This window comes from Amnibacterium flavum (genome assembly GCF_003097495.1).
GTDB classification, from domain to species: Bacteria; Actinomycetota; Actinomycetes; order Actinomycetales; family Microbacteriaceae; genus Naasia; species Naasia flava.
Genome location: NZ_QEOP01000001.1, coordinates 1 through 229,341 on the forward strand (window position 1 = coordinate 1; position 229,341 = coordinate 229,341).

Consider the following 229,341-nt stretch of genomic DNA (forward strand, 5'->3'; position numbering starts at 1 on the left):
GTTCCTCATGGACGAGCCGCTGTCGAACCTCGACGCCAAGCTCCGCGTCCAGACCCGCACCCAGATCGCATCGCTCCAGCGTCGTCTCGGCGTCACCACCGTCTACGTCACGCACGACCAGACCGAGGCCCTCACCATGGGCGACCGCATCGCGGTCCTCAAGGACGGCGTGCTCCAGCAGGTCGGAACACCCCGCGACCTGTACGAAGCCCCCAAGAACGTCTTCGTCGCCGGCTTCATCGGAAGCCCGGCCATGAACCTGTTCCCCGCCGACCTCACCGACGCCGGAGTCAAGTTCGGATCCCAGATCGTCAACCTCGACCGCTCGATCGTCTCGGCTGCCACCGGCACGTCGGTCACCGTCGGTGTGCGCCCCGAGGATGTCATCGTCTCCACCACCCAGGGCCAGGGCCTCGAAGTCACCGTCGACCTCGTCGAAGAGCTCGGCGCCGACGGCTACCTCTACGGCCACTCCGAGGTCGAGGGTCGCCGCAACGACATCGTCGCCCGCGTCGATGGTCGCCTCCACCCGACCGCCGGTGACACGGTGTACCTCACCCCTCAGCCCGGACACCTGCACGTGTTCGACGTCGAGTCGGGCGAGCGCATCGGCAACCTCGCCGTCGTTCACTGAACCGAATCGCGCTAGACCGGCCCCGCGCGGCCGACTGAGCTAGCCTCTGGGAGGGGTCTGCCGACACCGTCGGCGGGCCCCTCCTTCTCTTTCCCCGCAGCACTCTCCTCGCATGAATGGGACGTATCGCCGATGGCCATCTCGGGTTCACTGAACATCACGGCCGCCGTGGTCGATCCGGCACTGCTGGACCTGCCATGGGATCTGCCCCTCGAGACCTGGCCCGATGACACCATCGCGGCGCTGCCGAAGGGCATCTCCCGCCACCTGGTCCGGTTCGTGCACCTCTCGGGCTATGTCATCGCCGTGAAGGAGACCACCGACGAGCTGGCCCGCCGCGAGTACGACCTGTTGCGCACCCTTCAACGTCTCGAGGTGCCCTGCGTCGAACCGGTGGCCGTCATCTCGGGCCGAACCGACGACAACGGCGCCCCGCTCGCCCCGGTGCTGGTCACCCGGCACCTGAAGTTCTCGCTCCCCTACCGCGCCCTCTTCTCGCAGGCGCTGCGCCCCGACACCGCGACCCGTCTCGTCGACGCACTCGCGGTGCTGCTCGCACGCCTGCACATCATCGGCTTCTTCTGGGGCGATGTCTCGCTCTCCAACACGCTCTTCCGGCGCGATGCCGGATCGTTCGCCGCCTACCTCGTCGACGCGGAGACGGGCAAGCTCTACGCGGGCGGACTGTCCAACGGGCAGCGCGAGAACGACCTCGAGATCGCCCGCGTCAACATCGCCGGTGAGCTGATGGATCTCGCCGCCGGAGGCCGCGTCGAGGAGGATCTCGACCCGGTCGAGGTCAGCGAGCGGATCGTCGCCCAGTACCGCACCCTCTGGAAGGAGCTCACCGGTTGGGAGAGCTTCCCGAACAAGGAGCGCTGGCGCATCAACGAGCGGGTCACCCGCCTCAACGAGCTCGGCTTCGACATCGAGGAGCTCGCGATCAAGACCGACGAGGAGGGCACGGAGGTCCGCATCCAGCCCAAGGTCGTCGACGCCGGCCACCACCAGCGCCGACTTCTCCGGCTGACGGGCATCGACGCCCAGGAGAACCAGGCTCGCCGGCTGTTGAACGATCTGGACTCGTATTCCGCGACGTTCACCCGCCGCCAGCTCGACGAGGAGGCGATGGCGCACGAGTGGCTCGCCCAGGTCTTCGAACCGGTGGTGCGCGCGATCCCTCGTGAGCTCAAGGGGCGTCTCGAACCACCGGAGGTGTTCCACCAGCTGCTGGAGCACCGGTGGTTCATGTCTCAGGATCAGGCCCGCGACATCCCGCTGGCCGAGGCCCTGGGGTCGTACATCGACGACATCCTGCGTCACCGACGGGATGAGGCGACGGTCATCAACCCGCCGACGTCCGCGATCACGCTGCCGGTGCTCCTCGAGGAGGAAGCCGACGACGCGGACGACTGGCGCTCGAAGGTCTGATCGCGCGGACGCGAGGCGTTCGCGGTTCAGAGGTCGAGTAGCCGCGGACGCTGGCGCGGCGTACCGAGACCGGTCGCGTTTGCCCGTTCAGGACGCTCACCGTTCAGCGCGATCCCCGCACGGATCGGGATGGATCCAGGATTTCTCCCGATCCGCGAGACAGGCGTGCGGGCCTCGGCGTCAGGCCTGGTTGCGGAGCTTCGCGATCTCGTAGAGGGCGACGCTCGCGGCGATGCCGGCGTTGAGGGACTCCGTGGTCGCGGTGATGGGGATCGAGACGACCGCGTCGCAGGTCTCGGTCACGAGACGCGAGAGGCCCTTGCCCTCGCTGCCGACGACCACGACTAGGGGCCCGGCCGCCAGTTCGAGTCCGGGCAGACTGACATCGCCGTCACCGTCGAGGCCGATGACGAACAGGCCGCGGTCCTTCAACGCCTTGAGCGTCTGAGTGAGGTTCGCGGCCATTGCGACAGGAACCCGGGCAGCGGCACCGGCGGAGGTCTTCCACGCGGAGGCGGTGACTCCCACCGACCGGCGCTGCGGCAGGATCACGGCCTGACCGCCGAACGCGGCGACGGAGCGGATGATCGCACCGAGGTTGCGCGGGTCGGTGATGCCGTCGAGAGCGACGAACAGGGGCACCTGGCCCTTGGCCTCGATCTTGTCGAGCAGTTCCAGCGGATGCGAGTACTCGTAGGACGGGACCTTGAGCGCAACACCCTGATGGACGGAGCCCTCCCCCGCGATGCGGTCGACCTCGGGACGGGTGACCTCGAGCAGCGGGATGCCGCGGTTGGTCGCGAGGGTCAGGATCTCGCGAACCCTCTCGTCGACGTCGATGCGGGTCGCGACGTACAGCGCAGTGGCGGGGACTCGCGCGCGCAGCGCCTCGACGACGGAGTTGCGGCCGGTCACGACCTCGGCGTCGTCCGTCTGGCGGGCGCGCGAACGCGGTGCGCGGGTCGGCTGTCCGCCACCGGCGGTCCTACCTGCGACCTTGCCGCCGGTCTTGGCCTCGAGGCGCTCGCGCGCGATACGACGCTTGCCAGCGGGGTGGTACTCGCGGTCCTCGGCCTTGGGGGTCGGTCCCTTGCCTTCGAGCGCGCGTCGGCCGTTGCCGCCCGTTCCGACGGTCGGGCCTTTTCTCGTCTTGCGGATCGCTCCGGGTCTGGGCTTACCGGCCATCGATGCTCCAATGTGTTGCGCCCGACGAATCCTCGAGGGCGATGCCCGCTGTGGCGAGCTGATCCCGGATCTGATCGGCCCGGGCGAAATCTTTGGCGGCACGAGCGTCGTGCCGCTCAGCGATGAGGCGTTCAACGATAGCGGTCAACGCGACATGTGCCGCCTGGTCACCGCCCGAATTCCATTCGTGGGCCGTCGGATCGATGCCGAGGATCGCGGTCATGGCGGTCACCGCGGCCAGCAGATCGGCGGCGCCGGCGAGGTCTTCGGCGTCGAGGGCGGCGTTGCCGGCACGGATGGTGTCGTGCACCACCGCGAGGGCCTCGGGCACCGACAGGTCGTCGTCGAGCGCCGCGGCGAAGGCGACAGGCAGCAGCGGGGCGCCCGCCCCGGCGAACCGGGTGTCGGCCAGACGGCGCCGCGCGCGCAGCAGGAACGTCTCGATGCGGTCGAGTGCCGCCTCGGCCTCGATGAGCGCTCCGTCGTGGTAGTCGAGCACCGAGCGGTAGTGGGCCGAGGCGAGGTAGTAGCGGACCACTACGGGGCGAGCGGCGCCCAGCAGGTCGGCGGCGAAGATCGAGTTGCCGATCGACTTCGACATCTTCTGGCCCTCGACGTTCACGAGGCCGTTGTGCACCCAGTAGTGCGCGAACGCGTCGCCGGCCGCGGTCGACTGGGCGAGCTCGTTCTCGTGGTGGGGGAAGCGGAGATCGAGCCCGCCGCCGTGGATGTCGAACTCGGGACCGAGGTATCGGGCCGACATGGCGGAGCACTCGATGTGCCACCCGGGTCGCCCGGGTCCCCACGGCGACTCCCATGATGCGGACTCGGGCTCCGCGGGCTTGCGCCCCTTCCAGAGCGCGAAGTCACGGGGGTCGCGCTTGCCGCGTTCGTCGGAGTCGGTGGCGGCGACCATGTCATCGGCGCGCTGGCGGGTCAGGACGCCGTACGTCGCCCAGCTCTTCGTATCGAAGTAGACGTCTCCCGACTCGTCGGGCGCCGGATAGGCGTGCCCGCGGTCGATGAGGCGCTGGATGATCTCCTGCATCTGCTGCACGCTCGCCGTCGCCCGCGGCTCGTAGGTCGGGGGCAGGACGCCGAGGGCCGTGTACCCGGCGGTGAACTCCAGCTCGAACCGGTACGCGAGCGCCCACCACTCCTCAGGCGCGCCCGCATCCGCGGCACGCTGGGCGTTGTCGAGGATCTTGTCGTCGATGTCCGTCACATTCCGGACCAGCGTGACCCGGTATCCGCGATGCGAGAACCAACGCCGCCACAGGTCGTAGACGAGCGCGGAGCGCAGGTGCCCGATGTGCGGGCTCGACTGCACCGTCGGACCGCACACGTAGATTCCGACCTCTCCCTCGACGAGGGGGACGAAGTCGGTCAGCTGCGCGCTCAGGGAGTCGTAGAGACGGATAACCACCGCAACAGCCTATGGCGTGTGATCGCGACTGTTACGGGGCGATCCGCTCCGGATCAGCGCGGTGGCGACGGCTGCGATGCCCTCGCCCCGGCCCGTGAAGCCGAGTCCGTCGGTCGTCGTCGCGGATACGGTGACGGGTGCGCCGACCCAGGCACTCAGCACGGCCTGCGCCTCCGCGCGTCGGGGCGAGAAGCGGGGACTGTTGCCGACGATCTGCACCGAGACGTTGACGGGGACGAAGCCCGCCTCGGCGAGGAGCCCGATGGTGGCGGTGACGAAGACCTCACCGGAGGCGCCCGCGTAGCGCGGATCCGCCGTGCCGAACCGCGCCCCGATGTCGCCGAGACCGGCGGCCGAGAGCAGGGCGTCGCAGATGGCGTGAGCCACGGCGTCGCCGTCGCTGTGCCCGCTGAGGCCGCGCTCCCCCGGCCAGTCGAGTCCCGCCAGTCGCAGGGGGCCATCGCCGAACGCGTGCGCATCGATGCCCGTGCCCACCCGCTGCTCGGCATCGCCCGCCAGGAGGGATTCGGCGCGCGCCAGATCATCCGCGGTCGTGACCTTGAACGCGAGCGGCTCGCCTGCGACCACCTCGACGGTGCCGCCCGCCGCTGCGAAGACCGCCGTGTCATCGGTGTGCTCGTCGGTCACCGACTCGTAAGCGGAGATCAGGGCGTCGCGTGGGAATCCCTGCGGGGTCTGCACCGCGGTGAGCAGTGACCGATCGACGGTCTCGATGACGACCCGGTCGGCCGTGCGCTTGATGGTGTCGGCGATCGGCAGGCCCGGTACGACCCCGTTGCCCGACGCGCGGACGGCGTCGACCACCCTGTCCATCAGCGATCCGGGGGTCAACGCCCGTGCCGCATCGTGCACGAGGACGACGTCGGCTGACGACGGGATCGCATCGAGCCCGAGGCGGACCGACGCGTGCCGCGACTCCCCGCCCGCGACGACGACCGCGGACCCGCGACCGGATCGGTCGATCATCGCGCGGGTGCGCCCGACCAGGTCGGCGGGGGCGACGACGACGACCGAGAGTTCGGTGGATGCCGCCGCGACGGAGTCGAAAGCGCGAAGGAAGAGCGGAACGCCCGCGAGGGGAACGTACGCCTTGGGCATGCCGTAACCGAGGCGGCTGCCCTCGCCTGCCGCGACGATGACGATCGCCGTCGCCGAGTTCATGGCAACAGTCACCGGAGCCGCCTATCGAGTCTCACCGGAACGGGTCAGCCCCGCGCGTGCTGCGCGCGGTGACCCGAGGGGGTCAGGACGCGAGGACCTCGTCGAGCACGCTCGAAGCCTGCTCCTCGTCGGTCTTCTCGGCGAGCGCGAGCTCGGAGATGAGGATCTGACGGGCCTTGGCCAGCATGCGCTTCTCGCCGGCGGAGAGGCCGCGGTCCTGGTCGCGACGCCAGAGATCGCGAACGACCTCGGACACTTTGATCACATCGCCGGAAGCGAGCTTCTCGAGGTTGGCCTTGTACCGGCGCGACCAGTTGGTGGGTTCCTCGATGAACGGGGCACGGAGCACCTCGAACACGCGGTCGAGGCCTTCCTTGCCGATCACGTCGCGAACGCCGACCAGGTCGACGTTGTCTGCGGGAACCTCGATCGTCAAATCGCCTTGTGTGACGTTGAGCTTGAGGTAGACCTTCTCTTCACCTCTGACCGTCCGCTTTTTCACTTCAGTGATGGTTGCTGCCCCGTGGTGGGGGTATACGACAGTCTCGCCGACCTCGAAAAGCATGGGTGAAGAGTCCTTTCGACCGGCACACAGCTTACCACAGGGGGGATTCGGCCCATCGGGCCGGCCTGCGGACCGCCCGGCTCACGTAACCGCGCCACGAAGGCGGCATCCCTACAATGGACTCGTTGTGACCCGCGCCGGATCAGTCTTCGGCGCTCCCGCGCACGCACCCCGGGTGCACCGAAAGGACCAGTCGTGAAGCTCCGTGCCGTCGCCACCGTGATGTTGGCGGGGTCCCTCGCCCTCGGTCTCTCGGCGTGCAACTTCATCAGCCCGCAGCGCACTCTGCAGAAGTACGACCCCAGCGATGGCGTCGGCGCCGACCTGGGCGGTCTCGACGTGCGCAACGTGCTCCTCATCACCGAGGACGGCGAGAGCGCCACCCTCGTGATGTCGGTCATCAACACCAGCACCGACGACCGCACCCTCGAGGTGCAGTACGAGAGCAGCGCCGCGGAAGCGGTCGCGGGCAAGGTCAACTTCGACATCGACGTGGCAGGCCAGTCGATCGTCAGCACGAGCCCGGCGGGCGAGAAGCAGATCGTGCTCCAGGGGATCGACTCCCCCGCGGGCGCACTGTTCAGCGTCTACTTCCAGACCGGCGACTCGCAGGGCGTCGACCTCCCCGTCCCCGTGCTGGACGCGACGCTCGAGCAGTACGCGAACCTCGCGCCGAGCCCCACCCCGACGCCGACGCCGACTCCCGCCCCCGTCGTTCCCGCTCCGGTCGCGACCGTGGCGCCCGACACCGAGGCCGTCATCCCCGACGACACCCCCGCGGAGTAGCGGCCACAGCCCTTCGCTTCGACGGGCTCAGCGGGCGGGGCGGAGGTCGAGTGGCGCGCTAGCGCGGACCGAGGCCCGCCTCCCCGGAGGTCCCTTCGCTTCGCTGCGCTCAGCGGGCGGGGCGGCCGGCGGGGCGGCGGGCGGGTCAGGCCGGTTCGACGTCTTCGATGCGGTAGCCGAGGCCTCGGACCGTGACGAGCAGCTGGGGGTCCGAGGGGACCTCCTCGACCTTCGCCCGGATGCGCTTGATGTGCACGTCGAGTGTCTTGGTGTCGCCGAAGTAGTCGGAGCCCCACACCCGGTCGATCAGCTGACCGCGGGTGAGCACACGTCCGGCGTTGCGCATCAGGAGTTCAAGCAGGTCGAACTCCTTGAGCGGCATCGCGGTGTCGCGTCCATCGACGGTGACGATGTGCCGCTCCACATCCATGACGATCGGGCCGACCCGCAGCAGCGTCTCGTCCTCGATCGGGTCGATCCGACGGCGCAGGACCGCGCGGATGCGGGCGAGCAGCTCGCGCGTCGAGTACGGCTTCGTCACGTAGTCGTCGGCTCCCAGCTCGAGCCCCACGACGATGTCGACCTCGGAGTCCTTGGCCGTCAGCATGATGATGGGGACGCTGCTGCGCACCCTGAGCTCGCGGCACACCTCGGTGCCGGGGAGGCCAGGGAGCATGAGGTCGAGCAGCACCAGGTCGGCACCGTTCGCGTCGAACTCGGCGAGGGCACGCCGTCCGTCGTCGGCGATGGCCACCTCGTAGCCCTCGCGCTCCAGCAGGAACGCGAGCGGTTCGCTCAGCGCGGGCTCGTCCTCGACGAGGAGTATGCGGGTCATGGTTTCTCCAATCCGAGAGCCGCGGCACGCGACTCCGATGCTTCGGGGAGGCGGATGGTGAACGTGGAGCCCCTGCCGCGTTGCGACCAGACCCTCACCTCGCCGCCGTGGTTCTGGACGACGTGCTTCACGATGCTGAGCCCGAGACCGGTACCGCCGGTGTCGCGGGACCTGGCGGGATCGACGCGGTAGAACCGCTCGAACACCCGGTCGAGGTCGTCCTCGTCGATGCCGATGCCCTGATCCGTGACGGCGATCTCGACGATCTCGTCGTCGGTCGCGCGCACGCCGACTCCGACCCGCGACCCCTCCGGCGAGTACTTGATGGCATTGGTCACCAGGTTGTGCACGGCGACGAGCAGAAGGCTCTCGTCACCGTAGACGCGGGCCTTCTTCGCTCCTCCGCGTGCGACCTCGATCTTCTTCGCATCGGCGGCGACAGTGCTCTGCTCGATCGCGCTCGCGACCACGTAGTCGATGTCGATGACCTTCGGCTCGCTGAGCGCATCGGTCGCCTGCAGCCGGGAGAGCTCGATGATCTCCCGGGTGATGTTGCTGAGGCGGGCGGCCTCGGTCATGAGCCGCCCCGCGAAACGCGACACCGTCGCGGGGTCGTCGGCCGCGGACACCAGGGCCTCGGCCAGCAGACCGATCGCGCCGATCGGGGTCTTCAGCTCGTGGCTGATATTGGCCATGAAGTCGCGGCGGACCTCCTCGAGCCGCCGTGACTCGGTGGTGTCGTCAACGAGGACCAGCATGTAGCGGACGCCGAGAGGCGCGGCCATGGCCGTGACGCTCAAGCTGTCGTCGCCGAAGGGACCACGGGACAGGGTGAGGTCCGCCTTCGCCGGCCCGCCCAGGTCGCGGGCGGTGTCGATGAGGTCGACGATCGCGCTGTGCTCGAGAGCCCGATCGCGGACGAGACCCATCGCCGCCGCGGCGGGCGAGTGGAGGACGACCGTGTTCGAGGGGTCGACGATGAGACCGCCGGAGTCGAGTGCGTGAAGCACATCACTGATCCCGTCGGGCACCTCGACCGACACCAGATCCGTCGCCCGTCGGCTCGCCCGCAGTGCGAAAGCGACCGCCACCGAGAAGACCACACCGACGAACAGACCGAAGAACGTGGCAAGGAGCACCAGCCACGCTGATTCCATGTGAAATACACTAATGATCAGTTGCGCCAGCGCAGGCTCGAACGGCAGCGGATGAGCTTTTTTCAGACGTTGTTTACTCCCGAAGCACTGGATGTTCACCTGCCGGGGCGAGACTTGCACGTCGGATCGCGGGTGCGGTCCGGTTGGTGGCGATCATTAGAGGAGTCGTACAGCTATGCGCGAAGTGTTCCAGCAGGAGCTTGCCGAGGTTCGGGAGCGTCTGGTCACGATCGCCGAGCTCGTCGCGATCTCGATCGATCACGCCACCCAGGCGTTCAACAACTCCGATGTGAGTCTCGCTGAGACCGTCATCGCCGACGACCACCGCATCGACGAGGCTGCAGTCAACCTCGACGAACTGGCCATCAACATCCTGGCCAGGCAGCAGCCCGTCGCGCGTGACCTCCGTGTGGTTGTGAGCGCTCTGCGGATCAGCGCGTCACTCGAGCGGATGGGCGACATGAGCTCGCACATCGCTCAGCTCGCGCGCTACCGCTTCCCGGACAAGGTCGTGCCCAAGGGGTTGCGCACCACCTTCTCCGAGATGGGTCGTATCGACGTCGAGATCGCCAACAAGCTCACCGAGCTGCTGCGCACCGAAGACGTCAACCTCGCGGACGAGATCCGCAACCAGGACGATGAGATCGACGATCTGCACCTCAGCGTCTTCGACAAGGTCCTCGGCGAGACGTGGAAGGGCGGCGCGGTCGACACCGTCGACGCCACCCTCGCCAGCCGGTACCACGAGCGCTTCGCCGACCATGCCGTCTCGATCGCCAAGAAGGTCCAGTACCTCGCCACGGGCGACTGGGTGGTCCCGTCGGTCGGCGCCGGCAACTGACGCGTCGCGTGAACTGAGGAAGGGCCCCGCCGGTCGGCGGGGCCCTTCGTCTTCGAAGCCGGTAGGTCTCGGTATGCGCTTCGCGCTACTCGGCCTTCGCTGCGCTCGGTGGGCGGCGGGCTACTTCTTGCCCTGGGCTGCGACCGCTGCGGCGCCCGCGGCGGCGGCTTCGGGGTCGAGGTACTCGCCGCCGGCGACGAGAGGAGTGAAGTTCTCGTCGAGGCGGTACACGAGCGGGATGCCCGTGGGCAGGTTGAGCTCGGCGATGTCCTCATCGGAGATGCCGTCGAGGTGCTTCACCAGTGCGCGCAGCGAGTTGCCGTGTGCGACGACGAGCAGGGTGCGGCCCGCACGGAGCTGCGGCTTCATCTCGATCTCCCAGTACGGGAGCATGCGGTCGATGACGTTCGACAGCGCCTCGGTCTTGGGCAGGTCGGGTCCGAGGTCCGCGTAGCGCGGATCGTTCGCCTGCGAGTACGGGTTGTCGTCGGCGATGGGGGGCGGCGGCACGTCGAAGGAGCGGCGCCAGATCATGAACTGCTCCTGGCCGTACTCGGCGAGGGTCGCAGCCTTGTCCTTGCCCTGCAGGTCGCCGTAGTGGCGCTCGTTGAGACGCCAGCTGCGCTTGACCTCGATCCACAGGCGGTCCGCTTCGGTGAGAGCGAAGTTCGCCGTCTCGATGGCCCGGGTGAGGAGCGACGTGTAGAGGATGTCGGGCTTGATCCCCGAGTCGCGGATCAGCTCCCCCGCGCGCTTGCCCTCGGCCTTGCCCTTCTCGGTGAGACCGACGTCGACCCAGCCGGTGAACAGACCCTTCTCGTTCCACAGACTGTGACCGTGGCGGAGGAGGACGAGCGTGTAAGGAGCAGCCATGGTCCTAAGCTTATTGGCCATGCCAGAGGGCCGGATAACCCGCGGAACGACGGGCACCAACCGGTTGCGGCGGGTGGACCGCTGGATCGCGGCGAGCCCTGCGCTCCGCGATGCCGAGTCACCGCTCGTCGTCGACCTCGGCTACGGCGCCGCTCCGTGGACGGTGCTCGAGCTCGCGGACCGGCTCGCGCGGGTGCGTTCCGACATCGACGTGATCGGCATCGAGATCGATCCCGAACGCGTCGCCGTCGCCGCCCCCTACCGCCGTCCCGGCCTCGACTTCGTGCGCGGCGGCTTCGAGGTGCCGCTCCCCCGTGGACGACGTGCGACGGTGATCCGGGCGATGAACGTGCTCCGACAGTACAAGGAGGACGAGGTCGCTGCCGCGTGGGCTCGGCTCAGCTCCCGCATCGACGACGGCGGCCTGGTCGTCGACGGGACGAGCAACGAGGTCGGCCGCATCGCCAGCTGGGTCGCGCTCGATACCGCCGGTCCGCAGAGCTTCACCATCTCGCTGCGACTCGACGGGCTGGAGCGTCCCGGGATCGTCGAGGAGCGCCTGCCGAAGGCGCTCATCCACCGCAACGTCCCGGGCGAGCGCATCCACGACCTCGTCACGGGGCTCGATGAGCAGTGGGCCCGCGCGGCCGGCTACGGAGAATTCGGGGCCGTTCAGCGCTGGCTGCACACCGTCGACGGATTGCGGGAGAACGGCTGGCCGGTGCTCGGTGATCGACGACGCTGGCGACTCGGTGAGCTCACCGTGCCGTGGACCGCCGTGGCGCCCCTCGACTGACCCGAACCGTCATTCCGACTCGGGTCCGACAGCGTCGGATCAGGCGCGAGGCGCCGCGGCGACGCGGGAGATGCGCGGAACCTCGACGGCACGCCCCGCACCCTCGGGCACGATGACCTCCTGCGCCGCGGCGATGGCGATGCCGTCGGCCATCACGGTGAGGACGGCGCCCGAGGGAACGGTGCGCTTGATCACGGCCAGAGCGACGGGGCCGCGCTCGTAGTGGATGGCGGAGGAGGTGACGAGACCGACCTCGACCTGCTCCCCGGCTCGTTCGGCGAAGACGACCGCACCCGTCGGCACCGGCACACCCTCGGACCCGTCGAGGTCGAGGAGAACGACCCGGCGGGGCGGATGACCCAGGTTGTGCACCTTGGCGACCGTCTCCTGTCCCCGGTAGCAGCCCTTGTTCATGTGCACCGCGCTGCGCAGCCAGTCGAGCTCGTGCGGGATGCTCCGCTCGTCGGTGTCGACGCCGAGACGCGGGCGCCAGGCGGCGATCCGGAGGGCGTCGAGCGCGAGGGTGCCCGCAACCCGTCGCCGGCCGGCGACGATGTCGAGGGCGACCGCCGCGAGTGAGGCGACGGGGACGACCGACTCGAACCAGGTCCACTCGGACGACGGGTGCTCGGGGTTCTGCGCGTAGGTGACACCGCCCGGAGACGGCGAACGCCAGGGGTCCTGCCAGAGGGCGACCGACTCGATCCCGTCGAGGGCGACGGCGGAGAAGGCGCCGATCACCGAGAAGTCCGCGCTGCGGTCGGCGACCTCGACGCGCAGCATGAAGCGCATTCGATCGAGGAAGGTCGCGAGCGACGCGGCCGCCGGCGCCTCGGTGATGATCCAGGTCGTCGAACCGTCGTCGACGATGCGCAGGTCGTGCTCGATCCGACCGTTCGGGTCGAGGAGGAGGGACTCGGCGGACGCCCCGGCGGGGAGCCCGATGAGACGCTGCGAGGTGAGCGAGTCGAGCCAGCTCAGCCGGTCGTCGCCCGAGACAGTGACGACACCGCGGGCGACCTCGACCACCGCCGTGCCGTCGGCGAGAGCGCGCTGCTCCCCCATCGGGTTGCCGTAGTGGGCGGGGACCCCGGCGTCGATGCCGGTCGCCGCGACCGCACCGGGAAGGGAGAGGAAGTCAGTCGACACGGGAGAGCCTGCCCGACGCGTGCGTGCGCAGATTCTGCCCCAGCGCGGCGATGTCCCACGCCCACAGCAGGTCGCCTTCGACGAGGCCGTAGAGCCGGGTCGCTGCCGAGTAGTCCTTAGCGCCCTCGGTGCGCATGACGGCGTCGGTCGCCAGGTCGATGCGACCGTTCTTCACCTGACCGAGGTACAGCTCGCTCACTCCGGTCGGATGCACGAGCGCGACGTTGAGGTCGAAGCCGCCGGACGAGTTGCGCAGCGCCTCGACCGACTCGGTGGTGTTGAAGGGGCGGACGGCGGTCGGCGGCAGCATGCCGGGCCCGGGGTCGCCCTCGATCAGCTTGCGGGCGAGGCGCCAGTAGCCCGTCTCCGCGGCGAGCGCCTGCGGCAGCTCCTCGTCGGTCGCGCCGGGGATCCAGCTCTGCGAGGAGTAGTTCAGGTAGGCCTGGTTGTCGTGGCTGAAGCTGAGGCGCTGCGAGAACGGCTGGCGCACGGTTTCGTCGCCCAGTTCGTACTCGACGAGACCGGTGCCCTCCCACACTCCGAGCAGCCAGGAGAGGGGAACGAGTTCGGACGGGAGATCAGTGGGCAGATCTCTCATGGTGGGGCCTCCTCGAGGCGCCGCGACCGACGCCGGAACGGCCGATCGTGCCGAGAGGGTGTCGGCACGTGTCGGCGAGAAGTCAGCGCTGTCCGCGGAAGAGGTTGTAGACCACAACCAGTGCGACCCAGCCGATGGCGAGCGATGCGAGCGCCAGGAGCCCGAGGTAGAACAATTCCAGCGCGAGAAGCATGGTCAGAGTCTAATCACTCCGCGCCCGACGTCAGCAGGGACGCGACGAGGTCGCGGCAGCGGCTAGGGAAGGGCGAGCGCGACCAGCGACGCGATGACGAGCACGAGGAACGCGCCGAGAGTCGAGCTGGTCAGGCGGGAGACGAAGCCGGTCTTCTCGGAGAGCGACAGCTGGAGGACGAACGAGAGCAGGATGCTGCCGGCGAGTGTGAGCGACAGAGCGATCAGCCGGTCGGCGGGATCGGCCAGGATCAGCACCGCGACAGCTGCGATCGCTGCCACGATCCACACGGCCACCACGCCTGCTCGTTGAACCGCCATGAAGCTGATTCTCGCATGATAGCGTTCCCGGCCCGGCATGGCCCGATTGCTGGGCGAGACCTCCCCGACCCCCGATTATCAGCCTCCCTACAGCCGGGGACTATCATTGGCACGAGCATTGGGCGGGAGGGTCTGTTGGCGCAGCTTCTGATCTTGACCCCTGCCGTCGATTCAGAGGTGCTGCCAGCCCTCGGTCTTCTGAGCCACCGCACCCGTCAGCTCCCCGCTGAACCGGCGCAGCTCATCAGTGCTCCGCCGAGCGATCTGATCATGATCGACGCCCGTCACGACCTGCAGAGCGCCAAGTCGCTGTGCAAGATCCTGCAGACGACGGGCATCACCGTGCCGCTCGTCCTCATCCTCACCGAAGGCGGACTGACCGCGGTCTCCGCCGATTGGGGAGCCGGCGACGTGATCCTCGAGACCGCCGGTCCCGCCGAGGTCGACGCCCGCATCCGTCTGGTCATCGGCCGCATGGCCCAGGAGCAGTCGGCGTCGAAGATCCAGGCCTCCGGTGTCGTCATCGACGAGGCGAGCTACTCCGCTCGGGTGCACGGCCGCCCCCTCGACCTCACCTTCAAGGAGTTCGAGCTCCTCCGCTTCTTCGCCACCCACCCGTCGCGCGTGTTCACCCGTGAGCAGCTGCTCAGCGAGGTCTGGGGCTACGACTACTTCGGCGGCACCCGCACGGTCGACGTGCACGTGCGGCGACTGCGCGCCAAGCTCGGTGATCTCGAGTCGCTCATCGGCACCGTGCGCAACGTCGGCTACCGCTTCAACGTGTACGAAGAGGACGCGCAGGACCGCGTCCCCACCGCCGCCCGCTCCTGAGCCGCGTTCCCCCGGCGTTCTCCCGGGCGTACAACGCTGATCGGTAACCCTCCGTTCACACGCGTGGTGACATCATGGGGTCATGGACAGCGAGACGCTTTTGGGTGATGCGGCTCTCGCCGCAGACGTCATCGATGAATTCGACGAGCCCTCGGTCGAAGACGACGGATCCCTGCCCCCGGATCGCTACCTCGACCGCGAGCTGAGCTGGCTCGCGTTCAACGAGCGCGTGCTCGATCTCGCCGAGGATCCGGCCACTCCGCTCCTCGAGCGGACGAACTTCCTCGCCATCTTCGCCAGCAATCTCGACGAGTTCTTCATGGTCCGCGTCGCGGGCCTCAAGCGCCGCATCGCGACCGGGATCGCCGTGCCGACCAACGTCGGGCGCATCCCCGTCGACGTCCTCGCCGATGTCAGTGCCAAGGCGCACGAACTGCAGGCACGGCACGCCGCCGCCTTCCGCAACCTCGTCAAGCCGGCACTGGATGAGGCCGATCTGCACATCGAGGTGTGGAGCGACCTCAACGATGAGGACCGCGACCGCGTGCGCGAGCTGTTCGCCAGCCAGATCTTCCCCGTGCTCATGCCGCTCGCCGTCGACCCGGCCCATCCGTTCCCCTACATCTCCGGCCTGTCGCTGAACCTCTCCGTCCGCGTGCGCAACCCCAAGACGGAGAAGGTGGAGTTTGCGCGCGTCAAGGTGCCTCAGGTGCTGCCCCGTTTCGTCCAGCTGCCCGACGACGGCAGCGGGCGAACCCGTTTCATCCCCATCGAGGACCTGATCTCGAATCACCTCGAGCAGCTGTTCCCCGGAATGGAGATCCTCGAGCACCACGAGTTCAGGCTCACCCGCAACGAAGACGTCAACGTCGACGAGGACGAGTCGGAGAACCTCATCAAGGCCCTCGAGAAGGAGCTGCTGCGCCGTCGGTTCGGGCCGCCCATCCGTCTCGAGATCACCGACGACATGGACCCGGTGACCCTCGAACTCCTCATCCGCGAGCTCGACATCACCGAGCAGGAGGTCTACCGCCTGCCCGCGCCCCTCGACCTGGCGGGCCTCTTCGAGCTCGGCAAGATCGACCGGCCGGCACTCAAGTACCCGACGCATCTCCCGACGACGTCGCCGCGTCTCCTGCCCACCGAGCCGAACGCGGAACCCGACATCTTCGCCTCCATCAACCGGGGGGACGTCCTCCTGCATCACCCGTACGAGTCGTTCGCGACGAGTGTGCAGGCGTTCCTCGAGCAGGCGGCCGCCGATCCGCACGTGCTGGCCATCAAGCAGACCCTCTACCGCACCTCCGGTGACAGCCCCATCATCCAGGCGCTGATCGACGCCGCCCAGGCCGGCAAGGGTGTTCTCGCCCTCGTCGAGGTGAAGGCCCGCTTCGACGAGGAGGCCAACATCTCGTGGGCGCGCAAGCTCGAGAAGGCGGGCGTGCACGTCGTCTACGGCCTCGTCGGTCTCAAGACGCACTGCAAGATCGCCTCCGTCGTCCGTCAGGAGAAGGACGGCGAGCTGCGCCACTACACGCACATCGGAACGGGCAACTACAACCCGAAGACGAGCCGCATCTACGAGGACCTCGGACTCCTGACGGCCGACCCGCAGGTCGGCAAAGAGGTCACCCGGCTCTTCAACGAGCTCTCCGGCTACGCGATCGAGAAGAAGTTCGACAGGCTGCTCGTCGCACCCCGCTACCTGCGCAAGGGCCTGCTCCGCCGCATCGATAACGAGACGCGGAACGCTCTCGCCGGCAAGCCGTCGGGGATCAGGATCAAGATCAACTCGATCGTCGACGAAGCGATCATCGACGCCCTCTACCGGGCGAGCAACGCCGGCGTGAAGATCGAGGTCTGGGTTCGCGGCATCTGCGGCATCAAGCCCGGACAGCCGGGGCTGAGCGAGAACATCACGGTTCGTTCGATCCTCGGCCGCTTCCTCGAGCACTCCCGGGTGTTCTGGTTCAAGAACGAGAACGACCCGCAGGTGTTCATCGGCAGCGCGGACATGATGCACCGCAACCTCGACCGGAGAATCGAGGTGCTGGTCCGTCTCACCGATCGATCGGCGCTCCGCGAGATCGATCGACTGTTCGACCTGGCGATGTCCGACGCCACCATGTCCTGGCACCTGAGCGCCGACGGGCACTGGACGCGTCACGCAGTCTCAGAAAAGGGCACCAGACTGGTCGACATGCAGGCCAAGATCATCCGCGACACGGCAGCGCGACGGCGGACTCGTTGAGCGATCCGACGACAGCTCCCGTCCTCGCGGCGGGCGCCGTCCTCTGGCGCGACGGTCGCGCGGGCGTCGAGGTCCTGCTCATCAGCCGCAGCCGGCACGACGACATCAGCCTGCCGAAGGGCAAGCTCGACCCGGGCGAGACGCTGCCCGTCGCCGCGGTGCGCGAGATCCAGGAGGAGACCGGGTTCTCGGTCGCCCTCGGCCTGCCGCTCGGCTACACCGAGTACCTGCTGCCGAACGGGCGCGACAAGTTCGTCTACTACTGGGCCGCCGAGGTCACGCGGGAACAGCTGCAGAAGGGCCGTTTCCGCCCGAACGACGAGGTCGACAAGGTCGAGTGGCTCTCGATCGAGAAGGCGAAGAAGCGGCTGACCTATTCGCGTGACGCCGAGGTGCTCGACCGCTTCCGCCTCTTCGTCGAACGCGATGCGCACAAGACGTTCGCCGTCATCGCGCTGCGCCACGCCAAGGCCGCCCCGGATTCCCCGGACGGCACCGACTCGGCCAGGCCGCTCACCGCTCGGGGCAAGACCCAGGCCGAGGAGCTGGGGAGCACCCTCTCCGTCTGGTCGCCCACCGACATCGTCAGCAGCACGGCGCGTCGATGCGTCCAGACGGTGACCCCGCTCTCCAAGCGCCTCCAGCTCGACATCAGCAGCAAGCGCGCGCTCAGTCAGGACTACTGGGAGACCCCCGGAGCGGATGGGTCCCCCCAGAGTCGGCTGCGCTCCCTGATCGCGAAGCGCATCGACCGGCGCGCGACCGTCGTCATGTGCACGCACTCCCCCGTGCTGCCGCCCGTCATCGACACCGTCGCCGACATCGTCGGCGGTGAGCGCGACGGCCGACTGACCCGTGCGGCGATCCTCTCGACGGCCGAGTACACCGTGCTGCACCTGTCGTCCGCCGACCCGTCGCGCGGCATCGTCGCGGTCGAGACGCACAGCCCCACGAACTGAGCCCGACCGGCCTCCGCCGGCTTCGAGCGGCTTCGCCACGCCCTGTGCAGGGTGTTCGATCCGAGACCGCCCGTTCACCTCTCGTTCACCCGATCAGACCAATCTCGTCACCACCGGCCTTTAACGTGCCTGAGGCGCCACACACCACTGGCCCGGACGAACCTGCGTCCGGCGCAGGGCGCCATCCTGCACATCGCATTCCTTACGAAGGGAAATCCTTTGATCTCCAAGCGCTCAGCGGGCCTCCTCGGCCTCGCCGTCGCCGGCGTCCTCGCACTCACCTCGTGCGCCGCCAACGAAGCAGCAGCACCCACCGACTCCGACGAGTCGGCCTCGACGCTCGAAGGCACGCTCAGCGGTGCCGGTGCGTCCAGCCAGGGCAGCGCCCAGGAGGCCTGGATCGCCGCGTTCCAGACCGCGAACACCGGCGTCACGATCAACTACGACCCCTCGGGTTCCGGTGCCGGCCGTGAGGCCTTCATCGCCGGCGGTGTCGCATGGGCCGGTAGCGACTCGGCGCTCAGCGACGACGAGCTCGGCGGTGAATTCGGTGCCTGCGCGCCCGACACCAAGGCGATCGACCTCCCCACCTACATCTCGCCCATCGCCGTGATCTTCAACGTCGAGGGGGTCGACGAGCTCAACCTCGACGCCGCCACCCTCGCGTCGATCTTCAAGGGCACCATCACCACCTGGAACGACCCGGCGATCGCCGCGCTGAACGAGGGTGCTTCGCTCCCGTCGACGCCGATCACCGCCGTCCACCGTTCGGACGACTCGGGCACCACCAAGAACTTCGCCGACTACCTCAACAAGGTCGCTCCGGATGTCTGGGACGCCAAGCCTGCCGACGCGTTCCCGTACCAGACCGGTGAGGGCGCCCAGGGCACCTCGGGTGTCGTCGACGCAGTGACCAACGGTGTCGGCACGATCGGTTACGCCGACGCGTCGAAGGCCGGAGACCTCGGCACCGCGAAGATCAAGGTCGGCGACGAGTTCGTCGCCTACACCCCCGAGGCCGCGGCCGCGGTCGTCGAGGAGTCGCCGCTCGTCGAGGGCCGCGAGGACAACGACATCGCGATCTCGCTCGACCGCACCACCACCGACCCGACGCACTACCCGCTGGTGCTCGTCAGCTACTCGATCGTCTGCTCTGAGTACGCCGATGCCGCTCAGGGTGAGCTCGTGAAGGCCTACATCGGCTACATCACGAGCGACGAGGGCCAGCAGGAGGCCGCAACCTCCGCCGGCGCCGCTCCGCTGTCGGCCGACCTGGCCGGCCGCGTCGCGACCGCGCTCGAAGCCGTCAAGTAACACCTGACGGGTCGGGAGCCCGGACCGGTCGGAGATTCCTCCGCTCGGATCCGGCTCCCGGCCCGTCACTTCTGCGCTCGACCTACCCCCGAACCCACCCCTACAGGAGAATGCGGAGCATGACCGCTTCAGCAGCGCCTCAGCAGCGAATCAAGGCCAAGAAGCGCCCCGGCGACCAGATCTTCTCCGGCTCCACCGTCTTCGCCGGCTCGCTGATCCTCGTGATCCTCGCGGCCGTCGCGATCTTCCTCATCGCCGAGAGCCTCCCGGCGTTCACCGCCTCGGCCGACGACATCGGCATCGAGGCCGGCAACTTCTGGACCTACGTCGGTCCGCTCGTCTTCGGCACCCTCTGGGCCGCCGCTCTCGCCCTCCTGATGGCTCTGCCCGTCGCGATCGGCATCGCCCTCTTCATCTCGCACTATGCGCCGCGTCGGGTCGCCTCCACGCTCGGCTACATCATCGATCTCCTCGCCGCCGTCCCCTCGGTGGTCTTCGGTCTCTGGGGCATCAAGGTGCTCGCGCCGCTCGTCCTGCCCGCCTACGACTGGCTGAACACGAACCTCGGCTGGTTCCCGCTGTTCTCGGGCCAGGTCTCGGGCACCGGCCGCACCATCCTCACCGTCGCCATCGTGCTCGCGGTCATGATCCTGCCGATCATCACCGCCATCTGCCGCGAGGTCTTCCTGCAGACGCCGCGACTGCACGAGGAGGCGGCTCTCGCCCTCGGCGCGACGCGCTGGGAGATGATCCAGACCGCGGTCCTCCCGTTCGGCCGTCCCGGCATCATCTCGGCCGCCATGCTCGGCCTCGGCCGCGCCCTCGGCGAGACGATGGCCGTCGCCATGGTCCTCTCCCCGAGCGTGATCGTCTCGTTCTTCCTGCTGACCTCGCAGAACCCCACCACCATCGCGGCGAACATCGCGCTGAACTTCCCCGAGGCGCATGACATCGGGATCAACGTGCTGCTGGCGACCGGACTCGTCCTCTTCGTCATCACCTTCGCCGTCAACGCCGTTGCCCGCATCGTGATCAACCGCCGCAAGGCCTTCTCCGGAGCGAACTGATGACGACGATCACCGCCCCCGCATCCCTGACCAGCGGGCGACTGCCCCGCTACTCCGCGCTCGGCATCCTGCTCGCCTCGTGGGTCATCGTCGGCATCGTCTTCCTGCTCCTGATGATGTCGGGCGCCATGGGCGAGTTCAGCCTCGTCGGCACGATCTTCTTCGGCACGATCCTCTACGCGGTCGCGATCGGGGTGCTCTCGATGATCGTCGAGGGATCGCGTCAGGCTCGCGACCGTCTGATGACCGCCCTGGTGCTGTCGGCGTTCATCCTCGCGCTGCTGCCGCTGATCTCTCTGCTCTGGACGACCATTTCGGCCGGTCTCCCCCGCTTCGACATCACCTTCTTCTCCCAGTCGATGCGCAACGTCGTCGGCGACCAGCCGGGCGGCGCGCTGCACGCCATCGTCGGAACGCTCCTCGTCACCGGGGCCGCGACCATCATCTCCGTGCCGATCGGTCTGCTCACCGCCATCTACCTCGTCGAGTACGGACGCGGCCGACTCGCCCGGGCGATCACCTTCCTCATCGATGTGATGACCGGCATCCCGTCGATCGTGGCCGGTCTCTTCGCCTTCGCCCTGTTCGCCCTGCTCTTCGACTCCCCCGGCATCCGATTCGGCATCGGTGGTTCGGTCGCCCTGTCGGTTCTGATGATCCCGACCGTCGTCCGCTCCTGCGAGGAGATGCTGAAGCTCGTGCCGAACGAGCTGCGCGAGGCGTCGTACGCGCTCGGTGTCCCCAAGTGGCTCACCATCTCCAAGGTCGTGCTGCCGACGTCGATCGCCGGCATCACGACGGGCATCATGCTCGCCATCTCCCGCGTCATCGGTGAGACGGCTCCGCTGCTGATCATCGCCGGCTTCACCCAGAGCATGAACTACGACCTGTTCAAGGAGCGCATGATGACGCTCCCCGTGTTCGTCTACACCCAGTACGCGAACCCGGGCAGCGACCCGCAGATCAACCTCGACCGCGCCTGGGCCGGTGCGCTCACCCTCATCCTGATCGTCATGGTGCTGAACCTGCTCGCGCGTCTCATCGCGCGCGTGTTCGCCCCCAAGATCGCCCGCTGACCCCAGTACTGAAACGAAGAGAGAACCCGTGTCGAAGCGAATCGTCGTCAACGACCTCAACGTCTACTACGGCAAGTTCAAGGCCGTCGAGGACGTCTCCCTCACCATCGAGCCGCGCACCGTCACCGCGTTCATCGGCCCGTCGGGCTGCGGCAAGTCGACCTTCCTGCGCACGCTCAACCGCATGCACGAGGTCATCCCCGGCGCCCACGTCGAGGGAGAGGTGCTGATCGACGGCAACAACCTCTACGGCCCCGGCGTCGACCCGGTGCTCGTCCGACGCCAGGTCGGCATGGTCTTCCAGCGCCCGAACCCGTTCCCGACGATGAGCATCCGCGACAACGTGCTCGCGGGCGTGAAGCTCAACAACCGTCGCATCAGCAAGACCGACGGCGACGACCTCGTCGAGAAGTCGCTGCGCGGGGCGAACCTCTGGAACGAGGTCAAGGACCGTCTGGCCCTTCCCGGTTCCGGCCTCTCGGGCGGTCAGCAGCAGCGCCTCTGCATCGCCCGCGCGATCGCCGTGCAGCCCGACGTGGTTCTGATGGACGAGCCGTGCTCCGCGCTCGACCCGATCTCGACCCTCGCCATCGAGGACCTCATCGAGGAGCTCAAGACCGAGTACACGATCGTCATCGTGACCCACAACATGCAGCAGGCCAGCCGCGTCTCGGACAAGACCGCGTTCTTCAACATCGCGGGCACCGGCAAGCCGGGCAAGCTGATCGAGTACAACGAGACGTCGACGATGTTCTCGAACCCGAGCGTGCAGGCGACCGAGGACTACGTCTCCGGCAAGTTCGGCTGATCCGTCAACTCACCAGCGACAGAACGAAGGGCCCCGCATCAGCGGGGCCCTTCGTCGTCATGTGATTGCTAGGTGTCGCGTGCTCGTCAGGCGGATTCGAACACGATGGGGTCGGTCGTCGGCTGCTTCGATCCGCCGACCGGCTCGACCGTCAGCGCGACCCGGTCGTCGGCCTGGTAGTGGTCGAGGAGCATGTACTTCTCGTCGCTCTTCGGGTCCATGACGGCGGCGCTGTGGGCGCCGTCCTCGCGGACGAACCAAGCCTGGTAGGTCTCGCCACTGGCGAGCTGGGGCGAATCGCTCAGAACGACGGCGGAGAGTTCGAGGTCGGCCGAGGCGAGGAGCGATGCAGTCGTTCCGTCGGGGAGGGCCACGGTGGAACGTGTGACATCGTCGGAGCCGATCAGGCTCGCGAGCTGCTCGGCCTGGGTCGACGACTGCGTCCCACCGGTGATGAAGTCGCCTGCGACGATGCCCCCGGCGAAGAGGGCGACCGCAGCGGCAACCGCGAGGATGCTCGAGACGAGACGACGGCGCAGCGGACGGACACGGCGTGAGCGAACCAGGTGCTGGCCCGAACCGATTGCAGTCGGTACGACGGGTGCGGCCTGCGCTGCAGGCTCGGGCTCGACCGAGGTGACGACGGCGTGGATGTCGGTCGCAGGGGTCGCTGCCGGGATCTGCGGGGTCGAGTCGAGCCGAGCGAACAGCGACGCCTTGAGCCGTGCGGGCGGTGCGACCGGAGTGGTCGCGCCGGCGAGCAGCGCGGCGGTGTCGGTGAAACCGGCCACCTCGGCGCGCAGGTCCTCGGAGTCGCGGAGGCGGCGCTCGAAAGCGTCCCGCTCCGCTCCCTCGAGAGCGTCGAGGGAATATGCCCCGCTCGCGGAGTCATCGAGCTGGTGTCGATCGGTCATGCTGTCACCCCCATGGCGTCGCGCAGACGGATCATCCCGTCGCGCAGGCGGGTCTTGACGGTGCCGATCGGGATCTGCAGGATGCCGGCCACCTCGCTGTGCGAGTAGCCCTCGTAGTAGGCGAGGGAGATCGCTTGACGCTGCAACTCTGTCAACTGCTGCATGGCTGCTTTCACCCTCTCGTTCTCGATGCTGATCTCGACGTTCTCGGCTACCTGATCGAACTCGCGCTCATAGTCGCGCATCCCGATCTTCAGGTCGCGGTCGCGGCCCGACTGCGACGAGCGGATGCGGTCGACGGCCCGGCGGTGCGACATCGTGAAGATCCACGTCATCGCGGAGCCCTTGCTGGGCGCGTACTTGGCCGCCGTCTGCCAGATCTCGAGGAAGATCTCCTGGGTCACTTCCTCCGATTGCGCCTCGTCGATGAGGAGCCGGCGCACGAGTCCGAAGACACGCGGGGCGATCTGGTCGTACAGCTCGGAGAACGCCGCCTTGTCGCCTGCAGCGACCATCGCGAGGAGGTCCTCCTTCGATGCGATCGCATCGGCGGCGGATCCCCCTTCTTCGCGTTCAGTCACAATGACAAGCATTCCAGCATCCTTAGCTTCAGAGAACCCGACATGCACGCATGTCCATACCGGGTATTTGTCGCAAGCTCCCGACCGGGTAGGTCGCAACGCACCTGGGATGGCTGGAGAGCCTGCGCCGTAACGCGTCCTCCCCAGCCGGAAGCAACAGGGGTTCGGCACTGTCGCCCGATCGGATTGCCCTGAGTTCGGGGTACGACCGATGTGGTCCTCTTCGAGGACAGAGCCCGCAGGATCCGGGTGCGCAGAAACCCGTTTCGATGAGGGGGGCACCGGACCGCAGTTAACGCCTCTCGGCGCGAGGCCGCTCGTAGCGGCGAATAATGGAGCCCGGGGTTACTGCGGCCCGGCATGGTCCCAAAGGACCTCCGTCAGTCTAAGCCTCCGCTGCGCCACAGCTTTGAGGACGCACTCAGGTCCGCGGCGATCTCGGAGAGTCGGAGAGCACGCCGGGTGAGTTCGGTGGATCGCTCGGGTTCGGAGTTGTCGAGGTCGTCGGCCACGCTCGTGCATCCCGCCGCGCTGACACGGCAGAAGGCGGCGGCACGGTCGAGAGCGATGGCGAGGTCGCCGGTGAAGACTCCTCGGAGGATGTCGTCGGCGAGCGCGAGGATCTCGTCGGGACCGGCAGGGTCGGGCGCTCCGGCGACGACGGGGTCGATCGTGCGGGAGACCTCGATGCCGCGCTGGAAGTAGAGACTGCCTCCCGCGGAGTCCGCGCGGATCATGGTGCGGAGGAGGTAGATGCGCCACAGCGTGCCGGGCAGGCTGCGAGCGGTGGCCCGCGACCAGAGTTCGGCGATGGCGTCGATGCCGTTCTCGTCGGCGAACGCGATGAGACGCTCGACGACCTCGGGATCGGGTTGGGCGCGCACACGGGAGAGCAGCGCGTTCGCGGTCTCGTGGGCGACGCGGCTGATGGCTGCCGGATCTTCCCCGCCTTGGAAGCTCTCGAACTGGTAGCCGGCGAACTTGACGGGACGAAGGGGCCGGTCGGTCATCCTTCAAGGCTAGCCTCGGCCGGACGGGGTCAGGCGGCCAAGGAAAGCGCTCGGGGCGAACACCCCGGAACCGCCCAATAAGGTCGTCGGATGCCTCTCCTCATCGTGCTGCTCATCATCTGGGTGGTCCTCGCCGTTCTCGGCGTGGTCATCAGCGCCGTGAAGTGGCTCCTGTGGGTGGCGATCATCCTCATCGTCGTCACCCTGGTCGTGGGCGCCCTGCTCCGCTTCGCGCGAGGGCGCCGATCGTGAACGCCCTCCTGATCGTGATCGCCGCCATCGCGGTGGCGCTCTTCATCATCGGAGGCCTCGGCGAATCGCTCCAGCTCCTCTGGGTCATCGCGAGCGTCCTGCTCGTCGTGACCCTCGTGGTCTTCCTGTCGCGCATCATCGCGGGCCGCCGGGACACCTGAGGCGTCAGGCGCGACTGCGGAACAGTTGCCCTAGACAAGAAAGATCTCGACATCTCGGGGATCATGCCCGCCACAGATGGCTCCGTAGCCGGCTGGTAACAGCGAGGCCGCACCGTCAGGTCTCGGGCACCCGATCAATACGGGTGAAGCTTCGGATAGGGATCCTTGTCCAGTAACAAGTCATGACCGCTACACGATCAAGGAACTGGATCGAGGCGATGTTCGCTACCGGAGGGCGATAGGACTCGTTCTCGACCTATTCCGGAGTGGCTTCGTACTCGGGCGAGGTGCAGGCGTCCTTCTCCCCGGGTCAAGGGAGGCTCTCCGGGTCATGGGAGGGCCGTTCGACGGTCGTACGGCTTCCGCGAGAGGAGCAACGATGGGACAACAAACCCCGCCACCGAAGCCGCCTTCAACCCCTGGACCGGGGCAACCCAACCCTCTAGGTAAACCCCACTGAGGTCCTAACGAGAGCCCCGGCTCCTACTTTGGTAGGAGCCGGGGCTCCTCGTCACTGAGGGCGATTCTCAGGACTAGCTCGACGACATCCCCTGCATGATGAGGTACTCCTGTCCGGACAGGTGGAAGTCCTGCAGAGCGTTTCCGCCGTTGGCCGCGGTGATGTACTTGTCAGCCATCGTCTGGGTGGGGGTGTCGGCCCCAAGCTCCCGGAAGAACCGGGCGGTGCCGATCTCGGACGGGGTGACAATGGCGCGGGTGCCGTGCTTTGCGTGACCAGGCTGATCAAAAATGACCTTGAATGCAACGACCATTGTGGTTACTCCTTGCGGTGTTGTGGGTGGTGTGTAGGCATCGCCGTTGTACTGCCAATGCCACGGCTCGTTAGAGAAGGTCTGCGTGAAGCCGTAGGTGCTCGCGTTCGCGACCAGCCAGGGATACTGCCTGTTCCAGATGTCGACCGCGGTTCCCCACCCGTGGCTCGATTGGCCTAGCGGAGCGATGCCGACGGGACCCTCTGGATTATCGATGAGGTTTTGTTGCATGGCGAGATCGCGGTAGCCACCGTCTGGCGAGGTCACCACCATGGTGACTCCGGTCGAGGAGGCACACGCCGCGACCATCGCCAACCAGGCTGCCGCGGTGTTAATGTCCAGCGGCACTGAGCCACTACTTCCCGGCACCATCGTCAGCTGGTTCGCCGGGACCTGCCCATTGGTGGAGGCGATGGCTTTGGGAGCAGGTCCCGCGACCGCTGCTATCGTCGCTGCGATGAACGCTGCGGCCGAAGCGGCAAGCACTTGTCGGCGGGACCAGCCTTGGTCAGGTGTGGTTTCACTGTCCGTATCGGTCACATTCACAGACTGTCTTAGGGTGAGATTTTCGATCAGTCGGCTCTTCGGAGGACCAATGGGGGACGCAGGCAGACGCTCCCTCGTACAGTTGTGACGAGCCGGGCGCACCGCATCAGCTTGGGAGAGCCGACCAGACGTGGTCCCGCTGCCCACCGAAAACCGACGCCTCATCACGCGCCGACCCAGGTGCGGGCGCCCGGTGCTCTGCGGATGGTCGAGGCCAAAAACTGGGGTCTTGTGTGCGGCGGCGAGATGGTCCACAGTATCGACCCCAGCGTCCAATAGACGTTCCTCACCCAAGGAGAAACCCGTGAAACATTACATACCCATACATGAGACCGGATCTCGACCTGACCGCTCCGCGTCATCGCGTTCTAGGTCGGTCTCACCCATAAGAGCCACGAGCATCATCGCGATGCTTGTGGCTCTTTTCATATTCGCCCCCGCCGTTCCAGCGGTTGCCGCGGCACCCGTAGCAATCTCCGGAACTGCGAAGTGCCTCAACTCGATGCCCGTCGGTGTTTGGATCGAAGCAGAGAGCAGCACCTCCGGCTTCGCGGAGTGGAAAACGCCGATCGTTGTTGGCGGGCTCACCTCAGCGAAGTACAAGTTCAACCTGGACCGGGGCGGCCGCTACGCCGTTCACGTCGGGTGCGGAGGAAGCGCTGAGGACTGGGCGCTCGACCTTCCATCTGATTGGGTCGACGGCAACAAGAACAACTTCGTCTGCAACGACATTCACCCCGCCCTCAGCGCCGCCGCCGGCGCCGTTCTCAAGAAACTCGGCAAGGCAAGAGCCGCACTCGCGCAGGGGATTCCATACGGCACCTGCGTCACTCGCTAAAGCAACACAGGGTCGTCCCTGCACGACCAGGGCACGACTCGAGCGGCCCCTCCTACGCGGCCTATCGCTTCGCGGGAGGGGCTGCTCATCTCTGTGGGTCAGTGGGCAGCGCGGCGTATCGTTCTGAGGCGCGAGGCACAAGGCACAAGGCACAAGGCACAAGGCACAAGGCACAAGGCACAAGGCAGTGTTTTATCCATCTCCCTGCCCCTCGCCGGCGCCGGTGCTTTCGGGGTCAACTTCCAACTCAAACTCGATCGTCGCGAGGAGATCTGACCCCCCGACTGGTTTACCGATCCAGGCTTCCGCGAGCGTCCTCTCGAGCGGGTCTACGAAAACCTCCACCGCACGGAAGACGTCCGACAAGCTCGCCGTCGTCCCATAGGCGGTTAACGTCACGTGGTCGAGCTGATGACCGAAAGACCGCCCCATCGGGACAGGCATCTTCCCGGCGCCCCGCAGTCGGCGAATGCCTCCGGGAATCAACGAGAAGCCTTGAACGAGGGAGCCATCTTCAGCAACGAGACGCAGCCAGCTAAGGCCGCCCCAGGTGGGGGTGGCGTTAGCTGCGTGACCGATCACGGTCCCTTCGAGGTGCTGAATGTCGTTTCGAAGAGAGTGGCACGGCTCGAGAGCAGCACGTAGGTCCCGAACACCGGGGGTGCTTCTTTGCACCCCATTAGGGGCCTGAGAGAGGAGCTTCCGAAGCCGATCGGCCGAATCAACTATCGCCCAGGCGTCGAGCATCACTCCTGGTACGAGCCCTTCCGCAAATCCCCGGACAGACAGCAGGTCGAGGCCGCTGACCAACCGGTGGTAGGAGATATTCAGCATCTCGATCGCGAATCGCACCCCGTCATAGAACATCGCCTCACGCGCGGGGAGATCACTGGGTAAGCGTGTCAGGGGTGACTCGACGCTAAGCATGGGGTGACCTTCCGGAACGGCGTGCCTGGTCGATGGAGTCCGAAAGTACATCGAGTTTCACCGCCAGCGCCTGAATGTCAGCTTCGCTGCACCGACGATGCCTACGTCCAGACTTCGTGGTCGGCGCCGTCGAGCTGGAACTTGACCTCCGCCGCGCGCTCGGTCCAGGCGATCGCGTACGCGTCGAGCTCGACGGACCGAGTCGGGAACGGCACCCATACGACGACGGAATCGGTGCCTCACCATCACGGATGGGGCCGCCGACTTGGCTCTCGGTGAGGGTGAGAGGGCGGGGTCGGAGAACGGCCGCGGCGATCTTGGCTCGCGTGAGGTCGCTCCCGTATAGGCCCCGTCGGTCGCGTCGGGCGTCCTGTCATCCTCTCGAGACGGTGACCCGTGCCCCGCTTTGGGAATCGGGTAACGTCCCCTACCGCCTGAATCGGTGATGTGACCCCAGATACGACATCGAATCTCCTGCCTGTCTTCGCAGTCCTCCTGCTCGTCGGGGGAATCAGTTACGTCGTCAACGGAGTCACGACTAGGGCGAAAGCCCGGCGCGACATCAAGCGGCGCACCGAGAATGCGGCCGTCCTCGGAATGCGATTGGACCTCGAGCTTGGACCGCTCAGCGACGAGGAGCTACGCCAGTTCCGCAGATTCCTGGCGACCCACCTAGCCGTGATCGGGGTTGCCTCGACGGAGAATGTCCGCTCGTTGATGGCCGACGCCCGTGCGCGGACGATTGAGGATCAGGAACAGGCCAAGGCTGCAGCAGCACGGTCTGAGTGAAGGCCCTGGGGAGCAGTAGCGATTCACGCAGGCAGGCGCACCATCCCGCACTCCGGGCAGGTCAGGGCGGCGCTTCGGGCGTCCCGTCGACCTCGAGCGGGATGAGGCACTGGGGGCTGTTGAGCCAACCCGCGCCGCCCAGTCGTCATCGTTGACTGGGCTGATCGGAAGCGATCGCGGACGGTCTCGGCTTGCTCCTGCGTTAGGTGCCACCATGGCGTGACGGAGCGGTTCAGTCGCCCGTACTTCTCGCTGAGGTAGTCGCGGATGACCTTCTGGGGGATCCCTAGTTCGCTCGAGAGTTGCGGGGTGTCATGTGCTTGCTGTTCATGCGGTGAGTGTAGGACGCGGCGCGTCGGCGGTTGTCCACCGAGGTGACGTTCACGCGGGGATGTGCTCCCATGTGGGAGCAGAAGCATCCGGTGACCGCTGTAGATCTTGGTAGAAGTCCCAGCCGTGGTCTCTGTTGGTGAAGATCCGTTCGCGAGTTTCTCCGCTGCCGTCGACGGGTCTCCACGTGACGCGGTAGTTGAGGGTGGCGTCTTCGTAGCCGCTGGTCGGTTCGTGTCTCATGGGTCAAACTCCCCCGGGTCTGTGGCGAAAAGTAGGGCGTGCGACGAGACGGCGGGTCGGCTGCTGTCTGGCAGGCATCAGTGGCCGGTGTTCTCGCGGCGCAACCGGTATTCACGTTCACCTTCCCAGATACGGATGAAGGTGGAATACGACTTCTCCCCATCCCGCCCCTCGACCCAGTGCACTTCGAACGTGTCGCCTGGGTCTAGCGAGACGCCCACCGCGTAGCCGGCGGACTGAGGCAGCATCTCGGTGTTGATGAGAAACGGGGAGATGGGCTTGCTGCGGCCGCGGGCGTCCCACGCGCTCAAATGCTTCACCTCGTAGCGCCCCTTGTGGAGGGCTCGAAGCAACCAGTCCTCGCCGACGCCGGGGAAGAGCACGAACGCGTATGCCTGACGCGCCCGGTAGGCCCTGAACTTCTCCTGGCCGTAGCGGAGGAAGTATCCGACTACCGCCGCGGCGATGGTGACGAGGGTCGGGAGAAGCTCGTCCATGAGGTCATGTTAGCCGCCGGCTTGCGCGAGTTGAGCAGGTCACGAACCTGTCCCGATCTGAGTTGAAGAGTGGCCCTTGGCGCTACCCGAACCCGGGGGCCATCGTGCCCCCCGTCTACCCACGAACGCGAACACCCGGGGAGAGTGACAACCTAATTTCGCCGTCCATCAGCCACACTCGAGCGTCGGTGGATGTCCACACAATGGAGGACATGCTCCCCCCCGAAGAGCTGTCATTGCTCACGTTCCAAGACACCCACCCCCAGCACCGCGGAGCGAAAGAGGCCGCCATCCGAACCCGCTTCGGCATCGGCTCCGCGCGGTTCTATCAACGCGTCCACTCGCTCGTCCGCAGACCCGACGTCGTCGCGGAGTACCCGCAGCTCGCTTTTCGGATCCTCCGCCTCGAGGAGAGCGCCGAGCACCGCCGCGAGGAGCGATCCCGCATGCGCCGCGTCGCCTGATTGCCCCACGTCTGCCCCACGCGCCCACCTGAGACCAGAGTGCGGCCGCACTTAACCAGCCGCTGACCTGGGCGTTTATCGGTGGGCCCCGTCGGGCTCGAACCGACGACCCGCGGATTAAAAGTCCGCTGCTCTGCCAACTGAGCTAGAGGCCCGCGGCACAAGATTAGCGCGAACGCGTCCAGGGTTCGGGCGCTGAGTCGGGTGAGGCTGCGGCCGGCCGGTCTCGGTACGCGCCGCGCGCTACTCGGCCTCCGGGAGTCCGGTCGGTCCTGAAGGGCGAAGCGCGAAGGCTGCGCGCTACTCGACCTCCGATGCGGCTCCGGTCTGGAAGAGTGGGGAGATGAGCAATGGCGTCGTCGCACCGCAAGGCAATGGGTTCGCGACCGCGGCTCTCGTGCTGGGAACCCTCGCGATCGCTCTGACCCTTCTCGCGCTCGCACCCGACGCCGCTGTCCAGAGCATCGGGGTCATCGCCTACCCGATCACGATCCTGTCGGGCGTCATGGCCATCGGCTTCGGAGTCGTCGGCGCGGTCCGTGCGCGCACCCGCGGCAGGATGGCGCGCGCTGTCACCGGAATTGTCTTCGGCGCCATCGCCGTCTTCCTCCCCCTCTCCGTCGCCCTCATCGCCTCTCTGCTCGGCTGACTGACAGCGCACCGGGAGGGCCCGGGCTCGATGTGCCACGGCCCTACCGTCTGGGCTAGTGTCGTGCTCACCCGAACCCGCACACTCTCTACCCGAAAAGAGCGCCGCAATGCAGCGTCTGCTCGCACGTCCACCGATCCTGAAATCCACCCTGACAGGAGCGGCGATCGCGTTCGCCCTGGCACTCTTCGCCACGAGCCCCGCTCACGCGGCCGGCACGGTGTCGGCACTGCCCGATGTGCCGACGTCCGCCGGGTTCTGCGAGCACGGACCCGACGACAGCTCCTGGCTCGCTGCCGGCGCCGAGGGCCATTGGCAGACCGACTCCTCAGGGCTGAGCTACGTACTCGACGAAGGCAGCACCTTCGACACCGCGATCGACACCGCCGGCGGTCGTCTTTCCGACACCGGCGACTCGATCAGTTGGACCTACTCGCAGGCCGACTGCGCCACCGCTCCCGCACAGACCCCCTCAACCGAGCCATCGCCGGCGGCACCGGCAGCCGCGGCACCGACCCCGAGCGAAACGGTCGCGACGCCCGCTGCTGCTCCCGCCGCGGTCCCGAGCCCCGTGACCCCGAGGCCGGCCGCGCAGCAGACCGAATCGTTCGCGAACCCGACACCCGCGAAGGTGACCGCCGCACCTGCGGCCGACTCCGCGAGGATCCCGGCGACCACTGCCCAAGCCGATCCCGCCGTCGAGCCCGAAACCGGCGGCGGCGGACTGATCGGTCCCGGAGCCTTCAGCGACTCCTTCCGGGCAGCCCAGACGATCGGCATCGTCATCGTCGGCCTGGCCGGCGTCAGCGCGGGAAGCCTCGGGTTCGCGTTCCTCTTCGGACGGGTCCTGTCGCGACGGGACAGCTGAAACTCAGCTCCACCAGCAGTGCGCCCGCCGCCGATGTCGGCGGTCGCGGGTAGAAAGAATCGGTGCCGGCACCTCGAAGCACCCCGTTGCTGCAGATCCGACGCATCTATGCCGAGGAGGCCGCACTCGCGCTGCCTCGCGGCCAGGACATCGTTGCCCGCTGGCCGGAAGCCGAGATCGTGCCCGTCGCCTCGCACTGGCTGATCCCGGAAGTCCACGGCGATGAGACGAACGTCTCCCGGTGGGTCCGCATCAAGACCGAAGCTCTCGTGCTCGGCGTCAAGAAGTCGCTGACCACGAGGCTCAACGGCCGCTCCGCCGACTTCATCGCCCCATCGACCGCCAACGGATGCGCGATGGCCTGCGCGTACTGCTACGTTCCCCGACGCAAGGGCTACAGCAATCCGATCACGGTCTTCGCCAACATCGAGCAGATCACCGCTCACCTCGCCCGGCACATCCACAAGCTGGGGCCGAAACACGAACCCAACCAGTGCGACCCCGAGGCGTGGGTCTACGACATCGGGGAGAACAGCGACTGCTCCGCCGACGCACTCGTCTCGGACAATGTCCGAGACCTCTGCGACCTGTTCCGCATGTCGCCCACGGCAAAGGCCTCATTCGCCACGAAATACGTCAACCGCGACCTCCTCGACTGGGACCCGCTCGGACGCACCCGCATCCGCTTCTCGCTCATGCCCCAGGCCATCGCGAAGGTCACCGACATCCGCACCTCCCCGATCGCGGACCGCATCGCGGCGATCAACGACTTCGTCGATGCGGGGTACGAGGTGCACGTCAACTTCTCGCCCATCATCCTCACTCCGGACTGGCTCACCGCGTGGGGCGAGTTGCTCACGCAACTGGCCGACGGCCTCCATGTCCGCGCGAAAGCCCAACTCGCGGCCGAGGTCATCTTCCTCACCCACAACGAGCAACTGCACGAGGTCAATCAGGGCTGGCACCCCAAGGCCGAGCAACTGCTCTGGCGCCCCGATCTGCAAGAGCCGAAGCTGTCGCAGAACGGCGCCCTGAATGTGAGGTATCGACGAGACCTCAAAGCTGGGGCGGTCGAATCCTTCCGCGGCCTCGTTGCTCGCCTGCTTCCGGAATGCACGATCCGCTACGCCTTCTGAGCACCATCAGGACAGGCGCCGGATGCCCCAGCTGGTGATCCATTCATCGCCCGGCTCGAGCCACTGGAGACCCTCACCCGTGTTGAAGGCGTTCGCCGGTGCGGTCATCGGCTCGACCGCAACCGCGAGCTCGGTGCCGTCCGGGCCCGTGAAGTCGGCCTTCGTGAACGCCTGCACGTAGGCGAAGTCCTCGCCGGCCCACAACTCGGTCACGACGCCATCGGGTGCCGAGAGGCGGTGACGGAACGCCCCCTCGATCGGGTCGATGCCCGTATAGGCGACGTCGAGCGACAGATCGCCGACACGACGCCCCCCGCTCAGATCCATCTCGGTTCCCGCGACCGGGCCGGTGTGCGTGGGGATGTTCCTCTCATCGACGTGGAACCGGGTCTCGGCGGCGATGGTCAGCGTGAGGTCATCGACGGGCGTCGCGCCGGCGCGGAGATACGGGTGCGACCCGATGGCGACGGGAGCCCTGCCCTCCCCCGCGTTGACGATGCCGTGCGTCACCACGAGACCTTCGTCGTCGAGCTCGTAACGGACGGACGTGTTGAGCAGGAACGGATAGCCATGCTGCGGGAAAACCGTCGCCGACAGGGTGATCGCGTGATCGGAACGATCGGTGACGCTGTACCCGGTGTTGCGGAGCAGCCCGTGCGACGCATTCCCGGTCGACGGCTCGGTGACGTCGAGGGCCTGTCGTTCCCCCTCCAGTGTCCACGTCGCACCCGCGATGCGGTTCGGCCACGGGACCAGCACGATCCCCGCCGCGGACGGCGCGATGCCGGCGTCGGGGTACCTCTGGACGAGATCGACGCCGCCGACGGACAGCGAACGGATCCCGGCGGCGAGCTGCGCGATGACGGCCTCGACGCGCCCGAGGGCGCCGTCTCGCTGGATGAGGTACTGATCTCCCGTGGCAAGCATGGCGCCAGCCTAAACCGCCCCGCACCCGCGACGAACCGCGCAGAGAACCGCACAGAATCGCCCGGAACGTACCCCCCGCATACCGCTCGGTTGAACCACCGAACCTGCGGATTACCTGATGAAATCGCCGGAAAAGGGCCATTTCGACTCCGGATTTCGGATGTTTGTACCCCGTTGGGTTGACACCTCTCGGAGACGGACGTACTTTCTTCGGACAGCGCCGGGGGGCGCTCGGAAATCACCGGGGGAGGTGAGCCGGATGAGTGATCGCAGCGAAGCGCGCGAGTTCTCATCCGTGCTGCGCGCCGTTCTCCTGGGCGCCGGACTCGCCGCGACCTGGTTCGCCGCCTCGGCACTCCTCGACTCCCCCGCCGCGCACGCTGCCGAACCCACGGGCGCGACCGCCCCGGCGGGCCTGCTGTCCTCCACTGACGGGCTGCTCGACGGTGTCGACGGAGCGCTCGACTCGGTCGGCGGAGTCGTCGACGAGGCTCTCACCGCCGTCGGCAGCACGGTCGACTCCGACCTCGCGTCCTCCGTCGTCACGCCGGTCGCCGAGACCGTCGACACGGTCGTCGTCGACGTCGTCGCTCCTCTTCCCGTCGTCGGCCAGCCGGTCGTCGACGCCACCGGCACCGCGCCGGTGACAACAATCCTCGCCCCGGTCGCGTCGACGATCGATTCCGCGCTCGGGGCGACTGGGGAGGCCGTCGGCGACGCGGGGGGCGTCGTCGACGGCCTGCTGGATGTCGACCTTCCGTCGACCGTCACGCCGATCGTCGGCAGCCACGGACCCGTCGTCGGGATCTCTCTCCTCGCTGCATCGGCGGGCGTTCCGAACACGGATGTCGCCGCTCTCCCGACCCGGACCCCGTTCACCGCTCCGGCGGCGAGCGCAGCGCTCGTGGCCGTCGAAGCGGCTCTGCCTGCTTCTCCGGCGGTCCCCGCCCCGGCGCCGGGAGGCCCCCGCGGGCCGCTCGACGTGCCCACGGACGGCACCACGAACCCGTCGAGCTCCGGCTCCGGGTTCGCGGCTCCCGCGGCCACCCTGGGGGATCGCTACACCTCTGCTTCCGCCTCGGCGGTCACCGGCTTCGCCGACAGCGCCTGGGCGCTCGTCTCGGCAACCTACGACACCGACACCTCTCCTGACTGAGTGAGACCCTCTGCCCGCTTTGCCGGGGCAGACACGGTCATCCGCGCACGACGTGCGCACCAATCCACTCATTCATCTCAAGGAGACAGTCATGTCCAGAATCACCTCACGGGTGCTCTACGGAGTGCTCTTCGCCGGGGGCCTCACGCTCCTCGGCGCAACCGCCGCCAACGCGGCCGAGACCACCGGGGACGACTCGGTGCTCGGCGGAAGCCAGGTGGTGCCCGGCATCACCGCACCGGTCTCGGTCGACGGCCTCGCGGTCAGCCTCTTCGGCGACAGCAGCACCGCTGCTCCCGCCGAGCAGGCACCCACCGCTCCCGTCGACACCGCTCAGCCGGCAACGACCGACGGCTCCTATTCGGTCGCCGGAGGGACGCAGGTGGCACCCGCCGTCGCGCTGCCCGTCACTGTCGAGAACACCGCGGTGTCGGTCTTCGGTGACAGCAGCACCGGAGGGTCGTCCGATCCCGCCTCGATCCCGACCGCACCGGCACCCGCTACGGCGCCGGTGACTACCGGGGACGACTCGATCGGCGGCGGAAGCCAGGTCGCGGGCGACGTGTTCGCTCCCATCTCGGTGTCGGGCGTCGCGCTCGCCCCGTTCGGCGATGCGACCAGCGGCGGAACCTCGACCGCTCCGGCCGCTTCGTCTCCGGCGGGCGGCAACGCGTCGACCGGCGGTGAGGACTCCACGCTGGGCGGTACGCAGCTCGTACCGGCGATCACCGCGCCGATCTCGGTGGGCGGTCTCGCGATCAGCCTGACGGGTGACAGCAGCACCGGTGGGACGGGAACCCCCGCCACGACCGGCAGCACCGGCACCGGAACCGGGGCCGTCACCGACGGTGACGACTCCACCCTCGGAGGCACGCAGGTCACGCCCGTCGTCACCGCTCCCGTTTCCATCGGCGACCTCGCCGTCAGCCTGACCGGCGACAGCAGCACCACCGGAACGGGAACGACCGGCACCACCGGCAACACCGGCACCGGAACCGGGGCCGTCACCAATGGTGACGACTCCACCCTGGGAGGAACGCAGATCGCTCCGATCGTCACCCTCCCCGTCACGATCGGCGACATCGCGGTCAGCCTCACCGGCGACAGCGAGACGACCGACCCGGGAACGCCGGTGACCCCGGGCGAGGAGCCCGGTGAGGAGCCGGGAACGGACCCGGGCACCACGCCGGGTACCACGCCGGGAACCGGAGTGACGACGCCGACGACGACCGGATCGGGCACGGCTCTGGCCTCGCTCGGCACGCGTCCCGCCGGAGCCTCGCTCGCCTCGACCGGCGCGGACGTCGCCGGCCTGTCGATCGCGGCGCTGATGCTGCTGTTCCTCGGCGGCGCCTTCGTCGCTGCGAAGCGGCGCACGGTTTCGAAGCGGTAGCACCCGACGCTTCGAAAGAAGGAGCCCTCCCCGCACATGCCGTGCGGGGAGGGCATCCGCCTGCCCCTCGGCGGGCCGCGGCGGGGGCCCTCTCGATAGTGTTGGCGGCAATGGAACTCACCTCTGGGATCACCGCGCGGCGCAGCGCGCTGGCCGACGGACGCGAACTCATCTACTACGACGACGCCGACACCACCCTCGGGCCGGAGCGCGCGCTCGATCTGCGTGATCTGCCCGAGCGACCGCCGACCGCGTCGATGCGGCAGGACGTCCTCACCGGCGACTGGATCTCCGTCGCGGCGTCGCGACAGAACCGTGCCTTCCTGCCTCCCGCCGAGGCCGACCCGTTGTCGCCGCAGACACCGACGAACCCCTCCGAGATCCCGAGCCTCTACGACGTGGCCGTCTTCGAGAACCGCTCTCCGTCGTTCGGCCCACTGCTCGTCGACGCCGCCGCACCTGAGGGTCTTGCAGATCTCGGGCGCATTGGATTCGACCGCACCCGCACGTCGGTCGGGCGCTGCGAGGTCGTCTGCTTCTCCCCCGAGCACGAGGGATCGTTCGGATCGCTCAGCGAGTCGCGCGCCCGCACCGTCATCGAAGCGTGGGCGCACCGCACCGACGAGCTCACCCGGATGCCGGGCATCGAGCAGGTGTTCCCGTTCGAGAATCGCGGGCAGGACATCGGGGTCACCCTCCACCATCCGCACGGGCAGATCTACGCCTACCCCTACATCACACCGCGCACCACCCGGCTGCTCGCGTCGATCGACGAGGTAGGGCCCGACCTGTTCGCGCGGATCCTCGACAACGAGCTCGCCTCCGGACGGGTGCTGCTGCAGGGCGAGCACTGGACCGCGTTCGTTCCGTTCGCCGCTCGCTGGCCGGTCGAGGTGCACATGCTCCCGCACCGGCACGTACCCGACTTCGCCGAGACGACGACGGCGGAACGGGATGAGCTGTCGCGCCTGTACCTCCGCCTGCTGCGCGGGATCGATGCGCTCTACCCGACCCCGACGCCGTACATCGCGGCCTGGCACCAGGCGCCGGTCAATTCGCATCGCGACGAGGTGCGCCTCATGCTGCAGATCACCTCGCCGAGACGAGCGGAGAGCAAGCTCAAGTACCTCGCCGGATCCGAGGCGGCCATGGGCGCCTGGATCGGCGACATCGCCCCGGAGACCGCTGCCGACATGATCAGAGAGGCGCTCGAACGGGTATGACAGACCTGCGCTCCACGACCCTCGCGGGATTCGCCGACCGGTTCGGGCACACCGCCCTCTCCCTCTGGTCCGCCCCCGGTCGTGTCAACCTCATCGGCGAGCACACCGACTACAACGAGGGCTTCGTCTTCCCGTTCGCGATCGATCGCCGCACCTTCGCCGCCCTGCGCGCACGACGCGACGGCATCGCCCGTGTGGCGTCGTCGCTCTCGGACGAGATCGTCGAGATCCCGCTGGCGTCGCTCGACCCCGACGCGGTGCACGGCTGGTCGGCCTATCCGCTCGGGGTGGCGTGGGCGCTCGGCCGGTTCGCGGAGCTCCAGCCCGACCGTCCGGGATTCGACCTGTACCTCGACTCCGATGTGCCGATCGGCGCCGGGCTGTCCTCCTCCGCCGCGATCGAGAGCGCGGTCGCCCTGGCACTCGACGACCTGTGGGAGACGGGGCTGAACCGCCGGACCCTCTCCCGCGTGGGCCAGCTCGCCGAGAACGTCGCCGTCGGCGCCCCGACGGGGATCATGGATCAGTCGGCCTCGATGCTCGGCGAGGCGGACGCCGGCGTCTTCCTCGACTGCCGCTCCCTCGACGCGGAGGTCATCCCGCTCGGCTTCGGACCCGCCGACCTCGCTCTCGTCGTGATCGACACCGGCGTCGCGCACGCTCACGCGACCGGCGGCTACGCGGCGCGACGCGCGTCCTGCGAGGCAGGTGCACGCGCCCTCGGAGTCGAGGCCCTGCGCGATGTCTCCATCGCCGATCTCGAGGACGCGCGCCGCATCCTCGACGACGAGACGTTCCGCCGGGTCCGGCACATCGTCACGGAGGATCAGCGGGTGCTCGACACCGTGCGCACCCTCCGGGAGCACGGTCCCACCGCTATCGGGCCGCTGCTCACCGCGTCGCACGCGTCGATGCGCGACGACTTCGAGATCTCGGTCCCCGAACTCGACCTCGCGGTCGAGGCGGCCCTCGCGGCGGGCGCGCTCGGCGCACGGATGACCGGCGGAGGCTTCGGCGGTGCAGCCATCGCCCTCACCCCCGTCGACCGGATCAACGACGTCGCCGCCGCCGTGCGATTCGAGTTCGGTTCCGCCGGTTTCGGGGCCCCCACGGTGTTCACGGTCGCCCCCTCCCAGGGCGCCCGTCGCGAGGACTGAGCCCGAGGTCGCCGCGTCTGCATCTCGGACCGAGCACCGCCCGAAGCGGTGGATCGGGCTCGTTAGGCTGACGCTGTGGCGGTCCTCGACCTGAATTGCGACCTCGGCGAGGAGGTGGGCGACGACGACGCCCTCTTCCCCCTCGTGACGAGCGCGAACATCGCCTGCGGATTCCACGCGGGTGACGCGGCGACGATGACGCGATCCGTCGCACTCGCCCTGGCCAACGAGGTCGCGATCGGCGCTCATCCGTCGTACCGCGACCGCGAAGGCTTCGGACGGCGTGAGATGTCGCCGCCCTTCGCTGCCCTCGTCGACGACCTGGCTGAACAGGTCGACGCGCTGACCCGCATCGCCGCCGACTCCGGCGCCCGACTGGCCTACCTCAAGCCGCACGGCGCGCTCTACAACCGCATCGTTCACGACGACCTGCAGGCCCGGGCTGTCGCCGAGGTCGCTCGGGTGTCCGGCCTGCCCTTGTTGGGCATGTCGGGCTCCGCGCTCGAGCGGGCTGCCGCTGCGGCGGGTTCCGGGTTCTTCCGCGAGGCGTTCGGCGATCGCGCCTACCTGCCCGACGGAACACTCGCACCGCGAACTGTCGCCGGCGCCGTCATCACCGATCCCGCTCGCGTCGCCGAACGCGTCCTGCGCATGGCGGAGTCGCGGAGCGTCGTCGCGACCGACGGATCGATCGTCCCCCTCGAGGTCGACTCCGTCTGCCTGCACGGCGACACCGACGACGCGGTCGCGATCGCCCGGGCGGTGCGGGCGGCGTTGACGGGCTCCGGGGTTCTGCTTGCGGCGTTCTCATGAGGGTGCTCCCCTACGGCGACCGCGCACTGCTCGCGGAATACGGCGACGCCGAGGAGACGATCGCCGCCTATCGCGCCCTCGAGGCGACGCGACCCCCGGGCGTCGTCGCGCTCGTGCCCGCCGCCCGCACGGTGCTCGTCCGCGTCGAACCCACCGCCCTCACGCTCGGCAACGCGGAGCGGTGGGTCAGGGAGACCGAGCCGATCGAGAGCGAGGACGATCCGGGAGCACTGGTCGTCATCCCCGTCCACTACGACGGACCCGACCTGTCGGACACCGCCGATCTTCTGGGGATGAGCGTCGCCGGACTGATCGCCGCGCACTCGGCAGCCGACTGGCGGTGCGGTTTCGTCGGCTTCTCCCCCGGCTTCGGCTATCTCAGCGCGGCGGACTGGGCGCACGAGGTCCCTCGGCTCGCGACATCCCGCCCGCGGGTGCCCGCCGGCTCCGTCGCCGTCGCAGCGGGATTCGCCGGCGTCTACCCACGGGAGTCGCCGGGCGGCTGGCGGATCCTCGGTCGCACCGACGCCGACCTGTGGGACGTCGACCGCACGCCGCCCGCGCTGCTCATCCCGGGCGCACGGGTCCGGTTCGAGGCGATCCCGTGACCACGTCACTGACCGTCATCGAGCCGGGCGCCCTGCTGCTCATCGAGGATCTCGGCCGCGCCGGCCTCGAGCATCTCGGCGTCGGCGCCTCCGGAGCGTCCGACCGGCGCGCGCTCGCTCTCGCCAACCGCCTCGTCGGCAACCCGGAGGCGGCCGCCGGCCTCGAGCTGCTCATCGGTGGCGCGCAGCTCGTCTTCGACTTCCCCGCATGGATCGCCGTCACCGGCGCCTGGGGCACCGTCATTGCGGGCGGGCGGAGCGTCGAGCCGCATACGGCCACCCGGATCTCCGCGGGCGAGTCCGTGCGGTTCGGGATGGCCGACCGCGGTCTGCGCTACCTCGTGGCGATCCGCGGCGGAGTCGAGGTGCCGGTCGTGCTGGGGTCCCGGTCCCGTGACACCCTCGCCGCCATCGGCCCTGCGCCTCTCACGGCCGGCGATGTCGTGCCGGTCGGCTCCGAGCCTCCCTCTCCCATCCCCGGCGTCGACGTCGTGCCGGTGGATCCGCCCGGCGACGGGACGATCTCTCTCGCTGTCCGGCCGGGCCCGCGAGCCGACTGGTTCGGCTCCGCGGCCCGCGCCGCACTCGTGAGCGACGAGTGGACCGTCTCGCCGCGGTCCGACCGGACGGGCCTGCGCCTCGAAGGTCCTGCACTCGGTCGCGTGATCGAACGGGAGCTGCCGAGCGAGGGCACCGTGCCCGGGGCCATCCAGGTCTCGTCCGACGGCGCCCCGACCGTGCTCGGGGTCGATGCTCCGGTGACGGGCGGGTATCCGGTGATCGCGGTCGTCATCGGCCGCGACCTCGACGCCCTCGCGCAGCTGCGCCCCGGACAGCGGGTGAGACTCCACTACGAGTGACCGCCATCGCGTCGCTGCGCTCGGCGGCCGGGCTCGTCAGCGGAGCGCGCGCTCCGCTGACTCGACGACGTTCTGGACGAGCAGCGCCCGGGTCATCGGGCCGACTCCTCCCGGGTTCGGGGACAGCCAGCCCGCCACTTCCTCGACACCGGGCGCGATGTCGCCCGTCAGCTTCGCCTTGCCCGTCTCGTGGTCGATGACCCGGGTCACCCCGACATCGAGCACGGCGGCGCCCGGCTTGATCCAGTCGGGCTGCACGAGATGCGGGACGCCGACGGCGGCGATGACCACGTCGGCGCGACGGACCTCGGCCGCGAGGTCGGGCGTGCGCGAATGCGTGAGCGTGACGGTGGCGTCGACGCCCTTGCGCGTGAGCAGCAGCCCCATCGGACGACCGACGGTCAGCCCGCGGCCGACGACTGTCACGTGCTTCCCGGGCAGCTCGTAGCCATGCCGGTGCAGCAGCTCGATGATGCCGGCGGGCGTGCACGGCAGCGGCGAGTTCAGCGGACCGTCGACCCCGAGAACGAGTCGGCCCAGGTTCGTGGGGTGCAGCCCGTCGGCGTCCTTGGCGGGGTCGATGAGCTCGAGCGCCGCGTGCTCGTCGATGCCGGCGGGGAGGGGCAGCTGCACGATGTAGCCCGTCACCGCCGGGTCGGCGTTGAGCGCCCTGATCGCGTCGAACACCTCGGCCGCCGTCGCCGTCTCGGGCAGGTCGTACCGGATCGACTCGACCCCGACCTCCGCGCAGTCGCGGTGCTTGCCCGCCACGTACGCGCGCGAGGCGGGGTCGTCGCCCACGAGCAGGGTGCCGAGACCCGGGACGACTCCGCGCGAGCGGAGCACGTCGACGCGGTCGCGCAGCTCGGACTTGATCGCCGCAGCGGTCGCCGTGCCGTCGAGCCGGACGGCTGTCATGCGCCCGCGATCGACGAGGCGAGCGAGGCGTGCTCGAGCGGCTGACCGCTCGGGCCGAGACCGGCGTACAGCGGGAAGCGCTCGGCGAGTGCGCGAACCCGCTCGCGGGCGGAGCCGAGGTCGGCGCCGGGGGTGAGCACGTCGGCGATCACGTCGGACACCTCGGTGAACTCGGCATCGTCGAAGCCGCGGGTCGCGAGTGCCGGCGTGCCGATGCGGACACCCGAGGTGACCATCGGCGGGCGCGGGTCGAAGGGCACGGAGTTGCGGTTGACGGTGATGCCGGCCTCGTGGAGGAGGTCTTCGGCCTGCTTGCCGTCGATCTCGGAGTCGCGGAGGTCGGTGAGCACGAGGTGCACATCGGTGCCGCCGGTCAGCACGTCGATGCCGGCAGCACGGGCGTCGGGCGAGGTGAGTCGCGACGCGAGGATCTGCGCACCGCGGACGGTGCGCTCTTGACGGTCGACGAACTCGGGCTCGGCCGCGAGCTTGAAGGCGGTCGCCTTGGCGGCGATCACGTGCATGAGGGGGCCGCCCTGCTGACCGGGGAAGACCGCCGAGTTGAGCTTCTTGAACAGCGACTCGTCGTTGCTCAGGATGAAGCCCGAGCGGGGTCCGCCGATGGTCTTGTGCACGGTGCTCGACACGACGTGCGCGTACGGCACAGGCGACGGGTGCAGCCCGGCGGCGACGAGCCCGGCGAAGTGGGCCATGTCGACCCAGAGGATGGCGCCGACCTCATCGGCGATCGCACGGAACGCGGCGAAGTCCAGCTGTCGCGAGTAGGCCGACCAACCGGCGATGATCACCCGCGGCCGGTGCTCGAGAGCCTTGGCCCGGACGACGTCCATGTCGATGCGGAAGGTCTCGGGGTCGACCCCGTAGGCGACCGCGTTGTAGAGGCGGCCCGAGAAGTTGAGCTTCATGCCGTGGGTGAGGTGACCGCCGTGGGCCAGTTCGAGCCCGAGGATGGTGTCGCCGGGCTGCGCGATGGCGGCGAGCACGGCGGCGTTGGCCTGCGCGCCGGAGTGGGGCTGCACGTTGGCGAAGTCGGCGCCGAAGAGGCTCTTGGCGCGGCTGATCGCCAGCTCCTCGGCGATGTCGACGAACTCGCAGCCGCCGTAGTAACGGCGACCGGGGTACCCCTCCGCGTACTTGTTGGTGAGCACGGAGCCCTGCGCTTCGAGGATGGCGCGGGGAACGAAGTTCTCGCTCGCGATCATCTCAAGGGTCGACTGCTGACGGCCGAGTTCCTTCGCGAGCACATCGGCGATCTCAGGATCGACGACGGCGAGCGACTCGAGGAACTGGGAGGGAACGGATGAATCGGACATAGGGGCACTCCTCACTGACAGTGGTATCCACGAAGCCCAGGCGTACGGCCCCGTCGGTGTCAGTCGTTCCCCGGTGGTGATCCACCTACTGGGGAGGTCTCGGAAGCCTCCGCCACGCCAGTCGCGACGACGTCAGCCTAGCAAACCGTCGGGAGAACCGACCAGCGGCCGAGATGAACGCGAGCCGACTTTCAGCGCGCGGCGTCGACCGCGGCGAACCGGGCGCCCGGTCCCGTTCTCCACGATGTCGCCAGTGAACGGGGCAGCAGCCAGGCGAGGACACGGAAGCGCACGGGGCGACTGCGACGCATCGCCCGGAGCAGATCGCGGATCTCACCGCGCGGCAGGTCGATCGGGATATCGCGCGACTGCCCGAACCGGTCGCGCTCGGTGAGCCCGCGCCAGCGGATCAGCGCGGCGGCGTCGCCCGGGTCGAGCTCGACCGATGCCTCGATCGCGGCGGCCAGTTCGCGCGGCGACATGCTCGGTCTCGCGAGTCCGAGATCCTCCGCGCTGTCGTGCAGTTCGTCCCAGGCCGCCGACACCGTGGCCGAACGAGCGAAGCGGGCACGGCGTCGCATGATGCGGGTGATGGCGGGGGCGAGGACGAGGGCGAGCACGCCGACGGGGAGGAGCAGCCACCAGGACAGCCCGGTGAAGCCTGTCGTGGCCGACGTGTCGGTGGGGCCGCCGACGTTCTCCTCGCGGGCGGCCGCCGACGTCGTCGGGGTCGGTTCGGGTGCGGTCTCCTCGGTCGGCTGAGCGGCCGCGGCGGCCGCCGTGGTGTAATCGGGCACGCTTCCGCGGCCGGGCGTCGGCTCGAACCGGGTCCATCCGACGCCTTCGAAGTAGAGCTCGGGCCAGGCGTGCAGATCGTGCGAGGTCACGTCGTAGGACGTGGGGTCGAGGATCTGCCGCTCCCCCGGCTGGTAGCCGACGGCGATGCGGGCCGGAATGCCGAGCTGCCGCGCCATCACCGTCATCGTGGATGCGAAGTGCACGCAGTAGCCGCGCTTCTGATCGAGGAACGCACCGATGACGTCGAAGCTGTCGCCGTCACCGTCGGCCTGCTCGGGGGTCGACTCGTCGTAGCGGAAGTCGGAGCCGCGCAGGTAGTTCTGGATCGCGATCGCCTGGTCGTACCCGTTCACCTCGTCCGCGGTGATCTCGGCGGTCGTCTCGCCGATGATCGCCGGGATGTCGTCCGGCAGTTCGAGGTAGCGCTGGAAGGCGACGGAATCACTGGATGGCGCGGAGCGCAGCTGTTCCGCCGTCGGCTCGATCTGGAGCGAGTTCACGGTGTAGACGCCCGCGTACTGCCCGTCGCGGCGAACGCCCGCGGTCAACGACTCGGGGTCCCACGCCCATTGGCCGGGCGACTCGATCTCGACGCTCGTCGCCGGGTACGGGATCGGCAGCCACCGACGCTCCGCGAAAGCGTCTTCGACCACGGTTGAGACCTCGGCCCGGGTCACATCGCCTGCGAGGCCGGGCACCGCGGGGAACTCATCCACCGTGCGCGCACCCTGCGGGCTCTCGTCGAGAGGGGTGGCCTCCCAGTCCTCCCCCGTGAGGTCGTCGATCGTCACGACTCGCAGATACACGGGCTGGTCGCTGGTCGTCGTATAGCTGAGGGCCGGGACGTCGAGCCCTCGTCGCAGGTGGTCGCCCAACCGGACGAGCGGATCGCCTCCCGAGGCGAAGACGGGGAGGAGCCCGCCGGTCGACGCGGATGCGTCGCTCACGGCGGGCGCCGTCGTCTGGCCGATGAGACCGCCGAAGATGGCGAGAACGGCGACGATGACGGCGGCGACGAGCGGCGTCCGAGGCGCATCGCGGCGACGGTCGAGCCAGATCATCGCGAGGACGAAGACCAGCGTCAGCGTGATGATTCCCAGCTCGGACTCGGACGACACGGCTCGGCCGGGTGCGACCGCGAGCGCCAGGGGCCAGAGAGCGGCGAGGACCGGCGCGCGCGCGGACACGGCGAGCGACTCGACGACGATCGCCACGGCGGTGATGCCGCCGGCGAGGATGAAGTCGAGCCCGGAGGCCTCGGCGGCGGGGATCGACTCGACCCTGATGTGCTCGACCGCCGAGAGGATGAGATACCGGACCTGCTCGACCGTGTCGGCGGTGGGGATGATGCCGAGGGCGAGCGTCTGCTGAGCGAACAGGGCGAGCAGCATCACGACGGCGGCCACCAGGGCGGCGAGCGTCGGGATCGGCCAGGCCCGCCAGCGAAGGCGGACAGCCGCGGCCGCCGCGACGGCGACGGTCGAGACGATCGCCGCCTTCCACCACCATCCGCTGCCCTCGACGAGAGTGCCGAAGCTCGCCGATGCCGCGAGGACGGTGAGGAGGGCTGCGGCGCTGACCGCGAGCCCGGACCCCTGCGGGCGGCGGGCGCGGCGGGGCTTCGGCACGGTGGCGGAACGCTCAGACACGGGCCGACCCCATCGATGCGGAGCGCCACACCTCGGCCATGTCGACGGATTCGTCGAGAACCGGGACCGCGCGCCAGCCGGCGTTCCAGAGCACCTCGGGCGCCTCTCCCCCGTCGACGATGATCGCGGCCGCGGCGCTGTGCGGCGCGCGGTGCAGGGCGAGCTCACGCCACTCGGGCGCGAACATGCGCCCCATGATCGCGAACACCGGAGCAGGACCCTCGCCCTGGAGTCCGGCGATCACGTCGAGGTAGTCGGCGCCCGGTTCCGCGGTGCGACGAGCGACGGTCGCGAGTTCGATGAGAGACTCGCGAGGGGTCGCCCGGTCGTAGGCGTTGGTGCTCTCCGGGGCCGTGAGCACCAGGGTCGCCCCCGTGCCCTCGGTGGACAGGTGCGCGATGATCGACGCCGCGAAGCTCACCGCCCACTCGAACGCGGCCACGGTGGCCCAGTGCTCCCGCCGGTTGTCGAGCAGCACGATCGCTCGCGCGTCGTCGTGGCGCTGCTCCTGGCGCACCATGAGCTCGCCGCGGTGCGCGCTCGCCCGCCAGTGGACGTGCCGGAGCGCATCGCCCGCACGGTACTCGCGAGCGATCACGTCATCCTGTCCGCGGCCCATCATGGTCGAGCGGACGGCGGCATCCGAGGCCGCGATCGGTGAGGCGCTCGTGCCCCCGAGCGCGAAGATCCGAGGCAGGACGAGCAGCTCGTCGACCGATCCGCTGGTGCGCTCGTGAACGCTCAGCCCGAACGGGTCGGAGCCCTGGATCGCGAAAGGACCGACCGTGAAGCGACCGCGCCTCTGGGCCTCGATCGTGTACGACAGTCCGACCCGCGCCTCCTGGGTGACACCGGCGGGGATCGGCGGCAGCGGACGCCATGAATGCTGACCGAGCTCGTCGGGCATGTCGTCGCGCCAGAGGCCCGCCGCGCGCGGCATCCAGGTCGGGTTGCGCACGCTCAGCGTGACGGTCGCCGTGCTCGCGGCTGCGACGAGGTCGGGAGAGATCCGCCGTTCGACGATGAGCCGACCCGAGCGCGACCGCGCCCAGACGACCGAGAGCAGGACGAGCACCAGCAGGGTCGCCCCGATGTAGAGGAGTGCGCGCCACCCGGTGGAGTAGGCGACGACGACGACCGTCGCCGATCCGGCCAGCAGCGACCAGCCACGGAAGGTGAGCCGCTGGCCCGCGAGCTTGAGCCGGGACTGACTGGACGGCACGATCAGTCCCGCGGCACCGGGATCGAGTCGAGGACCCCCGTGATGATCTCGGCAGACGTCTGCGACTCTCCGAGGCCCCGTCCGAGCGACTCGCGCGTCGGGAGGATGCGGTGCGCGAGCACCGGCACGGCGAGGGCTGCGACGTCGTCGGGCAGGACGAAGTCGCGGCCGTCGATGAGTGCACGGGCGCGCGCCGCTCTGGCGAGCTGGAGGGTCGACCGCGGGCTCGCGCCGAGACGGAGAGACGGGTGACTGCGCGTCGCCCGGATGATCGCGAGCAGGTACCGCTCGACGGCTGAGGAGAGGAAGACTCCGCGCGCGGCCTGGATCAGCGCTTTGATGCCCTCCGCGTCGACGACGGGCTGGACGCTGTCGATGGGGCTGGACTGCTCCCGACTGCGGAGCATGGCCAGCTCGGCGCGTTCGTCGGGATACCCCATGGAGATGGTGGCCATGAACCGGTCGCGCTGCGCCTCGGGGAGCGCGTAGGTGCCGTCCATCTCGATCGGATTCTGCGTCGCGATGACCATGAACGGGGTGGGCAGCGCCCAGGTGCGCCCATCCACGGACACCTGGCGCTCCTCCATGCTCTCGAGCAGCGCCGACTGCGTCTTGGGCGATGCGCGGTTGATCTCGTCGCCGATGACGAGGTTCGCGAACACGGCGCCGGGCTTGAACTCGAACTGCCGCGACCCCTGGTCGTAGACCGAGACACCGGTCACGTCGGAGGGCAGCAGGTCGGGGGTGAACTGGATGCGGCTGACCGATCCGCCGGTCGACCGGGCCAGCGCCTTGGCCAGCATGGTCTTGCCGACGCCGGGCACGTCCTCGATGAGGAGGTGCCCCTCGGCGATCATGACGGTGAGCGCCATCGCCGCCGCTTCGGGCTTTCCGTCAATGACTGTGGTGATCGCCGCCAGAACATTGGAGGCGGTCTGAGGGAGATCCGAGACCAGTTGAGGGTCGGGTGCCATAGGTCCTCATATCGACGTCGATTGGGTGGCGTTCACACTAGCCGACGCTCGTGACCCCTTAGCTGGACGTCGCGTGGCCTCCATCACGACCGCGATGACGACCCCGACGAGCATCGTGACGGCCCCGATCCAGGGCAGCGTCTCGAGGCCCAACGACCCCAGGATGAGAGCTCCGACGAGCGCCCCGCCGCCGATGCCGACGTTGAACGCGGTCGTCATCCACGCCGAGGCGTTGTCGCGTACACGCAGCGACGCGATCTGCATCATGTGCGTCTGGTACAGCGGGGCGACGAAGCCCTGCAGGATGCCCCAGAAGATGAGGAGCGCGATGACCGCCCACGGCACCCCGGCGAACACGGCGAGCCCGATGAGGGCGACGGCGGAACCGGCCCCGGTGACGACGATGGCGAGGACGGGGAACCGGCTCGCCGCCATGCCCGCCAGCAGCAGGCCGATGATGCCGGCCCCGCCGTAGAGGAAGAGGAGCGGACCGACCGCCGAGGCGTCGAAGCCGAGCGGACCGATGATGTAGGGCGCAATGTAGGTGTAGAAGAGGTTCTGGCCGGCGATGATGACGATGATCACCACGCAGAAGGCGAGCACGGTCGGAACCGTCGAGTCGCGGCGAAGGGGCAGGGCGATCTCGCCCGTGGAGAGCGGAACACCGTGCGCGACCGTGGGCAGGAGCTTCCAGACGAGGGCGGCGCAGACCACCATGATGGCGGCGATGATGAGGAACGCGATCCGCCAGCCGACCGCGTGGCCGAGCGCCGTCGCGAGCGGCACACCGAGCACGAAGGCCGCCGATCCGCCCGCGCCGGTGATGGCCATGGCCTTGCCGAGCTTGCGGGGCTCGACGAGGTGGGCCGGGTAGGCGCCCACGCAGGCCCAGAAGAGGCCGTGGGCGACGCCCGCCACAACGCGCGCGGCGACGAGGAACTCGTAGCTGGGCGCGAGCGCCGAGCCGAGGGTGGCCAGGGCGTTGAGGCAGAGGACCGCGATGACGAGGGTGTGCCGCGGGTACTTGCGGGTGAGGGCCGCAAGCGGGGCCGTCGCGATGACGACGGTGCCGGCGAAGACCGTGATGAGCAGCCCGACCTGCGCCTCGGAGACGCGCAGGTCTCGGGCCATGTCGGGCAGCAGGCCGGTGGGGAGGAACTCACCGGTGATGGAGACGAAGATCGCCGCTGCGAGTACCGCCAATCCGAGCGTGGGGAAACGGGCCGGAGTGGAGGGGATCTGCATGAGGTTCCCTATTTTACGGTGCCGCTACGCTTGTCTCCCGTGACCGCGACCTACCCGCTGACTTCCGCGACCGCCGCGCACCCCGGACGATGGGTGCTCACGTTCGTCTGCCGCGATCAGCCCGGGATCGTGCACGCCGTGAGCGGCGCGATCGTGCAGGCGCGGGGCAACATCCTCGAGTCGCAGCAGTTCTCGAGCGACGACACCGGTCGCTTCTTCATGCGGCTGGAACTCGAGACCGACGTGCCTCGGGCCGACATCGTCGCCGTGCTCGAGCCGGTCATCGGCCGCTTCGAGATGGCCTGGCAGCTCGACGAGGCGGGACGCCCGAAGCGCACGCTCGTCCTCGTCTCCACCGCCGCGCACACCCTCAACGACCTGCTGTTCCGCCGCCGGTCGGGTCAGCTCCCCGTCGAGATCCCGCTGGTGCTGAGCAATCACGGCGCCCTGCGCGACCTGGCGGAGTTCTACGGCACCCCGTTCGAGTCGCTCCCCGTCGTCGATGCCGACAGCAAGGCGGCGTTCGAGCAGCGGGTGCTCGATGCGGTCGCCGAGCACGACATCGAGCTCGTCGTGCTGGCCCGCTACATGCAGATCCTGTCGCCCGAACTGTGCGAGAAGCTGCGCGGCCGGATCATCAACATCCACCACTCGTTCCTGCCCGGCTTCAAGGGCGCGAACCCGTACAAGCAGGCGCACGCCCGCGGGGTGAAGCTGATCGGGGCGACCGCGCATTTCGTCACCAGCGACCTCGACGAGGGCCCGATCATCGAGCAGAACGTGGTGCGGGTCGATCATTCGCGCACGGCGACCGAACTCGTCTCCATCGGCCAGGACGAGGAGAGCCGCACCTTGCGCCAGGCTGTCACCTGGTTCGCGCAGGACCGTGTGCTCCTCGACGGAGCCCGCACCATCATCTTTCGCTAGCTGAGGCGCGCCAGCGCTTCTGCTGGCGAGGTCGAGTAGTGCGGCACGCTTGCCGCACGTATCGAGACCCCGAGGACCAGAACGCGAGAGCGTTCCGGCTGTCCGGATCGAGTGGCTACCGTTGAGGGCATGACCGTCCAGCACCACGACTCGCTCCCCCTCGACACCGGATCGGCGGAGCGCCTCGCGACGCTCGGGCTGCGTCTCGGACTCGTCGACCGCACCGATGACGAGGCGTTCGGAGCGTGGCTGCAGGCGGATGCGCGCGGCTTCCACGAGCCGCGGTACGGCGACGACCAGCTGCCGGCCGCACTTGAGGCCGTCCGCTATCGCCGCACGACCGGTGTCTGGGATGACGCCCTCCCGACGAAGACACCGGTGGCGACGGTCAGCTCGTGGGTCGCGGAGCTCACCGTGTCACCCGGTCGCGTCGTCGAGGCCTGGGCGATCAGCTCGGTCACCGTCACCCCGACGGCGGCGGGCAAGGGCATCGCTCGTGCACTGCTCGAGGCCGAGCTGCGGACCGCGTCCGCCGCCGGCTGCCCGCTGGCGATCCTGACGGTGTCGGAGTCGACGCTCTACCGTCGGTACGGGTTCGCTCCCGCCGCCCTCTCGGCCGACTGGCGCTTCGACACCCGCAGGGTGACCTGGACCGGGCCCATCCCCGACGGACGCGTGGAGCTCACGGAGAAGACCGACGCACGCCGCGACATCGACGAGCTCAAAGACCGCGTGCGTCTCCAGGGCGTCGGCCAGATCGACATCTGGTCGCGGCGCTGGGATCAGGTCGCCGGCCTCGCGAACGAGGAGCCCGACCGCGAGAAGGCGTTCCGCGGTGCCCGCTACCTCGACGCTGACGGAGTGCTGCGGGGCACCCTGATCTACCGCGTCACCCCCGACGAGAACAGCTTCGTCGGGCACACCCTCACCGTCGAGCATCTGATGAGCGAGACGCCCGATGCGTACGCCGCACTGTGGCGCTTCGCTCTCTCGATGCCCCTGGTGAGCACGGTCGTCGCGCGAAGCCGCCCGGTCGACGAAGCGGTCAGGTGGCAGATCGCGGACTTCCGCGCCGCCAGGTCGACGACGAGCGACCACCTGTGGACGCGGGTCCTCGATGTGCCCGCGGCGATCGCGGCTCGGTCGTACGACTCCGCCGGGTCCCTCGCGCTGGAGGTCTCGGATCCGCTGGGGTACACGACGGGTACCTGGCTGTTCGAGGCCGCGGCCGACGGATCCGGCACCGCCCGAGCCGTCGACGCAGCACCGGGCGGGATGCCGACGCTCGCGCTGGACGTGTCGGACCTGTCCTCGATCTATCTGGGCGGGGTCAGCGCGGTGACGCTGACCGATGCGGGCCGCGTCACGGAGAAGACCCCGGGAGCGGCCGTTGCGGCCGATCTCCTCTTCTCCACGCCTCGGGCACCCTGGCTCCCCCTCTGGTTCTGATGTCGAGTCGCCCACTTCGGGCAGTGTTCGAGCGCGAACACCGCCCGAAGTGGGCAGTTCGTCAGGAGGGCTTGATGGCGACCGCGTCGATCTCGACGAGGATGCCGGCCAGCGTGCTGCCGACCGTGGTGCGCACCGGGTAGGGCGCGGGCATCATGGCGGCGTAGACCTCGTTGAACTCGGCGAACATGCCGAGGTCCTGCAGGTGGACGGTCGTCTTGACGACATCGGCGAGGGTCAGTCCCACGACCGAGAGAGCCGTCTCGACGTTCTTCAGCACGCCCTCGGTCTGCGCGGCGATCCCCTCGGGCAGTTCCCCGGTCTCGGGGTCGTGCGGGCCGAACCCGGCGGTGAAGACGATTCCGTTCATCTCCACGACCTGGCTGTACGGGCCGGCGGGTGCGGGCAGCTTGTCGCTGATGTAGGCGTTCTTCGGCATGGTGATCCTTCTCTCGTGCGTGGTGGGAACCGGGGTCAGAGGAACGCCGCACCCATGGCGGCGATGTCGAGGTCGACGGGCGCGACGGTGAGCCGTTCGGACAGTGAGAGCGATGCCAGGAAGGGCGATGCGGCCGCGCGCTCGTCGAGGATGCGGCCGACCGCAGGCGCGAGCTGCGGTGTTCCGTGCACCACTCCCCCTCCCAGGACGACGAGGTCGACCCCGACGACGAGGAACAGCGTCTCCGCCGCGTCGGCGACACCGCCCGCCACTCGCGCGAGGATCTCGATCGCGATCGGATCGTCCGCGGCGACGGCGGCGGTGAGGGAGATGACCGGATGGGTCGTTCCGAGAGTGCTGCGAGCGAGTCCCGCGCCGGACGCGATGGTCTCGAGGCACCCGATCTGGCCGCAGGGGCAGAGGAGGTCGCCGTAGCCGCCGAGGTGCCCGACCTCGCCCGACACCCCTCGGAACCCGTGCCACAGCTCTCCGCCGAGAACGAGTCCGGCCGCGATCCCGGTCCCGACGTTGAGGTAGGCCAGGGAGGAGACGCCGCCCCCGAGCAGTTGGAACGCGCCGAGGGCCGCGGCGTTGACGTCGTTGTCGACACTGACGCGCCCGACCTCGAGGTCGGCGATGCCGGCGGCGAGATCGAGCTCGTCGATGCCGAGGTTGACCGCGTGCGAGACGACGCCCCGGTCGAAGTCGATCGTGCCGGGGATGCCGATCCCCACCGACTCGACGGGATCCGGCGATGCCGCGGCCAGGCGCTCGATCGTCGTCCTGACCGTGGCGAGCACCTCGTCAGCGCCCCGCCCGCTCGGGAGTTCGGAGTGCGCGAGCACGACTCCGGCCGCGTCCAGTGCGACCGCGCGCGCTTTCGTGCCGCCGACGTCGATCCCGATCCTCACTCCCGCCGCCGTCTCAGAAGAAGGTGTGCACGACGCCGGTGACGACGTCGTCATCGTCGACGAGCAGGCCGTGGGTCCATTTGTCGAACGTTGTGCAGGGATGCGAGATGCCGAGCACGACCTCGTCGCCGACGGCGAGCGAGCTCGTCGCCGGTACCGTGACGAAGCCGTGCTGGTCGTTGAGGCCGGTCACCGTCGCGCCGGCCGCATCGATCGGTGTCCCGTCGTGGCTCGCGGACAGGACGACGGGGTAACCGGCGTCGAAGGAGACGTCGCGGCGGCCGGCGGTGATGAGCACCAGGTCGGGGTCGGGCCGGGACAGGACCGTCGCGCGGATCTCGATCGCGGGGATGAAGGGTTCGATGTCGACCCCGCGCAGAGCGGGCGAGTCGTGCAGGTAGACCCCGTGGTCGTGCGTGACGTAGCTGCCGCTGCGGACGACGATGCGCGTGTCCGGCACGCTCGAGAGCGAGAATTCGTCGATGACCCGGTCGAAAAGATGGCTGCCGCCGGCGCTGAGGACGAGACCGTCCTCGACGAGTCCGAGCTCCGACAGCCGCTCTCCGGCGATCCGGACCGCGGTCAGCAGCTGATCGACCGCGAGGTCCAGCTCGTCGCCCTCCCGTTCGCCGAGCGACCCCTCGAAGCACGAGGTGCCGACGACGCGGAGGGTGGGGGCATCGTGGATGACCCGCGCGACCGCCTCGGCCGTCGGGAGATCGCGGACACCGGTCCTGGCATCGGGCAGGCCGATCTCGACCAGCACCTGCGGAGCCCGATCCGCGCCGGCGAACGCGTCGACCAGCAGCTCCGCTCCGTGCACGCTGTCGACGTAGCAGAGCACTTCGAGCCCCGCCGTCCTGTCGAGGAGACGGCGCAGCGACGCGAGCGCGACACGGTCGGTGACCTGGTTCGCAATGATGACCCGGCGAGCGCCGTGCAGGACGAAGACACTCGCCTGGGTCACGTTCGCGGCGGTGAGCGCCCAGGCGCCGGCGCGGAGCTGGGCGAGGAACAGTTCGGGGCTCATGGTCGTCTTGGCGTGAGGGGCGAGTAGAGCACCGCGGCGGGCGCAGTAGTCGGCGAGGACGGCGATGTTGTGCTCGAGCGCCGACGTCCGGAGCACGAAGAGCGGGCGGGAGAACACCGGGGCGTCCAGGCGAAGCCCCCGTTGCGCGATGTCGCCACCGGAGGCCATCTCGTCGAGCCCGCCGAACCCTTTGACCGTGGGGCCGATGGGGGCGCGCGACAGGTCGGCCAGGGCCCGCTCGGCGACGGCGGCATCGTGGCTGCCTGCTGCGAAGGCTGACATGACTGCTTCTCCTCGTGTGTTCATCGGTTCGAATCCCTGTGCCGCAGTGCACGCCCGGGCCGCGCCGCGGTGCGGCGGCCGTCCGCGAGGACCGTCTCTCCCCCGATGAGAACGAGATCGACGCCGACCGCCGGGCGGATGGGGTCGTCGTAGGTGGAGACATCGGACACCGTATCGGGATCGAGCACGACGAGGTCGGCGACGGCTCCGTCCGTGACCGTTCCGCGACCGGCCAGGCCGAACCGGTCGGCGGCGTGGCCCGACAGGTGCCGGGCGGCCTGCCCCCAGGTCCAGTCCCCCAGCTCGCGGACGTGCCGGCCGAGGAGTCGCGCGAATGCTCCCCATCCGCGCGGGTGGGGCCTGCTGCCGAGGAAGATCGCGTCGGACCCGGCCAGCTGACCGGGGTGCGCGAGCAGCTGCCGCACGTCGGCCTCCGTGCGGTCCGCTCCGTTGTCGACCACGCAGCCCACGGCGAGGTCGGCGGCGATCAGGATGTCGCAGACGAAGTCCTCGATCTGCCGGCCCGCGATCTCGGCGGCCTCGCGCAGACCGTGGCCCTCCGCCCACGCGTAGGCGGGATCGCCGACGAAGGAGAGGACGATCGAATCGAGGCGGGTGCTGCGCGGCAGGATCTCGTCGCGCAGCAGCGCGCGTACGGACGGTTCGGCGAGCCTGCTCAGCGTCGCATCGGTCCCGCCGGCCTGCAGCTCGGGCGGAAGCAGCAGCATCGCGACGATCGTGCTGCCCCGGAGGTAGGGGTAGGAGTCGAAGGTCAGGTCGACGCCGGTGAGGCGGTGCGACCGGTCGAGTGCCCCGGCAACGAGCGCTGCCGGACCGTGCAGATGCGACACATGCCCGATCGCACCCGAGGAGGCGCTGATCTGCGCCATCTCGGCGAGCGACGCGGCCAGCTGATGGTGGGCGTAGCCGCGCAGGTGGCTGGCATGAACGCCGCCCGCCTCCCCGACCGCGATCATGAGCTCGGCGAGCTCGGCCGTCCCCGCGAAGCGGCCGGGCACGTAGTCCAGCCCGGTCGACACCCCGAGCGCGCCCTCGGCCATCCCGCGGGCGACGAGGTCGCGCATCCGCAGGCGTTCCCCGTCGGTGGCGTCGCGTTCGTCGAAACCGACGGCCCGCGCACGGATGCTTCCCGCGCCCAGCAGCAGGCCGGTGTTGAGCGGCCCGCGCCGGTCGTAGGACTCGAGGAGTTCGCCGACCTCAGCACCCCCGAGCAGCCCCGGCGGCACGCGCCCGCCGATGGCCGCGAAGTAACGGTCGACGAACTGCGCCGATTCGCGGTCGTTGGGCGCGAAGGACAGCCCGTCCTGACCGACGATGACCGTCGTGACGCCCTGGCGCAGGTACGCGTCGGCGACCGGGTCGGTGGCCACCAGCGAGTCCGCATGGGAGTGCACGTCGATGAAGCCGGGCAGCAGGTACCTGCCGCTGATTTCGATGGTGCGGGCGCCGGAGCCCTCACCCAGATCCCCCACGGCGGCGATGCGCCCCCCGGAGATCCCCACGTCGGCGCGGCGGGGCTCCGCACCGCTGCCGTCGACGACGGAACCCCCGGTCAGGACCGTCTCGTAGCGAACCGTCATCGCAGCTCGACCAGGGCGTCGCGCACGCGTCGGAGCGCCCCGGCGTCGACGAGCGAGTAGTTGTAGAAGTCGATGCCCGCGGCACCGCCGTCGATGGCCGCACGGAGCTTGGCCGCGAGGTTGCCGACGTCGGCGTTGTCGGGGACGGCCGGACGGAGGGCGACCCGGAGGTCCGCCGCCCCGCCCAACGCCGCCTGGTAGTCCGACACATCCGAGGCCACCTCCTGCGCTTCGGGCGCGTAGCCGAGCATCTGATAGGCGCCGCAGACCGCCGCGATGCCCGCGATGTCGACCCCGTACCGCAGCACGTCCTCGACCGTTCCACTGCCGAGCAGACCGGGCTCGGCCGCCGCCTGGTCCATGAAGCAGAGCGCGACATCGGTTCCGGCGAGGGCATCCGACACCGACGCGGCGAGGGACGCCACCGTCGCGGCTCGCACGGCGAGGTAGGCGGCGACCGCTCCCCCGGCGAATCCGGCGACCTCGTCGAGAGGGATCCGCACCGGCCCGTCGCTCGCGTCCCCGGCATAGGCGGCTTCGATGGCGCCTCGCGCCCAGGAGGAGGCGGCGGTGGCGTCCGCACCGGCATCCGATGCAGCCTCGGTACAGTGCTCGCAGAAGCACAGACTGAGAGCCAGCTTCGCCGCGGCGCCGAGATCGAGGAACCGTCGCGTCAACCGGGCCGGCTGGAAGTGCAGCGATTCGGCGAGCAGCACGTCGGGGGCATGGTTCGCCACGTCGGCCGCGAGCGCACGGTAGTAGGCCCGCGTCACGGGATTGGCGGGGCAGAGGTCGCTCGTGAGCGGGTCGCCGAACGCGGTCCGCTGCACGAGGTCGGTATCGAGGCGGCCGAGCCGCTCGTTGAAGCCGAAGACCGTCCACGCGGTGAGCCTCATGCCCCGCTCGGTGCACGCGGCGCGCAACCGGTCGAACACGTCGTCGAGGTCATACGGGGCGGGCGCCCACGGCGGCGTCCGAGCCGGATACAGCGCGACGTCGGGTGGGAAATAGAGCGCCCCCGGCGGCAGATCGATGAGCCGCGGGCCACCGGGTCGCGGGAGCAGGTCGCGCGATGCGTGGTAGCTCGCCGCGATCGTGACCCCGTCGACGCCGAGCTGCCGGAGGTCGTCGCAGAACCGCTCGGGACCGACGGCGAGCACATCGTGCATGAGCGCGAAGAACGATGTGGGAGGTACGGTCATGCGCTCGGCCGATCCCCCAGCGTCGTCTCGAAGAACGCGGGGCCGAAGGTCGCCTCGAGGAACCGGGCGTCGCCCGCGGTGATCCCGCCGTCGACCGTGAGGGTCGTGCCCGTGATCCAACCGGCCTCGGGCGAGGCGAGGAACGCGCACGCCGCCGCGATGTCGTCGGGCTCGCCGACGCGTCGGAGCGGGTAGAGGTCGGAGATCCGCTCGAGCATGCCGGGCGCCTCGGCGACGCGGGCCTCCCAGCTGCGGGTGCGGACCGTGCCGGGGGCCACCGTGTTGAACCGCACACCGTGGGGGCCGTAGCGGAGGGCGAGGTTCTTGGTGAGGTTCATCAGTCCCGCCTTCGCTGCCCCGTACGCCTCGTTGCCGAATCCGGCGAGGCCGTTCACCGAGGTGATGCTCACGACGCTCGCGTTCGGCGAGCGCAGCAGCAGCGGGAGCGCGGCTTGGATGCAGAGGAAGGGCGCCTTGAGGGTGACGGCCACATCGACGTCGAACTCGTGGTCGGTGACCCGCTCGAAGTGGGTGTCGCTCGCGTGCGCCGGGCAGTTGATCAGCACATCGAGGCGCGGATGCTGCTCGCCGACCCCGTAGAAGAACCGACCGACCGAGGAGGAGTCCGTCGCATCGAGTTCGCTGGACTCGGCGGTGCCGCCCGCCTCCCGGATCTCTTGGGCGACCTCGACGGCGTATTCGACGGCCGAATCGGCGACGACGACATGCGCGCCCTCGGCCGCGAGCCGCAGGCCGGTCGCGCGACCGATCCCGCGGCCGCCCCCGACGATGACGGCGACGCTCCCCTCGAAGCGCCGCGCTGCTCCCGGGTTCGTCACAGCTCGGCCCCGGCGGGAGTCATCTCTGCGACGGCGACGGAGGACCCGTCGGCCATGGCTTCCTCGATGGCGCAGATGGTCTTCGTCACCTCGAGTCCGTGCCGGACCCCGGGTCCGATCTCTCCGCCGTCGAGGAGACCGGCGGCGAACTGCTGCACCATCCATCTCGGGGGGCCGACCTTCGACCGGCCGATGCTGGCACCGAGCGGCCACTCGGACCTGAGCTTGTCGGAGACGACCGTGAGGCCCTGATGGCTGAGGTCGGCCGCGATCGACCCCTCCGTTCCGATGAACGAGAACCGGAAGTCGACGATGCCCTCCCCCGCGTCGGGCAGGACCCAGGCCGAGGTGAGGTTCGCGGTGCTGCCGTCGGCGAAGGTGACGAGGGCGTGGACGACATCGGTGGTGTCGATGCCCCGCGCGGCGAGCACGCCGGAGGATCCGACGGCCGAGACGGTCACCGGGGTGCTGCCGGTCAGCCACATCAGCATGTCGAGCGTGTGGGGCATGAGGAACCAGGCGGGCGACGATGCGGCAGCCCAGCTCAGCATCTGCGTCGGCACGAAGTAGGAGTTGCTCAGCGTCGCGGACGAGGTGATCGGCGAGCCGAGATCGCCCGATGCGACCAGGTCGTGCGCGCGGACGACGTGCGGGTTCCAGCGGTTCTCGAAGCCGACGAGGCAGCGCGCGCCTCCTGCCTCGACGGCGTCGGCGATGGCGTAGGCGTCGTCGAGGTTCGTGGCCAGGGGCTTCTCGATCAGGAGGTGCTTTCCCGCCGTCGCCGCCGCGACCGCCGCGCCGCGATGCGCGAAGTCGGGGGTCGCCACGATGATCGCGTCGGGATCGTGATCCGTCAGCAGATCGTCGATACCGGGGACGACCGGCAGCCCTGTCGCCGTCGCGGCGTCGGCCGCGACCCCCGGCGACTTCTCCGCGAATCCGACCACCTGCACGCCGGTCTGGTCCTCGAGCGCGTCCGCGAACAGGCGTCCGCGCAGACCCGCGCCGACGATTCCGATGGTGAGCACTGCATTCCTCTCGCTGATGGCGAAGCTTGCGGGGGTGGTGCGGGTCGCGATGGCAGGGGTCAGAAGAGGGTGAAGCCGCCGTCGATCTGCACGATCGACCCGGTCATGAAACTGGACGCGTCGCTCGCGAGATAGACGACCGCCGGCCCCAGCTCGTGCGGTTCGCCCGCGCGCTTCATGGGGGCGGGATCGACGCACCACGGCTTGTACTGCGGCTCGTAGACCGGCGACATGTCGGTATGGAAGTAGCCGGGTGCGATCGCGTTCACGCGGATGCCGAGCGGCGCCCACTCGGCGGCCAGGCCCCGCGTCATCTGGTGGACCGCGGCCTTGGAGGTCAGGTAGGAGATCTGCCAGCGCGGCTGGTTCACGATTCCGGCCGACATCGAGCCGATGTTGACGATGGTGCCGCCGCCCCTCTCCGCCATCCGCCGCCCGACCGCGCGCGAGCAGTACCAGACACCGTTCACGTTGGTGGCGAGCACCTCGTCCCAGACACTGTCCGGGGTGTCGAATGCGGCGCCGCCGACCCCGATCCCCGCGTTGTTGACGAGGACATCGATCTCCCCGAACTCGGAGCTGACCTCGGCGACGGCCCGTTCGACATCGTCGACGTCGGAGACCTCGAGCTGCACACCGTAGGCGCGGATGCCCAGGTCCTCGAGCTCGCCCGCCGCGGCCTGCGCCGCCCCGAGAGTGCGGGCGGAGAGGGCGACGGCGGCTCCCGCCTCGCCGAGCGCCTGCGCCATCGCACGGCCGAGACCGCGGCTGCCTCCGGTGAGGAATGCGGTCTTGCCGGCCAGTGAGAAGGATTCGAGCGACGTCATGGCGCCTTTCGGGAGATCGGGCCGGCATCCCCCGCGGGAGATGTCGACCAGGTGATGGTCATATCGAGCGAGACGGGCTCTCCTGGCGACGCGACCGCGGAACCGCCGGCCGCGAGCCCGTTCACCGGGCCGCTGAGCGGTTCGACGCAGAACGCGTCGGGCATGGTCTCGCAGAGGATCCAGTGCGACCCGGTGCGCGCGAGAGTGAGTTCGAGACCGTTCGACCATCGGATGACGGGGTCGGCGAGCAGGTCGGTGAACGAGTCGTCCCACGGTCGCGCTCCGCCGCCGGGAGCGGTGCCGATCGGGATCCCATCGGAGTCGCAGACGTAGCGGGTGCCGGGTGAGAACTCGTAGGAAGCTGTCGACCCGTCGGCGAGGACCTCGCGGAACCAGGGGTGGAAGCCGAGGATGACAGGCATCCGCCGCTCGTCGTTGGCCGCCGTCGCGGTGATCGTGAGCGACGTATCAGTCAGCGTGAAGCTCTGCCGCAGGCTCCCGCCGAACGGCCAGCGCTCGTCGAAGTCGAAGACGATGTCGTCACCGTCGCGCTGCCACGCCCGGTCGAAGGCGAGGCCGTGCATCGCGTGGGGCCCGAAGTTGACCGGCACCTCGTAGTCGACGCCGTCGAAGGCGAACCGGCCGTGGGCCGTGCGCCCCACCCAGGGCGCCATGAGGAACGACCCGGAGAAGATCTGCGGCGGCGCTCCCGGGGCGGGCGTGCTCGCGCCGAGCACCTCGAGGCCGTCGATGCGGAGCGAGGTGAGCCGACCGCCGCCGGGGTCGACCGAGATCGACGACCGCTCGGTGCTGAGCTCCAGGAGCTCGGCCGTGCCGACGTCGCCCCCCGCGCTCATTTGACCGCCCCCGCGGTGAGGCCGCCGATGAGGTGCTTCTCGATGCTGGCGAACAGGATGACGACGGGGATGATCGCGATGAGCGAGGCCACGAAGAGGTACTGGTACTCGGTCTGGGCGAGGCCGACGAACTGCTGGATGCCGACGGGCAGCGTCTGCAGTCCCTTGTTCGGGTTGTTGAACAGGGTCAGGGCGACGGGGAACTCGTTCCAGACCTGGATGAACGAGAACACGACGGCGGTGACGATGCCGGGCCGCACGAGCGGCAGCGCGATCCGGGTCATCGTGCCGAACGCGCCGAGACCGTCGAGTTTCGCGGCTTCCTCGATGTCGATCGGGATCGACTCGAACTGCCCGCTGAGGATCCAGATCGAGAAGGCGAGGTTGAACGCGGCGTTGGTCAGGATGATCGACCAGTACTGGTGCACGCCGCCGACCCAGACGAACTCCTGGAAGAGGCCGACGACGACCGCGACCGGGGCGATCACCTGGGTGACGAGGACGACGCCCATGAACGCCCCGCGGCCCGCGAACCGGTGCCGGGCCGTGTAGTACGCGGCCGGCACCGAGATCGCGATGACGATCAGAGTCGAGACGATCGCGATGATCAGGCTGTTCTTGATGTAGCTGGCGAGGTCGATCTTGTCCCAGATGTCGACCCAGTTGCTCCACTCCCACTGCGCGGGCAGGTAGGTCGCAGGTGAGGCGAACAGCTCGGTGCCGGTCTTGAACGACGACAGGAACATCACGATGTACGGCGCGAGGAAGAACAGCGCGATCAGGAGACCGCCGAGAGGCATCACGTAGTTGCGGATGCGCGACCAGACGGCGGCGGCGCGGCCCGACGACGGGCGCGGAGGGTGCCGCGGCACGGTCAGGAACTCCCGGACCGGCTCGATCGCACGAGCGAGAGCGGAGGCCACGGCCCCCCTGCGCCCGAGGTCGCTGCGGCCCAGCGCCCGGAAGTAGAGGAACACCAGGATGCAGAGGAAGACGACGTTGAGCACCGAGAGCGCGGCGGCCTCACCGGGGTTGAGCTGCTGCCGGAAGGCGATCTTGTAGGCCCAGGTGATGGTGGTGTCCGCCGCGTTGCCGGTATTGCTCCCCGTGATCACCCAGATGACGGGGAACGAGTTGAACACGGACACGACGACGAGGATCGTCGCGATCACGAGCGACGGACGCAGCAGCGGGAACGTGATCGACCAGTAGGTGCGCCAGGCCCGGGCGCCGTCGACCTTCGCCGCCTCGTAGACGTCCTCGGGGAGCGTCTGCAGCCCGGCGAGGATCACGTAGGTCGTGAACGGGATGGTGACGATGATCCCGACGATGACGACGGACAGGAACGAGAACTTCGGGTCCTGGTACCAGCCGATCGGCGAGGCGAGGAGGCCCAGGTCCATGAGGAAGCGGTTGAGGATGCCGTTGCTGCCCTGCAGCATGTAGCGCCACACCGTCGCGCTCATGACGAGCGCCGCCGCCCACGGGACGACGAGCGCCCAGCGCACGAGGAACCGGCCGGGGAACCGCTTGTTCAGGAATTGCGCGAGCGCGAGCGAGATGCCGATCGATCCGGCGACCACGGCGACGACCCAGACGACGGTGTTGGCCATGACCTGCCCGAGGGCGGGTTCGCGGAACAGCTTCACGTAGTTGTCGAATCCGGCGAACCCCTGCGAGACGCCGGTCGCCTGGATGCGTGAGAACGACGAGTAGATCATGATGCCGATCGGCACCAGGATCACCGCGACGATGAGGATCGTGGCGGGGAGGGTCCACGGCAGGGAGGTGCCGAGGCCGGTGAATCGGGTGCGGCGCGCTCCGGGACCGGGCGCCGCCGGTCTCGCCGGGAGATCGCTCTCGCGGGGAGCGGTGGTGATTGGTGCGTCGGCTGTAGGGGAGATTGCCACGCGGATCTGACCCTTCGAACGGGAGGGCGGTCCCGCATGCCCGGCAGGGATGCCGGGCATGCGGGCTGGGTCTAGCGGTTACCGCTCGGCGACTGCCTGATCATTCCGTGCCGGCCGCGTTGATCGCCGACAGGATTCCGGGGATATCGGCCCCCTCGGCGACGCCCGTCCCGATCTGGTTCTGCACGGCGCCCTGCACGCCGGGGAAGGCGGGGTCGGTCGACGGGTAGAACCGCGCCGACGGCAGCAGGTCGAGGAACGGTCCGAAGTTCGGGTCGTCCGCGAGCGCCTCGGATGCGCTGGCCGTTGCGGGGAGGAAGCCCTGGCTCGTCAGGAACTCGGTGTAGTTGTCCGGCTCGTAGAAGAAGTTCAGGAACCGGCTCACCGCCTCGGAGTTGCCCTCGTTGTCGAAGGCCATCAGGTAGTCCTGCACCCCGAGGGTCGACGGCTCGACGTCGCCGTTCACGGGAGGGAGGGTGACGCCCCAGTCGACGTCCGAGTCCCAGCCGGAGAAGAGGCTCGGTGCGAAGCTCGCGCCCGCCATCATGCCGACCTTGCCGTCGGCGAACGGACGGAACACACCGTCGGTGCGGTTCGTCTGACCTGGGTTGTCCTGCGTGACCTTGTAGACGTTGGTGAGGCAGTTCAGCACCGAGAGGGTGTCCTGGTTCTGCTCGCTGTCGATGGTGAACTCACCGGGACCGGACTCCCAGTCGCCGCCGTTGCCCCACATCCAGATCGACCATTCGGCCTGGCTCTCCTCCGTTCCGAGGGGCAGTCCGTACCCGATGTATCCCGCCTCCTCGAGAAGCTTGGCGTCTTCGACGAGCTCCTTCCATGTGGTCGGGGGCGCATCGATGCCGGCCTCCTCGAACGCGGTCTTGTTGTAGAACAGACCGCGCGTGCTGGTGATGAAGGGCAGCCCGTACTGGGTGCCCTCGAACGTGCCGGCCTCCTTGAAGGCGGGGATGAAGTCGTCGTTCACCTCGTCGGAGACGAGGGTGCCCGCGTCGAGGAGGAGCCCGTCCGACGCCCAGCCCGAGTACTTGTTCTGGTTCAGCACGTCGGGGTACTGCTGGGTCTGGATCATCGTTGCGATCTGCTGATCGAAGTTGTTCCAGTCGATGACCTGCACGTCGACCGTGTAGCCGGGGTTCTCCTCGGCGAAGGCGGCGGCGAGGTTCTGCCAGTAGTCGAGCGTCGTGTCCGTGTAGGCGCCGCCGATGAAGGTGATGTTCTTCTTCGAATCGTCGGGCTTCGTGGGCTTGGTGGTCACCGATGACACCGTGTCGGCCGTGACCGTGGGGGCCGAGACGGATGACGCGCTGGGCGCCGGGTCGGAGGAGAGGAGCGCGTCGCACGCGGCCTCGTCGAGAGCCGAGGAGGACGTACCGCCGCCGGCGCATCCGGCGAGGGTGAGGGAGGCGAGAGCGACGAACGCGGAAGCGACCCCCACCCTTCTGAAGTTCGATCTCATTTGCTGTTGCTCCATGCTCGTCGGTGGAACTGCGGGGGAAGGGATCGTTGCTGCGAGGTAAGAACACTTTCTTGACTTACCCGGTAAGTCCACTTTTCTTACTATCCCCTAAGCTGTCAATGCGAACCGGAGTCGCGTAACAAACTGTTAACGAGAGGGAGCTCCCGCTCCCGGCCACGCCCCCAGCAGGAGGATCTGTGACGCAGGCGACGATGGAGTCGGCGCCGCCCTTCGGCGAACCGGGGCGGGGTGCCGACGCACCCGATGTGCGCGCCCACAGCTACCGGGCCCCGCAGCAGCCGGGCTCCGCACCGCGGCTGATCTCGCAGTCCGCGACCGGCCGCCTCAACCGCACACGGCTCCTCGAGATCCTCTACGACATCGGCCCGACCACCCGGGCCGAGCTGGCGCGGATCGCCGAGGTCACGAAGACGACCATTGGCTCGATCGTGCAGCCGATGATCGACGAGGGGATCCTGGTGGAGGGCGACCCGCGCCCGAGCAGCTCGCTCGGCGGCAAGCCCGCCCGCCCGATCTGGTTCTCCCCATCGGGCCGCCCCGTCGTGGCGGTGCACCTCAGCCCCGAGCGGGTGCGCGCAGGCCTGGTGACGCCCACCGGCGAGATCACGGCCGAATCGTCGGCCGTGTTCTCCGGCACGACCGACGCACCCGAGGCGATCGCCCTCCTGATCGCCGACGCGATCGAGAGGGTCCTCCCCGCGCCCACGGGCGCCCGGCCGCTCGGCATCGGGGTCGCCGTCGCCGGCATCGTCGACACCGACGAGGGCCGCATCGTCGAGGTCAACCTCGCGCCCCGCCTCTCGGGGCTCCAGCTCGGACCGATCCTGTCCCGACGGCTCGGCCTGCCGGTGTTCATCGACCACCATCCGCGGGTCCAGGCGCTCGGCGACCGCTGGTTCGGCTCCGGACGCGGCGTCTCGAGCTTCGCCTCCGTGTACTGCGGCGAGGCGATCGGCGCGGGCTTCGTGATCGGCGGATCGGTTCACCGCGGGGGCGGCGGGGCGGGCGGCGAGGTGGGGCACACGATCGTCGACCTGGCCGGGGCCGTCTGCCGCTGCGGCCGGCGCGGATGCTGGGAGACCATCGCCACCCACCGCTGGATCCGGACTCAGGCGGCAGCGGTCGGCATCCCCGGCGCGACGGCTTTGACGGTCGGCCCCCTCGCCTCGCTCGCCGACTCGGGAGACGCGACGGCGGTCGATCTGCTCGATCGCTACGCCCGGAACGTCGCCGTGGGGCTGATCAACATGCAGCAGACCCTGGCGCCCGGCCTGTTCGTCCTGCACGGCGACGTCGTCGAGGGCGGAGAGAATCTGCGAGCGCTCATCGAGAAGCACGTCCGACACGGTGTGCCCGACCATCCCTCGGGAGAACCGAGCGTCGAGTTCGCGACGACCGGCGACGACGTCACCCTGCTCGGCGCGACCGGTCTCGTGCTGTCCCAGTCACTCGAGCTGCTGACCTGACACCCCGCATTCGATGAGCGGGGCCGGGTTCAGCCGACCGGCGTGATCGTGTTCGCCTCGTCGACCAGGAGCAGGTCGCCGCGCAGTCCCGGCTCGATGTACCCGCGCTCGTGCTGTCTTCGCAGCAGACTCGCGGGAACACTGGTCGCCGCGGCGACGGCCGCCGACTCATCGAGTCCCACATGCTCGATCGCGTGATCGACCGCACGATCGAGAGTGAGGGTCGAACCGGCCAGAGTGCTGGTGCCCGCGAGCCGCGCGACACCGGATTCGACCTCGACGTCGAGATCTCCGATGCGGTAGTCGCCGTCCGCCATGCCGGCGGCCGCCATCGAGTCGGACACGAGCGCGACGCGATCGGGGGCGAGCGCGAAGAGCGCCTTCGCGACGGGCCACGCGACGTGCTCGCCGTCGAGGATCAGCTCGATCGTCACTCCCGCTGTGGCGACGGCCGCCATCACAGGCCCGGGAGCCCGGTGGTGGATGCCCGGCATCGCGTTGAACGCATGGGTGAGCGACCGCGCCCCGCGGTCGAAGGCCCGTCGCACCGTGTCGTAGTCGGCCTCGGTGTGGCCGATCGAGACGATCACACCGGCGTCGACGAAACGGTCGAGCGCCTCGAACGCTCCCGGCAGATCGGGCGCGAGGGTCACCTGACGGATCGTCCCCTCCCCCGCCTCGAGGATGCGATCGACCGCCTCCGCCGTCGGGGGGACGAGGAGCGCCGGATCATGGGCGCCCTTGCGTGCGGGTGCGAGGAACGGCCCCTCGAGGTGGACGCCGAGGACCGCCGCATGGTGGTCGACGAGCGGGGCGAGCAGCCGGAGGCGCTGCTCGAGGACCTCGGGAGCAGAGGCGACGAGACTCACGAGGGCACCGGTCGTCCCGCGGGCGCGCAGGAGACCGAATGCCGTCTCGATGCCGTCCGGATCGGCGGTGTCGAAGGAGATTCCCCCGATCCCGTGGCAGTGCAGGTCGAGGAACCCGGGCAGGAGCCGCCGTCCCGCGGCATCGATGCGATCGGCGCCGTCGGCGAGCGGATCGCCCGTCCAGGTGTCGCCGACGCCGACCGCGGCGATCTCACCGCCTGAAACGATGACCCACGCGTTCGGCACGGTGCCTCGGCTGTCGACGGTGGTCGCGCCGTGCACGAGGATGCGGCTCAGATCCTCTGCCACGACGGCTTGTTCTCGTAGGTGTAGCGGTAGTAACCGGCGTGCTCGAGGCCCGCGGCGGCAGCCTCGTCGACGACGATCGTCGCCCGCGGATGGAGCTGGACCGCCGACCCGGGCAGGCTGGCGGTCAGCGGACCTTCGACCGCGGCCGCGACGGCCTCCGCCTTGCCCGCACCGAACGCGAGCAGCACGAGATGTCGCGCCTCGAGGATCGTGCCGAGCCCCTGCGTCAGACAGTGCCGCGGCACCTCGTCGGGCGAGGCGAAGAAGCGGGCGTTGTCGCGCCTCGTCTGCTCGGTCAGCGTCTTGACGCGCGTGCGCGAGGCGAACGACGAGCCGGGCTCGTTGAAGCCGATGTGACCATCGGTTCCGATGCCGAGGATCTGCAGATCGACGCCACCGGCTTCGGCGATCGCGCGGTCGTAGCGCTCCCCCGCAGTCTCGATTCCGTCGAGCGAGCCGTTCGGCACCGCGACACGATCGACCGGGATCCCCAGCGGATCGCACACCTCGCGACGGATGACCTCGGCGTAGCTCTCGGGGTGCCCGGCGGGAAGGCCGACGTACTCGTCGAGCGCGAAGCCCCGGATGCCGGACAGTGCGACGGCCCGGGGATCCCCCCGCTCGAGAGCGGCCGCGAGCGCGCGGTAGACCACGAGCGGTGTCGATCCGGTCGCGAAGCCGAGCACCGAATCGGGTCGTCTCCCGACCTGTTCGAGGATCGCCTCCGCGACGAGCTCGCCCGCGCGCTCAGGAGTCTCGACGATCACGACTTCGGCCAACCGGGTGCCCCCTCAGTTCGGACTCAGCGTATCGAGCGAGGTGCCCGCTTCGGGCGGTGTTCAGGGCAGAACACCACCCGAAGTGGGCGAGTCGGGTCAGGCGAGGCGCGTCGCGAGGTTCTCGGCGAGGCTGTCGAGGAACTCGTCGGTGGTCTGGAACGGCTGATCGGGCCCGACGAGGAGCGCCAGGTCCTTCGTCATCTTGCCGCTCTCGACGGTCTTGATGACGACGTCCTCGAGGGTGAGAGTGAAGTCGATGAGCTCCTGGTTGCCGTCGAGCTTGCCGCGGTGCGCGAGACCGCGCGTCCAGGCGTAGATCGAGGCGATCGGGTTCGTCGACGTGGGCTTGCCCTGCTGCCACTGGCGGTAGTGGCGCGTGACCGTTCCGTGCGCCGCCTCGGCCTCGACGATCTTGCCGTCGGGGGTGGTGAGCACGCTGGTCATGAGGCCCAGCGAGCCGAAGCCCTGGGCGACGGTGTCGGACTGGACGTCGCCGTCGTAGTTCTTGGCTGCCCAGACGTAGCCGCCCTCCCACTTGAGCGCCGCCGCGACCATGTCGTCGATCAGGCGGTGCTCGTAGGTGATGCCGGCCGCGGCGAACTGCTCGGCGAACTCAGCCTCGAAGACCTCCTGGAAGAGGTCCTTGAAGCGGCCGTCGTAGGCCTTGAGGATCGTGTTCTTGGTCGAGAGGTAGACCGGGTAGTTGCGGGCGAGGCCGTAGTTGAGGCTCGCGCGGGCGAAGTCGCGGATCGAGTCGTCGAGGTTGTACATCGCCATCGCGACACCGCTCGACGGGGCCTGGAAGACCTCGAACGACTGCGCCTCGGAGCCGTCGGCCGGAGCGAAGCTGACGGTGAGCGTGCCGGGTCCATCGAAACGGAAGTCGGTCGCCTTGTACTGGTCGCCGAACGCGTGGCGGCCGACGATGATCGGCTTGTTCCAGCCGGGGACGAGGCGCGGGATGTTGCTGATGATGATGGGCTCGCGGAAGATGACGCCGCCGAGGATGTTGCGGATGGTGCCGTTGGGGCTCTTCCACATCTTCTTCAGGCCGAACTCCTCGACGCGGGCCTCGTCGGGGGTGATGGTCGCGCACTTCACGCCGACGCCGTGCTTCTGGATCGCGTGGGCCGAGTCGATCGTGACCTGGTCGTCGGTCGCGTCGCGGTTCTCCATGCCGAGGTCGTAGTACTCGAGGTTCACGTCGAGGTACGGGTGGATGAGCGTGTCCTTGATGCGCTGCCAGATGATGCGCGTCATCTCGTCGCCGTCGAGCTCGACGACCGTTCCCTCGACCTTGATCTTCGCCACGTGCACTGCTCCTCGCGTCTGATGCGCCGGTGAGTGGCGCGGTAACGACTTTACCAAGGACGCAAACTATCTCGACATCGAGATACCTGGGCGTTCCGGGCGAACGCGCACGTTGCGGCCGGCCCCGGGCGCCGGAACGTGCGCGCACGCGATCCACCCATCGGTCCGGGCGCTCCATCGGCCATGTCCGATTTCCGCTAGGAGACGTCGGAGGACTGGGTCAGGATGGAGGCATGGACTTCGACGAGCGCTACCGGGTGATCCAGACCCGCGACCCGCGATTCGACGGCCAGTTCTTCACCGCGGTGAGTTCGACGCGCATCTACTGCCGTCCCTCCTGCCCCGCGCGCACTCCGAAACCCGCGAACGTCACGTTCTACTCCACGAGCGCCGCGGCGCATGAGGCCGGGTACCGTGCGTGCAAGCGCTGCCTGCCCGAGGCGACCCCCGGCACCCCCGAGTGGAACCTGCGCGACGACCTCAGCTCTCGCGCGATGCGCCTCATCGCCGACGGAACGGTCGAGCGCGAAGGCGTCCCCGGCCTCGCCCGCCGCCTCGGCTACTCGAGTCGCCACCTCACCCGGGTGCTCACCGAGCAGCTCGGAGCCGGCCCTCTCGCACTCAGCCGCGCCCACCGGGCACAGACGGCGCGCGCCCTTCTGACCTCGACCGAGCTGGCGATATCCGACATCGCGTTCGCGTCCGGATTCGCGAGTGTCCGCCAGTTCAACGACACGATCCACGAGGTGTTCGAGCTCACACCGCAGCAGATCCGCGCGCGGCACACGGGGACAGCGGTCGCGGAGCCCGGTGCGGTGCAGCTCGCACTCGCCGCGCGTTCCCCGTTCGATCCGTCCGGCGTCTTCGCCTGGCTGGCGGCGCGCGCGATCCCGGGTGTCGAGGTCGCCACCCCCACGAGCTACGCGCGCGTGCTCCAGCTCCCCGGCGGGATCGCCTCGTTCGAGGTGACACCCGGCAGCGGATGCCTTCGGCTCTCGGCCAAACTGGCCGCGCTGCGCGATCTGCCGACGCTGGTCGCCCGCGTCCGCCGACTGTTCGACCTCGACTCGGACCCCGTCGGCATCGACGAGGCGCTCAGCGGGGATCCCGTCATCGCGCCCCTGGTCGCCGCGAATCCCGGCATCCGGCTGCCCGGGGCGGTGAACCCCGACGAGATGCTCTTCCGCGCGATCATCGGTCAGCAGATCTCGGTCGCCGCGGCGCGGACCGCGCTCGGTCGCCTCACCGCGGCGATCGGCACCGACCTCGGCGAATCGGCCGACGGAGCCCCGCACCGACTCTTCCCGACCGCGCGGCAGATCGCCGACCGCGGCCACGAGGTGCTCACCGGGCCGCGGACTCGGACCGCGACCATCCTCCGCATCGCCACTGCTCTGGCCGACGGCGAACTCGAGATCGGCTTCGGCGACGACGCCCGCGAGCTGCGGGATCGGCTCACCTCGTTCTCGGGAATCGGCGACTGGACCGCCGGCTACGTCGCGATGCGCGTGCTCGGCAGCCCCGACATCCTCCTGCCCGGCGACGTCGCCATCAGGACGGGGGCTCGCAGCATCGGATTCGCCGCGGACCGCGCCGAACTGATCAGACGAGCCGCCGATCTCGCCCCCTGGCGCAGCTACCTCTGCTTGCACCTCTGGGCCGCGAGCGCGGCGAGCGCCGCACCCGCCACCACCCCCGCACCGACACCGCTCGCGACCAAGGAGCTGCCATGACCGCCATCCTCGACACCGTCGACACCCCCGACGGCCCGTTCACCCTGCTGGCGGAGGACGACCGCGTCGTCGCATCGGGCTGGACCGCTGACCCCGCGGAGGTGCTCGCGCGCATCCCCATCGCCGTCCGGCCGTCGGGATTCGACCGCGGGTCGCTCCTCGCCTCCGACGCCGTCCGCGCCTACTACGACGGCGAGATCACCGCCATAGACGACGTCGCCGTGCACCATGTGGGCGGCCCGTTCCGCACCGTCGCCTGGGCGGCGCTGCGCACGATCCCGGCGGGGAGCCCGCTCACCTACAGCCAGTTCGCGGCGCTCGTCGGCTCGCCGACCGCCATCCGCGCCGCGGCGAGCGCCTGCGCGACCAATGCGCCCGCGCTCTTCGTCCCCTGCCACCGCGTGCTCCGCACCGACGGTTCACTCGGTGGATTCGCGTGGGGTCTCGACGTCAAGCGCTCGCTGCTCGGACGCGAGAGTTCAACCGCCGCGGCGGGCTGACCGCCGCTCATCCCGACGGGTGATGCAGGCCCCGGCGCGGCGCAGTAACCTGACCCCATGGCAGACCTGCGACTCGAGGAGCTCAACGCCGGCAACATCGTGGCAGCCAACACACTCACGCTGAAACCCGGCCAGGAGCAGTTCGTCGCGCCCGTCTCGCACTCGATCGCCGAGGCCTACGTCAATCCGACCACGGCATGGCCTCGGGTCGTGCTCGAGGGCGACGATGTCGTGGGCTTCATCATGGGCAACTTCGATCCCGATTCCGAGCAGCCCGAGTTCCGCAGCTGCATCTGGCGCATCAACGTCGCCGCCGAGGCGCAGGGCCACGGAGTCGGTACCTTCGCGGTGCATGCGCTCGCGGACGAGGCCCGCGCCCGCGGGTTCGATCGCATCACCGTCATCTGGGAGGCGGGACCCGACGGGCCCGAGGAGTTCTTCAAGCACGTCGGGTTCGTCCCGTTCGACGAGACCCAGTACGGCGAGACCATCGGGGAACTCAAACTCTGACGTGGCCGTCTTCGACACATCGGGCGAGTACACCGCCCAGGTCATCGAGGTGGTCTCGCAGATCCCGTCCGGCCGGGTCATGACCTACGGCGACGTCGCCTGGGTGTTCGGTCGTCCCGGCGCTCGCGCCGTTGGCATGGTGATGCGCTACCACGGGTCGGGGCTCCCCTGGTGGCGGGTGCTGCGCGCCGGAGGGCATCCGCCGACCGGGCACGAGGACGCGGCCCGGTCCCACTATGAGGACGAGGGCACTCCCCTCCTGCCGGCCGACACCCCCGCGGGCTACCGGGTCGACCTCGAACGCGCCGCCTGGACACCTGACGACTGATCCCGCCTGTCCTCTCCCCTTTCCCCGGTTCCCTCTCGCTCAGCAGGGAGAAGTCCCGGACACTCCCACCCGGCAGGTGGAAATGCCCTCAGCAGGTCGAACCAGGGGGTCCGCCTGCTGAGCGAAAGGGACGATTCCCCGGGGATCAGGCGAGGGAATCGCGCCAGGCGGTGTGGAGGGTCGCGAAGCGGCCCGTGCCCGCGATTAGCGCATCCGGGGTGCCGTCCTCGACGATGTGCCCCTTCTCCATCACGAGCACCCGGTCTGCGATGGCGACCGTCGACAGGCGGTGCGCGATGATCACCGCGGTGCGGTCGGCGAGAAGGGTCTGCAGTGCCGCCTGGACGGCGCGTTCGCTCGGGATGTCGAGCGACGCCGTCGCCTCATCGAGGATCAGGACCGCCGGGTCGGCGATGAACGCCCGGGCGAACGACAGCAGCTGACGCTGACCGGATGACACCCGTCCGCCGCGCTTGTTCACGTCGGTGTCGTAGCCGTGCGGCAGCGACTCGATGAACTCGTGCGCCCCGACCGCCTTCGCCGCACGGACGATCTCGGCACGGGTCGCCTCGGGGCGACCGATCGCGATGTTGTCGGCGACGGTCCCGGAGAACAGGTACGCCTCCTGCGTCACCATGACGATCGCGCTGCGCAGATCGTCGGGCGCGAGCGTCCGCAGATCGATCCCGTCGAGGGTGACCTCACCGTGCGAGGGGTCGTAGAAGCGAGAGATGAGCTTCGCCAGCGTCGACTTGCCCGCCCCCGTCGACCCGACGAGTGCGATGGTCTGCCCGGCCGGGATGTCGAGATCGAAACGGGGAAGGATCTGCGGTCCCGAGGCGTAGGCGAACTCGACGTCGTCGAAGTTCAGGTGCCCGCGCGGCTCGCGCAGATCGATCGGCCGGGTGGGATCGGCGACGCTCGGCTGCTCGTCGAGCACGCCCGAGATCTTCTCCAGCGCAGCCGACGCCGACTGGTAGCCGTTGTAGAACATGGCGAGTTCCTCAAGCGGGTCGAAGAACCGGCGCACGTAGAGCACGACGGCCAGCAGGGTGCCGATCTCGAGCACCCCGTCGGCGACCCGGAAACCACCGAACAGCAGCACCGCCGCGACGGTCACGTTGCCGATGAGCACCAGACCGGGGTCGAACGTGCCGAACAGGCGGAAGACGCGCGCGTTCGCATCCCGGTTCGCCTCGACCGCTCCGGCGAACCGGGTCGCGTTCTGCGGCTCCTTGCGGAACGCCTGCACGGCCCGGATCCCGGTCATCGTCTCCACGAACTGCACGATGAGCCGCGCCGAGGTCACGCGGGTGAGCCGGAACAGCTTCTGCGAGCGCTTCTGGAACCACCTCGTCAGGAACCAGAGCGGGATGAGGGCGACGGCCAGGATGAGACCGCTCTGCGGGTCGATCGACACGAGCGCGATCGCCGTGAACAGGGTGTAGAAGCCGCCGGCGACGAGGTTGCTGATGCCCTCGTCGAGCAGTTCGCGGATCGAGTCGAGATCGCTCGTCTGCCGCGAGATGATGCGGCCCGACGTGTACGACTCGTGGAACTCGATGCTGAGCGCCTGCGTCTGCCGGAACACCCGGCGACGCAACTCGAAGAGGATCGCCTGACTGATCCGCGCCTGCATGACGCGGTAGCGGCCGATGAGGAGCGCACCGGCCACGCTGAGCACCACGAAGGCGCCGCCCGCGAGGGCGATCGGGGTCCAGTCGCCGCGTGCGACGGCGGGGATGCCCTGATCGATCCCGATGGCGACGAGTGTCGGTCCGGCGACCTGGGCGGCGGTGCTCGCGATCACGACGAGCAGGGTCAGGGCGATCTGCTTCCGCAAAGGGCGCAGCAGCGAGACGAGCAGCCGCACTGAACGCCCGCGCAGGGCCTTGCTCTCGGCCTGCGACAGGTCGTCGCGCTCCTCGCCGGTGACGCCGGTCGTGGTCGTCACGAGGCCACCTCCTCTCGCTCGTCGTCGCCCTCGTCGAGGGATCGTTCGCGCTCCTCGACCTCCAGGCTCGAGATCACGTACCGGTAGCGCTCGCTCGTCGCGAGCAGCTCGGTATGCCGGCCGACCGCGGTGATGACGCCGTCGTCGAGCAGCGCGACCCGGTCGGCGAGCGAGACCGTCGAGGGGCGGTGGGCCACGATCAGGGCCGTCGTGGATCCGAGCACACGTCGCAGGCCCGCCTCGACGCGCGCCTCCGTGTCGACGTCCAGCGCGGACAGCGGGTCGTCGAGCACGAGGATGCGCGGGGCGGCCGCGACAGCGCGGGCGAGCGCCAGCCTCTGCCGCTGACCTCCGGACAGGCTGAGGCCCTCCTCGCCGATGACCGTGTCGACACCGTTCGGCAGCGCCTGCACGAAGTCGGCCTGGGCGACGTCGAGAGCCTCGGCGAGCGCGCGGTCGTCGGCGACGGGCGCCCCGAGCAGCACGTTCGCCCGCACGGTGTCGGAGAACAGGGTCGCGTCCTCGAACGCCATGGCGACGAGACGCCGGAGCTCCTCGAGGCGCAGGTCGCGGACATCGACTCCGTCGATGAGCACCGCTCCCCCGCTCACGTCGTAGAGCCTGGGAACCAGCGCGGTCAGCGTGGACTTGCCCGACCCGGTGATGCCGACAAGCGCGATCGTCTCGCCGGGCTCGATGACGAGATCGATCCCCCGCAGCAGTTCGGGAGCGTCGCCGTCGGCGTCGGCATAGTGGAAGCGGGTACCGCGGAACTCGAGTCGCCCGCGGGGATCCTCGATCGTCGCGGGGTTCGCGGAATCGGTGATGTCGACGGGCGCCTCGAGCACCTCGAAGATGCGGTCGGTCGCGTTGCGGGCGTCGAGCGTGAAGGCGAGCAGGAACCCGATCGACTCGATCGGGAAGCGCAGCACGGTCGCCGTGGCGAAGAATGCCACCAGCTCACCGGGAGTGAAGATGCCCTGGGCGGCGAGCACGACGCCGCCGATCAGGCACAGCGCGAGAGTGCCGTCGGGGATCAGGGTCAGCCAGCGCCAGATGTAGGCCGATGCGCGCGCCTTCTCCATCTCGGTGCCGCGCAGCTCCTCCGCCTGGCGTTCGAACTTCTCCTGCGCGAACTCGCCTCGGCCGAAGGCCTTGAGCACGCGGATGCCGTGCACCGACTCCTCGACCGCGGTCGCGAGATCGCCCACCTGGTCCTGGCTGCGGCGGGCTGCGACCGAGTAGACCCGCTCGAACCGCACCGCGATGAACCACACGGGGGCGGACCCGAGGAAGAAGATGAGGCCGAGCAACGGCTGGATGCTGAACAGCAGGACCGCGCCGACGACGACCGTGACGGCGTTGACGACGAGCAGGACCACGCCGAAAGCGAGCCAGCGGCGCACCAGACTGATGTCGCTCACCGCACGGGAGAGCAGCTGCCCGCTCGGCCACCGGTCGTGGAATGCGACGGGCAGATCCTGCAGATGCGTGTAGATCGCGTTCCGCATCGATGCCTCGACGTGCGAGTTGGGCGTGAGGATCAGCCAGCGGCGCACCAGGATGGCTGCGGCCTCGAGCACTCCGAGCCCGAGGATCACCAGGGTGGCGGGCAGGACGGCGCTGCGGTCGCCCTCGCCGAGGGCCGAGTCGACGAGGACCTCGAGCACCTGGGGGATGGCGAGCGCGACGAGGCCCGCGACGATCCCCGCCACGATTCCCGCGATGAGACGGGGCAGGGCGGGACGCGCGAAGCGCAGCAGGCGGCGCAGCGACGCCAGGGTCGAGAGCCGGGATTCGGCGGGCATTGTGTTACCTCGGAACGAGCGGAGATGTGCTCGGAAGAGCCTTGAAGCCTACAGAGGAGGGGATCGGAGCCGCAACGCGGATGTACGCTCGGCGTGTCAGATCAGGTCCGCACCAGGCGGACCGGGCCGAGGCGGTACGAACTCCAGCCGGCTCGAGCCGGACCGAGATCGGCGGAGGTCAGCGGATGCGGACCGAGAGGCAGGTGACGCATCCCTCGAGTTTCTCGAACTCGGAGATGCCGACCGTGACGACGCGATAGCCGAGCGACTCGACCAGCTCCTTCGATCGCGGTGCTGCATCGGACATGAGAACCACGCCGGGGGCGAGCTCGACGACGTGGGCGCCCTCGGGCTCGGGCATCTCGAGGAAGCTCGGGAAGAGTCGCGGGTCGACGGACGACGGATCGCCGATGACCGTTCCGTCGGGCAGGGCGGTGACCGCGGACTTGAGGTGCAGCGCTCCCGTGACCGGTACGGCGACGACGGTGCGCCCGCTCGGCCGCAGGAGTTCGCGCAGCTGGGCGACGCCCTCCGCGTTGGTGCGACCGCCCCGGCCCACGTAGACGGTGTCGCCGACGACAAGCACATCGCCGCCGTCGAGGGTCGCCGGCTCGGTAATCCGCGCCACGCTCATGCCGAGCGAGCGCACCGTGGTCTCGACGTCGTCGATCTCCGCCAGGCGGTGCTCTGAACCCGGGCGGGTGATGACGGCGACGTCGCCGAACACGACTACGGCGTCCTCGACGAAGACCGAGTCGGCGAGATCGGGAGCGATCGGAACCTCGAGGATGTTCCACCCTTCGGCCCGGAACGCATCGACGTAGTCCGCCCACTGGGTGTCGGCGAGTTCGGTGTCGATCTCGGACTTCTCCATATGCGTGACGACGCCGTCCGCGAGGTCGGGCGAGGGGAGGCGAACGAGCAGGACGCGTCCGGAGCGCAGCTTCGCCGGGCGCGCGGTGACGATCCGGTCGAACAGGCGCGGGGCGGCCGCGATCGTGAGGATGATGACGGCGACGATGAAGGTCAGGTTGACACCGACGAGGCTGCTGACGACCCCGTTCATCAGGTCGGAGCCGAGCGTCGCCCCGCTCGCGATCGAGGTGAGCAGGGTGCCGAGGAACGCGCCGATGACCGCGGTGATGAGACCCACCAGAGCGGCGACGTACCACCGCGCGAGCTCGGTCAGCAGGATCCCGACAGCCAGCAGGATGAAGACGACGATGCTCGAGTAGCCGAAGAAGCCGTTCGCGACGCCGAGGATGCTCGCGTCGAAGGTGTTGCCCACGAAGAAGGCGGCCAGCGTGATGAGGTGCGCACCCAGTGCCACGACCGCGGCGGTGATGAGGGAGGCGGACAGACGGCGCGACAGGGGGACGGTGAGCACCGGACAACCCTAGTGCCGCTCCCTATGACCCCTCCCCGACCCCAGGCGTTCCGGGCAAGCGCGCACGTTGCGGCCGGCCCCGGACGCCGGAACGTGCGCGCAGAGCTCGGTTCGGGCGATGTCGGCATTCCCCGGAAGCAGTCACGCAATTCGGCATGGTGACCGGCCGCGCGCACGTTCCGGGCAACGGGGCCGGCCGCAACGTGCGCGTTCGCCCGGAACGCCCTCAGGAGGGGAGGAAGGTCAGTGGTAGAAGTGGCGCTCGCCCGTGAAGTACATCGAGACCCCGGCTCGGCGTGCGGCCTCGATGACCTCGTCGTCGCGGACGGATCCTCCCGGCTGCACCACGGCGCGCACCCCTGCGCGCAGCAGGACCTCGAGGCCGTCGGCGAACGGGAAGAACGCATCCGAGGCGGCCACCGAACCGACGGCCCGCTCACCGGCGCGACTGACCGCGAGGTGGCAGGAGTCGACCCGGTTCACCTGCCCCATGCCGACGCCGACGGATGCGCCGCCGTGGGCGAGCAGGATCGCGTTCGACTTCACCGCCCGGCAGGCGCGCCACGCGAACTCGAGGTCGGATCGAGTCGCCTCGTCGACCTCCTCGCCGGCGACGAGCTTCCAGGCGGACGAGTCGGCAGCAGCGGCGCCCTCTCCGCCGTCGAACCGGTCGGTGGTCTGCAGCAGCACGCCGCCGCTCACCTGACGGAACTCGATCGTCGAGCGGGCGTAGTCGGCCGGCAGGCGCAGCAGGCGGATGTTCTTCTTCGCCGTGAGCACCGCGAGCGCGTCGGCATCGAAGTCGGGCGCGACCAGCACTTCGGTGAACACGTCCCGAACCTGCTCGGCCATGGACAGGGTCACGGGCCGGTTCGCCGCGATCACACCGCCGAACGCGGAGACCGGGTCGCACTCGTGCGCCTTGTGGTGGGCGGAGGCGATCGGATCGACCGCCTTGGGGGACGCGACGGCGATGCCGCACGGGTTGGCGTGCTTGATGATCGCCACGGCGGGTCCGCTGAAGTCGAACGCGGCGCGCACGGCGGCATCGGCGTCGACGTAGTTGTTGTAGCTCATCTCCTTGCCGTGCAGCTGCTCGGCCTGGGCGATGCCGTGACCGCCGTCGGCCGTGTAGAGCGCCGCGCGCTGATGAGCGTTCTCGCCGTAGCGGAGGGGGTGAGCGAGCTCGCCCTCGAGCGAGACGCGCGGAGCCCAGTCGCCGGCGGCGGCGGTCGGGTCGGTCTCCCCGGCGCCCGTGTCCGCGTCCGTCGCGGCGAACCACGCGGCGACCCCGCCGTCGTAAGCGGCGGTGTGCGCGAAGGCCGCAGCGGCAAGTTCCCGGCGGAGCGCGAGACCGCTTCCCCCCTCGCGGACTGCCGCGATGATCTTCGGGTAGTCCGACGGCGAGACGACGACGGCGACGTTGGCGTGGTTCTTGGCCGATGCGCGGACGAGTGCCGGGCCGCCGATATCGATCTGCTCGATGACCTGCGCGGGCTCGGCGCCCGACGCGACGGTCTCGGCGAAGGGGTACAGGTTGACGACGGCGAGCTCGAACGGCGCGATGCCGAGGTCGGCGAGCTGCCGCTCGTGGTCCTCGAGGCGCAGGTCGGCGAGCAGTCCCGCGTGGACACCGGGGTGCAGGGTCTTCACGCGTCCGTCGAGCGACTCGGGGAACCCGGTGACCTGCGACACCTCGGTGACGGCGTACCCCGCACCTGCGATCATCGCGGCGGTGGAGCCGGTCGAGACGATCTCGACCCCCGCGTCCGAGAGCGCGGCGACGAGCTCCAGCAATCCGCTCTTGTCGCTCACCGAGATCAGCGCGCGCTTCACCGGGACGATGTCCCGTTCGCGATAGAGAGCCGGATCGATGCTGTGGCCACTCATGCCTGGTACTCCTCGAGTCGGATCGCGCCTGTTGCGATGTCACGGATGACCTGCGCCAGAAGCCGGCGTTCGACGGTCTTGATGCGGTCGTGGAGGGCGTCCTCGCCCATGCCGGGGTCGATCGCCACGCGTTCACGGGCGAGGACCGGGCCGGAGTCCACGCCGCTGTCGACGACGATGACGCTCGCCCCGGTCTGGGCGGCTCCCGCCGCGATCGCGTCGCGAACGGCGTGCGCGCCGGGGAACTCGGGCAGGTAGGCGGGGTGCGTGTTGATGATGCGCGGAGCGAACGCGTCGAGCACGTTCTGCGGTAGCAGCCTCATCATGCCGCTGAGGACGATGAGGTCCGCCGACCATCCGGCCAGCTGGGTGACGAGGGCGGCGCCCCACTCCTCGCGGGAATCGAAGGAGCCGTACGGCACCGTGAAGGTGGGGACCCGGAAGTCCTGCGCGTGGAAGAGGCCGGTCGCCTCGCGGTCGGCGCCGACTGCGACGATGCGGGCGGGGAAGTCTGCGTGTTCCGCCTGCTCGAGGAGGGACCGCAGGTTCGAACCGCCGCCGGAGATGAGCACGACGACCTTGAGCACGCCGCAAGCCTACCGGCGGAGGTCATTCCTCCGAGGGTCGCTCCCGTCGGCCGCTGACGACGAGACCGATCGTCATCGCGACCGCCGTCTCCAGTGCCGCGAAGGCGCCGACGAGCCAGGGATCCGAGCCGATGTCGGTGAGGCGCCCGACGCCGGCGGAGCCTGCCGCCGCCCAGGAGAGCAACCCAAGCGCGACTCCGGCGACGACACCTCCGCTGACTCCCAGCCCGATGACGGTGGCCGTGGAGAGTTCGCCGCGCCAGCCGGCGTTCAACCGCGAGCGCAGCAGTGCCCCCGCGAGGAATGCGACGACGATCGGCGCCGCGAGTCCGAGGAATCCGAACGCGGAGTCGGTCGTCGGGATGGCGCCCAGCACGGGCAGCGACGGCACGGGGCCGAGAGCCGTCCCGACGGGCGAGACCGACGATCCGGTCCCGATCGCGAATCCTGGTCCGACGAGCCAGGCGGCGGCCCAGATGACGAGGTTGGGGAGCAGTGCGAGCTGCGCGATCGTGAGAGCCGCACCGCCGAGGACACCCGACTGCAGCGACTCGTAGAGGGTGATGACCGTCGAGTAGCCGATGACGAGCAGGCCTGCGACGAGGATGGCCGCCACCGCCATCAGCCCCGCGGCGGCGACGCCGCCCAGTCGCAGACTCCACGAGACCCACTGGATGGCACCCTCGGGCAGACGGTCGAGGGTCGCCTCCGCGAGGCGTGCGAACGGACTGGGACGCGACGACGTCGGCCGCCGACGCACCTCGCCCGATGGGATGACGGCGCCCAGGATGATCCCGACCGTGAACACGAGCGTCGGGAACAGCACCCCCTGCCAGCGCGACGGCTGCGCGGCGCCCACGCCCGCTGTCAGGGCGATGATGGCGGACAGCCCCGCGAAGGTGCCGAGCGTGACCGTGATCGCCGTGCCGGGATGGTCCGTCTCGAGCAGTCGGCGGCCCGCCCGGACTCCGAGCAGCGCGGTCAGCAGGGCGAGTCCGAGCGCGGCGATCGTGACGACGAACGGCTCCCCCGGCGTCGCCCCGGCCACCAGCGGCAGGTCGAGCGCGAAGCGGACGTCGACGCCGTGCCCGATCAGCCAGAGATCGGCCGCGGCGCGGTAGAAGACGGTCCAGTCGATCTGGAGGTCGAACTCGAACGCCCACAGCGCCGTGAGGGGCACGAGCAGGATGCCCAGCCCGATTCCCACGACGAGCAGCGCCTCGAGAGCGGCGAACAGCGCGGTGAGGGGTCGATTCATGGCCCGGGAAGCCTAGCCGCCGCCCCGATCGGCGCTCCGTCCGACACACGTCGCCCGGTGGGCTCGGAGCCGCCGCCCCGGGTCACGCAGCCCGTGCGGGCACGGTCCCGCTGGGATCGCCGGTCGCGGTCCCGCCGGGTCTCAGTGCACGATGTAGTCGAGCAGGACCACGATCATGCCGAGTGCCACGGCTGCCAGCGTGCCGAGGATGCACGCCCACCACGGGGCACGGCGCGACACGAACGCCCAGAGACTCGTGGCGGCGAGCACGAGGAGACCGAGGAGGCTCACCCCGTCGACGGCCTGATCGAGCGTGATGGCGCCGGTGATCGCGACGATCAGCGGAATGCTCGGTACGACGGTCGCCAGCAGTAGACCGACCGAATGCCGGACCGCCGCACGGAACGGACGCTCCACCTGCCTGCCCCGCGAGTACGCGGCGATGGTGTGCGCGTAGACGTGGGCGAGGAAGAAGACGACCATCGTCACGAACCCGAAGAACAGGACCTGTCCCGGGTCGATGTCGTCGTCCTCGGAGATCGACAGGATCAGCGCCAGATAGACGATGGTCCCGTAGACCCACTCGGTGCTGATCGAACGGTCGGCGAACAGCCGCGCGGCCCACCCTGAGCGGGCCGCGGGCCGCTCCGCGTCGGACGCGGCGGACTCCCCCAAGTCTGACGCGGTCACATCAGCTCGCGAAGACCTCGCGCATGAGAGCGGCGGTCTCGCTCGGCGTCTTGCCGACCTTGACGCCCGCAGCCTCGAGCGCTTCCTTCTTGGCCTGCGCGGTGCCGGACGAGCCCGACACGATGGCGCCGGCGTGGCCCATGGTCTTGCCCTCCGGTGCCGTGAAGCCCGCGACGTAGGCGACGACCGGCTTGGTGACGTTGGCCTTGATGTACTCCGCGGCACGCTCCTCGGCGTCCCCGCCGATCTCGCCGATCATCACGATCGCGGTCGTCTCGGGGTCGGCCTCGAACGCGGCGAGCGCGTCGATGTGGGTGGTGCCGATGATGGGGTCGCCGCCGATTCCGACAGCGGTGGAGATGCCGATGTCACGCAGCTCGAACATCATCTGGTAGGTCAGGGTGCCCGACTTCGAGACGAGGCCGATCGGCCCAGGACCGGCGATGGTCGCGGGGATGATGCCCGCGTTCGACTTGCCGGGGCTGATGACGCCGGGGCAGTTCGGGCCGATGATGCGGGTGGTGCCGCCCTTGCTCTTCGCGTGCGACCAGAACTCGGCGGAGTCCTTGACGGGGATGCCCTCGGTGATGACGACCGCGAGGGGGATCTCGGCGTCGACGGCTTCGACGACCGCCGCTTTGGCGAAGGCGGGCGGCACGAAGATGACCGACACGTTGGCGCCGGTGCGGTCGATCGCCTCGGCCACCGATCCGAAGATCGGGAGCGTGACGCCCTCGATCTCGACCTCGGTGCCCGCCTTGCGCGGGTTGACGCCGCCGACGATCTGCGCGCCCGACTTGAGCATGCGGCCGGCGTGCTTGGTGCCCTCGGACCCGGTGAGGCCCTGGACGATGATCTTGGAGTTCTCGTCGAGAAGGATCGACATGTTCTTCAGCTACCTCTTCTTTGCTTCGACGTGACTCAGGCGTTGGCGAGCTCGGCGGCCTTGTCGGCTGCCGCGTCCATGGTGTCGACCACCGTGACGAGGGGGTGTGCGGCCTCGGCGAGGATCGCGCGTCCCTCGTCGACGTTGTTGCCGTCGAGACGGACGACGAGCGGCTTCGTGGCGGTGTCGCCCAGCTTGCCGAGTGCGCCGACGATGCCGTTGGCGACGGCGTCGCACGCGGTGATGCCGCCGAAGACGTTGACGAAGACGCTCTTCACCTGCGGGTCGCCCAGGATGACGTCGAGCCCTGCGGCCATGACCTCGGCCGATGCTCCGCCGCCGATGTCGAGGAAGTTGGCGGGCTTGACCCCGCCGTGCTTCTCGCCCGCGTAGGAGACGACGTCGAGCGTCGACATGACGAGCCCGGCCCCGTTGCCGATGATGCCGACCTGGCCGTCGAGCTTCACGTAGTTGAGGTTGCTGGCCTTGGCCTTCGCCTCGAGGGGGTCGATGTCGCCGGCCTCGGCGAGGGCCGCGTGGTTCTCGTGACGGAACTCCGCGTTCTCATCGAGTGTGACCTTGCCGTCGAGGGCGATGACCTCGCCCGACTCGGTGAGCACGAGCGGGTTGACCTCGACGAGCGTCGCATCCTCGTCGCGGTAGACCCACCAGAGGCGTTCGATGACCGGGGCCACCTTCTCGATGAGGTCGTCGGGGAAGCCGCCTGCCGCCGCGATCTGCTTGGCCTTCTCGAGGTCGATGCCTGCGACCGGGTCGATCTCGATGCGCGCGAGGGCTTCGGGCTTCTCGACGGCGAGGATCTCGATCTCCATGCCGCCCTCGACGCTGGCGAGCGACAGATAGGAGCGGTTGGCGCGGTCGAGCAGAACCGAGAAGTAGAACTCGCGCTCGATGCGGGCTCCCGCGGCGACCATGACGCGCCGCACGATGTGGCCCTTGATGTCGAGCCCGAAGATGCCCTTCGCCGCTTCCTCCGCGTCGGCCGGGTTGTGCGCGACCTTCACGCCCCCCGCTTTGCCGCGGCCGCCGGCCTTGACCTGCGCCTTGACGACGACGGTGCCTCCGAGCTTCTCCGCTGCGGCGCGCACCTCCTCGGGGGTGTCGGCGACGATGCCGGGGAGTACGGGAACCCCGTAACTCTCGAACATGTCACGGGCCTGGTACTCGTAAAGATCCACTGATCCTCTTCCGATGTTCTCTATGTCTCGCGTCCGGCGCTCCTGGCGCCCCCGCGGAAACGGGCGGATTCACTCTACTCCGGACGTCGAATGGCCCTGTGACCCCCGCTGCTCGGCAGCGTGGCTCCACAGGATCGTCACAGGTGGCTGATAAACAGCGTTCAAAACGAACATCGCGCCACGCCAATACCGGCGCGGATTTCCATTCGACCCCTATTTGCGAGTATTCTTCTCAATCGGCGATAAATACCTCGCCGCTCGACTTGCATTCGAATACACCCCATCGCAATAAGGAGTTCCCATGGCCCAGAAGGTCACCGTTCAGATTGTCGACGACCTCGACGGCACGCCCATCACCGACGGGTCGGGCGGAACTGTCGCGTTCTCCCTCGAGGGCAAGTCCTACGAGATCGACCTTTCGGCCGATAACACCGACAAGCTCTATTCGGCTCTGGAGCCGTTCATCGACAAGGCTCGCAGCATCGGCGGCAGCGCTCGTCGCCGCACCACGACCGCCGCACCGTCCGCATCCCGCGACCGTCTGCAGGAGATCCGCGAGTGGGCGAAGGCCAACGGCCACAACGTTGCGACCCGCGGTCGCATCTCGCGCGACATCCAGGAGGCGTACGCCCGCGCGCGCGGTTGAGATCCGGCTCGTCACACGAAGAACTCCGGTCCGCACAGCGGGCCGGAGTTCTCGTCGTTTCAGTCGGGAATGAGGCGCTTGCCCATTCCCGTCGCCTGGTCGGGCTCGAATCCGAGCCCGCTCCAGAATGACTGCACCGCATCGTTGCCGGACCTGATCTGAACATTGATTTTCGGGCAGCCCAGGTTAGTGAGAGCGCTTTCAGAATGCGCCACTATGTCGCGCCCTATTCCCTCGCCCCGACGCTCGGGCGCGACGGCCACATAGTAGAGCCAGCCGCGATGGCCGTCGTAACCCGCCATCGCCGTCGCGACGACACCGTCGGATTCGGCGACGAAGAACAGCTCGGGCTGCACGGTCAGCTTGCGCTCGATGTCCTTACGCGGATCGTTCCACGGGCGCAGCAGCCCGCATCGATCCCAGAGCGCGACGACCTCTTCGGTGTCCCCGACCTCGAATGGGCGGATGGTCGGCACGTCAGATCTTCTCGATCGGCGCGACCTTGATCAGAAGCCGCTTGCGGCCCGCGCCGTCGAACTGGACCTCGGCGATGCGACGGGCGCCCTCACCCGTGACGGCCATGACGCTGCCGTCGCCGAAATCGGTGTGCTTGATGCGGTCGCCGGCGGCCAGCTCCAGCGCGGAGTTGTCGCGCATCTGACCGGTCACGGCATTCGCCCATTCGGTCTTCGGCTTGGGGGTGGTGGGACGGCCGCCCGGGACGCTGTAGGAGCCGCCGTATCCGTCCCGCCGCGCGTTGAGCGCTCTCGGCTGAGTGCCGCCGCGGCTCGTCGCCATGCCGGGAGACTGCTTCCACTCGATCAGGTCGGCGGGAATCTCCTGCAGGTACCGGCTCGGCAGGGCGACCGAGACGTCGCCGTACTGGGCGCGCGTCATCGCCAACGACAGGAAGAGGCGCTTGCGAGCACGCGTGATGCCGACGTAGAAGAGCCTCCGCTCCTCGGCAGGACCTCCGGGCTCGCCCGCGGACATCCGGTGCGGCAGCAGATCCTCCTCGACACCGGTCAGGAAGACCGCCTCGAACTCGAGGCCCTTCGCGGTGTGCAGGGTCATCAGGGAGACGGAGCCGGAGCTGTCGTCGAGGTCGTCCGCTGCCGCGACGAGCGAGACCTCGGTGAGGAAGTCGAGCAGGACGCCCTCGGGGTTGTTGCGCTGGTACTCCTTGGTCACGGCGAGGAGTTCCTCGACGTTCTCGGCGCGCGCCTCGTCTTGAGGGTCGCGGGAGGCGCGGAGTGCGTCGAGGTAGCCGCTGCGGCTGAGCAGCAGGCCGAGCACCTCGGGGACACCGGACCCGTCGGGGCGGGTATCGGCCATGACGGAGGCCTCGTCGAGCAGCTGCGACAGATCGTCGATCGACCGGGTGACCTTCGGGCCGAGGCCGAGCTCGCCCGCGTAGCGGAGCGCGTCGCGGAACGTCATGCCGTTGGCCTCGGCGAAGGAGGCGATGGTCGTCTCCGTGGCCGGGCCGATGCCGCGCTTCGGGGTGTTCAGGATGCGGCGCATCGCGAGGGTGTCGGCCGGGTTGGCGACGGCGATCAGGTACGCCATCGAGTCCTTGATCTCGGCCCGCTCGTAGAACTTGGTGCCGCCGACGACCTTGTACGGGATCGCCGAACGGATGAAGATCTCCTCCAGCGCACGCGTCTGCGAGTTCGTGCGGTAGAACACGGCGATGTCGTGATAGGCCATGCCCTTGTCGCGCAGGCCCTGGATCTCGTCGGCGACGAACTGCGCCTCGTCGTGCCCGGTGTAGCCCGTGTAGCCGACGATCTTGTCGCCGTCTCCGTCGGCGGTCCACAGCTTCTTGTCCTTGCGGTCGAAGTTGTTGGAGATGACCGAGTTCGCGGCGCTGAGGATGTTCTGCGTCGAACGGTAGTTCTGCTCGAGGAGGACTACCCGCGCACCCGGGAAGTCGCGCTCGAACTCCACGATGTTGCGGATGTCGGCGCCGCGGAACGCGTAGATCGACTGGTCGGAGTCGCCCACGACGGTGAGCGACGCCGGCTCGACCGAGGAGAACAGGCCGACGTCGACCTCCTCGGGCGCCTTGGTCAGCTCGCGGATGAGGGCGTACTGCGCATGGTTCGTGTCCTGGTACTCGTCGACCAGGATGTGCCGGAACCGCTTCTGGTACTCGGCGGCCACGTGCGGGAACGCGCGGAACAGGTACACCGTCTGCGCGATCAGGTCGTCGAAGTCGAACGCGTTGGCGCTCGAGAGCTCACGCGAGTAGTCGCGGAAGATCTGGGTGAACATGACCTCGGCGGGGTCGTTGAAGTTGGCGCCTCGCGCATAGCTCTCGACATCGGCGAGTTCGTTCTTGAGCTTGGAGATCTTCGACGCCGCCGTCGCCACCGTGAAGCCGAGCACGTCGGCCTCGCGCTCCTTGATGATGCGCTTGAGCAGCGCACGGCTGTCGCCCGAGTCGTAGATCGTGAAGTTCTTGCTGTAGCCGAACTGCTCGGCCTCGCGGCGCAGGATGCGGACGCACGCCGAGTGGAACGTCGAGATCCACATGCCGTCGGCCGCCTGGCCGACGAGGCTGCGGACCCGGTCGCGCATCTCGCTCGCGGCCTTGTTCGTGAAGGTGATCGCGAGGATCTGGCTCGGCCACGCCTCGCGCGATTCGAGGAGACCGGCGATGCGGTGGGTGAGCACACGGGTCTTGCCGGACCCGGCTCCCGCGACGATCAGGAGCGCGGGACCGCGGTAGAGGACGGCTTCGCGCTGCTGCGGGTTGAGTCCGTCGAGGAGGGGGGAAGAGGTCTCGACAGTGCTGCTCATCAGGGCTACGAGTCTAAGCGAGCCCACCGACACCGGGCGGCGAGGATGGCGCCCGGTACGGTGGATCCGTGACCGAGCTCGCCCCCTCCGCGGCAGCGGAGTGGCGGGAGCCCAACAGCCTGCTCCCCCTGCGGTGGGGATCGTACTCCGGCCGCCAGCTCGTGGGAGCGGCGCTCGTCCTGCTGGGCGCATTCCTCATCGTCCAGACCACGGCCTACACGACGCTCATCGGCTGGCTCGGCTCGGCGATGCACGTCGCCGGGTGGGCGATCCTGCCCGCTCGCGGAGGCCGCCGGGTCCTGGCCGCGCCGCTCAGCATGCTCGCCTTCTGGTTGATGCTCCTCGGCCCGAATCTGGCCTGGCTCACCTCCGCCTCGCTGGCGCTCTGGCTGCTCGTGCGGCGGCGCCCGGGCATCGCCTACGTGATCGTCCCGCTGCCCGCCCTGATCGCGGTCGCGGGTCTCGTCGTGTTCGGTCCCTTCCTCAATCGGACCGCGTTCTACGCCGTCGTGTTCGCGGTCGCCGCCGCCTGCGCCTGGGCGGCCCGAAACATCGCTGTGCGCGAACGCACCCGTTCCATAGGTTCCAAGGGCGAAAAACCAGACTTTCCCCGCTAAATTAGAACCGTTGTCATTTTCCCTTGCAGGAAGGTCCTGCGAGAGAACAGAGGAGCCATGGCCCTGTCCAACCCCGCATTCAACAACAGCCCCGTCTTCAACGGTCGCGGCGGAGTCGCCGCAGCATCCGGCAAGGGATTGTCGGCGACCGAGCTCGACGAGCTCTACTCCCGCCCGTCGGCCACGCCCGAGCAGACGGATCGGATGTCCTACGAGGACACGATCGTCAAGACCGTCGGCCTCTTCGGAGTCCTCCTCGTCACCGCCGCGGTGGGCTGGTTCATCCCGGCCCTCGCCATCGTCGGTGCGATCGGCGGTCTGATCCTCGGCTTCGTCAACGCCTTCAAGAAGCAGCCGTCGGTGCCGCTGATCGTCGCCTACGCGGCGTTCGAGGGCCTCTTCGTCGGTGGCATCTCGTCGATCTTCGAGGCCGTCTGGCCCGGCGTCGTCGTCCAGGCGACCATCGCGACCGTCGTCACGATCGCCGTGGTGCTGGCGCTATTCGCCAGCGGCAAGGTCCGCGCGTCGGCCAAGGCGACCAAGGTGTTCCTCGTCGCGATCATCGCCTACGCGCTCTTCTCGCTCGTCAACTTCGGAATGATGATCTTCGGCGCCGACATCGCCGGTGGCCCCTTCGGGCTCCGTTCGGCCGACATCCCGGGTACCGACATCCCGTTCGGCATCGTGATCGGCGCACTCGCCGTTCTGCTCGCCGCGTACTCGCTGGTCCTCGACTTCGACTTCGTGAAGCGCGGCGTCGAGTCGGGTGCGCCCCGCAAGTTCGGGTGGCAGGCCGGGTTCGGCATCATGGTCACCGTCGTGTGGCTGTACGTCGAGTTCCTGCGCATCTTCGCGATCGCGCGCGACTAGCGCTCGATCGGCAGGCGAAGGGGCGGTCCTCCGGGGCCGCCCCTTTTTCGCGCGCACCGCCCGATTCCGCCAGGACTCGCCGCGGCCCCCTCTCTGGGAACATCCCGTTCAGACGCGCGCACCCGACGGTTCACCTGGACTTCGCACTCGGCGCCTTGGCTGATCCAGGCCGCTTCCCGCGGCTTCCGGACCCAAGGAGAACCCCCATGAGGCATGCCCTCCGCACCGCAGGCGTCGGCGCCGTCGCCGCACTGGCGCTCACCGCGCTCGCCACCCCCTCCATCGCCATGGCCGCGCCCGACGAGACCGGCGGAGCGATCCGCCACGACGACTACGCGAACGCAACCCAGCTGCTCCTCGACTCGATCGAGACGGGGCCGGCGAAGAACGTGATCCTGCTCATCGGCGACGGCATGGGCGACTCCGAGATCACGATCGCCCGCAACTACGCCTACGGCGCGGCCGGCGAGCTGCCCGGCATCGACGCACTGCCCCTCACCGGCGCCTACACGACCTATTCGCTCTACCGCGACGGGACGCCGAATGCGGGCAAGCCGGATTACGTACCCGACTCGGCAGCGACGGGCACCGCGTGGGCGACCGGGACGAAGACCTACGACAACGCGGTCGGCGTGGACATCCACGGCACCGCCCACGACAACCTGATCGAGATCGCGAAGGCCAACGGCCTGCGCACCGGCAATGTCAGCACGGCCGAGATCCAGGACGCGACGCCCGCCGTGCAGGCCGCGCACGTCGCGAGCCGCACCTGCTACGGCCCCGACACCGACGCGATCCGAGCTGCGGCCACTCCGCCGCTCGCGCCGGTCTGCGGTTCCGACCTGCTCGAGAACGGGGGCCTCGGCTCCATCAGCGAGCAGCTCCTGGACACCCGGGCCGATGTCACGCTCGGTGGCGGCAGCGCCTCGTTCGACCAGACCGCGAACGCCGGTCCGTGGTCGGGCGAGACCCTGGTCGATCAGGCCGCCGACCGCGGCTTCCAGTACGTCACCGACGCCGCCGGCCTGAACGCGGTGACCGCCGCGGGCCAGGACGCACCGCTGCTCGGCCTCTTCACACCCGGCAACTTCCCGACGCGCTACACCGCGACCCCCGCCACGGTCGGTGGTGCCGACCTGGCGCCCGTCGCCTGCACGCCCAACCCGTCGCGACTCGACACGGATCTCGACCTCGAGAGCCTCACCACGAAGGCGATCTCACTCCTGGACGACCCCGCGTCGCCGGAGGGCTTCTTCCTGCAGGTCGAGGGCGCGAGCATCGACAAGCAGGACCACGCCGCCGACGCGTGCGGCCAGATCGGTGAGACCGTCGACCTCGACGAGGCCGTCCAGGCCGCGCTCGACTTCGCGATCGCCGACGGCAACACGATGGTCATCGTGACCGCCGACCACTCCCACTCCAGCCAGATCGTGGACAGCACTCCCCCGGCGACGTTGAGCATCGCGCTCAGCACCACCGAGGGCTCGGTCATGAAGGTCGCCTACGGCACAGCCGCGGCCGGCGGGTCGCAGCAGCACACGGGCAGCCAGCTGCGCATCGCGGGCTACGGCCCCGGAGCCGCGAACATCGTGGGCCTCACCGACCAGACCGACAACTTCTTCACCATCTCGAGTGCACTCGAGCTGAACCGCGACGTCGTCGCGCTCAGTGCGGGCGGGTCGGCGACGATCTCCGATGCCGCTCTCGAACCCGGTGAGGCGTTCACGATCGCAGCGTCCGGCTTCGCGGGCGACCGCCAGCTGACGAGCACGTCGACGGGCGAGCCGGTCGACCCCGAGAAGGCAGACCTGGTCTACGGCGACACGGAGCTCTCGGGGGTCGCCCCCACCGCGCTCGGCGACTACACGGTCACCCTGGTCGGGAACCGGACCGGCAAGTCGGTCACGGTCGACTTCAGCGTCACGGCCGACGGCGAGCCCGCCGCGGTTCCCGGGGGCCCGGCGGGCAACCCCGTCGGCGGTGGCACGACCGGGGGTTCGTCCATGAACCCGCTGGCGTCGACCGGATTGGCGATCGCCCCGTACCTGGGCCTCGGTGTCCTGCTGCTCGGTGCGGGTGCCGCGGTGATCATCGCGCGCCGCCGCCGCCACCACGCCTGACACTCCTCGAAAGGAGGGGGCGGTCCTTCGGGGCCGCCCCTCTTCCGCGTTCACCCTCTGTGCTCGCCTTCTGTGCTCACGAACTCGCCCGCCCTCTCGCTCAGCAGGTGGAAACGCCGTCAGCAGGAGGAATCCGCCCGATTCCACCTGCTGGGTGCACTTCCACCTGCTGTGGAAGGAGAACTGTGTGATTCCGCCTGCTGAGGGAAAGACCGTCGCGCGCTAGTCGACGACGGACAGGTGGACGGTGACCCGGTCGCCGAGCTCGATGCCCTCGGCTTTCCGGATGGCCTTCTTGACGGGGAGGACGTAGCAGCCGCGCGAGCTGTCGGGGAAGACCGAGGTGCGCCAGCGACTGGTCCCGATCAGAACGTCGACCTTGACGGACCCGAATCCGCCCTTGAACGGGACCGCCGCATCGATCTCGTCGGACACCTTCTCGGGGAGCGCGGCGAACACCCATGCGGCCTGTGCCGCATCCCACGGCACGAGTTCGGCGACGCACTCCCACTGAGTCTCCATCGCTCCATCCAACACCCGACCGCCGGCATCGTCAGGTCTCGATACGCCGCTTGCGCGGCTATTCGACCTCCGACGTGTGCCCGCCCGCTGAGCGCAGCGAAGCGACGGGGCCAACCGCGTTTCGGAGGTCGAGGGGGCCGCAGACCGAACCGAGACCGGTCGAGTAGCGCGTAGCGCGTACCGAGACCTCGCCACCAGATCGAGGTTGGGGCGGACACGTCACCGAGGTCGCGGTCAGGGGCGACGATGTTCGCGGGGTGCGAGTTGTGAGCCCCGCAGCGAAGCGGAGGGGCTCAATGTTTGAGCTGAGGAGCGGGCATCGTCGCCCCTGACCGTGCCCTCCGGCCGCGGGAACCGCTCAGGAAGCCCTTGATCACTCCCACTCGATGGTTCCCGGCGGCTTCGACGTGACGTCGAGCACGACCCGGTTGACCCCGGCGACCTCGTTGGTGATGCGGTTGGAGACGCGGGCGAGCAGGTCGTAGGGCAGGCGCGTCCAGTCGGCGGTCATGGCGTCTTCGCTGGAGACGGGGCGGAGCACGATGGGATGCCCGTAGGTGCGCCCGTCGCCCTGGACTCCGACGCTGCGCACGTCGGCGAGGAGCACGACGGGGCACTGCCAGATCTCGTTGTCGAGCCCGGCGGCGGTGAGCTCCTCGCGGACGATGGCGTCGGCGATGCGGAGCAGGTCGAGCCGCTCACGGGTCACTTCGCCGACGATGCGGATGCCGAGACCCGGGCCGGGGAAGGGCTGACGGGAGACGACGACCTCGGGCAGTCCGAGCTCGCGGCCGATGGCGCGGACCTCGTCCTTGAAGAGGGTGCGGAGCGGTTCGACGAGCTCGAAGGTGAGATCGTCGGGGAGTCCGCCGACGTTGTGGTGGCTCTTGATGTTCGCGGTGCCGGTGCCTCCGCCGGATTCGACGACATCGGGGTAGAGGGTTCCCTGGACGAGGAACTTGATGGCCTCGCCGTCGGACTGCGCCTCGAGGACGAGCGCTTCGGCGGCGTTCTCGAAGGTTCGGATGAACTCGCGGCCGATGATCTTGCGCTTCTGCTCGGGGTCGCTGACGCCGGCGAGCGCGTCGAGGAACTGGGCCTCGGCGTCGATGGTGACGAGTCGCACGCCGGTGGCCTGGACGTAGTCCTCCTGCACCTGGCGGGCTTCGTCCTGGCGGAGCAGTCCGTGGTCGACGAAGACGCAGGTGAGCTGGTCGCCGACGGCCTTCTGGACGAGGGCGGCCGCGACCGCGGAGTCGACGCCGCCCGAGAGTCCGCAGATGACCCGGGCGTCGCCGATCTGCGCTCGGATGCGTTCGACCTGCTCGGCGATGACGTTGCCGGGGTTCCAGTCGTCGGGGATCCCGGCGGCGCGGTGGAGGAAGTTCTCGAGGACCTGCTGCCCGAAGGTCGAGTGCTTGACCTCGGGGTGCCACTGCACGCCGTAGAGCTGACGCTCGTCGCTGGCGAAGGCGGCGACAGGAGTGGAGGGGCTGCTGGCGAGCACCTCGAAGCCCTCGGGGGCCTTGGACACGGAGTCGCCGTGGCTCATCCACACGGTCTGGGCGTCGGGCTGACCGTCGAGTAGCACTCCTCCGTTGCCCGTCGAGACGGTGAGCTCGGTGGAGCCGTACTCGCGCTTGCCGGTGTGGGCGACCTCGCCGCCGAGCTGCTGCGCCATGACCTGGAATCCGTAGCAGATGCCGAGCACGGGCACCCCGAGCTGCAGGATGCCGGGGTCGAGGCTGGGCGAGCCCTCCTCGTAGACGCTGGAGGGGCCGCCGCTGAGGACGATGCCGACGGGGTTCTTGGCCGCGATCTCAGCGGCGGTCGCGTTGTGCGGCATGATCTCGGAGTACACGTTGGCCTCGCGCACGCGGCGTGCGATCAGCTGCGCGTACTGGGCCCCGAAATCGATGACGAGCACGGGGCGCGCGTCGGTGGATGCTGCGGTGGGCTCGGTCTCGCTAATGGTTGGCCTCCGAGGGCGATGGCGTGGACGATGCGTCGAGTGCGGCGAGCCGACTCGCGAGGTGCTGCTTGACCTGGCGCGCGACCCGGTGCTCGGTGACGAACGACAGGAACGGGACGACTCCACCTGCGGCGATGAGGATGAACCGCGTGATGGGCCAGCGCATGAACGTGACGAGCAGGAAGTCGCTGATCAGGTAGGCGAGGTACAGATACCCGTGCGTGATCTGGATGATGAGGCTCACGTTGACCGCGTTCGCGGTGTCGATCGATCCGGCGGGCACGAACATCAGGCCGCCGACGCCGCCCTGCAGCTCGAGTCCGAAGACGTACTTGAGGATGATCTCGACCACCAGCACGAGCAGGAAGACACCCGTCGCGTAAGCGAGGACCCGGTACACCGCGAGGGTGCCGCGGATCCTGGGGAAGTCGGTGATCCGAGGCTGGGTCGGCATGACGACCATTCTACGGGCGCGCGTCGGGCGCTTCGGCTGCGGGCGGCGTCCCCTCCACCGTGGTCGCCTGCTCGCGCTCCCGTTCGACGATGTCGCGCATGTGCCGGTACCAGATGTAGAGCGCGATGAGCGCGAAGACGGCCCATTCGACCGTGTAGAAGAGGTTGAGGAAGTTGAGCTGCACCTGCGGAACGGGCTTCGGCGAGTAGATGTCCGTGAGACCTTCGGGCGCCTCCCGGAGCGTCAGGTAGCCCGCGTAGGCGGGCGACGCATCCGCCCATTCGTTGATGAACGAGGAGACCGCCATGTCGACCGGGAGGGCGTCGGCCGGCGCGTCCTCGTCGACGGTGGGCGGTTCCGCCTGCTGGAAGCGTCCTTCGATGTCGGTCGGAAGCACGCTCGGGTCTGCGGCGAGGTCGTTGGCGGCCGCCAGCGCAGAATCCTCGTCGGCGCTCCATCCGACGGCCACCGCCAGGGTCACGCCGTCGTCGGTGACGAAGTGCCCGACAGTCCAGTAGCCGTCCGCACCGTCATTCAGACGCTGGGCGAGGACGGAGAAGTCGTCGGCCTGCCAGGTACCTGACGCGCCGACCAGCTGACCGATGGCATCGGACGGCGTCTGGGTCTGCGGCTGCATGGCCGATTCGATCGGCCGCACGTCCTCGGATCCGGAGTCGATGACGGCGCCGTTCTCGAACGCGCGACCCAACTGCCACTGGCCGAGAGCCGAGAACGAGACTGCGAGGCCGATGGCGAGCAGCAGAAGCAGCAGCGAGCTGCCGCGCCGCATGACGGGGGCGAGTTCGCTCCAGGTGGGTTTGGGAGTGCCCGCATCGACCTCGGGATCGAGCGTGGAATCACGCGATGCGGGCACTACCCTGCCGTTCAGACGGTGGCGACGATGTCGGGCGCCTCGAGACGCACCCGGTCGGCCGACTCGTCGTCGGGCTGCAGCTGGCTCTCGCGCTCGGCCTGGACGCGCTTGAGGTAGGTGTTGACCTCGCGCTCGACCTGCTCGTCATCCCATCCGAGCACGTCGGCCATCAGCTTCGCGGCGACAGGGGCTGCGGACACTCCCCGGTCCCAAGCCTCGATCGAGATGCGCGTGCGGCGGGCGAGAACGTCCTCGAGGTGCAGTGCACCCTCGTGCGTGGCGGCGTAGACGACCTCCGCCCCGATGTAGTCGTCGGCTCCGGGCAGCGGCTCCTGCAGTTCGGGACGCTCCTTGATGAGCGCGAGCAGCTCATCCGTGAGCACGCCGTAGCGGTTCAGGAGATGTTCGATGCGGACCGTGTGCACGCCGAACGCTCGGGCGATCTTGGCGCGCTTGTTCCATGCGGCCTGGTAGCCCTCGGCTCCGAGGAGCGCGATGTCCTGCGTGGTCGACTGCGGGATGCGTCCGTCGAGCGCCGAGACGGCGGCGTCGATCGCATCCTTCGCCATCACGCGGTACGTCGTCCACTTGCCGCCGGCGATGACGACCAGGCCGGGCACCGAGTGAGCGACGAGGTGCTCGCGAGAGAGCTTCGAGGTCTGCTCGGACTCGCCGGCGAGCAGCGGGCGCAGGCCGGCGTAGACGCCCTCGACGTCCTCACGGGTCAGAGGAACGGTCAGGATCTTGTTGACGTGCTCGAGCACGTAGTCGATGTCGGCGGCCGTCGCGGCGGGGTGCGCCTTGTCGAGGTGCCAGTCAGTGTCGGTCGTGCCGATGATCCAGTGGCGGCCCCACGGGATGACGAACAGCACGCTCTTCTCGGTGCGGAGGATCACGCCGCCGTTCGACTGGAAGCGGTCGCGGGGAACCACGAGGTGGATCCCCTTGGACGCGCGGACCTTGAACTGGCCCCGCTCGCCGACCATCGACTGGGTCTCGTCGGTCCAGACGCCGGTCGCGTTGACGACCTGCTTGGCGCGGATGTCGAACTTCTCGCCCGTCTCGAGGTCGTGCGCGTGCACGCCGACGACGCGCTCGCCGACCTTGACGAAGCCTTCGACACGGACGCGGCTCGCGACGTGCGCGCCGTAGAACGATGCGGTGCGGGCGAGGGTCGCCACGTAGCGAGCGTCATCGACCTGCGCGTCGTAGTAGGTGAGACCGCCGGTGAAGGCGTCGTGAGCGAGGCTCGGCATGGCGCGGAGCATCTGCGACTTGCTGAGGTGTCGGTGATGGGGCACACCGGGAGGGCGGCCACCCGACCAGCTGAAGATGTCGTAGAGGAGCATTCCGGCGCCGATGTAGGCGCGCTCCCAGACGCGGTGCGTCAGGGGGTAGAGGAACTTGACCGGCTTCACCAGGTGCGGGGCGAGACGCTGAAGCAGCAGACCTCGCTCGATGAGCGCCTCGCGGACGAGACGGAAGTCGAGCTGTTCGAGGTAGCGGATGCCGCCGTGCACGAGCTTCGATGAACGGCTCGACGTGCCGGAGGCGAAGTCGCGCGCCTCGAGCAGTCCGACGCTGAGCCCTCGGGTCACCGCGTCGAGCGCCGCACCCGTGCCGACGATCCCGCCGCCGACGACGAGGATGTCGAGCTCCTTCTCCTTGAGCGTCGCGATCGCCGCGGCGCGCTCCTCGGGTCCGAGCTTCGATGAGAGCGATACTGAATTTCCCTGAGCCATCTCTTCACTCCTTGCTCCGCCCTTATGGGGCGGCGCCTGTCAGTTCGCGCGGTAGGGGGCTACCACGACTTCGACGCGCTGGAACTCCTTGATGTCGGAGTATCCGGTCGTCGCCATTGATCTCTTCAACGCTCCGATGAGGTTCGCTGTTCCGTCGGCGACGGGCGCCGGGCCGAAGAGAACCTGCGAGAGCGGGGCTACCTGCCCGACCTGCACGCGGTTGCCGCGGGGCAGTTCGAGGTGGTGGGCCTCGGCGCCCCAGTGCCATCCGCCGCCGGGGGCGTCGGTCGCGCGGGCGAGGGCCGTGCCGAGCATGACCGCGTCGGCTCCGACGGCGACGGCCTTGACGATGTCGCCGCTGGTGCCGAGGCCTCCGTCGGCGATGACGTGCACGTAGCGTCCGCCGGATTCGTCGAGGTAGTCGCGACGGGCTCCCGCGACATCGGCGAGCGCCGTGGCCATTGGCGCGTGGATACCGAGCGCCGCACGGGTGGTCGAGGCCGCGCCGCCACCGAAGCCGACGAGCACACCCGCCGCTCCCGTGCGCATCAGGTGCAGTGCGGCCGTGTAGGTGGCCGCGCCGCCGACGACGACGGGGACGTCGAGTTCGTAGATGAACTTCTTGAGGTTGAGGGGTTCGCTGCCGCGCGAGACGTGCTCGGCCGAGACGGTGGTGCCGCGGATGACGAAGAGGTCGACTCCGGCTCCGACGACGGTGCGGTAGTGCTCCTGGGTGCGTCCGGGGCTGAGAGCGGCGGCGACGGGAACGCCGGCGGCGCGGATCTCGGCGAGGCGGCTGGTGATCAGCTCGGGCTGGATCGGTGCGGAGTAGATCTCCTGCATGCGCGCCGTCGCGTCGACGGCGTCGAGCTCGCGGATCTCGGCGAGCTTCGCGTCGGCGTCCTCGTAGCGCGTCCACAGACCCTCGAGGTCGAGAACACCGAGGCCGCCGAGACGGCCGATCTCGATGGCGGTCGTCGGCGAGACGACGGAGTCCATGGGTGCGGCGAGCACCGGGATGTCGAAGGTGAATGCGTCGATCGACCAGGTGGTCGAGACGTCTTCGGGGTCACGCGTGCGTCGGGACGGCACGACCGCGATGTCGTCGAACGCGTACGCCCGCCGCGCCCGCTTCGAACGGCCGATCTCGAAGTCCATACTCACGGGACAACCCTACCCACCCTCCCCTGCGGATATTCCGGGCACGAGATGGGCGTTCCGGGCGAGCGCGCACGTTCCGGCCGGCCCCGCACGCCGGAACGTGCGCGTCACCGCGAGGTCGTGAGTCCGGCGGCCATCAGGTGACGTCCGAAAGCGTTCATGTCCTCGGCGACCGTCCATCCCCACCGGACCATTCCCCGACCCGTGGCGCGCAGACGGTCTTCGCGGACCTTCTCGACCAGCACGACGTCGGCGGTCGATTTGTCGCCGGTGAATTGTTCGCGCACGTACTTCGACCGCCCGTCGAACTCTCCGATGAGCTGGAGGTCGGGCCAGTAGAAGTCGACGATGCCCACTCGCCCGCGCGCATCGTGGATCGGCACCTGCAGCTGTGGCGCCGGGAAACCCAGGATGTGCATGCGCGCTCTGCTGAGCGACTCCCCGGGCGAACCGCTGCGACTGTCCGCGAATTCGATCGCCTTCTCGGCCGCCTTGCGCCGGGTGGGCGGCGACATCCGCTCGAGCTCCTCGTGGATGGACTGCCTCGAGGCGCCATTCGCCAGGCCCCAGTCGAGCGAGGCGACCGCGGATTCGAAGGATGTCGTGAGGGCGAGATCGATGAGGGTCCGCTCGAGTCCCGTCACGAGCAGTCCGTCCACCCTGTCGATCTCGTGCGGAGCGAGGGCGAGCGAGTGCGTCCGGATCTCCGGCTGGCCGCGGCGTCGCGAGCCGCGCGCGATGGTCACGTGCACATCGACGGGCAGGTTGCCGATGATCGGGATCCCGTGCAGCGCGGCCGCGGAGAAGTGACTGAAGACGGGCTCGATCCGCGCGTTCGCCGCGACGGCGTGAATTCGCGCGCGGTGCCGGCCCTCGGCGTCCAATGCGAGCCAGTCCGACTTCGGCATGTACGAACCGCGGCGAACCCGGACCAGCTCGTCCTTGTCTCGCAGGCGCCGGATCTCCCGATCGTCACCCCCGATCCGTTCGAGGTCGCGGGTGAGGATCAGGTTGTGGCGCATGTTCGCCGGAAAGTCGCTCATGCACCGATGCTGCGCAATTCCCGGCCGAATGAACTGCACCGGTGGCCTGCTGGGAACAACCAACTGGAACCTGAACCCGGGGAGGACCTCGCCTCGCCGCCCCGGGTGATGTGCTGCGCGCACGTTCCGGCGTGCAGGGCCGGCCGGAACGTGCGCGCTCGCCCGGAACGCCCATCTTTGGGTGGGGGGGGTTCCCCTCCCGTCAGCGGCGGTAGTTGGGGGCTTCCACGACCATCTGGACGTCGTGGGGGTGGGACTCCTTGAGGCCCGCCGCCGTGATCCTCACGAAGCGGCCCTTCTCCTTGAGCTCCTCAATAGTGCGCGCGCCCGTGTAGAACATCGACTGGCGGAGGCCGCCGGTCAGCTGGTAGACGACCGAGGCGACAGGACCGCGGTACGGCACCTGGCCCTCGATGCCCTCGGCGATGAGCTGCTCGTCGCTCGGAACATCGGCCTGGAAGTAGCGGTCGCGCGAGTACGAGGTCTTCTTGCCACGGGTCTGGAGAGCGCCGAGCGACCCCATTCCGCGGTAGTTCTTGAACTGCTTGCCGTTCACGAACACGAGGTCGCCCGGGCTCTCGTCGGTGCCCGCGAGAAGCGAACCGAGCATGACCGTGTCGGCACCCGCGACGAGAGCCTTCGCGATGTCGCCCGAGTACTGCAGGCCGCCGTCCGCGATGACGGGGACGCCGCTCTCGCGTGCCGCGAGGGATGCCTCGTAGACGGCCGTGACCTGGGGGACGCCGACACCCGCGACGACACGGGTGGTGCAGATCGAACCCGGCCCCACGCCGACCTTGATGGCGTCGGCACCCGCGTCGACGAGCGCCTGCGCCCCGCTACGGGTCGCGACGTTGCCGCCGATGATGTCGATCGCGTCGAATGCGCTGTCGCCCTTGAGGCGGCGGATGATGTCGAGAACGCCGGACGAGTCGCCGTTGGCCGTGTCGACCACGATCACGTCGACACCCGCGTCGCGCAGAGCGCCCGCCCGCTGCCATGCGTCGCCGAAGAAGCCGATGGCGGCGCCGACGCGCAGGCGGCCCTCGGAGTCCTTGGTGGCGTTCGGGTACTTCTCGCTCTTGTCGAAGTCCTTGACCGTGATCAGGCCGCGGAGCTTGCCGGCGGAGTCGACGATCGGCAGCTTCTCGATGCGGTGCTGGGCGAGGAGCGCCACGGCGCCGTCCGCGTTGATGCCGACAGGGGCGGTGATGAGGCCCGTCGAGGTCATCACGTCGCGCACGAGGGTCGTCGCCTTCTCGAACGGCGAGACGAAGCGCATGTCGCGGTTGGTCACGATGCCGACGAGCGTGCCGTCGCCCTCGATGACGGGGAGACCGGAGACCCGGAACTGGCCGCACAGCGCGTCGACCTCGGCGACCGTGGCATCGGGCGTGGTCGTCACCGGGTTGGTGATCATGCCCGATTCGCTGCGCTTGACGTTGTCGACCTGCTCGGCCTGGTCCTGGATGGACAGGTTGCGGTGGAGCACGCCGAATCCGCCCTGCCGCGCCATGGCGATGGCCATGCGCGACTCGGTGACGGTGTCCATGGCGCTCGAGATCAGCGGCGCGGCGACCTGGATCCGGCGGGTCAGCCGTGACGCGGTCTCCGCCTCGCTCGGGATGACGTCGGTGTGCCCGGGGAGGAGCATGACGTCGTCGTAGGTGAGGCCGACGAAGCCGAACGGATCGTGTCCACTCAATTGAGTGCCTTTCACTCTGTGCCGCAGAGGCGAGACAGATGTGCCGCGCCCGCGGTTCTCTCAGGATGCGGAGGAGTCCGGGCAACGCTGCGTACCGGTACCTGATCTTAACGGCGCACGACGCGTTTGATTCCCGGTAGGTTGTCTAACTCGTCACATCAATCCGCCTAACGAAACATCACGGCAATAATCTGTGCGTAGTGTTCCGGACATCGTCGTCCGCTCGCTCGATACCAGCCGTCTGATCCCTCGGCTCGGCCAGGAGGTACCGTGTCCAGTCCTGGACTAATCAGCACCCGCCCCCGCACCATGCGGTTGCTCGCGATCTTCGGTTTCGCGCTCGCCGCGATCGCGTTCTTCTCCACCGCTCCGGCGGCTCACGCCGACGAGGTCGGCCTCGAGGACAACCCGTTCCGGGTCAGCGGCAACGTCCAGTTCAACGGAGATCCCCTCGAAGACGTCAAGCTGACCGTCGAGGGCGGCGGCTACAAGGCGGAGGTCGAGACCGACGCCGAAGGCCAGTGGCGCGTCGGCGTGCCCGAGAAGGCCGAGTACAAGGTCACCCTCGACGAGTCGACCCTCCCCGACGGTGTCGCGGTGGTCGAGGGCTCGAACGAGCAGACCGTCGAGGTCGGCCCGGGTGGCCGCGTCACGACCAACTTCTTCATCGGCAAGGGCGAGCGCAACGTCACCCCCTTCATCGACCAACTCGTCGAACGCCTCGTCAGCGGCCTGAACTTCGGCCTGATGCTGGGGCTCGCGGCCGTCGGTCTCTCGCTGGTCTTCGGCACCACGGGCCTCTCGAACTTCGCCCACGCCGAGATGGTGACCTTCGGCGCGGTGATCGCCTGGTTCTTCTCCGCCGCGCTCGGTCTGCCCCTGTGGCTCGGCATCACCCTCGCACTGGTGCTGAGCGGGGTGTTCGGTTTCCTGATGGACGCCGGCATCTGGAGACCCCTGAGGAAACGCGGCCTCGGCACCGTGCAGCTGATGATCGTCAGCATCGGCCTGAGCCTCGCTCTGCGCTACGTCTTCCAGTTCTTCATCGGCGGAGGCACGCGTCAGCTCCCCGGTTCCAACTCCCCCGAGATCCAGCTGTTCGGGTCGGTGTCGCTCACCGTCATCGACCTGGTGAGCATGGGCATCAGCATCGTCGTGATCGCGGCGCTGGCCTTCTTCCTCCTCTTCACCCGCATCGGCAAGGCGACCCGGGCCATCTCCGACAACCCGTCACTGGCTGCCGCCTCGGGCATCAACGTCGACCGGGTCGTCCGGATCGTCTGGATCCTCGCCACCGCCCTCGCCGGGCTGGCGGGCGTGCTGTACGCCTACTACCGCCCCGGCCTGAAGTGGGACATGGGCGCGCAGATCCTTCTGCTCGTCTTCGCCGCCGTCACCCTGGGTGGTCTCGGCACCGCCTTCGGCGCCCTCGTCGGCGCGATCATCGTGGGCATCCTGGTCGAGATCTCGAGCCTCTGGATCCCCGCCGATCTGAAGTACGTCGGCGCGCTGGTCGTGCTGATCCTGATCCTGCTGTTCCGGCCACAGGGAATCCTCGGCCGTCGAGAGAGAATAGGCTAGGAGGCCCGCCATGGACTGGGGACAGATTCTCTCCAATTCGGCGTCGTTCATCATCGCGCCGGCCACCATCGCCTACGCCCTCGCGGCTGTAGGCCTCTCGGTTCAGTTCGGCTACGCCGGCCTTCTGAACATGGGCATCGCGGGCTTCATGGCGCTCGGCGCCTACGGCTACGCGATCTCGTCGATCACCTTCGGCCTGCCGTGGTACCTGTGCATCGTCGTCGCCATCGCAGCGTCGGTGGTCTACGCGCTGATCCTCGGCATCCCGACGCTCCGGCTGCGAGGCGACTACCTCGCCATCGTCACCATCGCGGGCGCCGAGGTCCTCCGCCTGCTGTTCCTGACCTCGTCGTTCGACCAGTACACGGGCAGCGCCGACGGCCTCACCGGATACCAGGGCAGCTTCCGCGACTCCAACCCGTTCCCGCGGGGGTCCTACGGCTTCGGTCCGTGGACGATGAACGAGAACCAGGCTTGGGTCACCGTCATCGGCCTCGTGCTGCTCGCCATCGCGGTCACCATCGTCTTCCTTCTCATGCGCAGCCCGTGGGGCCGCGTACTGAAGGGCATCCGCGAGGACGAGGACGCGGTCCGGGCTCTCGGCAAGAACGTTTTCGCCTTCAAGATGCAGGCTCTCGTGCTCGGTGGCATCTTCGGGGCCCTCGGCGGGGTCATCTACGCCCTGCCCTCCTCGGTCAACCCGGGGTCCTACGTCACCTCGCTGACGTTCTTCGTCTACACCGCGCTGCTCCTCGGCGGCGCCGCCACGATCTTCGGTCCCGTTCTCGGCTCGGTCGTCTTCTGGGTGCTGCAGACCTTCCTCGGCAACGTCCTGCCCGCTCTGGCCGGGATCGGCATCCTGCCCGTATCGAGCTCTCAGGCGAGCACGCTGAGATTCATCCTGGTGGGCGTCGCGCTGATGCTCATCGTGATCTTCCGGCCGCAGGGAATCCTCGGCAACAAGAAGGAGCTGACCTTTGTCAAGTGACTCCACTCCTGTACCGGCTCCCGCCGCGCCGCCGGTGCCGCACGCACCCCGCCCCAAGTCGACGGGTCTGCACAAGGGGGAAGCCGTTCCCGGCGTCGCCAAGGTCGACCCGATCATCATCGCCGACGGGGTGCGCCGCACCTTCGGCGGTCTGACCGCGGTCGACGTCGACCACGTCGAGATCCCCCGCAACGCGATCACCGCTCTCATCGGCCCCAACGGCGCGGGCAAGACCACGCTGTTCAATCTGCTGACCGGCTTCGACAAGCCCGATGCGGGCTCCTGGTCGTTCGACGGCAAGTCCCTGTCAGGTGTGCCCGCCTACAAGGTCGCGCGAATGGGTCAGGTGCGCACCTTCCAGCTCACCAAGGCGCTCGGCCTCCTCACCGTGCTCGAGAACATGAAGCTCGGTGCGAAGGGGCAGAGCGGAGAGCATTTCTTCCAGGGCCTCATCCCCGGCATCTGGAGGAAGCAGGAGAAGTCGATCGAGGCCAAGGCCCACGACCTGCTCCGCAAGTTCAAGCTCGACGCCAAGCAGGCGGATTTCGCCGCGAGTCTGTCCGGAGGGCAGCGCAAGCTGCTCGAGATGGCCCGTGCGCTCATGAGCGACCCGGTGCTCGTCATGCTCGACGAGCCGATGGCCGGCGTCAACCCGGCCCTCACCCAGTCGCTCCTCGACCACATTCTCGATCTCAAGGACGAGGGCATGACGGTCCTCTTCGTCGAGCACGACATGCACATGGTCCGCCACATCGCGGACTGGGTGATCGTGATGGCCGAGGGCAAGGTCGTGGCCGAGGGCCCGCCGCTCGAGGTCATGCAGAACCCCGCCGTCATCGACGCCTACCTCGGCGCCCACCAGGAGATCGACCTCGGCGAGATCACGGGTCGCTACCACGCTGAGGAGAAGAACTGATGACCGACAGCAGGCAGCTCGTCGTCGAGGTCGATCACGTCACCGCCGGGTACCTCCCCGGTGTCAACATCCTCAACGGGTGCTCGCTCGAGGCCCGTGAGGGCGAACTGATCGGCATCATCGGTCCGAACGGCGCCGGCAAGTCCACGCTGCTCAAGGCGATCTTCGGTCAGGTCAATGTGCGTGAGGGCCAGGTCCGCCTGATGGGCGACAACATCACCGGGCTGAAGGCCGACAAGCTGGTCGCCCGCGGCGTGGGCATGGTCCCCCAGAACAACAACGTGTTCCCGAGCCTCTCCATCGAGGAGAACCTCCAGATGGGCCTGTACCAGCGGCCCCGGGAGTACGCGGAGCGGCTCGAGTTCGTGACCGGGATCTTCGCCGAGCTGGGCAAGCGACTCAAGCAGCGCGCCGGTTCCCTCTCGGGCGGTGAGCGGCAGATGGTCGCCATGGGTCGTGCACTCATGATGCGCCCCCACGTGCTGCTCCTCGACGAGCCGTCAGCAGGCCTGTCCCCCGCCCGTCAGGACGAGGCGTTCATCCGGGTCTCCGAGATCAACAAGGCCGGCGTGACGACCATCATGGTCGAGCAGAACGCACGCCGCTGCCTTCAGATCTGCGACCGCGGCTACGTCCTCGACCAGGGGCGCGACGCCTACACGGGGACGGGCCGCGACCTGCTGAACGACCCCAAGGTCATCAACCTCTACCTCGGCACCCTGGGCGTCGACGCCTGACCTTCCGACGTACGAGAACGGCCGATCGGGACGTCCCGGTCGGCCTTTCTCATTCCGTGCGACTCGCGGACGCCGGCTGGCTCCAGCTGATCAGGAGATCCATCGCTCGCCGGGATGCCGATGCAGGCTCCGTCGTGTACACGAAGAGAGTCTGATCGGGGTCGCCGGGAAGAGTCAGGGTCTCGTACTCGACCGTCAGCTCGCCCACGATCGGATGGCGCAGATTCTTCGAACCGAAGGTGCGCTGGTAGACGCGATGCTCACTCCACCACTGGCGGAACTCAGCAGTGCTGCGACTCAGTTCGGCGACGAGCTCGTTCGCAAGCCGGTCGTCGGGGTTTCGCGCCGCGGCGAAGCGCAGACTCTCAACCGCCGCGCGAGCCTGGACCTCCCACTCCACGAACAGTGCGCGGGCGGCGTCGTCGAGGAACAGCCACCTGGCGTAGTTCCGCTCCTTCGGCACCAGCGCGTCGAAGTCGGCGAAGAGCGCCCTCGCAACACGGGTCGACGCCAGCACCTCCATGCGGCGACCCAGGATCAGAACGGCTTGCCCCTCCCAGGCGTCGAGCAGCTGGTACAGCCCGGGACGCACGCGCTGCACGGAAGGGACTGACCTCGGCCGACGAACGGTCGCCGCGCCCACGAGGTCGTGAAGATGGGTTCGTCCCACCGAGTCCAGATCGAGGGCTCGTGCGATGGCATCGATCACGCCGGCCGAAGGCTGGATCCTCCTGCCCTGCTCGAGGCGGGTGTAGTAGTCGGTCGATACGCCCGCGAGGAGCGCGACCTCCTCACGGCGAAGCCCCGCCACCCGCCGCACCCGGTCGTCGGCCGGGAGTCCGGAACGTGCGGGGTCCCCCTGGCTGCGTGCGCGCCGGAGGAAGTCCGCCAGCTCCCTGTTGATCTCGGCCACGTCTCGAGTGTCCCATTCCACGGAGAGCCCCGCGTGGACCTCGGAGTCCTAGGTACGCACGTCCCAGGAGAGGCACCCCCTGCTATGCCGTCCACAACCGCGCCACGCTCCTCGACACTCGGATGGTCGGCACGTTCCCGTGTCGAAAGGCATCCCTTACCCCTGGAGTGAACATGACTTTCCCCGATTCGCCCGGCACCTGGTTCGTCACCGGTACTTCCCGAGGCCTCGGCCTCGAACTCGTCTCCCAACTACTGGCGCGCGGCCACAACGTCGCGGCCAGCACGAGGTCGAGCGAGCGCCTCCTCGAGGCTCTGGGAGGCGCCGGTACAGACAACCTGCTCGTCCTCGAGATCGACCTGGCAGCCGAGAGCGAGGTCGTCGCGGCCGTCGAGGCCACGAGGGAGCGCTTCGGAGGGCTCGACGTGGTGGTGAACAATGCCGGCTACGGCTTCCTCGGCGCGGTCGAGGAGGTGACCGACGCCGAAGCGCGAGCGATGTTCGACGTCCAGGTCTTCGGCGTCTGGAACGTGCTCCGTGCGACTCTGCCGGCGTTCCGGGCCGCGCGCAGCGGCCACATCATCAACGTGTCGTCGATCCTCGGGTTGACCACATTCCCCGGCTGGAGCCTCTACTCGGCGGGCAAGTTCGCCCTCGAGGGCCTGACCGGTTCTCTCGCTCAGGAAGTCGCGGAATTCGGCATCAGGGTCAATCTGGTCGAGCCGGGCTACATGCAGACGGACTTCCTGCGGCCGCAGTCGCTCGGCCTGCCCAGCTCGACCGTGGACGGCTACTCAGCGATCCGCGAGATGACACGGGTTCACCAGGCCATGCCCGGAACGCAGCTGGGAGACCCCTCCAAAGCCGCCTCCGCGATCATCGCGATCGCCGAGGACCGCTCCGCACCGCTGCACCAGCTCCTCGGCTCCGACTCGCTGGCGATCGCCGCCGGAGCCGTGTCAGCCATCACCGCCGAGATCGAGGCGGGACGCTCGTTGGCCGAGACGACGGACATCCCTCAACCGTGAACGGAAATGGGGCCCCGACCCGAAGGTCGAGGCCCCACTCGTCTGACTAGGTGACTGGATCAGCCCTCGTAGGCGACGTAGTTGTTGTCTTCGCCGTACTGGTAGATGCCGATGGACGCCTCGGTCGGGTCGCCGACCTCGTCGAACGTGATCGGGCCGGAGATGCCGTCGTAGTCGATCGTGCCGCCATCGAGGATGATGGCTGCGCAGTCGGCGTACGTGGTGCACTTCTCGCCGTCACCCGAACCGCCGGACACTTCCTGCAGCTTCGCCTTGATGTCGTCGGCGGCGGTGGAGCCGGCGGCGAGAGAGGCGAGAGCGAGCAGGGTCGTCGCGTCGAAGGACTCAGCCGCGTAGCTGTAGTCCTCGAGCGCCGGCTTCCCGGCGTCGGCCAGGTAGGTGTCGAGCTGACCGGTGAAGTCGGTCAGCGTGTCGATGCTCAGGCCCGGAAGGGTGCCCTTGGCTCCGGTCAGCGAACCTGCGGGCAGGTCGGTGCCGAAGTTCTTGAGGTTTCCGTCGACGAAGTAGAGCTTGTCGGCCGGGAAGCTCGAGAGCAGTCCGGGGAGGATAGTTGCGACCTCCTCGAACGTGATCAGTGCGATCGCGTCGGGGTCGGCCGCGAGGACCTCGCTGATCTGCGATTCGAACGACGTGTCACCCGTGTTGTAGGTGGGCTGTGCCACGACTTCTCCGCCGGCTGCTGTGAAGGCGTCGGAGACGTACTTGGCCAGACCGGTTCCGTACGAGTCGTTCAGCACGATCATGCCGAGCGTCTGGTTGCCGTCCTCGGCGATCAGGTTGCCGAGCACCTCGCCCTGGAGCACGTCCGAGGGAGCGGTGCGCCAGTACAGGTCGTCGTCGTCGTAGGTGGTGAACGCGTCGGACGTGTTGGCCGGCGAGAACTGGATGACGTCGGCGTCGACGAGGGTCTGGATGAACTGGAGCGACGTTCCCGACGACGCGGCACCGATGACCGCGCTGACGCCCTCGCCCAGGAGGCGGGGGATCTCGGTCTCGTACGCCTTGTTGTCGGTGTCACCCGAGTCGCCGTAGGTGACATCGAGCGTGAGGCCCGTGTCCGCCGTCGCGGCGTTGATGAGCGACGTCGCGTACTCGACGCCGGCCTCTTCGGGCGGGCCGAGGTAGGCCAGGTTGCCCGTCTGCGGAAGGGCGGTGCCGATCTTCAGCGTCAGGTCTTCTGCCGGCGCAGCCGCAGATTCCTCGGTTTCGGCGGGGGCCGAGCAGGCGCTCAGAAGGAGTGCACTGACTCCCACGACGGCGATGCCGCCGAGAACGCTCCTGAAACCCAGCCGGCGAGAGGCTTTTGCCTTCTCGAATGCGCTCATGTTTCTCCTATTTCACAATGGAATGTCTTGCAGGAGTGGCGGGCATGACTCCGCCACCAGTTCAAACTATGTGGCACCCCGACCCGAAACAATACGAGGGTGTTACGACCGTGTAACACAGCTAAATCGTTACAGTCCGTGATCTTCAGGGTCGGGTCGAGACCCGCAGGATGTCGCCGATCGCGGCTCGTCCGTCGGCTCCGTAGAGCCAGCTCGAGACCGTGCCCGCGACGAGGTCGCCCGAATCATCGAGGTCGACCGCGCCCGAGACGCCCTGGTAGTCGATGTCGTCCTCGGACCCGAGGACCTGGGCGCATTCGGCGAAGCTCGAGCAGGTCACCCAGTCGCTCGAGACACCGGGAATGGCTCGGGCGATCGACTCGCCGCCGTCATCCCCGGCCACCCGAGCCGCCAGGGCGGCGAGCATGACGGCGTCGTACGACTCCGCTGCGAACCGGAAATCGGTCACCCCCGGGTCGGCCGAGAGCAGGCGGGCGCGGAACCCGTCGTCGAGGGGCGCACCGGCCGTGAGGGCTCGGGCTCCTTCGAGCTCTCCCGCCGGTGAGAGGACGGAGAGGTCGAGAACGCCGTCGCCCACCAGCACGAGCTGCGAGGCGACGACCCCCTGGTCGAGCAGGGAGGCGACGAGCGCTTCCGTCGTCGAGGACGCACCGGCAGCAGCAGCGACGACCACGTAGTCGGGATCGCCGGCGGCGACGTCGGCCGCGGCTTTCACGGCGCTCGTGCCGGATGCGGTGACCGCGCTGACGACGGGGTCGAGGCCGGCCGCTGCGCGGTCGTCCGTGATGGCGGTGATCACACCGGCACCGAAGCCGTCGTCGACGGCGGCGACCGACATCGTCGCGCTCCCGACCAGCTCGGTCACTGCTGCGGCGAGGATCCCGGGACCGCTCGCGAGGCGGAACAGGTAGCCACCCGAATCGAGCTCCGCCGCGTCCATGGCGCCCGCGTCCGGCGAGATGACGGGGATACGGGCCGCCGTGGCGAGAGGGACCAGTTCGGCGGCGAGAGACGGATCACTGGGCCCGACGACCACGTCGACGCCCTTGGCGACCAGTTCGGCGAAGGAGGCGGCGAGGACCCCGCTGCCGGGTTCGCCGACGTCTCGGTGGAACACCTGGACGGGCACTCCCCCGTAGCCGCCGGCCTCATCGATCTCCCGTACGGCGAGTTCGATCCCCGCCACCTGCGCGGCCGACAGGCCCGCCGACGCTCCGGTCGTCGGGACGAGTCCTCCGATCCGGAGGACTCCGTCGCCGTACGGAACGACGGGGGTCTGCGTCGGTGTCGGCACCGGCGCGGCGGCGACCGGCACGTCGCAGGCGGTGAGCCCGAGTGCGATGAGCGCGGCCATCACCGGTAGGGCCAGAGCACCCGTCGACCTGCGCACCGCACTCCCCCGAGTCATGTGAGCGGATGTCCCCGCTGGGACGCGACATTAGCGCCAGGGCACCCGACCGGCTCCGTCGCCACCCCGGGCGACGGTCAGACCGGGCCTCGGCGCGTCTCCCAGGTCACGGTGCGGGTTCGAGGATCGCCGCTGAGCGTCGAGATCGTGCTCCGGCGCGGAGCAGGTCGAAGGAGAGGACGGCGAGCGCGACCCAGACGATCGCGAAACCGAACCAGCGCTCCGGTGGCATGGGCTCGCGCAGCAGGAAGACACCGTAGAGGAACTGCAGGATGGGCGCGATGTACTGGACGAAACCGATCACCGTGAGAGGAAGCCTCGAGGCCGCCGCGGCGAACAGGAGGAGGGGGATCGCGGTGATGGCGCCGGATGCCACGACCAGGGTGGTGTTGAGGGCACCCGCCGAGCCGAAGACGAGACCGGTGGTCGCCCCGACGATCGCGAGCTCGACGACCGCGACCGGAACGAGCCAGGCCGTCTCGAGGGTCAGCCCGCTCATGGCGTCGACCTCGCCGCCGACCTGCTTCTTGATGAGGCCGTAGGTGCCGAACGAGGCCGCGAGGACGAGGGCGATCCACGGCAGGGAGCCGTAGCCGATCGTGAGCACCACGACGGCGACGATGCTGATCCCCACGGCCACCCACTGGAGCGGTCGGAGCCGTTCTCGGAGGACCAGCACCCCGAGGAACACCGTCACGATCGGATTGATGAAGTATCCGAGCGCGGTCTCGACGACGTGACCGGTCAGGGTGCCGAAGATGAAGGTCTGCCAGTTGACGAAGATCAGGAGACCCGCCACACCCATCAGCAGCACGGTGCGCGGGCGACGGAGGATGACGATGAACGGCTTCCACGCGCGCGTCACCGTGAGCAGGAGCAGGCAGAAGGCGAGAGCGAACAGGATCCGCCAGGCGACGATCTCGAACGGCCCGACCGGGGAGAGCGCCACGAAATAGGCGGGCAGGAATCCCCAGAGGATGTAGGCGGTGGCCGCCGCGACGAGCCCGTTGCGCGAGGGCTTCGCCGGAGCCGCGGATGGCGAAGCGGTGGGGTCGGTCACTGTGTCGATCTTAGGTCGCGCCGAGGCGACCCCGTCGTCGACCACCCGCCCGACTCCGTCGCGAAACCGCCAACGGCGAAAGCAGAAGGGCCCGCACGCTCAACGCGTGCGGGCCCTTCTGTGAATGCAGCTGGGTCAGCGGACGACGACCGCGAGAACATCGCGGGCCGAGAGGACGAGGAAGTCCTCGCCACCGAACTTGACCTCGGTTCCGCCGTACTTCGAGTAGATGACGCGGTCGCCGACGGCGACGTCGATCGGAACGCGGTTGCCGTTGTCGTCGATGCGACCGGGGCCGACGGAGACGACTTCACCCTCCTGGGGCTTCTCCTTGGCGGTGTCGGGGATCACGAGACCCGAGGCAGTGGTCTGCTCGGCCTCGACCTGCTTGATGACGATGCGATCTTCCAGCGGCTTGATGGAAACCGACACGGTGACCTCTTCTTTCTTGACCTTGCGACGTGGTTGGCACACGACCTGGTGGAGTGCCAGAACCACTCTAGAGGGAGTTCTGGCACTCTCGCAATGCGAGTGCTAGCAGCGCGATACGCCTCCCGCGGAACGGTGCCGGGACGCGCTCAGTAGGGTTGGTGCGATGTTGCCCGACGAAGCACGCCAGTTGCTGTCCTCCGAGGGCCTCGCCCTCCTCGACAGGATCGGGGGCTACGGATCCGCGTCGGACGTCCTCCGGATCAGCACCGCTCTGCGCCGGGAGGGTCACCCGCCCGACCTGATCGCCGCGGTCCTGACCCAGGCCCGACTCCGTCAGCGCGCGGCGGCCAAATTCGGCCCGTTCGCCGACAGGATGCTCTTCACCGAGGCGGGCCTCGAGCAGGCGACGCGCCTGCCGGTGGCGGCGCTGCACGCGGGCCGATACCGCTCGGCCGGCCTCACGCGCATCGGGGACCTCGGCTGCGGGATCGGCGGCGACGCCATGGCGATGGCGGCCATCGACCTCGAGGTCGTCGCGGTCGATCGCGACGAGGTGACGGCGGCGTTCGCGGCCTACAACCTGGCGCCGTTCGAGGGCGCTGAGGTGCGGATCGGCTCGGCGGAGGAGACGGACCTCTCCGGCATCGACGGGGTGTTCCTCGACCCCGCACGCCGCACTGCCGGACACGGTGGAACCTCGCGGCTCGGGCCCGACGACTGGTCGCCCTCGCTCGGCTTCGCCTTCGGCCTCGGCGATCGAGTGCCGACGGGCGTGAAGCTCGCGCCGGGCATGGACCGCGAGCTGATCCCCGACGGCGCGGAGGCCGAATGGGTCACCATCGACGGCGACACCGTGGAGCTGGCGGTCTGGTTCGGCGCTCTCGCCCGGCCCGGGGTGACGCGCTCGGCGGTCGTCCAGTCCGGAGGCGCGACGGCGCGCATCGACGCGCCCGCCGACACCGAGGACCCGGAGCCGCGAGAACTCGGCCGCTACCTGCACGAACCCGCGGGTTCCGTCATCCGGGGGCGTCTGATCGGCGACGTCGCCCGACGACTCGACGCCGGGCTCGTCCACCCGGGCATCGCCTACCTGACCGGCGACCGTCCGAGCCCGGATCCGCTCGCGGCGAGCTTCGAAATCCGCGAGGTGCTCCCGCTCGATGAGCGCGGCGTCGCACGGACTCTGCGTTCGCTCGACATCGGAACGCTCGAGATCAAGAAGCGCGGCGTCGACATCGACCCCGCCCAGTTCCGCAAGAGGTTGGGCCTGCGCGGTCCGGGGCAGGCGACCCTCGTCCTGACCCGACTCGGCTCGCGCCGGGTCGCGATCCGCGCCGACCGCCTCGCGCCTGCCGCGGCTCAGTAGCCGCTGGTGCCGTACTCGCTGCCCGCGACGCCGAGCAGGATGAGGAACGGGAGCAGGAACGACGCGAGCAGCAGGAGGGTTCCGATGACCCCGAAGGCGATGCCGATGTAGCCCGTCACCAGTCCGGTGACGGCGAACGCCCGGCCCGCGGGCTCCCGCTTCAGGCCCATGTGTCCGAGCACGACACCGACGATCGAGGGGATGCCGAGCATGAACCAGCCGAAGACGAGGCCGACGAGTCCGAGCACCATCGACGCGATGCTGAGCCCGCGCGGAGGCTGGTACTGCGCGGCGGGGTAGTACGGCGCGGCCTGGTACTGGGGCGAAGCGGGGCCCTCGGGGGGCTGGATGCCTGACACGGTGTTCCCTTTCGGTGAGCGGAGCAGTTCAGTGAGCGCAGCAGCGCTAGGAGGTCATCGGGGCAGCGTGACGACGGGCGCCAGCACGAGGAAGTAGACGGTCCAGAAGGCGACGGTCACGGCGACCTCGATCCACGCGATGCTCCTCGCCCATCCGGCGAGCGCTTCGCCTCCGAGATCGTCACGACGGATCCGGGAACGGGACCAGTACCCGAGCACGAGGGCGACGACCGGCAGCAGCAGGATCACGGCGATCAACGCGAGAACGGCGACCGGGTCGATCGGGCGCCGCGGTGCGGGAAGCGCCGCGGTCGCGTCCGGCTCGACGCCCGTCGCGTCCGCGGACGGGACCTGCCCGCCAAGACCGAAGGCGGCCGCGTCATCGACACGGCCGCCTCGGTTCAGGTCATCCACGCGGTCAGTAGCTGTTGTAGCTGCCCGCGGCACCTAGAGCGATGATGGCGATGATCGCGATGGCGATCACGATGATGTTGATGGCGATTCCGACGTAGCCGGTGATGAGGCCACCGAGGGCCATCCCCCTGCCGTTGGGCTCGCGCTTGCGGCCGAGGTGCCCGAGGACCACGCCGGCGATGGAGAACAGCAGACCCCATCCGAAGAATCCGACGATGATGCCGAGGATGCCGCCGACGAGGGACAGGATGCTGAGGATGGGCGACTTCGCGGGAGCGCTGCCCGCTCCGGCGGTGTACGGAGTCGCGCTGGGGGCCGCGTACGGGTCGCTCGCCGGGGGCGTCGGAGCCGCGTACGGGTCGTTGCCGGGAGTCTGGTCGGTCATTTCGTATGGCCCTTTCGAGGTCAGTAGCTGACGAAGTGGATATCGCCCGCCGGTCACTGGCCGGGTCGGCCGGTCGAGTGCCATGCTGACAGCGACGGTGGACAGTGTCAACGACCGCGGACGGCAGTGTCGCGCCCGGACTGGCGCGGGATCAGTGGGCGGCGACCTGCGCTTCGGTGACCGGGAGACTGGAGTCGGCGCCGAAGTCGAGCCGCGAGGGCGGCCGGCCGGCGGAGACGAGGCGGGCCCCGACGGCCGCGATCATGGCCCCGTTGTCGGTGCACAGGGACAACGGCGGGATGCGCAAGGCGATCCCCGCGTCGGCGCAGCGGTGGGCGGCGACCTCGCGGACTCTGGCGTTCGCGACGACTCCCCCGCCGAGGAGCAGACGGGGCACCCCGAGGTCGCGGCACGCGGCGACGGCCTTGCCGAGCAGCACGTCGACGACCGCTTCGCGGAAGCTCGCCGCCACGTCCGCGACGGGGACGGTCTCACCCGAGTCCGCACGCTGCTCCACCCACCGCGCGACCGCGGTCTTGACGCCGGAGAACGAGAAGTCGTAGCGGTGACGGGCGAGGTCGGAGGGTTTGGTGAGCCCCCGCGGGAACCGGATGGCGGTGGGGTCCCCCTCGCGGGCGACCCTGTCGATCTCGGGTCCGCCCGGGTAGGGCAGGCCGAGCAGCCGGGCGACCTTGTCGAAGGCCTCACCGGCGGCGTCGTCGATGGTCTCGCCGAGCAGCTCGACGTCGTCGATTAGGTCCCGGACGAGGAGAAGCGAGGTGTGCCCGCCCGAGACGAGCAGGGCGATCGTCGGGTACTCGACGTCGCGTCCTTCGACACCCTCGTCATGCAGGATGTCGGCGGCGACGTGGCCGACGAGGTGGTTGACGCCGTAGAGGGGAAGACCGGTCGCCGTCGCCAAACCCTTCGCAGCGCCGACACCGACCATGAGCGCACCCGAGAGCCCGGGCCCGGCGGTCACCGCGAGCGCATCGAGGTCGTCGAAGCCCACGCCCGCCCGCTCGAGCGCGGTCTGCAGGGTGGGGCCGAGCGCCTCGAGGTGCGCACGCGCCGCGACCTCGGGAACGACGCCGCCGAAGCGCGCGTGCTCGGCCATCGACGACGAGATCACGTTCGCGAGAACGGTCGTGCCGCGGACGATGCCGACACCCGTCTCGTCGCAGGAGGTCTCGATGCCGAGGACGAGGGGTTCGGTGGCGGCCTCAGTCATCGGCGGTCCCATCGGCGGGAGCGATCCGCGGCTCCGTCATCGTGTGCCGCATCACGACGGCGTCCACGTCGTCGGGCTGGTAGTAACGGGGACGCACCCCGATCGGCTCGAATCCCGCGGACCGGTAGAGGGCGGCTGCCACGTCGTTGTCGGCCCGCACCTCGAGGAAGACCTGAGCGGCATGCCGCCGCCGAGCCTCGGCCAGCAGCGCCAGGAGCAGCACCCGCCCGAGCCCCCGGCCGCGCGCATCGGCCGCGACCGCGATGGTCTGGACGTCGGCCTCGAGGCTCCCCGCGGGGGCGCGAAGGCCGGCGTACCCGTCGACCCGGTGAGCGGCGTCGAGCTGCTCGGCCACCACGTAGTAGCCGTGCGGCCCGGCCAGCTCGTCCCGCATCGTCGGTCGCGCCCAGGCGTCGGTCGGAAAGGTGGCCTCCTCGATCGCCATGATCGAATCGAGATCGTCGATCGACGCGCGCCGCAGCTGCCAGCTCATCGCGACACCCGTTTCGGACTCGACAGCGTCACGTCGGGTGAGCGCAGGTAGAGGGGCTCGGTCGGGGTGGCACGGCCGGTGCGGCGGAGACGCTCGGCGAGGAGGCCGAGGCTCGCGGCGGAGACGGCGGTCGCGTCGATCCGCCTGCTCGACGCCGGCACCTCGTCGGGTGCCGAGACGGACGGACCGGAGGTGCGCAGCGGCAGGCCGGCCTCGTCGAGTCCCGAGTAGCGGGACCAGTACAGCTCGCGGCGTCGCGCGTCGGTCGCGACGAGGAGCTCGCCCCATCCCCCGCTCGCATAGTGCTCGAGCGCGATGGCGTCGTGGCTGACGACTCCGAGGAGCGGTTTGCCCGCCGCGATCGCGAATGCCCGCCCGGCGGCCATTCCGACGCGCAGACCGGTGAACGGTCCGGGCCCGACGCCGATGGCCACCGCGGCCAGGGCCGACACGGAGGCACCCGACTCGGCGAGCACGTCGCGCAGGAGGTCGCCGATGACCTCCGCATGGCTCATGCCGTCGGTGACGGTGCGCTCGGCCAGGACTCCGTAGTCCGCATCGACGACGGCGACGCTGGTGCCCGCCGAACTGTCGATCGCGAGAAGCACCGGATCAGTGTAGTTCCGGGCCGGGATCGTCGGCCCCGAGGACGCTGAGATCGATGCCCTGCCAGCGCGGGCCGCGCGCCGAGACGGTGAGGATCCGCGGCTCGGTCGGCTCCTCGGATACGTCGTCGCCGAGACCGGCGCCATCGGACGAACCCGTCGGACGCTCGACCACGATCTCGAGGCGCGACTCGCTCACGCCGTCGAGGAGTCCCTCTCCCCATTCGACGACGACCACGGAGCCCGCGAAATCGATGTCGAGATCGTCGAGTTCGAGGGCGGAGCCCAACCGGTAGGCGTCGACGTGGACGAGCGGGGCTCCCCCGACGAGCGACGGATGGGTGCGTGCGAGGACGAAGGTGGGGCTCGTCACCGGGCCGCGGATGCCGAGGCCCTCGCCGATCCCCCGGGTGAGCGTCGTCTTCCCGGCGCCGAGGGGTCCCGTGAGCACGATGAGGTCGCCGGCGCGCAGCAGGGTGCCGAGACGTCGGCCCGCCTCGTGCATGCGATCGGGGTCGGCGATCTGCAGGACGGTCACGGCGTCCGAGTCACGCGCGGACCGATCCGGGTGACGATCTCGTAGTTGATGCTGTCGCTCCAGCGCCCCCAGTCGTCGGCGGACGGGTAGCCGTGGGCCGGATCGCCGAAGACGACGACGCGGTCACCGACCTCGACCGCGGACTCGCCGACGTCGACCACGATCTGGTCCATCGCGATGCGGCCGCGGACCGGGTGGCGGGCACCGCCGATCCACACATCCGCCTGACCGGACGCCGCCCGAGGCAGGCCGTCGGCGTAGCCGAGGGGGACGAGGGCGAGGGTCGTCGGCCGGTCCGCGCGCCAGACGTGGTCGTAGGACACCCCGGCGCCCGCGGCGACGCGTCGCACGGCCGCGACCCGACTGGTCAGCGTCATGGCGGGCCGCAGCCCGAGATCGATGCCGTCGTCGGCCGCGAACGGGGAGAGACCGTAGGCGCCGATGCCGAGCCGAACGAGATCGAATCGTGCTTCCGGACGCCGCACGGCGCCCGCGGTGCTCGCGAGATGCCGCAGCTCGGGCGCGAGTCCTGCGGCGCCCGCGAGTCCGACGGCGCGGGAGAACGACTCGACCGCAGCCGCATCCGCATCCGGCGACGTGTTGGAGAGGTGGGAGAAGACGCCCCGGACCCGGAGCGCTCCGCGTCGTTCGAGCTCGGCGGCTCGTGCGAAGACCCGCTCCCAGTCGTCCGGGGCGAGGCCGTTGCGGTTGAGACCCGTCTCCACCTTGAACTGGATGACCGGCACTGCGCCGACGCCGAGGGATGCGACCTGCTCGAGCTGGTCGGCGGTCGAGATGCCGATGTCGATGGACTCGGCGATGGCCGGGGCGAAGTCGGCGAAGGGGTCGTGCAACCAGGCGAGAACGGGTGCGGTGATCCCCGCCGCGCGGAGCGCGAGCGCCTCGTCGATGTCGGCGACGCCCAGCCAGTCCGCGCCGCCGTCGAGGGCTGCTCGGGCGGCGCGGACGGCGCCGTGACCGTAGCCGTCGGCCTTGACGACGACCATCGTGTGGTCGGTGCCGACCAGTTCGCGGAGGCGGGAGACGTTCGCGGTGATGGCGTCCGAGTCGATGACCGCCTCACGTGTCGCGCCGGTCATGCGCTGCCCTCCGCGATCACGAACGCGCAGGCGAGGCCCGCGTCGTGGGACAGGGACAGGTGCACCTCGGAGATGCCTCGCGACGCGAGGACCTCGGCGACCCCGCCGGAGACCTCGAACGACGGGTTGCCGTGCTCGTCGGATCGGACGACCATCTCGTGCCAGCGGAACCCCGCGGAGTCGCCGACGGCCTTGATGAGAGCCTCCTTCGCGGCGAACCGGGCAGCCAGGGAGGCGGTCGGGCGCCCGAGCTCGGTAGGGTCGAACAGGCGGTCGGCGAGGCGAGGCGTGCGCTCGAGCGACCGCCCGAACCGCGCGACGTCGACGATGTCGACGCCGATTCCCTTGATCACCGCCGGCCCGCTACTCGACCGTGACGGACTTCGCGAGGTTGCGCGGCTGGTCCACGTCGAGGCCCTTGGCCGCGGCGAGCTCCATGGCGAAGATCTGCAGCGGGGCGACGGCCAGCAGCGGCTCGAACATCGGGCCGGCGAGCGGAATCCGGAGCACGTCGTCGGCGTAGGGCAGCACGGCGACGTCGCCCTCCTCGGCGATCGCGATCACGAATGCGCCTCGCGCGCGGATCTCCTGGATGTTCGAGACGACCTTGCGGTGCAGCGAGTCGCTGTCGCGCGGGCTGGGCACGACCACGAAGACGCGCTGACCGGGTTCGATCAGCGCGATCGGACCGTGCTTGAGCTCGCCGGCGGCGAAGCCCTCCGCGTGGATGTAGGCGAGCTCCTTGAGCTTGAGGGCCCCCTCGAGCGCGATGGGGTAGCCGACGTTGCGGCCGAGGAACAGCACGGAGCGGGTGTCGGACATGCCGCGCGCCAGCTCGCGGATCTGCGAGCCCGTCTCGAGGACCTGGCTCAGCTTGCCGGGCAGCGCCAGCAGCTGCTCGAGATGACCGGCCACCACGCCGGGCTCGAGCGTTCCACGCGCGATGCCGAGCTTGAGCGCGACGAGGTAGAGCGCCGTGACCTGTGCCACGAACGCCTTCGTGCTGGCGACCGCGACCTCGGGGCCGGCGTGGGTGAACAGCGCCGCGTCGGACTCCCGCGCGATCGTCGCCCCCTGCGTGTTGCAGATGGAGAGCGTGTTCGCACCGCGCTCCCCTGCGTACTTGACGGCCATCAGCGTGTCCATCGTCTCGCCCGACTGGCTGATCGAGATCACCAGGGTGCGCGAGGTCAGCACCGGGTCGCGATAGCGGAACTCGTGCGACAGCTCCACCTCGGTCGGGACTCCCGCCCACTTCTCGAGCGCGTACTTGCCGAGGATCCCCGAGTAGGCGGCGGTGCCGCAGGCCACGATGATGATGCGGTCGACGTCGTCGAGCGCGGCCTGGATCGGGTCGAGCTCTGGCAGCACCACGTCGCCGTCGACGACCCGGCCGAGCAGGGTGTTCGCGATCGCGTCGGGCTCCTCGCTGATCTCCTTCGCCATGAAGCTCGACCAGCCGCCCTTCTCGGCGGCGGACGCATCCCACGCGACCTCGAACTCCCGCGACTCGGCCGGATTGCCGGCGAAGTCGGTGACCTCGACCGAGCCCGGGCGGATGGTCACGATCTGGTCCTGCCCGATCTCCATGGCGCGGCGGGTGAATTCCACGAACGCGGCCACATCCGAGCCGAGGAAGTTCTCGCCGTCACCCAGCCCGATGACGAGGGGCGAGTTGCGCCGCGCGCCCACGACGACGCCGGGCGAGTCCTGATGCACCGCGAGAAGGGTGAACGCGCCGTGCAGACGCGAGACCACCTGGCGGAAGGCCTCGGTGAGGTCGCCGGTCTCGCGGTAGCGCTGGCCGACCATGATGGCCGCGACCTCGGTGTCCGTCTCGCTCGTGAACGTCACGCCCTCGGCGAGGAGCTCGCCCTTGAGCTCGGCGAAGTTCTCGATGATCCCGTTGTGGATGAGGGCGAGCTTGCCGTCGTCGCCGAGGTGCGGGTGCGCGTTGGCATCCGTCGGGCCGCCGTGCGTCGCCCACCGGGTGTGCCCGATGCCGGTCGTGCCGTCGGCGAGCGGGTGCTCGGCGAGCTCGGCCGTCAGCTCGGCGAGCTTGCCCGCCTTCTTGGCGGTCCCGAGAACTCCATCCGGGCCGATCACGGCGACGCCCGCGGAGTCGTAACCCCGGTACTCGAGACGCCGCAGCCCACCCATCAGCACGGACAGGCTCTGCCGCGGTCCGACGTATCCGACGATTCCACACATGAACCCGATTCTAGGTTGGCGCGATCGGGGGCCCGCCCTCCCCCGCTACGCTGGGGGGCGATGAGCGATACGGGATCGGTGCCTGTCCAGCCCACGCCGTTCATCGAGATCGACCGCGCACGCTGGGCGGCGCTGGCCCCCACGGCGACGGGTGCGCTCAGCGAGAGCGATCTGATCCGGCTCCGCGGGTTGGGCGAGCCTCTCGACACGGCCGAGGTCCGCGACGTCTATCTGCCGCTCAGCCGATTGCTCAATCTCTACGCGACGGGTACTCGCGCCCTGCAGCGCTCGACGAGCGAGTTCCTCGGCGAGAGTGCCGCGAAGGTCCCGTTCGTGATCGGTATCGCGGGGTCCGTCGCCGTCGGCAAGTCGACGGTCGCACGGCTGCTGCGCGAACTGCTCTCACGCTGGGAGGGCACCCCGCGCGTCGAACTGGTCACGACCGACGGGTTCCTGTTCCCGAACGCCGAGCTCGAACGGCGCGGGATCATGGACCGCAAGGGCTTCCCCGAGTCCTATGACAGGCGCAAGCTGCTGCGCTTCGTGAGCCGTGTGAAGAGCGGGGTCAGCGAGGTGCGAGCGCCCTTCTACTCGCATCTCAACTACGACATCGTGCCGTCCGCCGAGATCGTCGTCCATCAGCCCGACGTGCTGATCGTCGAGGGCCTGACGGTGCTGCAGCCGCCCTCGCCGACCTCGAACCTGGCCCTCAGCGACCTGTTCGACTTCAGCATCTACGTCGATGCGCGCACGAGCGACATCGCCCGCTGGTACGAGGAGCGCTTCCTCCGCCTGCAGCGCGGAGCCTTCGCCGATCCCAAGTCGTACTTCCACCGCTATGCCTCGCTCACGGAGTCGGAGGCTCGCGCGCGGGCGCAGACCATCTGGACCGAGATCAACGAGCCGAACCTCACCCAGAACGTCCTGCCGACGCGGTCACGGGCCACGCTCGTACTCCGGAAATCCGGGGACCACGCGGTGCGCAGCGTGCTGCTCCGCAAGCTCTGAGCCCGCGCGACGCGACTCGGATCAGAGTGCGAGGCGCTCGCGGACGACGTCGCTGAGTTCGTGGGCGATGCGGTCGGCCGTGGGCTGATCCGCGGCCTCCACCATGACGCGCACCATGGGCTCGGTGCCCGACGGCCGCAGCAGGACCCGGCCGGTGTCGGCCAGCTCCGCCTCTGCGGCGGCCACCGCGGCGGCGATGACCTCGTCGTCGCCGAGCCGGTGGTGGTCGACATCGCGGACGTTGATCAGGATCTGCGGGTACACGGTCATCACCGAGGCGAGTTCGGCGAGCGTCTTGCCCGTGCGGGCGACCTCGGCGGCGATGTGGAGTCCGGTGAGGAGCCCGTCGCCCGTCGTCGCGAACGAGCTCATGATGACGTGGCCCGACTGCTCTCCGCCGAGGGAGAGGCCGCGATTGCCGAGTTCCTCGAGCACGTAGCGGTCGCCGACGCGGGTCTGCACGGTCTCGATGCCGTGGTCGCGCAGCGCGAGCTTGAGTCCGAGGTTGCTCATCACGGTGGTCACGAGCGTGCGATCGGTGAGCACGCCCCGGTCGGCCATGCCGATGGCGAGGATGGCCATGATCTGGTCTCCGTCGACCACGTTGCCGTCGGCGTCCACGGCGAGGCAGCGGTCGGCGTCGCCGTCGTGAGCGATTCCGAGATCGGCACCGTGCTCGACGACAGCGCGCTGGAGAGGGGCGAGGTAGGTCGAACCGACCCCGTCGTTGATGTTGAGCCCGTCGGGATCGTTCCCGATCACCGTGACCCGGGCACCCGCGTCGGAGAAGACCTCGGGTGAGACACCCGCTGCGGCACCGTTCGCGCAGTCGAGCACGATGTGCAGCCCGTCGAGGCGATGCGGGAGGGTGCTGAGCAGGTGGAGGACGTAGCGGTCCTCGGCGTCGGCGAAGCGCCGGACACGACCGACGTCGGCTCCCGTCGGAGCGAGCATCTCGCCGCTCATCGCGTGCTCGATGCGATCCTCGACCTCGTCGGGCAGCTTGACTCCGCCGCGCGCGAAGATCTTGATGCCGTTGTCGGCGGCGGGGTTGTGCGACGCCGACACCATGACGCCGAAGTCGGCGTCGATGTCGGCGATCAGGAACGCCGCAGCAGGGGTCGGGATGACCCCGGCGTCGAGCACGTCGACACCCGAACTCGCGAGACCGGCCGCAACAGCTGCGGACAGGAACTCTCCCGAGATCCGGGGGTCGCGCGCGACGACGGCGACGGGCCTCCGCCCGGAACGTCGACGCTCTTCAGCGCGACGACCGGAACGGAAGACCACCGCGGTGGCCTGCGCTACGGATAGCGCAAGGCCCACCGAGATGTCACGGTTCGCGAGTCCGCGGATACCGTCAGTGCCGAAAAGCCGTGGCACGGCAGCCAGGCCGTCGGATCAGCGCTTCGAGAACTGAGGAGCCTTGCGGGCCTTCTTCAGACCGGCCTTCTTACGCTCCTTGACCCGAGCGTCGCGGCTCAGGAAGCCGGCCTTCTTGAGGCTGGGGCGGTTGTTCTCCTCGTCGATGCCGTTGAGTGAACGCGCGATGCCGAGGCGGAGGGCGCCGGCCTGGCCGGAGGGGCCACCACCCGAGATGCGGGCGATCACGTCGTAGCTGCCGAGCAGGTCGAGGACCTTGAACGGGTCGTTGACGAGCTGCTGGTGCAGCTTATTGGGGAAGTAGTCGGCGAACTCGCGGCCGTTGACCGTGATCTTGCCGGAGCCGGGAACGATGCGCACGCGGGCGATGGCCTGCTTGCGGCGGCCCACGGCTGCGCCGGGGACGTTCAGCACCGCGCGAGGGGTGCTGGGAGCTGCTTCCGCCGGGGTCTCGGTGGTGAAGCTCTCGGGAGCGTTTTCGATGGAGTCTGCGATTCTCGCCATGAGATGAGTCCTATGGTCCGGTCGGCGCTTACTGCGCGACCTGGTTGAGGGTGTAGGTCTTGGGCTGCTGCGCAGCGTGAGGGTGCTCGGGGCCGGCGTAGACCTTGAGCTTCTTGATCTGGGCACGGCCCAGCGAGTTCTTCGGCAGCATGCCGCGGACGGCCTTCTCGACGGCACGCGTCGGGTGCTTCTCGAGCAGGTCGGTGTAGCTCGTGGCCGTGAGACCGCCCGGGTAACCCGAGTGGCGGTAGGCCTTCTTCTGAGCCAGCTTCGAACCGGTCAGGGCGACCTTCTCGGCGTTGATGATGATGACGAAGTCACCGCCGTCGACGTGCGGGGCGAAGGTGGGCTTGTGCTTGCCGCGCAGCAGGGCTGCGGTGTGGCTGGCGAGACGTCCGAGGACGATGTCTGCTGCATCGATGACCACCCAGTCGTGCTGGAGGTCACCTTCTTTGGGCGTGAATGTACGCGTCACAGAACTGATCTTTCTGTCGAGGTGTTCTTGGATCCCGCTCCGATGGGAGTTCTCACGATGTGCGGCCGGACGATGTCCGACGGTGTGGGAACGCCTCAGTGGAGGGCTCGGCGATGCGTCCGCTTACACGGACGCCAACGGGAGACTCTACCGGTTCGAGGCATCCTCGGCAAGCTCTGCGGCCTCGCGCCGCGCTCGGGTCTGATCGGCACGAGCCGCGACATCGGAGTCGGCGGGGTAGGCGACCTCGAGGAGCGTGAGACCGCGGGCGGGGAGCACGGCGACCTCGCCGCTGCGCCTGCGTTCGTGCAGCAGCGCCGCGAGGCGATCGCTGGTGAGCCGCCCCTCGCTCACCGCGACCGCGGCGCCCATCAGGGAGCGGACCATCGAGTGGCAGAACGCGTCGGCCTGCAGGGTCGCGATGACCACACCGTCCGCGTCCCGCCGCCAGGAGAACTCCTGCAGGGTGCGGATCGTCGTCGCGCCATCACGCGCCTTGCAGTAGGCGGCGAAGTCGCCGAGGCCGAGCATGCCCTGACAGGCCAGCGCCATCAGTTCCACATCGAGCTCCGGGCCGTACCAGACGGTGCGGTGCCGCTGGAGCGGGTCCTTGACGGCGAGCGCGTCGGCGATACGGAACTCGTACCGCCGCCAGCTCGCGCTGAACCGGGCGTCGAATCCCTCGGGAGCGTGATCGCACGAGGTGATGATGACGTCGGTGTAGGAGCCGAGGATGCCGTTGAGCCGGTCGCGGAGGAGTTCGTCGGCCTTGCGCCCGGTCGACTGCGCCAGACGCGTGCTCTCGAGCGCAGCGACATGAGCCCGCTCGAGGTCGACGTGCGCCACCTGACCGGTCGCGTGGACTCCCGAGTCGGTGCGCCCCGCGACGGAGAAGGACGGGTGGACGGGAGACTTGCGGAAGAGCGTCGCGACCGCCTCCTCCAGCACACCCTGGACGGTGCGCAGCCCCGGCTGCTTGGCCCAGCCGTTGAAGTGCGTGCCGTCATACGCGATCCCGAGTCGGAAGCGGACTGGCGAGGACACCCTTCGATTCTAGGGAAAGCGTCGACTCGCCCACTTCGGGCAGTCGTGCGCGCGCGACACTGCCGGAACTGGGCAACTCGCAGGGGTGGTGGCCAGGATGTCTCCATGGATATTCCCGAGCCGATGCTCGCCAAGGCCGTCGCGAGCGTTCCCGAGACCGCGCCCGGCGGCGGCGCACTTCTGTACGAGCCCAAGTGGGACGGTTTCCGTGCGATCGTCAGCGTCGACGGCGACGACATCGAGATCGGGAGCCGCGGCGCCAAGCCCCTCACCCGGTACTTCCCGGAGTTGGTCGAGGCCTTCCGGTCTCAACTGCCGGATGGCTGCGTGCTCGACGGCGAGGTCGTGCTGAGGCGAGGGGCGAGCGGGGACGAGCGGCTCGACTGGGAGACGCTGTCGCAGCGCATCCATCCCGCCGCCAGCCGCATCGCGAGGCTGTCGGCGGAGACCCCCGCCTCCTTCGTCGCCTTCGATCTGCTCGAGGAGGGCGGCGAGTCGCTCCTCGATCTGCCGTTCGGCGAGCGCCGTGCACGACTCGAGAAGCTGGGCGCACGACTCTCCGCGCCACTGCACCTGACCCGCGTGACGGACGATGTGGAGCTCGCGCGCACCTGGCTCGTCGAGTTCGAGGGGGCGGGCCTCGACGGGGTCGTCGCGAAGCCCGCCGACGCCGTCTACCAGCCCGGCAAGCGCGCGATGCTGAAGATCAAGCACGCTCGCACCGCGGATTGCATCGTCACCGGGTACCGCACCCACAAGAGCGGCTCGGGCGTCGGGTCGCTGCTCCTCAGCCTGTACGACTCGGAGGGCGAGCTGCGCGGCGTCGGCGGGATCTCGGCCTTCACCGACAAGAAGCGGCAGGAGCTCGTCGACGAGCTCGAGCCGTACCTCGCTCGTGGCGAGGATGGGGAGCCGATCCGCGGGGAGGGCGAGCGCAACCGCTTCTCCTCGTCGAAGGACACCTCGTTCGCGGTCCTCCGCCCCGAGCTCGTCGTCGAGGTGAAGTACGACCAGATGGAGGGCGACCGGTTCCGGCACACCGTCCAGTTCGCGCGCTGGCGTCCCGACCGCGACGCCCGGTCCTGCACGTTCGACCAGCTCGAGGTGCCGAACGCCTACGACCTGGCCCAGGTGCTCGACAGCTGAGCCGGGCGAGCGGCCCGCTCGTAGGCTGGAGGGATGTCCTCCTCCGATTGGCAGACCCGCGTCGACGACCTGTGGCTCACCCTCGACGAACAGGAGCCCGAACGTTTCGTCGCGGCGATGCAGGAGCTCGCCGACGAGCACCCCGGTGATCCCGTCGCGCTCTTCGAGCTGGCAGGAGCGAACGACTCGACGGGTGCGACCGACCTCGCGGTCCCGCTCTACCGGCAGGCACTCGCGGGAGGGCTCGACTCGTCACGTCACCGGCAGGCATCGATTCAGCTCGCCAGCTCGTTGCGCGTGCTGGGCCGGTTCGACGAGTCCGTCGCGATCCTGACGGACGAGTCGGCGCGGGTGTCGGACGATCTGGACGACGCCGTCCACGCCTTCCTCGCGCTCGCCCTGGTGGACGCCGACCGGTCGCGCGAGGCGGTCGCCCTTCTGCTCACCGGGCTCGCCCCGCGGCTCCCCCGCTACCGGCGCTCGGTCACGGCCTACGCGGCGGCCCTGCGCTGACCCGATCCGACCGCGGTCAGTCGGCGACGGGCTTGCGAGCCTTCGACGGCTGCACGCGCGGCGGCTCACCGGGCATCTTCGGGTAATCCGGTGGGTAGGGCATCTCGCCCTGGCCGTTCGCCAGGTCGCGCTCCCACCACTCGAGGAGGGTGTCGAGCACGCCGGGCTCCGGCGCGTCCTCCCAGGCATCCCCGCGCTCGGCGAGGATCGCAGGCGTCGACAGCACCGTGAAGTCGCCCGGAGCGATATCGGCCAGGTCGTCCCAGCGGACGGGCATCGAGACCGTCGCACCCGCCGTCGCTCGCGGACTGTAGGCGCCCGCGATCGTCCGGTCGCGCGCCGCCTGATTGAAGTCGACGAAAACGCGTTCCCCGCGCTCCTCCTTCCACCACGCGGTCGTCACGTCGTCGGGCATCCGCCGCTCGAGTGCGCGCGCCGCGGCGATGACCGCGTGCCGCACCTCGATGAAGTCCCAACGCGGCTCGATCCGGGTGAAGACGTGGACGCCCCGGTTGCCCGACGTTTTGATCATGGGGCTGAGGCCCGCCTCGTCTAGGACCTCGCGCAGCACGAACGCGGCCTCGACCGCGTCGGGGAAGCCCTTGCCCTGCTGCGGGTCGAGATCGATGCGCAGCTGATCGGGGTGGTCGATGTCGCCCGCCCGTGACGGCCACGGGTGGAAGACGACCGTGTTCATCTGCGCCATCCAGACGAGCGAGGCCGCCTCGTCGGCTACGAGCTGAGGGTGCGACCGCGCGCTCGGGTAGGTCACCATGACTTCGCGGAGGAATGCCGGCTTGCCCTTCGGCGGGTTCTTCGAGAAGAACATCTCCCCATCGACCCCTGCGGGATAGCGCTCGAGCGCGAGCGGACGGTCACCGTTGGCGCGCAGGAACGCCGGCGCGACGGCGACGAGGTACTCGACGAGCTGCAGCTTCGTGACCCCGGCCTCGGGCCAGATCACGCGTGACGGGCTGGACACCCGCATGTCCCGAGGACCGTCGGGACCCTCGACCGGGATGGTCACGGCTTCACTGGCCATCGGGCGCCTCCTGCGGGTCGTGAGGCCCGGCGCGGCGCCGGGCGTGTGCCCAAGCTACCCCGCGCTCTCGACACGCGCCCGAGTGCGCGGCTCGCGGCGACTGGTCGCGTCAGACTGTTAGCCGCTCTCAACCCGACCCGCATGGAACCGTCATGACCGCAGCCGCGCAACGACCGCGCGAGACCCGCCTCGGCGGACTCGACGGGCTCCGCGCCATCGCGGTCGTCTTCGTTGTCGTCTTCCACCTGGTGCCCGCCGCCGCACCCGGCGGCTACCTCGGCGTCGACGTCTTCTTCGTCGTGAGCGGATTCCTCATCACCACCCTGTTGATGCGGGACCGGGCTGCACGCGGCGTGCGACTCGGACCGTTCTGGATCCGCCGCGTCCGACGACTGGTTCCCGCCCTCGTCGTCATGATCCTCGTCTGCTGCTCGCTGGCCGCGCTGATCGGCGGAGACGTCCTCGTCGGCATCGGCCGCCAGCTGCTCGGAGCTGCGACGTTCTCGAGCAACTGGATCGCGATCGGCATCGACGACGACTACTTCACGGCGACGTCGCCCCAGCTCTTCCGCAACCTCTGGTCGCTCGGCGTCGAGGAGCAGTACTACCTGCTGTGGCCGATCCTTCTCGCGGTGGTCTGCCTCACCCCGTACCCCGCCCGCCGTGCGGGCATCGTGCTGGCCGGTGCCGTCGCGTCGGCCGCGACGATGGCGGCCCTCGCCCTCTGGGTCGACACCTCTCGCGCCTACTACGGCACCGACTCGCACGCGTTCGGACTGCTCATCGGTTCGGCCCTCGCGCTGGCCCTGGCAGCCCCGCTCTCCGCGTACCGACGGACGGGCCTCGAACGGTTCCGGCGGGGTCCTGCGCAGGCGATCGGGGTCGTGGCGCTTCTGGGGGTCCTCGTCGCCGGGTTCGCGCTGTCCGAGCGCGACCAGGCCCCGTTCCTCGGCGGCATCGCCCTCGTCACCGTCCTCGTCGCCATCGTCGTCTGGGTGTGCACCGCGCCGGGCGCCTGGTTGGGACGTGTCCTCGACGTCCGCCCGCTCCGCTATCTCGGAGAGAGGTCCTATGCGATCTACCTCTGGCACTGGCCGCTGCTCGTCCTCGTCACGGCTGTGGTCCCGGGGTGGCGCGGGCGGCTGTTCGAGAGCATCGCGGTGCCCATCGCCGTCGCCGCGCTGACCCTGCTCGCCGCCACCATCTCGTACCGACTCGTCGAGATGCCGATCCGGCGCGAGGGGTTCACCGGCGTGCTCAAACGCATCCCGGTGCGTCCGTTCGTCGCGACCCTCGGATGCGCGCTCCTCCTCGTCGGGGTCGGCGGGACCGGGGCGGCTGTCGCGAATGCACCGCAGCAGACCGAGGCGGCGGCGCTCATCGCCGCCGGAGCGCAGGCCCTCGACGAGGCCGGGCCCGCGGGACCTGCCCCGACGACCTCGCTGCCCCCGACACCGGAGCCCACCTCACCGGTCGAGGCGGCCTCCGACGCCACTCCCCCGCCGTCGTCTGCACCGGCACCTCCGCCGACCGAGCCGATGGCCGGCGACGACATCACCGCCATCGGCGACTCGGTGATGCTGGCCGCCACACCCGCACTGCAGAGCCGGTTCCCGGGGATCTCGATCGACGCTCAGGTGTCCCGGCAGTTCGATACGGCTCCGGACATCATCCAGGCGGACCTCGACTCCGGTGCGCTGCGGGGGACACTGGTCGTCGCGCTCGGGACCAACGGCGCCGCCGGCTGGAGACAGCTCGAGCGGATCCGGGACGAGGCCGACGGTCGGAGGATCGTCTTCGTGAACGTCTACGGCCCCATGGAGTGGACGGGTGCGGTCAACCAGACCCTCGTCGACTTCGTCGCCCAGACACCGAACGCGACCATCGCCGACTGGAACAGTGTCGCCGCCGCGAACACGGGCCTCCTCGCCTCCGACCAGATCCACCCGACCGGTGGCGCGGGCGACCTCTACGCCGACTGCCTCGCCGCAGCGCTCGATCGCTGACCCGACCGCCCGTCGACCGGCCCGCCGACTGACCAGACCGTCGGATCGATCGGGCGCCGGACCCAGTCGGGTGCGTCAACGACGAACCGCCCGGCCCCTCCACCGCCGAAGCGGGGAAGGACCGGGCGGTCCGTCGAGCAGCTGGTGCTACTTCGTGTCTTCTGCGGCGTCGGCGGCGTCAGCCTCGACCTCGGCGGCCGCCTCGGACGGGGCCTCCTCGGTGACAGGCGTCGACTCCTCGACGGTCTCGGTCTCCTCGACGGGGACCTCGGACTCGGCGGGCGTGTCGCTCACGGTCTCCTCCTCGGCAACGGGTGCGGCAGCAGGCGCAGCAGCGGCGGTCCGACGCGAGGTCGTGGCCGAACGCTTCGGCGTGACGGGCTCGAGAACGAGCTCGATCACGGCGAGCGGCGCGTTGTCGCCCTTGCGGAAGCCGATCTTCGTGATGCGGGTGTAGCCGCCCTGACGGTCGGCGACCTGGGGTGCGATCTCCGCGAAGAGCTCGTGCACGGCGCTCTTGTCGCGGATGATCTGCTGAACCCGACGGCGGGCGTGCAGGTCGCCGCGCTTGCCGAAGCTGACGAGACGCTCGGCGAGAGGCTGAAGACGCTTGGCCTTCGTCTCCGTCGTCGTGATCGACTTGTGCGTGAAGAGCGCGGTCGCGAGGTTGGCGAGGAGCAGACGCTCGTGCGCCGGCCCTCCACCGAGGCGGGGGCCCTTTGCAGGTCTAGGCATTATTTGTTTCCTCGTTGATCAGAAATCGGAAAAAGAATCAGGACTCTTCGTCGTCGTAGCTGTAGTAGTGCGCGCCGTCGAATCCGGGCACGGCATCCTTCAGCGACAGGCCGAGCTCGACGAGCTTGTCCTTGACCTCGTCAACCGACTTCTGACCGAAGTTGCGGATGTTCATGAGCTGCGTCTCGGACAGCGAGACGAGCTCGCTGACCGTGTTGATGCCCTCACGCTTGAGGCAGTTGTACGAGCGGACCGACAGATCGAGGTCCTCGATCGGCATGGACAGCTCGCTGGAGAGGACGGCGTCGACCGGCGCGGGGCCGATCTCGATGCCCTCGGCCTGGTTGTTCAGCTCGCGGGCCAGACCGAACAGCTCGGTCAGGGTGCGGCCGGCCGATGCGATGGCGTCGCGCGGCGTGATGGCCGGCTTCGTCTCGACGTCGACGACCAGACGGTCGAAGTCGGTTCGCTCACCGGCACGAGTCGCCTCGACACGGTAGGTGACCTTGAGGACGGGCGAGTAGATCGAGTCGATCGGGATCTGACCCGATTCGCTGAACTCGCTGCGGTTCTGCGATGCCGTCACGTAGCCGCGGCCACGCTCGATGGTCAGTTCGAGATCGAACTTGGCCTTCTCGTTCAGCGTCGCGATGACGAGGTCGGGGTTGTGGATCTCGACACCCGCCGGGGCGGAGATGTCGGCAGCCGTGACGGGGCCCGCGCTCTGCTTGCGCAGGTAGGCGGTGATGGGCTCGTCGTGCTCGCTCGAGACGACGAGGCCCTTGATGTTCAGGATGACCTCGGTGACGTCTTCCTTCACGCCGGGGACCGTCGTGAACTCGTGCTGGACGCCCTCGAGACGGATGCTGGTGACAGCCGCTCCCGGGATCGACGAGAGGAGGGTGCGGCGAAGCGAGTTGCCGAGCGTGTAGCCGAAGCCGGGTTCGAGCGGCTCGATGACGAACCGCGAGCGGAACTCCGAGATGTTTTCTTCAGCGAGCGTCGGGCGCTGTGCGATGAGCACTTATTGATTTCCTTTCGAAAGAGTGTCCGCTATATGACACGTCTTTGGTGGCTATTCAGTTGTGAGAGCTTGCGCTTCTCGTACGCCGCACTGGGTCACAGAACGGCTGAGCGGGAGGGCGCATCACCGGCGACTCGGAACGCCGCAGCACGCGGGCTGCGATGGACCGACCGGCTAGCGCCCTCGACGCTAGACGCGGCGGCGCTTGGGGGGACGAACTCCGTTGTGAGCCTGGGGCGTCACATCGTTGATCGAACCGACCTCGAGGCCGGCGGCCTGAAGTGAACGGATCGCCGTCTCGCGACCCGAGCCGGGTCCCTTGACGAAGACGTCGACCTTCTTCATGCCGTGCTCCTGCGCCTGACGCGCAGCGGACTCGGCGGCGAGCTGTGCGGCGAAGGGAGTCGACTTGCGGCTGCCCTTGAAGCCGACGCCACCTGACGAGGCCCAGCTGATCACCGCACCAGTGGTGTCGGTGATCGAAACGATCGTGTTGTTGAACGTCGACTTGATGTGGGCCTGGCCCACTGCGATGTTCTTCTTTTCCTTGCGGCGAGGCTTGCGGGCCGCTGCCTTCGGTGCTGCCATCGTGGCTGTCTCCTAGATCCTGAAAGTCTTCTCGGCGGGAAGTAACCTGCGGTTACTTGCGGCCGGCCTTCTTCTTGCCGGCGACGGTGCGCTTCGGGCCCTTGCGGGTGCGAGCGTTCGTCTTGGTGCGCTGACCGTGGACCGGAAGACCACGACGGTGGCGGATGCCCTGGTAGCTGCCGATCTCGACCTTGCGGCGGATGTCGGCGGCGACCTCGCGTCGAAGGTCACCCTCGACTTTGTAGTTGCCCTCGATGAAGTCACGGAGCGCGACGAGCTGGTCGTCGGTGAGGTCCTTGACTCGGATCTCCCCGCTGATGCCGGTCTGCTTCAGCGTGTCGAGTGCGCGGGTACGGCCAACGCCGTAGATGTAGGTGAGTGCGACTTCCACGCGCTTATCGCGGGGAATGTCTACTCCAGCAAGACGTGCCATGTTTGGCAGCTCCTCGTTCGGATCGAGAGGTCTGAACCAGCTCCGGTGCCCGGGCCTCTCACCCGAGGTGTCCCCCGGCCCTCGTGGACCGGGATCTGAAGCTGATCGTGATGTCTATTCAGTTGTGGTGCGCAGGGTCTCGATGCGTCACGGCGAGCGCGCCGCGACTACTCGACCTGACGGCTGCGATGCTCGCGCACCGCGGCCGTCAACCCTGGCGCTGCTTGTGACGAGGGTTGTCGCAGATGACCATCACGTTGCCGTGGCGACGGATGACCTTGCACTTGTCACAGATGCGCTTGACGCTGGGGTTGACCTTCATTGTTCTTTCCTTCGCTGGCGTCGTACCCTTGCGGGCCGTTCCTTATGCAGCGATTCCTACTTGTAGCGGTAGACGATGCGGCCGCGGGTCAGGTCGTAAGGGCTGAGCTCCACGATCACCCGGTCCTCGGGGAGGATTCGGATGTAGTGCTGTCGCATCTTGCCCGAGATGTGGGCGAGAACTTTGTGTCCGTTCGTCAGTTCAACGCGGAACATCGCGTTGGGCAGAGCCTCGACGACAGAGCCCTCGATCTCGATTACGCCGTCCTTCTTGGCCATATCCTCACTTCATTACAGGCAGAGATCTGCTGGTCGTGCGGTTAGAGTGCGGTGCGCACCATATCGATCGGTTCTCGAACCATGGGGAACGAGACACCTCAGAAGGTCGAGGCGGACGTAGAAGTCGCCTAGCGCACCAACGGGATATCCTATGCGAATCTGCGGCGCGCCGCCACCCGGCGTGTCCGCCTGGAGCGTACGGTTCCGCCGTTCATCCGAGATCGCGCACGAAGTCCGCCGTCGAGTCGGCCGCAGACGACAGATGCTGCGCGGATGTCAGCCCTGTGAGCTTCACCCTCGGGCGGAAGTCGTGCTCGCCATCCTCGAGCCAGACGACCCTAACGGCGCCGGACAGCGGGTACCGGGCCACCTCTTCCGCGGTTCCGAGCGGGTCGCGCGTTCCCTGGACGATCAGCGCGGGTGTGGTCAGGCCCTCGAGATGGGCGACCCGCAGCTTCTCGGGGGCACCCGGCGGGTGGAAGGGGTAGCCCAAGCAGACGAGGCCCGACACCGTTCCTTCCGCCGCGAGCTCGTCGGCGACCATGCTGGCGACTCGACCGCCCATCGACTTGCCGCCGATCACGACAGGTGCGTGCGATCTCGAGACGAGCTCGGCGACGGCCTCGCGATATTCGTCGATCAGCTTCTCGGCCTTGGGAGGCGGCTTGCGCGCTCCCCCGCGTCGGGCCGCCATGTAGCCGAACTCGAACCTGGCGACCCGGATGCCGCGCTCTGCGAGGAGGCCGGTGACCGTCTCCATCCACGGCGAGTCCATCGGTGCACCGGCTCCGTGGGCGAGCACGAGGACGGGGCCATCCGCCGGTCCGGTCCACAGCAGGTCGACGCTCACGCGATCAGCCTAGACAGGCGTCAGATCAGGCGCTCGGGCTCGATGCCCAGACGCTCGCTCATCACCCTGACCGCGTCGGGGCTCTCGTCCACGAGCACGAATCGGCGGTCGAGCGCGCGCGCCGCGGCACCGGTCGTGCCGCTGCCGGCGAAGAAGTCGAGCACCCAATCGCCGGGCCTGCTGCTCGCGGCCACGATACGGCGCAGCACTCCGAGGGGCTTCTGCGTGGGGTAGCCGGTCTTCTCCTTGCCGGTCGGCGAGACGATCGTGTGCCACCAGACATCCGTGGGGAGCTTGCCGAGCGCCGCCTTCTCCGCTGTCACGAGTCCCGGCGCCATGTACGGCTCCCGGTCGACCTCGGCGCTGTCGAAGACGTAGTCCTCGGGGTTCTTCACGTAGACCAGGATGTTGTCGTGCTTGGCCGGCCAGCGGTCCTTGGCCCGTCCGCCGTAGTCGTAGGCCCAGATGATCTCGTTGAGGAACGAGTCCCGGCCGAAGAGTGCGTCGAGGAGGACCTTCGCGTAGTGGACCTCGCGGTAGTCGAGGTGCAGGTAGAGCGTGCCGTTGTCGGCGAGCAGTCGCCACGCCTCCACGAGTCGGGGTTCGAGGAACTCCCAGTACTCGGAGAACGTGTCGGCGTAGCGCAGGGTCGCGCCGCGGACCGTCTCGTAGCTGCGGCCTTTGAACCCGATCCGCGGCCCGTCCGCCGCGCGCACGGTGCGCATGCTGCGCCGCGCCTGCGTTTTTCCGGTGTTGAACGGCGGGTCGATGTAGATGAGCGGGAAGCTCGCATCCGGCAGCGTCTGGATGAAGGCCAGGTTGTCGGAGTGGACGATGAGGTCGGGACCATCCGGTCGCCAGATCCCGCCCGTCTCCGGGGAATCGGGCTGCAGCACGGTCACGTTCCCAGGCTAGGCGCGCGACCCGCGATCCCGGGACCGACGCCCCGCCACCACCCTCCCGCACCCGCACTTTCCCTCAGCAGGAGATCTCACCCCGCTCAGCAGGAGAAACCGGTCTGTCCCTCTCCCTCAGCAGGTAGAAATGCGCCCAGCAGGTTGAATCCGGCGAATTCCACCTGCTGACGGCATTTTCACCTGCCGAGGGAAGGGAACAGAGGGGTCTCGCCTGCTGAGCGAGAGGGACGGTCAGGAGTGGACGGCGCGGGCCGAGTCAGCGGTGCGGGCGGGCGGCCGCGACCACCGTTGCGACGGCGGGTGCCAGCGGATGCGCCGGCTCGAGGCCTGTCAGCTCCCGCACGAGCTCGGGCGTCTCCGTGTCGCTGCGCAGCAGCTCCTGCAGGGTCACGCTCTCGGGGTCGTCCGGGACGTCGAAGCGGACGGCCGACCCGATCGCCCGGACCAGGGCGTCGGCGGGCAGCCCGCGCTCGGAGAGTTCGGCTGCGGGGCCGACGAACCGCTCGTGCCGGCTGATCTTGCGCAACGGCGCCCGGCCGACGCGGATGACCGTGTCCGAGAGCTGCGGGTTGGCGAAGCGCGCGAGGTTCTTCTCGAGGTACGCCTCCTGCTGCTCCGGAGTGAAGTCGTGCTTGGCGACCAGCAGGGCCTTCGTCTCCTCGAGCACCGCCTTCACCTCGGCGAACACCTCGGGCATCTCGAGGGCATCGGCGAGAGTCTCGGCGCCGTGCGTGTAGCCGTGGTACGCGAGCGTCGCATGCCCCGTGTTCACGGTGAAGAGCTTGCGCTCGATGTAGGGCGTCAGGTCGTCGACGAACGTCGCCTCGGGGATGTCGGGGATGTCGTCACCGAACGGGCCCTGCTCGATGACCCACTCGAAGAAGTCCTCGACCGTGACGTCGAGCCCGGCGTCGTGAGCTTGGCCCGGCACGATCCGGTCGACGGCGGTGTTCGCGAAAACGCCCTTCGCGAGCACCGCGTCGCGCTCGTCGTCGCCCAGGATCGCCGAGATCTCGCCGCGGAGGGTGTCGGTCGCGCCGATCGCGTTCTCGCAGGCCATCACCCGCAGCGGTGGCAGATCCGCGTCGCGAGCGCGCAGTCCCGCGGCGATGACGGGGGCGATGAACTTGAGGATGCTCGGACCGACAGCCGTCGTCGCGACGTCGGCAGTGGCCAACTCGGCCACCACATCGGCCTCAGCGGTCCGACTGTTCAGCGCGCGGAACCGGTCCACGGTCCAGTCGCGGCCCTTCTCCCCCACCTCGTGCACCACGTACGAGTCGGCGGCGGCGAGCGCGTCGATCAGCTCGGCGTTCACATCCGCGAAGACGACCTCGTAACCCGAGTTGTGCAGGATGAGTCCGACGAATCCGCGACCGATGTTGCCGGCGCCGAAGTGGACAGCGGTGAGGGTGGCCACGCGTCAGTCCTCGTTGACGTCGCCGAGGAGCGTGTACACCTCTTGGGCGGACCCCGCATCGAGCAGCTTCTGCACCTCGTCCTCTTCGCTGAAGACGATCGCGAGCTTGGAGAGGATCTCGAGGTGCTCGTTGTTGAGACCCGCGATGCCGACGACGAAGCGGACCTCGTTGCCGTCCCAGTCGATGGGCTCGTCGTAGCGGATGATCGACAGCGCGGACGACTTGATCGAGTCCTTCGCGTCGTTCGTGCCGTGCGGGATGGCGAGGTAGTTCCCCATGTACGTCGACACGGTGTTCTCGCGGTCGAACATGGCGTCGACGTAGGCGGGTTCGACCGCGCCGGCTGCGACGAGGGCGGCACCGGCTTCGCGGATGGCGTCGTCGCGGGTGCGGGCGGTTCCGCCCAGGACGATCCGGTCGAGTTCGAGCACTGCCATGGGTCTCTCCCTAAAGATTGTTCGAAAGCTGTACGAGTGGCTGCGGGGAGCCGGATACCCGACTCCCCGCAGCCATCATTCCCCTCCGCGGCCGGAACCGCCTGAGGGTCCTACTTGTTCTGCTCGGCGACCAGCGTGACGACCTCGTCGTAACGCGGGCTGTTCATGAAGTTGTCCACCGAGACGTGCTGAGCGTGCGGCGCCCGCTGCTCGGCACGGGGCGTCAGCTCGCGCTGGGTGATGACCAGGTCGGCGCTGTCGTCGAGGGTGTCGATCGCCTTGTTGACGACGGTCACGCCTTCGATTCCGGCCTTCTTGATCTTGTTGCGCAGCACCGTGGCGCCCATCGCACTCGATCCCATGCCCGCGTCGCAGGCGAACACGATGTTCTGGACCTTCGTCGCGACCGCGGTCGAGGTGATGCCCGCCACCTCGGCATCGTCCTCGGCACGCTCGGCCTGTGCACCGAGACCCGAGAGGACGGAGCTCGACTTGCCCTTGGCGGCCTCGGTGCGAGCGACGGCGGCGGCGAGGTCGCCGGCACCCTCGCGCTCGAGGTCGCGCTTACGGCTGGCCCGCAGGATCACGGCGGCCACGACGAACGAGACGGCGGCCGAGAGCACGACCGACAGGATCACACCGACCATGCTGCCGAGGGGCGTCTGGATGAGGACGGCGATGATGCTTCCCGGGGAGGCGGGGGCTCGAAGACCGGAGCCGAACACCACGTTCGTGAAGACACCGGTCATGCCGCCCGCGATCGCCGCGAGGATCAGGATCGGCTTCGACAGCACGTACGGGAAGTAGATCTCGTGGATGCCGCCGATGAACTGGATGAGGATCGCGCCGGGAGCGCTGGAGCGGAACAGGCCGATGCCGAAGATCGCGAAGGCGAGCAGGATGCCGAGACCCGGACCGGGGTTCGCCTCGAGCAGGAACAGGATGGACTGTCCGTCCTCCTGCGCCTGGACCGTGCCGAGAGGCGTCAGCACGCCCTGGTTGATCGCGTTGTTGAGGAACAGCACCTTGCCGGGCTCGATGAAGAGGCTCACCAGGGGCAGCAGGCCGACGGAGACCAGGAAGTCGACGCCCTGCTCGAGCAGTCCGCTGAGGAACGTGACGGCCGGGGCGATTCCGAAGAAGCCGAGGATCGCGAGCAGCATGCCGAGGATTCCGGCGGAGAAGTTGTTGACGAGCATCTCGAAGCCGGCCTTGATCTTGCCGTCCCAGATGCGGTCGACCTGCTTCATCACCCATGCGGCGAGCGGGCCCATGATCATCGCGCCGAGGAACATCGGAATCGAGGATCCGACGATGACACCCATGGCTGCGATCGTTCCGACGACACCGCCGCGGACGCCGTAGACGAGGCGGCCACCGGTGTTGGCGATGAGCAGGGGCAGCAGGTAGGTGATCATCGGGCCGACCAGGGCGGCGAGCGGCTGCTCGGCTCCCTGGGTTCCGGCGATGAGGTTCCACCACCCGTCGGGGATGAAGATCGCCGTGATGAGGCCCCAGGCGATGAACGCCGCGATGTTCGGCAGGACCATGTTCGAAAGGAACGAGCCGAAGCGCTGAACGCCGACTCGGGCTCCGCCCCTCTTCGGTTCGACTGACGTCGCTGTCATGGGAGTGTCTCCTTGATTTCGTGAATGGTGGGTGGTGCGGGAAGGGTCAGTTGTGCAGTGCGAGAGCGGCGCGCACGGCCTCGCGCGCGCCCTTGGCGCTGTCCGCGCCGAGGGCTTCGGCGGCGAGCCGCTGAGCCTCCTCGCGCGTGTGCTGCGCGAGTTCGGCCCTCACATCGCCGATCGCCGAGGGCGACATCGAGAGCGAGGTCGCCCCGAGTCCGACGAGAACGACGGCGAGCAGCGGGTCCGCGGCAGCCTCACCGCAGATGCCGACGGGCTTGCCGAGCGCGGCGCCGGCGCGGCCGACCTCGGCGATCAGGGTCAGCACGGCGGGGTGCCACGGATCCTGGAACGACGAGACGGTGCCGAGCAGCCGATCGGCGGCGAGTGTGTACTGGGTGAGGTCGTTGGTGCCGATGCTCGCGAACGCCGCATCGCGGAGCACACGGTCGGCGAGGATCGCGGCCGACGGGACCTCGACCATGATGCCGGCGGTCTTGATGCCGATCTCGTTCGCGAGGTTCACGAACCAGGTCGTCTCCTCCGCGGTCGAGACCATCGGCGCCATGACCCACAGGTCGGCGTCGGTCTCGGACTCGGCGCGGACGAGTGCGGTGAGCTGGTCGCGGAGGATCTGCTCGGTCGCGCGGAGGGCGCGGAGGCCGCGCAGGCCGAGCGCCGGGTTCTCCTCCTTCGCGTCGTTGAGGAAGGAGAGCGGCTTGTCGGCGCCGGCGTCGAGTGCGCGCACGACGACCTTCTTGCCCGGGAAGCCGCGGAGGAGCTTCGAGTACTGCGCGTACTGGGCGGCGACGCTGGGGGCGGAGGTGGCGTCGAGGAAGAGGAACTCGGTGCGGAAGAGGCCGACGCCCTCGGCTCCCGCCTCGACGGCCTTCTCGATGCCGTCAACCGAACCGAGGTTCGCCAGCAGCGGGATGTGGGTGCCGTCGGCGAGACGCCCCGGACCGATCGGCACGTCGCCGCGCTTGTCCTGCGCGCCGATGGCCGCCTCGGCCGCGGCGAGGTCTTCGAGGGTGGGATCGACGACGATCTCGCCCGCACCCGCGTCGACGATCAGCAGATCGCCGTCGGCGAGACCGAGAGCGCCGCTGACGCCGACGATCGCGGTGATCGACTTCTCGCGGGCGAGGATCGCGGTGTGCGAGGTGGGTCCTCCGTCGCTCGTGACGACGGCGAGCACCTTGTCGAGGTCGAGCAGGGCGGTGTCGGCGGGCGCGAGGTCGCGGGCGACGAGAACGAACGGGGTGTCGCTCTCGGGCACACCCGGCGCCGCGACCCCGGTCAATCGCGCGATGATCCGCTGGGCGACGTCGTCGAGGTCGGCTGCGCGCTCGGCCATGTATCCGCCGAGGCCGACGAGCATCTCGCGGAAGCCGTCGAACGCCTCGAACACCGCGCGCTCGGCGGTGGCTCCGCCATCGATCTTCGAATCGATCTCGCTGCGGAGAGTCGGGTCGTCGGCCATCAGCGCCTGCGCCTCGAGCACCTCCTGCGCCTTGCCGCCGGACTTCTCGCCGCGCGCGCGGATGTCCTCGCCCGCGGCGGCGAGAGCGCCGGTGGCGCGCTCGCGTTCCGAGTCGGGGCCGATGGTGCTCGGCATGGTCGACGGCTCGGGCAGCGGATCGGGCATGCGCAGGACCGGCCCGACGACGATGCCGCGGCCGATCCCGATTCCGGTGAGGGTGGTCATGCTGCGTCGTGATCCGTGGTGAGCAGTTCGGTCAGCTCGTCGAGCAGGGCATCCGCGCCCTCGCCCTCGACCGCGATGACGACCTCGTCGCCGTGGTCGATGCCGAGGGAGATGACCCCGAGGATGCTGGCGGCGTTGACGCTCTTGGCGCCCTTGCGGACGGTGACGGGCACTCCTCCGCGTGCGGCGGCCTGGCTGAACAGGGCGGCGGGGCGGGCGTGCAGCCCGTGGGCTGATGCGACGACGACGGTGCGTTCTGGCACGGATTACTCCTTCGATTCGGTGAGGCTCGTGGTCTCACGGTAGGCAAGCGGACCGCGCGCGACGAGGTCGTGGACCGCGTGCACAGCGGACTCCGAGCCACCCGGACCATAGGCGTTCGCAGGGAGCACGACGACCGGCAGACCGCCGGCCTGGCGCTCGATCATCGGAAGCTCGGTCGCGAGCTGCGGGGCGACGAGGATGACGTCGGCGCCGCGCACTGCGGACGCGAGATCGGTGACGCTCGACACCGTGACGGTCAGTGAGGGGTCGCTCTCACGCATTCGGCGAGCGAGGAAGGTTCCCGATACGCCTGCGACGCACACCAGCGCGACAGTAGTCACGGGTCGCCTCCTCGCGGTCCGGGCCGATCAGGTTCCTTGCGTCTGTCAGTCTCGCCGCGGCGCGAGGCCGTCGCCAGCGAGTTCTCTTCCGCCGCCGCGGAAGCAGCCGTACGCGGCCGATTCCGCCTAGGTTGGTTGCGTTATGGCCGACAAGATCCCTCAGCTCCTCGAGCACCTCTCCCGTGCGGACGGCTGGGTGTCGGCGGGCGAACTCGCGGATCGTCTCGGCGTGAGCACGCGCACGGTCCGCAGCTACATCACCGCCGTGAAGTCGGCGGCCAGCCCGCTCGATGTCGTCGCCTCCTCCCCCAACGGGTACCGGCTGAACCACGACGAGTACGCGCGCTACACCGCCGGGGCCGCCGCGGCATCCGCGAGCCCCGACCGACCGCGCGAGCGGGTGAGCTATCTCATCAACCGCCTGGCTCAGTCGTCCGCCGGGCTCGACGTGCACGCGCTCGCGGGAGCGCTGTTCGTCAGCGACTCGACTCTCGAGAGCGATCTGCGCCGCGTGCGGTCCGCTGCCAAGGAGGCCGGTCTCGAGCTCGTCCGCGACGGATCCGAAGTGCGGCTCGACGGGCCGGAGGAAGCCCTTCGCCGGCTCATCAGCCGGGTGTTCCGCGAGGAGACCATGCATGGTCCCGTCGATGTGGCCCAGGTGCAGGCCGCGTTCGGGATCGGCGACCTGTCGGCGTTCAAGACCGACCTCATCACCCTCCTCGAGGACGAGGGCTACGCGGTGAACGAGTTCGGGCTCGATGGCGTCCTCGTCCACGCCGCGATCGCCGTCGAGCGCTCTCGAAGCGGTCACGGCCGGGCCCCCGAAGTCCGGAGCGCTCAGGACGGCCTCGAGGGTTCGCTCGCTCCCCTGGTGACCAAGCATCTCGGCGGTGAGCTGCCCGAAGGCGAGCTGACGGCTCTGGCGACGCTGCTCACGACCCGGGTCGGCACACGGATCCCCGCGGGCGAGGCGAGCGCACCGGATGCCGATACCCCGCCAGACGAGAACCTCGGCTATGTGCGCGGACTGCTCGGGCGGGCGGCACGGGAGTTCCTGGTGGAACTGGACGACCCCGGATTCTCCGCGCGCCTGTCGATGCACGTCGGCAATCTCGTGCGGCGGGCCCGCAACGGCCAGGCGACCAACAATCCGCTGACCCGGTCCATCAAGTCCGCTTACCCACTGACCTACGAGCTGGCCGTCTACCTGGCGAGCGAGATCCAACGCGAGTACTCGATCTCGGTCAGCGACGACGAGATCGCCTTCATCGCGCTGCACATCGGCGCCTACCTCGAACGTCACACCGGGCCCGCGGATGCGGTGACCTGCACGATCGTCAGCCCCGGCTACCACGACCTCGCGCAGCTCCTGCGCGACCGGCTCGAACGCGAGCTCGGGCGCGACATCCGCGTCGAGCAGGTGGTGAGCCGCACCGACCCGCAGCCCGAGCATCTGCAGAGCGAACTGATCGTCTCGTCGACACCCACGCTCGCGCGGACCGAGAACGTCGTGCTCGTGCAGCCCTTCCCGACCGAGGCCGACATCGATGCCGTGCGCGCCGCCGTTGCGCGGATCCGCCGCCATCGGCGCCGGGCGCGACTGAAGAGCGAGCTGCTGCTGTACTTCGACGAGCGGCTGTTCCTGCGCAACGTGTCAGCGCAGGACCCCGAGACGATGATCCGGGCCCTCGGCGAGCGGATCGTGCGGTTGGGGATCGCCGACGACAGCTACATCGACGGTGTCATCGAGCGGGAGGCGCTGTCATCGACCGCCTTCACGGAGCACCTCGCGGTGCCGCACTCGATGACGATGACCGCCCGACGGACCGCTATCGCGATCACCCTGAACGAGACGCCCATGCAGTGGGGCGAGAACCGGGTGAACGTCGTCGCGCTCGCGGCGTTCAGCGCCGACGACCGGGCCGCGTTCCAGACCGTGTTCGAGCAGTTCGTCGAGGTCTTCGCCGATCACGGCGACGTGCAGCGCCTGCTCCGCGGGTCCGAGGACTTCCCGTCGTTCATCGACGAGCTGGTCCACCTGATCGACTCCTGACCCGCCCCCCCTGACCTGGGCGTTCCGGGCGAGGTCGCACGTTGCGGCCGGCCCCGGACGCCGGAACGTGCGCGCAATCGCTCTGACCCGCCGTCGATAGCTCGGCCGGTCTGACTCCCCGATCCCGAGTCGCGTCCCGCGCGTCATACCGCCTCAGCGCGCACCGAAAGGTGATCGCTCGATCCGTCGCGCGTCCGTTCCGGCGCGTGGGGCCGGCCGGAACGTGCGCGCTCGCCCGGAACGCCCAGCCTGGGTCAGGCGGCCTTGAGGCCTCGCTGCGCCAGGGCGCCGAGGATGCGGCCGGTCACCACGTCGATGTCGCCGAGGCCGTCGACCTGCGTGAGCAGTCCGCGGTCCTCGTACAGGTCGAGGAGGGGCGCGGTCTGGCGCGCGTACAGCTCGAGGCGGTGACGGATCACATCCTCGGTGTCGTCGCTGCGGCCCTCGAGCGTCGCACGCTTGAGCAGGCGTGCAACCGTCTCATCGGTATCGGCGACCAGCTCGATGACCGCGTCGAGGTCGTGATCGTTGCGCGACAGCATCTCGTCGAGCTTCGCCGCCTGAGCAGGCGTGCGGGGATAGCCGTCGAGCAGGAAGCCGCCGTCGGCGTCGGTCCAGCTGAGTCGATCCGCCACGAGGTCGTTGGTGAGGTCGTCCGGTACGTACGAACCGCTGTCCATGAAGGACTTCACCTGCAGACCGAGCTCGGTCTCACCGCGCACGTTCTCGCGGAAGATGTCACCGGTCGAGATCGCCGGGATGCCGTAGGCGGCGGCGAGGCGCGAAGCCTGGGTGCCTTTGCCGGCACCCGGAGGGCCGACGATGAGCAGCCGCGCTCCAGGTGTCCGCATGCCGCTCACCGTAGCAGGCCCTCATAGTGCCGCTGCTGCAGCTGGGAGTCGATCTGCTTGACCGTCTCGAGGCCGACTCCGACGATGATCAGGATCGAGGCGCCGCCGAACGGGAAGTTCTGGTTGGCACCGATCCAGACGAACGCGATCAGCGGGATCAGGGCGATGAGGCCCAGGTAGATCGAGCCGGGCAGCGTCACGCGGGTGAGCACGTAGTCGAGGTACTCGGCGGTCGGTCGACCGGCACGGATGCCGGGGATGAAGCCGCCGTACTTCTTCATGTTGTCGGCGACCTCTTCGGGGTTGAAGGTGATCGCGACGTAGAAGTAGGTGAAGCCGACGATGAGCAGGAAGTACAGCGCCATGTAGAGCGGGTGGTCGCCCTGCACGAGGTAGTTGTTGATCCAGGTGACCCACGCCTGCGGCTCCTGGCCTGCGGCCGGCTGGTTGAACTGGGCGACCAGCGCAGGCAGGTAGAGCAGCGACGAGGCGAAGATGACCGGCACGACGCCCGCCATGTTGACCTTGATCGGGATGTAGGTGTTGTTGCCGCCGTAGGTGCGCCGACCGACCATGCGCTTGGCGTACTGGACGGGGATGCGCCGCTGGGACTGCTCGACGAACACGACGGCCGCCACGATGAGCAGACCGATCGCGATGACCAGCAGGAAGAGCTCGAAGCTCTGCGTGACGGCGATCGACCAGAGCGACGCGGGGAAGGTCGCGGCGATCGAGGTGAAGATGAGCAGCGACATGCCGTTGCCGACGCCGCGCTCGGTGATGAGCTCACCCATCCACATGATGAGGCCGGTGCCCGCCGTCATCGTGATGACGATGAGGAGGATCGCGTACCAGGCGTCGTTCGTGATGAGCTGCGTGCAGGCGGGCGAGCTGTTCTGCGGGAACAGCGCACCGCTGCGGGCGACCGTGATGAGCGTGGTCGACTGGAGTACACCGAGCGCGAGGGTGAGGTAGCGCGTGTACTGCGTGAGGCGCGCCTGGCCCGCCTGACCCTCCTTGTAGAGGGTCTCGAAGTGCGGGATGACCACGCGCAGCAGCTGCGTGATGATCGACGCCGTGATGTACGGCATGATCCCCAGCGCGAAGATCGACAGCTGCAGCAGTGCGCCACCGCTGAACAGGTTGACGAGCTCGTAGAGGCCCGACGTGCCCTGGTTCGACGCGAGGCACGACTGCACGTTCGCGAAGTCGACGAACGGGGCGGGGATGAAGGATCCCAGCCGGAAGAGCGCGACGATGCCGAGCGTGAAAGCGATCTTCCGACGCAGATCCGGTGTCCGGAAGATGCGTCCTATTGCCTTGAACACGCGGTAGTGCCTGCTTTCGTTCGTGTAACCGACGACGTGGCCGGGGTTAGCCGGCCACGTCGTCAGAAGTGGAACCCGCGGGGCTCCGACTGGACTCGCGATGCGTCTGCACCGCGGAGCACTCAGTTGATGGAGCCGCCAGCGGCCAGGATCTTCTGCTCAGCGGAGCCGGAAACCTTGTCGACAGCAACATTGAGCTTAACCGCAATGTCGCCGTTACCGAGGACCTTGACCTTCTCGTTCTTGCGGACCGCGCCGCGGGCGACGAGACCATCGATCGTCACGTCACCGCCCTGCGGGTACAGCTCGGCGAGAGTGGCCAGGTTCACGACCTGGTATTCGACCCGGAACGGGTTCTTGAACCCGCGGAGCTTCGGGGTGCGCATGTGCAGCGGCATCTGCCCACCCTCGAAGCCGGGACGCACCTGGTAGCGCGCCTTCGAGCCCTTGGTACCACGGCCCGCGGTCTTACCCTTGGAGCCTTCACCACGGCCGACACGCGTGCGGTCCTTCTTGGAACCGGCGGCGGGACGGAGGTGGTGGACCTTGAGCACGCGCTCACGGGGAGCGACGTCGTCCGACTTCGCAGCCGAGTTGCGGGCGGCAGCCGACGTCGACGGGGTCGACGCGGCGGCGGCCGACTCGGACGCTGCCGGCTTCTTCGCGGCGGGCTTGCTCGCGGCGGGCTTCTCAGCAGCCGTGTCGCCGGACGCCGCGGCAGCCTTCGCTGCCGCGTTCTTGGCTCGCGTCGCCGCGGCCTTCTGAGCCGGGGTCAGCTCTTCCTTGTTGGCTTCGTCAGCCATTAGTCGATCTCCTCAACCTTGACGAGGTGAGCGACCGTGCGGACGTAGCCACGGTTCTGCTGGTTGTCCTCGCGGACGACGACGTCGCCGATCCGCTTGAGGCCCAGCGACCGGAGCGTGTCGCGCTGGTTCTGCTTCTCACTCACCTTGGACTTGATCTGGGTCACCTTGAGACGCGCGGCCATCAGGCACCAACCTTCGCCTCAGCGGCAGCGTGCTCGGCAGCCGCCTTTTCGGCGCGCTGCATGCGGGCCGTGATGACATCTTCCAGGGGAAGGCCGCGACGGGCTGCGACGGCGCGCGGCTCTTCGAGGCTCTTCAGCGCTGCGACGGTGGCGTGCACGATGTTGATCGTGTTGCTGGAGCCGAGCGACTTCGAGAGGACGTCGTGGATACCGGCGCACTCGAGAACGGCGCGGACGGGACCACCGGCGATGACACCGGTACCGGCAGCTGCGGGACGCAGGAGCACGACGCCGGCGGCGGCCTCACCCTGCACGGGGTGCGGGATGGTGCTGGCGATGCGGGGGACGCGGAAGAAGTTCTTCTTCGCCTCCTCGACACCCTTCGAGATGGCGGTCGGGACCTCGCGGGCCTTGCCGTAGCCGACGCCGACCATGCCGTTGCCGTCCCCGACGATCACCAGGGCGGTGAAGCTGAAGCGACGACCACCCTTGACGACCTTGGACACGCGGTTGATCGTGACGACGCGCTCGAGGAACTGGCTGTCACGGCCACCGTCGCGTCCGCCACGGCCGCCATCGCGGCCGGCGGGACGCTCGCGGCTGCCGCGGCGCTGTTCGCGGGGCTCGCTGCGGCTGTCGCCGCCCCCGCGGTTGTTGCTGTCGCTCGAAGCGGCGGTCTCGACCGGCGCCTCGACTGTCTCAGCGGCTGTCGTTTCAGCTGCTGCTGTTGTGGCTGCTGCATCACTCACAGGTCCAGCCCACCTTCCCGAGCTCCTTCGGCGATCGCCGCGATGCGGCCCGCGTACTTGTTTCCACCGCGGTCGAAGACGACCGCGTCGATTCCGGCGTTCTTGGCGCGCTCGGCGACGAGCTCACCGACCTTGCGTGCCTTGGCGGTCTTGTCGCCGTCGAAGGTGCGCATGTCGGCTTCGAGGGTCGATGCCGACGCGAGGGTGTGACCCTGTGCGTCGTCGACGACCTGGACGAAGACGTGGCGTGCAGAACGTGTGACGACGAGGCGCGGCCGCAGGGCCGTTCCTTCGATCTTCTTGCGCAGGCGGCTGTGGCGACGGCCGCGCGCGGCCGACTTGCTCTTGCCGCGGATGACGGTGGCCATGATTACCTACCTGACTTTCCGGTCTTGCGACGGACGTTCTCTCCGGCGTACCGGACGCCCTTGCCCTTGTAGGGCTCCGGCTTGCGGATCTTGCGGATGTTCGCTGCAACCTCGCCGACGGCCTGCTTGTCGATGCCGGAGACCGTGAGCTTGTTGTTGCCCTCGACCTGGAACGAGATGCCTGCCGGCGGCTCGACCGTGACGGGGTGCGAGAAGCCGAGGGCGAACTCGATCGAGCTGCCCTTGGCGGTGACGCGGTAACCGGTACCGACGACCTCGAGGCTCTTGGAGTAGCCCTGGGTGACGCCGATCACGTTGTTCGCGATGAGGGTGCGAGTGAGGCCGTGGAGCGAGCGCGACTCGCGCTCGTCGTCGGGACGGGTCACGACGACCTGACTCCCGTCGATGGCGACCTCGATGGGGGCGGCGACGGTGAGCGCGAGCTCGCCCTTCGGGCCCTTGACGGTCACGAGGCGACCGTCGACGTTGATGTCGACACCCGAGGGGATGTCGATGGGTGCTCTACCGATACGAGACATGGACGGTCACCACACGTAGGCGAGGACTTCTCCGCCTACACCCTTCTTGGAGGCCTGGCGGTCTGTGAGCAGACCCGACGAGGTGGACAGGATGGCGACGCCGAGGCCGCCGAACACCGTGGGGATCTCGGTGGACTTCGCGTAGACGCGGAGGCCGGGCTTCGAGACGCGCTTGATGCCGACGATGCTGCGCTCGCGGTTGGGGCCGTACTTGAGGTCGAGGGTCAGCGTCTTTCCGACGCGGGCGTCCTCCACCTTCCAGTCGGCGATGTAACCCTCCGACTTGAGGATGTCGGCGATGTGGCCTTTGAGCTTCGAGTGCGGCAGCGAGACCGTCTCGTGGAAGGCCGAGTTCGCGTTGCGGAGCCTCGTGAGGAGGTCGGCAACCGGATCGGTCATTGTCATGGATGTACTTCTCTCATTCACCAGGTTTCGCCATCCGGTACACCGGATGAGGACCTGTGGTGCTTGTCCGACGGGTTCGCCGGACAAAGGGATGCTCTCCCAGGCGCAAGAAACGCCCGGGAGAGCTTACTTCACTTATGTACTTGCTACGCGTTCTCGGCGTTGCGGAACGGGAAGCCGAGGGCCTTGAGCAGTGCTCGGCCCTCGTCGTCCGTCTTCGCAGTGGTGACGATGGTGATGTCGAAACCACGGACGCGGTCGATGCGGTCCTGGTCGATCTCGTGGAACACGCTCTGCTCCTGGAGACCGAAGGTGTAGTTGCCGTTCCCGTCGAACTGCTTGTCCGAGAGGCCGCGGAAGTCGCGGATGCGGGGCAGGGCGAGCGAGATGAGGCGGTCGAGGAACTCCCATGCGCGGTCGCCGCGAAGCGTCACGTGGGCGCCGATCGGCTGTCCCTCGCGGAGCTTGAACTGTGCGATCGACTTGCGAGCCTTGGTGACCTGCGGCTTCTGGCCGGTGATCTTGGTGAGGTCTGCAACAGCACCGTCGATGATCTTGCCGTCGCGGGCGGCTTCGCCGACACCGGTGTTGACGACGACCTTGACGAGGCCGGGAACCTGGTGCACGTTGCCGAAACCGAATTCCTCCTTGAGTGCGGGGAGGATCTCAGCGCGGTACTTCTGCTTCAGGCGCGGCTGGATTTTGCCAGCGGGCGCGGCAGTCGTTGTGTCGGTCATTACAGGTCCTTACCTGACTTCTTGGCGTAACGGACGCGCACGTCCTTGGTGACGCCGTCCTTGGTCACCTGCTCCACGCGGTGTCCCACGCGGGTCGGCTTCTTGCTGTCGGGGTCGACGAGCGCGATGTTCGAGATGTGGATCGGGGCCTCGACGGTCTCGATGCCACCGGTCTTGGTGCCGCGCTGGGTCTGGCCGACGCGGGTGTGCTTGGTGACGAAGTTGATGCCTTCGACGATCACACGGTTCTGCTCGACGAGCACCTCGATGACGCGACCCTGCTTGCCGCGGTCACCGCCGCGGGTCTGGCTTGCGCCCGAGATCACCTGGACGAGGTCGCCCTTCTTGATCTTTGCCATTTCTCAAATCACCTCCGGTGCGAGAGACACGATCTTCATGAACTTCTTGTCGCGCAGCTCGCGGCCGACGGGGCCGAAGATGCGCGTTCCACGGGGGTCGCCGTCGTTCTTGAGGATGACGGCGGCGTTCTCGTCGAACTTGATGTAGGAGCCGTCGTTACGACGGGTCTCCTTGACGACGCGGACGATGACAGCCTTGACGACGTCGCCCTTCTTGACGTTGCCGCCGGGGATCGCGTCCTTGACCGTCGCGACGATCACGTCACCGAGTCCGGCGTAGCGACGGCCGGAGCCACCGAGAACGCGGATGGTGAGCAGCTCCTTGGCGCCGGTGTTGTCGGCGACCTTGAGCCTTGACTCTTGCTGAATCACTTCTTATCTCCTGTGTCGAAGAAGGCCGAGGCCTACTTGGCCTTCTCGAGGACCTCGACGAGGCGCCAGCGCTTGGTGGCCGACAGCGGACGGGTCTCGCTGATGAGGACGAGGTCGCCCACACCGGCGGTGCCGAGTTCGTCGTGCGCCTTCACCTTGGTGGTGCGGCGGATGACCTTGCCGTACAGCGGGTGCTTCACGCGGTCTTCGACCTCGACGACGATGGTCTTCTCCATCTTGTCGGACACGACGTAGCCGCGGCGGCTCTTGCGGTAGCCGCGCTCGCCTTCGACCTTGACGTCGTGGGCCGCGGACTCGTGGCCCGTGGGTGCCTGAACCTTGGCCATTACTTGGTCTCCTCAGCGGTTTCGGCCGCGTCGTCGGCAGCGGGCTTCTCGGCCACGGCTGCGTCGGACTTCTTCGCGCGGCTCTTCTTCTCCGCCTTCGCGGGGGCCTCGACGGGCGCCGGGGTGGCGCGGATGCCGAGCTCGCGCTCACGGATGACGGTGTAGATGCGGGCGATGTCGCGCTTGACGGCGCGGACACGTCCGTGGCTCTCGAGCTGACCGGTGGCCGACTGGAAGCGCAGGTTGAACAGCTCTTCCTTGGCCTTCTTCAGCTCGTCGACGAGGCGCTCGTCCTCGAGGGTGTCGAGCTCGGTGGAGGCGAGCTCCTTGGATCCGATAGCCATCAGGCGTCTCCCTCCTCGCGCTTGATGATGCGTGCCTTGAGCGGCAGCTTGTGAATGGCCCGGGTGAGAGCCTCGCGGGCGAGGGTCTCATCGACGCCGGCGACCTCGAAGAGGACGCGGCCCGGCTTGACGTTGGCGACCCACCACTCGGGCGAACCCTTACCGGAACCCATGCGGGTTTCGGCGGGCTTCTTGGTGAGCGGACGGTCGGGGTAGATGTTGATCCAGACCTTTCCACCACGCTTGATGTGACGCGTCATGGCGATACGAGCGGACTCGATCTGACGGTTGGTCACGTACGCGGGGGTGAGTGCCTGGATTCCGAACTCTCCGAAGCTCACCTTGGTGCCACCGGTGGCCTGGCCACTGCGACCCGGGTGGTGCTGCTTGCGGAATTTGACCTTGCGGGGGATCAGCATGATTAAGCGCTCGCTCCTTCTGCGACGGGAGCCGGCGCGTTGTCACGCGGTCCACGTCCGCGGGGGCCGCCGTCGCGGCGCTCGGGGCGCTGCGACTTCTGGTTGGCCTGCTCGCGGGCGAGCTCCTTGTTGGTGATGTCGCCCTTGTAGATCCAGACCTTCACGCCGATGCGACCGAACGTCGTCTTGGCCTCGTAGAAGCCGTAGTCGATGTTGGCGCGGAGCGTGTGCAGGGGCACGCGGCCCTCGCGGTAGAACTCGGAGCGGCTCATCTCCGCACCGCCGAGGCGGCCGGAGACCTGAACGCGGACGCCCTTGGCGCCGGCGCGCTGAGCGCCCTGCAGGCCCTTGCGCATGGCGCGACGGAACGCGACACGTGCGGACAGCTGCTCGGCGATGCCCTGGGCGACGAGCTGAGCTTCCTGCTCGGGGTTCTTGACCTCGAGGATGTTCAGCTGGATCTGCTTGCCGGTCAGCTTCTCGAGGTCGGCGCGGATGCGCTCGGCCTCGGCGCCGCGGCGGCCGATCACAATGCCCGGACGGGCGGTGTGGATGTCGACGCGCACACGGTCACGGGTGCGCTCGATCTCGATCTTGGCGACACCGGCACGGTCGAGCTGCTTCAGGAGCAGCTGACGGATCTTGACGTCCTCGGCGACGAAGTCGCTGTAGCGCTGTCCGGCCTTGGTGCTGTCGGAGAACCAGCGCGAGACGTGGTCGGTGGTGATGCCGAGACGGAAACCGTACGGGTTTACTTTCTGTCCCATTACTTGCTCGCCTTCGCGGTCTTGCGCGCCGGGCGGCCAGCGACGATGACGTCGGGGGTCGCGAGCACCACGGTGATGTGGCTGGTGCGCTTGTTGATGCGGAACGCGCGGCCCTGGGCACGCGGCTGGAACCGCTTGAGCGTGGTCCCCTCGTCGACGAACGCCTTGGCGATGACCAGGTCGCTCTCGTCGAGGTAGCTGTTCTCCTGGTCCGCCTTGACACGTGCGTTGGCGATGGCGGCTGCCACCAGCTTGTACACGGGCTCACTGGCACCCTGCGGCGCGAACTTCAGGATCGCGAGCGCTTCGGTGGCCTGGCGGCCGCGGATGAGGTCAACGACGCGACGGGCCTTCTGAGGGGTCACGCGGATGTGTCGCACGCGTGCGATCGACTCAACCATCTCTCTCCTCCTTCTGTCGTCACCGCGTTAGCGGCGACGGCCCTTCTTGTCGTCCTTCTCGTGGCCGCGGAAGGTGCGGGTGGGCGCGAACTCGCCCAGTTTGTGGCCGACCATCGTCTCGGTGACGAACACCGGGATGTGCTTGCGGCCGTCGTGCACGGCGATGGTGTGGCCGAGCATGGCGGGGATGATCATCGAACGGCGCGACCAGGTCTTGATCACGTTCTTGGAGGCCGTCTCGTTGGCGACCTGCACCTTGCGGAGCAGGTGGTCGTCGACGAAGGGGCCCTTCTTCAGACTGCGAGGCATCTACCTATTCCTACTTACGCTTCTTGCCGACGTTGCGACGACGAACGATGAGCTTGTCGCTGTCCTTCTTGCGACTACGGGTGCGGCCCTCGGCCTGACCCCACGGGCTGACCGGGTGACGTCCACCGGAGGTCTTGCCCTCACCACCACCGTGCGGGTGGTCGATGGGGTTCATGGCGACACCGCGGACGGTCGGGCGGACGCCCTTCCAGCGCATGCGGCCGGCCTTGCCCCAGTTGATGTTCGACTGCTCGGCGTTGCCGACCTCGCCGATGGTGGCGCGGCAGCGCACGTCGACGTTGCGGATCTCGCCGCTCGGCAGGCGGAGCTGCGCGTAGGGGCCGTCCTTGGCGACGAGGCGGACGCTCGCACCGGCGGAGCGTGCCATCTTGGCGCCTCCGCCGGGGCGGAGCTCGATCGCGTGGATGACGGTACCGACGGGGATGTTGCGCAGCGGCAGGTTGTTGCCGGGCTTGATGTCGGCGGCGGGGCCGGACTCGACGATGTCACCCTGCGACAGCTTGTTCGGCGCGATGATGTAGCGCTTCGTGCCGTCGACGTAGTGCAGCAGCGCGATGCGGGCCGTGCGGTTGGGGTCGTACTCGATGTGAGCGACCTTGGCGTTGACGCCGTCCTTGTCGTTGCGACGGAAGTCGATCACGCGGTACTGGCGCTTGTGGCCACCACCGATGTGACGGGTCGTGATGCGACCCTGGTTGTTGCGTCCACCGGACTTGCTCAGGGGGCGCAGCAGCGACTTCTCGGGCGTGGTGCGCGTGATCTCGACGAAGTCGGCGACCGACGAGCCACGGCGACCGGGCGTTGTGGGCTTGTACTTGCGAATAGCCATGTGTGTTTCTCCTGCGCCTAGCCGACAGCCGTGAAGATGTCGATCGAGCCGGACTTCAGCGTGACGATGGCGCGCTTGGTGTCCTTGCGCTTGCCGAGGCCGAACTTGGTCCGACGCGTCTTGCCGTTGCGGTTGAGGGTGTTCACCGATGCGACCTCGACGCCGAAGATCTTCTCGATGGCGAGCTTGATCTCGGTCTTGTTCGCGCGCGGGTCGACGACGAAGGTGTACTTGCCCTCGTCGATCAGGCCGTAGCTCTTCTCGGAGACGACGGGCGAGACGATGATGTCGCGCGGGTCCTTGTTGTAGCCGCTCATGCGGTCACCTCGTTCTTCGTCTTGGAGGCCACGAAGGCGTCGAAGGCCTGCTTGGTGAAGACGATGTCGTCGGAGACGAGCACGTCGTAGGCGTTCAGCTGGTCCCAGGTGATGACGTGCAGGTTCCGCAGGTTCCGGACGCTCTTCCAGCTGACCTCGTCGGCGCGGTCGAGAACGATGAGCACGTTCTTGCCGGCGATCGAGGCGAGCAGCTCAGCGGCGGCCTTGGTTGAGGGGAACTCGCCCTGCGAGAGGGTCGAGACCACCTGGAGGCGGTCACCGCGGGCGCGGTCGGAGAGTGCTCCGAGGAGTGCGGCGGCGATCATCTTCTTGGGGGTGCGCTGCGAGTAGTCGCGGGGCACGGGTCCGTGCACGACGCCACCACCACGGTGCTGGGGCATGCGGACCGAACCCTGACGGGCGCGGCCGGTGCCCTTCTGCTTGAACGGCTTGACACCGGAACCGGACACTTCGCCGCGGTTCTTGGTCTTGTGGGTGCCCTGGCGGGCTGCGGCGAGCTGCGCGACGACGACCTGGTGCAGCAGCGGCACGTTGGTCTGGACGTCGAAGAGCTCGGCGGGAAGCTCGACGCTTCCGGTGCCGCCCTTGATCTCGAGCGAAGCCATGGTCAGGCTCCCTTCACGGCGTTGCGGACGAAGACGTTGCGGCCGCGGGCGCCGGGGACGGCGCCGCTGACGAGCAGCAGGCCCTTCTCGACGTCGACGGCGACGACCGTCAGGTTCAGGATCGTGGTGCGGTCCCCACCCATGCGGCCGGCCATGCGCATTCCCTTGAAGACGCGGCTGGGCGTCGAGGAGGCGCCGATGGAGCCGGGCTTGCGGTGGTTGCGGTGAGCACCGTGCGAGGCGGAGACGCCCTTGAAGTTGTGACGCTTCATGACACCGGCGAAGCCCTTGCCCTTGCTGGTGCCGACGACGTCGATCCTGGTTCCGACGGGCAGAGCCTCGACGGTGATCTCCTGGCCGAGCTCGTAGTTCGCCGCGTCAGCGGTGCGGACCTCGGTGAGGTGGCGGCGCGGCGTGACGCCGGCCTTGTCGAAGTGACCGGTCGCAGGCTTGTTGACCTTGCGGGGGTCGATGGCGCCCGACGCGATCTGGATGGCTGCGTAGCCATCCTTCTCGGGGGTGCGGATCTGGGTCACGACGTTGGGCGTGATGTGGATGGCGGTGACCGGAACGAGCTTGCCGGTTGCATCCCATACCTGGGTCATGCCGAGCTTGGTGCCCAGCAGGCCCGTGAATGTCCGTGTAGCGGTAGACACTGGCGGTTCCTTAGAGCTTGATCTCGATGTTGACGTCGGCCGGGAGGTCGAGTCGCATGAGGGAGTCGACGGCCTTGGGCGTCGGGTCGATGATGTCGATGAGGCGCTTGTGTGTGCGCATCTCGAAGTGCTCCCGACTGTCCTTGTACTTGTGCGGCGAGCGGATCACGACCACCACGTTCTTCTCGGTGGGCAGCGGCACGGGGCCGACGACGCTCGCACCCGCGCGGGTGACCGTGTCGACGATCTTGCGTGCGGAGCTGTCGATGACCTCGTGGTCATACGACTTGAGTCGGATGCGGATTTTTTGTCCCGCCATCTGTCACTCACTTCCTTCGTTCGTGTTGCCCTGCAAGCAGGACGTGTCGTGTCGCAGACCGTTGCGGGCCTGCGTTTCTCGCAGCACTGTTCTTCTGTCAATGGGCCGACCCGCTCCACCTGGGCACGCGTTCGCACACGTGTTCCCGGCGCACTCCTGAAGGAGGATCCGAGAGGATGGAGCCTGACGACAGCCCGCGCACCCGGTGCGGGGCTTCCTGTTCTTCTGCCTGCGGCCTAGCCCGTATCCCCCGCGAACGGAGTAGCTATGCACTGCCTGGCAGTGATCCTGCGCCGCGCGTGGAACACAACGGCCGGAATGTGGAACTAGAAGAGTTTGCCACACCCCCACCCACCGTGCAACCCGGGCGTGTCGCGGCTCGTCAGCTCGCAGAGCGCGGCTTGACGGCGCAACAGTCCGACGCTGCACACGCGAAGGGTCGACTCTCAGCTCGTGCCATCCGTTGCCCGTTTGACAGAGCCCGTGCGGACTGTCGGCCGAACGGGGCGGCGAGCCCCATTCGAGGTGGTTCGATCGTACTCAGCGCTTCGCCAGAACCAAGGCAGCATTCGTCGGTACGGAGATGTCGGCCGTCGCAGCCCTGCCGTCACCGGCCTGATAGGTGCCGAACCCCCAGCAGGCGACACGTCCGTCGTTGAGTTGCGCACAGCCACCGTAGGGCTTGGTTTGAAGGGCCACGACGTTTCCATCGGCCAGTAGCCCTCCCACCATGGTCGGACTGGCGTAAGCTCCACCCGACTTGCCAGTGGCCAGCTCGACTACGTTCTGCGTGCCCCAGCAGAAGACACGTCCCTCATCCAGCAGGCACAGCCCCGAGAGGGTGGACGTCAAGGTCTCGAAGTGATCGTGGCCGGGAATACGCATCGGCGTCGGGCGAGATGTCGAAATCGGCTTGCCTGCAGCGTCGATCCCTCCCCCCGCTTCGCCCCAGCAGTACCGAGTGCCGCTCGCTCCGACGGCGCACAGTGTGGTCGCTCCATCCCCGTCCTCCAGCCTGACGAGCTTGTCGCCCTCAGGAACGAGGCTGAGATCAGCGGGCACGGGGGCGGAATAAGCCTTGCCGACTGTTCCGTCGCCGAGAAGGCCTCGCCGAGCCACATCGTCTCCCCAGCAATAGATGGACGATTCTCGAGTCAGGGCGCATATGCCTCCGGCACCGACCTCGACCTGCGTCACCTCGCGCGTCGCGAGATCGCCAGCGATGAGCCGCGGCGTCATCACGAACGTCTCGCCCGGGGTATACGGCCCGGCGAGCAGGTTCACGTTGTATCCCCAGCACCACACACGACCGGCAGCGTCAACGGCGCATTTCTTGTCCCCGTTGACGGACACATCAGCGACTCGCCCCAGATTCGCGGGCTTGCGCAACACCCCGTCCTTGGTGGTCTTGGTGGATGACCCGTCGCTGTACCCCACGCAGAACAGCTCCTGCTGCGTCGAGAGTATGCAGGTATCCGAAGGAGAGGTGGCCACTCGCGCAGGAACGACGCCCGCGGGAACGGCCAGCGTCTGCGGCGTGGGCTGCGATTGCTTCGCGGAGAAGCCTTCCGTGAACGTGCCGTCGCCCATACGTCCCCACGACGTAGATCCCCAGCACTTGACCGTATCGCTGGAATCGATGAGGCAGCTGCCGTGATCGCCCGCGCCAAGGTAGCTGGGTTGGAAGGATTCGACCGCTGACGGAAGCCTCGTGGGAGCACCGTTCTGAATGGCGTTGATGACGACATCGAAAGTCGCCTGGGCTCCCTGGAACTCGTTGCCGGAGTCGACGGAGAGCCAGACGCGGATCTCCACACGGGTCGTCCCACCGGCGGCGAGACCGCTCCCGGCGGTCTGGTAGGCGCCCGATGTCGCGGCGATCGGCAGCGAGCCGAGGGTCTGCACCTGCCCGAGAGCGATGCCCTGCTCGCTGAAGAGCTGGAATCGGAAGTTCGCAAGCTTCTCGGCGGCGAGAGGCGCCTGTGCCTTCGGGTTCACGACCGAGAGGGTCCAGTCGAGGGGGAGACTGCCCGTGTTGCGGACATTGATCCACTCGGATCGTGCGCCACCCCCCGCCTGGCCGTCAGTCATGGGGTAGACCCCCGAGACGGCGACGGTGGTCTGGGCTGATGCACCTATCTCCCCGATGCTGAGCGTCGCGCCTGTGATCGAAGCGCGCGCGGAAGAGCTCGCGGTGAACCAGGCCCCGGAAGCGACTGTCCCAAAGCCGACCACGCCGAGAATCAGTGCCACGGCGCCAAGCGCCGCAACTCCTGCGCGGGCTCCGCGCCTCGTCGTTCTTTCCATGTCAGTTCCCCCCGAGGTGACCTACGCCCCGCACTCGAAACCACTGAAATCGAATTAATGTGGTCCCGCGCGATATTCATGCAAAGAAATTTTCCCATCCGTAGTCCGGCGGGCAAAATCTGCGCCTATCCGGATATTCGCCGGGCGAATGCTGCTCTCCGACGCCGCGAAGGCGACTTGGACTTATTCGCGACAGCGGAGCACCCGCGAACGGAGTCTCCATTCATGCGCTGTCAGCTCGTCGGCCAGCGCTCCCGCGATGAGGATGGGCGCGGCGCGAGCGTGGTTGCGCCTCCGAGACACTCAGCTCGCCGAGGCCTGCCCTCAGCTGCGTGCGGCGGTGATCGACGGGCTCACCCACGCGCTCCCGTAGTTGGGGATCTTGTAGGAGACGCGATACGAGTACTTGACCGAAGGGTCGAGGGAGCAGCCGGAGCTCGTCACGACCGCCTGCCCGGCACAGCCGGGTCCGAATGCGAGGAGGGGGGTGGGCGTCAGACTCGCCCTGTCAGTTACGGCGTACCCGTACATCTGTCCTTTGCCCCAACAGGCGATCGTCCCGGCATTGCTGACGGCGCAGCTGTCGGTGCCATCGACCATGAGACCGCGCAACGGCGCCGAGCCGATCAGGCCAGCCGAGTCGTCAACGGTTCCGATGGAAAGCTCCCGCCATCCCTGCCCCTGCCATCCGGTCCAGATCCCTCCGCTCGACCGGGGATACCGGGTAGTGGTGGCCGTGCCGACCAGCGCAGCCGTCCCCCAGCAGACGATCTGCGCGGATCGCGCCGCACAGGCGGTCGCGCTGCCGCCGCCCGAGACGGCGACGCGGGTGAAGTCGCCCCCGACCGGGATCTTCTGGGCCTGCGAATCCGACGGGAACTTGGATCCCGTGTCCGTCATCGAACTGAACCAGCAGGTCACCTCGCGGGCTGCGCCGACGATGGCGCAGAACGCCCCCTGGCCAGCAGCGATGCTCTGGACGCCCGTGATGGCTGCACCGTTGGCGTACATCATGGCGAACGGGGCGGGACGCGATTTGAGGGTTTGGTAGTAGGCGGCCTGCGCGCCCCAGCAGTAGACCCCGGCCGGCGTCACGGCGCAGGTGAGGTCGTTCGATGCCGCGATGGCGGTCGGCTGGTTCTGATAGAAGACTCGCGGAGCAGCCGGGTCCGTCGCCGATCGCGAGAGAACGATCGGCGTCGTGCTCTGCGTGGTCGAACCGGGTCCGAGCTGACCGTAGTAGCCGTACCCCCAGCACCAGATCATCGACGCGTTGTCCAGAACGCACACGTGCGCTTTTCCGACCGCGATGTCGGCGACGCCCTGTCGCGCGAATGCACCCGTGGGGTCGACCACCTTGGCCGCGGTGAGCGGGCGGCTCGTCTTGGTTCCGTCGCCCAGCTGCCCGTAGCTGTTGTCCCCGCCGCAGTAGACGGCTGTCGCGGTCATACCGCAGTAGAAATTGGACCCGGCGGAAAGTTTTGTCACGCCTGCCGGAAATCCGGACACCTCTGTCGGGCCGCCGGGGGCGGCTGCTCCGAACCGGTAGAAACGTCCCCCGACCCTCACGACCCGTGTCGCGTCGACGCCGTTGCTCTCACTGATGAGATCGGCATTTCCGACGAGGCGGGACCAGACGTTCGCGGTGCTGCCCGTTGCACTGTCGACGAAGGTGCGATTCGGCCCCTGATAGATGGTCGTGGCGTCCCGGAAGTCCCCCGACGCCGAGCGTTCGACGGTGTATTGCGGTACCGCGTCGGCGGGCCATCCCGTCAGGTCGGGAGACGACCAGGAGAGCTCGGTGGACTGTCCGCCGGAGGCGCCTTTCGCGGCGATCGCGACGGCGGGCAGCGAGGCAGCAGCAGCGGTATTGGCTGAGGTCGAACCGCTGGCCGTGAAGTAGGCGCCCGTCGAAGGTATGGTCAGCGCGCCGAGCATCGCCAGCCCCGCCGCCGCGATGGCGACGGCGCGATATGGCCACCGGATGGCGCGAAAACGCTTTCGAATCCGCATTGTTCGTATCCCCCCGACCCATTCGACCCTGACCTTCGCCAGGCCAAAAGAAGTCGACTAAATGCGCATATCCAAGCTACGGCCGTCCACCAATTCCCGCATCTTGCTATATGCCCCGATATTCGCGTGACGAACATCGCTTGATCTGTTCGCGGATGTCACAGCTGCGGGTGGCCGGAGCCGGGGCGGTGAGCACGAGACCATCCAGAGAGGTCATTCGATGGTCGCCGCCCGGCCATCGGCGACAGCGGGGCCCTCGCCCAGACGGGAGGCGCATGCCCGGGTCATCCCGTGCATGCGCCTCGGACCGCCGTGCGGTGAAACTCAGCTTCGGGTTGCGCGGACGAACGGACTCGTCCAACCCGAAACCCCTGCGACCGTGTAGCTGACGCGGTAGTAGTACGCACCGTCCGTGCGCAGCGAGCACCTGTTCGCGTCGATCTTGTTGGCAGTGCCGCAGGTCGTTGCGGTGTTGACGGTGCTGACCGTCTTGTCGCCGGCGACCCTCACCGCGGTGCCCGACTTGTTGTAGTCGGCAACTCCCCACTGATTCGATCCCCAGCAGCTAACCGATCCGGCCGAGGTGAGCACGCAGGTGTCCCTGTTCTGGGCGACGAGCTGCGTCACCGACTGCGTGGCCAGGATTCCGCTCGTCAGCTTGGTCGGCGTGTTCTTGGTCTGGGCGCTCCCGAAGCCGAGCTCGCCCGACACGTCGGTCCCCCAGCAGTAGACGTTTCCCTCTTGGAGGGCGCACAGGCCCGATGCGGTGACGGCGATCTGCGAGATGTTGGTCAACGAGCCGGTGTCCACCTTCGTGGGCTTGCCGCCGAAGTCCTTCCAGCTGCCGAGCTTGCCCCAGCAGTACACGTTGCTCGCACCGGTCAGCGCACAGACGACGTTCTGTCCCCCCACGATGGATGAGATGCCCTGACCGGTCATCATGCTCGTGTCGACGAGGACGGGCGTTGTCGTTCCCTTCAGGTCGTACTCGGCCGGCAGTGTCGTCCGGACGCGCGGGTTCGTGACGGTTCCCGCACCGCCGTTGCCCAGCGAGCCGTTCAGGTTGGTGCCCCAGCAGGAGATGGTGTTGTCGGTTGCGGAGGCACAGGTCACCGAGACGGCCGAGGTGATGTGGCGAACGGTGCGCGTCGCGAGGGAACCGGTGCTCATATTGATCGGCACACCCTGATCGGAGAAGGAACCGATCGCTCCGTAGTGGGGGTGCCCCCAGCAGCCGACCTTTCCGCGGTTCGTCACGAAGCAGGTCCCGCCGTAAAGGTAGTTCTGCGTCAGTTCCGCCGCCGAGTCGTTCGAAAGCGGCGACGTGCGAGTCACCGACACCGGCCAAGGCTCGGTCGAAAGATTGCCGTTGCCCGAATACCCGCCGCGGCAGTGGATGCCGCCGTCGAGCACGATGCTGCACGCGTCGCCCCAATCGTCGACGGACGGCGTGCCCACGGCGTAGGTGTTGGCCAGAGTTCCCGTGAGGCGAACGGGCGCGGTCGGGCCCATCGACTGGTACCACACGCCAGGACCCCGTTCCACTCCGTTCGCCTTTCCCCAGCAGGAGACGCTGCTGTCGGCGAGACGCGCACAGGCCGTCGAGCCGCCCAGGGCGATCGACCGCGCCTCTGAGCCCATCAACACATTGCCGGGCTGTCCGTCGGGAAGCACGGGGGCTCCGTCGACGTCGTCCGATGCAGTGGTGCCGATTCCGGAGTAGACGACCGAGGATCCTGCGAAATCGGGGTTATCCGCCCGTTCGACGGTATAGGTCGGGGCGCCGGATATCCCCGAAGAGGCGAGGGCGGAGGACACGTCGGTCCACGACAGCGCGGTCGACGCACCCGCAGGCTGGCCGCTCTTGACCGCCGTGAGCGACTGCGCGATCGACGGGAATCCGCCGGCGCCGTTCTGGATGCCGTTGATGACGACGTTGAACGCGGCTCGGGCACCCTGGAACTCGTTCTGCGACTCGGCCGAGAGCCAGACGCGCAGCTCGACCTTCGTCTGTCCTCCGGCGGCGAGGGCGCTCCCCCGAGTCTGGAAGCCTGCCGGCATCACGGTGGCAGGCATGGCCCCGAGCGTGAGCGGAGCGGTGAGGGCGGTGCCGGCCTCGTCGTAGAGACGGAAGCGGAAGTTCGCGAGCTGAGCGGCGGTCAGCGGTGCTGTCGCCTGGGGGTTGACGATCGACATCGTCCAGTCCAGCGGAATGGTGCCGGTATTGCGCACCGTCACCCACTCCGACCGTGCTGACACGGCCGCTTGATCGTCGGTCATCGGGTACACATCGGCCACCGCGACCGTCTTCTGATCGCTGGTCTTGCCGATCTCGCCGATGGTCAGCAGCGCGCCGGTCACGCTCGCGGACGCCGACTTGGTGGCGGTGAACCACGCGCCCGAGGCGACGGTGCCGACACCGGCGATACCGGCGATGAGCGCCAGCGCTCCGATGATCGAGATCGCCCGGCGCGTGCGCCCGGCTGCGGTCTTCTGCATGGTGTGTCCCCTGTGGTTGGCCGGCCCTGCGGCTCGCGGCCCCTGGCCGGATGTCGCAGTCGATGATCGGCTCGTAATTTCAAAGAGCCGGAATCATCCGCCGATATTGATTGAAACCACGCTATCGACGGAATAAGTGCGAGGACAACTAATGCAAGTGCGAGCTATTCGCCGTACGAATATCGCTGACTCGATGAGCAATTTCGTCGCAAAAGAATCGAGGGGCGCGGCGGTTATCCCGTCGCACCCCTCGATTGAGCCGCCTCGTCCGCGGCGGCGTCACGCTGCTTACCGGCGGACGGCGGTGACCGTCTCGCTGGACCAGTCGGCGACGTCGGGCGTGGTGTAGCCCACCCGGTAGCTGTAGGCGACCTTGGGAGAGAGACCGCACGTGCTGTCGCTCAGCTTGGGCGCACCCGCCGCGCAGACCAGCGAGGTGCTCTGTCCGTCGAGGTTCGTGCCGGCGAGCTTGACCTGGACGGGGACGTTCGTCGTGCCCGCGCCGTTCACCTTGCCCTGACCATCGGTGCCGGTGTCGTCGTTGCCCATCTGGAACTGGTGCGACAGGCCCCAGCAGGCGACCGCGCCCGCAGCGTTGATCGCACAGGTGTGCGTCCAACCGGCGGCGACATCGGTGTAGGACGAGCCGTCCAGCGCCTTGTTCGTGTCGGTGATGGCGGCGGGCTTGTAGTTCGCGTCGTTGGTGTTTCCGCGGCCCAGCTGTCCTGCCCAGTCGTTGCCCCAGCAGTAGACGGCCGACGCCTTGCCTGCGCAGGCGACGCTCGTGCCGAGCTCGAGGAAGTCGAATCCGGTCGCCGAGGTGGTGATCCGCGCCGGCGTGCTGGAGCTGTTCGTGCCGCCGTCGCCGAGCAGGCTGCGGTCGTTCAGACCCCAGCAGACCACGTTGGCAGCCGTCGTGGCGTTGGTGATCACGCAGGCGGTACCCGATGCGGTCGAGATCTGCGATGCGCCCACGAGCAGTCCGGCGGTGTCCTTCACGAGCACCGGGGTCGCCGAATCGGTCGACATCGCGGCGCCGAGCTGGCCCGAACCGGCCTCGCCCCAGCACGCTGCGGACTTACCCGCAGCGGCGCTCGTCGGAGCGAGCACGCAGGCGAAGGAGCCGCCCGCCGAGATCTTCGCCGGAGTCGCGCCGAGCACGGCCGCGGGAGTCGAGCTGCCCGTACCGTTCACGACGACGGGCACGTTCGACGTGCTTCCCGCGGTGGAGGAGCCGAGCTGCTTGTGCGCGTTGTCACCCCAGCAGCCGACGGTCCCGTCCGAGGCGAGAGCGCAGGTGAAGTACTCCCCCGCGTCGACCTGGACGATGCGCTTGCCGGTGAAGACGCCGTTCGTGTCGGTCACGGCGACCGCGCCGTTCAGCGCGTCGTTCGTCGAGCCGTTTCCGAGCTGTCCCCGGCCGTTGAAGCCGGCGCAGTAGACCTGCCCTGTCTCGATGACGGCGCAGAAGTGATCGCGGCCGGCGGACATCTGGGTGACGGCACCCGGGAAGCCGGTGATCTCCTGCGCCTTGCCCGTCTGCAGCCAGTAGTTGCCCGCGGAGCGGAGGTCGGCCTTGTAGATGGAGCCCCAGGCGTAGACCTTGCCGCCGATGAGCGCGAAGGTGGCGTCCTGACGCGATGTCGCGGTGATCTGCGACGCGTCGCGGTTCCCGGTCGGAGTGCCGGTGCCGACCGTGTCGTCCTTCGTGAGCAGCGGGCCGGTGTAGACGGTCGTCGCGTCGGAGAAGTCGCCGGTCGCGGAGCGCTGCACGGTGTAGGTCGGTGCGCTGGCGAATCCTCGGGCGGAGAGCTGCGCTCCGGCGTCGGACCACTCGATCCTGGTCGAGGCTCCCGAGGGGGTGCCGGTGCTGACGGGCGTGACCGTCAGAGCGCTGAGTCCGACGGGGAGGTTGACGGGCTGGGGCGCCTCCCCCTGCATGGCGTTGATGACGATGTCGAAGGTCGACTTCGCGCCCTGGAACGCGTCGCCAGATTCGGGCGTGAGCCAGGCGCGGATGCCGATGCGCTGCGAGGCGCCTGCGGCGAGACCCGTTCCCCAGAAGAGGTGGTCGCCCGCGACGGCGGTGGGGCCGAACGAGTCGAGGGTGCGGATGCCGGAGACCGGCTGGCCGGCCTCGTTGTAGAGCTGGACCTTGAAACCGGACAGCTGCGCCGCGGTGAGCGGGGCGACGGCCTTGGGGCCCGCAACCGAGATCGTCCAGTTGAGCGAGATCGTTCCGGTGTTGCGAACCGTGACCCACTGCGACGGGGCCATCGTGGGCGCCTGAGCATCGGTCATGGGGAAGACGTCGGCGACGGTGATGGAGGTCTCATCGGACGCGCCGATGTTCCCGATCGAGAGCGTCGCGCCGGTGATGGTCGCGGTGGTGCTCGTCTTCGCCGTGAACCAGGCACCGGATGCGACGGTGCCGAATCCTGCCAGGCCGACGATCAGCGCTGCCGCGCCGAGTACGGCGGCCCCGCGCTTCGTCGTGCGTGCGGACCAGGTCATGAGTTTCTCTCCCCCGAATAACTGCGACGACCCTGTCGGACGCGACCCCCCGGTCGTCATCCACGGTGCGTGTTCCGAATTCCCGGATGCGGGATATTCGTTCGCGGTCGCATGTGGTGCTCGGCAGAATCTATCGATATGCAGGGCGATATCCCAGCGGGCGTGTGCCGCGCTATTCGCTCTGCGAACAAGGCCTTTTTCCGGCGTGGTGAACGCCCGAAAACGCCGTCGTGCGCGGCCGTTCACCCCCTGCGACGAAGGGCGCGGCGAAGCTTCCGGCGGGATCCACCGCCGGGTCTCGACGTGACGCCCGGGCAGCCGTCAGCCCGACGCCGAAGGGTCACTCAGGCGCGAGTGGCGACGCCTGCGGGCGCGATGACGGAGTTGCCGGTGACCGTGTAGGTGACGCGGTAGTAGTAGGTGCGGGACGGCTCGAGTGAACAGGTCGCACCGGAGGCGACGGAACCGCCCGCGCAGCCGAGCGCATCCAGTCCGGAAACCGCGGTGGGCGCCAGGACGTAGGCGGGAGACGGAGCACCGGTGGCACGTCGGGACCCGTTGTCACCCCAGCAGCGCACCTCGCCCGAGGTCGAGAGCGCGCAGGTCGTGTCGTAGCCCGCGGACAGAGCGGCGACCGTACCGGAGGCGAAGCCGACGTCGACCGTACGAGGAGTGGGGCTCGTGTTCTGGTTGTCACCGGTTCCGAGCTGCCCCGATGCTCCCCAGCCGAAGCAGACGAGGCCTGCATCGCCCGCTGCGCAGGTGTGCGCCTGACCAGCCGTGACCCGGTCGAATCGGCCGGGTACCAGCTGAGTGGGAAGCCCCCGCGACTGGGACCCCGTACTGGTCGATCCGATCTGCCCGTTGGCGTTGAAGCCGGCGCAGAAGAGCTGATGCGAGGTGGTCACGGCGCAGATCGAACCCCAGCCGACGGAGGTGTCGAGAACGCCGGAGGAGGTGTTCGGGAAGCGCGACGGAGTGAGCTGACTGCGCATCGGGACATAGTTCGCGCGGCCGTCGCCCGATGTCTGACCGAATGATGCGTCGCCCCAGCAGTAGAGACCGTCGGTCTTGATTGCGCACATGTTGAGCTCGCCGGCGACGAGACCGGTGATGCTTCCGCCGTCCAGCACCGCGGGTCGGCCGCCCGTCGCATCCGCGACAGCTGCGGGCGTCGCGCTGTAGCTACCGCTGATGCTTCGCCCGAGCGCTCCGTAGGTGTTGTCGCCCCAGCAGGCGATGACGCCGTCGCTGGTCAGCACGCAGGTGGTGCGGCCTCCGGCTGCGATGTCGATGATCTGCTTGCCCGAGAGCGTCGCGGTCGGGGCGATTTCGAGGGCGCTGGAGACGTTCGCGCCGCCGGCCCCGGTTCCGAGCTGCCCGTAGCTGTTCTCGCCGATGCAGAAGATCCTGCTCGTGGAGGTGCGGGCGCACAGATGCGCCGACCCGGCGGATGCCTGGACGATGTCGGAGGGGAAGCCCGGGATCGCCACGGGTGCCGAGGCGGACCCGCCGATCAGCTTGCCCCAGCCGTAGAGCGTCCCGCCGATGACGACGTAGCTCGACCCGCTGTAGGTCGCGTTGCTGGTGGTGATGTCGGTCGCCGAGCCGACGGCTCTGCCGGTCGTATCGACGACGGAGCGGTCCTGCCCCGTGTAGACGGTCGTGGGCGAGGCGAAGTCGGGGGTCTCGGATCTCTCGACCGTGTAGGTCACGTCGGATGGGGTGATGGCGCCGGCCGAGGAGACGGCAGCCGACCAGTCGACTTTGGTCGCCGAACCTGCAGGCGAACCGGCCTTCGTCGCGGTCGCGGTGACGGGCAGCAGGCTGGAGGCCTGGGGTGCACCCGACTGCATGGCGTTGATGACGATGTCGATCTTCGCCGAGGCGCCCTGGAACTCGTCGCCCGACTCCGGCGCCAGCCAGGCGCTCAGCTGCAGTCGGTACTCGCCTCCGGCGGGGATCTCGGGCCCGGTGTAGAGGGCGCTGGTGGAGCTCGCCGCGGCGGGGAGCTGCGAGAAGATGCCGATCGGGCTCAGCGCAGAGCCGTCGGCCGCGAGCAGACGGTACTTGAAGCCGGCGAGCTGGGCCGACGTGAGCGGGGCGACGGCCTGCGGGTTGGCAAGCGAGATGGTCCAGGTCAGTGGGATCGTTCCCGTGTTCCGCACCGTGACCCACTGCGCGGGAGCGAGGGTGCTCGACTGGGAGTCCGTCATCGGGAAGACGTTCGCGACGCTGATCGTGGTGGCGTCGCGTGTGACCCCGACCTCGCCGATCGAGAGCGTCGCGCCGGTGACGGTCGCGGCGCTCGACGCGCTCGCGGTGAACCAGGCGCCCGACGATGCGACCCCCACGCCGGCCACTCCGAGGCCCAGCACCAGAGCGGCCGCGAGCGTGACGCCGCCCCGGCGGCGGACGAGTGCGGTCATCCGCGCGCGCAGGCGCGCGGATCGAGTGGTGCTGGACATCGGAGCTCCTCGGAGCGGTGTTGTGTCGCCGACGCGACGGGTGATCAGGAGGCGCGGCGGCGGCCGTGCCGGGGACGGCGCAGCGGAGCGGCGTCGGAGGTGCCGGCGTACTCGAGTACCGGGGCGAGACCCGCGGCCGCGTGCTGAACCGCGGCGCTGGCCGGAGCGGCGAACGCCGTGGCCGGCGCGACGGGCATCGGGGTCACCGATGCGGACGACGGCGACGGAGCCGCCACGGCGAGAGCCGCCGCGAGGGCCGAGGAGTCGAGGTCGAGGCTGATCCTGACTCGCGGCTGCCCGTCGAGCCCGTCGACGACGGTGATCGAGTAGCCGGAGGAGTGACTGATCCCCGCTTCTGCTCCGACACCTGCCGGAACGCCCACCAGGTTGGCCACATTGTCGACCTCGTCGATGTCATCGAGGTCGACGTCGAGCACGAACTCGGTGGCGGCGTACGAGGCGCCGGGCTGGCCGGCGACGAGAGCCGCGCTGAGCGGCGAGAACGGGGACGCCTCGACGGGAACGGAGGTGACCGCGGAATCCGCGAGGGCGACCGGCCCGGTCTGCGGACGCGTGATGTCGCGCTCCTCGGCGGCGGGCGCCGTGGGCACGGTCTCCACGCTGCTCGTCGGCTCGGCAGCGGAGTAGGTCGAGCGGAAGGCGACGGGCTCCGAGTCGACGGCGTCGGCGCGACGGCTCTGCTTGACGAACCCGAACAGGCCGCGAGTGCGCTCGGTCGCGGTGTCGGCGTGGGCCGAACGTGCACCGCGAGGGCGCGACGACTTCGGCTGCGGGGCCGCGGCGCGACGACCGCCGGAACGACGACGAGTGCGCTCGGCCACGGGTGCTGCGACGGCTGCGACGACCGTCGACGCTGCGGAAGCGATGGCGGCAGGAGCAGCTTCCACGACGGGAGCGGGAGCCGGCGCGGCCGGCACCGCATCAGGAGCGGCGGCACCGCCCCGACGTGAGCGGAGAGGCAGAAGGGCGAAGCCCAGGATGATGGCGAGCAGGCAGATGCGCAGAGGCCACTGCTGGAGCTGGATGACGAGCATGGCCCACGGCTGGCCCAGGTGGAGCTCCACGACGCCGCGAAGCTGGTCGAGAGTGACCGAACCGGGGTCGGCGGCGGCGTTGCCGTCGCCCTTGAGGCTGACGGATCCGTCGTCGTTCACGGTGAGGATGCGGTGCGTGTAGTAGTCGCCGTTTCCATCGATAGCGGTCACCACGTTGCCGACGACGAGGTCGGCCTCCGTCGGTTCGCGGACGAGGATGATGTCGCCGACCTGGTAGGTGGGGGTCATGGACTCCCCATCCACCTCGACGATGAGCCGGCCGCCGACACTGACGGCGAGCGCCGGGATCGCGAGCGCCAGCGTGAGAACGCCGACGATGATCCATCGCACGATCGAGATGGTGCGCATTGTGTGCTCCTCCCCCGGGTCTCCGAGGCTTGTGCAACCTCTTCCGAGGTGTTGGGGGTGGGACTGGAAAAAAAGGGGGGAGGACGACCAGGGTACGAAAGCCGGTCGCCCTCCCGGGAGCCCCTGATCGAGGGTGAATGTGGGGATCCTCGATCAGGGGCCTGTTCCGCGGGGGATCGCGGAACGTCGAGGGGCCTACTGCTTGTTGATCTGCATGGCGGACGCGTTGGCGTCGAAGCTCACGCTCGCGCCCTGGTAGGTGTCATCGGTGGTCGCACCGGCGAAGTAGACGCGCAGCTTGATCTCCGAGGTGACCCCCGCGGCGAGGTTGGTGATGGTGAACTGCGACGGGGCGGTCGTCACGATGCTGGAGAGCAGCGTGGGGGTTCCCCAGGCGGTGCCGTTCCAGATCGAGACCTTCACGTTGCTCGTCGAGAGGTTCGCGCCCGACTGGCCGGTGACCTTGAGGTTCGACAGGACCGTGGATGCGGTGAGGGGCAGGGTGCCGGTGTTGCGGATCTTGATGACCGCCTCCGGGATCGACGTGTCGGCGGCGTTGACGGCCTGCGCGTCGGTCATCGGGTAGGCGTTGCTGGCCTGGACGAGGCCCGTGGCGCTGTCGCCGAGGTTGCCCAGCGACAGGGTGCCCGCGGTGACCGTGTTGCCGGTCGCGGTCTTGGTCGCGGTGAACCAGGCGCCCGTGGTCTGCACGGCGGCGCCGGCGACACCGGCGGTCAGGATCGCGGCGGCCAGGCCGATCGCGATCGCACGGTTGCGCTTGCGAGGAGCCGGGGTCGAGATGAATTCAGACATGTGTTCGTTCCTTCTGATTGATGTGATGCAGTGATGGTTGGTTGATCAGACACAGAGGCGTCCGTTGGCACCGGCTTTATGCGGCACCGGTCTGGATGGCCTCGAGGAGTGTTGTGAACTCCGCTTTGGCGCCTTGGGCGTCATTGGTGACGTCCTTGTCGAACCAGAATCTGAAGGTGACAGTGACCTTCGTGCTCCCCGTAGCGGCGAGATTGGACCCGGTGATCGCGGTCAGCGCCGCGAGCTTCACCGGGGTGGACCAGGTGGTTCCGCCGTTGACCGTGTAGCTCACGTTGGTGAGCGACGCGACGTCGACGGTGCCGGCCGTGGTCTTGAGATCTTTGAGGGAGAGGCTCCAGTTGATGGGAACCGAACCCGTGTTCCGGACGACGAGGTCGAGGCGCGAACCCTTGGCGGGGTTGGCGGCGTCGGCGGGCGACAGCGGAAGGATGTTGGCGACCTGCACCGTCGCGGACGGGTCCAGGTCGGGCCCGACGCCGGCGACCTTGACCATCGCGGCTCCGACGGTGTTGCCGACGGTCGTCTGCTTGGCCGTGAACCAGGCGTGGGTGCTGCTGACGTCGGCCTGCGACAGGACGGCCGCGAGAGCGGCGGTCAGCGCGACGGCGGCGATGAGCGCGCGCCCTTCGGTGCGGCGCCGCGTGGGACGGGCCTGGCGGACGGCGGGAGCGGGACGGCTGCGGTGCGAGCGACGAGTCGGTGCCGCATCCGCTGCGGCAGCCGCGACGGCAGCCGCGGCGATCGAGGGGATCTGCTCGGCGATCGTCGTCGGGCCGACCGGCACCGCGAGGCGCTGGTTGCGGCGGGCGACACTGCGGCCCGCCTTCTCGGCGGCGCGCAGCATGCGCTTCATCTCGGCGCGGCTGATGCTGCGCGTACGCTCGCCGGTCATGCCGACACCTCCATGGCGTGTGCGACCAGGGCGTAGGTGAGTTCGCTGCCCTGGAGGTCGTTGGTGATGGACGCGGTCGTCGCGGCCTGCATCGTCACCGTGAGCGCTTCACCTGCACGGAGTCGGATGGGCGCGCTGATCGCGGTGTTGGCGCTGAGGACTCCGTCGATCAGCGGGGCGCCCGTGCAGCCGCATGCTGCGGTGACGTGGACGAACGGCGCGAGCTGGCGGACGTCGTCGAGGATGTCGGTGGAGAACGCGATCGAGATCGTCCCGTTCGTGACATTGGTCACGGTCACGCGCTCGGTCTCGACGAGCGAGCTGCCCAGCAGGACCGAGCCGGCCCCCCTGCGATCGATGCTGTAGGAGATGAGGTCGCAGTCGTCAGCGGTGCTCGCGTCTGCGGTCGTCTGCTCGGCGGCGTGGGCGCTCGTGGTCGATGCGAGGAGCATCGCGCCGGAGAAGCCGACGGCGATGATGGCGGCGAGACCGATCGAGGAGATGAGCGGGCGAGCGCTCGTCGCATCGTTCTCGGCACGTCGGCGGCGGGCCGCGACGACGAGGGCTACTCCGAGGATCAGGAGTGCGGCGGCCACGGCGATGGGGAGCACGAGATCGAAGCCCGTGACGGCCATGGGCGTTCCGCCGGCCGCACTGTCGACCAGCACGCACGGCCGAGTCGCCGTGTCCTGCACGTCTGTTGCGTTCATCGTTTCCCCCCTTTCAGGCATGCCGAATAGCGCTGCCGTCTGGGCAGCACGAATCACCCCGTGCGGGTCGTACTCCGCACGGAAGATGTAGAAGCTGTGGGTCGCTAGTCCGGCTGACCGGCGAATGCGCCGCTGACGCGGAACCGCGTCTCAGGCAACGCATTCATGTCGAGATCCCCACCTTGATTTTCCGGCCCGCGGCTGACCGCGTCGCTTTCCCCGCAGCCCGTCCCGATCGTGATCGATCCGGTCTGCAGCACCACGCATTTCTCATTCGTGGACCGGTCCGGTTTTTCCGGACATCATCATCTTGAGGGCCTGATCTTGGCGCCGCAAACGGCCCGAGGCCCAGATATTCGCTGTCCGCACATATGAGGACATGAGAGGGCAGTATGACCCTCATTCGGGGGACTTCGCGGCCCGAATCCGATCGGACCGGCAGGTTGCAGCAGGTATTTCCGGGCATGACGAAGCCACCCGCGCGCGGTCTGCTCAGATCGCGCGCGGGTGGCTTAGGAGGGTCAGCGGGTGACGGACTGGAGTGGACTGAGCCAGTTGTCCGCACCGGCGACGGTGTAACGCATCTGGTAGTAGTAGGTGCGGTTGGGGCTCAGGGAGCAGGTGTTGCTGTCGATGAGCGCGGCACCATCGAGGCAGTATCGGGTTCCGCCGCCGGAGAGGACGCCCGAAGAGGTGCGGACGGCTATCGGGTTGAACTGGTCGGTCGTGTTCCCCTGGCTGGTCTGATAGTTCGCGCCGCTGCCCCAGCAGAACAGTCCTCCCTTGGCAGTGACCGCGCAAGCGTGCACCCAGCCTGCGGACACCGAGGTGATCCCTTGTCCGAGCATCGTGGGTGATACAACGGCTCCCGCCGTCAGGGCGTTCGAGTTGGCCGACCCGCCACGGCCGAGCCAGCCGTTGTCGTTCGTGCCCCAGCAGTCGATCGCGTCAGTGCGCCACCCGCACGCGAGACGAGTCCCCACAGTGATCCCGGAGTAGGTACCGGAACTGGCGAGGGTGAGCACCCCGGCCGGGGAGGGATCGGTCTTGGTCCCCGTACCGAGCACGCCCCAGCGGTTGTCTCCCCAGCAGTAGACCTTCCCGACGTTGGGGGCGCTGGCTGAGATGGCGCAGGTGTTGTACCAGTCTGCGGCCATCATCTTCACGGGGGTGGTGCCGAAGAAGTTCGACGGATCGCTCACCCGGATCGCGGTCGCACTGTCGTTTCCGCTCGAGTTGGCTGCTCCCAGCCTGTTGGAGGCGCCGGACCCCCAGCACGCGATTCCCCCGCCTGCGCGTGCGGCGCACACGTGGAGGGACCCTGCGACGATGTCGACAGCTTTACCGGAGGCACCTGACAGCTCGCTTCCGGGTGAGGCGATGAGAGGCGTCGAGGAGGACGCCGGCGTGGTGAGACCGAAGGAGAAGTTGCTGTTCAATCCCCAGCATCCGATCGTCCCGTCCGAGGTGAGCGCGCAGTTGAACTGGCGTCCCGCCGTGATCTTCACGATGGTCTTGCCCGCGAACACGGCGTCGTTGACCTTCACCGCGGACGTCAGCTTATCCACGGTCGTCCCGTCACCGAGCTGACCGTAGCGGTTGCCGCCCGTGCACCAGATCCCCTTCGAGGTGCCGCTCGGCACGAGAGCGCAGGCGTGCTGTTCACCCGTGACGAGCTGCGTGATCCCGTCCGGGAAACCGGTGACCGCGGTGGCCGTGGTCTTCGTGGTGAGCGTACTGCCCGTCTCAGCAGTGGTGCCCCAGTAGTAGACCGTTCCGCCGACGACGGCATAGGTCACGTAAGCGTCGGAACCTGCGGCGACCTGCGTCGCGATGGGAGTGAGAGCTGGCGTGTCGACCGGTACGACATCGAGCGAGTTCACCTGGATGGGAAGCGGTGTCGAGGAGGAAGTCGTGTTACCGCGTGCGAGGTTGCCGGATGAGCCATTGCCCCAGCAGGCCATGCCCTTCTTCACTGTGACGACGCAGTTGGTGTTGTGGTTCGACGCCATCGCCTTGATGGGATCGCTGCCGAACGATGACGGGGTGGTGTTCATCGGGCCGGCCTTGTAGAACCCGTTGACGCCGAGAGACCCGCCTCGTCCGAGTTGACCGGACTGATTCTGACCCCAGCAGGTGTAGGCGTTCCCTCGCGATGCGCATGCGGTGTCACCGCCGACGGTCAGGTTCGTGAAGCCCGTCTGGGTCTCCGTCGTCTGCAGCTGGGTCGGATAGGCGTAGGTCGACGCGGCTCCATCTCCGAGGAGTCCCAGCCCCCCGCCGCCCCAGCAGGCCACATTGGCGAGCGTGCCCGTCTTGTCGTTCAGGACGCAGGTGACGCCGTGGGCGACCTGGACCTTGGTGACCCCGGTCAGGACGGTGTTGTTGTCCTGGATGTTGACCGGAACGGGGTTGACGTCGCGAATGGTCTGGTTGCCGAGCTGATTCCAGTTGTTGCGGCCCCAACAGGCCACTACTTCGTTGTTGCCGGGAGCCGTACCCGAGGACGAGGGCCCCTTGATGGCGCACATGCCCCAGGGGCCGGCGTCGACCTGGATCGGCTTGTAGGTGGCGAACACGTCCGTCTGTCCCGACGGGACGGTGAGCTTGACGGGAACCAGACTCTGGGTCGTGCTGGCTGCGACGCCGAGCTGGCCGTAGTTGTTGAGCCCCCAGCAGCCGATCGTCCCCTTGCTCGTCAGCGCACAGGTGAAGTACTCGCCCGCCGTGATCTGGATGATGGGCTCGTTGTTGAAGACGGTGTAGGCGTTGATCTCGACGGCGGTACCGCCTGCGGCCGTCGTGCTGTTGTTGCCCAACTGCCCGTTGCCGTTGTTACCGAAGCAGAAGACTCGACCCGTGACGGTCAACGCGCATCCATGCTCGAGACCCACCGTGACCTGCGTCACCTCCTCGGGAATACCGGCTACCGCCGTGGGGGTCAGCACCTGGGTCAGCCAGCTGGTGTTGGCGTGGGAGCCCCACCCGAAGACCTTCCCTCCGATCACAGCGAAGACGCCGGCGCCGTCGTCCGACATGCCGACGGCGGAGACCTCGCTGCCGCTCAAACTCGATCCCCCGGTTGTGTCCACGACCGAGGTTCCATTCGTCGTCGGCAAAGTCACCGGCGAGGAGGCCGACGAGAAGTCGTTGACCGAGGAACGCTGGACGGTCGCCGTCGTCGTCGGGGTCGCGCCGGCCGCCGTGAATGCGGACAGCGAGGGCGCGGTCCAGGCGACCGTGGTGGTCGTACCGGTCGGGCTCCCGGACTTCGTCGCCGTCAGGTCGGCGACCGACGGAAGCGTCGTGAGCGTGCCCGTCTGAGCGGCTGTCGTCAGCGCGCTCGTGAAGTAGGCGCCGGACGAGACCACGACCGCGGATCCGCCGACGGCGACCAGCGCGACGAGCGCGGCGAGCCGACGCGACACTCGCGTGCGCGCTCCAACGCGACCGCGCAGCTTCATGCTGCGGTGCTGACGGGCCGATGCTGCACCCACGTGATCCCCCTGTTGTTCCCATTCGCGCGAATTCCTGCGCGCTCTTGCCTGCATGTTGCTGTTCCCCACGGCAGCCGCAGCCGTTTCACCATACGATCGGCTTCGGCGACCCTCGGGGCGACACTCCGCCGAGCGGTCCGTGTCAGCGCGTCGCGCGACGACGGCCGTGCTCCTGAGCAGCCCGAGCGGAACGCCGCGTCGGCACCGCGGTGTCGATGGATCCCGCCGTACGGGACCAGAGCAGCTCCTGGGCGGCGACACTCCCCGGGTTGTCGAACGGAACCGCTGCCGTCATCCGCTCGTCACGCCGCCGCACGGGGACGGGTACCTGACCGACCGCAGCGTCGACGTGAGCCGCCGGCTTGTCACGTGGTCGGATCTTCTCCGAGATGTCGATGACGACGTGCAGGTCGGGGAAGTCGCTCGAGGACTGGGTGGTCGTCACCGTGTATTCGCCGACCAGCCGTCGGTCCGAGCTGAGGAGAACACGGGCGGTCTCGGAGCGGATGGAATCCATGAGCTCGAGTGCGACCGCCGGGTGCCCCGTCGCACTGTCCTCCGCGGGTGTGCGCTTCGGCTCGGTTCGAGCGCTTCGTCTCCCCCGAGTCCGGTCCGCTCGTCGTCGACCTTCGGGCCGCGCTTCGTGCGGTTCGGACCCCGCTCCGGGCATGAGCACCGGGACGAAGATGAGGGCCACGACTATCGCGAGGAGGCAGACACGGAGCGGCCAGTCCTGGCTCTGCAGCGCGAGAGTCGCCCAGAAGCCCCCCAGGTGGCCGTCGACGACACCGATGACGCGGTCGACGGGCACGGTAGCCGGGTCGTCCGCCTCATTGTTGTCGCCCCGCAGCAGCAGTGATCCGTCTTCGGCGACCTGTACGACACGGTGCGTGTAGCGGTCGCCCTCCGGTCGCTGCACGGTGACGACGGCGCCGACGACGAGGTCCGAAGGTGCGGCCGGGCGGATCGTGACCACGTCGCCCATGAGATAGGTGGGCTCCATCGACTGGCCGTCGACCTCGACGACCGTGTGACCGGTGAGAGTGACGGCGACCGCCGGAACAGCGAGCGCAGCGACGAGGAGCGTGATGGCACTCCAGCGCGCGATCGTCGAGACCCTCATGCTTCGACTCGATCCGTCAGTACGCCGTGCCCGCGTCGGCGCCGCTCTGGATGCCACGGGTCGTGATGGTGAAGGTGATGGCCTTGCCCTGCAGGGCGTCGGGCGCTGCCGAGTCGAGGTAGAAGCGCAGCTTCATCGACCGGGTGGTGTTCGCGGCCATCGTGAACTCCGCCGTCTTCGGCGATGCGTTCGCGGCGACCACCGTGGTCCAGTTGCTTCCGTCGTAGATGGCGACGCGTACCCACGGAAGAAGGGCACCCGATGCGTTGTCGGTCACGTTGGTGACCGCGACGGTGCCCCGCGTATCGAGCGACGCCGAGGCCACATCGAAGTTCACGATGCTGCCCGTCGACACGGAGGTGGCCGTGGTGGACGACAGGGGAACCAGGTTGGCGAGGGTGAACGACGGCGCGGTGTTGAGCGCGATCGTCCCCGGGTTCACAGCGTTGGTCTGCACGAGACCCTGCGAGGTGAAGTAGGCGTTCGTCGTGAAGACGACGATGCCGGAGAAGGTCGCGGCGATCGCAACCACAGCGATGACGAGTCGCAGCGTCAGGCGCGCGGGCGAGAAGCGACGGCGCCCGGTGGTACGCGTCCTCACCGGCACGTCGGGTCCGGTAGATGACGGAGCATAGGCCGTGTCGTCGAGTCCGCGGAGGCGAGCCGGCCGCGCGGGAGCCTCCGCGAGTGCGGACTGGTCGATACCGCGGCGGTAGCGGGCAGCAGCTCGGGGCCGGTCGAGGACGGGGGCGGTCATCGCACACCCAGTTCCGCGGTGGTGAAGAGCAGCTCTCGCGTCGAGAGCTCGAACATCGCGGGCTCGGTGACCGAGGTCTCACGGCGCAGCGGCAGCAGCGCGAGTCCGAGGGCTGTGACGAGGAGCGAGAGTCGCATCGGCCATTCCTGGAGTTGGATCAGTATTCCGCCGAGTACGGCGGGAAGCACCGTCTCGACCTGCCCGACCACCTGGTCGGGTGTGCGAACCGTGTCATCGGCGAATTCGTTCGCGTCGCCCTTCAGGTGCAATCCGCCCTCAGCGTCGATGCTCACGATCCGGTGCGTGAAATAGGTCCCGCCCGGGTCCTTCACCGTGACCATCATTCCGACGGCCAGATCCTCATCCGCGACGGGACCATCGATGACGACGCTGCCGCGGTAGAAGGTCGGCATCATCGAGCCGCCGTCGATGGCGACGACGGTGCGCCCTCCGATGAGCAGGTATCCCGCCGGCACGACGAGCGCGGCCGCGAGGATGCCGATGGCGATCCAGCGGATCAGGTTGAGCTTGCGCACGGGTACCTCTCGGGTGGCGGAACGGACTTTCCAGCGGACGGGGTGCCGTGGAGAAACGGGTGGCTCCTCCACAACGGGGTGCCGTGGAGAAACGGGTGACTCCTCCACAACGGGGTGCCGTGGAGAAACGGGTGGCTCCTCCACAACGGGGTGCGGTGGAGAAACGGGTGGCTCCTCCACAACGGGGTGCGGTGGAGAAACGGGTGACTCCTCCACAACGGGGTGCGGTGGAGAAACGGGTGGCTCCTCCACAACGGGGTTCTCGGGGAAACGGGTGGCTTCTCCGAGATGGGGACGGGGGTGGGGGAACGGGTGGCTCCCCCACGCCCGTCACATCATCAGTGAGGCTGTTCGGCGTTGACGCGCAGCGTGTAGCTGAGCTTCACGTTCTGGTAGTTGTTCGAGACCGCGGAATCCATGTAGAAGCGGACGACCTTGTTGACCGTCGTTCCCGCCGTCAGGGAGGTCTGCGCGATCTCCTTGTTCGTGGACGTCTGCGAATCGGCCAGCGTGCGGGCCGTCTCCCAGGTGACGGCCGTGGGGACGCCGTTGCCGTCGAAGGCAGTGGGCGTGCCGAACTGCACGTAGATGTTCGCCTGAGCGTCAGTCGAGCTCGGCGACCCTCCGCCGGTGGTGCCCGGGAGGGCGCTTCCATCGGTCTTGGTGAGGACGAAGGTGTCGATGTCGCCGGTCCAGTTGAAGTCACCGGTTCCGGAGTTCTTGACGTTGAAGACCTTCATCACGGGCTTGTAGGCCGCCAGGTCCGCCGTGGTGTACGGGGCGAGGTTGGTGATCGCGAACGTCGTGAGAGCGGAGGTGGTGCGCTCGTTGTTGAGAGCGATCGAGATGGAGTTGGTGCTCACCGTGTTGGTGGTGACGGTCTTCTCGTCGGTGAAGTACGCACTCGAGGTGACGACCGCACCGGCGACACCCGCCGCCACGACGACTCCTGCAAGCCCGAAGGCGACGAAGCGCCGACGTCCCGACGACTTCTTGCTCTGTGCGGGAACTCGGGTCCCGGTCACGGTTGCGGTCATGCTCTCTGCTGCTTTCTCTCGACGCTTTCGGTGATGGGCGACGGTCGCCTCATCCTTGACCCTCAAGTAGACCTTGAACCACGGGCACAGATGCAAGTGTGCGGTCCGAACGCGCCGTAGGCGTGAGACACGCCGAAAGTTCTGCGACGAGAATTAACGACCGAAATCGGATTGCAGTGCGAAGAAGACGTAGCCGCTTTCAGGACCCGAAGGGTTCAGGTCTCACGGGAAAACGGTTCGATATGAGCATTGTCATTCATCGCGTTCATTAACGTCCCCCGACCCGCTAATTCAGCGTAATCGCGGGGTACAAATAAGGAAGGGCACCAGACGCGAGGCGCCTGGTGCCCTTCCGGACTGCGAAGTGATTACTGCTTGTTGATCTGCATGGCGGACGCGTTGGCGTCGAAGCTGACCGTTGCACCCTGGTAGGTGTCGTCGGTGGTCGCACCGGCGAAGAAGACGCGCAGCTTGATCTCCGAGGTGACACCCGAGGCGAGGTTGGTGACGGTGAACTGGGCCGGAGGCGTGGTCACGATGCTCGAGAGCAGGACCGGGGTGCCCCAGGCGGTGCCGTTCCAGACCGAGACCTTCACGTTGCTCGTGGCGAGGTTGGCGCCGGTGGTGCTCTTGACCTGGAGGTTCGACAGCACGGCCGAGGCGGTGAGGGGCAGCGTTCCGGTGTTGCGGATCTTGATGACCGCCGCGGGGATCGCGGTGTCGGCGGCGTTGACGGCCTGCGCGTCGGTCATCGGGTAGGCGTTGCTGGCCTGGACGAGGCCCGTGGCGCTATCGCCGAGGTTGCCCAGCGACAGGGTGCCCGCGGTGACCGTGTTACCGGTCGCGGTCTTGGTCGCGGTGAACCAGGCGCCCGTGGTCTGCACGGCGGCGCCGGCGACACCGGCGGTCAGGATCGCGGCGGCCAGGCCGATCGCGATCGCACGGTTGCGCTTACGAGGAGCCACCGGGGCGGCGTTGACTGCGGTCATTTTCGTTCGTTCCTTTGTTGTGGTTGTTGCGATTGGTGTGATTGGTGTGATTGAGGATGTGATGAGTAAGCAGCGAGTGGGCGCGCGTGACTCAGGCGAGCTGGGTCACGACCATCGCCGGCCCGTCGGACGGGTAGTCGGCGAGCACGAGCGAGTCGCCGGCGACGAAGAGCGACGCGCGATCGGCCGTGGCGGCAGGTGCGTCGCGCCGCGCCGACGCGGCGAGGCTGTCGAGCACCTCGCGGACGCGGATCACGTCGCGAGATCCCATGCGCAGCAGCGAGTCGGCGGCCTGGGCGGTGAAGGCGAGCCGGCCGCGGCGGTAGGGAAGAACCTCGAAGCCGCCGCCGCGGAGCGTGCGGACGAACCAGAGTCCCTCGTCGAGCGTCTGCGTGCTCTCGGAGATCCCGAAGGCCCCGACGAACCGGTCGACCAGACGGGCCAGTGCACCGGCGAGCGAGTAGTCGCGGTCGATGCCGAAGCCGCCGTCGACGGCGCCGGAAAGTGTTGCGGTTGCGGTCATGTCGCCTGTCCCCCCGAACAAGTCGTACCCGGATTCGGGAGGGGCGGGAGTGCTTACGCAGCCCCGATCCGACCCCCCGGATCTGTCCGCCGAAATGCGGACTTGTTCATCTTGGGGATCGTCGAATGACGCCGCAACCGCGGGCGTTCCGAGATGTTCGCTGTCCGTACATGACGGCTCGGATCAGCCGTTTTCTCCCCTCACTCGGGGGGCGAAACGATTCGATCCGGAGCTATTCAGGACCTCGCGGCGGACGCGGTCGGACTGACCCAGGTATCAGCTCCGGGCAGCGTGTAATTGACCTGATACCAGTACGTGCGCCCCGGGACGAGCGAGCACGTCGTCGAACTCGTCTTGAGCGCGCCGTCGAGGCAACTGGTCGACACGCCGCTGATGGGAGGCGACGCAGGGTCGGTCCCCGACCAGACCAGCGACGGATTGGCGAGGTTGGTGGTGTTGTTGAGGTTCTGCTGCCCGAGCGCCTGGAGGTTGTTCAGGCCCCAGCAGGAGAGCGATCCCGTGGTGGCCAGCATGCACATCGCCCCCCACCCGCCCGAGAGCATTCTGGCCGATCCGCCGACCAGCACCGAGTTGGAGTCCACGACCGCGGTCGCGACGACGTATCCCGCCGTGGTGACGCCGTTGCCGATACCACCGCTGTCGCGCAGGCCCCAGCAGTAGGGACCGGTCGCCGTCGTCGCGCAGACGTTGAGACCGGCGACGGACACGTCCGTCGCGGCCGTCGTGAATGCCTCGGTGACGGTCTGGGTGGCGCTCGTCGCAGACGACGCGTTGCCCATCTGACCGTCGCCGGCCCTGCCCCAGCAGTAGGTGTACGAGTTCGAGGCGGCGACCGCGCAGACCGTGGTGCGGCCGGCGTCGAGGGCCGTGACTCCGGCGGCGAAGCGATTGTTCGGGTCGGTGATCTTGATCGCGGTGGCCGAGTTGGCGAGTGACGTCGCCACTCCCGCGCCGAGCGGATACTCGAAGTTGGAACCCCAGCAGGCGATGTACCTCGTACCGGACGGTCCCGCCTCGACGCAGATGGTGTCCCACCCCGACGTGATCTTCGTGGCCTTGCTCGCGCTTCCCACAGAGAACAGAGTTGAGACGACGGCGACCGGCGCGTTGCTCGACGCAGGACTGTTCGCCGGCTGCCCCAACTGCCCGACGTCGTTCTGACCCCAGCAGCCGATCGTCCCGTCGCTCGCGAGGGCGCAGGTGCCCATGTCCCACGCGGTGATGTCGATGAGGGTCTTGCCGGTGAACACTCCGGCGGAGTCGTTCACGAGCGTCGCAGCACTGCTCGTGCCCGCCGTGGTGTTGCCGAGTTTGCCGTTCGCGGAGTTACCCACGCACCAGATGCTGTTCGTCCCATTGATGGCGCAGGCGTGGTAATAACCGGCGGCCATCTTCGTGACGTTGGCCGGGAAGCCGGTCAGCTCGACGGGCACCGCCGAGACGGTGTCGTCCAGCTTGCGGCCCCATGAGTAGTACTTGCCGTCGATGCGGGCGACCTGGTACTCGTTACCGGAGTTGACCGCGAGGAGGTCTGCGCTGCCGCCGGGGAGAACCCGGGCGCCGTTGAAGATGACAGCGCGCGGAGCTGTCATGTCGCTGGTCGTCGCACCCTGTCCGAGGCCGTATCCATCGCCCTCGCCCCAGCACCACAAACCACCCGCGGTGCCGCTCGCGCATGCGGAGTACGGCCCTACCGAGAGGGTATTGATGGAACCGGTCGTCATTCCGGGCATGGTGGTGAGGTTCCGCGGGGTGAACGGGCCGGTACCGGTCGTGCCGATGCCGAGCTGCCCCGAGGCGTTCATTCCCCAGCAGGTGAAGGCGGCATCCTTCGACGCGCAGCCGACGGTGTAGCCGACCGTGACGTCCGAGTATCCGGTCACCATTCCGGACGGCGGGGCGCTGATGGCTCTCGGAGTCGGGTTGAGCGACGTCCCGCCGTCGCCCAGCATGCCGAGACCTCCACCACCCCAGCACGCCACATTCGCCTGAGTGGTGTCCCCGTTGAGCACGCAGTAGACAGCGTGGCCTCCGACGATCTTCGTGACACCCTGCAGGACGTTGTTCGGGTCGGCGATGTCGACAGGTGTTCCGTGAGCACTCGAGTCCGCGGTCGTGCCGAGCTGCTGCCAGTTGTTCCTGCCCCAGCAGGCGAGGCGGTTGTTCTGGCCGGGGTAGGTGGGCTCGAGCTTCGCGTCGTAGGTCGGGCCCTTCGCCGCGCACATTCCGTAGTTGCTGGCGCCGATGACATTCGGTTTGAACGTCGCGAAGACGCCGGTCCCGATGACGGCGACGGGGGTGAGACGGTTCGTCGTCGTGCCGTCTCCGAGCTGACCGTAGGTGTTGTCCCCCCAGCAGCCGATCACCCCATCCGACGCCAGCGCACAGGTGAACTTGTCGCCCGCGGTGATGGAGATGATGGTCTTTCCCGCGAGGGCGCCGTAGCTGATCTCCTTGGCGGTCGTCGGCCCACTGGTGCTGCCGTCGCCGATCTGTCCCGACCCGTTGAAGCCGACGCAGAAGACCTTGCCGGTGACGGACAGCGCGCACAGGTGGTCGAGGCCCGCCGCCATCTGGCGGATGTCCTCGGTGAAACCGGGGATGGGGGTCAGGATCGGGCTGTTGAAGTCGGGCCCGGTCACGGTGGTCGCAGTGGCCCAGGTGATCCCGGTCCCGTCCTTCTTGGCGGTTCCCCAGCGGTAGACCTGACCTCCGATGAGCGCGAAGCTGCCGGTGTTGGCGTCGCCGGTCGACGCCGCGACACGCAGAGTCGCGACCTGGGTGGCCTGTCGCGCACCGACCGGTGCGCCGCCGACCGTGTCGGTGAGCGACGTCGTCGTCGGCGTCGTGAGTGTGGTGGCGCCGGCGCCCAGGGCGAAGGAGTTCACCGAGTTGCGCTTCGCGATGTAGACCGGGTTGGTGCCGGTGCTCCCCGTGAGGGTCGGCGCGGTCCAGGAGACGGAGCTCGACTGGCCGCTGACCGTCTGGCCGCTGTTCGTGTCGATGCTCTTGGTCGCGGCCAAGCTCGTCACCGCTGCGAGCGCGCCCGCCGAGCCGCTCTGCGCTGCGGAGACCGACTGGTTCGTGAAGTAGGCGCCCGTTGAGCCGATCGCGACGACGGTGAGCGCGGAGAAGGCGGCGACACTGGCCACGATGTAGCGGCGGCGGCGGGTGCGCGTGCCGACTCGGGCCCGGGAGCCGCGCGCTCCGGTGATTCCAGCCCAGAGCTGGGTGGCGCGGGTTTCGCGTCGGCCGTTCATCGAGTTCTCTCCAGGGGTGCGTCGGGGTCTGGGGACGGGGCGGTGCTCAGCCACGACGTCCTCTCTGGGCGCGTCGCCTTCCGCGCTGGGACTGCGCACGGTGCGCGCGGCGGCGCTCCGACATCTCCTCGGAGTCCGTTGCGGCGACTTTCGCCGGACGGGCGGGTGAGACGCGGCGCGACTCGGTCGCCTCGCGCGCCGCGCGACGGCTGAGGGGCTGAGCCGGCGCCGCGATCGCGGGACTCGGACTCTGTTCGGCGCGATCCGGTGCGGGCTTCTCCACGATGTCGATGACGACGCGCACCTCCGGGAAGTCGCCGCGGCCGGGCTTGGTCGTGACGGAGTAGGTTCCGCTCAGCCGGCGATCCGAGGCGAGGAGAACACGGGCGACCGCGCTGCGCATCGAGTCGACGAGGTCGAGGGTCTCCTGATGACTTCCCTCGTGCTTCTCCGACGCGACGGGCGCATCGACCTTCGCAGCCTTCGCCGGGCGTTCCCGGCGGGGCCGTTCGGGCATCTCCTCCTCGGCGCGGCGGGAGGACGGTGCGGGCGCCTGCCCGGCCATCGGAATGAAGATGAGTCCGAGGATCATCGCGAGCACGCAGAGCCGGAGGGGCCAGCTCTGCAGCTGCATGATGAGCGTCGCCCAGATCCCGGTGAAGTGATGGGCGACGACACCCACCACCTTGCCCGGGTCGACCGGGTCCGTATCGTTGAAGTCGTTCGCATCGCCGCGGAGGATGAGCCGACCATCGTCCTCGACGCTCACGATGCGGTGCGTGTACCGCTCGGAGTCGCCGTCCTTCACGGTCACGACCGTGCCGGCGACGAAGTCGCCCGACTGCGGGGGACGTATGGTGACGACGTCGCCGATGCCGTAGGTCGGAGCCATGGACAGACCATCGACCTCGACGACCGTGAGGTTCGAGGCGGTCACGATGATCGCGGGCAGCGCGAGCACGGCGATCAGCACGCTGAGCAGCACCCAGCGCAGCAGGTTCAGCACTCGCACGGTCGTGTCCTTCTGATGGTGGCCGCGCTCATGAGAACGACGCGTTCGGATCGGTCATCGAGATGCCGTTCTGGATGACCTTGGCGGTGATGGTGTAGTTGACGCTCGTGCTCTTCATCGAGTTCGGCGTGGTCGAGACGAGGAAGAATCGCATCGCGAGATTCGCGCTGGTGCCGGCGGCGAGGGCGGTGCCCGTCGCCGAGACGGGGGTCGCCGCGTTCAACGCGACCGGGGTTCCCCAGGTCGTCCCGCCATCCGTCGACAGCGCGACTCGTACGTACTGGGTCAGCGCCGAGACGGGGGTGGTGACCTGGTTGACGGTCAACGACCAGTCCGACGACACCGACCCGTCGTTCGAGAGCTGAATGGGAACGATGATCCCCTTCGCGGCACTGGTCGTGTCGTTCGCATCGGTCGTGCTGAGGGGGAGGAGTCCCGTCGCCGTCCAGGTCGGGCTGGGCGCCGAGCCGTTCTTGAGCGAGACCTTGACCGTCGCGGACGTCGAGGTGTTGGAGCCGATGGACGCCTGATTGGTGAAGTAGGCGCCGGTCGCGAAAACAGCGGTTCCGGTGAGGGTGGCGATGACGGCGATGACCGCGAGCACCCCGCGGGAGATCCCCTTGAGGGCTCGAGCGCGGATCGAGATGCGCGCACGTGCCGGACCGGCGGCGGTCGTCACGCGACGCCGCCGGGGTGCGGGCACCTCGTCGACGATGCGGTGCCAGGCCCTGTCGAGCTCGTCGTCCTCGGCCGTGCGAGGAGCAGTGCTCGGCGCACCCTCGGCCCGCAGCCCCGAAGCGGCCCGGCGGCCTCGATTCGTTGTCATGACCGCACTCATCGGGCATGCACCTCCGCAGGAGCGGTGGCGAGCGCGACGGGCTCCCACTCCTCTTGATCTGCATCGTCGGAGCGGCGGCGCAACGGGAGCAGCGCCAGACCGAGGATCGTCACGAGCACGGAGAGACGCAGCGGCCACAGCTGGAGCTGGACGAGGATCGTTCCCCACGGCGGCGTCAGGATGTTCTGGACGGCGCCGAGGACGTCGTCGGGGTAGCGGGTCGAGACATCGACCGCAGGATTGGCATCGCCCTTGAGATGGATGCGCCCGTCCGCGTCGATCGAATCGATGCGATGCGTGTAGTACGACTGGTCGTCGCCGCGTACCGTCACGATCATGCCGGGGTGGAGTCCGTCTCCCGACAGCGGCCCGATGATGACCACGTCGCCGCGCTGGAGCACGGGCGCCATCGATCCGCCGTCGACGGTCACGACGGTGCGCTGGCCGGCGTAGATGTACCACGCGGGAGCGACGAGCGCGATCGTCAGGATCGTGACGGCGATCCAGCGAGCGGAACTGAGGGCGCGAATCGGAGTTTCCTTGGTTCGGGTCCGAAGGACGGGTTCGGGTCGTGAGGGCTGTCGGGTTCGGGGCACTGCCTCGGGGAGGGACGCGCACGGCGCCCCTCCCCGACGGATCAGTGGATCTGCTCGGCGTTGGCCTTGAGCGTGTACTGCACCTTGACGTTCTGGTAGTCGTTCGTCGCCGACGTGTCGAGGTAGAAGCGGACGACCTTCGTCGAGGTCGCGGCAGCCGACAGCGTCGTGCTGGCGATCTCCTTGTTGCCCGCGGTCTGCGAGTCGGCGAGCGTGCGCGCGGTCTCCCACGTCACGGCCGTCGGGACGCCGTTGCCGTCGAACGCGGTGGGTGTTCCGAACTGGACGTAGATCTTGCTCCCGGCGTCGGTCGCGCTCGGCGAGCCCGATCCGGTGGTACCCGGCAGCGCGCTTCCGTCGGTCTTGGTGTAGACGAGCGAATCGATGTCACCGGTCCAGGTGAAGTCACCCGTTCCGACGTTCTTGACCGTGAACACCTTCATGGCGGGCTTGAGGTTGGTCAGGTCCGTCGAGGTGAACGGGGCCAGGTTCGTCAGCGAGAAGGTGGCGAGCGCGGACGCTGCGGTCTGCCCGTCGAAGAGTCCGAGCTTGATCGAGTTCGTGCTGACGGTGTTGGTCGCCACTGTCTGCTCGTCCGTGAAGTACGCGCTCGAGGTGACGACGGCGCCGGCGACACCGGCGGTGACGACGAGAGCGGCGAGGCCGATCCCGAAGGTGCGCTTGCGGCTCTTGGCCGGCTTCTGGGACGAAACGGGGCGACGGGTCGCCGCGGTTGCGGTCATGGGAGGATCTGCTTTCTGTTGTGCCTGGAGCATGCGACGGACGTCGACGCTTTCGTAGTTCGGGTGTCGGTCGCGCTACGAAATGCAGGCCACCCTCGACAGCCAAGTCGCGACCCCACCTCGTGATGGACCGGGCCGCGACTCCTCCCCCGAACCCTCAAGTTGACCTTGAAGGAGCTGTCTGGATGCAATTTTCGGGCCGACGCGCGGTTCGGACGGAAGACACGCCGCCGATTTGATCTTTTTCTTTTCGCCGAATTCGCCGCCCGTGAGCCGCCTGAATATCGCCCCTCGCTATCAGGCCGAATAGAGACGACGCACGGTTCGCGACGCCGCGAAAAAGCCGACATCCGGCGCAAATAATTGCGTCGGATGCCGGCCTATTCGGTTATCGGCGGGGACGTATCAGGCGTCCCCGCCGAGACGACTCAGTGGATCTGCTCGGCGTTGACCTTGAGCGTGTAGGTCAGTTTCACGTTCTGGTAGTCGTTCGTCGCCGTGGGGTCCATGTAGAAGCGCACGACCTTCGTGGAGGTCACACCGGCCGCGAGGGTGGTGACCGCGATCTCCTTGTTGGTCGACACGAGGGCATCCGTCAGCGTGCGAGCGGTCTCCCAGGTGACGGCCGTCGGAACACCGGCCGACAGGGTCGTCGGCGTGCCGAACTGGACGTAGATCTTGGCCTGGGCATCGGTCGCACTGGGCGAACCGCCGCCGACGACAGTGGTACTCGGGAGGGCGCTTCCATCGGTCTTGGTCAACGAGAAGGTGTCGATGTCGCCGGTCCAGGTGAAGTTTCCGGTGCCCACGTTCTTGACGGTGAACACCTTCATCGACGGCTTGAGCGCCGTCAGGTCGGCCGAGCTCGCGGGGGCGAGGTTCGCGAGCGAGAAGGACGTGAGCGCCGAAGCATCGGTTGCACCGTCGAAGAGGCCGACGGTGATGCTGTTCGTCTGCACCGTGTTCGTGGTGACGGTCTTCTCGTCGGTGAAGTAGGCGCTCGAGGTGACGACGGCCCCGGCGACACCGGCGGCGACGACGACACCTGCCAGGCCGAGCGCGAGGAAGCGCTGACGCCTACGGGCCGGGTCCACGCTCTGCGATTCGCGACGGCGGGTGGCGATTGCGGTCATGTTCGTGCTGCTCTCTCTCATGAAGGGTGATGACACGGAACACCGGTCGTCGGCGTCCCGCGGTCGGAATGTGTCGCGGAACCGATCAGGGGATCTGGGCGGCGCTCGCGACGAGGTTGTAGACGGCGCTCTGGTTCTGCGTGCTCGCCGGTGCCGACGAGACGAGGCTCCCCTCGAACACGACCCGGATCGTCTGCCCCGCCTCGACCCGGGTCGCGGGCCCGGCAGTCGTCGACGAGAGGACGTCGTCGTACATCGCCGCAGGGTTGCACAGAGCGCAGTCACCCACGAGACGAACCCAGGGGGCGAGGTCGCCGGTGTCCTGGGTGACCTGGGTGCGGAACGAGATCTCGATCGGGAACGTCGTGATGTTGGTGAGGTCGACTGTCGTCAGCTCCTGCGGGATCGCACCGACGGTGGTCGACGACGTGCTGCTCCCCTGGAGCAGCGACCACGAGAGCAGCTCGCAGGTCCCGGACGTGGCTTCCGCGGCCTGGGCGCGCTGGCCGGGACTGATGCTCAGGGCCGAGGCGAGGATGAGCGCCAGCGAGACGCCGACAAGGGTGCGCGAGCGACCGGATCCGGTCCCCTTCCCTGAGCCCCTGCCGCGGCGCCGGATGAGCACGATGGCGAGCAGCAGCACGCCGAGCGCGATCGCAGCTCCTGCCACGACCACCCATGTCGACACGTCGACACCCGTCGTTCCGAGCCGGACATCGGTCGGTGTCAAAACGCAAGCCGTCGAATCCACGGCGCCCCCTAGAAAATCGCTGACGCGCGCGCCGAGAGGGTCCGAAACCGACGTCCCCCGATGCGCAGGGCTCCCCTGAACCCTTCGATGACCACTTGAAGGTTGGTCACGGATTGCATCGTTCCCTGAGAAACCGGCCAGACCTCGCCGACACGCCGCAGAAACTCCCGACGACATATGCAGGGGATGCGCGGGGCGAAGGGAGAGGTTAACGAGAAGGGGGGAAGAACGCCCCCGCGTTCTTCCCCCAGGTCCGCGAAATGCGACGGCGGACTCGTCTGTTTCCTGCGCCCCTACCCGAAGTGCGCGATCCAGGAGGAAGCTACCCGGCGTCCTCTGGTGATGACGAGTCTGGCGTGGGACGGATCAGTGGACCAATTCGGCCGTCGGCGCGATGTTCGCGCTGCGAACATTCGTGCGCAGCGGGATCGTCGCGAGCGAGAGCACGGCGCCGTTCTCGCCGGTGACGGTCCAGGTGCCGCCCATCGTCCTGAGGAGCGCTCCGACGAGGCCGCCTTCCGACGGTGCCGCCGGCGCGAAGCTGCCGTCGTTCTCGCAGCGGACCTCGAGCACGAGGCGCTTGGCGGAACCGGGGCCGCCGGACTCCGGCTTCGCGTGGACCGACAGCCGCGCGTGCCGTGCCCGACCGTGGCGCGCCGCATTCGTGATCATGTCGACGACCAATTCGCTCACCGTAGCGCCGAGCGCGGCATCGGCCTCGAGGAACATCGACGCGACGGGATCGTAGGTCCAATCGATCTCGACGATGCCGCTCCAGTCCGTGCGGAGCGAGCTGAGAACGTCGTCGACCGAGTGTCTCTCCGTGCGGACGGTCGCCAGCTCCGCCAGATCCGCGGTCGCGGCCCGGATCAGCTCGGCGGTCTCCTCGATGACTTCGGCGGTCGTGCGGTTCGACTGGCGACTCAGGTGGAGACCGAGAAGCATCGATGCCGCCGACAGTCGCCCCTGGACGGGACCGTGCAGCAGGGCTGCGACCCGGCGCCGGACATCGTCGGCCTGCAGGTGCGCGCCGTGTGCAACGGCCTCGAGCTCCTGGTTCATCAGTTCCAGCTCGTTCATCAGACCGAGCGTCTGACGCCGCGTCGCGACCGCGATCGAGGTCATCAGCGTTCCCAGAGCGACGAGCGGGACGAAGAGGAAGATCGGCGTCAGTTGGGTGTCGACCTTGAAGTTGGGCCCGATCCCTTCGACGAGCGGCGGGACGAGTCCGACGCCCGCCGCGATGAGAACAAGCAGGCCCCACTGGAAGAGCGCAGCCCGTCGGTTGCTCATCGGCGCCGAGAAGTGCTCGACCAGGGTGAGGACCACCGTGGCGGCCAGGATGGCGCCGGTTCCGAGAAGCACCGTGCCGAGCCCCGACGTGCGGAAGATCTCCGGACCGGTGCCCAGGATGATCATGAACGAGCCGACCCACGGCCAGGTGATCGGGCGCATCAGCACCTCGAGCACGATGTTGTTGAAGATCCGCGGGCGGCGCATGCTCCGCTGCATCTCGATGCTTCCCGGCTCGACCACCTGGTGGCTGGTCAGGCGGACGACGTCGTCGGAGACGCCCTTGATCTCGCCCGCGAGGTTCTTCAGCACATTGCGGGTGAGGCTCGAGTTGATGGCCGCGACCCGCTCGCTGAGGCGATCGATGTGAGGCTGCACCGCGGTGCGGACAGCGGCGGAGAGCGCAGCGGTCTGCTCCTCCAGGCTCGTCTCGGCGCTGTCGCGGATGCGCTCGAGACGGCGCTTGTTGGCCTCGAGCTCCTCGAGCCGCTGGCGCCGGATGTCGAGCATGGCCTGCACGATCGCCGCGGCGGGGACCCAGACCACCGCTCCGCAGATCGATCCGACGAGACGCAGCACCAGGTCGGGATCCGCGTCGGTCCACGCCATCACCGAGAGGGCGCGGCTGAGCCCGAGGGCGACGCCGAACGTCACCCAGTAGAAGACGAGGACGAGCACGTGCACCCGCCGCGTGGTGCGGTGGCGCAGCAGCGTGTAGTTGAAGACGATGCCGACGATCAGCGCACTGCCGACGCCGATGGCGCCGACGCCGATCGAACCGAGCGTGGTGAAACCCGTCGGCGCCTCGAGAGCGGCGACCGCGAAGACGGCGGGGAAGAAGAGGAAGGCGTACGACGACCAGGCGAAGGCCCACTTGCCGCCGGCGAGCTCGAGCAGGTGATCCACACGAGCGGGCAGCCGCATGATCCCCCCCGAGAGGCGGGTGCGGATACCGGTGCGGATGACGTCGGCGGGGACGCGGGGGTCCGCGACCTGGGCGGTCACCGGTCTACGCGGTCGCGCGAGAGGCCAGCGACGGGAGAGGGGCGCCATGTCGGCTCCCCTCGCCCCGTTGACCGGCTGTTCCCCCGAACAGGACGGTCATCGCTGTCGTCACGCCACCCCCCGGTGACGTTCCAGCTCCCCGGCTCCGACCCGAGCGGGGCGGGGAGTTCCTTCAGCATGAGGCACCGTTCACGACGCTGCAACCGCGTCCGTTCGCCGATGTTCGCTGAGCGCACATCGGCGACGGTGACACCCGAGCGGGCGCTGTCAGTGGACACGTACGCGGCCCTGCTGCCACATCAGGACAGCCCCGGTGCGCGGGTCGTAATCGCTCGCCTGCTTGAGTCCCAGCTTCTCGTAGAGGCGCTGGATCATCATCTCGGTCGCGCGGACGGTGGTGTTGCGGTGCTGGGCGATGCGGGAGGTCGCGAAACCTTCGGACAGCATGCGGAGCACCTCCGCCTGGCTGCGGGTGACGGTGGTGCGGTCCTCGATGGTCTCGACCGGCGCCTCGCGACGCGAGACCTCTCCGGCGAGCGCCGCCTCGACCGCGTTGACGAGGGTGCGCAGATCGCGCAGCTCGGACTTCACGAGGTAGACGGTGGGTTCCGGCAGACGCGCATCGGGTCCGATGGCGAGCTCCGGGGATGCGTGCGAGGTCAGTGCGACCATTCCGACCCAGGGCTGGTCCTCGTAGACGCGGGCGAGGAGATCGGCGCCCGACGGTCCCGATCCGAAGTTCAGGTCGGAGACGACGACGTGATAGTCGGTCTCCCCCAGCTCGGTCATCGCCGTGTGCACGGCGTCGACCGCGGTCACCTCGTAGCCTGCACCTCGGAGCGAGTCGCTCACGAGCGTGCGGGTGAACGGGTCATCCTCGACGACCAGGATGCTCCGCGAGCCATTAGACATCTTGCAAGTCCCCCCGAACCGGAGTGCCCTCCGCGGATCGGCGGTGGTACTGCACTCAATTGCCCTCTGATCATTCCGGTCGTACGACATCGGCGGCATCCCCTTTTCTCGGGACACCCGGTCGAGGGCCCTGATACCCCGAACCGACGGGCTTTCCTCGACCCCCGCTTCGACCAACAGGGATACAGTGCGCTGTGTGAACGTCGACGCCGGTTCCCTGGTCGCGGGCCTTCGGGCGACATATGAGAGCGGTGCGACGAGACCGCTCTCCTGGAGGCTCGGGCAGCTCCGGGCGCTGGGGCGGCTGCTGCGCGAACGTCGCTCCGATCTCGAGGCCGCCCTGGCCGCGGATCTCGGCAAGCCGCCGACCGAGTCGTTCGTGACCGAGATCGCCTTCCTCACCGCCGAGGTCGACCACACCCTCTCCCATCTGAGGGGATGGCTGCGTCCGCGTCGCGTCGCCGTACCCGCCGTGCTCCTCCCCGCTTCCGCCCGAACAGTGCTGGAGCCCCTCGGTGTGGCTCTGATCATCGCGCCCTGGAACTACCCGCTGATGCTGTCGGTCTCGCCGCTCATCGGAGCGCTCGCCGCGGGCGACACCGTGGTCCTCAAGCCGAGCGAGATCGCCCCGGCCACCTCGGCTGTCCTCGCCGATCTGCTCCCCCGCTACCTCGACAGCCGGGCCGTCGCCGTCGTCGAAGGCGGGGTTCCGGAGACGACGGCTCTGCTCGAGCAGCGCTTCGACACCATCTTCTACACGGGCAACGCTCGTGTCGGCCGGATCGTCCTCGAGGCGGCTGCGAAGCACCTCACCCCGGTGACGCTCGAGCTGGGAGGCAAGTCGCCCGCCTACGTCGACGAGACGGCCGATCTGCGGACGACGGCCCAGCGCCTGGTCTGGGGGAAGTACCTGAACGCCGGTCAGACCTGCGTCGCCCCCGACTACGTGCTGGCGACGCCGCGGGTGGCCGACAGGCTCGTGCCCCTCCTCGCCGAGGCGATCAGGGACCAGTTCGGAACCGACCCCTCCACGAGCCGCGACTACGGCCGCATCGTCGACGAGCGTCAGTACGAACGCCTCGTTCCCCTGCTCGGGAGCGGCACCGTCGCTGCCGGCGGGCAGACCGACGGATCGCAGCGCTACATCGCCCCCACAGTTCTGACAGGCGTCGACATCGATTCGCCTGTCATGCGCGAGGAGATCTTCGGCCCGATCCTGCCGATCGTCACAGTGCGGGATGAGGATGAGGCGCTGGCCACCGTCGCCGCGCGGGACAAGCCGCTCGCCCTCTACCTGTTCAGCACCGATCGGGCGACGCGTCGTCGTTGGCTGCGCCGCACCAGCTCGGGAGCCGTCGTCCTCGGCGCGGCAGTCGTCCATCTCAGCGTGCCGGGGCTCCCGTTCGGCGGGGTCGGCGCCAGCGGGACGGGCAGCTATCACGGACTGCGCTCCGTCCGGGTGTTCAGCCATGAGAAGGCCGTGCTCGACAAGCCGCAGCGTCCCGACACCCTCGCGCTGCTGCGCGCGCCGTACACGGACGGCCGCAAGCGCCTCATCGGTCTCCTGCTCGGCGGTCTCCGCCGCAGATAGCGGAGCCCGCTACCCGGCCTTCGTTTCGACGAGCTCAACGAGCGGCCTCGCCCTGCCCACGGTCTTCGTTTCGACGAGCTCAACGGGCGGCGCCCCCCGCCCACTGAGCGCAGCGAAGGAAGGACCCCCGCGACGCGCCACACCCTTCGTTTCGACGAGCTCAACGGGCGGCGGCCCCGCCCATTGAGCCCGTCGAAATGAGCGACCCGAAGGCGACCCGACTACTGGAAGAGCAGCCCGCGGATCTCGCTCTCGGCCGAGCCGAGACGTGACGGGTCGATGGTCTCTCCGGAGTGGTACCGGTCGACGAGGCGAGGGTCGACGTAGCTGGCGCGGGCGATGCTGGGGGTGTTGCTGAGCACCTCCGCGGCGTCCCGCATCGCCTGGGCGACCGCTCGGGTGCGCGCCGTCTTGGCCGCCTCGACCCCGTGCTTCGCGAGGCTGGTCGCCGCGGCGACCGTTCCGTGCAGGGTGCGGAAGTCCTTGGCCGTGAATTCGCCGCCGGTCCGTTCGCGCACGTACTCGTTGACCTCGGCCGCGGTCAGGGGATGCCAGGTCGTACCCTCTTTGTAGGCGAGGAGACGCGCGTTGGGGCCTCTCTTCTTCAGCTGGCGGACGATCGCGGCGAGATCCTTGTCGCGGATGTCCGACTCCCACGCTTTGTGGCTCTTCGCCGGGAACTTCAGCTCGACGATGTCGCCGTGCACGCGGGCGTGGCTGCACAGCAGGGTCGTGAGGCCGTGACTTCCGTTCGATTCCGCGTACCGCTCTGACCCGACCCGCAGCGAGCCGGTGTCGAGCATCCGGAACGCCGCAGCCAGGGCCCGCTCACGGGTCAGCCCGTCGCTGCGGAGATCCATTGTGACGCGCCGCCGAGCGGTCGGCAGCGATTCGGCGAGTTCCATGGCACGGTCGAACTTGATGCGGTCCTTCTTCTCACGCCACGTGGGGTGGTAGATGTACTGCTTCCGCCCGGCGGCGTCGTACCCGATCGCCTGGATGTGCCCATTGTCGTAGGGGCAGATCCAGACGTCCTTCCAGGCGGGTGGGATGCCGAGACGCTCGAAGCGCTCGCGCAGCTCGGTGTCGGCGACAGCGCCGTCCTTCGTGCTGCGATACGAGAATCCGGAGCCTGCGCGCACGCGGAGGAACCCCTGGCCGGTCGAGTTCGTCCTCCGCAGTCGCACGCGGCGAGTATAGGACGCCCCCGTCTGAGGGCTCGCCGAGTGTCCGTGCCTCAGCCGAACTCGGCCGCCGCCGCCCAGATTCCCCAGGCGCTCGCGCCGACGGTTCCGGCCGCGAGCGCCACGAGGCCGCCGAGGATCGCCGTCCGGGCACGCACGAAACCGGGCGTGCGGAAGCGGATGGGGTTCTCGATGAAGCGAAGGCTGAGTCCCGCGACGACGAGACAGAGGGCCAGCACGCCGATCAGGACGTACCAGGGCGTCGGGACCCCGGTGATGAACGGAAGGAACGCGATGATCGGCCAGTGCCACAGGTAGAGCGAGTACGACGCATCGCCGAGCCACTGGACGAACCGGAGCCGCGCGATCCGGATGGTGCCCCAGCTCAGTTCCGGAGCTCCGGCGATGATCACGGCGGCAGCACCGAGGGCCGGCACCACCGCGAGCGGGCCGGGGAAGGCTCCGGGATCGCGCCACGCCAGCACCGCTCCGACGATGGCGGCCACTCCCAGCCACGAGATCACTCCCCGCTGCCGCGGAGTGAGGAACGAGTGGGCGAGCGGCAGGAAGGCGAGCAGACCGCCGAGTCCGAACTCCCACGCGCGGGCGAAGGTCGAGTAGTAGGCGACATCCGACGCCGACACCCCTGTCTGCAGCACGCAGTAGACGAACGACGCGATGGTCACGGCACCGAGGACGACCCCGAAGACCGGTGCGATCCTCGGTCCGCGGCGCCCGAGGACCCCGATCGCCGCGTAGCAGAGGATGATTAGAAGCGGCCAGACGAGGTAGAACTGCTCCTCGACCGACAGCGACCAGAAGTGCACGACGGGCGAGGCATCGAGCACGGCGCGTGTCGGGTCGAGGCTGGCGATGGCGAGGAACCAGTTCTGCACGTAGAGCAGGCTCGCCACGATCTCGCCCAGGTACTGCTCCCAGAGTCCGCGAGGAACGAAGACGAGGGTGAGCACCGCGCAGACCGCCAGCACGACGATGGCGGCGGGCAGCAGCCGGCGGGCGCGGCGCAGGTAGAAGGAGCGCAGCGCGATCGTGCCGGTCCTCTCGCGTTCGCGGATCAGCTGGCCGGTGATGAGGAACCCCGAGATGACGAAGAAGACGTCGACCCCGACGAAGCCTCCGGGTGCGAACCGGGGCCAGACATGGCCGATGACGACGGCGAGCACGGCGATGGCGCGGAGAGCCTGGATCTCCGGGCGCACGCCGGATCGCTCCCGGAGCGGTGTCGCGCGCGCGCTCATCCTGGAACGCTAGGCGACACGGCCTTGTGCTGACTGGGAGCGCAACCGAAGCGGCGGAGGAGATCGCGGGGGGCGAGCAGGCCGCCTCGTGTTTCCTGGTCGTGAATTCCGTGTTACGGAGTGTGAGGAGGAGTACCCCGATCGCCTTTTATCTGTCACTGTCATAAAAAAACAGGCACCTCTCCCCCTTCGAAAGGCGCACGCGATGACGTCGACAGAAGCTCCCTCCGCAAGCAATGCCCGGCGCGCCGTCCTCGGCGTGCCCGCCATCGCGTTCCTCGTGGTCAGCGCCGCGAGCCCCCTCTCCGTCGCTCTGGGCTCCGCGCCCCTCGCCCTGCTGTTCGGCGGACCCGGGGCCGCTGTCGGGTTCCTCGTGATCGGCGTGGTCCTCGCACTCTTCGCCGTGGCGTTCCTGCCCATGACCCGCTACGTCGCCGCACCTGGCGCCTTCTACTCCTACATCGAGCGGGGCCTCGGACGGGCGTCCGGCAACGGCGCAGCGCTGATGACGCTCCTCGCCTACGCATCCCTCGCGGTCTGCGGCTTCGCCCTCTTCGGCGTCTACGGCTCGACGGTGCTCACCGGCGTTGCGGGGGTGGCCACGCCGTGGTGGATCCCCGCTCTGGTGGCGGTGGCCATCGTCGTCGCCCTCGGACAGCTGAACATCCAGGTCAACGCCCGCCTGCTCGGAGTGCTGCTCGTCATCGAGATGGTCGTACTCGCCGTCATCTCGGTATCGATCCTCGTCCAGGGCGGCGCCATGGGACTCTCGCTGGACGCCTTCGCGCCCCAGAACGTCTTCACCCCGACGATCGCGATCGCGATCCTCTTCGCCTTCGCCTCCTGCCTCGGCATCGAGTCGACAGTGGTCTACCGCGCCGAAGCGCGCGACCCGGACCGCACCATCAAGCGATCCCTCTTCGTGGTCATCGCCTTCATCGCACTGTTCCACACGTTCTTCCTGTGGCTGCTCGTCCAGGCCGCCGGCCCCGACGTGATGACGGTGTTCGGCGCGGATCCCGCCGGTGCCGTCCTCGCCATCGCGGACCGGTACGCCGGACCGTGGGCGTCGACCGTCCTGGTGCTGCTGGTCCTGGTGAGCATCCTCGCCAGCTGCCTGGCCTTCCACAACATGCTGAACCGCTACGCCGCCAAGCTCGCCGGAGACCGTCTGCTCCCCCGGGCTTTCGCAACCATCACGAAGCGCGGAGCGCCGAGGGTCGGAGGCCTGACCCAGGGCGCTCTCGCGGTGGTCGTGATCGCGGTATCCCTCGTCCTCAATCTCGACCCGTACCTGCAGACCTACATCCTCGTGAGCACCCCCGGGGTGGTCGGGATGCTCGTCACGATGACCCTGACGGCGCTCGCCGCCCTGGTGTTCTTCATCCGCACGTCCGAGGTCGCCCGTCGGCGCATCCTCATCGCCGTCTCCGCCGTATCGACGGCCCTGTTCTCCGGGCTCGTCCTCATCGTCGTGCAGCAGCTCGACTACCTCACCGGCCTCGGTCCGGTGGCCAACACACTGCTCGTCCTGCCGCCCGTCATCGCCTTCGCGGCCGGGGCCCTCGTCACCGTGGCGCGCTCGCGCAACACGGCGCTCGCGCCGGCACCGGTCGCCCGGGCGAGCGAGACAATCGAGTCGTGACCTCGAACAGCACGCTCTACATCGGCGGCCGCATCCGCACCGGCGACCCCCTCCTTCCCTCCGCGACGACCATGCTCGTGTCCGGAGGAAGGGTCGTCGCATTGGGCTTCACCGAGCCCCACGATGTCCCCGCCGGCACGGTCGTCCGAGACCTGGGCGGCGCGACCGTGCTTCCCGGCTTCATCGACGCCCACGTGCACCCGCTGATGGGCGGCCTCCAACTGCTCGCCACGGGCTTCGCCGGCATCCAGAGCGTCGAGGGCTACTGGGCAGAGCTCCGCCGACTCGATGCAGTGACCCCGCCCGGCGAGTGGATCGTCGCCGCCGGCTATTCCGCCGTGCTCGTCGCCCGCGAACGGATCACCCGCCGCGAGCTCGACGCCGTCATCGGAGACCGCCCCGTGCTGATGGTGAACAGCGATCTCCACGGCGGCCTCGCGAACACCGTCGCGTTGAGGGCCGCGGGGCTTCTCGACTCGCAGGAGTTCTCGAGCGAGTACGTCGAGCGGGGCGACGACGGCGCACCGAACGGGCTCGTCAACGAGGAGGCCATGGCCCGGGTCATGTCGTTCTCGCCTCCGCCGTCGGAGGCGGTCGCGGAGAAGGCCCTCCTCGAGGCCCAGGCGCACCTCCACTCGCTCGGCGTCGTCGGCTGGCAGGATGCACTCCTCGGCGACAAGCACGGCGGCGAGGACCCGACCGCGCGCTATCTCGCGCTCGACGCGGCAGGGCGCATCACCGCGCGAGTCTCGGGAGCCATCGGCTGGGACCGTGCGCGGGGTGTGGAGCAGGTCCCCGACATCCTCGAGCACGCGAGGGCCTTCACGGGGGCACGCCTGTCCGCCCCCGCCGTCAAGATCCTCCTCGACGGCGTGCACGAGGCCGGGACCGCGTCGATGCTCGCGGAGTACAACGACGCCGCCGGCAGACCCCTCGGCAACTCGGGCCCCACCATGATCGAACCGGGCCTGCTTGACGAGGCCCTCGTCGCCCTCGACGCCGCCGGTCTCGACGTGCACATCCACGCCCTCGGCGACCGGGCGGTCCGCGACGCCCTCGACGCCGTCGACGCGGCCCGCCACGCCAACGGGCACCGCGGCACCCGCCATCAAGTCGCGCACGTGACATTCATCGACCCGTCCGATGTCCCGCGGTTCCGGGAGCTCGACGTCACCGCCAATGCCCAGCTCATCTGGGTGGCCGACGACTTCCTCGACTTCGCCCAGTACGAGATCTTCGTCGGACCCGAGCGCCGCGCCCGCCAGTCGGCTCTCGCCGAGTGGGACGCAGCCGGCTTCCGATGGAGCGCAGGGAGCGACTGGCCCGTGTCCAGCGCCGCACCGCTCGACGCCATCACGGCAGGGAGCCGGCGGAGGATCCACGGAGACGGGCCGACGGGTCCGCTGTGGCAGCGGCTCCCCGCGACGCGGATCATCGACGCCTACACTTCCGGCTCTGCTTTCACGAGCCGCCTCGACGACAACGGCGTCCTCCGCGCCGGATCCCACGCCGATTTCGTCCTACTCGACCGCGATCCCGCCGGGCCGGGTCCGGCGAACGAGAGCACCGTGCTCGAGACCGTCGTCGCCGGGGAGACCGTCTACGCGGCGGATAGTATGCCGTGACGTCGCATCGAGGAGGACCGTGCCGAAGATCATCGATCGCGAGGAACGCCGGGACCGTCTCGCCGCGGCCGTACTCCGGGTGATCCGACGCGGCGGGATCGACGCCGCGACCATCCGCAACATCGCCGCTGAGTCCGGCTGGAGCCGCGGAGTGGTCGAGCACTACTTCGACGGGCGCGACGAGTTGATGGCCTTCTCCTACCGCTACGCGCTCTCACGGGCGTTCCCGGACGCCTCCTCGGTCAGTTCCATCGAGGACCCTCGCGATCGCCTCCTCGCGACCGTGATGGCCTGGCTCCCCCACGACGACGACTCGCGGCTGGACAACAAGCTCTGGCTCGACTTCGTGGGACGACTCCACGACAACGAGACGCTGCGCGGGGCGGTCGCCGAGGTCAACGACCAGTGGATCGCGGACATCGCCGAGGATCTCGCGGCGTGCGCCGCCGATGGTCGCTACCGCCTTGTCCACTCCCTGGCGACGGTTGCCGAGATGCTGTCCGTTTTCGTGGACGGCGTTCTGATCTCCGATCAGGTGTACCCCGAGCGCATCGACAGGACAGCGCGCGAGTCGTTCGTGACCGCATTCGTCACGACGCTCGTCGTTCCTGCGGCCTAGCTTTTACCTCCCCGAAACCTTGGGGAGTTGAACCCGCTCGTTTTTATATGACAGTGTCATAGCTAACGAACGATCGGATCCGTCATGTCGCAGACCGCCACCGCCGCTCCGGCACCGGGACACCCCGAACCCGCCTCCCATCCCCTCGAGCCGCTCGCCCGCGCCGAATACGACACGGTGCGCAGCATCCTCGACGCGGCGGGCGTCGTCAGCCCCTCGACGCGGTTCGCCTACGTCGGGCTGGAGGAGCCGTCGAAGGCCGACGTGCTGGCGGGCGGCCCGCTCGATCGGCGCGCGCGCGTCATGCTCCTCGATATCGAGACCGGCGCTGCGAGCGACCTCGTGGTCTCGCTGGCGGACGGCCGCGTGCTGACGGCCTCCCCCGTCGATCGCGGGATAGCCGGAGATGTGCCTCAGCTCGGATCCGAGCTCACCCTCGCCGCTGAACTCGTGACCGCCGATGCGCGCTGGCTGGCTGCGCTCGAGTTGCGCGGAGTCGACCCGGCACTCGTGCAGTGCGATGCCTTCACCGCCGGCAACTTCGACATCGAAGGCGAGCGCGACATGCGTCTCGTGCGGGTGCTGCCGTGGCGGAGGCCGACGCCGACCGCCAACTACTGGGCCTATCCCATCGAAGGACTCATCGCCTACGTCGACCTCCTCTCCCGAACGGTCGTCTCGGTTACCGACACCGGGGCGGTGGCGATCCCCGAGGAGAGCGGCGACTTCATGGGAGACGGAGACGTCGTGCCCGTCCAGCGCCTCAGGCCCCTCGAGATCCACCAGCCCGACGGACCGTCCTTCCAGGTCGACGGGCACGCGATCGAGTGGGACCAGTGGACTCTCCGTGTCGGTTTCGACATGCGCGAAGGCCTCACGCTTCACCAGCTGCGTTTCGCGGGCCGAGACATCGTCTACCGGGCCTCCATCGCCGAGATGGTGGTGCCCTACGGCGACCCCAGCCCGCTGCGGTTCTGGACCAACTACTTCGACACCGGCGAATACCTCGTCGGTCGCCTGGCGAACTCGCTCGTGCTCGGCTGCGACTGCCTCGGCGACATCACCTACCTCGACGCCGTCGTCGCGGGCGAGCACGGCGAGCCCGTGTCCATCGCCAACGCGATCTGCATCCACGAGGAGGATGCGGGGGTGCTGTGGAAGCACACCGACGGCGACGGCCGAGCTCAGACCCGCCGCTCGCGCCGGTTCGTCGTCTCCTACGTCACGACGGTCGGCAACTACGACTACGCGTTCTACTGGTATCTCTACCAGGACGGCCGCATCGAACACGAGGTCAAGCTCAACGGCATCGTCTTCACCACGGCGAGCCCTGACGGGTACGCCTACGCCTCCCGCATCGCGCCGGGCCTGTCCGCGCCGTACCACCAGCATCTCTTCAGCGCCCGCCTCGACATGATGGTCGACGGCGTCACGAATCGGGTCGACCAGATCGAGGCCGTCCGGGTGCCGATGGGAGAGGGGAACCTCTACGGCAACGGATTCACCCGCTCCGTCGCAACCATCGTCGACGAGACCGACGCCGCCCGGTTCGCGGATGCCTCGACAGGACGGGTATGGAACATCGTGAACCCCGGCAGGTTCAATCGCCTGGGACACGAGGTCGGCTACACCCTGCGTCCGCAGCACAACCCCACTCTGATGGCCGACGACGGGTCGTCCGTCGCCGGCCGGGCAGCGTTCGCCACACGCCACCTCTGGGTCACGGCCTACGATCCCGCGGAGCGATATCCGGCCGGCGACTACGTGAACCAGTCCCCCCGAGGTGAAGGACTGCCCGCCTACCAGGCCGCGGGTCGGAACCTCGACGGCGCCGACGTGGTGGTCTGGCACACCTTCGGTCTCACCCACTTCCCGCGCACCGAGGACTGGCCCGTGATGCCGGTCGACCATGTCGGCTTCGCGCTCGTCCCCTACAACTTCTTCGATCGCAACCCCGCGCTCGACGCCGCTCCCCCGACCCCGGTGCACGCGCACGGTGACGGAGCGGGGTGCGACTGCTCGCACGGAGACGGCTGCCGGTGCTGACCGTCCCGACTCTCGCGGCGCTCGGCCTGTCGGGGATCGCCGTGGCACTCGCCATCCCGTCTCGGCTCGGGCTCCTGTCCGCGCTGGCGCTCCTGACGGCGGCGATCGGCTTTCTGATGTGCCTTCCCACGCCGATGGGCGACGCCGGCATGGCGGCGGTCGCCTCCGTCCTCGCCGCGACGGCCGGCGCGTCGGTGGCGGGGGCCGTGTTCGCCGGTGCCCGTCGGCGCTCCCGCCGGGTCGTGGCCGGATACCTGTTCGTGACGCTGGACCTCGTACTGATGGGCGCGATGATGCTCACTGCCGGGCACACCCGCGGAGCCCATCACGGGGCGGGCGTCGCTGCGGCTGTCACCGCGATCGCCGCCCTCGCCATCGCGGCCCGCGTCGTCGATGCTCGGCAGCGCGGCGCGCGTTCGGTCCGGGAGCCCGCCTGCTCGGCCTGCATGTTCACCGGCATGGGGCTCGCCGGGGTTCTCTCGTGACCGGGAGCCGCGCCGCCGCTCCCGAGGGGACAACGATGTGAGAACCCGCATCTCCGGGCCTCGCCTCGTCGCGGTCGCGAGCGCTCTGATGTTCGTCGGCATCGGTGCGGGCTACTACGCGATCACCGCGATCGTGGACGCGGTGATCGCCGAGGGTCGCTTCGAGGTTGCGACGGTCGCCGTGGCGACGGCGGTCAGTTTCATCGTCAACAGTGTCGTGACCCCACTCGTCGCGCGATCGATCCGTGTGGTGGGCGCGCGCACTACGATCGCCGTCGGCGGGGTGGTATCGGCGGTCGGTTTCGCCGCGATCGGGTCGGGGCCGGGGTGGCCCTGGCTGATCTTCGGCTTCGCCGCGCTCGGTGCCGGTGTCGCCGCGTCGAGCTATCTTCCGCTGGCCGACCTGCTGGTCTCCGCACTGCCGCGGCCGGCGGTCGGCATCACGATCGTCTACACAGGCGGATCCGTCGGGGGGATGCTGCTCGGCCCCGCCGTGGTCGCACTGCTCGCCGGTCTCGGCAGTGCGGCGTTGGCGACGATCGTCGCGCCGCTCTACGCCCTGTGCGTTCTGGCCCTGGCGGCGTCGCTTCCGGCGACCGCACCGCGCGACACCACGCGGACCCTGCCGGGCGACGGCGACGCCTCTGCTTCGAAGGCTCTGATCGGTCCGGTCGTATTCCTCACCGTGCTCGGCGCGACGACCCTCGCAGCTCAGGTGCAGATGCTCCAGGTCGGCAGGGTGCTCGACATTCCGGGAGCGTCGATCGCGACCGTCCTGATGCCGGCCGCCGCCATCGTCGGCCGGGGTCTCTATCTGCTCCTCGAACGGCGGATGCCCGCGCAGTCGTCGGCGGCCCTCGTCGGGGCTGTCGCCGTGGCGGGCTTCGCGACCCTCGCCGTCCCGTCGTCCGTCGCCTTCGCCATCGGAAGCTCGCTGGTCGGTCTCGCGATGGGACTGTCGGTGGTCGTTGCGCCTGCGCTCGTCCTGGCCTTCACCGGGCGCCGCGACTTCTCGTCGCGCTACGCGATCGTGCTGCTCTGCGTCGGCCTCGGATACGGTGCCGGGAGTCTTCTCCTGCCGGCGGCGCTCGAGTCGCGGACGACGACGAGCGCGGGACTGCTGACCTGCGCGGTGCTGGTCGCGTTCGCGACGGTCGCGTTACTGGCCCGCTATCCCGCGATGCGAACGGTCGAGGCGACCCCGGCGCAGCACGACTCGTAGCGCCCGCGGACAGCCCGCCCGCTATTTGTCTCCGACAGCCCTGTCGGCCTTGTCGCGGGCGTTCCTGATCGCGTCGGTGTGCTTGCCGCCGCTCGCTTTGTCGGCGGCCTTGGCGGCGGCGTCGAGGAGCTTGTCGCTGACCTCCTCCGCCTGCTTCCCGTGGAGCGCCTGCTGGACCTTCTCGTCCTTCAGGAACTGCTGAGCCTTGCCGGTGATATCTCCGAAGCCTGCCATCCCCCGAGCGTACGAACGGTTCCTGCGGGGTTCCTTCGAAGGTCCGGGAACGACGAAAGGGCCGGACCCGAAGGTCCGACCCTTTGTCGGTGCTGAAGTCCGTGCCCTGGGGGCTGGCCTTCAGCGTCAGATCACTTGAGGACCTTGGTCACCGTTCCGGCGCCAACGGTGCGGCCACCCTCACGGATTGCGAAGCCGAGTCCCTCTTCCATGGCGATGGGCTGGATCAGCTCAACGGTCATCGACGTGGTGTCGCCGGGCATGACCATCTCGGTGCCCTCGGGCAGCGTGATGACGCCGGTGACGTCGGTGGTGCGGAAGTAGAACTGGGGACGGTAGTTCGCGTAGAACGGGTTGTGACGCCCACCCTCATCCTTGGACAGGATGTACGCGGTGCCCTCGAAGTTCGTGTGAGGGGTGACCGAGCCGGGCTTGACGACGACCTGGCCGCGCTCGACGTCCTCGCGCTTGGTGCCGCGGAGGAGCAGACCGCAGTTCTCGCCGGCCCACGCCTCGTCGAGCTGCTTGTGGAACATCTCGATACCGGTGACCGTGGTCTTCTGCGTCGGGCGGATGCCGACGATCTCGACCTCGGAGTTGATGGCGAGGGTTCCGCGCTCGGCACGGCCGGTGACGACGGTTCCACGACCGGTGATCGTGAAGACGTCCTCGATCGGCATGAGGAAGGGCTTGTCCTTGTCGCGGATGGGGTCGGGGACGTTCTCGTCCACGGCGTCCATCAGGTCGAGGACGCTCTGCGTCCAGGCAGCGTCGCCCTCGAGGGCCTTGAGGCCCGAGACGCGGACGACGGGGGCGTTGTCGCCGTCGAAGTCCTGGCTCGAGAGCAGCTCGCGGACCTCGAGCTCGACGAGCTCCAGGATCTCCTCGTCGTCGACCATGTCGGCCTTGTTCAGCGCGACGAGCAGGTACGGCACGCCGACCTGCTTGGCGAGCAGAACGTGCTCACGGGTCTGAGCCATCGGGCCGTCAGTGGCGGCGACGACCAGGATCGCGCCGTCCATCTGCGCGGCACCCGTGATCATGTTCTTGATGTAGTCAGCGTGACCAGGTGCATCGACGTGAGCGTAGTGACGCTTGGGCGTCTCGTACTCGACGTGCGAGATGTTGATCGTGATACCACGCTGGCGCTCTTCGGGAGCGGAGTCGATCGACGCGAAGTCGCGCTGCACGTTGGTCGCGGAGGGGTACTTGTCGGCAAGCACCTTCGAGATCGCCGCGGTGAGCGTCGTCTTTCCGTGGTCGACGTGACCGATCGTTCCGATGTTGACGTGCGGCTTGGTCCGCTCGAACTTGGCCTTGGCCACTGGTGTCCTCCTTAAGGACGTCTCGTGCAATCTCCCGGATAGCAGGCTGCAAACCGGAAAAGATTACAGGGGATTTGGGTAGTTATGTTACTTCAGTAGTGAGCGACGCGCCCGAGAGCGCTATTCGCCCTTGTTCTTCTGGACGATCTCGTCGGAGACGGCCTTGGGAACCTCGGCGTAGCTCGCGAAGGTCATCGAGTAGACCGCGCGGCCCGAAGTGCGGCTGCGCAGGTCTCCGACGTAGCCGAACATCTCGGACAGCGGGACGTTGGCCCGCACGACCTTGACGCCGGTCGCGTCCTCCATCGACTGGATCTGACCGCGACGGGAGTTGATGTCGCCGATGACGTCGCCCATGTACTCCTCGGGCGTGCGCACCTCGACGGCCATGATCGGCTCGAGCAGCACGGGCTGCGCGCGACGAGCGGCTTCCTTGTACGCAATCGATCCGGCGATCTTGAACGCCATTTCGGACGAGTCGACATCGTGCGCGGCACCGTCGAGGAGGGACGCCTTGACGCCCACCGTCGGGTAGCCGGCGAGGACACCGACCTGCATGGCGTCGCGGATTCCCGCGTCGACCGAGGGGATGTATTCGCGCGGCACGCGTCCACCGGAGACGGCGTTGACGAACTCGTAGCTCGTCTCGGCGGTCACCTCCATGGGCTCGATTGAGATCTGGACCTTGGCGAACTGACCCGAACCACCGGTCTGCTTCTTGTGCGTGTAGTCGTACTTCTCGACGGTCTTCTTGATCGTCTCGCGGTACGCGACCTGCGGCTTGCCGACGTTGGCCTCGACGTTGAACTCGCGCTTCATGCGGTCGACCAGGATGTCGAGGTGGAGCTCGCCCATTCCCTTGATGACCGTCTGACCGGTCTCCTGGTTCTGCTCCGTGCGGAAGGTCGGGTCCTCTTCGGCCAGCTTCTGGATCGCGGTGCCCAGCTTCTCCTGGTCGGCCTTGGTCTTCGGCTCGATGGCGACCTCGATGACGGGCTCGGGGAACGTCATCGACTCGAGGACGATCTGGTTCGCCGGGTCGCTCAGGGTGTCACCGGTGGTGGTGTCCTTGAGGCCGATGACCGCGTAGATGTGGCCGGCGGTGACCGAGTCGACGGGGTTCTCCTTGTTGGAGTGCATCTGGAAGATCTTTCCGATGCGCTCCTTGCGGCCCTTGGTCGAGTTGATGACCTGTCCGCCGGACTCGAGCTGGCCCGAGTAGACGCGGATGTAGGTGAGGCGACCGAAGAAGGGGTGAACGGCGACCTTGAACGCGAGGGCCGCGAACGGGTCCTTCGGGTCGGGGTGACGCTCGATGACGATCTCTTCGTCGCGGATGTCGTGGCCCTCGGTGGCGGGCACGTCGAGCGGCGACGGGAGGTAGTCGACGACCGCGTCGAGCATGGGCTGCACGCCGCGGTTCTTGAACGCGGAGCCGCAGAGCACGGGGTAGATCTCGCTGTTGACCGTGAGCTTGCGGATCGCGGCCTTGATCTCGGCCACGGTCAGATCCTCGCCGCCGAAGTACTTCTCGAGCAGCGCGTCATCGGTCTCGGCGACGGTCTCGAGGAGGACCTGACGGTATTCCTCGGCCTTCTCCTTGAGGTCGTCCGGGATCTCTTCGATCTCGTACTTGGCGCCCATCTGGACGTCACCCTTGGCGTCGCCGCGCCAGGTCAGCGCGCGCATCTCGACCAGGTCGACGACGCCCTCGAAGGACGACTCGGCACCGATGGGGAGCTGGATGACCAGGGGCTTGGCGCCCAGGCGGTTGATGATCGTGTCGACCGTGAAGTAGAAGTCGGCGCCCAGCTTGTCCATCTTGTTGACGAAGCAGATGCGGGGCACGTTGTACTTGTCGGCCTGACGCCACACCGTCTCGGACTGGGGCTCGACGCCCTCCTTGCCGTCGAAGACGGCGACCGCGCCGTCGAGGACGCGCAGCGAGCGCTCTACCTCGACCGTGAAGTCGACGTGACCGGGCGTGTCGATGATGTTGATCTGGTTCTTGTTCCAGAAGCACGTCGTCGCGGCGGACGTGATCGTGATGCCGCGTTCCTGCTCCTGCGCCATCCAGTCCATCGTGGCAGCACCGTCGTGGACTTCACCGATCTTGTGGGTGATGCCCGTGTAGAAGAGGATGCGCTCGGTGGTGGTGGTCTTGCCGGCATCGATGTGCGCCATGATGCCGATGTTGCGGACCTTGTTCAGGTCGGTGAGCACGTCCTGTGCCACGGGGTCCTCCGGTGAGTCTTGGTGTCGGTCAGTTCACAGACTGACCACTGGGTGAAACTACGAACGGGGCCCGGGACATTCCGTCTCGCGGGCCCCGTTCGCGGTAGGCATACGCCCGCGGTCTACCAGCGGTAGTGCGCGAAGGCCTTGTTCGACTCGGCCATCTTGTGGGTGTCCTCGCGGCGCTTGACCGCGGCTCCCAGGCCGTTCGAGGCGTCGAGGATCTCGTTGGTGAGACGCTCGGTCATGGTCTTCTCACGACGCGACTTCGCGTAGTTGGTCAGCCAGCGCAGCGCCAGGGTGTTGGCGCGGTGCGGCTTGACGTCGACCGGGACCTGGTAGGTCGAGCCACCGACGCGGCGCGACTTGACCTCGATGGAGGGGCGAACGTTGTCGAGCGCCTTCTTCAGCGTCGTGACGGCGTCCTGGCCGTTCTTGGACGCGACACCCTCGAGTGCGTCGTAGACGATGCGCTCGGCGAGGCCCTTCTTGCCGTCGAGCAGGATCTTGTTGACCAGCTGCGAGACGATCGGGGCGCCGTAGACGGGGTCTGCGACGACGGGGCGCTTCGGGGCGGGACCCTTGCGGGGCATTACTTCTTCTCCATCTTCGCGCCGTAACGGCTGCGAGCCTGCTTGCGGTTCTTCACGGCCTGCGTGTCGAGCGCGCCGCGGACGATCTTGTAGCGAACACCGGGGAGGTCCTTAACACGACCGCCACGGACGAGCACCATGGAGTGCTCCTGAAGGTTGTGGCCCTCGCCGGGGATGTAGGCGGTGACCTCGATGCCGTTCGACAGCTTCACACGGGCGACCTTGCGCAGCGCCGAGTTCGGCTTCTTCGGGGTCGTCGTGTAGACGCGCGTGCAGACGCCGCGCTGCTGCGGGTTCGCCTTGAGAGCCGGCGCCTTGGTCTTGCTGACCTTGGGCGTGCGGCCCTTGCGGACCAGCTGCTGAATGGTGGGCACTACTTCTCCTCAGTATCTGTGTTGCTCTGTGGGCGGCCTCGAGCGCTTCGCGAAGCATCTTGGACGAGACCGTCTGGCCCCCTGGCAACACAGGATGAAACTCGTATCGCTGGGTGGGATGGCGTGGGGTGCAGGTCCGAGAAACCCGGAAGTCTGCGCCTGTTTCCGCCGAAATCGAAAGTGTGCACACGGCACACACCCAAAAAAGGATAGCCCGCGAAGGTGCCCTCGTCAAACGAGTGGGCGCGTCGCGGATGGCCTTTTCACGGCTGGTCCCTATCCTCCCACGGCCAGCGGGGTCTGCCGTCCTTTTCCGCCCGTGACGAGACGGCGAGCGCGATCGGACCGCTGACTCCGGCGAGCACGGCAGCGGCGATGACGAACGGGCTGAGACCGAAGTTGATGGGGAAGAAGAGAAGCTGTGCCGGGTTGGCGGTGACGGCGACGAAGGTGACGGCGCCCACGATGAGGAAGGTGATGTAGACGCCCGCCGCGAGCCCGACGAAGCTCACTCCGGGCGGCTGGCGCGTGCCGATGACTCGGACGAGCAGGAGGAAGAGGACGACTGCTGCGGCGACTACCATGACGGGCCCGAGCAGCGGCCCGGCCTCCGCCTGCGGTACCACGTCGAGGTCGAGCGCGAGGCTCAGGATCCCGAACGCCGCGACGACCGTCGCGATCCACGCGACGACCGTGAACGCGGCGACCAGTCGCGGGTCAGGCGCCGGTGCTGCCGGCCCGGGCGCGCTCATACTCCGCCTTCCGCTCCGCGTCCGCCCTGTCGTACGCGGCGCGCGTCTCGAGGTTGCGAGCCTTGACCCGTCGGCCGCGGGCGGCGATCGCGGCGCCGGTCCAGATAGAGACCTCGCGGGCGACGATGCCGGCCGCTATCGCGAGCGGGCTGATCGAGTTGCGCGACAGGAACGAACCCACTTCGGACGGGGTGATCTGCTGGGCCACCGTGAGCAGTGCGCCGAGCAGGTAGCCGCCGTAGACGATGACCGCCACGACCAGTCCGCCGATGATGTACCAGGGCCAGCCGCCCCGGTTGAGGACGAGCACCAGCAGGATCATCGCGACGAGGAAGGCGGCGATCGGAGCCCAGTACGCGGCGCTCTTCACGAAGTCGAGGAAGTAAGTGGCGAACTGGTCGCCAGGAGTGACGACGGCGATGATCAGCGCGGCGACGCCCGCCCAGACGGCGGCGAAGACGATCGTCGCGGCGAGGGAGATGAGGCTGCCGACCCCGCGATTGCCCTTCTTCTTCGGCGGCTGCGGGGTTTCGATGTAAACGGTCCTCGGCTCCCCCGCGGTGTTCACGGTTGCAGGGGCGGTGCTCGCCGGCGCACTGTCCACCGGCCGAGTGCTGTCCGTCGTACCCGCGGCCGCCGCATTCCGCTCGCTGGACCGCACGGGCTGGACGACAGCGGGGGCCTCGGTCGTCGACGGGTTGTCGACGGTAGAGGCGGAGCGGGAACCCCTCTCGACTCCGAAGGGCGACGTGTCGGAGTAGTTCGGGGCGGCCGCCGGCGGCGTCGGAGCGACGGGGTGCTCGGTGACGACCGGCTCGGGCACGGTCTCGGCTGCCGACCGCGGGGCGGGGAGGTCTGCGGGAGCGTCCGCACGGTGGGCGGGGGCGTCGGTATCGACTGACGCCGCGCGCGTCGCCGCGTTCTGCTCGTCGGTCCCGGATCCGGCTTCCGGACGCGTCGGCGCGACGGCCTGGTCGCGCTCGAAGGGCCGGGCTTCGGGATCACCCGGCGCCGCGCTCACCGTCTCGGGGGCGGGCTCGCCGACACCCTGGTACGTCTCGCGACGGCTGCCGGGACGATCGGTCGGAGAGTTGTCGGTCATCTTCGCCACCTCGGTGTCACGGGCGCGACGGACGCCCTTTCGGGTCAGTCTAGGGGTGCCTGGTTCAGCCGTCTCGGAGCCCTCTCCCAGCCTCCCGCCTCCCCGCACTCTCGCGCAGCAGGTGGAAACACGCTCAGCAGGCGAAATCGGACGAATTCGACCTGCTGGAGACACTTCCATCTGCTGAGCGAGAGGGCGAAGCCGAGTTCGCCTGCTGAGGACGGGGCGTCGCCCGTGCAGGCTCGCGGTCAGGAAAGGGGCAGGACGTAGATGGCCGCAGTCAAGTCGAGGCGGAACGATCTGGTGCTCGTGTCCTGCGAGAAGACCATGCCCGAGATGCTCGCGAACCGGCTCGAGTCCTGCATCGCCGCTACGAACGCCTGGAGGGCGTCGAGGCTGCCGCTGGCCGACAGCTGGACCGGGATGGCGATCATGCCCGGCACATCGACGGTCACGGGAAGGGGGGCCGTGCTCGCCTCTGCAGCGTCAGTCGCCGCCGCTCCATCGGTCGCCGCCTCACCTTCGGCCGGCGCCTCCGTCTCGACGGGCGCGGGTGCCGCTGCCGCCGCCTGCGCGGCGGCATCCGACAGGAGGAGTGCGTCGTTGACGGTGAGCGAGCTCACGAGCACGCCGGTCGTGTCGGCCAGGTTCGAGAGCTCGCCCACGAAGTCGGACAGTCCGCTCGTCTGCGGGATCGCGGCGCTGAGCGCCGAGAGGTCCTTCTGCAGCTCCGGCAGGTTCTCCGAGGCCTCGGCGAGGGTGTCGATCCGCGCCTGCTGAGAGGCGTTCGCCTGCTCGACCGAGGACAGCTCCATATCGCTGGCCGCTGCAGCACTGATCAGCGGGCTGACGCCGAGGAACCAGCCGCCGGCGAGCACGCCGATGATGGCGAGGGCCCCGCCCATCATCCAGAGTCGTGTCGAGTTCACTGAGCATCCTCCGTCGTGGTGAAGCGTCCCGAGTAGATCTCCCCGTTGACGCCGAGGCTGACCACTGACTCGTAGACACCCTCCGGGCTCAGCGTCACGGACCCGAGCAGGGCGTCCGCGTAGCCGGGGAGGCCTGCCAGGTTGTCCATCCACGCGCGAACCGACGCGAGATCTCCGCTGGTCACAGTGAGCGACAGCGATGCGGCCCGAGGCAGGCTCAGCGCGGTGGCCCCCGTCGCCACAGCAGTCGTCGGCGATGTCGCCTCGACCGAGATATTCGTGATCTGCACTCCAGCGGGAAGCGCCGCCCGCACCGATGCGAGGTAGTCGGCCCACACGACGTCGGTGGCACCGACGGCCTGCTGAGCAGCGGTCAGGGTTGAGATCGAGGAGAGCGTCGTGCTCACGTCGGAGTACTTCAGCTGCTGGGCGAGGAGCGTGTCGGTGTTCGCGCGCTCCATCGCGAGAGCGACCGAGCGGCTCATGGCGAAGACTCCGGCGGCCGCGGATCCGGCGACGGCGACCACGACTGCGAAGGCGAGGCCGACCATCATCCCGCGCATCGCTCGACGTCCCTTGGCGGCGTCGAGCACCGACGGGGGCAGCAGGTTGGCGCGAGGCACCCCGCCGAGGCCGGGTGTCGCGGTAGCGATCGCAGCGCCGGAGGTCCGCGCGGTATCGACCGCGTCCGCCCCTTCGGAAGTCTTCTTCTTGCCGAACGTGATGGGCTTGGTAAGGCTGAGCGATGACATCAGAGAACCCCTCCGCTCGCGAGTCCGACCGCGACGGTCATCGATCCCCAGCCTTCGTCGGGAACGCGCTCCTGCATCGACTTCGAGAGCGTGATGCCGTCGAGCGGGCTTCCTTCCGACACCGGGATGCGGGAGAGTTCGGCGAGTGCGTCGGAGAAGCCGGGCATGCGGCCCGCGCCGCCGGTCAGCAGGATGCGGTCGACGGCGAGCCCGCCGTTGGCGGTGTAGTAGGCGAGTGTGTTGCGGAGCCCTGACAGCATCTCGCTGGTGACGGAGAAGACGATCTCGAGGACCGCTTCGTACGCGGTGGTCGAGAGACCTTCGGGCGCTTTCGGCGACGCGACGAGGCCGACCATGCGCTTGAGACGTTCGGCCTCATCCATCGGCAGGTCGAGTCGGTCGGCGAGCGCACGGGTGACGTCGCTGCCGCCGGCGGGGATGATGCGCACGAAGCTGGGCACGCCGTCGCGGGCGATCACGACGATGGTCGTGGTCTCGCCGATGTCGATGAGCGCGACGGTCCCCCGCGCGCTCTCCCCCGTGAGCAGCACGCGGCTGAGGGCGAACGGCACCAGGTCGACGCCGATCGGGTTGAGTCCTGCGAGGCGGGCCGCAGCGACTTTCTGCTCGATGGGCTCCTTGACGGCGGCGATGAGCAGACCGTGGATGACGGGGCCGGCTTCGCCCTCCTCCTCGGAGACGGGATAGAAGTCGAGCAGCGCCTCGGACACGGGGACGGGAAGGAGGTCCTGCACCTGGAAGGGGAGCGACTCGCGGATGCGCGGCAGCGGCATCTTGGGCATGGCGAGCTCGCGGGCGAGCACCTTGTGGTTGCCGACGCCGAAGACCACATCCTTGGTCTTGAAGCCGGAGCTCGACCACAGTCGACGGAGCGCGTCGGCGACGGTGTTGACCTCCTGGATGTCGCCGTCGCGAACGGCGCCCTCGGGAAGGGGGACCTCTTCGTAGCGGATGACGGAGGCTCCGGGCTTGCCCGGGTCCTGGACCTCGGCGGCGCGAATGCTCGCCCCTCCGATGTCGATTCCGACGACTCTGTGTGCCATGTGTCAGTTCCTAAAGGCCGAGGAGTGAGAGGTAGGAGGACGCGAGCGGTTCGCCCGCGAAGATGCCGATCCAGGCGCCGAGCAGCATCCACGGGCCGAACGGCACGCTGGAGCCACGACGCGCACGCCGGGTGAGAAGGAGGACGACCCCGAAGAGCCCGCCGAGCAGGAACGCCGCGATCGCGCCGACGGCGAGCTGCGGCCAGCCGAGCCACGCCAGGTAGAGCCCGAGGACGGCGGCGAGCTTGACGTCGCCCATCCCCATGCCGCCCGGTACGGCGAGAGCCAGTGCGAGGTAGACGCCTCCGAGCACGAGGGTTCCGATACCGGCGCGCAGGAGCGCTTCGCCGTCGCCCGTGATCACGCTGGAGGTCGTCAGCAGGACGGCTCCGACGATGAAGAGGGGGAGCACGATGGCGTTCGGCAGGCGACGGACATCGAGGTCGATGAGGGCGAGCGCGACCGAGCTTCCGGCGAGGTAGAGGAGTGCGACGAGCGCGAGCAGCCCCGCGACGATGCCGGCCAAGCCGTCGCTGGCGATGAGCGCGGGCACGAAGCGGAGTGCGACGAGCGCGAAGAACAGGGCGGTGCCGAGTTCGACGAGCGGGTAGCGGGCCGAGATCGCGGTCCTGCAGTTTCGGCAACGACCGCGCAGCAGGAGCCACGACACGACGGGAATGTTGTCGCGCTTGTGGATGAACTCGCCGCATCCCGGGCAGGCCGACGGCGGGTTGACCACCGAGAGCCCGCGCGGCACGCGGTAGATGACGACGTTGAGGAACGACCCGATGAGGCCGCCGAAGATGCCGATGACTGCTGCGATCATCAGCTGCCACCCGCCACGTCGACTCGCGAAAGAATCTGCGCGGCGTGGGTAGTGGTCGTCGGTGCCGCCGACCCTGATGTCGCGCCAGGGACCTCGACTTTGTCCATCGTGATAGCGCTGTTATTGGGGTAGGTCACGTTCCCCGCGTAGATCTGCCCACGGAAGCCGTTCAGGCGGTTATCGATCTTGACCGTGCACGGCGAGTAGAGGAACCACTTGGTGCCGGAGACGGTCGTCTGGTTCGTCAGCGCGATGGTGCCGCCGGCCGCGGTGCAGGTCGGCGCAGTCTGCACCGGGCTCGTCCCGGCTACCGGGGCCCAGCTGATTCCCGGGCCATCTGAAGGGACGATCCAGAGCAGGTCGTGCACTTCGGTCGACGACGAGGCGACGGAGAACGAGTTCGACGCTTCGAATCCGCTGGTGCTCATGATGGCTAGATCGCCCTTGACCCTCAACGTCTCGTTGTTCCAGCGGATCGGGGTGCTGCACCCTTGAACGATGACGAGCGTCTTTCCGCTCCACGCTCCATTCAGGAACGTTTTGGCGTCGGCGCAGGAGCTGCTCCCGGTGAAAGTCTTGGTCGTCCATCCTGTCCATTTGGTGAGCGCGGTCGTCGACGATTCGATTCTCGGGAGCTCTTCGCGAACCGGCTTGTTTACGGCTGACAGTGTCGGCGAGGAACCGGGGTATCCGAGGTTCGGCGGGAGTGCCACGGCAGGGTTCGGCGCTGGAATGCTGGGCGCCGGAGAACAGGCTGCGAAACCTCCGCCCGCCGCGCGCTGGCACGAACCGCCGACGTTCCCGATCCGTGCCGCCGGGACACTGATGGAACCGTTCGCGCGGACGGATCCGACGATGTTCGTCCCGCTGAGGTTGCTGCCCGTGAGGTTGCCGGCTTCGAGGACCACATCGTTACCCACGATCTTCGCGCTGTTCGCGTTGCTCATGGTCAGGTTCGTCTTCGCGTAGGCGCTACCACCGATCGATGCGCCATTGTTCGAGGAGATGCTGCCACCGAGCGCGACCACGGAGCCGCAGATGCTCCACTGCGATGTCGTGCCAGGGCAGGCCTTCGCTCCACCATGGTTGTCGAGGGCGATGCTTCCGTTGGTGACGATCGTTCCGTCGACGTGGGACGTGTTCGCGAGCGTCATGGTCGAGTTCCCCGCCGCGAAGATGCTGCCCTTCACGTTGACCGACGAGCTGAATGTGGCGTTTCCGCCCACCCAGATGGTTCCGAGACCCTCACAGGTGTTCTCGAACGAGAGATTGCCCTGAGCGACGATATTGCCCTGGATCTCCAGCTGGGTTTTGCAGTAGATGGTGCCATTGCTGTAGAGGTCGCCGTCGTTCTCCCCGGTAGCGGACTCCTCGATGGTCACGTTGTTGCTGAGGGTGAAGGATCCCTCGCTGAAGACGGCCTTGTCCAACGCGGTGCCGACGGTGTCGGACTGAATGGCGAGTTCGGCGATCACGGCACGATCATCGCCAGCGGTGGCTCCGACGCCTGGGGCGCTGGCCCTGCCGATTGATGTCACCGTAGCGGCGACGGGGACCCCGGACACGACGTTGGTGCACGGCATGACATTGCCCGCCGCGTTCCGGTAGACAGCTTCAGCTGTGAAGATCGGTTCCGTCGTCGAAACGACGGAGCACACATAGTTACCCCCGGCGATGGACGCGTACATCGTGTCGATTCCTGCATCGGCCGAGGCAAGGGACTGCGTGTTCGCGCGGTTCGCCGTCGAGGTCGCGGATCCGGCGACGGTTGCGGTCAGCAGGCCTACCGAGACGACGGCGATGACGAGCATCAGCCCCATGACGGCGGCCATGGCGCTACCGGTCTCGTCGTGGTCCGACCGCGGTGGTCGTCTCGTCAATAGCATGTGGCCGGTCCTGTCGTCGTGTCAGTTTGCGCACTACTCGTTGTGGTCGTGGCGATCCGCAGCTTCGTTCCACCCGTCCCCGCGATCTGGAAATCGATGGAGAGGCGCGACGACGCGCCGACGAACGGGGCGGCCACTCCGGTGGGGACCGAAACGCCGGTGGCTACCTTCGTCCAACCTGCGATGTCCGAGCCGGGTGCAGCAACGAGGCCTGTGCGGCTGGACCTGGTGAGGATGGCCCCTGCCGAGACCGAGTAGTACCAGGACTGGCATCGCCAGGCGATCGCACCGCCGGGCGACGCCGAGCCCACACGCGCTTGGACCAGTTGCCCGCCTGCGGTGAGGGCGCTCACCTTGAATCCTGAGGCATTGCGAACTCCTTCGACCAGCGACCGCGCAGCCACCTGTCCGGCACTGGCGGAGGTGTTCAGACTGGCGACCTTGCCCTGCCCCTGTACCGCACTGATCAGGATCGAGCTCACAACGGCGAGGACGACTCCGAGTAGGGCGATGTAGACGAGGAGCTCGATGAGGGTGAAGCCCTCATCGTCTGAGCCGCCCGCTGGGTCCGCGGGGCAGTTCTCGAGCCCGATCACGGTGCGCTCACGAAGATGCGCGTAGCGGCGCTCGCGAGCACGTGGGACGTGCCCGCGACGACGACCGAGGATGAGACCGACACGAAGCCGGGGAATGTCGACGGGCAGGAGCCGACGCTGCGCTGCGGTTGGAGCCGGACTCCCCGGCCCGCGTCCACGGGGTCGGGGACCGTGTCGACGTAGGTCTTGATCGCTGCGCAGCTGGGAGTCTGCGCCCTCGCCTCTGCGAGCTGTCGCTCGACCACCTGCGTCGCCGCGGCGAGAGTGGTGTTGCGCGAGGTGAGGGACAGGCTGTTCGCCAGCAGTGGAAGGAACGCCAGAGCAAGCAGCCCCAGCACGAACATCGAGACGACGATCTCGATCATGCCGATCCCGTCCTCGTCTCGGAGGTCCTGCGCCTGGGGGCTCATGCTGTTCCTTGGTGTGGGTGCTGCTGGTCGATTGGTGGTGCCGAAAGTGGGGCGCCGCTGACGCGACGCCCCACCGGGTACTGGTTGGCTACTTCACCTCGGTGACGCCGGAGCTCTCGGTGACAGTCCAGGACTTCCCGCCACCACCGGTACGCGTTCCGGTGATGGTGAACGTTCCGTCCGTGGCGACGACGATCGGGTCCGGGGTGATCGTGGTGTCCGCGCCCTTGGTGAAGCCATAGGCGGCGAGATCGGCGAGCGCGATCGACTTGTCAGCAGGGTTGTCAACGAGGGCGGAGACGACGGCGGTCTTGGCGTTTGCGAGGTCGGACTTGACTGCCGAGTCCTTGGCCTGGTCCTGCTGGGCGAGGAAGACCGGGATGGCGATGGCGGCCAGGATTCCGATGATGAGGACGACGACGAGGAGTTCGATCAGGGTGAAGCCCTTGTCGTTCTCGTCGGCCTCATTGCGCTTGGCGATGAGCGTGCGGTGCAGCGTGGCGATCATTGTTCTTCCTGTTCATTCATGGTGTCGATGTCGGGCGGCCCATGAGTGTGGCTGCCATCTGTTCTCAATGTTGCGCGGCCGAAACCCTGGGCACAGTCCGCGTAATGGGGGACATTGGCCATTTTGCTGTCCCCAGTTGTTGTGGCACTTATTGAGGGGGTGACCCCCACTCCGGGGTACAGAAATGGCCGGCGAAAGCTACTTGATGAGGGTGAAGATGTTGAAGATGGGGAGGTAGAGGGCGACGATCATTCCGCCGACCACGACGCCGATGACGGCGATCATGAGCGGCTCGATGAGAGACGTGAGCGCCTCGGTGGTCGACTGGACCTCGTCGTCGTAGAAGTCCGCGATCTTCGCGAGCATCTGCTCGAGGGATCCGGAGTCCTCACCCACGGCGATCATCTGCGTCACCATGGCCGGGAAAACCGGCTCGGTGCTCAGCGGTCCCGCGATCGACTTGCCGGCCCGCACGGACTCCTGCACCCGCTTGAGCGCCTGCTCGATGACCCAGCTGCCGGAGGTCTCCCCCACCACGCTGAGCGACTGCAGGATCGGCACACCGGCGGCGATCATCGTCGAGAAGTTGCGCGTGAACCGCGCGACGGCCACCTTCTTGAACAGCATCCCGAACACCGGGATCTTGAGCTTGAGCGGATCCACGAACCCGCGCACCCGGTCGGTGTACTTGTTCTTGCCCCACCAGACGGCGACAGCGATACCCACGACGATCAGCACTGGCGCCGCGAACTGCATGCCCTCCGACAGCCAGACCAGCATCTGGGTGGGAAGCGGAAGGGTGCCGCCGAGGTTCTCGAACATGGTCTTGAAGACCGGGACGATGAAGATCAGCATGCCGATCACGGCGATCACCGCCATACTCAGCACCACGACGGGATAGGTCAGCGCCGACTTGATCGTCGACTTCAGCTTGTGCTCGGCCTCGAAGTTGCCGGCCACCGACTCGAGGGCCCCCTCGAGGAATCCGCCCGTCTCACCGGCCCGCACGAGGTTGATCATCAGAGGCGGGAAGACCATCGCATGACGCGACATCGCGGTCGACAGCGAAGCGCCGTGCTCCACCTCGTTCCGCACATCGGCCAGCGTCTCGGCGAGCTTCTTGTTCTCGGTCTGCTCGGACAGGATCGTGAGCGTGCGCAGCAGGGACAGACCCGCTGAGACCATCGTCGCCATCTGCCGGCTCATGACCGCGAGGTCCTTGAGCCCGACCTTCTTCTCGAAACCGGGGATCGCGATGTCGCGATTCAGACCGGTGCCGGCAGCCGCCTCCTCGATGGCGATCGGCGACAGGCCCATCCCCCGCAGCCGTGTGACGACTGCGCCCTCATTGGGTGCGTCGAGCTTGCCCTTGACGACCTTGCCGCCGAGATCGCGACCCCGGTAGCTCCACGCCCTGACCGCCGTGCTCACGCGAGACTCCGGCGCCCGGTGCCGGCAGCCACGCCGCCGGCCGGATCAGTGGACGCGATGTCGAACGCGTTCCCCATGCCCCGGCTGGCCGGCGCACCGCGGTGGATGAGCTGCTTGAGACCCTCGAGATCCTGAGCCTTCTCGATGGCCGCCTCGTGGCTGATCGTGCCGCTGTCGACGAGCTCGGCGAGGTTCTGGTCCATCGTGTGCATGCCGAGAGCGCGGCCCGCCTGCATCGACGACGGGATCTGGTAGGTCTTGCCCTCGCGGATGAGGTTCGCGATGGCGGGCGTGACGAACATGATCTCGGTCGCGACGACACGACCCTGGCCGCTGGCCTTCTTGACGAGGGTCTGACAGACGACGCCCTGCAGGGTCGCGGCGAGCTGCGCCCGCACCTGGCCCTGCTGGTGCGGCGGGAAGACGTCGATCACACGGTCGATGGTCTGAGCCGCATTCTGCGTGTGCAGGGTCGCGAACACCAGGTGGCCGGTCTCGGCAGCGGTCAGGGCGACGGAGATGGTCTCGAGGTCGCGGAGTTCGCCGATGAGAATCACGTCGGGGTCCTGACGCAGCACGTGCTTCAGTGCGGCGGCAAAGCTGTGGGTGTCACTGCCGACCTCGCGCTGGTTGACGATGGCGCGCTTGTTGCCGTGCATGAACTCGATCGGGTCCTCGACGGTCACGATGTGATCGGGGCGCGACGTGTTGACCAGGTCGATCAGCGCCGCGAGGGTGGTCGACTTGCCCGAACCGGTGGGCCCGGTGACGAGCACGAGTCCGCGCGGCAGTCCGGCGAACCGTCCGACCGCGTCGGGGACCCCGAGGGCCTCGAGCCGCTTGATCTCGGTCGGGATGATGCGGAACGCACCGCCGATCGCGTCGCGCTGCTGATAGAAGTTGACGCGGAAGCGCGAGTCCTCGGAGATCGAGTACGCGAAGTCGAGTTCGAGCTCCCGCTCGAACCGCTCCCACTGCTCAGGGGTCAGAATGCTGCGCAGCGCACTCGACGTCTTCGCCTTCGACCAGATCGGCGAGTCCGGCGCCTTGCGCAGCTCGCCGTCGACGCGCAGCATCGGCGTCGCTCCCGCCGTGACGTGGAGGTCGGACGCGCCCAGGTCGACGACCGCCTGCAGAGCTGCGATCAGCTCCGGGTCTGCGCCTGGGGCACGCACCCGAGCCGGCTCCTCGTAGGAGACGGGTGCCGGTGCCGGCGCCTGACGGGCCCAGTCGGGCTGAGCCGTCGCAACTCCCGTAGTGGCACGAGGCGCGGCGGTACCGCCCCCGCTGAGATCCCACACGGGTCGACCCGTTGTATCGGGCCGTGCAAATTCTTCCATCAGACGCTTCCCCCCGGTTGCGTTTCCTACGGTGGAGCGATCGCTTATGCGACCACTCGCAAGATCTCTTCGACGCTGGTCAGCCCCATCTTGATCTTCGCCCAGCCGTCCTCGCGCAGGGTCGTCATGCCCTGCTCGATGGCGGTCTTCGCGATCGTCAGGCTCGAGGCGCGCTCGACCGCGAGTCGCTCGATCTCCTCGCTGACCGGCATGACCTCGTGCACGGCGATGCGCCCGCGGTAGCCGGTGCCGGAGCACGACGAACAGCCGACCGGACGGTAGATCTGCGGTACGGCCTGACCCTGGAAGAGTCCGAAGCGGAGCGGGACCAGCTTGTTGATGTCGTGGTCGTACGGCTCCTTGCACCGGTCGCACAGTTTGCGCGCGAGACGCTGGGCGACGATGCAGTCGAGAGCCGAGCCGACGAGGAAGGGCTCGATGCCCATCTCGGTCAGACGCGTGACGGCGCTCGGGGCGTCGTTCGTGTGGAGCGTGGAGAGCACGAGGTGGCCGGTCAGAGACGCCTCGATCGCGATCTGCGCGGTCTCGTGGTCGCGGATCTCACCGAGGAGGACCACATCGGGGTCGCTGCGGAGGATCGAGCGGAGCGCGCTCGCGAACGTGAGGCCGGCCTTCGGGTTGACCTGCACCTGGTTGATGCCCGGCATGAGGTACTCCACCGGGTCCTCGACCGTGATGACGTTGATCTCGGGACGGGCGACGGCACGGAGCGTCGTGTACAGGGTGGTCGACTTGCCCGAACCCGTGGGGCCGGTGACGAGGATCATGCCGTAGGGCTTCTTGTACGCCTTCTCGAAGTTCTCGAGGTTGCGGTCGAGGATGCGCAGCTCGCTGACCGCCATGGCCGTGTTCGCGTTGTCGAGGATTCGCATGACGACTTTCTCGCCCCACACGGTGGGGAGGGTCGCGACGCGGAGGTCGATCTGCTTACTGCCGTGAGCGACCGAGATGCGGCCGTCCTGCGGGCGGCGACGTTCGGCGATGTCGATGTCGGCCATGATCTTGAGGCGCGAGATGACGCCGTTCTGGATCGCCTTCGGCGCGCTCTGCATCTGGTGCAGCACGCCGTCGATGCGGTACCGCACCGCGACCTCGTTCTCGCCGGGCTCGATGTGGATGTCGGACGCCTGGTCCTGGATCGCCTGGCTGATGAGAAGGTTCACGAAGCGCACGATGGGCGCGTCGTCGTCGGTGTCCTCAACGAGGGTTCCGGTGTGCGCCGTCTCCTCGTTCGTGCCGTGCTCGCGCTCCAGCTCGCTCGTCAGGTCGCTCATCTCGCCGTCGGCCCGCAGGTGCAGGTCGATCGCGGCGAGGAGGTCGGCGCGGACGGCGACGCGGGGCTCGACCAGCAGGCCGGTCACGGCGCGGACGTCGTCGAGGGCGAACAGGTCGCCCGGGTCGACCATGGCGAGGACGAGCTTGTTGCCGTCGACGGCGATGGGGAGGATCTCGTACCGGCGGCACATGGCGGCGGGGACGAGCGAGATGGCTGCGGGGTCGACGGCGTAGTCGATGAGCTCCACCGTCGCGACGTTCGCCCGGACCGCACGAGCGGTCGCGACCTGCGACTCGGAGATCGTCCCGCCCTCGAGAAGGCTCTGGATCGTCGCGTCGTCGCCGCGTTCACCCGCGCTCTCGAGCGTCTCCGGCGGAACGAGTCCGCGGATGACGAGAATCTCGGTAAGCGTTGCCACACGTCCCCCTGACATGCGGAAGGTCAGATCGTTGTCACCGCGGCGCGGCGACTCCGACGAAGTCCCCCCGACTTCACGTCCAACGCTATCGATCAGAGCGGCGGAGGACGATCCCTCAACAGGGGGTCCGTCATTTGGGGGACTGGTGAGCAGGGACGACTGGGACACGGGTACTCCTCGGGCAAGGGCCTCCCGCGCGGGAGGTGGGGGGTGTCGGGGGTTTCAGGGGTGGGTGAACGGACCGCGGGGTGAGCGGTGGGAACGGACTGCGGGTCAGGCGGCGCCGCAGACCTCGGCGACGAGTTCGTCGGCGAGGCGGCGCACCTTGGGTTCGACGTGGGCGTCGATGGCGCGGAGGATGAGGGACTTGTGCACGCCGAGACGGGCGACCGCCGCCTCGAAGAGCGACCAGTAACTGCGGATGAGCGCGATCCGGGCATCCGCGGCCTCTTCGGGATTGACCCAGGTCGGAACGGGCTGCAGGAGGCCGTGGCCCCCGTGCTCCGCGCGTTCGAGGACGGTGTCGAGAGACTCGCCCTGACTGGTGAAGACGCGCACGACGCCGGCTTCGACACCGACGACCCATTCTCCGCGGGCTCGCAGAGCAGGGAACTGCGCGCTCACCTCGCGGTCGAACTGCTGGGCGAGGAGTGTCTCGACCGCGCCGAAGAGCCCGTGCAGCGGCCCGTGCGGGATCTCGTCGAGCCCGAGGGCGTCGACGAACCGCGGGCACTGCGCGCAGATGTTGCCGCGGCGACGAGTCGTGGCGGGCGTCCACTGCGGGAGCCAGGCCAGCCAGTGGTAGAAGGCGCTGTCGAGCTCGCGCTCGAGTCGGTACGGGCGCAGGATGCTCATGAGAGAGCTCCGACGGATGCCGTGGAGTTGAGGGGTTGCGCGTGCCGTCCTGGGCGGGAGGCGTGCGCGTTCAATGTGAACGTCACCTTGGGTCCGGGTGGTGTGAAGTCTGAGCGGGACGGTGGGTGGCCGTTTCCGCGAGTCGACCGGGTAATCGACGTGTTTCCACGTTAGGGACGCCGCGCGTCGCCCGATAGGTCCGCAAAAGGGGGTCATGCCACCGGCGGTCGGGTTAAAGGAAAGAGGCCCGCATTTCTGCGGGCCTCTTGTGAAGTTAGGGTGCGGCGCCCCCCAGCGCCGCACCATCGGAGCCCCCCGACTCCTTGTTGAAGACTTTACGTTCTCGCAGGACCCCCCAAAAGTCCCCAACCCGGGTGTCGGCACTTAGGGGGACATGGTTTGTCCCCATTATCCATTTCGCACCTGGTTGTCACCGAGAACAAAATTCCCGGGGGAATGAGAAAACGCCCTTCCTAATTCGGAAGGGCGTTTCTTTCACAAGTTCGATTCGGTCCGGACCCTGCGGCCCGGGAACGGGTCAGCGCCGGTTGGCGATGACCCTCCGCACCAGCTCGCCGACGCTCGCCGAGGGTCTCGGAACCACGGTGATCTCGACGGTGTAGGGACCGCGCTCGCGGCTCTGCTCCTGCACCGTGTCAGCGGTGATGCGGCGCGAGAGCAGTGCGTGCATCGCATCGGCGGCGTCGAGGGCGACGATGCTTCCGCGCACCGCGCTACCCCAGAAGTCGCTTCCGGTGAAGTCGAACGGCTGCGTGTCGACGCTCACCGATTCGGCCTGCGCCCCGCGAGAAGGCTCAGCGATCAAAGTCATCTTTCTTTCCCCCAGCGGACCGCTGATTCCCCCGAAGAGCGCGTCCGTGGACACAAGGTATTCCTGCGTGCGAAAAAGTGCGATACCCGCCTTGGGGTGCCACCCGTTGGCCCACGAGAACACCCCCATCGGTTCAGCCGTCACCCGAGAACGCTCGCTACGGTTTCGTGCACGAAGCCGATCGCCCGGCGCAGCCCGCCGGCCGGCATCGCCGGAGGAGACCAGCAATGTCGAGCATCGCAGTCACGCGCACACCCGCCGCCGACACCGTGCGACAGGTCGTCGTGGGGGTGAGCGCCGTCATCGCCGTCGTGGGTTCCTTCGTCGGATCCGGCGCGGCGGGCGGAACGCCGATCAACGAGGCCGCAGGAGGCGCACTCGCCGCGGACGCGACGCAGGTCGCCCCCGGATGGCCCGCGTTCTCCATCTGGAGCGTGATCTACCTCGGGCTCCTGGGGTACGCCGTCTGGCAGCTGCTCCCCGCGCAGAGGGCGGCCCGTCGGCATCGCCTGCTCGGCTACCCCGTCGCGGCCTCTCTCCTCCTCAATGCGGCGTGGATCCTCAGCATCCAGTTCGACCTGTTGGCGCTGAGCGTGCCGATCGTGGTCGCTCTCCTGGTCGTGCTGATCTGGGCCTTCTCCCGCACCCTCGCCGAGCAACCGACCAGCAGGGTCGATGCGGTCGTGACCGACGGCACCATCGGCCTCTACCTCGGCTGGGTGTGCGTCGCGACCGTCGCGAACGTGGCGGCGGTCCTCGTGGCCGCGGGGTTCGACGGACTCGGGATCAGCGCCGACTTCTGGGGCGGCCTGGTGGCCCTCATAGCGGGCCTGGTCGGTGTGCTGCTCGCGGTGAAGGACAGGGGCCGTCTGGCACCGACGCTGTCTCTCTGCTGGGGCCTCGCCTGGATCGCCGTCGCACGCTTCGCCGGGCCGCTCGTCTCGGAGCCGACCGCCTGGGCGTGCGTCGCCGCCGTCGCAGCCGTCGTCGCCACCACCCTCATGCTGCGGACCCGTGCCGGCTGGCGCTAGAACCCCCGGCGGGGCCCCTCCCGGAACGGGAAAGGCCCCGCACCGACCGGAGTCGATGCGGGGCCTTTCTCTGACCGCGCGGGAGGCCTGACCGGCCTCCCGGGGAGGTCAGCTGTAGGTGCCGCCCGGGGTGAAGTCCTCGCCGCCGGTGAAGGCGTCGAAGTCGACGAACGAGAGGTCGGCTTCACCGGAGAACGCCGTGTCGTCACCGAACAGACGGTTCGGGTAACGCTCGGCCTTCGCCTCTTCGGTCGGCTCCACCTTGATGTCGCGGTACCTGGCGAGGCCGGTACCGGCGGGGATGAGCTTTCCGATGATGACGTTCTCCTTGAGCCCCATCAGCGAGTCGGACTTGCCCTCCATGGCGGCCTGCGTGAGCACGCGGGTCGTCTCCTGGAAGGAAGCTGCCGACAGCCACGACTCAGTCGCGAGGGACGCCTTGGTGATACCCATGACCTCCTGGCGAGCGGACGCGGGGCGGCCACCCTCGGCGAGGATCGCACGGTTGACGTCGGTGTAACGCGACCGGTCGACGAGCTCACCGGGGAGCAGGTCGGTGTCGCCGTGCTCGACGACGGTGACCTTGCGCAGCATCTGCCGCACGATGACCTCGATGTGCTTGTCGTGGATCGGCACACCCTGTGAGCGGTACGTGTTCTGCACGCCGTCCACGAGGTGCTGCTGAACCGCACGGACGCCCTTGACTCGCAGGACCTCCTTCGGGTCGACCGACCCGACGTGCAGCTGCGTGCCGAGCTCGACGTGCTGGCCATCCTCCACGAGGAGAGTCGCACGCTTGAGCACGGGGTAGATGTGCGCCTCATCGCCGTTGTCGGGCGTGAGGATGATGCGGCGCTGACGGTCGGTGTCCTCGATCGTGATGCGGCCTGCGGCCTCGGCGATCGGCGACGCGCTCTTCGGGGTGCGTGCCTCGAACAGCTCCTGCACGCGGGGAAGACCCTGCGTGATGTCATCAGCGGACGCGACACCACCGGTGTGGAAGGTGCGCATCGTGAGCTGGGTTCCGGGCTCACCGATCGACTGGGCCGCGATGATGCCGACGGCCTCTCCGATGTCGACGAGCTTTCCGGTGGCCAGCGAGCGGCCGTAGCAGGCGGCGCAGACGCCGACCGCCGACTCGCAGGTCAGGACCGAGCGCACCTTGATGTGCTCGACACCGGCTGCGAACAGCTTCTCGATGAGGACGTCTCCGACATCCTCTCCGGCCTCTGCGATGACCTCACCGGCAGCATTCACCGCGGGTGCGGCGAGCGAACGGGCGTAGACCGAGTTCTCGACGTTGGGGTCGAGGATTCCGTCAGCCGCGATGGGCAGGTCGAGACCCTTGCTGGTGCCGCAGTCGTCCTCACGGATGATGACGTCCTGCGAGACATCGACGAGTCGACGCGTCAGGTAGCCGGAGTCGGCCGTGCGGAGAGCCGTGTCGGCCAGACCCTTGCGGGCACCGTGCGTCGAGATGAAGTACTCGGCGACGGTCAGACCCTCACGGTACGAGTGCACGATCGGACGCGGGATGATCTCACCACGGGGGTTCGACACCAGACCGCGCATACCGGCGATCTGACGGACCTGCATCCAGTTACCACGAGCACCGGACGACACCATGCGGAAGATGTTGTTGTCCGCAGGGAAGTTGTCCTGCATCGCCTGGGCGACCTCGGCGGTCGCCTTGTTCCAGATCTCGATGAGCTCCTGGCGACGCTCGGCCTCGGTGGTCAGACCCTTGTCGTACTGGCCCTGCACCTTCGCGGCCTGCTTCTCGTAGCCCTCGATGATCTTACCCTTGGTGGGGGGCGTGAGGATGTCCGAGAGGGCGACGGTCACACCGGAGCGCGTGGCCCAGTGGAAGCCGGCGTCCTTGATGCGGTCGAGCGTTGCAGCGACCTCGGTCTTCGGGTACCGCTCGGCGAGGTCGTTGACCAGCACCGAGAGACGGCCCTTGTCGGCGACTGCCTCCACGTAGGGGTAGTCGACGGGGAGCGCCTCGTTGAAGAGGGCGCGACCCAGGGTGGTCTCGATGAGGTACGGCTTGCCGGGGACGAAGTCCTCGGGGGTCTGGCCCTCGGCGAAGTACAGGCCTTCGAGGCGGATCTTGACCTTCGAGTTGAGGTGCAGCGAGCCCTGGTCCTTCGCGAGGATCGCCTCGGCGATCGACGCGAACGCACGGCCCTCGCCCTCTCCGCCTTCGCGGAGGGTGGTGAGGTGGTGCAGACCGATGATCATGTCCTGCGAGGGCAGGGCGACGGGGCGGCCGTCGGACGGCTTCAGGATGTTGTTCGAGGCGAGCATCAGGATGCGGGCCTCGGCCTGGGCCTCGACCGACAGCGGCAGGTGGACAGCCATCTGGTCACCGTCGAAGTCGGCGTTGAACGCCGCGCAGACGAGCGGGTGCAGCTGAATGGCCTTGCCTTCCACGAGCTTGGGCTCGAACGCCTGGATGCCCAGACGGTGCAGCGTGGGCGCACGGTTCAGCAGGACGGGACGCTCGCGGATGATCTCCTCGAGCACATCCCAGACCTGGGGACGGCTGCGCTCGACCATGCGCTTCGCGGCCTTGATGTTCTGAGCGTGGCTCAGGTCGATCAGGCGCTTGATCACGAACGGCTTGAACAGCTCCAGAGCCATCTGCTTGGGCAGACCGCACTGGTGCAGCTTGAGCTGCGGGCCGACCACGATGACCGAACGGCCGGAGTAGTCGACGCGCTTGCCGAGCAGGTTCTGACGGAAGCGACCCTGCTTTCCCTTGAGCATGTCGCTCAGGGACTTGAGGGCACGGTTGCCGGTACCGGTGACGGGACGACCGCGACGACCGTTGTCGAACAGGGCGTCGACGGCCTCCTGCAGCATGCGCTTCTCGTTGTTCACGATGATCTCGGGGGCACCGAGGTCGAGCAGGCGGCGGAGACGGTTGTTGCGGTTGATGACGCGACGGTAGAGGTCGTTCAGGTCGCTCGTTGCGAAGCGGCCACCGTCGAGCTGCACCATGGGGCGCAGCTCGGGCGGGATGACCGGGACGACGTCGAGGACCATCGCGGCCGGCGAGTTGCCGGTCGCGAGGAACGAGCTGACGACACGCAGGCGCTTGATGGCGCGGATCTTCTTCTGACCCTTGCCCTCGGAGATCTGGAGACGGAGGTCCTCGCCCTCCTTGGCCAGGTCGAAGGCCTCGAGGCGCTTCTTGATGGCCTCGGCGCCCATGTAGGCGTCGAAGTAAATGCCGAAGCGGTCCTGGAGCTCGTGGAAGACGGCGTCCTCGGGCTTGAGGTCACCGACCTTGAGGCTCTTGAACTCGTCCCAGACACGCTCGAGGTGGTTGATCTGCTCGTCGAACGACTTGCGGATCTGGCCCATCTCCTTCTCGGCGCCATCCTTGGTGCGACGCTTCTGGTCGCTCTTGGCGCCCTCCTCCTCAAGCGCGGCGAGGTCGCCCTCGAGCTTCTTGAGGCGGTCGTTGATGCGGTTGTCGCGCTGGTCGCTGAGCGTCTTGATCTCGAGGCGGAGCTCGTTCTCGAGGTCGGGCATGTCGGCGTGACGGCCCTCCTCGTCGACGTCGATGATCATGTACGCGGCGAAGTAGATGACCTTCTCGAGGTCCTTCGGCGCCATGTCGAGCAGGTAGCCGAGACGGCTCGGCACACCCTTGAAGTACCAGATGTGCGTGACCGGGGCGGCGAGCTCGATGTGGCCCATGCGCTCACGGCGCACCGACGACTTCGTGACCTCGACACCGCAGCGCTCGCAGACGATGCCCTTGAAGCGGACACGCTTGTACTTACCGCAGGCGCACTCCCAGTCACGGCTCGGCCCGAAGATCTGCTCTCCGAAGAGACCGTCCTTCTCGGGCTTGAGCGTGCGGTAGTTGATGGTTTCGGGCTTCTTGACCTCACCGAACGACCAGCGGCGGATGTCGTCGGCAGTCGCCAGACCGATGCGCAGCTCGTCAAAAGTGGTTACGTCGAGCAATTTCTCTTCTTTCCTACGTTACGTATGCAGGTTGCTTTAGTGAGCTGCGGATCAGATGTCGTCGATGGACGACGACTCGAAGCGCGAGGAGATGTTGATGCCGAGCTCTTCAGCGGCACGGAAGACCTCGTCGTCCGTGTCGCGCAGGCTGACCGCGGTGCCGTCGGCCGAGAGGACCTCGACGTTCAGGCACAGCGACTGCATCTCCTTGATGAGGACCTTGAAGCTCTCGGGGATGCCGGGCTCCTGGATGTTCTCGCCCTTGACGATCGCCTCGTAGACCTTCACGCGGCCGAGGATGTCGTCGGACTTGATCGTCAGGAGCTCCTGCAGTGCGTAGGCGGCGCCGTACGCCTCGAGGGCCCAGACCTCCATCTCACCGAAACGCTGTCCACCGAACTGCGCCTTACCACCCAGCGGCTGCTGCGTGATCATCGAGTACGGACCGGTCGAACGCGCGTGGATCTTGTCGTCGACCAGGTGGTGCAGCTTCAGGATGTACATGTAGCCCACCGACACGGGGTCGGGGAAGGGCTCACCGGAGCGGCCGTCGAAGAGCTGCGCCTTGCCGGAGGATCCGATCAGACGCTCGCCGTCGCGGTTGAGCGTCGTCGAGTCGAGCAGACCAGCGATCTCCTCCTCGAGGGCACCGTCGAACACCGGGGTCGCGACCTTCGTGCCGGGCGCGGCCTCGTGAGCGGCCTTGGGCAGACGCTTGGCCCAGTCGGGGCTTCCCTCGACGGCCCAGCCCTGCTTCGCGGCCCAACCGAGGTGGGTCTCGAGCACCTGACCGAAGTTCATGCGGCCCGGGATTCCGAGCGGGTTCAGGACCACGTCGACGGGGGTTCCGTCGGCGAGGAACGGCATGTCCTCGACGGGCAGGATCTTCGAGATGACGCCCTTGTTGCCGTGACGGCCGGCGAGCTTGTCACCCTCGGTGATCTTGCGCTTCTGAGCGATGTAGACCACGACGCGCTGGTTGACGCCCGAGCCGAGCTCGTCGTCGTTCTCAGCCGAGAACTCCTTGACGGCGATGATCGTGCCCTCTTCACCGTGAGGAACCTTCAGCGAGGTGTCGCGCACCTCGCGGCTCTTCTCGTTGAAGATCGCGCGGAGCAGGCGCTCCTCGGCGGACAGCTCGGTCTCGCCCTTGGGCGTGACCTTGCCGACCAGGATGTCACCGGGGTGGACCTGGGCGCCGATGCGGATGATGCCGCGCTCGTCGAGATCGGCGAGCAGCTCGGGGCTGACGTTGGGGAGGTCACGGGTGATCTCCTCCTTGCCGAGCTTCGTGTCGCGGGCGTCGACCTCGTACTCCTCGATGTGGATCGAGGAGAGCACGTCGTCCTTCACCAGGTTCTGGCTGAGGATGATCGCGTCTTCGAAGTTGTGACCCTCCCACGGCATGAACGCCACGAGGAGGTTCTTGCCGAGTGCGAGCTCGCCGTTCTCCGTCGCGGGACCGTCGGCGAGGACCTGACCGGCCTCGATGCGCTCTCCGGCGTCGACGACGACACGGTTGTTGTACGACGTGCCCTGGTTGGAGCGGTCGAACTTGCGCAGGTAGTAGTTCTGCGTTCCACCCTCGTCGAGCTGGATGGTGACGACATCGGCCGACACCTCGGCGACGACACCCGACTTCTCGGCGATGACGACGTCACCCGCGTCGATGGCGGTGTAGCCCTCCATACCGGTTCCGACGAGCGGCGACTCGCTGCGCAGCAGCGGGACGGCCTGACGCTGCATGTTCGCACCCATGAGGGCGCGGTTCGCGTCGTCGTGCTCGAGGAACGGGATGAGCGAGGTCGCGACCGACACCATCTGGCGGGGCGAGACGTCCATGTAGTCGACGCGGTCCTTGTCGACGAGCTCGACCTCTCCGCCCTTGGGGCGGACGAGGACCTGAGCCTCGGCGAAGCGGGCGTCGTTCGTCAGGGGCGCGTTGGCCTGGGCGACCAGGTACTCGTCTTCCTCACTGGCGGTGAGGTAGTCGATCTGCGCGGTGACGACACCGTCGACGACCTTGCGGTACGGGGTCTCGATGAAACCGAACGAGTTGATCCGCGCGAACGAGGCGAGCGAACCGATGAGGCCGATGTTCGGGCCTTCCGGGGTCTCGATCGGGCACATGCGGCCGTAGTGCGACGGGTGGACGTCGCGGACCTCGACACCGGCGCGCTCACGGGACAGACCACCGGGGCCCAGCGCGGACAGACGACGCTTGTGCGTCAGGCCGGCGAGCGGGTTGTTCTGGTCCATGAACTGCGACAGCTGCGAGGTTCCGAAGAACTCCTTGATCGCGGCGACGACGGGGCGCACGTTGATCAGGGTCTGCGGCGTGATCGCCTCGATGTCCTGAGTCGTCATGCGCTCGCGGACGACGCGCTCCATCCGGCTGAGGCCCGTGCGGACCTGGTTCTGGATGAGCTCGCCGACGGCGCGGATGCGGCGGTTGCCGAAGTGGTCGATGTCGTCGATGTCGAGACGCAGCTCGACGGGCTCGCCGTCGCGCACACCGGGGAGGGTGGTGCGGTTGTCGTGGAGCGCGACCAGGTACTTGATGGTCGCGATGATGTCCTCGACCGTGAGCACCGAGTCGGTCAGCGGAGCGTCGAGACCGAGCTTGCGGTTGATCTTGTAACGACCCACCTTCGCGAGGTCGTAGCGCTTGCTGTTGAAGTAGAAGTTGTCGAGGAGTGCACGCGCGGCCTCGGCGGCGACCTGCTCTCCGGGACGGAGCTTGCGGTAGATGTCCTTGAGGGCCTCTTCCTTGGTGAGGATGTTGTCCTTCTCAAGGGTGGCTTCGATGGACGCGTAGCCCTTGAAGTTGTCGAGGATCTCTTCGCTCGTCAGACCGAGGGCCTTGAGGAAGACGGTGACCGACTGCTTGCGCTTGCGGTCGATGCGGACGCCGACCTGGTCGCGCTTGTCGATCTCGAACTCGAGCCAGGCACCGCGGCTCGGGATGATGCGAGCCGAGAAGATGTCCTTGTCGGAGGTCTTCTCCTGCGCGCTGTCGAAGTAGACACCGGGCGAGCGCACGAGCTGGGAGACGACGACGCGCTCGGTGCCGTTGATGATGAAGGTTCCCTTGTCGGTCATGAGCGGGAAGTCGCCCATGAAGACCGTCTGGGTCTTGATCTCACCCGTGAGGTGGTTCATGAACTCCGCTTCGACGTACAGCGGGGCGGCGTAGGTCTTGCCGCGCTCCTTGCACTCGTCGAGGGTGTACTTCTTCTCCTCGAGGAACGGGTTCGTGAACGAGAGCTGCATCGTTTCTGCGAGGTCTTCGATCGGCGAGATCTCCTCGAAGATCTCATCGAGACCACTGCGGGTCGGAAGGTCGGTGCGACCCTCCGCCTGACCCTGCTCGACGCGCTGCTTCCAGGCGTCGGAACCGACGAGCCAGTCGAAGCTCTCGGTCTGCAGAGCGAGCAGATCCGGAACCGTCAAGGTGTCGGTGATCTTCGCGAAAGAGAGCCGCGATGCGCCGCGGCCGTTCTTGGGGGTGGTGGACGTTGCGTTTTTCGCAGCAGCCAAGGAAATAACCTCCGAGGCCCATCTGGGCCGTGTC

General features: G+C 68.4%; 219 protein-coding genes, 1 tRNA gene and 1 riboswitch. Of the genes, 57 read left to right on the top strand and 163 right to left on the bottom strand.

Going from position 1 to position 229,341, the window contains the following annotated elements; translation table 11 throughout:
• Both DDQ50_RS00005 and DDQ50_RS00010 read left to right on the top strand, forming a co-directional pair.
• Positions 1–634: ABC transporter ATP-binding protein (locus DDQ50_RS00005; protein ID WP_116754700.1), on the top strand; the 634-nt coding region annotated here is incomplete at its 5' end.
• 138 nt (positions 635–772) lie between these two features.
• Positions 773–2,065: a DUF4032 domain-containing protein gene (locus DDQ50_RS00010; RefSeq protein WP_116756000.1), complete on the top strand. Its 1,293-nt coding sequence runs from the start codon at positions 773–775 to the stop codon at positions 2,063–2,065.
• Between the two features lie 180 nt (positions 2,066–2,245).
• On the opposite strand, the gene rlmB is transcribed toward DDQ50_RS00010, so the two are convergent.
• The 4 genes from rlmB to DDQ50_RS00030 all read right to left on the bottom strand — a co-directional run bounded on the left by rlmB (position 2,246) and on the right by DDQ50_RS00030 (position 6,423).
• Positions 2,246–3,250, bottom strand: coding sequence for a 23S rRNA (guanosine(2251)-2'-O)-methyltransferase RlmB (gene rlmB / locus DDQ50_RS00015; RefSeq protein ID WP_116754701.1), 1,005 nt, complete (start codon positions 3,248–3,250; stop codon positions 2,246–2,248).
• On the bottom strand, positions 3,240–4,676 hold the full coding sequence (gene cysS, locus DDQ50_RS00020; RefSeq protein ID WP_116754702.1) for a cysteine--tRNA ligase: 1,437 nt from the start codon (positions 4,674–4,676) through the stop codon (positions 3,240–3,242). The genes rlmB and cysS overlap by 11 nt, the downstream gene beginning before the upstream one ends.
• 9 nt (positions 4,677–4,685) lie before the next feature.
• The gene (gene ispD, locus DDQ50_RS00025; protein ID WP_377940276.1) at positions 4,686–5,870 is read right to left on the bottom strand and encodes a 2-C-methyl-D-erythritol 4-phosphate cytidylyltransferase; all 1,185 of its coding nucleotides are present in this window, start codon (positions 5,868–5,870) and stop codon (positions 4,686–4,688) included.
• 70 nt (positions 5,871–5,940) lie between these two features.
• Positions 5,941–6,423 (bottom strand): CarD family transcriptional regulator, encoded by a 483-nt coding sequence (locus DDQ50_RS00030; RefSeq protein ID WP_116754704.1) that lies wholly within the window; start codon positions 6,421–6,423, stop codon positions 5,941–5,943.
• Between the two features lie 195 nt (positions 6,424–6,618).
• On the opposite strand from DDQ50_RS00030, the gene DDQ50_RS00035 reads away from it, so the two are divergent.
• The gene (locus tag DDQ50_RS00035; protein ID WP_116754705.1) at positions 6,619–7,209 is read left to right on the top strand and encodes an LPS-assembly lipoprotein LptE; all 591 of its coding nucleotides are present in this window, start codon (positions 6,619–6,621) and stop codon (positions 7,207–7,209) included.
• A 145-nt stretch (positions 7,210–7,354) separates the two neighbouring features.
• On the opposite strand, the gene DDQ50_RS00040 is transcribed toward DDQ50_RS00035, so the two are convergent.
• Entirely contained in the window at positions 7,355–8,044 is a 690-nt protein-coding gene (locus DDQ50_RS00040; RefSeq protein ID WP_116754706.1) for a response regulator transcription factor, read from the bottom strand.
• Positions 8,041–9,201 carry a sensor histidine kinase gene (locus tag DDQ50_RS00045; protein ID WP_116754707.1) on the bottom strand — a complete coding sequence of 387 codons (1,161 nt, stop codon included), beginning with the start codon at positions 9,199–9,201 and terminating at the stop codon, positions 8,041–8,043. The genes DDQ50_RS00040 and DDQ50_RS00045 overlap by 4 nt, the downstream gene beginning before the upstream one ends.
• 175 nt (positions 9,202–9,376) lie before the next feature.
• Between DDQ50_RS00045 and phoU the strand changes: the two genes are divergently transcribed.
• Positions 9,377–10,042: a phosphate signaling complex protein PhoU gene (gene phoU / locus DDQ50_RS00050; protein WP_116754708.1), complete on the top strand. Its 666-nt coding sequence runs from the start codon at positions 9,377–9,379 to the stop codon at positions 10,040–10,042.
• 120 nt (positions 10,043–10,162) lie between these two features.
• On the opposite strand, the gene DDQ50_RS00055 is transcribed toward phoU, so the two are convergent.
• Complete coding sequence (locus tag DDQ50_RS00055; protein WP_116754709.1) at positions 10,163–10,915, bottom strand: phosphoglyceromutase; 753 nt, start codon at positions 10,913–10,915, stop codon at positions 10,163–10,165.
• A gap of 19 nt (positions 10,916–10,934) precedes the next feature.
• Here DDQ50_RS00055 and DDQ50_RS00060 point away from each other — a divergent pair, with 19 nt between their 5' ends.
• Positions 10,935–11,711, top strand: a complete 777-nt coding sequence (locus tag DDQ50_RS00060) for a class I SAM-dependent methyltransferase (RefSeq protein WP_205663536.1) — start codon at positions 10,935–10,937, stop codon at positions 11,709–11,711.
• A gap of 39 nt (positions 11,712–11,750) precedes the next feature.
• Here DDQ50_RS00060 and ygfZ read toward each other — a convergent pair whose 3' ends face one another.
• From ygfZ to DDQ50_RS00075, 3 genes are all read right to left on the bottom strand, one after another.
• Positions 11,751–12,860, bottom strand: a complete 1,110-nt coding sequence (ygfZ, locus tag DDQ50_RS00065) for a CAF17-like 4Fe-4S cluster assembly/insertion protein YgfZ (protein WP_116754711.1) — start codon at positions 12,858–12,860, stop codon at positions 11,751–11,753.
• Positions 12,850–13,458, bottom strand: a complete 609-nt coding sequence (locus DDQ50_RS00070; protein WP_116754712.1) for a heme-binding beta-barrel domain-containing protein — start codon at positions 13,456–13,458, stop codon at positions 12,850–12,852. The genes ygfZ and DDQ50_RS00070 overlap by 11 nt, the downstream gene beginning before the upstream one ends.
• 255 nt (positions 13,459–13,713) lie before the next feature.
• Complete coding sequence (locus DDQ50_RS00075) at positions 13,714–13,971, bottom strand: hypothetical protein (RefSeq protein WP_133245865.1); 258 nt, start codon at positions 13,969–13,971, stop codon at positions 13,714–13,716.
• A 135-nt stretch (positions 13,972–14,106) separates the two neighbouring features.
• Between DDQ50_RS00075 and DDQ50_RS00080 the strand changes: the two genes are divergently transcribed.
• The 7 genes from DDQ50_RS00080 to pstB all read left to right on the top strand — a co-directional run bounded on the left by DDQ50_RS00080 (position 14,107) and on the right by pstB (position 22,277).
• Positions 14,107–14,802 carry a winged helix-turn-helix domain-containing protein gene (locus DDQ50_RS00080; protein WP_205663537.1) on the top strand — a complete coding sequence of 232 codons (696 nt, stop codon included), beginning with the start codon at positions 14,107–14,109 and terminating at the stop codon, positions 14,800–14,802.
• An 82-nt stretch (positions 14,803–14,884) separates the two neighbouring features.
• The gene (locus DDQ50_RS00085; RefSeq protein ID WP_116754715.1) at positions 14,885–17,053 is read left to right on the top strand and encodes an RNA degradosome polyphosphate kinase; all 2,169 of its coding nucleotides are present in this window, start codon (positions 14,885–14,887) and stop codon (positions 17,051–17,053) included.
• Positions 17,050–18,012, top strand: coding sequence for an NUDIX hydrolase (locus DDQ50_RS00090; protein ID WP_116754716.1), 963 nt, complete (start codon positions 17,050–17,052; stop codon positions 18,010–18,012). Before DDQ50_RS00085 ends, DDQ50_RS00090 begins: the two co-directional genes overlap by 4 nt.
• Positions 18,013–18,234: 222 nt before the next feature.
• A complete protein-coding gene (gene pstS / locus DDQ50_RS00095; RefSeq protein ID WP_377940310.1) occupies positions 18,235–19,326 on the top strand; it encodes a phosphate ABC transporter substrate-binding protein PstS in 1,092 nt (363 codons plus the stop codon).
• Between the two features lie 119 nt (positions 19,327–19,445).
• Entirely contained in the window at positions 19,446–20,393 is a 948-nt protein-coding gene (gene pstC, locus DDQ50_RS00100; protein WP_116754718.1) for a phosphate ABC transporter permease subunit PstC, read from the top strand.
• Positions 20,393–21,469 carry a phosphate ABC transporter permease PstA gene (gene pstA / locus DDQ50_RS00105; protein WP_116754719.1) on the top strand — a complete coding sequence of 359 codons (1,077 nt, stop codon included), beginning with the start codon at positions 20,393–20,395 and terminating at the stop codon, positions 21,467–21,469. Before pstC ends, pstA begins: the two co-directional genes overlap by 1 nt.
• A 28-nt stretch (positions 21,470–21,497) precedes the next feature.
• The gene (gene pstB, locus DDQ50_RS00110) at positions 21,498–22,277 is read left to right on the top strand and encodes a phosphate ABC transporter ATP-binding protein PstB (protein ID WP_116754720.1); all 780 of its coding nucleotides are present in this window, start codon (positions 21,498–21,500) and stop codon (positions 22,275–22,277) included.
• Positions 22,278–22,363: 86 nt separating this feature from the next.
• Here the strand turns inward: pstB and DDQ50_RS00115 are convergent, their stop codons facing one another.
• From DDQ50_RS00115 to DDQ50_RS00125, 3 genes are all read right to left on the bottom strand, one after another.
• A complete protein-coding gene (locus DDQ50_RS00115) occupies positions 22,364–23,191 on the bottom strand; it encodes an anti-sigma factor (protein ID WP_116754721.1) in 828 nt (275 codons plus the stop codon).
• A complete protein-coding gene (gene sigK / locus DDQ50_RS00120) occupies positions 23,188–23,784 on the bottom strand; it encodes an ECF RNA polymerase sigma factor SigK (RefSeq protein ID WP_116754722.1) in 597 nt (198 codons plus the stop codon). Before sigK ends, DDQ50_RS00115 begins: the two co-directional genes overlap by 4 nt.
• A gap of 368 nt (positions 23,785–24,152) precedes the next feature.
• On the bottom strand, positions 24,153–24,782 hold the full coding sequence (locus DDQ50_RS00125) for a DNA-directed RNA polymerase subunit beta (protein WP_116754723.1): 630 nt from the start codon (positions 24,780–24,782) through the stop codon (positions 24,153–24,155).
• A 90-nt stretch (positions 24,783–24,872) separates the two neighbouring features.
• On the opposite strand from DDQ50_RS00125, the gene DDQ50_RS17110 reads away from it, so the two are divergent.
• On the top strand, positions 24,873–25,034 hold the full coding sequence (locus DDQ50_RS17110) for a DUF2207 domain-containing protein (RefSeq protein WP_165829625.1): 162 nt from the start codon (positions 24,873–24,875) through the stop codon (positions 25,032–25,034).
• On the top strand, positions 25,031–25,195 hold the full coding sequence (locus DDQ50_RS17115) for a hypothetical protein (protein WP_165829626.1): 165 nt from the start codon (positions 25,031–25,033) through the stop codon (positions 25,193–25,195). The genes DDQ50_RS17110 and DDQ50_RS17115 overlap by 4 nt, the downstream gene beginning before the upstream one ends.
• A gap of 533 nt (positions 25,196–25,728) precedes the next feature.
• Here the strand turns inward: DDQ50_RS17115 and DDQ50_RS00130 are convergent.
• Positions 25,729–26,508: a M15 family metallopeptidase gene (locus tag DDQ50_RS00130; protein ID WP_165829627.1), complete on the bottom strand. Its 780-nt coding sequence runs from the start codon at positions 26,506–26,508 to the stop codon at positions 25,729–25,731.
• Between the two features lie 415 nt (positions 26,509–26,923).
• Here DDQ50_RS00130 and DDQ50_RS00135 point away from each other — a divergent pair, with 415 nt between their 5' ends.
• The gene (locus tag DDQ50_RS00135) at positions 26,924–27,352 is read left to right on the top strand and encodes a hypothetical protein (protein ID WP_133245867.1); all 429 of its coding nucleotides are present in this window, start codon (positions 26,924–26,926) and stop codon (positions 27,350–27,352) included.
• A gap of 192 nt (positions 27,353–27,544) precedes the next feature.
• Here DDQ50_RS00135 and DDQ50_RS00140 read toward each other — a convergent pair whose 3' ends face one another.
• The gene (locus tag DDQ50_RS00140; RefSeq protein WP_116754726.1) at positions 27,545–28,279 is read right to left on the bottom strand and encodes a hypothetical protein; all 735 of its coding nucleotides are present in this window, start codon (positions 28,277–28,279) and stop codon (positions 27,545–27,547) included.
• Positions 28,280–28,726: 447 nt separating this feature from the next.
• Here DDQ50_RS00140 and DDQ50_RS00145 point away from each other — a divergent pair, with 447 nt between their 5' ends.
• Entirely contained in the window at positions 28,727–29,068 is a 342-nt protein-coding gene (locus DDQ50_RS00145) for a hypothetical protein (protein WP_116754727.1), read from the top strand.
• A 650-nt stretch (positions 29,069–29,718) separates the two neighbouring features.
• On the opposite strand, the gene DDQ50_RS00150 is transcribed toward DDQ50_RS00145, so the two are convergent.
• Positions 29,719–30,138, bottom strand: coding sequence for a hypothetical protein (locus DDQ50_RS00150; protein ID WP_116754728.1), 420 nt, complete (start codon positions 30,136–30,138; stop codon positions 29,719–29,721).
• A gap of 212 nt (positions 30,139–30,350) precedes the next feature.
• Between DDQ50_RS00150 and DDQ50_RS00155 the strand changes: the two genes are divergently transcribed.
• Positions 30,351–30,602, top strand: a complete 252-nt coding sequence (locus tag DDQ50_RS00155) for a DUF3263 domain-containing protein (RefSeq protein WP_165829628.1) — start codon at positions 30,351–30,353, stop codon at positions 30,600–30,602.
• Positions 30,603–30,684: 82 nt separating this feature from the next.
• Here the strand turns inward: DDQ50_RS00155 and DDQ50_RS00160 are convergent.
• Positions 30,685–30,757 (bottom strand) — tRNA-Lys (locus DDQ50_RS00160).
• A gap of 188 nt (positions 30,758–30,945) precedes the next feature.
• Between DDQ50_RS00160 and DDQ50_RS00165 the strand changes: the two genes are divergently transcribed.
• From DDQ50_RS00165 to DDQ50_RS00175, 3 genes are all read left to right on the top strand, one after another.
• Entirely contained in the window at positions 30,946–31,251 is a 306-nt protein-coding gene (locus tag DDQ50_RS00165) for a hypothetical protein (RefSeq protein ID WP_116754730.1), read from the top strand.
• A 109-nt stretch (positions 31,252–31,360) separates the two neighbouring features.
• Entirely contained in the window at positions 31,361–32,119 is a 759-nt protein-coding gene (locus tag DDQ50_RS00170) for a hypothetical protein (protein WP_116754731.1), read from the top strand.
• Positions 32,120–32,181: 62 nt separating this feature from the next.
• Positions 32,182–33,255, top strand: coding sequence for a spore photoproduct lyase family protein (locus tag DDQ50_RS00175; protein WP_240614183.1), 1,074 nt, complete (start codon positions 32,182–32,184; stop codon positions 33,253–33,255).
• A 6-nt stretch (positions 33,256–33,261) separates the two neighbouring features.
• Here DDQ50_RS00175 and DDQ50_RS00180 read toward each other — a convergent pair whose 3' ends face one another.
• Complete coding sequence (locus DDQ50_RS00180; protein WP_116754733.1) at positions 33,262–34,182, bottom strand: aldose 1-epimerase family protein; 921 nt, start codon at positions 34,180–34,182, stop codon at positions 33,262–33,264.
• A 259-nt stretch (positions 34,183–34,441) separates the two neighbouring features.
• Here DDQ50_RS00180 and DDQ50_RS00185 point away from each other — a divergent pair, with 259 nt between their 5' ends.
• The 7 genes from DDQ50_RS00185 to DDQ50_RS17425 all read left to right on the top strand — a co-directional run bounded on the left by DDQ50_RS00185 (position 34,442) and on the right by DDQ50_RS17425 (position 41,392).
• Entirely contained in the window at positions 34,442–35,338 is an 897-nt protein-coding gene (locus DDQ50_RS00185) for a hypothetical protein (RefSeq protein ID WP_116754734.1), read from the top strand.
• A 91-nt stretch (positions 35,339–35,429) separates the two neighbouring features.
• Positions 35,430–36,731, top strand: a complete 1,302-nt coding sequence (locus DDQ50_RS00190; RefSeq protein WP_116754735.1) for a hypothetical protein — start codon at positions 35,430–35,432, stop codon at positions 36,729–36,731.
• A gap of 110 nt (positions 36,732–36,841) precedes the next feature.
• A complete protein-coding gene (galT, locus tag DDQ50_RS00195; RefSeq protein WP_116754736.1) occupies positions 36,842–37,954 on the top strand; it encodes a galactose-1-phosphate uridylyltransferase in 1,113 nt (370 codons plus the stop codon).
• A complete protein-coding gene (galK, locus tag DDQ50_RS00200) occupies positions 37,951–39,111 on the top strand; it encodes a galactokinase (protein WP_116754737.1) in 1,161 nt (386 codons plus the stop codon). Before galT ends, galK begins: the two co-directional genes overlap by 4 nt.
• Positions 39,112–39,186: 75 nt before the next feature.
• Positions 39,187–39,924, top strand: a complete 738-nt coding sequence (locus DDQ50_RS00205; protein ID WP_116754738.1) for a 5-oxoprolinase subunit PxpA — start codon at positions 39,187–39,189, stop codon at positions 39,922–39,924.
• Positions 39,921–40,532: a 5-oxoprolinase subunit B family protein gene (locus DDQ50_RS17420; RefSeq protein ID WP_116754739.1), complete on the top strand. Its 612-nt coding sequence runs from the start codon at positions 39,921–39,923 to the stop codon at positions 40,530–40,532. The genes DDQ50_RS00205 and DDQ50_RS17420 overlap by 4 nt, the downstream gene beginning before the upstream one ends.
• Complete coding sequence (locus tag DDQ50_RS17425; protein WP_116754740.1) at positions 40,529–41,392, top strand: 5-oxoprolinase subunit C family protein; 864 nt, start codon at positions 40,529–40,531, stop codon at positions 41,390–41,392. The genes DDQ50_RS17420 and DDQ50_RS17425 overlap by 4 nt, the downstream gene beginning before the upstream one ends.
• 36 nt (positions 41,393–41,428) lie before the next feature.
• Here DDQ50_RS17425 and DDQ50_RS00220 read toward each other — a convergent pair whose 3' ends face one another.
• The 6 genes from DDQ50_RS00220 to DDQ50_RS00245 form a co-directional block, all read right to left on the bottom strand.
• Positions 41,429–42,310 (bottom strand): bifunctional methylenetetrahydrofolate dehydrogenase/methenyltetrahydrofolate cyclohydrolase, encoded by an 882-nt coding sequence (locus DDQ50_RS00220; RefSeq protein ID WP_116754741.1) that lies wholly within the window; start codon positions 42,308–42,310, stop codon positions 41,429–41,431.
• Entirely contained in the window at positions 42,307–43,644 is a 1,338-nt protein-coding gene (gene glyA / locus DDQ50_RS00225) for a serine hydroxymethyltransferase (RefSeq protein WP_116754742.1), read from the bottom strand. The genes DDQ50_RS00220 and glyA overlap by 4 nt, the downstream gene beginning before the upstream one ends.
• 27 nt (positions 43,645–43,671) lie before the next feature.
• Positions 43,672–43,779, bottom strand: a riboswitch (ZMP/ZTP riboswitch).
• 56 nt (positions 43,780–43,835) lie between these two features.
• The gene (locus DDQ50_RS00230) at positions 43,836–46,091 is read right to left on the bottom strand and encodes a transglutaminase TgpA family protein (protein ID WP_116754743.1); all 2,256 of its coding nucleotides are present in this window, start codon (positions 46,089–46,091) and stop codon (positions 43,836–43,838) included.
• Positions 46,084–47,313, bottom strand: a complete 1,230-nt coding sequence (locus DDQ50_RS00235; protein ID WP_116754744.1) for a DUF58 domain-containing protein — start codon at positions 47,311–47,313, stop codon at positions 46,084–46,086. Before DDQ50_RS00235 ends, DDQ50_RS00230 begins: the two co-directional genes overlap by 8 nt.
• A 2-nt stretch (positions 47,314–47,315) precedes the next feature.
• A complete protein-coding gene (locus DDQ50_RS00240) occupies positions 47,316–48,287 on the bottom strand; it encodes an AAA family ATPase (RefSeq protein WP_116754745.1) in 972 nt (323 codons plus the stop codon).
• A gap of 6 nt (positions 48,288–48,293) precedes the next feature.
• Entirely contained in the window at positions 48,294–49,532 is a 1,239-nt protein-coding gene (locus tag DDQ50_RS00245) for an MFS transporter (protein ID WP_116754746.1), read from the bottom strand.
• 39 nt (positions 49,533–49,571) lie between these two features.
• Between DDQ50_RS00245 and purU the strand changes: the two genes are divergently transcribed.
• Together purU and DDQ50_RS00255 are read left to right on the top strand one after the other, a co-directional pair.
• Positions 49,572–50,459: a formyltetrahydrofolate deformylase gene (gene purU / locus DDQ50_RS00250; protein WP_377940278.1), complete on the top strand. Its 888-nt coding sequence runs from the start codon at positions 49,572–49,574 to the stop codon at positions 50,457–50,459.
• Positions 50,460–50,588: 129 nt separating this feature from the next.
• The gene (locus DDQ50_RS00255; RefSeq protein WP_116754747.1) at positions 50,589–51,908 is read left to right on the top strand and encodes a GNAT family N-acetyltransferase; all 1,320 of its coding nucleotides are present in this window, start codon (positions 50,589–50,591) and stop codon (positions 51,906–51,908) included.
• 61 nt (positions 51,909–51,969) lie between these two features.
• On the opposite strand, the gene DDQ50_RS00260 is transcribed toward DDQ50_RS00255, so the two are convergent.
• The 11 genes from DDQ50_RS00260 to DDQ50_RS00310 form a co-directional block, all read right to left on the bottom strand.
• Complete coding sequence (locus DDQ50_RS00260) at positions 51,970–52,347, bottom strand: RidA family protein (protein ID WP_116754748.1); 378 nt, start codon at positions 52,345–52,347, stop codon at positions 51,970–51,972.
• 35 nt (positions 52,348–52,382) lie between these two features.
• Entirely contained in the window at positions 52,383–53,258 is an 876-nt protein-coding gene (locus DDQ50_RS00265; RefSeq protein WP_165829629.1) for an ROK family protein, read from the bottom strand.
• Positions 53,259–53,271: 13 nt separating this feature from the next.
• A complete protein-coding gene (locus DDQ50_RS00270) occupies positions 53,272–54,570 on the bottom strand; it encodes an alanine racemase (RefSeq protein ID WP_165829630.1) in 1,299 nt (432 codons plus the stop codon).
• Between the two features lie 20 nt (positions 54,571–54,590).
• A complete protein-coding gene (locus DDQ50_RS00275) occupies positions 54,591–56,171 on the bottom strand; it encodes an N-acyl-D-amino-acid deacylase family protein (RefSeq protein ID WP_116754751.1) in 1,581 nt (526 codons plus the stop codon).
• On the bottom strand, positions 56,168–57,373 hold the full coding sequence (locus DDQ50_RS00280; protein WP_116754752.1) for a hypothetical protein: 1,206 nt from the start codon (positions 57,371–57,373) through the stop codon (positions 56,168–56,170). The genes DDQ50_RS00275 and DDQ50_RS00280 overlap by 4 nt, the downstream gene beginning before the upstream one ends.
• Positions 57,370–58,212 carry an SDR family NAD(P)-dependent oxidoreductase gene (locus tag DDQ50_RS00285; protein WP_116754753.1) on the bottom strand — a complete coding sequence of 281 codons (843 nt, stop codon included), beginning with the start codon at positions 58,210–58,212 and terminating at the stop codon, positions 57,370–57,372. The genes DDQ50_RS00280 and DDQ50_RS00285 overlap by 4 nt, the downstream gene beginning before the upstream one ends.
• A complete protein-coding gene (locus tag DDQ50_RS00290) occupies positions 58,209–59,240 on the bottom strand; it encodes a Gfo/Idh/MocA family protein (protein WP_116754754.1) in 1,032 nt (343 codons plus the stop codon). Before DDQ50_RS00290 ends, DDQ50_RS00285 begins: the two co-directional genes overlap by 4 nt.
• 59 nt (positions 59,241–59,299) lie before the next feature.
• Positions 59,300–60,067 carry an SDR family NAD(P)-dependent oxidoreductase gene (locus DDQ50_RS00295; RefSeq protein WP_116754755.1) on the bottom strand — a complete coding sequence of 256 codons (768 nt, stop codon included), beginning with the start codon at positions 60,065–60,067 and terminating at the stop codon, positions 59,300–59,302.
• Entirely contained in the window at positions 60,064–60,924 is an 861-nt protein-coding gene (locus tag DDQ50_RS00300; protein ID WP_116754756.1) for an aldose 1-epimerase, read from the bottom strand. Before DDQ50_RS00300 ends, DDQ50_RS00295 begins: the two co-directional genes overlap by 4 nt.
• Positions 60,921–62,834 (bottom strand): ABC transporter permease, encoded by a 1,914-nt coding sequence (locus DDQ50_RS00305; RefSeq protein WP_133245869.1) that lies wholly within the window; start codon positions 62,832–62,834, stop codon positions 60,921–60,923. The genes DDQ50_RS00300 and DDQ50_RS00305 overlap by 4 nt, the downstream gene beginning before the upstream one ends.
• A gap of 100 nt (positions 62,835–62,934) precedes the next feature.
• A complete protein-coding gene (locus tag DDQ50_RS00310; protein ID WP_165829631.1) occupies positions 62,935–64,311 on the bottom strand; it encodes an extracellular solute-binding protein in 1,377 nt (458 codons plus the stop codon).
• Between the two features lie 197 nt (positions 64,312–64,508).
• Here DDQ50_RS00310 and DDQ50_RS00315 point away from each other — a divergent pair, with 197 nt between their 5' ends.
• Positions 64,509–65,798, top strand: a complete 1,290-nt coding sequence (locus tag DDQ50_RS00315) for an ROK family protein (protein ID WP_205663538.1) — start codon at positions 64,509–64,511, stop codon at positions 65,796–65,798.
• 29 nt (positions 65,799–65,827) lie between these two features.
• Here DDQ50_RS00315 and nagA read toward each other — a convergent pair whose 3' ends face one another.
• From nagA to DDQ50_RS00330, 3 genes are all read right to left on the bottom strand, one after another.
• On the bottom strand, positions 65,828–66,976 hold the full coding sequence (gene nagA / locus DDQ50_RS00320) for an N-acetylglucosamine-6-phosphate deacetylase (protein ID WP_240614184.1): 1,149 nt from the start codon (positions 66,974–66,976) through the stop codon (positions 65,828–65,830).
• Complete coding sequence (locus tag DDQ50_RS00325) at positions 66,961–67,755, bottom strand: glucosamine-6-phosphate deaminase (RefSeq protein ID WP_116754759.1); 795 nt, start codon at positions 67,753–67,755, stop codon at positions 66,961–66,963. Before DDQ50_RS00325 ends, nagA begins: the two co-directional genes overlap by 16 nt.
• 96 nt (positions 67,756–67,851) lie before the next feature.
• On the bottom strand, positions 67,852–69,066 hold the full coding sequence (locus DDQ50_RS00330) for an NADP-dependent isocitrate dehydrogenase (protein WP_116754760.1): 1,215 nt from the start codon (positions 69,064–69,066) through the stop codon (positions 67,852–67,854).
• A 233-nt stretch (positions 69,067–69,299) separates the two neighbouring features.
• Between DDQ50_RS00330 and DDQ50_RS00335 the strand changes: the two genes are divergently transcribed.
• Genes DDQ50_RS00335 through DDQ50_RS00350 form a run of 4 tightly spaced genes read left to right on the top strand, consistent with a single transcriptional unit; the run spans position 69,300 to position 72,137 of the window.
• A complete protein-coding gene (locus DDQ50_RS00335; protein WP_116754761.1) occupies positions 69,300–70,799 on the top strand; it encodes a DNA-3-methyladenine glycosylase 2 in 1,500 nt (499 codons plus the stop codon).
• The gene (locus tag DDQ50_RS00340) at positions 70,796–71,299 is read left to right on the top strand and encodes a methylated-DNA--[protein]-cysteine S-methyltransferase (protein ID WP_116754762.1); all 504 of its coding nucleotides are present in this window, start codon (positions 70,796–70,798) and stop codon (positions 71,297–71,299) included. The genes DDQ50_RS00335 and DDQ50_RS00340 overlap by 4 nt, the downstream gene beginning before the upstream one ends.
• A 57-nt stretch (positions 71,300–71,356) precedes the next feature.
• The gene (locus DDQ50_RS00345; RefSeq protein WP_116754763.1) at positions 71,357–71,809 is read left to right on the top strand and encodes a GNAT family N-acetyltransferase; all 453 of its coding nucleotides are present in this window, start codon (positions 71,357–71,359) and stop codon (positions 71,807–71,809) included.
• Between the two features lies 1 nt (position 71,810).
• The gene (locus DDQ50_RS00350) at positions 71,811–72,137 is read left to right on the top strand and encodes an MGMT family protein (protein WP_116754764.1); all 327 of its coding nucleotides are present in this window, start codon (positions 71,811–71,813) and stop codon (positions 72,135–72,137) included.
• A gap of 145 nt (positions 72,138–72,282) precedes the next feature.
• Here DDQ50_RS00350 and DDQ50_RS00355 read toward each other — a convergent pair whose 3' ends face one another.
• The 9 genes from DDQ50_RS00355 to sucC form a co-directional block, all read right to left on the bottom strand.
• A complete protein-coding gene (locus DDQ50_RS00355; protein ID WP_116754765.1) occupies positions 72,283–74,091 on the bottom strand; it encodes an ABC transporter ATP-binding protein in 1,809 nt (602 codons plus the stop codon).
• Complete coding sequence (locus DDQ50_RS00360) at positions 74,088–75,899, bottom strand: ABC transporter ATP-binding protein (RefSeq protein WP_116754766.1); 1,812 nt, start codon at positions 75,897–75,899, stop codon at positions 74,088–74,090. Before DDQ50_RS00360 ends, DDQ50_RS00355 begins: the two co-directional genes overlap by 4 nt.
• Positions 75,900–76,077: 178 nt before the next feature.
• A complete protein-coding gene (ddaH, locus tag DDQ50_RS17575; protein WP_276308361.1) occupies positions 76,078–77,286 on the bottom strand; it encodes a dimethylargininase in 1,209 nt (402 codons plus the stop codon).
• Positions 77,287–77,529: 243 nt separating this feature from the next.
• Positions 77,530–79,176, bottom strand: a complete 1,647-nt coding sequence (purH, locus tag DDQ50_RS00370) for a bifunctional phosphoribosylaminoimidazolecarboxamide formyltransferase/IMP cyclohydrolase (protein ID WP_116754767.1) — start codon at positions 79,174–79,176, stop codon at positions 77,530–77,532.
• Entirely contained in the window at positions 79,173–79,763 is a 591-nt protein-coding gene (gene purN, locus DDQ50_RS00375; protein ID WP_116754768.1) for a phosphoribosylglycinamide formyltransferase, read from the bottom strand. Before purN ends, purH begins: the two co-directional genes overlap by 4 nt.
• 22 nt (positions 79,764–79,785) lie before the next feature.
• A complete protein-coding gene (locus DDQ50_RS00380; protein WP_116754769.1) occupies positions 79,786–81,021 on the bottom strand; it encodes a cell division protein PerM in 1,236 nt (411 codons plus the stop codon).
• 141 nt (positions 81,022–81,162) lie between these two features.
• Positions 81,163–81,711: a hypothetical protein gene (locus DDQ50_RS00385; RefSeq protein ID WP_116754770.1), complete on the bottom strand. Its 549-nt coding sequence runs from the start codon at positions 81,709–81,711 to the stop codon at positions 81,163–81,165.
• A 1-nt stretch (position 81,712) separates the two neighbouring features.
• Positions 81,713–82,597, bottom strand: a complete 885-nt coding sequence (gene sucD, locus DDQ50_RS00390) for a succinate--CoA ligase subunit alpha (protein WP_116754771.1) — start codon at positions 82,595–82,597, stop codon at positions 81,713–81,715.
• 35 nt (positions 82,598–82,632) lie between these two features.
• Positions 82,633–83,796 carry an ADP-forming succinate--CoA ligase subunit beta gene (gene sucC, locus DDQ50_RS00395; RefSeq protein ID WP_116754772.1) on the bottom strand — a complete coding sequence of 388 codons (1,164 nt, stop codon included), beginning with the start codon at positions 83,794–83,796 and terminating at the stop codon, positions 82,633–82,635.
• A gap of 301 nt (positions 83,797–84,097) precedes the next feature.
• On the opposite strand from sucC, the gene DDQ50_RS00400 reads away from it, so the two are divergent.
• On the top strand, positions 84,098–84,442 hold the full coding sequence (locus tag DDQ50_RS00400) for a histone-like nucleoid-structuring protein Lsr2 (RefSeq protein WP_116754773.1): 345 nt from the start codon (positions 84,098–84,100) through the stop codon (positions 84,440–84,442).
• Between the two features lie 59 nt (positions 84,443–84,501).
• Here the strand turns inward: DDQ50_RS00400 and DDQ50_RS00405 are convergent, their stop codons facing one another.
• The gene (locus tag DDQ50_RS00405) at positions 84,502–84,918 is read right to left on the bottom strand and encodes a GNAT family acetyltransferase (RefSeq protein ID WP_205663539.1); all 417 of its coding nucleotides are present in this window, start codon (positions 84,916–84,918) and stop codon (positions 84,502–84,504) included.
• Between the two features lies 1 nt (position 84,919).
• A complete protein-coding gene (locus DDQ50_RS00410; RefSeq protein WP_116754774.1) occupies positions 84,920–87,247 on the bottom strand; it encodes an ATP-dependent helicase in 2,328 nt (775 codons plus the stop codon).
• Positions 87,248–87,315: 68 nt separating this feature from the next.
• Here DDQ50_RS00410 and DDQ50_RS00415 point away from each other — a divergent pair, with 68 nt between their 5' ends.
• The 3 genes from DDQ50_RS00415 (at position 87,316) to phoA (ending at position 90,854) form a co-directional block, all read left to right on the top strand.
• Positions 87,316–87,864 (top strand): hypothetical protein, encoded by a 549-nt coding sequence (locus tag DDQ50_RS00415; protein ID WP_116754775.1) that lies wholly within the window; start codon positions 87,316–87,318, stop codon positions 87,862–87,864.
• A 57-nt stretch (positions 87,865–87,921) separates the two neighbouring features.
• Positions 87,922–88,734: a Bax inhibitor-1/YccA family protein gene (locus DDQ50_RS00420; RefSeq protein ID WP_165829632.1), complete on the top strand. Its 813-nt coding sequence runs from the start codon at positions 87,922–87,924 to the stop codon at positions 88,732–88,734.
• 206 nt (positions 88,735–88,940) lie between these two features.
• The gene (phoA, locus tag DDQ50_RS00425) at positions 88,941–90,854 is read left to right on the top strand and encodes an alkaline phosphatase (RefSeq protein WP_116754776.1); all 1,914 of its coding nucleotides are present in this window, start codon (positions 88,941–88,943) and stop codon (positions 90,852–90,854) included.
• A 222-nt stretch (positions 90,855–91,076) separates the two neighbouring features.
• On the opposite strand, the gene DDQ50_RS00430 is transcribed toward phoA, so the two are convergent.
• The 8 genes from DDQ50_RS00430 to guaB form a co-directional block, all read right to left on the bottom strand.
• Entirely contained in the window at positions 91,077–91,376 is a 300-nt protein-coding gene (locus tag DDQ50_RS00430; protein ID WP_116754777.1) for a DUF1905 domain-containing protein, read from the bottom strand.
• Between the two features lie 373 nt (positions 91,377–91,749).
• Positions 91,750–93,348: a glutamine-hydrolyzing GMP synthase gene (gene guaA / locus DDQ50_RS00435; protein ID WP_116756007.1), complete on the bottom strand. Its 1,599-nt coding sequence runs from the start codon at positions 93,346–93,348 to the stop codon at positions 91,750–91,752.
• Positions 93,344–93,802, bottom strand: coding sequence for a DUF3817 domain-containing protein (locus DDQ50_RS00440; RefSeq protein WP_116756008.1), 459 nt, complete (start codon positions 93,800–93,802; stop codon positions 93,344–93,346). The genes guaA and DDQ50_RS00440 overlap by 5 nt, the downstream gene beginning before the upstream one ends.
• 10 nt (positions 93,803–93,812) lie before the next feature.
• Positions 93,813–94,676, bottom strand: a complete 864-nt coding sequence (locus DDQ50_RS00445) for an SURF1 family cytochrome oxidase biogenesis protein (protein ID WP_116754778.1) — start codon at positions 94,674–94,676, stop codon at positions 93,813–93,815.
• Between the two features lie 11 nt (positions 94,677–94,687).
• A complete protein-coding gene (locus DDQ50_RS00450; protein WP_116754779.1) occupies positions 94,688–96,418 on the bottom strand; it encodes a glycerol-3-phosphate dehydrogenase/oxidase in 1,731 nt (576 codons plus the stop codon).
• Between the two features lie 39 nt (positions 96,419–96,457).
• The gene (locus tag DDQ50_RS00455; RefSeq protein ID WP_116754780.1) at positions 96,458–97,576 is read right to left on the bottom strand and encodes a GuaB3 family IMP dehydrogenase-related protein; all 1,119 of its coding nucleotides are present in this window, start codon (positions 97,574–97,576) and stop codon (positions 96,458–96,460) included.
• A 110-nt stretch (positions 97,577–97,686) separates the two neighbouring features.
• On the bottom strand, positions 97,687–98,622 hold the full coding sequence (locus DDQ50_RS00460) for a type IV toxin-antitoxin system AbiEi family antitoxin domain-containing protein (RefSeq protein ID WP_116754781.1): 936 nt from the start codon (positions 98,620–98,622) through the stop codon (positions 97,687–97,689).
• A 202-nt stretch (positions 98,623–98,824) separates the two neighbouring features.
• On the bottom strand, positions 98,825–100,327 hold the full coding sequence (gene guaB / locus DDQ50_RS00465; protein WP_116754782.1) for an IMP dehydrogenase: 1,503 nt from the start codon (positions 100,325–100,327) through the stop codon (positions 98,825–98,827).
• Between the two features lie 309 nt (positions 100,328–100,636).
• Between guaB and DDQ50_RS00470 the strand changes: the two genes are divergently transcribed.
• From DDQ50_RS00470 to DDQ50_RS00485, 4 genes are read left to right on the top strand one after another with little or no spacing between them, the layout of a single operon-like run.
• A complete protein-coding gene (locus tag DDQ50_RS00470) occupies positions 100,637–101,908 on the top strand; it encodes a branched-chain amino acid ABC transporter permease (RefSeq protein WP_116754783.1) in 1,272 nt (423 codons plus the stop codon).
• A 10-nt stretch (positions 101,909–101,918) separates the two neighbouring features.
• A complete protein-coding gene (locus DDQ50_RS00475; RefSeq protein WP_116754784.1) occupies positions 101,919–102,896 on the top strand; it encodes a branched-chain amino acid ABC transporter permease in 978 nt (325 codons plus the stop codon).
• A gap of 34 nt (positions 102,897–102,930) precedes the next feature.
• Positions 102,931–103,812 carry an ABC transporter ATP-binding protein gene (locus DDQ50_RS00480; protein WP_205663588.1) on the top strand — a complete coding sequence of 294 codons (882 nt, stop codon included), beginning with the start codon at positions 102,931–102,933 and terminating at the stop codon, positions 103,810–103,812.
• The gene (locus DDQ50_RS00485; protein WP_116754786.1) at positions 103,812–104,549 is read left to right on the top strand and encodes an ABC transporter ATP-binding protein; all 738 of its coding nucleotides are present in this window, start codon (positions 103,812–103,814) and stop codon (positions 104,547–104,549) included. Before DDQ50_RS00480 ends, DDQ50_RS00485 begins: the two co-directional genes overlap by 1 nt.
• 49 nt (positions 104,550–104,598) lie before the next feature.
• Here DDQ50_RS00485 and DDQ50_RS00490 read toward each other — a convergent pair whose 3' ends face one another.
• Positions 104,599–105,462 carry a helix-turn-helix domain-containing protein gene (locus DDQ50_RS00490; protein ID WP_116754787.1) on the bottom strand — a complete coding sequence of 288 codons (864 nt, stop codon included), beginning with the start codon at positions 105,460–105,462 and terminating at the stop codon, positions 104,599–104,601.
• Positions 105,463–105,635: 173 nt separating this feature from the next.
• Between DDQ50_RS00490 and DDQ50_RS00495 the strand changes: the two genes are divergently transcribed.
• On the top strand, positions 105,636–106,490 hold the full coding sequence (locus DDQ50_RS00495; RefSeq protein WP_116756009.1) for an SDR family oxidoreductase: 855 nt from the start codon (positions 105,636–105,638) through the stop codon (positions 106,488–106,490).
• A gap of 59 nt (positions 106,491–106,549) precedes the next feature.
• Here the strand turns inward: DDQ50_RS00495 and DDQ50_RS00500 are convergent, their stop codons facing one another.
• The 4 genes from DDQ50_RS00500 to groES form a co-directional block, all read right to left on the bottom strand.
• Entirely contained in the window at positions 106,550–107,836 is a 1,287-nt protein-coding gene (locus DDQ50_RS00500; protein ID WP_116754788.1) for an ABC transporter substrate-binding protein, read from the bottom strand.
• A gap of 145 nt (positions 107,837–107,981) precedes the next feature.
• On the bottom strand, positions 107,982–109,247 hold the full coding sequence (locus DDQ50_RS00505; RefSeq protein WP_165829633.1) for an ABC transporter substrate-binding protein: 1,266 nt from the start codon (positions 109,245–109,247) through the stop codon (positions 107,982–107,984).
• A 124-nt stretch (positions 109,248–109,371) separates the two neighbouring features.
• Positions 109,372–110,325, bottom strand: coding sequence for an EamA family transporter RarD (gene rarD, locus DDQ50_RS00510; RefSeq protein ID WP_116756010.1), 954 nt, complete (start codon positions 110,323–110,325; stop codon positions 109,372–109,374).
• Positions 110,326–110,460: 135 nt separating this feature from the next.
• Positions 110,461–110,757 carry a co-chaperone GroES gene (gene groES, locus DDQ50_RS00515; protein WP_116754790.1) on the bottom strand — a complete coding sequence of 99 codons (297 nt, stop codon included), beginning with the start codon at positions 110,755–110,757 and terminating at the stop codon, positions 110,461–110,463.
• A gap of 163 nt (positions 110,758–110,920) precedes the next feature.
• Between groES and DDQ50_RS00520 the strand changes: the two genes are divergently transcribed.
• A complete protein-coding gene (locus tag DDQ50_RS00520) occupies positions 110,921–112,123 on the top strand; it encodes a class I SAM-dependent methyltransferase (RefSeq protein ID WP_116754791.1) in 1,203 nt (400 codons plus the stop codon).
• On the opposite strand, the gene DDQ50_RS00525 is transcribed toward DDQ50_RS00520, so the two are convergent.
• From DDQ50_RS00525 to glmS, 10 genes are all read right to left on the bottom strand, one after another.
• Positions 112,117–112,482 carry a DUF4190 domain-containing protein gene (locus DDQ50_RS00525; RefSeq protein ID WP_240614186.1) on the bottom strand — a complete coding sequence of 122 codons (366 nt, stop codon included), beginning with the start codon at positions 112,480–112,482 and terminating at the stop codon, positions 112,117–112,119. The genes DDQ50_RS00520 and DDQ50_RS00525 overlap by 7 nt on opposite strands.
• A gap of 54 nt (positions 112,483–112,536) precedes the next feature.
• The gene (locus tag DDQ50_RS00530; protein WP_116754792.1) at positions 112,537–112,896 is read right to left on the bottom strand and encodes a hypothetical protein; all 360 of its coding nucleotides are present in this window, start codon (positions 112,894–112,896) and stop codon (positions 112,537–112,539) included.
• A 4-nt stretch (positions 112,897–112,900) separates the two neighbouring features.
• Positions 112,901–113,281: a DUF4190 domain-containing protein gene (locus DDQ50_RS00535; protein WP_240614187.1), complete on the bottom strand. Its 381-nt coding sequence runs from the start codon at positions 113,279–113,281 to the stop codon at positions 112,901–112,903.
• A gap of 151 nt (positions 113,282–113,432) precedes the next feature.
• The gene (gene tsaD, locus DDQ50_RS00540) at positions 113,433–114,512 is read right to left on the bottom strand and encodes a tRNA (adenosine(37)-N6)-threonylcarbamoyltransferase complex transferase subunit TsaD (RefSeq protein WP_205663540.1); all 1,080 of its coding nucleotides are present in this window, start codon (positions 114,510–114,512) and stop codon (positions 113,433–113,435) included.
• Positions 114,505–115,005 (bottom strand): ribosomal protein S18-alanine N-acetyltransferase, encoded by a 501-nt coding sequence (gene rimI, locus DDQ50_RS00545; protein ID WP_116754795.1) that lies wholly within the window; start codon positions 115,003–115,005, stop codon positions 114,505–114,507. Before rimI ends, tsaD begins: the two co-directional genes overlap by 8 nt.
• Positions 115,002–115,613: a tRNA (adenosine(37)-N6)-threonylcarbamoyltransferase complex dimerization subunit type 1 TsaB gene (gene tsaB / locus DDQ50_RS00550; protein ID WP_116754796.1), complete on the bottom strand. Its 612-nt coding sequence runs from the start codon at positions 115,611–115,613 to the stop codon at positions 115,002–115,004. The genes rimI and tsaB overlap by 4 nt, the downstream gene beginning before the upstream one ends.
• A 4-nt stretch (positions 115,614–115,617) precedes the next feature.
• Positions 115,618–116,115: a tRNA (adenosine(37)-N6)-threonylcarbamoyltransferase complex ATPase subunit type 1 TsaE gene (gene tsaE / locus DDQ50_RS00555; RefSeq protein ID WP_116756012.1), complete on the bottom strand. Its 498-nt coding sequence runs from the start codon at positions 116,113–116,115 to the stop codon at positions 115,618–115,620.
• Positions 116,116–116,144: 29 nt separating this feature from the next.
• Positions 116,145–117,248: an alanine racemase gene (alr, locus tag DDQ50_RS00560; RefSeq protein WP_116754797.1), complete on the bottom strand. Its 1,104-nt coding sequence runs from the start codon at positions 117,246–117,248 to the stop codon at positions 116,145–116,147.
• Positions 117,245–117,601, bottom strand: a complete 357-nt coding sequence (locus tag DDQ50_RS00565; protein WP_116754798.1) for a holo-ACP synthase — start codon at positions 117,599–117,601, stop codon at positions 117,245–117,247. Before DDQ50_RS00565 ends, alr begins: the two co-directional genes overlap by 4 nt.
• A gap of 10 nt (positions 117,602–117,611) precedes the next feature.
• A complete protein-coding gene (glmS, locus tag DDQ50_RS00570; RefSeq protein ID WP_116754799.1) occupies positions 117,612–119,459 on the bottom strand; it encodes a glutamine--fructose-6-phosphate transaminase (isomerizing) in 1,848 nt (615 codons plus the stop codon).
• A gap of 60 nt (positions 119,460–119,519) precedes the next feature.
• Here glmS and coaA point away from each other — a divergent pair, with 60 nt between their 5' ends.
• Positions 119,520–120,467, top strand: a complete 948-nt coding sequence (gene coaA, locus DDQ50_RS00575; protein ID WP_116754800.1) for a type I pantothenate kinase — start codon at positions 119,520–119,522, stop codon at positions 120,465–120,467.
• 21 nt (positions 120,468–120,488) lie between these two features.
• On the opposite strand, the gene glmM is transcribed toward coaA, so the two are convergent.
• The 4 genes from glmM to DDQ50_RS00595 form a co-directional block, all read right to left on the bottom strand.
• The gene (gene glmM, locus DDQ50_RS00580) at positions 120,489–121,850 is read right to left on the bottom strand and encodes a phosphoglucosamine mutase (RefSeq protein WP_116754801.1); all 1,362 of its coding nucleotides are present in this window, start codon (positions 121,848–121,850) and stop codon (positions 120,489–120,491) included.
• 18 nt (positions 121,851–121,868) lie between these two features.
• On the bottom strand, positions 121,869–122,354 hold the full coding sequence (gene rpsI / locus DDQ50_RS00585) for a 30S ribosomal protein S9 (protein ID WP_116754802.1): 486 nt from the start codon (positions 122,352–122,354) through the stop codon (positions 121,869–121,871).
• Positions 122,355–122,382: 28 nt separating this feature from the next.
• Complete coding sequence (gene rplM / locus DDQ50_RS00590; protein ID WP_116754803.1) at positions 122,383–122,829, bottom strand: 50S ribosomal protein L13; 447 nt, start codon at positions 122,827–122,829, stop codon at positions 122,383–122,385.
• A gap of 147 nt (positions 122,830–122,976) precedes the next feature.
• A complete protein-coding gene (locus tag DDQ50_RS00595) occupies positions 122,977–123,873 on the bottom strand; it encodes a tRNA pseudouridine synthase A (RefSeq protein WP_116754804.1) in 897 nt (298 codons plus the stop codon).
• A 105-nt stretch (positions 123,874–123,978) separates the two neighbouring features.
• On the opposite strand from DDQ50_RS00595, the gene DDQ50_RS00600 reads away from it, so the two are divergent.
• Both DDQ50_RS00600 and DDQ50_RS00605 read left to right on the top strand, forming a co-directional pair.
• Positions 123,979–125,019 (top strand): ATP-dependent DNA ligase, encoded by a 1,041-nt coding sequence (locus tag DDQ50_RS00600; RefSeq protein WP_116754805.1) that lies wholly within the window; start codon positions 123,979–123,981, stop codon positions 125,017–125,019.
• A 33-nt stretch (positions 125,020–125,052) separates the two neighbouring features.
• Positions 125,053–125,532: a tetratricopeptide repeat protein gene (locus DDQ50_RS00605; protein WP_116754806.1), complete on the top strand. Its 480-nt coding sequence runs from the start codon at positions 125,053–125,055 to the stop codon at positions 125,530–125,532.
• 16 nt (positions 125,533–125,548) lie between these two features.
• Here DDQ50_RS00605 and ligD read toward each other — a convergent pair whose 3' ends face one another.
• Positions 125,549–126,574, bottom strand: a complete 1,026-nt coding sequence (ligD, locus tag DDQ50_RS00610; protein WP_205663541.1) for a non-homologous end-joining DNA ligase — start codon at positions 126,572–126,574, stop codon at positions 125,549–125,551.
• 152 nt (positions 126,575–126,726) lie between these two features.
• Between ligD and DDQ50_RS00615 the strand changes: the two genes are divergently transcribed.
• Positions 126,727–128,580: an acyltransferase family protein gene (locus DDQ50_RS00615; protein WP_116754807.1), complete on the top strand. Its 1,854-nt coding sequence runs from the start codon at positions 126,727–126,729 to the stop codon at positions 128,578–128,580.
• A 147-nt stretch (positions 128,581–128,727) separates the two neighbouring features.
• On the opposite strand, the gene rplQ is transcribed toward DDQ50_RS00615, so the two are convergent.
• The 14 genes from rplQ to DDQ50_RS00685 form a co-directional block, all read right to left on the bottom strand.
• On the bottom strand, positions 128,728–129,315 hold the full coding sequence (gene rplQ / locus DDQ50_RS00620; RefSeq protein WP_116754808.1) for a 50S ribosomal protein L17: 588 nt from the start codon (positions 129,313–129,315) through the stop codon (positions 128,728–128,730).
• Between the two features lie 37 nt (positions 129,316–129,352).
• Positions 129,353–130,339 (bottom strand): DNA-directed RNA polymerase subunit alpha, encoded by a 987-nt coding sequence (locus tag DDQ50_RS00625; RefSeq protein WP_116754809.1) that lies wholly within the window; start codon positions 130,337–130,339, stop codon positions 129,353–129,355.
• 189 nt (positions 130,340–130,528) lie between these two features.
• Positions 130,529–130,927: a 30S ribosomal protein S11 gene (gene rpsK / locus DDQ50_RS00630; protein WP_116754810.1), complete on the bottom strand. Its 399-nt coding sequence runs from the start codon at positions 130,925–130,927 to the stop codon at positions 130,529–130,531.
• Between the two features lie 52 nt (positions 130,928–130,979).
• Positions 130,980–131,360, bottom strand: coding sequence for a 30S ribosomal protein S13 (gene rpsM, locus DDQ50_RS00635; RefSeq protein ID WP_116754811.1), 381 nt, complete (start codon positions 131,358–131,360; stop codon positions 130,980–130,982).
• 208 nt (positions 131,361–131,568) lie between these two features.
• The gene (gene rpmJ, locus DDQ50_RS00640; RefSeq protein WP_116754812.1) at positions 131,569–131,682 is read right to left on the bottom strand and encodes a 50S ribosomal protein L36; all 114 of its coding nucleotides are present in this window, start codon (positions 131,680–131,682) and stop codon (positions 131,569–131,571) included.
• Between the two features lie 56 nt (positions 131,683–131,738).
• Positions 131,739–131,960, bottom strand: coding sequence for a translation initiation factor IF-1 (gene infA / locus DDQ50_RS00645; protein WP_021759551.1), 222 nt, complete (start codon positions 131,958–131,960; stop codon positions 131,739–131,741).
• A 211-nt stretch (positions 131,961–132,171) separates the two neighbouring features.
• The gene (locus DDQ50_RS00650) at positions 132,172–132,810 is read right to left on the bottom strand and encodes an alpha/beta fold hydrolase (RefSeq protein ID WP_116754813.1); all 639 of its coding nucleotides are present in this window, start codon (positions 132,808–132,810) and stop codon (positions 132,172–132,174) included.
• Positions 132,811–132,830: 20 nt separating this feature from the next.
• Positions 132,831–133,712, bottom strand: coding sequence for a DNA-methyltransferase (locus tag DDQ50_RS00655; protein ID WP_240614188.1), 882 nt, complete (start codon positions 133,710–133,712; stop codon positions 132,831–132,833).
• Positions 133,713–133,983: 271 nt separating this feature from the next.
• A complete protein-coding gene (locus DDQ50_RS00660; RefSeq protein WP_116754814.1) occupies positions 133,984–135,147 on the bottom strand; it encodes a mannitol-1-phosphate 5-dehydrogenase in 1,164 nt (387 codons plus the stop codon).
• 3 nt (positions 135,148–135,150) lie between these two features.
• On the bottom strand, positions 135,151–135,585 hold the full coding sequence (locus tag DDQ50_RS00665; protein ID WP_116754815.1) for a PTS mannitol transporter subunit IIA: 435 nt from the start codon (positions 135,583–135,585) through the stop codon (positions 135,151–135,153).
• Between the two features lie 110 nt (positions 135,586–135,695).
• Positions 135,696–137,213 carry a PTS mannitol transporter subunit IIBC gene (locus DDQ50_RS00670; protein WP_116754816.1) on the bottom strand — a complete coding sequence of 506 codons (1,518 nt, stop codon included), beginning with the start codon at positions 137,211–137,213 and terminating at the stop codon, positions 135,696–135,698.
• Between the two features lie 46 nt (positions 137,214–137,259).
• Positions 137,260–138,921 (bottom strand): phosphoenolpyruvate--protein phosphotransferase, encoded by a 1,662-nt coding sequence (gene ptsP, locus DDQ50_RS00675; protein WP_116754817.1) that lies wholly within the window; start codon positions 138,919–138,921, stop codon positions 137,260–137,262.
• Positions 138,918–139,184, bottom strand: coding sequence for an HPr family phosphocarrier protein (locus DDQ50_RS00680; protein WP_116754818.1), 267 nt, complete (start codon positions 139,182–139,184; stop codon positions 138,918–138,920). Before DDQ50_RS00680 ends, ptsP begins: the two co-directional genes overlap by 4 nt.
• 3 nt (positions 139,185–139,187) lie before the next feature.
• On the bottom strand, positions 139,188–139,526 hold the full coding sequence (locus tag DDQ50_RS00685) for a PTS sugar transporter subunit IIB (RefSeq protein WP_116754819.1): 339 nt from the start codon (positions 139,524–139,526) through the stop codon (positions 139,188–139,190).
• Between the two features lie 142 nt (positions 139,527–139,668).
• Here DDQ50_RS00685 and DDQ50_RS00690 point away from each other — a divergent pair, with 142 nt between their 5' ends.
• Positions 139,669–141,579, top strand: a complete 1,911-nt coding sequence (locus DDQ50_RS00690; RefSeq protein ID WP_116754820.1) for a BglG family transcription antiterminator — start codon at positions 139,669–139,671, stop codon at positions 141,577–141,579.
• Between the two features lie 254 nt (positions 141,580–141,833).
• Here DDQ50_RS00690 and DDQ50_RS00695 read toward each other — a convergent pair whose 3' ends face one another.
• The 48 genes from DDQ50_RS00695 to DDQ50_RS00920 form a co-directional block, all read right to left on the bottom strand.
• Positions 141,834–142,430, bottom strand: coding sequence for an adenylate kinase (locus DDQ50_RS00695; protein WP_116756015.1), 597 nt, complete (start codon positions 142,428–142,430; stop codon positions 141,834–141,836).
• 5 nt (positions 142,431–142,435) lie between these two features.
• Entirely contained in the window at positions 142,436–143,758 is a 1,323-nt protein-coding gene (secY, locus tag DDQ50_RS00700) for a preprotein translocase subunit SecY (protein WP_116754821.1), read from the bottom strand.
• A gap of 122 nt (positions 143,759–143,880) precedes the next feature.
• On the bottom strand, positions 143,881–144,561 hold the full coding sequence (gene rplO, locus DDQ50_RS17430) for a 50S ribosomal protein L15 (protein WP_116754822.1): 681 nt from the start codon (positions 144,559–144,561) through the stop codon (positions 143,881–143,883).
• Entirely contained in the window at positions 144,561–144,746 is a 186-nt protein-coding gene (rpmD, locus tag DDQ50_RS00710) for a 50S ribosomal protein L30 (protein WP_116754823.1), read from the bottom strand. The genes rplO and rpmD overlap by 1 nt, the downstream gene beginning before the upstream one ends.
• Positions 144,746–145,495, bottom strand: a complete 750-nt coding sequence (gene rpsE / locus DDQ50_RS00715; protein WP_116754824.1) for a 30S ribosomal protein S5 — start codon at positions 145,493–145,495, stop codon at positions 144,746–144,748. Before rpsE ends, rpmD begins: the two co-directional genes overlap by 1 nt.
• A complete protein-coding gene (gene rplR, locus DDQ50_RS00720; protein ID WP_116754825.1) occupies positions 145,492–145,863 on the bottom strand; it encodes a 50S ribosomal protein L18 in 372 nt (123 codons plus the stop codon). The genes rpsE and rplR overlap by 4 nt, the downstream gene beginning before the upstream one ends.
• Before the next feature lie 2 nt (positions 145,864–145,865).
• The gene (gene rplF, locus DDQ50_RS00725; protein ID WP_116754826.1) at positions 145,866–146,402 is read right to left on the bottom strand and encodes a 50S ribosomal protein L6; all 537 of its coding nucleotides are present in this window, start codon (positions 146,400–146,402) and stop codon (positions 145,866–145,868) included.
• A 6-nt stretch (positions 146,403–146,408) separates the two neighbouring features.
• A complete protein-coding gene (gene rpsH, locus DDQ50_RS00730) occupies positions 146,409–146,807 on the bottom strand; it encodes a 30S ribosomal protein S8 (RefSeq protein ID WP_116754827.1) in 399 nt (132 codons plus the stop codon).
• A gap of 146 nt (positions 146,808–146,953) precedes the next feature.
• Positions 146,954–147,544 (bottom strand): 50S ribosomal protein L5, encoded by a 591-nt coding sequence (rplE, locus tag DDQ50_RS00735; RefSeq protein ID WP_116754828.1) that lies wholly within the window; start codon positions 147,542–147,544, stop codon positions 146,954–146,956.
• On the bottom strand, positions 147,544–147,903 hold the full coding sequence (gene rplX / locus DDQ50_RS00740) for a 50S ribosomal protein L24 (RefSeq protein WP_116754829.1): 360 nt from the start codon (positions 147,901–147,903) through the stop codon (positions 147,544–147,546). Before rplX ends, rplE begins: the two co-directional genes overlap by 1 nt.
• A gap of 3 nt (positions 147,904–147,906) precedes the next feature.
• Entirely contained in the window at positions 147,907–148,275 is a 369-nt protein-coding gene (gene rplN, locus DDQ50_RS00745) for a 50S ribosomal protein L14 (RefSeq protein WP_116754830.1), read from the bottom strand.
• A 32-nt stretch (positions 148,276–148,307) separates the two neighbouring features.
• Entirely contained in the window at positions 148,308–148,622 is a 315-nt protein-coding gene (gene rpsQ / locus DDQ50_RS00750; RefSeq protein ID WP_116754831.1) for a 30S ribosomal protein S17, read from the bottom strand.
• Positions 148,622–148,966, bottom strand: a complete 345-nt coding sequence (rpmC, locus tag DDQ50_RS17580) for a 50S ribosomal protein L29 (protein ID WP_116754832.1) — start codon at positions 148,964–148,966, stop codon at positions 148,622–148,624. Before rpmC ends, rpsQ begins: the two co-directional genes overlap by 1 nt.
• Positions 148,966–149,385, bottom strand: a complete 420-nt coding sequence (gene rplP / locus DDQ50_RS00760) for a 50S ribosomal protein L16 (RefSeq protein WP_116754833.1) — start codon at positions 149,383–149,385, stop codon at positions 148,966–148,968. The genes rpmC and rplP overlap by 1 nt, the downstream gene beginning before the upstream one ends.
• Positions 149,386–149,387: 2 nt before the next feature.
• Complete coding sequence (gene rpsC, locus DDQ50_RS00765) at positions 149,388–150,152, bottom strand: 30S ribosomal protein S3 (protein ID WP_116754834.1); 765 nt, start codon at positions 150,150–150,152, stop codon at positions 149,388–149,390.
• A complete protein-coding gene (gene rplV, locus DDQ50_RS00770; RefSeq protein WP_116754835.1) occupies positions 150,152–150,553 on the bottom strand; it encodes a 50S ribosomal protein L22 in 402 nt (133 codons plus the stop codon). Before rplV ends, rpsC begins: the two co-directional genes overlap by 1 nt.
• A gap of 27 nt (positions 150,554–150,580) precedes the next feature.
• Entirely contained in the window at positions 150,581–150,862 is a 282-nt protein-coding gene (gene rpsS / locus DDQ50_RS00775; protein ID WP_116754836.1) for a 30S ribosomal protein S19, read from the bottom strand.
• A gap of 10 nt (positions 150,863–150,872) precedes the next feature.
• Entirely contained in the window at positions 150,873–151,712 is an 840-nt protein-coding gene (gene rplB, locus DDQ50_RS00780) for a 50S ribosomal protein L2 (protein WP_116754837.1), read from the bottom strand.
• 17 nt (positions 151,713–151,729) lie between these two features.
• Positions 151,730–152,029 (bottom strand): 50S ribosomal protein L23, encoded by a 300-nt coding sequence (gene rplW / locus DDQ50_RS00785; protein ID WP_116754838.1) that lies wholly within the window; start codon positions 152,027–152,029, stop codon positions 151,730–151,732.
• On the bottom strand, positions 152,026–152,655 hold the full coding sequence (rplD, locus tag DDQ50_RS00790; protein ID WP_116754839.1) for a 50S ribosomal protein L4: 630 nt from the start codon (positions 152,653–152,655) through the stop codon (positions 152,026–152,028). The genes rplW and rplD overlap by 4 nt, the downstream gene beginning before the upstream one ends.
• Before the next feature lie 2 nt (positions 152,656–152,657).
• Entirely contained in the window at positions 152,658–153,311 is a 654-nt protein-coding gene (gene rplC, locus DDQ50_RS00795; protein WP_116754840.1) for a 50S ribosomal protein L3, read from the bottom strand.
• Positions 153,312–153,321: 10 nt separating this feature from the next.
• Positions 153,322–153,630 carry a 30S ribosomal protein S10 gene (gene rpsJ / locus DDQ50_RS00800; RefSeq protein WP_116754841.1) on the bottom strand — a complete coding sequence of 103 codons (309 nt, stop codon included), beginning with the start codon at positions 153,628–153,630 and terminating at the stop codon, positions 153,322–153,324.
• Positions 153,631–154,170: 540 nt separating this feature from the next.
• Positions 154,171–155,721, bottom strand: coding sequence for an RCC1 domain-containing protein (locus DDQ50_RS00805; protein WP_165829634.1), 1,551 nt, complete (start codon positions 155,719–155,721; stop codon positions 154,171–154,173).
• A 540-nt stretch (positions 155,722–156,261) separates the two neighbouring features.
• Positions 156,262–157,950, bottom strand: coding sequence for an RCC1 domain-containing protein (locus tag DDQ50_RS00810; protein WP_116754843.1), 1,689 nt, complete (start codon positions 157,948–157,950; stop codon positions 156,262–156,264).
• 324 nt (positions 157,951–158,274) lie between these two features.
• Complete coding sequence (locus DDQ50_RS00815; protein ID WP_116754844.1) at positions 158,275–160,449, bottom strand: RCC1 domain-containing protein; 2,175 nt, start codon at positions 160,447–160,449, stop codon at positions 158,275–158,277.
• Between the two features lie 288 nt (positions 160,450–160,737).
• Positions 160,738–162,963, bottom strand: coding sequence for an RCC1 domain-containing protein (locus DDQ50_RS00820; RefSeq protein ID WP_165829635.1), 2,226 nt, complete (start codon positions 162,961–162,963; stop codon positions 160,738–160,740).
• Positions 162,964–163,307: 344 nt separating this feature from the next.
• Positions 163,308–165,431: an RCC1 domain-containing protein gene (locus tag DDQ50_RS00825; protein ID WP_116754846.1), complete on the bottom strand. Its 2,124-nt coding sequence runs from the start codon at positions 165,429–165,431 to the stop codon at positions 163,308–163,310.
• A gap of 44 nt (positions 165,432–165,475) precedes the next feature.
• Positions 165,476–166,855 carry a signal peptidase I gene (locus DDQ50_RS00830; RefSeq protein WP_116754847.1) on the bottom strand — a complete coding sequence of 460 codons (1,380 nt, stop codon included), beginning with the start codon at positions 166,853–166,855 and terminating at the stop codon, positions 165,476–165,478.
• A 195-nt stretch (positions 166,856–167,050) separates the two neighbouring features.
• Positions 167,051–167,668 (bottom strand): hypothetical protein, encoded by a 618-nt coding sequence (locus DDQ50_RS00835; RefSeq protein ID WP_116754848.1) that lies wholly within the window; start codon positions 167,666–167,668, stop codon positions 167,051–167,053.
• Positions 167,669–167,744: 76 nt separating this feature from the next.
• On the bottom strand, positions 167,745–168,581 hold the full coding sequence (locus DDQ50_RS00840) for a M73 family metallopeptidase (protein WP_116754849.1): 837 nt from the start codon (positions 168,579–168,581) through the stop codon (positions 167,745–167,747).
• The gene (locus DDQ50_RS00845) at positions 168,578–169,291 is read right to left on the bottom strand and encodes a hypothetical protein (protein WP_133245871.1); all 714 of its coding nucleotides are present in this window, start codon (positions 169,289–169,291) and stop codon (positions 168,578–168,580) included. Before DDQ50_RS00845 ends, DDQ50_RS00840 begins: the two co-directional genes overlap by 4 nt.
• A gap of 104 nt (positions 169,292–169,395) precedes the next feature.
• Positions 169,396–169,554 (bottom strand): hypothetical protein, encoded by a 159-nt coding sequence (locus DDQ50_RS17120; RefSeq protein ID WP_165829636.1) that lies wholly within the window; start codon positions 169,552–169,554, stop codon positions 169,396–169,398.
• A 258-nt stretch (positions 169,555–169,812) separates the two neighbouring features.
• Entirely contained in the window at positions 169,813–172,788 is a 2,976-nt protein-coding gene (locus DDQ50_RS00850; protein ID WP_133245872.1) for an RCC1 domain-containing protein, read from the bottom strand.
• A 142-nt stretch (positions 172,789–172,930) separates the two neighbouring features.
• Complete coding sequence (locus tag DDQ50_RS00855) at positions 172,931–173,911, bottom strand: signal peptidase I (protein ID WP_116754852.1); 981 nt, start codon at positions 173,909–173,911, stop codon at positions 172,931–172,933.
• Between the two features lie 16 nt (positions 173,912–173,927).
• Positions 173,928–174,668: a hypothetical protein gene (locus DDQ50_RS00860; RefSeq protein WP_116754853.1), complete on the bottom strand. Its 741-nt coding sequence runs from the start codon at positions 174,666–174,668 to the stop codon at positions 173,928–173,930.
• Positions 174,665–175,204, bottom strand: coding sequence for a signal peptidase I (locus tag DDQ50_RS00865; RefSeq protein WP_165829637.1), 540 nt, complete (start codon positions 175,202–175,204; stop codon positions 174,665–174,667). Before DDQ50_RS00865 ends, DDQ50_RS00860 begins: the two co-directional genes overlap by 4 nt.
• 338 nt (positions 175,205–175,542) lie before the next feature.
• Positions 175,543–176,241, bottom strand: a complete 699-nt coding sequence (locus tag DDQ50_RS00870) for a hypothetical protein (RefSeq protein ID WP_116754855.1) — start codon at positions 176,239–176,241, stop codon at positions 175,543–175,545.
• A gap of 368 nt (positions 176,242–176,609) precedes the next feature.
• On the bottom strand, positions 176,610–177,230 hold the full coding sequence (locus tag DDQ50_RS00875) for a hypothetical protein (RefSeq protein WP_116754856.1): 621 nt from the start codon (positions 177,228–177,230) through the stop codon (positions 176,610–176,612).
• Between the two features lie 91 nt (positions 177,231–177,321).
• Positions 177,322–177,753, bottom strand: a complete 432-nt coding sequence (locus DDQ50_RS00880; protein ID WP_116754857.1) for a hypothetical protein — start codon at positions 177,751–177,753, stop codon at positions 177,322–177,324.
• A gap of 236 nt (positions 177,754–177,989) precedes the next feature.
• Positions 177,990–181,034, bottom strand: a complete 3,045-nt coding sequence (locus DDQ50_RS00885; RefSeq protein WP_116754858.1) for an RCC1 domain-containing protein — start codon at positions 181,032–181,034, stop codon at positions 177,990–177,992.
• Between the two features lie 46 nt (positions 181,035–181,080).
• Positions 181,081–182,046, bottom strand: a complete 966-nt coding sequence (locus tag DDQ50_RS00890) for a signal peptidase I (RefSeq protein ID WP_165829638.1) — start codon at positions 182,044–182,046, stop codon at positions 181,081–181,083.
• Positions 182,047–182,074: 28 nt separating this feature from the next.
• A complete protein-coding gene (locus tag DDQ50_RS00895) occupies positions 182,075–182,872 on the bottom strand; it encodes a hypothetical protein (RefSeq protein WP_116754860.1) in 798 nt (265 codons plus the stop codon).
• An 8-nt stretch (positions 182,873–182,880) separates the two neighbouring features.
• Positions 182,881–183,480, bottom strand: coding sequence for a signal peptidase I (locus DDQ50_RS00900; RefSeq protein ID WP_165829639.1), 600 nt, complete (start codon positions 183,478–183,480; stop codon positions 182,881–182,883).
• A 41-nt stretch (positions 183,481–183,521) separates the two neighbouring features.
• Positions 183,522–184,223, bottom strand: coding sequence for a hypothetical protein (locus DDQ50_RS17125; RefSeq protein ID WP_165829640.1), 702 nt, complete (start codon positions 184,221–184,223; stop codon positions 183,522–183,524).
• A gap of 428 nt (positions 184,224–184,651) precedes the next feature.
• Positions 184,652–185,356, bottom strand: coding sequence for a hypothetical protein (locus DDQ50_RS00905; RefSeq protein WP_116754862.1), 705 nt, complete (start codon positions 185,354–185,356; stop codon positions 184,652–184,654).
• An 85-nt stretch (positions 185,357–185,441) separates the two neighbouring features.
• Complete coding sequence (locus DDQ50_RS00910) at positions 185,442–186,107, bottom strand: hypothetical protein (protein ID WP_133245873.1); 666 nt, start codon at positions 186,105–186,107, stop codon at positions 185,442–185,444.
• Positions 186,108–186,473: 366 nt separating this feature from the next.
• A complete protein-coding gene (locus tag DDQ50_RS00915; RefSeq protein ID WP_133245874.1) occupies positions 186,474–188,453 on the bottom strand; it encodes a sensor histidine kinase in 1,980 nt (659 codons plus the stop codon).
• A 219-nt stretch (positions 188,454–188,672) separates the two neighbouring features.
• Positions 188,673–189,317: a response regulator gene (locus tag DDQ50_RS00920; protein ID WP_165829641.1), complete on the bottom strand. Its 645-nt coding sequence runs from the start codon at positions 189,315–189,317 to the stop codon at positions 188,673–188,675.
• A gap of 196 nt (positions 189,318–189,513) precedes the next feature.
• On the opposite strand from DDQ50_RS00920, the gene DDQ50_RS00925 reads away from it, so the two are divergent.
• Positions 189,514–190,908 (top strand): aldehyde dehydrogenase family protein, encoded by a 1,395-nt coding sequence (locus DDQ50_RS00925; protein ID WP_240614189.1) that lies wholly within the window; start codon positions 189,514–189,516, stop codon positions 190,906–190,908.
• Positions 190,909–191,129: 221 nt separating this feature from the next.
• Here the strand turns inward: DDQ50_RS00925 and DDQ50_RS00930 are convergent, their stop codons facing one another.
• Both DDQ50_RS00930 and DDQ50_RS00935 read right to left on the bottom strand, forming a co-directional pair.
• Positions 191,130–192,095: a DNA topoisomerase IB gene (locus tag DDQ50_RS00930; RefSeq protein WP_116754866.1), complete on the bottom strand. Its 966-nt coding sequence runs from the start codon at positions 192,093–192,095 to the stop codon at positions 191,130–191,132.
• Between the two features lie 50 nt (positions 192,096–192,145).
• Positions 192,146–193,351 carry an acyltransferase family protein gene (locus DDQ50_RS00935; protein WP_116754867.1) on the bottom strand — a complete coding sequence of 402 codons (1,206 nt, stop codon included), beginning with the start codon at positions 193,349–193,351 and terminating at the stop codon, positions 192,146–192,148.
• Positions 193,352–193,556: 205 nt separating this feature from the next.
• On the opposite strand from DDQ50_RS00935, the gene DDQ50_RS00940 reads away from it, so the two are divergent.
• From DDQ50_RS00940 to DDQ50_RS00970, 6 genes are all read left to right on the top strand, one after another.
• Complete coding sequence (locus tag DDQ50_RS00940; RefSeq protein WP_116754868.1) at positions 193,557–194,996, top strand: APC family permease; 1,440 nt, start codon at positions 193,557–193,559, stop codon at positions 194,994–194,996.
• Entirely contained in the window at positions 194,993–196,621 is a 1,629-nt protein-coding gene (locus DDQ50_RS00945) for an amidohydrolase (RefSeq protein ID WP_116754869.1), read from the top strand. Before DDQ50_RS00940 ends, DDQ50_RS00945 begins: the two co-directional genes overlap by 4 nt.
• A gap of 19 nt (positions 196,622–196,640) precedes the next feature.
• The gene (locus DDQ50_RS16985; RefSeq protein WP_165829642.1) at positions 196,641–197,240 is read left to right on the top strand and encodes a TetR/AcrR family transcriptional regulator; all 600 of its coding nucleotides are present in this window, start codon (positions 196,641–196,643) and stop codon (positions 197,238–197,240) included.
• An 84-nt stretch (positions 197,241–197,324) separates the two neighbouring features.
• Positions 197,325–199,286, top strand: a complete 1,962-nt coding sequence (locus DDQ50_RS00960; RefSeq protein WP_116754871.1) for a primary-amine oxidase — start codon at positions 197,325–197,327, stop codon at positions 199,284–199,286.
• Positions 199,280–199,771 (top strand): hypothetical protein, encoded by a 492-nt coding sequence (locus DDQ50_RS00965; protein WP_116754872.1) that lies wholly within the window; start codon positions 199,280–199,282, stop codon positions 199,769–199,771. Before DDQ50_RS00960 ends, DDQ50_RS00965 begins: the two co-directional genes overlap by 7 nt.
• A gap of 37 nt (positions 199,772–199,808) precedes the next feature.
• A complete protein-coding gene (locus DDQ50_RS00970) occupies positions 199,809–200,993 on the top strand; it encodes an MFS transporter (RefSeq protein WP_116754873.1) in 1,185 nt (394 codons plus the stop codon).
• Between the two features lie 21 nt (positions 200,994–201,014).
• On the opposite strand, the gene DDQ50_RS00975 is transcribed toward DDQ50_RS00970, so the two are convergent.
• The 20 genes from DDQ50_RS00975 to DDQ50_RS01065 all read right to left on the bottom strand — a co-directional run bounded on the left by DDQ50_RS00975 (position 201,015) and on the right by DDQ50_RS01065 (position 220,752).
• Positions 201,015–201,227: an Rv0909 family putative TA system antitoxin gene (locus DDQ50_RS00975; RefSeq protein ID WP_116754874.1), complete on the bottom strand. Its 213-nt coding sequence runs from the start codon at positions 201,225–201,227 to the stop codon at positions 201,015–201,017.
• 131 nt (positions 201,228–201,358) lie between these two features.
• The gene (gene tuf, locus DDQ50_RS00980; RefSeq protein WP_116754875.1) at positions 201,359–202,552 is read right to left on the bottom strand and encodes an elongation factor Tu; all 1,194 of its coding nucleotides are present in this window, start codon (positions 202,550–202,552) and stop codon (positions 201,359–201,361) included.
• Between the two features lie 120 nt (positions 202,553–202,672).
• On the bottom strand, positions 202,673–204,787 hold the full coding sequence (gene fusA / locus DDQ50_RS00985; RefSeq protein ID WP_116754876.1) for an elongation factor G: 2,115 nt from the start codon (positions 204,785–204,787) through the stop codon (positions 202,673–202,675).
• 122 nt (positions 204,788–204,909) lie between these two features.
• Entirely contained in the window at positions 204,910–205,380 is a 471-nt protein-coding gene (rpsG, locus tag DDQ50_RS00990) for a 30S ribosomal protein S7 (protein WP_116754877.1), read from the bottom strand.
• A complete protein-coding gene (gene rpsL, locus DDQ50_RS00995) occupies positions 205,380–205,754 on the bottom strand; it encodes a 30S ribosomal protein S12 (RefSeq protein ID WP_116754878.1) in 375 nt (124 codons plus the stop codon). Before rpsL ends, rpsG begins: the two co-directional genes overlap by 1 nt.
• A gap of 263 nt (positions 205,755–206,017) precedes the next feature.
• Positions 206,018–206,506 carry a DUF6121 family protein gene (locus DDQ50_RS01000; RefSeq protein ID WP_116754879.1) on the bottom strand — a complete coding sequence of 163 codons (489 nt, stop codon included), beginning with the start codon at positions 206,504–206,506 and terminating at the stop codon, positions 206,018–206,020.
• Entirely contained in the window at positions 206,472–207,608 is a 1,137-nt protein-coding gene (locus DDQ50_RS01005) for a hypothetical protein (protein WP_116754880.1), read from the bottom strand. Before DDQ50_RS01005 ends, DDQ50_RS01000 begins: the two co-directional genes overlap by 35 nt.
• Positions 207,609–207,856: 248 nt before the next feature.
• Positions 207,857–208,537 (bottom strand): hypothetical protein, encoded by a 681-nt coding sequence (locus DDQ50_RS01010; RefSeq protein ID WP_116754881.1) that lies wholly within the window; start codon positions 208,535–208,537, stop codon positions 207,857–207,859.
• Entirely contained in the window at positions 208,534–209,289 is a 756-nt protein-coding gene (locus tag DDQ50_RS01015) for a hypothetical protein (protein ID WP_116754882.1), read from the bottom strand. Before DDQ50_RS01015 ends, DDQ50_RS01010 begins: the two co-directional genes overlap by 4 nt.
• Complete coding sequence (pilM, locus tag DDQ50_RS01020; RefSeq protein ID WP_116754883.1) at positions 209,289–210,353, bottom strand: type IV pilus assembly protein PilM; 1,065 nt, start codon at positions 210,351–210,353, stop codon at positions 209,289–209,291. The genes DDQ50_RS01015 and pilM overlap by 1 nt, the downstream gene beginning before the upstream one ends.
• A 10-nt stretch (positions 210,354–210,363) precedes the next feature.
• Positions 210,364–211,179, bottom strand: coding sequence for a prepilin peptidase (locus DDQ50_RS01025; RefSeq protein ID WP_116754884.1), 816 nt, complete (start codon positions 211,177–211,179; stop codon positions 210,364–210,366).
• A complete protein-coding gene (locus DDQ50_RS01030; protein WP_116754885.1) occupies positions 211,179–213,011 on the bottom strand; it encodes an autotransporter outer membrane beta-barrel domain-containing protein in 1,833 nt (610 codons plus the stop codon). Before DDQ50_RS01030 ends, DDQ50_RS01025 begins: the two co-directional genes overlap by 1 nt.
• A gap of 44 nt (positions 213,012–213,055) precedes the next feature.
• Positions 213,056–213,661 (bottom strand): type II secretion system protein, encoded by a 606-nt coding sequence (locus DDQ50_RS01035; RefSeq protein ID WP_165829643.1) that lies wholly within the window; start codon positions 213,659–213,661, stop codon positions 213,056–213,058.
• On the bottom strand, positions 213,658–214,071 hold the full coding sequence (locus tag DDQ50_RS17130) for a hypothetical protein (protein WP_165829644.1): 414 nt from the start codon (positions 214,069–214,071) through the stop codon (positions 213,658–213,660). Before DDQ50_RS17130 ends, DDQ50_RS01035 begins: the two co-directional genes overlap by 4 nt.
• A gap of 88 nt (positions 214,072–214,159) precedes the next feature.
• Entirely contained in the window at positions 214,160–214,579 is a 420-nt protein-coding gene (locus DDQ50_RS17585) for a type II secretion system protein (protein WP_116754887.1), read from the bottom strand.
• Between the two features lie 198 nt (positions 214,580–214,777).
• Positions 214,778–216,010, bottom strand: coding sequence for a type II secretion system F family protein (locus DDQ50_RS01045; RefSeq protein ID WP_116754888.1), 1,233 nt, complete (start codon positions 216,008–216,010; stop codon positions 214,778–214,780).
• Complete coding sequence (locus DDQ50_RS01050; protein ID WP_276308366.1) at positions 216,007–217,311, bottom strand: type IV pilus twitching motility protein PilT; 1,305 nt, start codon at positions 217,309–217,311, stop codon at positions 216,007–216,009. The genes DDQ50_RS01045 and DDQ50_RS01050 overlap by 4 nt, the downstream gene beginning before the upstream one ends.
• An 83-nt stretch (positions 217,312–217,394) precedes the next feature.
• On the bottom strand, positions 217,395–219,065 hold the full coding sequence (locus tag DDQ50_RS01055) for a GspE/PulE family protein (RefSeq protein ID WP_116754889.1): 1,671 nt from the start codon (positions 219,063–219,065) through the stop codon (positions 217,395–217,397).
• 273 nt (positions 219,066–219,338) lie between these two features.
• Positions 219,339–219,920: a hypothetical protein gene (locus tag DDQ50_RS01060; RefSeq protein ID WP_116754890.1), complete on the bottom strand. Its 582-nt coding sequence runs from the start codon at positions 219,918–219,920 to the stop codon at positions 219,339–219,341.
• A gap of 538 nt (positions 219,921–220,458) precedes the next feature.
• Positions 220,459–220,752, bottom strand: a complete 294-nt coding sequence (locus DDQ50_RS01065; protein ID WP_133245876.1) for a hypothetical protein — start codon at positions 220,750–220,752, stop codon at positions 220,459–220,461.
• Positions 220,753–220,979: 227 nt separating this feature from the next.
• Here DDQ50_RS01065 and DDQ50_RS01070 point away from each other — a divergent pair, with 227 nt between their 5' ends.
• The gene (locus tag DDQ50_RS01070; RefSeq protein ID WP_116754892.1) at positions 220,980–221,783 is read left to right on the top strand and encodes a tryptophan-rich sensory protein; all 804 of its coding nucleotides are present in this window, start codon (positions 220,980–220,982) and stop codon (positions 221,781–221,783) included.
• Between the two features lie 108 nt (positions 221,784–221,891).
• On the opposite strand, the gene DDQ50_RS01075 is transcribed toward DDQ50_RS01070, so the two are convergent.
• Both DDQ50_RS01075 and rpoB read right to left on the bottom strand, forming a co-directional pair.
• The gene (locus DDQ50_RS01075) at positions 221,892–225,767 is read right to left on the bottom strand and encodes a DNA-directed RNA polymerase subunit beta' (protein WP_116754893.1); all 3,876 of its coding nucleotides are present in this window, start codon (positions 225,765–225,767) and stop codon (positions 221,892–221,894) included.
• Positions 225,768–225,818: 51 nt separating this feature from the next.
• Positions 225,819–229,307 (bottom strand): DNA-directed RNA polymerase subunit beta, encoded by a 3,489-nt coding sequence (gene rpoB / locus DDQ50_RS01080; RefSeq protein WP_116754894.1) that lies wholly within the window; start codon positions 229,305–229,307, stop codon positions 225,819–225,821.
• Between the last annotated feature and the right edge of the window lie 34 nt (positions 229,308–229,341).

What these genes read in the sequence shown, in the direction of transcription:
- DDQ50_RS00180 (WP_116754733.1), bottom strand. Translation starts at nt 34,182, where the DNA reads ATGCTTGCCACGGGAGATCAGTACCTCATCCAGCGAGACGGCGCCCTC.
- DDQ50_RS00260 (WP_116754748.1), bottom strand. Translation starts at nt 52,347, where the DNA reads ATGCCGAAGAACGCCTACATCAGCGACAAGCTGCCCGCACCCGCCGGC.
- DDQ50_RS00475 (WP_116754784.1), top strand. Translation starts at nt 101,919, where the DNA reads ATGGACTGGGGACAGATTCTCTCCAATTCGGCGTCGTTCATCATCGCG.
- rpsH (WP_116754827.1), bottom strand. Translation starts at nt 146,807, where the DNA reads ATGACAATGACCGATCCGGTTGCCGACCTCCTCACGAGGCTCCGCAAC.
- rplP (WP_116754833.1), bottom strand. Translation starts at nt 149,385, where the DNA reads ATGCTGATCCCCCGCAAGGTCAAATTCCGCAAGCAGCACCACCCGGGT.
- rimI (WP_116754795.1), bottom strand. Translation starts at nt 115,005, where the DNA reads ATGAGCTGGCAGCTGCGGCGCGCGTCGATCGACGATCTCGATTCGATC.
- rplB (WP_116754837.1), bottom strand. Translation starts at nt 151,712, where the DNA reads ATGGCTATTCGCAAGTACAAGCCCACAACGCCCGGTCGCCGTGGCTCG.
- coaA (WP_116754800.1), top strand. Translation starts at nt 119,520, where the DNA reads ATGAGCGATACGGGATCGGTGCCTGTCCAGCCCACGCCGTTCATCGAG.
- DDQ50_RS00400 (WP_116754773.1), top strand. Translation starts at nt 84,098, where the DNA reads ATGGCCCAGAAGGTCACCGTTCAGATTGTCGACGACCTCGACGGCACG.
- tsaD (WP_205663540.1), bottom strand. Translation starts at nt 114,512, where the DNA reads ATGACTGAGGCCGCCACCGAACCCCTCGTCCTCGGCATCGAGACCTCC.
- DDQ50_RS01025 (WP_116754884.1), bottom strand. Translation starts at nt 211,179, where the DNA reads ATGATCGCAGCAGTCATCGGCATCTTCGGCGGCCTCATCGGGTCGTTC.
- DDQ50_RS00300 (WP_116754756.1), bottom strand. Translation starts at nt 60,924, where the DNA reads ATGAGCGCGGGGGGCGACGTCGGCACGGCCGAGCTCCTGGAGCTCAGC.
- DDQ50_RS00190 (WP_116754735.1), top strand. Translation starts at nt 35,430, where the DNA reads ATGTCCAGAATCACCTCACGGGTGCTCTACGGAGTGCTCTTCGCCGGG.
- DDQ50_RS00520 (WP_116754791.1), top strand. Translation starts at nt 110,921, where the DNA reads ATGTTGCCCGACGAAGCACGCCAGTTGCTGTCCTCCGAGGGCCTCGCC.
- DDQ50_RS00815 (WP_116754844.1), bottom strand. Translation starts at nt 160,449, where the DNA reads ATGCAGAAGACCGCAGCCGGGCGCACGCGCCGGGCGATCTCGATCATC.
- DDQ50_RS17585 (WP_116754887.1), bottom strand. Translation starts at nt 214,579, where the DNA reads ATGATCGCCACGCTGCACCGCACGCTCATCGCCAAGCGCAATGAGGCC.
- DDQ50_RS00470 (WP_116754783.1), top strand. Translation starts at nt 100,637, where the DNA reads ATGCGGTTGCTCGCGATCTTCGGTTTCGCGCTCGCCGCGATCGCGTTC.
- DDQ50_RS00275 (WP_116754751.1), bottom strand. Translation starts at nt 56,171, where the DNA reads ATGACGGTTCGCTACGAGACGGTCCTGACCGGGGGTTCCGTCGTCGAC.
- DDQ50_RS00170 (WP_116754731.1), top strand. Translation starts at nt 31,361, where the DNA reads ATGCAGCGTCTGCTCGCACGTCCACCGATCCTGAAATCCACCCTGACA.
- galK (WP_116754737.1), top strand. Translation starts at nt 37,951, where the DNA reads ATGACAGACCTGCGCTCCACGACCCTCGCGGGATTCGCCGACCGGTTC.
- ptsP (WP_116754817.1), bottom strand. Translation starts at nt 138,921, where the DNA reads ATGACCACCCTCACCGGAATCGGGATCGGCCGCGGCATCGTCGTCGGG.
- DDQ50_RS01065 (WP_133245876.1), bottom strand. Translation starts at nt 220,752, where the DNA reads ATGACTTTGATCGCTGAGCCTTCTCGCGGGGCGCAGGCCGAATCGGTG.
- DDQ50_RS01015 (WP_116754882.1), bottom strand. Translation starts at nt 209,289, where the DNA reads ATGTCATCGCTCAGCCTTACCAAGCCCATCACGTTCGGCAAGAAGAAG.
- DDQ50_RS00040 (WP_116754706.1), bottom strand. Translation starts at nt 8,044, where the DNA reads ATGACCCGCATACTCCTCGTCGAGGACGAGCCCGCGCTGAGCGAACCG.
- DDQ50_RS01005 (WP_116754880.1), bottom strand. Translation starts at nt 207,608, where the DNA reads ATGACCGACAACTCTCCGACCGATCGTCCCGGCAGCCGTCGCGAGACG.
- DDQ50_RS00500 (WP_116754788.1), bottom strand. Translation starts at nt 107,836, where the DNA reads ATGAGCGCATTCGAGAAGGCAAAAGCCTCTCGCCGGCTGGGTTTCAGG.
- DDQ50_RS00810 (WP_116754843.1), bottom strand. Translation starts at nt 157,950, where the DNA reads ATGCGGATTCGAAAGCGTTTTCGCGCCATCCGGTGGCCATATCGCGCC.
- rplE (WP_116754828.1), bottom strand. Translation starts at nt 147,544, where the DNA reads ATGACCGACACAACGACTGCCGCGCCCGCTGGCAAAATCCAGCCGCGC.
- rpmC (WP_116754832.1), bottom strand. Translation starts at nt 148,966, where the DNA reads ATGGCTATCGGATCCAAGGAGCTCGCCTCCACCGAGCTCGACACCCTC.
- rplO (WP_116754822.1), bottom strand. Translation starts at nt 144,561, where the DNA reads ATGGCTGACGAAGCCAACAAGGAAGAGCTGACCCCGGCTCAGAAGGCC.
- rpsC (WP_116754834.1), bottom strand. Translation starts at nt 150,152, where the DNA reads ATGGGACAGAAAGTAAACCCGTACGGTTTCCGTCTCGGCATCACCACC.
- DDQ50_RS00820 (WP_165829635.1), bottom strand. Translation starts at nt 162,963, where the DNA reads ATGACCTGGTCCGCACGCACGACGAAGCGCGGGGCCGCCGTACTCGGC.
- DDQ50_RS00460 (WP_116754781.1), bottom strand. Translation starts at nt 98,622, where the DNA reads ATGAGCGACTTTCCGGCGAACATGCGCCACAACCTGATCCTCACCCGC.
- rpsQ (WP_116754831.1), bottom strand. Translation starts at nt 148,622, where the DNA reads ATGGCCAAGGTTCAGGCACCCACGGGCCACGAGTCCGCGGCCCACGAC.
- DDQ50_RS00455 (WP_116754780.1), bottom strand. Translation starts at nt 97,576, where the DNA reads ATGGACTTCGAGATCGGCCGTTCGAAGCGGGCGCGGCGGGCGTACGCG.
- DDQ50_RS00670 (WP_116754816.1), bottom strand. Translation starts at nt 137,213, where the DNA reads ATGACAGCGACGTCAGTCGAACCGAAGAGGGGCGGAGCCCGAGTCGGC.
- DDQ50_RS00055 (WP_116754709.1), bottom strand. Translation starts at nt 10,915, where the DNA reads ATGGCTGCTCCTTACACGCTCGTCCTCCTCCGCCACGGTCACAGTCTG.
- DDQ50_RS00535 (WP_240614187.1), bottom strand. Translation starts at nt 113,281, where the DNA reads ATGACCGACCAGACTCCCGGCAACGACCCGTACGCGGCTCCGACGCCC.
- rplQ (WP_116754808.1), bottom strand. Translation starts at nt 129,315, where the DNA reads ATGCCTAGACCTGCAAAGGGCCCCCGCCTCGGTGGAGGGCCGGCGCAC.
- DDQ50_RS00335 (WP_116754761.1), top strand. Translation starts at nt 69,300, where the DNA reads ATGGACTTCGACGAGCGCTACCGGGTGATCCAGACCCGCGACCCGCGA.
- DDQ50_RS00600 (WP_116754805.1), top strand. Translation starts at nt 123,979, where the DNA reads ATGGATATTCCCGAGCCGATGCTCGCCAAGGCCGTCGCGAGCGTTCCC.
- DDQ50_RS00085 (WP_116754715.1), top strand. Translation starts at nt 14,885, where the DNA reads ATGGACAGCGAGACGCTTTTGGGTGATGCGGCTCTCGCCGCAGACGTC.
- DDQ50_RS00125 (WP_116754723.1), bottom strand. Translation starts at nt 24,782, where the DNA reads ATGACCGACCGGCCCCTTCGTCCCGTCAAGTTCGCCGGCTACCAGTTC.
- DDQ50_RS00485 (WP_116754786.1), top strand. Translation starts at nt 103,812, where the DNA reads ATGACCGACAGCAGGCAGCTCGTCGTCGAGGTCGATCACGTCACCGCC.
- DDQ50_RS00270 (WP_165829630.1), bottom strand. Translation starts at nt 54,570, where the DNA reads ATGTCAGCCTTCGCAGCAGGCAGCCACGATGCCGCCGTCGCCGAGCGG.
- rpsK (WP_116754810.1), bottom strand. Translation starts at nt 130,927, where the DNA reads ATGGCAGCACCGAAGGCAGCGGCCCGCAAGCCTCGCCGCAAGGAAAAG.
- DDQ50_RS00885 (WP_116754858.1), bottom strand. Translation starts at nt 181,034, where the DNA reads ATGAACGGCCGACGCGAAACCCGCGCCACCCAGCTCTGGGCTGGAATC.
- DDQ50_RS00245 (WP_116754746.1), bottom strand. Translation starts at nt 49,532, where the DNA reads ATGCAGATCCCCTCCACTCCGGCCCGTTTCCCCACGCTCGGATTGGCG.
- phoA (WP_116754776.1), top strand. Translation starts at nt 88,941, where the DNA reads ATGAGGCATGCCCTCCGCACCGCAGGCGTCGGCGCCGTCGCCGCACTG.
- ligD (WP_205663541.1), bottom strand. Translation starts at nt 126,574, where the DNA reads ATGGCCAGTGAAGCCGTGACCATCCCGGTCGAGGGTCCCGACGGTCCT.
- DDQ50_RS00825 (WP_116754846.1), bottom strand. Translation starts at nt 165,431, where the DNA reads ATGTCCAGCACCACTCGATCCGCGCGCCTGCGCGCGCGGATGACCGCA.
- glmS (WP_116754799.1), bottom strand. Translation starts at nt 119,459, where the DNA reads ATGTGTGGAATCGTCGGATACGTCGGACCGCGGCAGAGCCTGTCCGTG.
- DDQ50_RS00875 (WP_116754856.1), bottom strand. Translation starts at nt 177,230, where the DNA reads ATGACCGCAGTCAACGCCGCCCCGGTGGCTCCTCGTAAGCGCAACCGT.
- DDQ50_RS00915 (WP_133245874.1), bottom strand. Translation starts at nt 188,453, where the DNA reads ATGGCGCCCCTCTCCCGTCGCTGGCCTCTCGCGCGACCGCGTAGACCG.
- rplR (WP_116754825.1), bottom strand. Translation starts at nt 145,863, where the DNA reads ATGGCCACCGTCATCCGCGGCAAGAGCAAGTCGGCCGCGCGCGGCCGT.
- rpsS (WP_116754836.1), bottom strand. Translation starts at nt 150,862, where the DNA reads ATGCCTCGCAGTCTGAAGAAGGGCCCCTTCGTCGACGACCACCTGCTC.
- DDQ50_RS00615 (WP_116754807.1), top strand. Translation starts at nt 126,727, where the DNA reads ATGACCGCAGCCGCGCAACGACCGCGCGAGACCCGCCTCGGCGGACTC.
- DDQ50_RS00410 (WP_116754774.1), bottom strand. Translation starts at nt 87,247, where the DNA reads ATGAGCAGCACTGTCGAGACCTCTTCCCCCCTCCTCGACGGACTCAAC.
- DDQ50_RS00075 (WP_133245865.1), bottom strand. Translation starts at nt 13,971, where the DNA reads ATGGCGGTTCAACGAGCAGGCGTGGTGGCCGTGTGGATCGTGGCAGCG.
- pstA (WP_116754719.1), top strand. Translation starts at nt 20,393, where the DNA reads ATGACGACGATCACCGCCCCCGCATCCCTGACCAGCGGGCGACTGCCC.
- DDQ50_RS00140 (WP_116754726.1), bottom strand. Translation starts at nt 28,279, where the DNA reads ATGCTTAGCGTCGAGTCACCCCTGACACGCTTACCCAGTGATCTCCCC.
- DDQ50_RS00695 (WP_116756015.1), bottom strand. Translation starts at nt 142,430, where the DNA reads ATGCGGACACCTGGAGCGCGGCTGCTCATCGTCGGCCCTCCGGGTGCC.
- DDQ50_RS01000 (WP_116754879.1), bottom strand. Translation starts at nt 206,506, where the DNA reads ATGAGCGCGCCCGGGCCGGCAGCACCGGCGCCTGACCCGCGACTGGTC.
- DDQ50_RS00960 (WP_116754871.1), top strand. Translation starts at nt 197,325, where the DNA reads ATGTCGCAGACCGCCACCGCCGCTCCGGCACCGGGACACCCCGAACCC.
- DDQ50_RS00840 (WP_116754849.1), bottom strand. Translation starts at nt 168,581, where the DNA reads ATGACCGGCGAGCGTACGCGCAGCATCAGCCGCGCCGAGATGAAGCGC.
- rlmB (WP_116754701.1), bottom strand. Translation starts at nt 3,250, where the DNA reads ATGGCCGGTAAGCCCAGACCCGGAGCGATCCGCAAGACGAGAAAAGGC.
- DDQ50_RS00280 (WP_116754752.1), bottom strand. Translation starts at nt 57,373, where the DNA reads ATGACCGTACCTCCCACATCGTTCTTCGCGCTCATGCACGATGTGCTC.
- DDQ50_RS00855 (WP_116754852.1), bottom strand. Translation starts at nt 173,911, where the DNA reads ATGAGGGTCTCGACGATCGCGCGCTGGAGTGCCATCACGCTCCTCGTC.
- DDQ50_RS00860 (WP_116754853.1), bottom strand. Translation starts at nt 174,668, where the DNA reads ATGACCGCCCCCGTCCTCGACCGGCCCCGAGCTGCTGCCCGCTACCGC.
- rplV (WP_116754835.1), bottom strand. Translation starts at nt 150,553, where the DNA reads ATGGTTGAGTCGATCGCACGCGTGCGACACATCCGCGTGACCCCTCAG.
- DDQ50_RS00115 (WP_116754721.1), bottom strand. Translation starts at nt 23,191, where the DNA reads ATGACCGATCGACACCAGCTCGATGACTCCGCGAGCGGGGCATATTCC.
- DDQ50_RS00360 (WP_116754766.1), bottom strand. Translation starts at nt 75,899, where the DNA reads ATGCCCGCCGAATCCCGGCTCTCGACCCTGGCGTCGCTGCGCCGCCTG.
- DDQ50_RS00440 (WP_116756008.1), bottom strand. Translation starts at nt 93,802, where the DNA reads ATGCCGACCCAGCCTCGGATCACCGACTTCCCCAGGATCCGCGGCACC.
- phoU (WP_116754708.1), top strand. Translation starts at nt 9,377, where the DNA reads ATGCGCGAAGTGTTCCAGCAGGAGCTTGCCGAGGTTCGGGAGCGTCTG.
- DDQ50_RS00135 (WP_133245867.1), top strand. Translation starts at nt 26,924, where the DNA reads ATGCTTGTGGCTCTTTTCATATTCGCCCCCGCCGTTCCAGCGGTTGCC.
- rpsG (WP_116754877.1), bottom strand. Translation starts at nt 205,380, where the DNA reads ATGCCCCGCAAGGGTCCCGCCCCGAAGCGCCCCGTCGTCGCAGACCCC.
- DDQ50_RS00830 (WP_116754847.1), bottom strand. Translation starts at nt 166,855, where the DNA reads ATGCGCACCATCTCGATCGTGCGATGGATCATCGTCGGCGTTCTCACG.
- DDQ50_RS00150 (WP_116754728.1), bottom strand. Translation starts at nt 30,138, where the DNA reads ATGGACGAGCTTCTCCCGACCCTCGTCACCATCGCCGCGGCGGTAGTC.
- infA (WP_021759551.1), bottom strand. Translation starts at nt 131,960, where the DNA reads ATGGCCAAGAAGGACGGCGTAATCGAGATCGAGGGCTCTGTCGTCGAG.
- DDQ50_RS00070 (WP_116754712.1), bottom strand. Translation starts at nt 13,458, where the DNA reads ATGAGAGATCTGCCCACTGATCTCCCGTCCGAACTCGTTCCCCTCTCC.
- DDQ50_RS17110 (WP_165829625.1), top strand. Translation starts at nt 24,873, where the DNA reads ATGCCTCTCCTCATCGTGCTGCTCATCATCTGGGTGGTCCTCGCCGTT.
- DDQ50_RS00255 (WP_116754747.1), top strand. Translation starts at nt 50,589, where the DNA reads ATGACCGTCCAGCACCACGACTCGCTCCCCCTCGACACCGGATCGGCG.
- rpsJ (WP_116754841.1), bottom strand. Translation starts at nt 153,630, where the DNA reads ATGGCGGGACAAAAAATCCGCATCCGACTCAAGTCGTATGACCACGAG.
- DDQ50_RS17125 (WP_165829640.1), bottom strand. Translation starts at nt 184,223, where the DNA reads ATGACCGCAACCGCGGCGACCCGTCGCCCCGTTTCGTCCCAGAAGCCG.
- DDQ50_RS00345 (WP_116754763.1), top strand. Translation starts at nt 71,357, where the DNA reads ATGGCAGACCTGCGACTCGAGGAGCTCAACGCCGGCAACATCGTGGCA.
- DDQ50_RS00185 (WP_116754734.1), top strand. Translation starts at nt 34,442, where the DNA reads ATGAGTGATCGCAGCGAAGCGCGCGAGTTCTCATCCGTGCTGCGCGCC.
- glyA (WP_116754742.1), bottom strand. Translation starts at nt 43,644, where the DNA reads ATGTCCGATTCATCCGTTCCCTCCCAGTTCCTCGAGTCGCTCGCCGTC.
- DDQ50_RS00975 (WP_116754874.1), bottom strand. Translation starts at nt 201,227, where the DNA reads ATGGCAGGCTTCGGAGATATCACCGGCAAGGCTCAGCAGTTCCTGAAG.
- DDQ50_RS17420 (WP_116754739.1), top strand. Translation starts at nt 39,921, where the DNA reads ATGAGGGTGCTCCCCTACGGCGACCGCGCACTGCTCGCGGAATACGGC.
- DDQ50_RS00870 (WP_116754855.1), bottom strand. Translation starts at nt 176,241, where the DNA reads ATGACCGCAACCGTGACCGGGACCCGAGTTCCCGCACAGAGCAAGAAG.
- DDQ50_RS00045 (WP_116754707.1), bottom strand. Translation starts at nt 9,201, where the DNA reads ATGGAATCAGCGTGGCTGGTGCTCCTTGCCACGTTCTTCGGTCTGTTC.
- rpmD (WP_116754823.1), bottom strand. Translation starts at nt 144,746, where the DNA reads ATGGCCGCGCGTCTCAAGGTGACCCAGATCAAGTCCAAGGTGAGTGAG.
- DDQ50_RS00430 (WP_116754777.1), bottom strand. Translation starts at nt 91,376, where the DNA reads ATGGAGACTCAGTGGGAGTGCGTCGCCGAACTCGTGCCGTGGGATGCG.
- DDQ50_RS00845 (WP_133245871.1), bottom strand. Translation starts at nt 169,291, where the DNA reads ATGAACGCAACAGACGTGCAGGACACGGCGACTCGGCCGTGCGTGCTG.
- DDQ50_RS00450 (WP_116754779.1), bottom strand. Translation starts at nt 96,418, where the DNA reads ATGGCTCAGGGAAATTCAGTATCGCTCTCATCGAAGCTCGGACCCGAG.
- rpsM (WP_116754811.1), bottom strand. Translation starts at nt 131,360, where the DNA reads ATGGCACGTCTTGCTGGAGTAGACATTCCCCGCGATAAGCGCGTGGAA.
- purH (WP_116754767.1), bottom strand. Translation starts at nt 79,176, where the DNA reads ATGAGTGGCCACAGCATCGATCCGGCTCTCTATCGCGAACGGGACATC.
- DDQ50_RS00940 (WP_116754868.1), top strand. Translation starts at nt 193,557, where the DNA reads ATGACGTCGACAGAAGCTCCCTCCGCAAGCAATGCCCGGCGCGCCGTC.
- DDQ50_RS00805 (WP_165829634.1), bottom strand. Translation starts at nt 155,721, where the DNA reads ATGACTGACGGCCAGGCGGGGGGTGGCGCACGATCCGAGTGGATCAAT.
- galT (WP_116754736.1), top strand. Translation starts at nt 36,842, where the DNA reads ATGGAACTCACCTCTGGGATCACCGCGCGGCGCAGCGCGCTGGCCGAC.
- DDQ50_RS00495 (WP_116756009.1), top strand. Translation starts at nt 105,636, where the DNA reads ATGACTTTCCCCGATTCGCCCGGCACCTGGTTCGTCACCGGTACTTCC.
- DDQ50_RS00665 (WP_116754815.1), bottom strand. Translation starts at nt 135,585, where the DNA reads ATGGCAGTGCTCGAACTCGACCGGATCGTCCTGGGCGGAACCGCCCGC.
- rplD (WP_116754839.1), bottom strand. Translation starts at nt 152,655, where the DNA reads ATGGCTTCGCTCGAGATCAAGGGCGGCACCGGAAGCGTCGAGCTTCCC.
- DDQ50_RS01060 (WP_116754890.1), bottom strand. Translation starts at nt 219,920, where the DNA reads ATGAGCATCCTGCGCCCGTACCGACTCGAGCGCGAGCTCGACAGCGCC.
- DDQ50_RS00895 (WP_116754860.1), bottom strand. Translation starts at nt 182,872, where the DNA reads ATGACAACGAATCGAGGCCGCCGGGCCGCTTCGGGGCTGCGGGCCGAG.
- DDQ50_RS00220 (WP_116754741.1), bottom strand. Translation starts at nt 42,310, where the DNA reads ATGACAGCCGTCCGGCTCGACGGCACGGCGACCGCTGCGGCGATCAAG.
- sucD (WP_116754771.1), bottom strand. Translation starts at nt 82,597, where the DNA reads ATGTCGATCCTTCTCGACGAGAACTCCAAGATCATCGTCCAGGGCCTC.
- DDQ50_RS00920 (WP_165829641.1), bottom strand. Translation starts at nt 189,317, where the DNA reads ATGTCTAATGGCTCGCGGAGCATCCTGGTCGTCGAGGATGACCCGTTC.
- DDQ50_RS00880 (WP_116754857.1), bottom strand. Translation starts at nt 177,753, where the DNA reads ATGACCGCAACCGCAACACTTTCCGGCGCCGTCGACGGCGGCTTCGGC.
- DDQ50_RS01030 (WP_116754885.1), bottom strand. Translation starts at nt 213,011, where the DNA reads ATGGCCGCCGTCATGGGGCTGATGCTCGTCATCGCCGTCGTCTCGGTA.
- DDQ50_RS00605 (WP_116754806.1), top strand. Translation starts at nt 125,053, where the DNA reads ATGTCCTCCTCCGATTGGCAGACCCGCGTCGACGACCTGTGGCTCACC.
- DDQ50_RS00935 (WP_116754867.1), bottom strand. Translation starts at nt 193,351, where the DNA reads ATGAGCGCGCGCGCGACACCGCTCCGGGAGCGATCCGGCGTGCGCCCG.
- rpsI (WP_116754802.1), bottom strand. Translation starts at nt 122,354, where the DNA reads ATGGCGAGAATCGCAGACTCCATCGAAAACGCTCCCGAGAGCTTCACC.
- sigK (WP_116754722.1), bottom strand. Translation starts at nt 23,784, where the DNA reads ATGCTTGTCATTGTGACTGAACGCGAAGAAGGGGGATCCGCCGCCGAT.
- DDQ50_RS00030 (WP_116754704.1), bottom strand. Translation starts at nt 6,423, where the DNA reads ATGCTTTTCGAGGTCGGCGAGACTGTCGTATACCCCCACCACGGGGCA.
- DDQ50_RS00420 (WP_165829632.1), top strand. Translation starts at nt 87,922, where the DNA reads ATGGCCCTGTCCAACCCCGCATTCAACAACAGCCCCGTCTTCAACGGT.
- pilM (WP_116754883.1), bottom strand. Translation starts at nt 210,353, where the DNA reads ATGGCACACAGAGTCGTCGGAATCGACATCGGAGGGGCGAGCATTCGC.
- DDQ50_RS01070 (WP_116754892.1), top strand. Translation starts at nt 220,980, where the DNA reads ATGTCGAGCATCGCAGTCACGCGCACACCCGCCGCCGACACCGTGCGA.
- DDQ50_RS00380 (WP_116754769.1), bottom strand. Translation starts at nt 81,021, where the DNA reads ATGAATCGACCCCTCACCGCGCTGTTCGCCGCTCTCGAGGCGCTGCTC.
- DDQ50_RS00905 (WP_116754862.1), bottom strand. Translation starts at nt 185,356, where the DNA reads ATGACCGCAATCGCCACCCGCCGTCGCGAATCGCAGAGCGTGGACCCG.
- DDQ50_RS00690 (WP_116754820.1), top strand. Translation starts at nt 139,669, where the DNA reads ATGGCCGACAAGATCCCTCAGCTCCTCGAGCACCTCTCCCGTGCGGAC.
- DDQ50_RS00310 (WP_165829631.1), bottom strand. Translation starts at nt 64,311, where the DNA reads ATGAGATCGAACTTCAGAAGGGTGGGGGTCGCTTCCGCGTTCGTCGCT.
- DDQ50_RS00240 (WP_116754745.1), bottom strand. Translation starts at nt 48,287, where the DNA reads ATGGCACCCGACCCTCAACTGGTCTCGGATCTCCCTCAGACCGCCTCC.
- alr (WP_116754797.1), bottom strand. Translation starts at nt 117,248, where the DNA reads ATGACCGGCGCGACACGTGAGGCGGTCATCGACTCGGACGCCATCACC.
- rpmJ (WP_116754812.1), bottom strand. Translation starts at nt 131,682, where the DNA reads ATGAAGGTCAACCCCAGCGTCAAGCGCATCTGTGACAAGTGCAAGGTC.
- tsaE (WP_116756012.1), bottom strand. Translation starts at nt 116,115, where the DNA reads ATGCACGAGGCGGGCCGACGTCTCGGCACCCTGCTGCGCGCCGGCGAC.
- DDQ50_RS00060 (WP_205663536.1), top strand. Translation starts at nt 10,935, where the DNA reads ATGCCAGAGGGCCGGATAACCCGCGGAACGACGGGCACCAACCGGTTG.
- rplF (WP_116754826.1), bottom strand. Translation starts at nt 146,402, where the DNA reads ATGTCTCGTATCGGTAGAGCACCCATCGACATCCCCTCGGGTGTCGAC.
- DDQ50_RS00295 (WP_116754755.1), bottom strand. Translation starts at nt 60,067, where the DNA reads ATGACGTCGCTCGAATCCTTCTCACTGGCCGGCAAGACCGCATTCCTC.
- DDQ50_RS00155 (WP_165829628.1), top strand. Translation starts at nt 30,351, where the DNA reads ATGCTCCCCCCCGAAGAGCTGTCATTGCTCACGTTCCAAGACACCCAC.
- DDQ50_RS00165 (WP_116754730.1), top strand. Translation starts at nt 30,946, where the DNA reads ATGAGCAATGGCGTCGTCGCACCGCAAGGCAATGGGTTCGCGACCGCG.
- rplX (WP_116754829.1), bottom strand. Translation starts at nt 147,903, where the DNA reads ATGGCAAAGATCAAGAAGGGCGACCTCGTCCAGGTGATCTCGGGCGCA.
- DDQ50_RS00835 (WP_116754848.1), bottom strand. Translation starts at nt 167,668, where the DNA reads ATGTCTGAATTCATCTCGACCCCGGCTCCTCGCAAGCGCAACCGTGCG.
- DDQ50_RS00340 (WP_116754762.1), top strand. Translation starts at nt 70,796, where the DNA reads ATGACCGCCATCCTCGACACCGTCGACACCCCCGACGGCCCGTTCACC.
- rplW (WP_116754838.1), bottom strand. Translation starts at nt 152,029, where the DNA reads ATGAGCGGCTACAACAAGGACCCGCGCGACATCATCGTCTCGCCCGTC.
- pstC (WP_116754718.1), top strand. Translation starts at nt 19,446, where the DNA reads ATGACCGCTTCAGCAGCGCCTCAGCAGCGAATCAAGGCCAAGAAGCGC.
- DDQ50_RS17130 (WP_165829644.1), bottom strand. Translation starts at nt 214,071, where the DNA reads ATGAGCCCCCAGGCGCAGGACCTCCGAGACGAGGACGGGATCGGCATG.